Below are 230,686 nucleotides of genomic sequence, written 5' to 3'. Positions count from 1 at the left end.
TCATAGAATACAATTTTCTCACGCTGCTTTGGGATTCTTGCACTTGCATTAATGTTATGTGTTGGTGTAAAAAGATAATGGTTTAGTCATAAATTATTATGGTTTGACGCAACTATTTAATTTTTTTTTGATCGTTTTGTAATTGCTAATTTGATTGATAATTATGGTTATTAAAATGATTAGAGGAATTGACATTTTGGGCATAGATAGTAATTTATACTTATATTGGAATTGATAATTTTAAACTGTTTGTTATGAAAAATTATAAAAATCTAGTTCTTATAATTCTTATTGGTTTCTTAATGAGCTCGTGTTTACCTGGGGGTGGGAATAATAACGTTTTAGAACCAGCTGGTTTTTTTACAGGTATTTGGCATGGTTGGATCGCCCCATTTTCTTTGATTGTTGGTTTTTTTAATGAGTCAATCAGTATATATGAGGTTAATAATACCGGGTGGTGGTATGATTTTGGTTACTATATGGCAATAATTTCCGGCTTTGGAGGTCTTCAGTTCGTTAGGAACTCAAAGAAGAAGTAAGTTTATATTCGGATTACATTTCCGGTATATGCATATGAAATATTCCCAGCTAGTTGTTTATTTATTTTTGGAATATTATGAATTCCTGTGCAATGATTGAAAGAGGCTTTCTTTATCTCAAATTGTTTAAGTGCATTTATTGTATCATTTAGCTGATTTGTTGACGCTCTATTTAAATGTGTTCCTCCTACGATGTGATTTATTCTATTAATATGTGAATGTTTAATAGCTGTTCTTAGCATATTTTCTACCCCATTATGAGCACAGCCAGTAAATACAACTAATTCATTATCTGTAATTGACATCACGAATAATTCATCAGTAAACGTATCAGGGTAAATGGAGTTATTGTGTTCAACAAATAGATATGTATCCGTGTATTCTTGATTTTTAGGACGATCAATATTGGTTAGAATCCAAAAGTCTTTAAATAGTTCAATTGGATTATCTAAAAAAATGAATCGTTCGCCTTTAATTGGTGTTTGAATACCAATATTACGTTCTATAGTTTGAGATTTACTCCATTTCTTTTGAAGGGCCTCTTCTTTAAGTATTACCTTGGCTTTTTTATTTAGCTTTAAAAAAGCCTCTAATCCTCCAGTATGATCGTAGTGTCCATGAGATAGGATAACGTAATCAACATTTCTCAAATCTTTTTCAAGTTTTACCGCATTTTGTATGAATGCATCAGTCTTTCCTGTATCAAATAAGATGGAATAACCAGAATCTTCAATTAAGATAGAAAGACCATGCTCTGTTCTATACTTTAAGTCTTCTTTATTATTATCTATTAGAATAGTTATTTCCATGATGCGGTTTTAAAGGATACAAATATATAATGCTTTAATGCAGATATTTCATCTGCTAACAAATTTTCTTTATATATTAATCTGCAAGGCTGTACGTGATTTAAAGTGCAGTTTTGCTTGTTAATATAATTAGTTGTAAAATAATTACATACAAAACTTGCGTAAGAAATATATTAACTTACCTTTGTCGCATTAATATTTTTTACAATAAGAAAATGAATAAAGGAACAGTAAAATTTTTCAACGAGTCTAAAGGTTTTGGATTCATTAAAGAAGAAGGATCAAGCAACGAGTATTTCGTACACGTAACAGGATTAATTGATGAAATCCGTGAGAACGACGAAGTAGAATTCGACCTACAAGAAGGAAGAAAAGGAATGAACGCGGTAAACGTAAAAGTAATATAATATATTATTTAAGATTTCTATTAAGCCTGAATGTTATTACATTCAGGCTTTTTTGTTTTACACTCTATAGATTAGTGCATGCCTATTAGTACATTTACTGGGTGAGAATTATAAACATATTTCTTGTCAAAGTCAGTAATAAAAGTTTCCATTTCTGGAGTTATTCTGTGTAGTGCTTTTCTTATAATACTTTTCGGTATATGTTTGTAGTATGCTTCTGAAATTCCACCTACTATAGAAGCTACAGTATTACATCTATTAAAACCAAGAGAAACAGCTTTTCTAATAGCGTCTTCAAAATTATACGAGATAAGAAATACAGTGATAGCAGTAGGTGCAATTACTGAAATTATTTCTTGATCTGATTCTGCTTTTAAATCAGAAATACTTCGATTTAAGTTATAGCCAAACGTATTAGATATATATTCTTTAATCTGTTCCTTTTTCATAGAAGTTTTTGCTAAGAATATACATGCAGCAACTGCTTTTGCCGCCTTAATCATCTCAGGAGTATTATGCGTTAAAAGCGTGGTAGCTTCTGCCAATAACATAGCCTGATCAATTGACTCAGCAATGAATCCTATAGAGCTAATTCTACGGGTAGCCCCTTCACGGTAGCTTACATAAGTTGAATCCGTATCTTCATTATTACACCATTTGATAAAATTGGCATTATATCCGGCATTAGGATATTTTGCAATCCATATTTTCGCTGCCTCTTTAAAACTGCAATTATTAATTACAGCATCAGCAGTAGCTAATGTAAGCACTGTATCGTCAGTGAAAGAGGATATGGGTTTAAAAAGTTGGAATTCGGTTGTTAATCTTTTATCTGTATTAAATGCAGATCCGATAATATCTCCGATTATTGCTCCTTTCATAGGATTAGATTAGAAGGTTAATATGAATATTAAGTTATGATTTATGTCACTTATTTATGACAATGTAGAAAAATTTAATTACAAATAAAAATAACTATATAGCATACTAGTTATTGAATTGTGCAATTTTCTTTATGGTTGATAAATAGAACTCTATACTACATATGGATTTATGCAAACGATGCCAAGGTATTTCTTTCTTGAACTATATTGAAATTGTTTCATTTTGATGAGTCTTTCAGTTAAATCAGGGTTTTACCATATTATTGAATAATAATAATACGACCCATCTTAATTGAAAATAGGACTATTTTTGTTCTGAAAGATACTTCTTAGCTTCTTCCATTGGTACTATATTGCCATTGAGAGTAGCAATAATAAATGAATCAGTAAACCCAATTTCTTTCATTTTAAAAAGAAATTCGTTCGCTTTATTTAGGTTTTGGAATGATCCGAGTGTGTAATGATTTATTTGATTGTATTTTTTCTGATTTAGAGAGACTAAATTCTCAGAGTATTTATCGAGGTCATTTGATTTATAAGCGCCAAATTGAACTTTAAATCGATATCCTTTTTCAGCAACTATACTTGCCTTGGTTTTCACCAAAATATCAATTTTCTTATTTAAAAAATCGACAGAATCTTCAAGCGAGTTAATCTTAAAGTTATAATTGTTATTTTTAATATTATCCTTTGGGGTAAATGATATGGTACCAGTTAAATGGAGCAGGAAAAATAATATGATTGTGGCTATACCTATAAAAATTATTGACTTTCTTAAATCACTAATCTTTTTCAAGTTTTTAGTCTCGTTTTTTCTAAGACGTACCAACTCTTTTTCAAGAGCTTTCTTTCGCATTTTATTTTTCCAATCTTGATGTTCTATCTCCTGTGGTGTCATTTTATATAAATGGGAGTCTTAAATATGCTTCAAAATGTAAAAATATAAATTATTGCAACAAAATTACGTCATATACTAGTTTAATAAGTGGGCTTCTATATGATTTATTTTATTTCTGTCTTTAATATCTCAAGAATGCTTGGATAAGTATTTTCATAAACTTTTTCTAATTCGTCATGATTCAACCATACAGCTTCTTGGATATCTTCTTCTAATTGAGGAACTAGATCTTCATTACCTGAATACTCCATCCTGTACCAATAAGTTTTTTTTAATACAATTTTGTTCTTTAGCGGATATGTATGATATGTAGAAACCAGAGGTTTGGTTATCTTTAAGTTAGAAATACCACATTCTTCCTCTACTTCTCTTAATGCAGTTTCATCGATGCTCTCTCCTTTTTCGGCTTTTCCTTTAGGGAGATCCCATTTGTTTAATCTATTAATAAACAGAATTCGATTTTCGTTATTAAAAACGAGTCCCCCAGCAGCTTCTATGAATTTAAAATAATTACAAAAAACAGTATATAGTTCTTCTATGTCATGGTGGTAGATAAATGCATTCTGAATTTCTTCACGTTGAATAAAATTATCAATAAAATCAAATAACTCTTTTGAGTTTGAGTATTTAAAAATAGCACCAAAATTGTCGCTTAAATCGCGATCTATATTGTCGGTTAAAAAAACAATTCTATCCTTAAAAAAAACTTTATACATTTGCACTATGGAAAAAGTATCAGAAATAATAGCAAAACAATTGTTGCAAATTAAAGCAATTAAATTGCAACCAGCAAACCCATTTACATGGGCTTCGGGATGGATTTCGCCAATTTACTGCGATAACCGTAAAACACTTTCTTATCCTGAGGTTAGGGACTATATTAAAGAGCAATTTGCAGCTCAAATTAAAGAGCTTTATGCAGATGCAGATGTTATTGCTGGCGTTGCCACAGGAGCCATCGCTCAAGGTGCATTGGTTGCTGATATATTAAACAAACCTTTTGTTTATGTTAGGTCTTCTCCGAAAGGACATGGTTTGGAAAATCTTGTTGAAGGTGAGTTAGTACCTGGAAAAAAGGTTGTTGTAATTGAAGATCTAATTTCTACTGGAGGAAGCAGTCTAAAAGCTGTTGATGCTATTAGGAATTGTGGTTGTGAAGTTATGGGAATGTTAGCAATATTTAGCTATGGATTTCAGGTAGCAAGTGATAATTTCGAGAAAAATAATGTAGAACTTACTACTTTAAGTAATTATCAAACTTTAATTGAAGTAGCCGCTCAAACTGGTACAGTTTCCGCTGATGATGTGAAAGCATTAGGAACATGGAGAACTGATCCTGCAAATTGGGGTAAATAATCTTTATAAAATATTTTGTACTCATTTTGTATTGTGATGATACAAAATGAGTTACTCTTATACTTCATTGATGACTAAATTTGAGAGTGAGATAAAGAAGGTGTCTCAGAGTGATGAAAAAATTTTTAAGTTCATATCTGATTTTAATAATTTTAAAAGCCTTATACCCCAAGATAAAATCAAAAACTGGCAGAGTACAGAAGATACCTGTAAGTTTTCTGTTGATGGGATTGGTGATGCTGGATTAAGAATAGTTGAAAAACAGGCATCTACTACAGTAAAATATAGCACCGATGGTAAGGTGCCATTTAATTTTTTTCTGTGGATTCAGTTAAAGCAAGTGGCTGAAAATGATACGCGTATTAAACTTACTATTAAAGCAGATTTGAATCCCATGATGAAAATGATGGTAGGAAAGCATGTGAAAAAGTTTTTAAATATGCTAGGTGATGCAATAGCTAACTATGGTGGTTATTAAAGAATAAACTCAACTTCTTTAAAGGCATATGACTTTTCTTCGTTATTAGATGATTGTAAAATCAAATGTCCATACGGACTAATTCCTAATATAGATGCTTTAAATAAGCCACCCTCGTCCTTAAATTTATAAGTACCCGTATTACGGAATAATGAGTTAAAATATTCAGTATTAATATCAGTGTGATCATTATTGCGCAAGCGTTGATATTGTTCTGATATTGATGTCAATATTTCTGCTAAGAATTCTGTAATCTCAGTTTCTGAATTAATAATTTGCTTTAACGAAATTGGATTTGGGGCATCGCTAATAAAATTAGTCTGATTTATATTAATTCCAATTCCAATTATTGAAGTTCCAATTCTGTTTTGAATAAGGCTATTCTCTATTAGTATTCCTGCTATTTTGCTATTTTGGTAATAAATATCATTGGGCCATTTAATACAGAATCCCTCTTTATATCTATTTAAAACATTTATTATTGCTATTGATATAGCTTTCGAGATAACAAATTGATCTTGAATTTCAATAAAGTCAGGTCTAAGGAGTAAGCTAAATGTTAGGTTTTTAGAATCCTCACTTTCCCATTTGTTATCACCTTGACCTTTTCCTTTAACTTGACTTTTTGTACAAACTACATAAAATTCATCAAAACTATTTTCTAATAACTCGTGTTTTAAAAATATATTTGTTGAATTTAGCTTTTCGTGCCATTGTATCTTAAATCTAGGAGTATCTGTCATATATTGCATTATTTAATGTCAGGTTGACATAAATTAATAATTGTCATATTTCTAGACAAAAGTAAACGTAAAGTTGAAAATAAAAAAAGTAGTATCTTTACACTTCCGAAGCAGTAAAGCTGCGTAGGCCCTGTGTTGAAAGAAAATTAAAACATTTATAATTGATGATAAATAGAGAGGATTTGACTTCGAAGCATTTAGTAGATACCGTTGTAGAAGGCATTCAAGAGAAAAAAGGCACAAATATTGCTATTTTGGATATGCGTAAAATTGATGGAAGTATCTGTCAGTATTATGTTATCTGTGACGGAGATAGTACTACACATGTTAGTGCAATAGCAGATTCGATTCAAGAATTTGTAAATAAGGAATTAGGCGAAAAAGCATTAAGTATCGAAGGAAAGCAAAACGCTGAGTGGGTTTTGGTAGATTTTGTAGATGTAATTGTTCATGTATTCCAGCGTGATGTGCGTGGGTTTTATAACTTAGAAGGGTTATGGGCTGATGCTGAAAGAACAGATATAGAAAACTTATTCTAAAAAAGATTAAAATTATTTTATCGGATGGCTAAGGAACAAAAGCAACCTAATGAACCGTTAAACACAGGAGGCGGTAATAACAATAAACTGCCCAAATTCAATGGTTATTGGATATACGGGGCGATACTACTCTTATTTATTTCTATCTTTTTCATGAATCAAAATGAAAGTGTAAAGAATGTAGATTATGGGGTTTTTAAGACTAAAATTTTGCCATCAGGTGATATTGAAAAAGTTACAGTAATAAAGAATCAAGGTGTTGCTGAGGTAACGCTTAAAAAGGATGCCTTAAGTAATTATAGCGAAATACTTGGTGAGAATTTTGATGAAACAGTTTCAAATGGGCCTCAGTTAAGGGTTAGTATTCCAAGTGTAGATAATCTAACAGAAGCTATTCAACAGGTTAAGACTGAAAAAGGAATATCTATTGATGAGTCTTATGAAGAGCGATCAAACTACTTAAATGAAATGGTTGGCTTTTTGTGGCCATTAATTTTGTTACTAGTTGTATGGATTTTCATATTCCGAAGAATGGGTTCTCAGGGCGGTGGTGCTGGAGGCGGCAATATTTTTAATGTTGGTAAATCTAAAGCAAAGATGTTTGATAAAGAATCAAATATCAATGTGAATTTTAAAGATGTTGCTGGTTTAGTTGAAGCAAAGACTGAGTTGGAAGAAATTGTTGAATTTTTGCGCCGACCTGAAAAATATACAGAACTTGGAGGTAAGATCCCGAAAGGAGCTTTGTTAGTAGGACCTCCGGGAACAGGAAAAACATTACTAGCCAAGGCTGTTGCAGGTGAGGCTAACGTACCTTTCTTCAGTATGTCAGGTTCTGATTTTGTTGAGATGTTTGTTGGTGTTGGAGCTTCTAGAGTTAGAGATTTATTTAAGAAAGCAAAAGAAAAATCGCCGTGTATTGTGTTTATTGATGAGATTGATGCAATTGGTAGAGCGCGTGGTAAAAGTGCTAATATGGGTGCTAATGATGAGAGGGAAAATACCTTAAATCAATTACTAACAGAGATGGATGGTTTTGGAACCAATTCAGGAGTAATAATTCTTGCAGCTACCAATAGAGCAGATATTCTTGATAGAGCTTTGATGCGTGCAGGTCGCTTTGATAGACAAATCCATGTTGAGTTGCCTGATATTACAGAGCGTAAACAAATATTTGAAGTTCATTTACGCCCACTAAAGTTAAGTGATGATGTTAAAGGTGATTTCTTAGCAAAACAAACTCCTGGTTTTTCAGGAGCTGATATTGCGAACGTTTGTAACGAAGCTGCATTGATTGCTGCTCGTGGAGATAAGAAGATTGTTGAGAAAGAGGATTTTATGAATGCTGTTGACAGAATAGTTGGTGGTTTAGAAAAGAAAAATAAGATTATTTCAATAGAAGAGAAAAAAGCCATTGCTTACCACGAATCGGGTCATGCATCAATTAGCTGGTTACTTGAGCACGCACACCCTTTAGTTAAAGTAACAATTGTTCCTAGAGGAAAAGCGTTAGGAGCGGCATGGTATTTACCCGAGGAGCGCCAATTAACAACCACAGAGCAAATATTGGATGAGATGTGTTCTACTTTAGGTGGTAGAGCTGCGGAGGAGGTTGTTTTTGGTAAAATAAGTACAGGAGCATTGAATGATCTTGAAAAAGTAACCAAGCAAGCTTATGCCATGGTTAGTTATTATGGTATGAGTGATCAAATTGGAAATTTAAGTTTCTTCGATTCAAGTGGTCAGAACGAATACGGTTTTACAAAACCATATAGTGAAACTACAGCTCAGTCTATTGATGAAGAAGCTCGTAAAATTATAGAAACCCAATACGAAAGAGCAAAGCAGATTTTAGTTGATAATAGAGAAAAACTAAATGAATTAGCAGAGCTTCTATTGCAGAGAGAAGTAATTTTTGGTGAAGATTTAGAGTCTATCTTTGGAAAATCTAAGGGAAAAAGACATATTATTGATTTAGATGAAGAGGCAGTAGTGAAATCAGATTCGAAGGAGTTGCCTAAACAGGATGAATCAACGGATGAAATAAAAAGCGAAATAAATGAGTAACTCGTCTAGAGAGAAAATATTATCACGCATTAAAGAATCAATGGAAGAGGGAAGGGATTATGCTTTCCCTCTTTCCGATTTTGATAAGCATGAGTTTCCAATGCCTGAGGATTTGTTGTTAACTTTTAAAAATGAGTTGGAATCTATTGGAGGACATGTATCATTGTGTAATGATAGTTCAATAATAATAAGTGAAATTGAACAATTAATTTCTAAAAAAGGGTTAGAAACGGTTTTCTGTTTAGATTCTGAAATTAAGAAGTTAGCTCAAGAAAAGAAAATATCACTTACCGATGTTGATGCTGACTTTAATAATATGGAAGCAGCAATTACGAGGTGTGAATTTTTAGTATCTAGAACTGGTTCAATAGTAATAAGTTCAACACATGAGTCAGGAAGAAGACTCAACGTCTTTCCACCAATTCATATTGTAATTGCAGCAAAATCACAATTGGTTGCTTTTCCTACGGATGCATTAAATCTGTTAGAAAATCGATTTGGACGTAACTTTCCTTCTTTAGTTTCGTTTATAACGGGCGCAAGCAGAACTGCAGATATTGAAAAAACATTGGTTATGGGAGCACATGGACCTAAAGAATTGTTTGTTTTTATCGATGAAAGTAGATAATAGTTTACTTAATTGCTTAATTTTGCACGGAAAGATCTGAAATTAATGAATAACTTTTGGCAACGTACCATAACAGGTATATTATTTGTTCTTATTATAGCAGGAGGAATATTTTATAGTCCTGTTTCTTTTTTTGTAGTCTTTTTTGCAGTAGTTATACTTGGGACAACGGAATTGCATAAACTATTAAAAGGTGGAGGTATTGAACCTTCGTTTTTTTTAACTGTATTGTTGTCGGTTTTTGTTTATGTAGCTTCATTTTTGGTTAACTCTGGAATTTCAGACCCAAAGCTTTTCTTTTTATTGATCCCAATCTCAATGGGAATATTTATTACTGAACTGTATCGTAAAAAGAATAACCCTATTGGTAATATAGGAGGTACTTTACTAATTGCCTTGCTAATAGCTGTACCGTTTTCTCTTTTAAGTAAAATTGCGTATTTAAGTGGAACTTACAATTTTAGAGTACCCTTGATAATTTTTATTTTGGTTTGGCTAAATGATACAGGTGCATATCTGTTTGGTGTATCTCTTGGTAAACATCGTTTGTTTGAAAGAATTTCCCCCAAGAAGTCTTGGGAGGGCGCCATAGGAGGATTTATGCTTACCTTGTTTGCTGCGGGTGAGATTTATATACTTTGGCCAGCTATGTCTCTGATTCATTGGTTAGTCTTATCTGCTTTAATTTCTGTAGTTGCAATTTATGGAGATCTATCTGAGTCCTTGTTGAAAAGGAGCCTAAATGCTAAAGATTCCGGAAACTTATTACCTGGCCATGGCGGTGTACTAGATCGTTTTGATGCGGTTTTGTTCGCAATTCCAATAACTCTCTTTTTTTTAATTTATTTTGTTAATTAATTCCCACTATAAACATGACAATTCATAAAGAAGGATATTCTACTATTCTAGTTTCGTTCATAGCTTTAGCTATAATAAATTTGGGGGTGTATTTCTTATCATCACAAAGTTTAATAATAACCTTAATAAGCTTAGGATTGAGTTTTATATTATGGCTTGTAGTAGTTAACTTTTTCCGTAGCCCATTACGTGTATGTAAAATACAGGATGGAACGGTAATAGCGCCAGCAGATGGTACTGTAGTTGTAATTGAGGAGGTTGACGAACCAGAATGTTTGAAAACTAAATGTAAACAAGTTTCAATATTTATGACTCCATTGAATGTACATGTTAATTGGTTTCCAATGAGTGGGGTCGTGAAATTTGTGAAGCACCATTCAGGTAGATTTATGGGAGCTTATTTGCCGAAATCATCTACTGAGAATGAAAGAACAACCGTTTTAATTGAAGATAAGTCAGGCAAACAAATTGTTGTAAGGCAAGTTGCTGGTGCAATGGCACGTAGGATTGTTTGTTATGCTGAGAACAATACTACAGTTGATCAAGGAGCACAAATGGGTTTTATTAAGTTCGGATCAAGACTTGATCTTTATTTGCCCTTAGATGCTGATATTAAGGTTGATTTAGATGAGAAAGTAACAGGTACTCAAACGATAATTGCTCAACTGTAAAGGAAATAAGATAATTATAAAATGAGAATGGGTAATATGTATAGTTCATATTACCCATTCTTATTTTATTCAATTGAATTCTTTTATAATCTTATCCCCATAAATAGAACATCATCTATTTGATCGCAATCACCCATCCAATTAAGGAAGTTATCTTTAACAATTGAGCCTTGGTTTTGCATCGGTTTATTATGTATTTCGTGCAGTAGCTTTTTCACTCCACTTTTCATAAACTTCTTCTCATTCGGGCCTCCAAATTGGTCAGTGTAGCCATCAGAGAATAAGTATATAATATCACCTTTATCACAATTATATTCGTAATTAACGAACCTTGAACCTGTAGTTAGTTCATCATCACCAATGCTTCTTCTTGTTCCATTATAAATAGTAAGTTCGTCGTTTATATATAAAAATACAGGGCGCTTGGCAGATGCTAATCTTACCTTATTTGTATTTAAATTTATTTCTACAACAGAAATATCCATTCCATCTTTAGAATGCTCATCACCACCCTTCTGTAACAGAACTCTAATATCATTATCTAACCTTTCTAACATCTCGGCAGGAGAATTCACATTAGGTAGTTTAAATATGTCATTAAGTAGTGTAGATCCAATCATTGACATAAATGCTCCTGGAACCCCATGTCCAGTACAATCAGCACAGCATAATATAAATAGGTCTTTTGTTTTCTTAAACCAATAAAAATCGCCACTAACAATATCACGCGGCTTGAAGAATATAAACGATTCTGGGAAAATATTTTCAAATTCGCCTAGAGGTGGTAGTATAGATCTTTGAATCTTTTTGGCATATGTTATACTGTCAGTAATGTCTTGATTCTTTTGTTTAATTTCTTCATTTTGTTGACGAAGGATAACTGTTTTTGAAGCTACCTCTTGGGCAAGATATTCATTTTGGGCCTTAATTTTACGTTCTCTAAACATTATAATGAATCTAATGCTAGCTATTGAGGCAATAACTACAAGAATGTAGAACCATAATTTTTTCCAAAAAGGTGTAGCTATAATTATTTTAATGCTAATTGGTTTACTGGTTTCAACATTATCAGCATTTTTAGCCATTACTTTAAAGGTATACTCACCATCCGGAAGGTATTCATATTCTCGAAAGTTTGTTAACCCAAGATCTATCCAATCATTTGAATCGGTGTCACTTTTCTCTTCCATTTTTATTTTGTAAGTCACATCAGAGGGAGACTTAAAGCTAATACCTGTAAACTCAAATTTGAGTTTGTAGCTCTCGTTACCATATGGGTAAGGAAGTTTTATGACTTTCTGATTTATATATGACTTACCAGAAATTAATACATTGGTGAAGTTTAGCATTGGCGGAACAAGGTTTTTCTTGTCTCTATCCGGAAAATATTTAATAATTCCTTTGCTCGAGGCAAACCAAATATTTCTATCATTGTCTTCCCAAAGCTTATAGAAATCGCTTCCTAAATTATCGGCAAAGCCAAATTGTCTGATTTGGTTAGTGTTTAAATTAATAGAACTGATACCTGGCCAATGGCAAATCCATAATTGATCATTCTTATCACATATTATATCATAACAATAGTTTTTGGTTAATCCATCAGATATTGAGATTGATTCAAGATTATCGTTATTGTATTTCAATACTCCTTTTCCAATTGTTGATAACCAATAATTACCTTCTCGATCTTCAGTCATTCCAGAGACGTTGATAGGTGTTTGTGCTAATTTATGAATTTCAATATTGTTATTATCTATTTTACAAATACCGCTCGATTTAGGACCGATCCACATTTTATTATTTCTATCTACATAAATAAAATTAATGCAGTTATGTGGCAATCCCCTTTGTGTTGTAAGCTTATCGATAGCTTCATTTGTTAAATTAATTGTAAAAAGCCCTCCAACCGTTGCTAAAACAAGTTTATTGTCAATAATTTCAATATCGTTAATTTTATTATCTATAATATTGTTTGAGTAGTTATAACGATTAAAATTTAATTGACCTGTTTTCCTGTAATACAAGCCTTTGTTTAAAGATGAAACCCATAGCGTACTGTCTTTATCGTATTTGAAACCAGTTATTCTATCATTAGGAATTCCAAGAGCACTATCGTAATATTCGTGGTTTGTAAAGCAAAATTCATCGGCTTTTAATATGCCATTATCCAAACCTATCCATATGTTATTATTGACGGATAATACTGCTACGGCTTTATGTTGCTTGAATCCTATATTCTCAAGATCGTAACGAATGAACTTATCGTTTAATAATACCGAGATCCCACTCCCATAAGTTGCAATCCAATAGTTACCTTCTCTATCGGTGAGTATTTGCTTGATAAAGTCATGATTTAAACCATTCGCTTTCGAAAACTGATAAGATTCTCGAAATGACTGTTTCGCTGAGTCGTAAAAAAGTTTAATTACTCCGTTACCCCATGTTGCCAACAACAGATCTCCATTATCATCTTCAAAAATATCTATAATGTTTTCTTCTTCAATATTAAAAGCAATGCATAAATTGTTATTTGCTACGTGCGATGCTGTTTTTTTATCGTATTTGAATAAAAAGAATCCACTGTCTTCAGTGCCAATCCAATATTCTCCTTCAATTGCTCTGCGTTTAACAATTGAGTTGATGTTTGTATAAGCTATATCCTCAATGGTTTCAATGTTCTTTGGAGAACCATTAGAGTCGAGGTGTAATAATTCTAAACCATCGGATGTACCTATTAAAATACTAAAGGCATTTATAGATTCTAAGGAGTAATATAATTTATCTCCGAATAGTTCGGAATTAAAATATGATGTGATTTCTTTATTTGGAGTGATCTTAATAAGTCCATTATTTTGAACAGTAGCCCATATGTTACCTAATTCATCTTCACAAATATCGCGTATCGGGCTTGAAGTCTCTAAGTCCGATTTTATTTTATGGAATTTGTTATTCTCATAATATGATATTTTTCCATTCTTATGACCTACCCAGAGAGTGTTCTTGTTATCAACATATAGAGAATGAACAAAATCAGAGCTTAGTGAATCATTAACAGTGTAGGTTGTAAAATCTAAGCCATCATACCTTACAAGTCCTTCGCCAGTTCCTATCCAAAGGTACCCTTTATGATCTTGAGTTAAACAATACACAAAATTTTGCGGCAATCCCATGTCAGAATCAAAATTCTTAAAATCGAGGGATTGTGCATTGCTGCTTACCGTAGCACAAAGCCAAAATAATATAGTGCAGCATAGGGTAGATATTCTTTTTATGTATTGCATGAACTATTATTTAGATATTTTAGGTTTAATGCCGATACTGTACTTATACTTTGGTATTCCACCAATTGGTACACTGTAGAATGGCATTAACTCCCCAAATTGGTTTTCAAGGTATATAACAACATTGTTGTTTTTAATATTAGCTGTTTTGTTTTTAATTATTTGAATATCGTATGAGGTATTTTTTTCAGAAGGGTGTATCGTATGTCTCGATTCTGCCCAGTTATCATCTGCAGAAACGGCCAACATTTCACCATTTTTTGCGACAGATATAATTCGAATGATACCATCGTTATCCCAATCAAAATTAGATTGTTTAATAGCTAAAACTTTGTCATCAATGTATGGATAGATATGGCTTACTTCATTGACATTATCATGAAGTCTAATTTTGTACTTAAAGTAAAAGGCAAAAGCTCCTTCTACGGGAACATTTTCTTTAGGTTTAGAGCTCTGATATAAACTATATAAGTTGCCATCATCGCCAGATATTCCTTCTACAATAACTTTAAAAACATAACCTCCATAATCAGGTAGGTATTCTCCTTCGGTGGGGTTAATTGGACCAAAAGTATACCAATCTTCATCATACTTATCACTTATACCAAATGTCTTTGTGTATAATAAAGTACCACTTTTATAGTTTCCACTTTTGTTAATTTTACGAGCATCGTCATCAGAACATGTTCCTTTACCACCATAGATGCTATATTTCATTTTTGTATTCCATTTGCCTTTTTGTTCATCAATTTTCCCTCCAATATCTGGATCATAAACCCTAATGTATATTGGTTCGGTATGACTTTTGGGGACAGAATAGAAAATTACTTGTGTGAAATCATTATCACCCCATGCTGTTTCTCCATCTTTTCCAAAGGTAACTAAGTAGGGTATATTCTCGTCAATTGCTGGAACTGGCTGGGCTATTAGTATATATGAAAAGGTTAAGAAAAGTATTGTGGTGATAAGTTTATACATGCGTTTATTATTCTATTACAATTATTGTTTTTTTAGTTGCAAGCTTGTGTTGTGGGTTATGTATTGATGGCGCACCACATACAATGGTATACGTTCCTGACTTTCTAAAGATATGATTTATTGTAATACCTTTTGTTTTTTTATTGTGATCTAATATCCAGTAATAATCCTCGGGAATAAAACCTTTCAGTTCTGAGTTTTTAGCTGAAATATTCATTGGTTCATTAACTTTTACAGTATCAGAGCATTCTATTTTTATTTGTTGTGTGTTCTCAAGAGGCAAATCATAGGTGGCAACTGTAAAAAGGTCTACCTTTTGTAAGGTGTCATAAACACTTAAATTAACAGAATATTCGCCTTCTCCAGGAAAACAATGGTCTACCTCTGTACCCATTTTGGTAATGCCATCATTAAAAAGCCATTTATATTTGTAAGGTAGAGTATCAGACTGATAAGGGCCATTTTCGAAAAGTGTGAAGCAGAATATGTCTTCAACCTCTTCTTGTGCGTTAGGAAAAGATGGAAAGGGGATTCTAAAGTGATATATATTATCCACTCCCTCTCTGTTAGATGCAAAATATCCTTCAAGTTCAGACTCAAAAATAAAGCAAGAGAAATCGTTGTATTTTGAATTTATTGGTTCTTCAAGTGCTTTTGCTTTGCCCCATTCATTATTCTCGAATGTACTAACGAATATATCAAAATCATTAGATTCACTTCTCCCGTTTGAAGAGAAGTAGAGTTTGCCGGATGGGTGATAGTATGGGAAAATTTCTTTTCCTGATGTATTAATGTTTGAACCTAAATTTATAGGTTCTGACCACTGTCCGTTTTCAAAATCAGATTGGTATATGTCGCTCTCCCCATAACTATCGTTTTGATTAGAAACGAAGAACATAGTTTTACCATCACTGCTGAATGTAGGGTGAGCAGTAGAATGTTCATTAAGTGAATTGTATGGAAATGGTGTTGGTGTTTGCCAATTAGATCCATAACTCTTATCGATAGAGAATATACCTAAAAGGTTTTTTTGTTGTTTCTTTTTATTTGTTTTAGGAGCTTGATTTTGAGTTACAAATGCTCGTTTTTCACCAGGGCTTATCCAGATAGAGCCTGTGTTAAGTTTATAGTCTTCTGTTGCAGAGAATAATATAGGTTTACTGAAGTTGTTTTTACTTACAATTTGAACTTGATATATTCTGTGAAGCCAATTATTATTTTGGTCGAGATATGATTTTAGGAGTTCATTTTTTCTGTCAGAAGAAAAGTAGATAGTTGAATCAACAACAAACGGAGCAAAATCATTCTTCGCAGAACTATTAAATGGGAGTTTATTAATAATAGCATTTTGAGCAGTTAACTCAATATTAAGAAATAGTGCTAGTATGAGTAGAATGATAATATTTTTAAAAATTCGGCTCATAGTTAAAAGAATTTAGGGTTTGGAGTATTTATTTTATAACCGAAGTTAAATTGTAGGGCTATTTCATGTGTTCCATTATTATAGTTAGATAGCTTCTCGAGTGTGTAATCGAGGCTATAGGTGATTCGTGTTTGAGGTGATATTTGATAACCTAATATTCCTACAATCTCATTAGTGGTTCTGTATGAAACGCCGCAAATTAGAGCATTATTTATGATTGCGGTAGTGCTAAAGTCAATAAAGCTGGTTGTGTTTGGATTTACTCTTACTAAGGTGGCAGGGTTTAAAGTGAAATTTGAGTTTATGTGGAAAAAATACCCTCCAGTAAATAAATAATCAATTTTACCGAAATCCAATTTATTCTCGCCTGTTTCATAATTATCAGAATATACTAAGCTAGGGATAGATAAGCCTATAAAATAGTTATTATTATACACTGCTGTACCAAAGCCAAGCCATGGTGCACTTAATTGCTCTGCATATCCAAATAAAGGGTCTTCAGGATCGATAATTGTAACATCAGACCAATTATTGTTTTGATTGTAGAAGCCCGCAGATAGAGCAAAACTTAACTTTGTGGTATTGCTAATGTTTGTTCTATATGCATATGAAATATTAAAGCCAGTGTTATTTGTAACGCCAACTTTCTCGGAGTATACTTGAGCTCCTAAGGCCATTGTTTCATTCTTTAGGGGAGAATGAATTGTTGCTATTCCTCCGCTAGCACTATGGTCAAATCCTAACCATTGTTTTCTGTATGAAGCAAAGAGGGAAAGAGATTCATGAGATCCTGCGAAAGCAGGGTTAATACTGTATTTGTTATACATGTATTGGCTCATAATTATTTCTCGCTGAGCAAAACAGTTACTTGAACAAACTAAAAGAAGTATGCACCCTATTGTATAATTGATAAAATTAGATTTAATAATCTTAATCATATTTAATTATCAAGTAGTTTTTTATTGGGGTTTTAAGTTGATCACCCTCAAAAGTATAATAGTAAGTTCCGGGGCTTAGTTTTGATCCTCCATTGTCAATGCCATTCCAATCATTTTCGTAATTAGTGGCGCTATAAATTAATTTCCCATGTTGGTTAAAAACAGATAACTTATTGTTGGTAATGTTTTCTGCTCCTAATAATTTTAGTACATCATTAAATCCATCACCATTAGGAGATATTCCTGATGGAGCAACTATATCCTTGGATATAATGGTTATTTCATCTTCAATGCTTTCACATGCTTCAGAGTTTTGAATGTAACCAGTCCATGTAAGAATATGTTGACCTTTCTCGAGGTTTGAGATTAGAGATTTAGGATTATTTGGATCGTCAATTTTGGAGTTTCCTGATGCAACAGTCCATTGCCCTATTCCTGTTTCAAGAGGGAGTGCATTAAGTGTCATGGCAGTGCTAACATAAATTGTAGTATCCGAACCTGCATTAACAGGGTATGGTGCTTCAAGAAAATTTATAGAAACTAAATCTTCGGCAACGCAAGCACCATTTACAATTATCCACTGTAAATCTTGTGTTCCAAAATTTAATGCTGTAAATGTTGTATTTGGATCTTCTTGGTCAATGAAAGTACCTTTTCCTTGCCATAAGCCAACTCCAACAAATGGTTTACTCGCCTCTAATACTACTTCTCTACCACAAACTGTTTGATCTTCTCCAGCAAAAGGGTAAGGTAATTCATCAACAACTAAATTGAAAGTCGTATCTGTTAAATCCGTTATGCACCCATTTGCTCCGGTAATATCAGTAAATGAATAATTAAATGTTCCTGGAGAAAGGTCTTCTCCATTTATAATTATATTATGATTATTAGTATCTATTTCTTCAGAGTATTGTTTTCCGCTATCATCAGAATATCTTACTTGCCAAGGTCCATTACCTTTAAGTGTAAGTGGTAATATTGTTGATGAGTTTTCACAAATTTGGTCTTTGTTTTTTGCCAATGATAAAGTTGGAGACTCTGAGAATAGGATTTTTGTATCTGCAGAATTAACGCATCCAAGGTTCTCAGTTGTTTCAGTCCATGATGCGTCAATTTCTTGATATGTATCCGAACTTACAGAGCTATTATGCAGTGACGCATTTTCAAAAACTACTCCAGGTGTAGAGGTAGTCCATTCTCCGGTAGTATTAGTATTATCAGATCCGGACAGAATTAATGATCTTTCTTCTCCACATACTGTGCTATAGTCTCCAACCGAAGTGTTTGGTGTTTCATTAATAAAAGACTTTTCTCCGGTTAAATCAGATGCTGTCGCTTGGCAACCGCTTGAGTTATCTGTTAGTGAATAAAGTTGGATTTTATCGTTATCCATTATGGTAAGTGTTTCCAATTTAGAATCTGAATTGGATGTTCCATCAAAAGTATCCCCGGCAGTATTGATAAGTTGGTAGGAGTAGCTTCCATTCCCAACAAAGTTTAAGTTAACTGTTCTATCTGCAGGTGCACAAATAATATCTTCTTCTGTGGTGATAGTTCCTTTAGGCCTACCTTTTAATGTGAGTAACATTGATTGGGTAACACTATTTCCATCTTTACACGCCCCATTTTTAGATTCTAACACAAGAGTATATGACTCTTCGGTTGTTGTATTTGTTCCTGTAAAAGTTGGGTTTAATTTAGTAGGATCATCAAATGTACCGGTTGTACATGTCCATAAGTATGTTGCATTAGGCGAAAGAGATTGTGAGTTTGTTGTAAATGACCTTCCGCATACAATGGCAGTAGAACCGATTGTAATTTGGGATTTATCATCAACAAATACTTTTACTTTTTCATCTGTAATATCTGTAGTACCATTACGATCCGTAATCTTAATTAATTCAACAGTGTACTCTAAAGGAGCCTTTTCATCTGCATAAGGGAATGTTATTGGGATTGTAAATTCAGAAACTTGTTGATCAATATGTGCACGTTGTATTACATAACCGCTATTTGTTAAAAATCTTAGATCAATGTCAAATGGTTGTTGACCAGTTAGTTCTATTATTATATCTGCTGTTCCAGATTCACATAATCGAACATCATTACTAATAATTTTTGCAGTAGGCTGAGAAAACAAGGCTATGCAATTAACCAATAAGAGGGCTAGAGAGAATAGGTTCTTGTTATTTTTCATATCTCAATATTATTTAGGCTAATAAGATATTATGTTTCCCAAAAACATATATCGTGATGTCATAAAAATACTTTAATTTATGGCAAGTGAGTAAGGGGAGGTTATTACATTCGTGTAAAGTATACGGGTTTTTGTGTAAATTTGTTACAAAAAGAGCCATCACAGGTCATATATGGTTCGTTCCTTCTGCTTGTTTTTACGAAGTTGTTGGTGTCTGTAATTATTGAAAGTTTTTGAAAAAATTGCTTTAAAATCTTCTTCGGGAGCTGGTGCTGGAGCTATTACGATATTACCTTCCGGATCTAATAAATAATAGGTAGGATAAGCTCTAACATTATAATCGTATAATACTTTTCCATTTTGGTTAAAATGAAGGAAGGTCCATTCTAACTTATTTTTTTTAATATATGCTTTTGCATTCTCAATATCAGAGTCTGTAAGAATTGTAATAATATGTAGATCTCTTTTGTAGGCTTTTGACATTGCTTCAAGTACTTGAAAGTCCTTTTTGCAGGCATAGTTATCCGTTGAAGCAAAATTAAGATATACAAACTTCCCTTTATAGTTTTTAAGTTTTCGTGTTTTGTTTTTTAAATCAGGTAATTCAAATTCTGGAGCTTCACTATTTACAGTAAGTTTTGTGATTTTTTTATAGATATCCTCAGCAACCTGCCTATTATATTGATTTGATGATACGGAAGTGGCCTCTTTTGCTAATGAAGTGAGATAATTATTATCAAATGTTTTGCTGTAATAACCATCATATATACTTTTCAGTAAAATAAGTTCTGACAACTCAGTATTATTAAAGAGAGAGTCGTGTGAAAGAGTATTCACGAGTGCTGTATAATTTGCTTTCTCAGAGAATATAGTTTTTAATTGAGATCCTTCATCTGAGTTGAAGTATTTATATAGAAAGTTTTTGTAGCATTGATTAAATGAAAACCAATAAGTGGGTATGCTATACAAAATATCGTTATTAGAGAAATATCCTGTGCTAATATTTCGAAGGTTATCTTTATTCTTTAAAGCGATTAAAGATAGGTAAGCATACTCTTTATAATTATCAAACCATGTTTCAGATATAGAGGGAAATAAAGAATCAGTTTGAGAAATTATTTCATCAATTTTTCTCTTGTTGTTTGCAATTATAATGCTGCGTATATTCGAGTTAACTTGTTGGTTAAAGTATATGTCGAAACGTTGTATTTTTTCATTAAGATTATCAGGATCTGTGTTTAGTATTCCAATATTTACTTCGTCAGGAATAAAAAATGGATTTAGTTGGTCTTCATTTTTTAGTGGAATTAATGGTGGTAGTAAAATATTATATGAATTACCTGGCTGAACAAATAGAAAACCCTGTAATGCTCCAAGCTTTATGCTTATTTTTGAAGTTTCATTAATATCAAAGGAAACTTTAAAATCACCTTTTTTATTTATCGCAAAGCGTTGTAATTCTGTTTTCTCGTTTGTTATGTAATTTTGTGTTTGCTCAACAATAAGGTTGTAGTTACTGTACTCAACTGCAGTGCCATAAAGAGTAACTCCTGTGTTTTGTGATTTAACAAACGTGCAATAAAAAACAATAACAGCTATTAAATATACTCGCATTATTAATGTTTATTCTCGCGATTATAAATATTCATTTTTTCCTTAATCTTATCAGGAATAAATTTACCAGCATCACCTCCATGTCTAATTATGTCACGTACAATTGATGAGTTTACCGGAGTATGTTCAGGAGTTGTTAATAAAAATACAGACTCAATACCAGTCATATTCTTATTTACTTGGGCAATAGCTCTTTCGTATTCAAAATCGGCAGATGTTCTAATCCCTCTTAATAGATAGTTGGCATTAACCTTCTTTGCAAAATCGACCGTTAGCCCAGTAAAAGTACCAACGCTAATTTTTGGTTCATCAGCAAATAGCTCTTCAATCCAATGTATACGTTGCTCTACAGGATAAAAGTGTTGCTTCTCTGCATTATATCCTATTGCAATAATTATTTTATCAAAAAGGTCTACTGCTCTTAATATAATATTCTCATGACCAGTTGTGAATGGATCAAATGACCCTGGAAATACCGCTATTCGTTCCATGTGTATTTTTTATAAGCCGTAAAGTTGATAAAAAGAACAGATACAGCAAAAGTTTATTACCAAAACTTAATTTTAATAGCTGCAAATGCCGACATGCGTAGTAATATTAACCCATGCCTAAACCTACTAATATTTGTATCTCCATATTTGCGCTCTTTGTATCTAATAGGTAAGTCAATCAGTTTTAGGTTTAATTTATAGGCTCCAAAAAGCAGATCGAAATCTCCAAAGGGATCAAACTCACCAAAGAACTTTCTATTGGCGGCTAATTTCAAATAGTCTTTTCTAAACATCACTTTTGTACCGCAAAGTGTATCTTTTATAGGTCGTTCAAGGATGTATGAAAAAAGTTTACTGAAGAAATGGTTGCCAATTGTATTCAAAGGACGCATCGCATTTTTCTCCATTGGGTATACAAGTCTTACTCCGTTTATAAACTCTCCTTTACCAGAAGCAATGGCATCGTAAAATTTAGGCAAATCCTCTGGGGGAACTGTTAAATCAGCGTCTAGAATCATTAAGATATCTCCCGTTGCTGCATCGTAACCTTTACGAACGGCATCACCTTTACCTTTACCGGTTTGTTGCATAATTTTAATATCATGTGTGTGCTGATATTTATTTTTCATGCTTTGGATAGTTTCCCAGGTATCATCGTTAGAATTTCCTTCAACAAAAATGATTTCTATATGCTTTCCAAAATCCGGAATTCGGTTGATTGCATCTTCAATATTGCCACTTTCGTTGCGCGCAGGAATTACAACAGAGGTAGAATATAATTTATTACGTTCGTCCGGAGTGTGTATTTTCGGAATTGGACGAGCGAAAACAAATGTGTTTAAGCCTAATTTATTAAAAAGAGGAAGCCTGCTTATTATTCTATTCAAGAATCCTGATATTATCGGGATGTTATATGGAACTAGCATGTTCCGATTGCTCTTGTAAGCATCAAAGTCTGATAGATATAATAGGTTTTCAATATCTTTTGTAGATAGCCAATTCTGTTGAGGCGATTTTCTTTTGAATCTCAGAAGTTCGGCGAAGCGTATAATAGGTTCCCATAAGCGGTTATAATAGGTTACTATTATTCTGGTTTCAGGATGAGTTACATTGTGTAATTGTTTAAATACATGTTCTATGTCGGGTAATAGTCCAATTACATTGGATAAAATAATTACATCAAATTTTTCATTTAGAGAAATATTTTCAGCCTCCATCTCATGAAACTCAATTTCAGAGTGTTGTTCTTTAGCTAATTTAATCATCTCAATGGAGAAATCGATCCCCACTTTTCGCTTACAATTTATGGTTTGAAGGAGATCGCCAGTGCCACAGCCCACTTCAAGAACAGAAGAATCTTCTTGAATGAAATAGTTGCAATATTTAGATATTGAATTCCAATAGTAAGCTCTGTTTTTTCTATACTTTTTCCATTTAGGTGCAAAATTGTTCCAATACTCCTTTATAACTGATTTTGTAGATGTGGTCATTGAACTGCTTTATTGAGAATAATGTCGTAATTAATTTTAATGAGATAGGTAGGTTCTTGTTCCCCATACTTCTTTATAATTGAAAAAGCTTCTGGGTATAGTTTGCCCATAGGACTTAAGAAGCGCTGAATGGTATTAATGCTCTTACCTGTATAGGCATATGGGTTTTTGCGTAGGCTTCCCATAATAACATGTGTAATGCCTTTGTCTTTTAATAACTTTGCAAGTTCGTACGGATCGTCAGAAGGAATGCGATATATGCCGTAAAACTTCTTACCATTGGCATAAATACGAGCAATGTTGGGTTTTCTGCAAGCAACATAACTATCATTGGGCAATTGTGTGTTTACGTAATTTACCATTTTTAGGTAGCTTACCCAATCTGGGGTAAAACCGGCATATATATTTCCATTAATATTTTGTGATAAATTATCTAAATCCGTTTTTTTAACGCTGCTCCATCCGGTTAAGATGATAGAGCCAGCAAATATTAATAATACTATTTTACTGTATTTCTTTATTCGATTCGTTTTAAACAGATTAATAAGTGCATTACATATGAATAATAACATGAATGGGATAAATGGGATAATTAAGCGGTATTGATCCCATAGTTTCTGCAATGAGATGAAGGTTATCCCAAGCATAGTAGTTATAAAAATAGCCGTGAATAGTAAATATTTGTTTTGTTTAAATGTGGTAAATAGTCCCCATATATATAAGGCGTAAAGTCCTATTGTTGCAAATGGCAAAACTGTGTTGTTTAATTCAGTTCTAAAGCCTATGATTCTTAAGAAGTGTTTTGATAAATATAAATTTGAGTTATCAATCAATCGGTTTATAAATCCTAGAATATCTTCGTTTCCTTCAGCGGCATTGTAGGGGTTTTTACTTAGTAACTGCAATGCTTGTACACTGTCAGAACTTGGAATATCCCATATGGCATCTCTAATTATATTAAAAACAAAAACGAATAAGCCAAATGTAATAATACTCCAAGAGGCTCTTTTGTAATCTTTGTTAATTAATAAAAATACTATCAGACTTATTATGGCCCCTATGCCTACAGTTCGTGTTAGGTACATACCTAGTGCAAACAGACTAATAAGCAATACTTCTTTAATATCTTTTCCTTGCGGAGTCCACTGAGTTGGGGCTTTATTAGGTATCCACCTAAAGGAATGGTGAAAAAATAGTATGGTAAATACAAGAAATAGTGGTTCTGAGAATGTCTGACTACTGAAAAATATAAAATAGCTGCTTAAGCTTAGTATTGTAAAACTGTATGTTAGAATGGTAAAGTTGACCTTATTTTTAAAAGTGCGATAAAAAAGCACCATGAAAATTAACAATAGTAAAAGAGAGCTTAATTTTAGAATGGGAATGTTAATTCCTATGATTGCTATTATTGCCGCTAAGAATATTGGGTATAACGGGGCTTGGTAATCTGGGTATTTACCCGACTCAATAAAATTTAGTGCCCTAGTTATGTACGTTGAGTCATCTCCTGCAATGCTAAGCCTTAAGCTAAAGTGAAGTAAACTAGATAATACAAATATGGCAAGAAGCGCATAAAAGACATAATTTGAGTTCTTAGCTAGCCAGGTTTCTATCTTTGTAGCTAAATCAGTATTGCTGTTCATTGATTTTTTTATTTAATCTCTTTCTTGCGATAAGCATTCACAAATAGAATATTCCCCATATCTTCATATTGAGTAAAGTGATCTGCACCCTTATTAATTTCTTTAGATGCAAAACCCATTATCGTTAAATCAGCATCGTGGCTTTGTTTTTCTATTAATTCTTTTTTGTTATCGCCAGCGCTAATAGGAACAATTTGAATGTTATTTGGAGATATTGGTAAACGTCCAGCTATTATTTTCTCTTCCCATCTGCGCTGCTCATCCTTTGATTCTTCATTGGGCACTAAAGAATAAATTTTAATTATTCCTCCTTTTTTCCAATCAGGATGACCTAAGATAATGTAGGCAAGTAAAACCATTAGGTTTGCATTATGGAAATCTTGTCTTCCAATCCAAACATGAATTTCTTTTTTATACCCAAATCCTTTTAGTGAAGTTTGTAAGAAGCAAACATCTAATTTGCTGGCATCAAATAAGGAGTAATTATCTAATGCGTTTTTCAACGATTGTGCATTAGAATTTGGAAACTCAAATAATATTAAGTTGCTTCCCTTTCCCGAGATACCAGACAGTTGAATTACCTGAGCAATTGCTGATGTGTACGATGGGCTAATTATGGTATCGATATATATTTTAGTGTTACTACCTTTTGCTCTAGTAATAAGACGTTGTAGTTTATTCTGAGAATCGCGATGAGTTTTCTCATTTAAAAGTCCTTCGATGTAATGAATATAGGTGCCAAAGCCATATTTATGAGATATCCAACCTAATAGATCAAAAGCTGATTGCCTTTCGAATGATTCGCCACTAACGCAAATTGCAAAAGGGCGCCAATTGTATTCCGTTTCTTCTTTGTTTGCCTGTTGCACAAATATTTGTATTTGTCGACTTAACTGGAAAATTACCCCTTTAAACAGTTTTTCAAGTCCTCTGCGTTCAGGTCTGTATTTGCTAATAATAAAGTACATAATACCCATAATTAATATGGATAACATGGCGTAAGTCAAATTCATTTTGAACATTAACCAAAATGAAAGTATCGCTCCTCCTAAAGAGTAATACCATTTGTTATGTTTAAATGTGGGTCTGTATGAAGGATCTGCAGCAAAGTACTCTAAGAAACTAATCAGGCAAATTGCTCCATAGGTAACCATAAAGAACATAGAGATGATTTGTGCCACAAAGTTAACATCGCCTATGCCAACAAAGAAGAAAGCTATTACGATTGTAATAATTGTTCCATTAACTGGGTCATTGTCTTTTTGTCGACCTTTGGCTAGCCAGTTATTTAAAGCAGGGTAGGGCAGTATATCATCAAACCCAATGGCTTGTAGTGTGCGCGGAGCTACAAGTATTGATCCAATTGCAGAAGATAGTGTTGCTGCTGCTAATCCTATTGGGATAATAGGGCCCCATATTGCAATACGCTGCATTATTAACTGATCAGAGGCTAGTTCATCAGCAGAAGCAGTTACGGTTAGTTTGTATGCTATGGCAATGTAAACTAGCATTCCTATTAAGGTAGCCCATAGGGTCCCGCTAGGGATTGATTTTTTAGGATCTTTTAAATCGCCTGATAATCCTAGTCCGGCAGCAATACCTGTAAAGGCAGGAAATATAATAGTAAAAACATAGAAGAAGCCTTCTGGGTTTTTAGTGGTCTCATAAATATTGAAAGGTGTTGCATTTTCAGTTGCATCTCCTAAAAAGAAAAATATAATGGATAGGAATAGCATTGCAACTACAACATATAGTGCTTTCATTCCTATGTTCGCTCCTCTAATTAAAACAATAATGCTGAGTAGACTCATTACTGTTAAAGTGGCTATCTTTTTTAAAACAGCCATTTCAATGTCCCAAGGAATGTATGGTGCTAAAGAATCAAGAGCTTCTCCGAAGGCAATGATATAGAACGCGACACTTATGGCTTGCGATAAGTATAGGGCAATGCCAATTGCTCCTCCAATATTCAAACCAAATGATCGTGAGATAATATAATAAGCTCCACCACCTTGTACTTTTTGATTGGTTGCAATTTCGGCAACAGCTAAAGCGGTAGGTATTGTAACTAGGTGACCAACTATAATTATGGTGATTACACCTAAAAAACCAACATTTCCAACAGCCCAGCCAAATCGCAGAAACAATATAGCTCCTAGGATAGTAGAAATAGCAGTCATAAATACTGGCATTGAGCCAAAAGTTGCATTCGGATTTGTGAGAGATTTAGCCATATGTATAAATCATTTTTTCAAAAATAGAAAATTATCAGAATATACATCTATTTTTTTAACCGCAGTTCACTAATTATAGCTTATTCGTAGATATGAGTAATTAAAAAAAATTAACATTTTTAATTAAAAGCTTGCTAAGCAGTTTCATATGTTGTATATTTAAGATACTCAAAACAATAGGTTTAGATTACACATAATCTTTGAGGAAGCCGGAAAGTCAGGGGTGTCTTTCCGGCTTTTTCATGTCTATATGTTCCGTAATTTCTATAATTATAAATTTTGTTGCTTAATAAGTATCTTTTCATTCTAAATTATAACGCTTGGATAGTGTGTTAATTAGTTTTATAGAAAGATTTCTTAAAGAAAAATAAGCATAAAAAAAGCAGCCAAGTTTCCCTGGCTGCTTCCACATCAAATATTTAAAAGCTATGGTAATATTTTACTTTAATTGTAAGAACTTTGACCATGTTCGTGAATATCTAAACCTTCTCTTTCTTCTTGTTCAGACACTCTTAATCCCATTGTTGCTTTAAGGACTTGGAATAATACTAATCCAATTACAAATGCCCATGCACCAACTGCTACAACTCCGATTGCTTGAGATCCTAATAATGCAAATCCACCACCGTAGAATACACCACCATCAACTGCAAAGAATCCAACTAATAATGTACCAACGGCACCACAAACACCGTGAACAGAAATAGCACCTACAGGATCATCAACTTTTAATTTTTTATCGAAGAATTCAATAGAGAATACTACAACAACACCTGCGATTACACCTATGATCATTGCACCCATTGGAGAAACAATATCACAACCAGCAGTAATTCCAACTAAACCAGCTAAGGCGCCATTTAATGTCATTGATAAATCTGGTTTACCATATCGGAACCATGTTACAAACATTGTTACAGTTGCTCCTGCTGCTGCTGCTAGATTTGTAGTTATAAAAATACTTGCTACTGCATAAGCGTTATCGCCGCTAATTGCTAACTGTGATCCTGGGTTGAAACCAAACCAACCTAACCAAAGGATGAATACACCTAATGCACCTAACACCATGTTGTGTCCTGGTATTGCATTTGTAGTACCATTGTATTTACCTAAACGTGGTCCGATAGTCCAAGCACCTGCTAAAGCAGCCCATCCACCTACAGAGTGAACAACTGTTGAACCTGCGAAATCGTGAAATGGAGTTTCCATAGTTGATAACCAACCACCACCCCATACCCAGTGACCTGAGATTGGGTAAATTACTGCTGTAATTACTACAGAGAAGATTAAGTAAGTGCTAAACTTTGTACGTTCAGCCATTGCTCCTGAAACAATAGTAGCTGCTGTTGCTGCAAATACTGTTTGGAAAAATAAATTGTGAAGATCTTCAGGATCATTATAGAAGAAATCAAATGCTCCAAAGAAAGCACCTTCACCTCCATACATAATGCTGTATCCTATGATCCAGAATATTAAAGAACCGAATGAGAAATCCATAAAGTTCTTCATTAAAATGTTACCTACGTTTTTAGCTCTTGTAAAACCTGCCTCTACTAAGGCAAATCCTGCCTGCATAAAAAATACTAAAATACCTGCTAGAAGTACCCATAATATATCTAAAGCTCCGTTTGCATCCATGTTATTGTGTTTTAAAGTTTTTAATCAGATTATTGGGTTGTTATTTTGTATAAAGAGTTTCAGGACCAGACTCACCTGTTCTGATTCTGTAGGTTTCTACAATGTCTGAAACAAAAATTCTTCCGTCACCTATTTCTCCAGTGCGTGCTGCAAGCATTAAAGCTTGTACTGTTTTTTCTAAATTTTCATCGCGTACAATAATAGAAATCAGTCTACGCTCAATGATACTAGTGTCGTAAATAGTACCTCTATAAAGGTGCCCTTCACGTGCAGTACCAACACCTCTTACATCCCAATATGAAAAGAAAGTAATGTCTTGTTCCTCAAGAGCTTTTTTTACGCTTTCGTATTGAGTTAATCTGATAATTGCTTCAATTTTTTTCATGATGTATGTTTTTATAGTGAGAACTATATTGTTCGAATTGAAATAAAAGGAAGATGAACCGTAGCCATTAACACCAAATTGTATTTATCGGGAAAAATTATTACAAAGGTGTTTCTTGGAGAACAATAAATTTTGAGAAATGAAATGTAATGACCATTTCATCTTCCTTTTTATAATAATGATTAGAGTATTCTTTTTTTAGAATGCGTAAATAGCAGCTAACAAGAACTGAGTTGCTCCTTTTGTTGCCATATCATCAGCATCCATAAAGATTTCATCTTTAGCTGAATCTAATCTAAATTCAGTAACAAATGTAAGTGGCCCGTGGTAGTAATTCAATGTTAGTGTATTAGAGAATACGTTTGAGCTTTCAATGTCAGAAATTTTATCCTCCTTAGTAGAAAAGAATTCACCTCTATAACCTAATGATACTTTTTCAGAGAAAGCATATTGAGGATAAAAAGCAACACCAGAGTATCCGCCTAAATCAGATTCTTTATATGAGTAATCAGCAGCATTTAATCCTAAATAAAATGCATCTGTTATTTGCCATCCTGTTGTTAAATCGATAATTGTTCCTGAATTAGGACCTGTTACAAAGTTTACGTAAGCATCCCATCCATCTACTGGAGAAACATATACTTGAGCACCAAAATCAGATACTCCTTCTAAGTCTTGATAAACGTTCCAGTCGTTAAACATTCCAACCATTACACCAAATTTATCAGAAATTGCATAGTCTAATTTCAAACCTGCGTTTTGAAATGGCCCAGCAGAGAATAAATAAGAAGTAGAGTAGTTAAAGTTCGCAGCTGGAGAAATTACCTCATATCCAACAAATGTTCCCATGTAACCTGCAGTAGCAGAAAACTTATCCGAAAACTCATATGTTGTATATAGGTTTTGAATGTTAATGTCATGAGTTTCGCCACTTGGATCTTCAAATACAGGGATTGATTTGAAACTTCTCGGTCCAAAAGATATTTCACCAACAAAGCTTGCTTTCCCTACAGATTGAGATAGTGCTATGTCAATCATCCCAAGAGATACCGAGTTGTGATCATCTGCAAAAGATGTTGGGATATTACTTTGTCCAGAAAAATCATACTTGAAATAGGTGTCAACTGACCCAGTGATTTCTAACCCTGGTTTTTCATCTTGCGCTTTGGTAGCAAATCCAAATGCGAATACGATCGCTAATGATAAAATTAACTTTTTCATTTTAATAGGTATTTTAAAATAGGTTACACATAAGTGACATTAATTAATAACTAGGGTGTTTTGATTGGGGTGTTGAGTTGAAAAAAGGAACTTTTTCCTTTCGAAGGGGTGTTATTAACTAGGTCACGTTACAAAAGTGAGTGTTTTTTTTTCAACCCCCAAATTTTTTAGGGGTTAATTTCAAAAAAAAGTTACTTTTTCGAATTGAGACCCTGTTTTTCGAGAGGTTTTATGTTGTAATTCCTTATTTTATATGAATAGGTACTTGAAAAGAGGGGTGTTGTTTATATTTTTTAGTTTATCGCTAATTCAATATACTTTAATTTGATCTAATGTAAGGAGTATTGTTGTTTGGTAATAGAATATTGAGATAACATGAAATGTAATGGTTAAACTATAAATTGCTACTTATTCAAAAAAGTATAGAGTATTGTTATAAGGGTACTATCTTATATTAATATATTGTTATCACTAAGTTTAATATAATTGGTTTTAAGGTGGGCTTTAATCTTTTTCTCTGTAATTATTATATAGTATCTATATATAAGTAATATAAGGTTTCTATCATTCTAGTATCTATCGTCTCCGTTGTTATACATTTTTTAACACATGACATAAGTCATTGAAAAAGCATAATATTGCTCATTTTTTGATGCTTAGGAATCCCTTCTTCTTGGAAAATATAATTAAAAACGCTATTTTTGCTTCCGTTTTCGAAGTAAATGAGTTGAAAAAATAATAATTGTTAGGCGCGTAATTGTATGTTTGTTACAATATGTAGTTATGAATGATCTGATAGTTAGCTAGATTGAGCACTTTACCGGAAGTGTAATAATCAGAAATATTCCTTCTTTATTAATATATGAATATGATGTATAATAAATATCCTAAAGCAGTGGGGTTGTATGATCCTGCTAACGAGCATGAGAACTGTGGTATTGGGTTTGTTGCTAATATTAAAGGTAAGGCATCGCATGATATAGTGCAACGTGGTCTTGAAGTATTAGTTAACATGACACACAGGGGTGCAGAAAGCTCTGATAATAAATCGGGTGATGGTGCTGGTATATTCCTTCAAGTTCCTGACGAGTTTTGTCGTTCATTAGGTTTCGAACTACCAGAGGCTGGTAAATACGGTACTGGGTTAGTTTTCTTACCAGAAGAAGATCGTGAAGCTTTACTTTGTCAGGATGAGTTAAATAAAAACTTATTAGATGAGGGCCTTGAGTTAATTGGCTATAGAGATGTACCTGTTGATAGTAGTGTAATAGGCGAGATAGCTAAACGTACAGAGCCACGTATTCGCCAGATATTAGTAAAAGGAAAATACGAACAAGATAAGTTAGAGCGTAAATTATTTATAGCGCGTAAGGTAACTGAGCGAACAATAAGAAATTCAGATCTTAAAGCAAAAGACGCCTTTTACTTACCAAGTTTATCTAGTAAGGTGATGATTTATAAAGGAATGTTAACTCCTGCTCAGGTAGGCGAATATTTCCTTGATTTACAAAATCCTGTATTTAAAAGTGCTATAGCATTGGCTCACTCTCGCTTTAGTACAAATACATTCCCTCGCTGGGATCTTGCTCAGCCGTTCCGTATTATGGCTCACAATGGTGAAATTAATACTATTAAGGGTAACCGTTTGTGGATGCAGGCTCGTGAATCATTATTAAAGTCTGATTTATTTGGTGAAGATTTAGATAAATTATTCCCTGTTGTTGCTCCTGATATGAGTGACTCAGCTTCTCTTGATAATGTATTAGAGTTTTTAGTTTTAACTGGGCGCTCTTTACCTCAAGCATTAAGTATGCTTATTCCAGAGTCGTGGAATGATAAAAATCCAATTCCAAAAAGTTTAAAAGCCTATTACGAGTATCACTCAACAATTATGGAGCCATGGGATGGTCCGGCTTCTATTGTTTTCTCTGATGGTCGTTATATTGGTGGTACTTTAGATAGAAATGGTTTACGTCCTTCACGTTATGTTATTACTAAAAATGATATGATAGTGATGGGTTCTGAGGTTGGTGTTCAAACGTTCCCTGCTGAGGAGATTAAAGAAAAAGGCCGTTTAAAGCCAGGTAAATTATTATTAGTAGATACGAAATTGGGAATTATCATTCCTGATGAAGAAATAAAAGAAGAACTTGCTCACAAGCATCCTTTCGAAAACTGGTTAAAAGAAAACCGTATTCGTTTAAAGGATATTGAAGTAAAGCAAAGAGTTAAGTCTTCAATTGAAGGTTACGAGTCTTATTTAAAGACTTTCGGATATTCAAGAGAAGATGTTACATCATTGATTGGTCCAATGGCTAAAGCCGGAATGGAACCGACCACTTCAATGGGTAATGATACACCAATTGCGGCAATGTCTGAAAAGCCACAGCGTTTATTCAACTATTTCCGTCAATTGTTTGCTCAGGTTACTAATCCTCCGATTGATCCAATCCGTGAAGGACTAGTTATGGCATTGACCAATTATATTGGTTCAGCCTCAAAAAATATTTTAGAATACAGTCCTGATCACTGTCGCTTAATTAAGTTCGAGAGTCCACTAGTAACGAATACCGATTTAGGTAAAATTAAAGATTATCATCGCGAAGAGTTTACTCACGTTACTATTCCAATGTTATATAAAGCTTCAGAAGGTGGAGCTGGCATGGAGAAAGTTATAGATGAAATGTGTGCAGCTGCAGAAAAAGCAGTGGATGATGAGAATAATTTTATTATCCTTTCGGATAGAAATATCAGTCCTGATCAAGCGCCAGTACCATCGTTATTAGCTACTGCTGCGGTTCACCATCACTTAATTAAAAAGCAGAAGCGTATGCAAATTGGTCTTATCGTTGAAACCGGTGAGGCTCGAGAAGTAATGCACTTTGCTTTATTATTAGGATATGGTGCTAGTGTAATTAATCCTTATGTTGCTTTTGCTGCTATTGATGATTTAGTGAAGAAGGACGAAATTGATATGGAATACGGCGTTGCTCGTGAGAACTATATCAAAGCTGTTGATAAAGGATTAATGAAGATTATGTCTAAAATGGGAATCTCTACTTTACGTAGTTACCATGGTGGACAAATTTTTGAGGCAGTAGGTATCTCTGATAAATTAGTTGAAAAATATTTTACTGGTACATCATCAAAAATAGGTGGTGTTGGTTTCGAAGAAATTGCTCGTGAAACTCAAATGTATCACGAAAGTGCATTTAAAGAAACCACTGATGCTGATTTATTAAATAGTACAGGACAATATGCTTACCGTAAATATGGTGAAAAGCATGGTTGGAATCCTGAAACGGTAGGTTTATTACAATGGGCTACTCGTAATGGGGATTATTCTAAATTTAAAGAATTTAGTAAAACTGTAAACGCAGATAATCAGAATCCTTTATTCTTAAGAGGATTCTTGAAATTAAAAGATAGAAAGCCAATCGATATCAACGAAGTTGAGCCAATAAAAAATATCACCAAACGTTTTGTGACTGGTGCTATGAGTTATGGTTCTATTTCAAAAGAAGCTCACCAAGCATTAGCGCTTGCGATGAACGAAGTTGGTGGTAAAAGTAATACGGGTGAAGGTGGTGAAGATGCTGAGCGTTTTAAATCTCCTGCACGTAGTTCTATCAAACAAGTTGCTTCAGGTCGTTTTGGTGTTACAAGTAACTATTTAACAAATGCTGATGAGCTTCAAATTAAAGTTGCTCAGGGTGCTAAGCCAGGTGAAGGTGGTCAGTTGCCAGGATTTAAGGTAGATAAGATTATTGCTAAGTTGAGAAACTCAACGCCAGGAATTACACTTATTTCTCCACCTCCTCACCATGATATATATTCTATTGAGGATTTAGCACAATTAATATACGATTTAAAATGTACTAACCCTCAGGCTCAAATTAGTGTAAAACTTGTTTCTGAGTCAGGTGTAGGTACTATTGCTGCTGGTGTTGCAAAAGCGCATGCTGATCGTATTATTATTGCAGGTACCGAAGGTGGTACAGGAGCTTCTCCAACAAGTTCAGTAAAACATGCAGGTATGCCAGTTGAAATCGGTTTAGCCGAAACGCAACAAACACTTGTGATGAACAACCTACGTGGTAGGGTTATGTTACAAACAGATGGTCAGTTAAAAACTGGATTAGATGTTGTAAAAACTGCCATTTTAGGTGCTGAAGAATTTGGTTTCGCAACTTCTGCCTTAATTACTTTAGGTTGTATTATGATGCGTAAGTGTCACTTAAATACATGTCCTGCAGGTATTGCTACTCAAAATGAAGATTTACGTAAACGATTCATCGGTAAATATAAGTTCACAGTTAACTACATGAACTTTATTGCAGAAGAGGTTAGAGAAATTTTAGCAGAGCTAGGTTTCAAATCTCTTGATGAGGTAGTAGGACGTACTGACTTATTAGAGCAAGATCCAACAGTTGGTAACTGGAAGACTTCAGGTATCGATATGAGTAAATTATTACATTTCCCTGAGGAAGGTAAAATATATCCGTTACATAATACATCAACACAAGATCACGGAATTGATGAAATTATGGATTGGCAGTTGATTGAAGATGCACAACCTGCATTATTGAATCAACAAAAAGTTTGGGTTGCTAAAACAATTACAAACCTTGATCGTGCTACAGGTTCTACTCTTTCAGGAGAGGTTAGTAAGCGTTACGGTGAAGAAGGATTACCAAAGAATACAATCAATTGTAAATTTGATGGATCTGCCGGACAAAGTTTTGGTGCTTTCCTTGCAAAAGGTGTGGCATTTAAATTAGAAGGTGATGCAAATGATTATCTAGGTAAAGGTTTATCAGGTGGTAAAATTGTTGTAGTTCCACCAACTGGTTCAACGTTTAAACCTGAAGAGAACATCATAATTGGTAATACTGTATTATACGGAGCAACTGAGGGTAATGTTTATGTACGTGGTGTAGCAGGTGAGCGATTTTGTGTGCGTAATTCAGGAGCTCTTGCTGTAGTTGAGGGTGTTGGTGATCACTGTTGTGAGTATATGACAGGTGGTAGAGTTGTTGTTATCGGTAAAACCGGGCGTAATTTTGCTGCAGGTATGAGTGGTGGAATTGCCTATGTACTTGATGAAGGTGGTAACTTTGATTATTTCTGTAATAAAGGATTAGTTGAGCTATCTCCAGTTGAAGATGCTGCCGATATTCAAGAATTACAGTTCTTATTAAACAAGCACTTATTACACACCAATAGTGAGAAAGCGCAAGATATTCTTGTAAACTGGAATAAGTACTTACCTAAGTTCGTTAAGGTGATTCCTTTCGAATATAAGAAGGTTCTTCAAGAGGAGAAAGTAAAAGAGCTAGAGCGTAAGCTTCAAGCTTCTGAAGATGCTCCATATGTTAACGAATAATTATAAATAGTCTTTTAATAAAGAGGGAAGTTCTAAGTAAGTTGGTACTGTAAGGTACCAACCCTTAGACATTCTTAACAAAAAATATAAAGTTATGGGTAATCCTAAAGGTTTCATGGAAGTTGGTCGCAAAGAGAGTGGCTACCGTCCAATTAGTGAGCGAGTAGATGATTACGGTGAGGTAGAACAAACATTGAACGAAGGTGATAGAGTATTACAAGCATCAAGATGTATGGATTGTGGTATTCCTTTTTGTCACTGGGCTTGTCCGGTAGGAAGTAAAATTCCAGAGTGGCAAGATGCGATATATAAAGGTGAGTGGAAACTTGCCAGCGATATTCTTCATTCAACAAATAGCTTCCCAGAATTTACAGGACGTATCTGTCCTAATCCATGTGAGAAATCATGTGTTTTAGCAATTCATGATGAGGCAGTTACTATTAGAGAAAACGAAGCTTCTGTAGTAGAGAAGGCATTTGCTGAGGGTTATATACAACCAAGAATTCCGGTAAAAAGAACTGGAAAAAAAGTTGCAATAATCGGAGGTGGACCTGCTGGTTTATCAGCAGCTGATCGCTTAAATCAAATGGGGCATACAGTTACGGTTTTTGAAAAAGATGAAGCGGTAGGAGGATTATTAAGATTTGGTATTCCAGATTTTAAACTTAACAAGAAGGTAATTGATCGTAGAATCGACATCTTTGAAAAGGAAGGTATTATCATTAAAACTAACCAATATGTTGGTTTTGATGTTAAAGGCGCACAACTTTTAAAGGATTTTGATGCAGTTGTTTTAGCAATTGGAGCAATGCAACCAAGAGACCTACCGGTTGAAGGAAGAGAGTTAAAAGGAGTTCACTTTGCGATGGAGTTCTTAACTCAACAAAATAGAGTAAACCGTGGTCAAAAGTTTGCTGCAAAAGATAGAATTGACGTAAAAGGTAAAAACGTCTTAGTTATTGGTGGTGGTGATACTGGTTCTGATTGTGTTGGTACATCAAACCGTCAGAAGGCGAAGAGTGTTACTCAAATTGAGATTCTTCCAAAACCTCCAGTTAAGCGTGCCGATGAAAATCCATGGCCTTATTGGCCAACAACGCTTAAAACTTCATCTTCTCACAGCGAAGGTTGTGATCGCCAATGGAGCTTAAGTACTAAGCGTTTTATTGGTCAAGGTGGTGCTCTTAAGCAAGTAGAACTTGTTGAAGTAGAGTGGTCAAAAGATGAAAACGGTGGATGGAAGATGAATGAAAAAGCAGGTTCTGAGAAAATTGTTGATGTGGACCACGTTTTTCTTTCAATGGGATTTGTTCATGCAATTCATGAAGGTTTAGTAAAAGAAATTGGTGTAGATACTGATCAAAGAGGAAACCTTAAAATTGATGGTAATTATCAAACTTCGGTTGATAAGGTGTTTGCTGCAGGTGACTCACATAATGGAGCGAGTTTGGTTGTAACAGCCATCCAAAAAGGGAAGGAAGCTGCGATAAACGTGGATAATTTCCTTATGGAAAAAGAATAAGTTAAAATTGAAATAAAGTTAGAAAGGTGGATTTCCAATGGGAAATTCACCTTTTCTTGTTTTATGTTTATCTTAATATAGATTGATCAATTTGTTTCAGTAAGATTGTGGATGTAAAGAGTTAGTAGTGTTTGTGTTAAAGTATCAGGTGTTGGCTTACTGGTAAAATGTGTATATTTGCGCCATTCAATCAGAAAAAAAACAAATAACATGAATCAACAAACAGATTTATCAAACGGACGTCAAATTATTATTGGTGTTCAGTTTCTCTTTGTGGCTTTTGGTGCCACAGTATTAGTGCCACTATTAGTAGGAATCGATCCATCAATAGCCTTATTCTCAGCGGGTGTTGGTACACTTATTTTTCATTTTATAACTAAAGGAAAAGTACCTGTATTTTTAGGTAGTAGTTTTGCATTTATTGCCCCAATAACTGCAGCTACAGCAGAGTTTGGCTGGACTGGAACCTTAGGTGGTATTGTTGCTGTTGGAGTTGTTTATTCAATAATGTCTTTTGTTATAAAGTGGAGGGGTGTTAACTTTATAAAAAGAATATTCCCATCAGTTGTTGTAGGTCCTGTAATTATGGCTATAGGTTTGTCGTTGGCTTCGGTTGGAGTTGATATGGCTTCAAGTAATTGGATTATAGCGAGCATCTCTTTGCTTTCAGCAATAATTGCAGTTGTTTATTTTAAAGGAATACTACGATTAATACCTGTTTTTATAGGTATAGTTATTGGTTATCTCACATCAATTGCTTTGGGTGCGGTTGATTTTAGTACAATTACCAATGCTCAGTGGTTTGAGTTGCCTGCATTTCAAATGCCAACTTTCAATATCGAAGCAATTATTTATATGATACCTGTTGCAATAGCTCCGTTAATTGAGCATGTTGGAGATATCTATGCAATTGGAGCAGTTGCCGAAAAGGATTTTATTAAGGACCCTGGTTTAGACAGAACAATGCTTGGAGATGGTGTTGCCACTAGTTTAGCCGGACTTTTAGGTAGTGTGCCAAATACTACTTATTCTGAGGTTACAGGTGCAATAGAATTAACCAAGGTTACTAACCCGCGTGTACTTAGAATTACTGCTATAGCTGCTATTGTATTTTCAGTTGTAGGAAAAATTAGTGGTTTCTTAAAATCAATACCAACAGCCGTTTTAGGTGGTATTATGTTATTGCTTTTTGGGATGATCGCAAGTGTGGGTATAAAAACCTTAACAGAGTCAAAGGCTGATTTCCATAAAACGCGTAATATGGTTATTGTATCAGTAATATTAACTATAGGTATTGGTGGAGCTTCTATCAATTTTGGTTCCTTTTCATTGGCAGGTATTGGTTTAGCATCTGTAGTGGGTGTTATTCTTAATTTAATACTACCTGGTAAATCAAAGGAAGTGCATATGGATAAGTAATATCTTATATAACATTTATCAAAAACGCTTAACGTACATATATGTTAAGCGTTTTTTGTAAGACTATTTTGTTACTCTTAATGAGTATACATCTTTATTTGGGCGTACCCATAAATCTGTAAAATATCCACTTTTAAGGAGCTTGTTTTTCATAGCCTTTGTTTCGGATAGTGTTGTAAAGTGGCCTATTGTATATCGGGTATATCCATCATTACAATTGTGTTCTTTTACATTTTTAATTCCTTTGCTTGCAAATAAGCTAAAGTCTTTGATACGTTTAAGTTTCAGTGCATATACTTGTATTGTATACCCATTAACTTCTTCTGAGCTCTTTATCTTTTCAGTTTCTGATACATTAGAGTTATCTACAATAATCGGTTTGTTTTGCTGTTTAGAGTATGATTCTGCTAGTGGAAGTGTCTTGTGATCAATAATCTCTAATTCATCTATAATAGGAGTTGGGATTATCATTGGCTCTAATTCTCTTTTCAGTGGAGCTGCCATTGCTATGTCTACAAACGGAACCGAATGTTTTGTTTTCATATAGCTTAATTCTTCGGTGGCATTTATATATTTTGTAATCTCCTCAGAATTATTCTCTTCAGTAATTGAATATTGATCACCAACTTCTAGAAATAGCATATATTTGCCATCCTCTTCATCTGGGCGGTATTCTCCAATTAGTTTATTGTCTTCAGTTCTTGTTACTAAAACACGCGTCTTGCTATAGTCCTCTCCTAAACTAGAATCAATAACACCCTCAACAACTGCTAATTCAGTGTTTGAATTGTGTTTAAACTTAACAACATATATATCAGAGCCACCATAATTATCGCTAAAGCGTGATGATGCATAATATGCTCTGCTTTTATTTATAGTTGGAGTAAAAAAGAAATCATCGTCTGGTGTATTAATAGGGTAACCCATATTAACTGGGATGCTCCACTCTTCATCATCTTGCTTTTCACTATAAAAAACATCTAACTTACCCATTGAATTATGTCCCTCTGATGAAAAGTATAAGGTTTTGCCATCATAATGAATTTGCGGTGTTTCTTCATCATATTCCGAGTTTATCTGAGGTCCTAAATTTCTAGGTTCGCTCCAACCACCACTTTCTAGTCTGTTACAAACATATATATCTAAGCCTCCATAACCATTTGGCCTGTCGCTTGTGAAATAAAATGAATTCATGTCGGAAGACAAAGAACCATGCGTTTCTTCGTAGTGACTATTTATTGGTTCTGGGAACTTCTCAGGATGTGTCCATTCTGTTCCATCGTACTTTGACCAATATAGGCTTTTACCATGTTCATCATTTCTAAATAGTACAATCTTTCTGCCATCAGGAGAGATTGAAGCGGCGGATTCATGTTCGTAGTGCTTAAAAAACATGGATAATAGTTTAGCCGATTCCCAATTATTCTTGTCCAATGAAACAGAATAAATTTTTTCTGCAAACTGGCCATCTTCAAGTAACGGAAGTTTAATCCATTTCCTACGGGAGGTGAATATTAGTTCTTTTTCATCAACAGCTACTAACGGGCTATGATCGTCGTAAATAGAATTAATATTACTGCCAAGGTTAATTATCTCAATCTCAATTGGATTTTGAATAAAAAAGGAGGCGTTATTACAAACACTAATTTCTTTTGAGATGTATAATCTAGTTAGCGAATCTAACTCACTGCTTGAGTTGATAATTTCGTTATAAAGAGAAATTGCCTTGTTGGGTTCAAGCATTACTTGGTGGGCTTCAGCTAGCGATAAACGGAGCTCGTTACCAACATAACCTCTGTTTTCACTTTCGGTTAATTTGCTAAGGCCATCTTTAAAACAAATAACTGCAGTGTCTGCTCCATTCGAGGTGTTAAGGTAGCACAAGCCCATATTGTACAGGGCATCTATGTGCATTGAATCTATGCTAAGTATTTGTTTGAAATTGTATATGGCTTCATTATAATTTGCATATTCAGCAAATTCCATGGCCTCCTCAAATAACTTATTTGTTGACTTCTTTATCTTTTGTGCAAAAGTAATTGTGCTTATGAGCAAAAGAAAAAAGCATACAATATTTTTATTGAAAAACTTATTCATTCTATTTCATATGAGTTCACTTTTGGGAAAGGTATTAGGTAATTAAATGCCTAATATTAGAGGTTTACGAACTAAGTTAATATAAAGTTGTGATTAACAGCATCTTTTATTGCAAAAGATAATGAAGAGTTAAAAAGATTAGATTAATGATATGATATTTATGATTAATTGTTTTGAGGAGCATTTAAAATAAAACCAACTTTGGGTATATTATCAATACTAACATTGCTGTCTTTCTTTAGGTACTTTCGGAGTTTAGCTATAAAAACATCTAAACTTCTGCCATTAAAATAATCGTTATCACCCCAAATATCTATCAGGATGTTATCGCGCTTAACAACGTTATTTATGTTTTTAGCTAACTGATAAAGTACATCACTTTCTTTTTGAGTTAACCGTTTTTGGTCTTCCTCATGGTGTAAATGTAAGTTTTTTACGTCGAATGTGTAGCTTCCTATTTCTATCGGATCATTAGTTTGTTCCTCTATATTCTGAGTACATCTTTTTAAAATCGATTGAATTCGACAGAGTAATTCATCCTCATCAAATGGTTTGATAATATAATCATCAATACCGATATCGAAACCTTTAAGTTTATCTTGCTTTAGTACTTTGGCAGTTAGAAATACAATTGGAATTGAGTCATTAGTCTTACGAATGTTCTCAGCTAAGGTAAATCCATCCATTTCTGGTAGCATTACATCTAATAAACAAAAATCATATTCAGATTTATAAAATGCATCAAGACCCTTTTTACCGGTTTTGTATAGGTCAACTTTAAAGTTATTTGATTGTAAAAAATCGACCAGCAAAAAACCCATGCTTTCGTCATCTTCAACTAATAGGATGTTAGTTCTCATTTGTGATGTTTGCTAGTTTAAATGTAAGTTTAAAAGTAACTCCTTCGCAATTATTATTAGTAACAGATATACTTCCGTTATGTTTTTCAACTACTTCCTTTACAAAAGCTAACCCGATTCCGAATCCTTTTATATCATGAATGTTGCCTGTGGGGACTCTATAGTATTTTTCAAATATTGAATTTAGTTCCTTGTTGGGTATACCAATACCATTGTCTCTAATGTAAAATGTTAACTCGCTATGGTTTGAGATTGTTGATAGTTCGATTTTAGGCTTATTGTTGTTATACTTTAATGCGTTATCCATAAGGTTAGAGATTACTAACTTAATCAGTTTAACATCACCAATAATTGTATCGGCTTTGTCAGTTAACTTTAGTATTAATTCTCCATCCTTATTCTTTATAGGAATCTTAAATCCTTCAGTGCAATCTAATAATACATTATTAAAAGAAAAGTTCTGGGAGTTTTTAGGATCAATATTAGTTATGCCTTGTATATCAACAATGTGACACTCCATTCTTTCAGCCTCATTTTTAATGAGATCAACGTATTTATTTAGTTTAGCATCTTCAGTTTTCTTTTTTACTAGGTTTGATGCAAATTTTATATTGGCTATGGGAGTGTGGAACTCATGAATCATATTATCAATAAAAAATGAGGTGCTTTCTAACATTGATTTCTCTTTCGAGTACATCCTATATGAAACATAAAAGGAAATCATTAATAAAATGATACTTGCAATGGATATATAAAACAAGGTTCCCATTTGCGCATAAACAAACTTACTTGAATCAGGAAATTGTATTAATAGCTTAATACCATTTTGTTCTAATAATCCATTTAATGATTGCTCATAGCAGGTCATGTTTAAGTTACGCTCTTTGTTATCTTCGTTGTTTAGCTCAAAAGTATAGTCTAAGTTAATTTTATGAAGTGATAAATTAGAACTGATTATGCTATCAACTTTTTGAAAGTTAACCGAACGTACCTCTGATGAGCATTTATGGCCACAAACATATTTGTTCATGTTGCTGCAAGTTTTTGCTGCCCGAGCTATCTCATCTCTCGATTCTTTAAGTGCCATTACTACTCTGTGGTTAAAGTTTCGAGCCTCAATTTTACTCGCCTTTACCATAAAGAGTACTTGAATAACTATTAGTGTTAATAGTATTATAAAGGTAGAAATACCCAACACCAGATGTTTATTTAGTTGTTTATTGCTCAATTGTATAATGTTTTATTTGAGACAAAAATAAAGAATTAAAGGTTCTTTTTTATACATTTAACAAGTTGTTAACAGCCGTTGGAATATTATTGTCATAAATTGCAGTCAGTAGAAAAGAAATAATTTAATCACTCAATTAATATTTTATTATGAAAAAGAAATTAGCAGTATCGTTTTTATTTATGTTTATGGTTGCTTTAGCCGCACCTGTAATGGCTACAGAAATGATTCAAGAGCCTGTAAAGACTGAGAAAAAAGAAGAGAAGAAGTGCGACAAAGAATGTAAAAAGGATTGTTGCAAAAAAGAATGCACTAAAGAGAAAAAAGAGTGTTGTAAGAAAAAGTAATCACTTGTTTAAAGTGAGTTATAAAGCCATCTTTATTTATAAAGATGGCTTTTTTATGTTTAAAAGGTTATTTTTGCTCCTAAATAATCGCTAATTTATGAGACTACTTATTGCAATGGCTATTTTCTTAATTTCAAATAGTCTTTATTCAATTAATACTACAGATAGTATTTATCAAATTGCAGAAGAACTTATTGATTCTGAAAATCTTGAAGAACTGCATGAGTTAGCATTTAGTTTGAGATCTAAGCAGTCTGAGTTGGCAGAGGATTTATCCAAAAAGCTCATTGCGAATGCAGGAGAGTCAATAAAATATAAAGGCTTGGGTTATCACGATTTAGGAGAAGCCTTATTCTATCAAGAAAGATACCATGATTCACAAGAAAACTTTTTAATTGCATTGGAGTATTTTGAGCAAGCTTCTAATAAGAAGATGATTGCCAAATGTTATAATGATGTTGGTACTATAAAGTTAAGGTTAGGAGTATATGGTGATGCTTATGAATATACAGAAAAGGCGCTGCAAATGCATGTTGAGTTGTGTGATACCTTATCACAAGGAAAAGATTACCTAAACATGGGGGTTATATTCAATTGCAATAGCAAATTAGAAATGGAAGCTGAATGTTACAATAAAGCTTTAGCTATATTTAACGAACTAAATGATAGTACGAGAGCGGCAGATATTTCAATTAATTTAGCACTTACTCAGGTAGAGCTTAAGAAATATGACGAAGCTAAAGCTTCAAACTTATTTGCTCTTGACTTATACAAAAATCTAAACAATCGAAGTAGAATTGCCACTATTTATACAAATTTGGGATATCTGCACATTAGTACAAAAGAGTATAATAAGAGTAGGGTATATTTTGATGATGCGATATCTATTTTTAAAGATATCAACGAAAAGTTTGGTTTAATCCATGCTTTACAAGGTAGGGGCGATTTGTATGTGATTGAAGGTGATAAGGCGAAAGCCATTGAAACTTATTTAAAATGTGAAGAAGTTAATGATGGCATTGGTTTATTGCATGTTCAGGTTCTGAATCTTAAAGCTCTATCAGATACATATAAAAGTATGAATGATTTTGAGAATGCTTTACGTGTTTCTGAAAAATACCACATTATAAATGATAGTATTTTTAGTAAAGAAAGTAGAGATAAGTTTTTAGAGTTGGATAAAAAATATGAAAGAGATAAAAATCGTAATGAAATTGAGGTTCTAAAATCTAAGAACCGATTCTATTATATAATTCTCATAGCTGTAATATCAATATTAACACTAGGAATTATATTGGTTTATTTTAGATTTAGATATAGGAGGTTGCGCAATAAAGAGAGGTTGCTGCAGTTGGAACAGAAAGTGTTACGCACCCAAATGAATCCACATTTCATATTTAACTCACTGTCGGCTATACAATGTTATATATTGGATAATAAAGCAATTGATGCCGTTGATTTTCTTGCTGATTTTGCGGGTTTGATGCGTATGGTTCTGGAGTACTCGCGGGAAGAATATATAACCTTAAAACAAGAGTATGATTTGTTGCAATACTATTTATCATTGCAGAATAAGCGTTTTGGAGAACGGATTAATTATACAATTGAAATTGAAGAGGAACTAAAAAATTCAAACTATAAAATACCACCAATGTTGGCGCAGCCATTTATAGAGAATTCTTTCGAACATGGAGAGCTTAATAAAATGGAAAATGGTTTAATTGAAGTTAGTTTTAGAAAGTATAGTCACGGACAAATTAAGTTAGTTGTTGAAGATAATGGTGTAGGAGTCAACTCAAGTAAGGGAACAGATAAAGGGCATAAATCATTAGCCACATCAATAACTAAAGAACGATTGAAAATTATAAATAAAACCAATCTGTTAACAAAATTACATTTGAAGGTTGAAGACCGTTCTGTAAGTGGCAAACAGGGAACAAAGGTTGAGTTTACGATTCCAGCATTTAGTTCAAACTAAATGCTAATTCTATTTATTTTCTGCCAAAGTCGGCAGGAATTTCGCCCCAATTCTTAGTATCCCACTTTAAAATATCCTGTTTGTAGGTGTTTTTCTTGAGCCATTCTTCAGCACGTTTAATTACTTCAAACAGGTCTTTTGTTTTAGCATCAAGCGGTAACTTCGATCTACATTTTTTTGCTTTTACCCATCCCATAGCAATTTTAGAATCGGTATAAATGGGAAGATTCATCTTTTGCTGCTTTTGGTAGGCTAAGCCATGTACTATTGCTAAAAATTCACCAATATTATTTGTTCCTAAAGGAAATTTTTTGATAAATATTTGAGTTCCTGAAGCTGTATAGACACCCTGATACTCCATTACACCAGGGTTTCCACTACATGCTGCATCAACAGAAATGCTGTTTGCAATAATATCATCATTAAAAGAGTCGGCTAAAAATGAAACGCTTTCTGACTTAGATTTTTTACCCCAATATTTCTCAGGATCATCGTTAAAAGCATATTCTGCTTCACTTAATGTTGGAAAACCTTTATAGCGAACATTACTTACCCCTTTAATATTTACCTGACATTCGTCCCAACTAGTATAAATGCCAGGTGAATCACCATTCCATACAACGTAATACTTATTCTTTTTAGCCATTAATTAACCTTTAAGCGCAGGTAAAAACTGAGTGATTAGATTGGCAAAGTTAGTTAAGAAAAGTCGGATAGCCATAGCGAGTAAAATAATTCCAAAGAACTTTTGAAGTACATAAACGCCCCCTTCACCAATTAGCTTTTCAACCTTCCCTGTTGATCTTAAAACTAAATACACCACAATTATATTTAGAGTTAAAGCTATTAATATGTTAATTGTATCAAACTCAGATCTTAAAGATAATATTGTCGTAAATGAGCCTGCGCCTGCAACTAAGGGAAAGGCAATAGGAACAATACTTGCACCACTCGGAGAATCGTGTTTGAAAATATGGATGCCAAATATCATTTCAAAAGCCATTACTAACAATACAAATGAACCAGCAATAGCAAAAGAAGAGATGTCTACACCAAACAATCCTAGTAAGGGTTCTCCTACAAAGAAGAAAACTACAAGAATGACATATGAATAAATAGCTGCTTCTCTGGCATTAATTTTATTGCCTTTTTTCTTTAGGTCTAGAATTAAAGGAATAGAGCCTAAAATATCAATAACTGCAAAAAGTACGATAAAGGCCGAAACGATTTGTAAAAAGTTAATTTGCATTGTTTTATGATTTAAGTTGTTTGCAAAAGTAGTAATTAAGTACAATGAATCACTAAATAGAAATATGATTTTAGTTGGATATTGAGCACAAAAAAAGGCTGTCTCTGAGGAGACAGCCTTGTGATGAAATCTTATATAATTAGATTACTTAACAAGTGTCATCTCTTCAATTAAGTTGGTTGCACCAGCGTATTTATCAATTACAAATAATACGTAACGGATATCAACGTTTATACATTTCTGTAATTCTGTTTCAAATGCGATGTCCCCACTCATAGCTTCCCAGTTACCATCAAATGCTAAACCGAATAACTCACCGTTTGCATTTATAACCGGACTTCCAGAGTTACCTCCAGTAATGTCATTATTTGTAGTAAAGCAAACATGTAAAGAACCATCCTTATCAGCATACTGACCATAATCTTTTGTTTCGTATAATTCTTTTAATTTTGCAGGTACTTCAAACTCATAGTTTCCTGGCTGCTCTTTTTCCATTACACCCTCAAGTGTAGTAAAGTGCTTATAAATAACGGCATCTTTTGGTTCGTAATTTCCAACTTTACCGTAGCTTAAACGCATTGTAAAATTAGCATCAGAATAATAAACTTTATCAGGATTCATTGCCATTAGTCCCTTAAGGAAAAGACGATTATTTCTATCCTCAACCTCGTTATATTGTGTTAGTCCTCCTTGAATTTCTTTATATTTCTCGATTGCAGAAACTGCAGCAATGTAAACAGGATCTTTCTGAAGAACTTTTAAAGAAGGTTTTGCCAAAAAGGTTTCAAATTTCTCCTGAGATGTGAAAACAGATTTTTTAAATACAACGTTGGCATAAGCTGTAAAGTCGTTTTTGTATTTCTTAGCAACTACATCGTTGTAAAACGAAGGGTAAAACTGTGCATCAATATAATCATGATAAAGCTTTAACATTGTTGCAAACACCTTTTGATCTAGATTAACATTGTAATCTTTGTAAAAAGCTTCTAAGCTTGCTTTAATGCTATTGGTAATTTCAGAAACTTTTTCTTCGTTACCTTCTTCTAATGCATCTGCTAAGCGCGATGTTTTTGTACCTAAGCTAATTATCTCAGTACCTCTAAACATACACTCAATCATATAATATTGAGCCTTAAGATTAGTTGCTCTTTTCGAATAAGCGTTTTCAAGTTCACTTAAAACAGATCCGTAAAGTTCTTTTCTTTCGTCAGATTCGTTTATCCATGCAGCAAATTCGGCTTCAATTTCTCTTTTGCTATCAATTACCTTAAGCTTTTTTAAGCCACGGTTCATACCTATGGAGTTTTTCCAATAGTTTGTACTTCGGCTATATTTTGAGGCATATTGAATGTTTGTTTTTTCGTCGGCCATCATGGCTTCGTGCCATAATTCTTGTTTTGCACCGCGAGGAATAATACGTGAATCATTCACAATATTCATTCTTTCCTCAATTCCCCATGATGTTAAATAACGATTTGTACTTCCAGGGAATCCAATAGTCATTGCAAAATCGTCCATTTCAACTCCTTTAAGCGAAACAGGTAGGTGATGTACTGGTTTTAAGGGTACATTATCTTCAGAGTATTCTGCAGGGTTCCCATCTTTATCAGCATAAACTCTAAACATACTGAAGTCACCAGTATGACGAGGCCACATCCAGTTGTCGGTATCAAAACCAAATTTACCAATTGATGATGGAGGAGCTCCCACAAAACGAACATCAGTATATTTTTGGTAGGCAATAATGAAGTATTGGTTCCCTTCGAGGTAACTTTGAACTGTAATAGTTAACTTATTATCTTTAGAAGCTTCTTCAATAAGTGCCTTTTTATTCTCAGCAATTATTTTGTTACGCTCGCCTTCTTCCATAGCATCAGTTGTACCTTCTAATACTTTTTCGGTAACATCATTCATGTATTTAAGGAAAGTAACAGCAAGGCCTTTAGAAGGTAATTCTTCCTCTAATGACTTTGCCCAAAAACCATCTTTTAGGTAATTGTGATCTACAGAACTCAATGCCTGGATATTTCCATATCCACAGTGGTGGTTGGTAAGAATTAATCCTTTATCTGAAATTAACTCACCTGTACATCCGCCTCCAAAAATAACTACGGCATCCTTTAAACTTGAGTTATTAATGCTATAAATATCTTCAGCAGAAAGCTTAAGACCCATGTCATTCATTTGGTTGACGTTTAACTTCGAAATTAAAGGAAGAAGCCACATCCCCTCGTCAGCTTTAACGCTTCCTGAAAAGGCGATTAAAGCAGCGACAATTAACATTGTAATTTTTCTCATCATCTTTGTTTTATAATGCTCTTGAACGAGTCACACTCAAGGCATGTTGTATTGGATATTAATGTTTTCTGTTATGAACCCTCTATTTACTTAAGGGAATTGCAAAATAAAGTACAATTTTGAGCTAAAACAATGATAATAACCCAATTTGTTGCACGTAAAAACTATAATTGTAGGGAAAGTTGTGTATCAATAAGCTTAAAGCTTTTACGGTGTAATGGAGTTTCTCCGAACTTTATTAATGCCAATTTGTGTTCTTTTGTTGGATATCCTTTATTTTTTGACCACCCGTAATTTGGATATTCATCAGCATATTTTTGCATTAATTCATCCCTATGTGTTTTTGCCAATATACTAGCAGCTGCGATTGACCTGTATTTACCATCGCCTTTTATAATGCAAGTATGGGGGATTGTTTTATGTGCTTTAAATCGGTTGCCATCAATTAGTAAATGTTCAGGCGTTATAGCTAATTCATCAGCTGCTCTTTTCATTCCTGTTATTGATGCGTTTAATACGTTTATTTTATCTACTTCTTTATTATCAACAAAGGATACAGCCCAAGCGATAGCTTCCTTTTCAATAATTGGACGTAAAATGTTTCGCTGTTTTTCGCTTAGTTTTTTTGAGTCGTTTAATAGCGGATGATTAAAATTTGGAGGTAAAATAACAGCGGCCGCAACAACAGGGCCAGCTAAACATCCTCTTCCAGCTTCATCACAGCCTGCTTCAATTAAATCTTTATTAAGGTACGAAGCTAGTTTGCCACTCATTATTGATTAATTTTCGTTAAATATTACCTCTAGTACAGTTTGTCCTACTGCTTTTAGGGTATTTCTATCCACATTTTCCATAGTGTCGTCGTGTGTATGCCAATAGCTTCCAAAGTTACTATCAGTACTAGGATCGTGTTGGATAATATCTATACAAGGAATGTTTAAATACTTATTCACATATACATGATCGTCGGTAATCATTCCACCCTTTTCATATACAAAATAATTACCATAGCCTAATGCCTCAGCTGTTTTCCATACTTTTTTAACCACACGAGGTGCAAATTGTAAAGAATATAATTCGCGATTAAATGTTGCATTTGGCGCACCAACCATATCGAGTAATATTCCGTATTGTGCGTAATAATTTTCTTTATGAGGATTTTTACCCCAATATTGAGAGCCCAAACACCAGGTGTCAGCCTTGTATTGTGCTCCTTCAAAGTCTGGAGTTCCATAATCTTCGGCATCAAAGAAGATAATATCTATTCCAATTGGAAGATCTTTATTTTGAAGATTACGAGCAATTTCTAATAATACTCCTACTCCGCTAGCCCCATCGTTTGCTCCTAATATGGGTTGTTTCTGTTTCGATTTGTCTTCATCATGATCGGCGAACGGACGAGTATCCCAATGTGCAAAAAGTAAAATCCGGTTGTTTAATTCGGGTTTATACTGGCCAATGATATTTTTCGCATTTAGTAATGTATTATCAAAAGCTCTAACTTCAGCTTCTTGCACAATCACATCGGCACCAAAGGAAGTTAACTTCTCAGATAAGTAGTTTGCACAGGCAATATGTTCTGCAGTGTTCGGTACTCGCGGACCAAAATCTACCTGAGTTTGAACAAATGAAAAGGCTGAATCAGCATTAAAATGAGGAACATCAATTTTAGTGAGGTTCTTTTTTTTAGCTGAACTCGATGTTTTAGCTTTTGTACTATTGTTAGCACAAGCTAGTGATACAATCACTATAAAAATAAAGGCAATATTCCTCATTGTGAATTTTAATTAAATTAAGCTGTGGTTATTAATTATTTTCCCAAACGGCTCCGTCTTTTCCATCTTTAATACTGATGCCAATGTTTGCTAATTCATCACGTATTTTATCAGCGGTACCCCAATCTTTATTAGATTTTGCATCGGCACGTAATTTAATGATTAGTTGCATTACATCATCTATTTTAGAGTCACCTGAGTTTTCACTTCCTCCAAATTCGTTTTCTAAGCCTAAAATGTCAAAACAAACAGTGTTCATAAATAGCTTAAGCTCGCTAAGGTCATCGTTTGAAATGGTGTTATTGCCAGCTAGTATGTTATTAATAACTTTAACAGTATCGAATAAGTAAGATATTGCGATTGGGCTATTTAAATCATCAGCCAAAGCAGTAAAACATTTTTGCTTTAACTCATCAATATTGACATTAGATGTTTCTGAAGCCTCAATATTACCCATATTCTGGATAGCCTCCATTAGGCGTTTTAAGCCTTTTTCTGATGCCTGAAGTGCACTATTACTAAAATCAAGTGTACTGCGATAATGTGCCTGCAAAATAAAGAAACGAATAGTCATAGGACTATATGCTTGCTCTAATTTAGGATGAGAACCTGCAAATAATTCTTCAAGAGTGATGAAATTACCTAGTGATTTACCCATCTTTTGTCCATCAATGGTTATCATATTATTGTGCATCCAGTAATTCGCAGGAGCTTTACCATTATCAATGGTGCTTTGAGCAATCTCACATTCGTGATGCGGAAATAGTAAATCCATTCCACCGCCATGAATATCAAACTGTTCGCCTAAATATTTTTTACTCATTGCAGAACATTCTAGGTGCCATCCTGGAAATCCATCACTCCATTTAGATGGCCAACGCATAATGTGTTCAGGTGCTGCTTTCTTCCATAAAGCAAAATCAGCAGGACATCTTTTTTCCGATTGCCCATCTAAATCACGTGTATTACTTAAAAGGTCTTCAAGTTTTCTGCCAGATAATATGCCATATGGATGATCATTGTTATACTTTTCAACATCAAAGTAAACAGAACCTTGGCTTTCGTAGGCATACCCTTTCTCAATAATAGAGTTAATCACCTCTTGTTGTTCGATAATATGGCCCGAGGCTCGTGGCTCAATACTTGGGCTATTCACATTAAGCATCTGCATATAATCGTGATAGCGCTCGGTATAGTAGTGCACAACTTCCATAGGTTCAAGCTGCTCGAGTTGTGCCTTTTTTGCAATTTTATCTTCACCTTCGTCTCCATCGCTTTCCAAGTGGCCAACATCCGTAATGTTTCTTACATATCTAACCTTATAATCTTGATGTTTCAGAAAGCGAGTTAGAAGATCAAAAGTGATAGCAGGCCTTGAATGACCTAGATGTGGATCCCCATAAACAGTAGGACCACAAACATATAGTCCAACATGATTGTCTATTAGGGGTTTAAACTCTTCTTTTGATCTACTTAAAGTATTATATATAAATAATGGAATTGGCATTATGTTAATTTTAAAGATGACATGAGGCACAAAATTACAAAAATCTAATCAATAGTGAATTGCTTGCTAATTTATTATTGATATCGTTTTAATTATATCTTCTTCAATTAGCTAATTAAAGTATAAAAAAGATCGCTTCGTCAAAAATGAAATGACTTTAACCAACCTTTTTGCTTAATTGCGTATACCGGATATAAGTTAAAAAACGTAATATTTTGAAGCACGATATTATACAAAGTAGTATAGCAAATAACCTGACAGACTTTTTAAGTTGGGAAGATTGCCTGTACGAACTTTTTAGTCCGGAGTCTAATATAAAAGGGGAAGCTTTTTTTGCTAATTCAGTACTAATGTTGAATAAGTTTATAGGAGCTGATTATACTTTTATTGGAGTTTTTAATAAAGAGGATAGACGTGTTGAAAAGGTTGCCTTCTGTAATAAGTTTGAAAACCTAGGGAACTATTCGTATAACTTTGATAATGCCCCATGTGCTGAGGTTTTAAATAATTCTTGCGTTTTAATTAACGATTACGTTCAGTTATCGTACCCTAATCATACAAAGTTTTTAGAGCTTGGGATTAAAGCTTATTTTGGAGTTCCCTTGTATAATTCAAAACGTGAAGTGATTGGAGTTTTAGCTTCTTTGTACATTAGTCCTAAAGATACCTCAAAGCGAATAGAATCGCTTATGTATATGTTCTCTTCGCGTATTGGATCAGAGTTAGAGCATGTTGAAAAAGAGCGAGAGTTAAAAAGAAGAAATCTAGAATTGTTAGTTTTTAAGGAAGAATTGATTCGGAAAAATAAGGAATTAGACCAAATCAACAACGACCTTAAAACTATATCAATAAATGTAGAAGAGAGTAATAAATTAAAGACTTCATTTCTTGCTAATCTAAGTCATGAGATTAGAACACCTATGAATTCTATAATTGGGTTTACAGAATTATTGCGTTCTGATAATCTTAGTAATGAGGAAAAGACAGAGTATTTAAATATTGTATATCATAACGGAAATCAATTAATGCGTGTGATGGATGCTTTAATTGATATTTCCAAACTTCAGGCACAAACGATATCTGTTGATAAAGATGAAATATTGATAGAGGAGATGTTGGCTACTTTACAACAGCAGTTTCAGGAGGAAGTTGCGAGTGCATCTAAGTCAATAGAGATTCAAGTCTATATTGATGAAATACCAGAGGAAGAAAAACTCGTAACTTATAAAGAGGCGATATATAAGTCTTTAGAGCATTTAATTGAAAATGCCGTTAAATTCACCAATAAAGGAACTATCAGAATAGGCTATACTAAACTGGAGGATTCATTTGAATTTTTTGTTGAGGACACAGGTATAGGTATTGAGAAAGGTAAAGAAAAATCAATATTTGAATTATTTAGGCAGGGAGACCTAAATCCTACACGAGAGTTTGGTGGAACAGGTATTGGACTTGCTATTGTTAGTAAATATGCAGAAATGCTGAATGGGCAAGTATGGGCCGAATCGGGTAAGGAAAATGGTGCTTTGTTTAAAATGTCTATTCCTAGAGTTAAAACGCAGCCATAAGTAACCCTATATCTTTTGATGGTAATGAGAATAATTCTCCCATATAGTGATTTGTTAATATGCCTTTGTAAATATATAAGCCATCACTAATTCCCGGATTTTCTTTTATAATCTTATCTACACTTCCAGCCTCTGCAACATCAAGTATAATTCTTGAGAATATATTACTGAGAGCAATAGTAGCTGTTCTTGAAACATGTGATGCAACATTAGGTACACAATAGTGCGTAACCCCATGTTTTTTAAATACGGGATGTGAAAAATCAGTACACATGGAGGTTTCAAAACAACCTCCTTGTCCCATGCTTAGGTCTATAAGCACAGAACCTGGTTTCATTTGCATAACCTGTTCTTCAGTAACCATATATTTTATGCCTGATTGCAAATACCTAAGGTTGCCAATAACAACCTCTGCCGTTTTTAAGGCTTTGGTTAATACCTTTGGAGATAGAACTGATGTAAACACTTTTTGTCCGATGTTCAATTCTAATTCTCGCAGGCTTTTAAAAGAATTATCAAATACCTTAACGGTTGCTCCTAAGCCTATTGCAGCTCTAGCAGCATTTTCGCCTGCCATGCCTGCTCCAAGGATAACAACCTCCGCAGGAGCAATGCCCGTTATACCTCCTAAAAATACCCCTTTACCATTATGTGCCTTGCTTAAATATTCACTGGCTATCATAATAGATGTATAACCTTCAATTTCACTCATAATTCGTAAAACCGGATAGCATCTATTCTCATCTCTAATCAGCTCAAAACCTATAGCATTTACTTTTTTTGCCATGAGTTTGAGCATACAATCACGCGACTGTTGTTGCACTTGAACTAATGAAATTATAGTTTGGCATTTTTTTACCAAGCTGACTTCATCAGGTGTTAGTGGAGATACTTTAAGTAATATTTCACATTCAAAAACTTCATCATGAGATTTAACTATGCTTGCGCCTGATTCAGCAAATTGTTGATCGGTGTAATTGCAAGGTGCACCTGCTCCTGATTCAAATAAAATGGTATGTCCATTTTCAGCTAATAACTCAACACCTTGTGGAGTTAAAGCTAGCCTATTTTCAAATTTTGATAATTCTTTAGGTATCCCAATTGTTAACTTTTTCTGAGTATGTTTTACCTCAAGCATTTCTTCTTGTGGTAGAAGAGAGGTATGAAAAAGTGGGAAATCTGAATTGCCAATTGAACTTGCCATTTCTTATCAGGATTATGAGATAATTAATGGTGTAAGGTAGTAAAATATGGCTGAGTTAACAAACTCCCTATGGGTTAAAGATAGCGATCTTAGTAATACAATATTACTAAGATCGCCCTTTTGATTTAAATCTTATAAAGTCCCTTTAGTTGAGGGAAGTGTATTGTTAAAAATATCTTTTCTGATGGCCATTTTTATAGCTCTAGCTAAAGCTTTAAAGATGCCTTCTATTTTATGATGTTCATTATCTCCATCGGCTTCAATGCGCAAATTAGAAAGAGAAGCATCAGAAAAGCTTTTAAAGAAATGAAGGAACATCTCTGTTGGCATGTCACCTACCTTCTCTCTTTTGAACTCTACATCCCAAATGAGCCAGGGTCTACCACCAAAATCTAACGCTACTAATGCTTTGCAATCATCCATTGGCAGACAAAATCCGTAACGTTCAATTCCTCTTTTATCGCCTAATGCATCCTTAAAAGCCTGACCGAGTGCCAAGGCTGTATCTTCAATAGTATGGTGCTCATCAATGTGTAAATCTCCTTTTACTTTGATACTTAAATCACAGCTTGCATGTTTGCCTATTTGTTCAAGCATATGATCAAAGAAGTTCAGGCCTGTTGATATATCACATTTACCTGTTCCATCTAAGTTGAGTTTAATATCGATATCGGTTTCAGATGTAGTGCGCTTTACTTGTGCAGTGCGTTCTTTAGCAAAGAGGAATGCACATATTTTGTCCCAATCATCAGAAATCAGCCCACAACTGTCATTGAGGTTGGCTTCTTTTATTTTTTCAGCATTACCTTCCGGAGCAATAAAAATACCCTTAGCGCCAAGGTTTTGTGCTAAGATAATATCCGTAATTCTATCTCCAATTACAAAGGAGTTTTTAAGATCATATTCCTCTTTATTAAAATACTTTGTAAGTAGTCCGGTTTCAGGTTTACGCGTTGGAGCATTATCCTCAGGGAAAGATTTATCAATGAAAATTTCATCAAATATAATACCTTCTCCTTTGAGTGTTTTAAGCATTTTATTTTGTGCAGGCCAGAATGTATCTTCAGGGAATGAATCAGTTCCTAAGCCATCTTGATTGGTGACCATCACTAATTCAAAATCGAGCTTATCAGCAATTTTTTGTAAGTTAGAAATTGCTTTAGGGTAGAACTCTAATTTTTCCAAGCTGTCCACCTGAAAGTCAACAGGAGGTTCGTTAATTATCGTTCCGTCTCTATCTATGAAAAGTACTCTCTTTAAACTCATAAGTTTCTTTTTAGCTGCTGTATTTCTTTAAAGCATCAAGTAACGATGCATTTTCGCTTTCTGATCCGATGGTTATTCTTAAACATCCTTCGCAAAGTGATACGGTTGATCTGTTTCTGATAATGATTCCTTGTCCAACTAAAAAATCATAAATGGCTAAAGGTTTCTCTGTTTTAATTAACAGGTAATTGGCGTCAGAAGGGTATATCTTTTCAACAAAAGAAAACTGGCTAAGATTCTCTTTTAAGATTTCTTTTTCATTATTTAAAATGTTCACCCACTCGTCTTTGGCTTCAGGATTTTGTAATAAATCAAAGGCCTTTTGTTGCGTAAGAATATTAATGTTGTATGGGTATTTGATGTGATTAAACACACTCACAATTTTTGGCGATGCGAAAGCCATTCCTAAGCGAATACCTGCCATACCCCAAGCTTTACTAAAAGTTTGCAGGATAATTAAATTAGGATATTTACTCAGTTCTGGTAAAAAGCTTTTTTCTGGAACAAAATCAATGTAGGCTTCATCTAAAATGGTGATTCCATTAAATTCATTGAGGATTCTTTCAATATCCTTTTTCTTAAAACTATTCCCTGTTGGATTGTTGGGCGAGCAAATGAAAAGTAATTTAGTATTTGAATCTGTAGCCTTTAATAATGCATCAACATCTAACTCAAATTCAGAAGTTAGTTTCACTTTTCTTACTGCAATATTATTGATGTCGGCAGCCACTTGATACATGCCATATGTTGGATCAATAGATACTATATTATCAACTCCAGGTTCGCAAAAAGCACGGAAAGATAAATCGATAGGTTCATCGCTTCCATTGCCCAAAAATAGAGAATCACTTGCGATGTTTTTAAGCTCTGCTATTTTGGCTTTCAACTTGCGTTGATAGGGATCAGGATATCTATTGTAAGGGTCATTAAACGGATTTTCATTGGCATCTAAAAAGATGGCCTCTGCACCGCTGTATTCATCGCGTGCGGATGAATATGGTTTAAGCGATTTTATATTTGGTCGAACCAACTGTTCTAGTGTTCTCATGGCAAGTTATTTATTTTTCAATGCTTCTAAACGAATGGTAACTGCATTTTTGTGGGCATCAAGCTGTTCTGCAGCAGCCATAATTTCAATGGACGGGCCAATGTTTTTTAGGCCAGCAGGTGAAATTTTTTGAAAGGTAATTTTCTTTACATAACTATCTAAATTCACACCGCTATAAGCTCGTGCATACCCATGCGTAGGCAAAGTGTGGTTGGTTCCTGAAGCATAATCACCAGCACTTTCGGGGGTGTAGTTTCCAATAAATACAGAGCCTGCATTGGTAATTTTGTTGGCAACTTCATCATCATCGCGCATCGCAATAATTAGATGTTCAGGAGCATATTGATTGGTTATTTCAATCATTTCATTTTTATCCTTTAATAGGATAATCCTACTATTTAGTAGGGCCTTTTCAGCAATTTCTTTTCTAGGTAATTGGTTCAATTGCTTTGTAAGTTCTTCCTGAACCTCAGCAATTACTTTTTTATTATCAGTAATTAATATTACCTGACTGTCTACACCGTGTTCAGCTTGGCTTAATAAATCAGAAGCAATAAACGAAGGTATGCAACTTTCGTCGGCCATGACCTCCACTTCAGAAGGACCGGCTGGCATATCAATGGCAACATCTTTTAAACTTACCAATTGTTTTGCTGCGGTTACATAGCTATTCCCAGGTCCAAAAATCTTATCAACTTTAGTAATTGATTCGGTTCCGTATGCCATAGCTCCAATGGCCTGAACTCCACCTAATTTGTATATGCTTTTTATACCGATAAGCGAAGCCGTGTAAAGTATTGCTGGATTTATTTCGCCTTCTTCATTTGGAGGTGTACACAAAACTATTTCTTTACAACCGGCTATAATTGCGGGTACTGCAAGCATAAGTACCGTTGAGAAAAGTGGCGCTGTTCCGCCAGGAATATATAAACCAACTTTTTCTATTGCAACACTTTTCTGACGACAAACTACGCCAGGGCAAGTTTCAATTATCTTTTCAGAAGAAATTTGTGCCTCATGAAACTTCTCAATATTTAATTTAGCCTTGTAAATAGCTTCTTTTAAAACAGAACCTACTTCTAGGCATGCTTTATCAGTTTCTGTTTTAGAAACCAATAGATGATCAGCCGCATAACCATCAAATTTCTTTGAATAGGCTTTGGCTACTTTATCGCCATTCTGTTTTATATCTGATAATATTGATTGAACTGTTTCATACAAGTTACTTAAATCGTTCTCTGGACGTTCAAGTAACTGAGACCATTCGTTTTTCTGTGGATATTCAAATACCTGCATATGAATCTTTAGTTGTGTTGAGTAAAGTAAAGGCAATAACATATTGATTTGTTTTTGCCCTTACTTATGTGTTTTATTATAATATCATTTTCTCAATAGGGAAAGTGATAATGCCCTCTGCACCGTTTTCTTTTAATTTGCCAATAATCTCCCAAAATTTCTTTTCTGAAATTACCGAATGAATCGAGCTCCATCCTTCTTCTGCCAAAGGCAAAACTGTAGGACTCTTCATTCCTGGTAGAATACTAACAATCTCGTCAACTTTATCGTTTGGCGCATTTAATAATATGTATTTATTAGAGTTTGCTGTCATTACCGCATTTAAGCGAAATAATAATTCATCTAATAAGGCCTGCTTCTCTGTTGATAAATTATCGGCTTTTACAAGCAAAGCTTCTGATTGCATTACAACTTCAACCTCCTTAAGGCTGTTGGCAACTAATGTACTACCAGAACTAACAATATCAAATATACCGTCAGCTAAACCAATTCCAGGAGCAATTTCAACAGATCCTGTAATTTCATGTATATCTGCATCAATTCCTTCTTTATCGAAATACTTTTGGAGTATTACCGGATATGATGTGGCTATTTTTTTATTTTGGAAATGCTTTTTACCTGTATATTCTTCTGATTTAGGAATAGCTAATGAAATTCTACACTTACTAAATCCAAGGCGTTTTGCAACAGCTATGTCAAAGTCTTTTTCAGCAACTTCATTTTCTCCTACAACACCAAGATCGGCAACGCCATCAGCAATTGTTTGTGGGATATCATCGTCGCGTAAGAATAATACTTCGATTGGAAAGGAAGGTGATTGAGCTACTAGTTTTCCGCTACCAATATTAAATTTAATACCTGCTTCTTTTAATAACTTCATTGAATCATCATGAAGTCTTCCTTTTTTCTGTAATGCAATTCTAAGTTTTTCCATTTCTCGTTCTTTTTATCAAATAGGTTGGATACCTAATAATTTCTGGTCAATTCTAATATTTTAAACAAAAAAAGAGGGCTTAACCAAACGGTAAGCCCTCTTAAATATCATGATACACAGTCACGGCTCCCATTTATGGTAGTTTATAAAGATGCCCGTGATGATGTGTGATGTATGTCATTGTTTCTATTATTTGGATACAAATGTATGTGTTATTTTTAAACATCCAAGCAAATGAATGATAAATAATAGTTAATTTAAAAGATATTTGCACTGTTTAGTATCAGATTATAAAAGAACCATATTGCATTTTGATTGTTTGATATTCTAAGAAAACTAGAACTATTGATTAATTCGGATGTTGGGGTCTTATTTAGAATGATTATAAATGATAAAATAAGGGCCTTGTTGTTAAAACTTTCTAGTGCGATAAAATGTTAAAATATCTATATTCAGCATCGGATTATCTAATTTTCTGATAGCTATATTAATAGCCTTTTATTAGGCTATTGTTGTGAAATATAGTTTAGGGTTAGTTAAGGTTCAAATAAGAAATTAAAATATAAAAATATAACTAATGAGTTCTGATAAGCAAAAGAGTGAGATGAGTGAAAATCAGAAAGATTCTCGTAGAGCTTTCCTACGTAAACTTGGTTTAGTAGGGGGTGCTGCTTCAACTGGAGCAATTGCTTCGGGATTTAAATATTCAGATAGCAATCAAGGCGAATACGTTAAGGTAATGACTTCAGATCATGTGATGGTTGAAGTGCCAAAAACTCAGATGCAAGCTGTTAAATTAGATACAGAAGCTTTGCAGTCAAGAGGACGTGTTGGTATTAAAGGTAAGCGTTGGGTTATGGTTATTGACCTTGCCAAATGTAGAAATGCTAGGGAGTGTATTAAAGGGTGCCAAAAGCATCACCACCTGCACCCATATCAATTCCATATCAATACTTTGGTAATGCAGGATAGCCCTAAGTCGGCACCATACAATATGCCTAAGCCATGTATGCATTGCGATAATGCACCGTGTGTTTCAGTTTGTCCTGTTGATGCTACATTTAAGCGTCAAGACGGTATTGTACTAATTGATAACGAACGTTGTATTGGTTGTAGATTCTGTATGGCAGCTTGTCCTTATTCAGTGCGTATTTTCAACTGGGAAGAGCCTTTCCATGCTGAGATGTACAAGGAGCAACCAATGGAATATGATATTGAAGCTAATATCCCACAGAAGAAAGGTACAGTTAGTAAATGTGTATTTAGTGCCGATTGCCTCAGAGAAGGTGATTTACCAACTTGTGTTAGCTCATGTCCGAATGGTGTATTTTATTTCGGTGATGAGAACGAAGATGCGGTTACTAATGGTACAACAAAAGAAACTGTTGTATTAAGTGAGCTTCTTGAGAAGAAAGCAGGTTATAGACTTATGGAAGAGTTAGGAACTAAGCCAAGAGTGTATTATCTACCACCAAAAGATAGAGTTTTTGATACTCCAGAGAAACCAGATAATCATCATAGCTAATAAACTTAAACTTTAATTTTATGTCGGGAGAGAAGTTCAGACTAAATAAAACAAAGCTCGATAAAATTGCCACCGATGTTCTGAGGCCTGTTGGTTTTACAAGGGGTTTCCATAATTGGATGGCATTTTTAACCGTAGCTTTAGTAGCTTGCCTTTATGCTTATTATATCCAGTTTGATAAAGGTCTTATTGTTACAGGCATGAGAGATATGGTAAGTTGGGGTATGTATATTGCCAACTTCGTATTTTTTGTAGCCACTGCCTTAGTTGGTATGTTAATCAGTGGGGTTTGTGGTCTGTTAGGTTACAAGTGGATTAAGCCTGTTTCAAGGATTGCAGAAATGATCGCAGTTTCCTTTGCCGCTGTGGCAGGGCTTGTGATTGTATCAGACATGGGGCGTCCAGAGCGATTGCTAAATGTTTTCTTATACGGTAGGGTACAATCTCCAATTCTTTGGGATGTTACCGTTGTTACAACTTACCTTGTAATTAGTTCACTATTATACTTACTACCATTAATTCCTGATTTAGCAATTGCTAGAGGTAGGGATAATAAAATGCCGAAATGGCAAAGTATGGTATACGAACTATTGTCATTTAAGTGGACACATCATCCAAAACAATATAAACTATTATTTAAGTCTATACGAATACTTACAGTATTGGTAATACCAACTGCGTTTGCTATTCACACGGTTACATCATGGTTAATGGCTGTAACACCACGTGCAGGTTGGGATAGCACAGTGTTTGGACCATATTTCCTAACTGGAGCCTTCGTAACAGGTATGGCTGCATTGGTTATTGCAGTATTTGTAATTCGAAATTCATATAGATTACGCGAGTATTTAAATGATGATGTTTTTGATAAGATGGGTAAGTTATTACAACTTGTATGTGTAGTTTATTTCTATTTTAACTTAAATGAATTTTTGGTTCCAGCTTACAAAATGAAAGGGGCTGATGCCATTCATATTCACGAATTATTTGTAGGGAAACATGCTGTAATGTTTTGGTTTACTCAACTAGCCGGATTAATACTTCCAATCTTTTTATTGTTATGGAAAAAGATGCGTAGCCCAATTAACTTAATGGTGATATCTCTGTTTGTTTTGGTTGCAGCTTGGTTTAAAAGATATATCATTGTGATTCCAACAATGGAACATCCTTTCTTGCCAGTGCAAAACTTGCCGCATGAGTGGGTAGTTTATCAACCAACAGTTATTGAGACTGCTGTAACAGTTGGGTCTATTCTTATGGCTGTGATGATTTTTTCAGTGTTAGCCAAATTATTCCCAGTAATTCCTATTTGGGAAATGGCAGAAGAGCATGTTGAAGATAAAGAGAACGAAACCCACTAATAAAGAATTTATGAAGAATTATATATTACTAATTATCGGTTTTGTAATTTCTACAGGGGTTTATGCTCAAGGAGAATGGATTGTTCCTGCCGATAAAAAAGGAAAATTAAGTACCGTAACCTTCTCGTCAAGCATGGAGAAGCTAGGTGCTGATATTTTTAAAAATAACTGTGTAAGTTGTCATGGTACGCCAGGGCAGAATAATCCTATTCCTCTTATGCCATCCCCTGGAGATCCTGCTGGTTCAAAGTTTAGTGATAATACTGACGGAGAGCTGTATTATAAGATACAAGAGGGAAGAGTGACAATGCCATCTTTTAAGAGTGCACTAAGTGCCACTGATACTTGGAATGTGATTGCTTATATCCGCAGTTTTCATAAAGGGTATAAACAAGAAGTTGCTGCTAAGGTAGAAACGAATATCCCAGAAGGTGCGACTTTGGCTATGGATTTATCCTATGATGCTGACGCAAAAAAAGTATTTGTTAAGGTAATTGCTAACAATGAAGGAGAACAAATACCTGTAGCAGGAGTAGATGTTAAAATTGTAGCCAAGAGATATTTTGGTCAATTGCCAATCGGAGAGCCAAAAGCAACTGACGGCAATGGTATTGCTAATATCGATTGGAACGATGAGCTTCCAGGAGATTCAATAGGTAATGTTGCATTAACAGCTAGTTTTGTTGATACTGAGAATTATGGCGATTTAACTGTAGCAAAAGATTTAAAAATTGCAGTTGCCACTAATAAACCAGCTTTGAATGCAGAACGAGCCATGTGGAATACTGTTAAAAAAGCACCACTTTGGATCTTGTTTTCATATTTAGGTGGTGTCATTACCGTTTGGTTCTTTATTATTTACGTTGCACTATCATTAAAAAAGATATTTGCTTTAGGTAAGGATGAGGTATCGGATGAAGAGCAAGTAATCTATTAGAAAATATTTATGAATATTCTTTATTTACTAGTCGGAGTAAGCTTATTTGCAGCCCTATTTTTTTTAGGGCTTTTTGTATGGGCAGTAAAATCTGGACAGTATGAAGATACATATACACCTTCAGTTCGTGTTTTATTCGATGATGACAATGAGTCGGGCAGCAGTACTGAAGAGCAAAAGACAAAAACAGATAAATAACAAACCATATTGAGTAACAATAATGGAAATACAAAAATTTAAATACGACAATGCAACGGTTAAGAATTTTATTCTTGCCACTCTTGTTTGGGGAGTAGTTGCTTTAATTGTTGGGCTTTTGGCTGCATTGCAGTTGGCGTACCCACAATTTAATTTTGGCCTTGAGTATACCACTTTTGGTAGAGTAAGACCAGTACATACTAATGCTGTAATTTTTGCATTTATCGGAAATGCGATGTTTGCAGGAATTTATTATTCCTTGCAGCGTGTTTTAAAGGCAAGATTATTCAACGATTGGATTAGTAAAATTCATTTTTGGAGTTGGCAGCTTGTTATCGTTTTGGCAGCAGTTACTTTATTAGCCGGCTTTACAACAGGTAAAGAGTATGCTGAGTTAGAGTGGCCGATTGATATCTTAATAGCAATATCTTGGGTGCTTTTTGGATGGAATATGATTGGAACCATCGTAAAACGTAGGGTGAAACACATTTATGCTGCAGTATGGTGGTATTTGGCAACCTTCTTAGGTGTAGCTATTCTTCATATTGTAAATTCATTGAGTATTCCAGTTTCACTAGTAAAGAGTTATCCAATATTTGCAGGTGCACAAGATGCATTGGTACAATGGTGGTATGGTCATAATGCAGTAGCATTTTTCTTAACTACGCCGTGGCTTGGTTTAATGTACTACTATTTACCAAAGGCCTCAAATCGTCCTATTTATTCATATCAGTTATCCATCATACATTTCTGGACATTGATATTCTTATATATGTGGACAGGCCCTCATCACTTACTTTATAGTGCTTTACCTGATTGGTTACAGGCGCTAGGGGTTACATTCTCTATAATGCTTATTGCGCCTTCGTGGGGTGGTATGGTTAATGGATTATTAACATTGCGTGGAGCATGGGATAAGGTGAGAGATAGAGCCGACCTGAAGTTTATTGTAGTGGCATTAATTGCCTACGGTATGGCTACTTTCGAAGGCCCAATGATGTCATTAAAATCTGTAAACGCAATTAGTCACTTTACAGATTGGACTATTGCACATACACATATTGCCGGAATGGGCTGGAATGGCGGATTAATATTCGGTATGTTCTATTGGTTGGTTCCTAAGTTATTTAAAACAAAGTTATATTCTGAGAAATTAGCCAACGCACATTTCTGGATTGGTACATTGGGTATTCTGTTGTTTGCAATCCCATTATATTGGGCAGCTATTACACAATGGTTAATGCTTAAAGAATATACGGATGCAGGTGGCTTGGCCTATCCAAATTTCCTTGAAACAACCATACAGATATTACCATTATACGCTTTTAGAATTGTAGGTGGTGTATTATTCTTCGCAGGTTTCTTAATGTTCTTATTTAATATGATAAAAACATTTGCGATGGGTGAAATTACTGCCAATGAGGAAGCAGAAGCACCAGCTCTTGTTAATCCTAGCAAGCGTGATGCATCAGGCGAAACAGTGCACCGTTGGTTAGAGCGTAGAAGTGTTCGTTTTGCCGTATTGGTTTTTGTGGCAGTGGTTATTGGTGGAGCAGTAGAAATTATTCCATTATTAAAAATTGAATCTAATGTTCCTAAAATAGAATCAGTAAAACCTTATTCGCCTCTAGAATTAGCTGGGCGCGATGTATATATTGCCAATGGTTGTTATAACTGTCACTCGCAACAAATTAGACCGCTTCGTTGGGAAACGGATAGATATGGTGAGTATAATAAAATTGGTGAGTACGTATATGATCATCCATTCCAATGGGGATCTCGTCGTACAGGGCCAGATTTATCTAGAGCAGGATATTTAGGTGATTTCTCTATTGCAGGGTCTACTACCTATAAAACTGCGATTTGGCATTATAATCACTTTATGAATCCGTTTGAGATGAATCCTCAAACGATAATGCCTGAATATAGCTGGTTAGCCGAGAATGATGTTAATCTAGATGAAATTCCTCGTAAGATTCGCGTGATGCAAATGATGGGTGTTCCGTATGATGCCGATTTTGATAAACGTGCCGTTGAGGAATATATGAAAGAAGCTAAAAAGATAGTAGCGGATTTAAAAGCTTCGGGTGTAGAAGTTGAGCCAACTAAAGAAGTAATTGCAATTATTGCGTATTTACATAAACTAGGACGCGATATATCTGTTACAGAATAAAAGAGTTTATGGGATTTGTAAGTGAAGTATTAAAAAATGTTGAAGGTCTCTATTGGTATTACTCAATAGGTATCTTCATCTTTATTGTTCTTTTTATCATTATTGCATATAAAACCATTCGCACTCCAAAGGAGGTGATGAATGAGTATAAAAATGCAATACTTGAAGATGATAAGGGAACCGAGATGCGTTAATAATTAACTAAATATATAATTTATGAGCCAAGAAGTAAATATTGGAGCCAATGGTTTTCATGACGATATCGAGTCGCATGATTATGATGGCATTAAAGAGCAAAACAATCCTGCTCCGTTATGGATTACTTTATTATTTTTAGTAACAATTGGTTTCTCGTTGTTTTATACAATTCACTACTTTGGATACCCAGGTAACGGAAGAGGTCAGGATGGAGAATATGCTGCATCAGTAGCTGCTTATGAAGCCAGTCAGGCTGAGTTGAAAGAACAAAATCAGGGCAATAAACCAGAGTTGGCCATGAATGATATGGTTGCAAAAGGTAAAGAGCTTTATACCAAGAACGCTTGTATGGCCTGTCATGGTCAAAGTGGAGAAGGTAATGCAATTGGTCCTAATTTAACAGATAAGTTCTGGATTAATGGTTGCTCTGAAGCTGATATTATGAAAGTTATTAGCGAAGGAAAGCCAACCAAAGGTATGACTCCTTACAAAGCTATGATGTCTGAAGACGAAATCAAATATGTAGCCAATTACATATTGCAAGAGTTAGTAGGGTCATCACCAGCAAATCCTAAAGATCCGCAAGGCGAAGAATGTAAATAATATACATTTCAGATAAGAGATTTCACCCCTTTATTATTAGCTTTATGCTTTTAATAAAGGGGTGTTTTATTTTTAATTTACCGCTAGTAAGTAGTAGCTAACCAGATTGAAAAGTATGGAAAAAACATTTAGAGACAGGCCTGATAATATTGATGAAACAGGAGTGCGTAAATGGCTTAAGGTGCGACAACCTCAAGGGAAGTGGTACAGACGTCGTACTTTGGTTTCTACATTGTTATTATTCTTTTTTATTCTAGCGCCAATTGTAACCATAAATGGTCATCCGTTTATGCGTTTGGACGTGCTCAATAGGCAGTTCTATTTGTTCGGACAAATTGTTTATTCGCAGGATACCAATATAATGGCCTTGGTTATGGCCAGTGTTGTTGTATTCATCGTTTTATTTACTGCAGTATTTGGTCGCATATGGTGCGGTTGGGCATGTCCGCACACTGTCTTTATGGAAGGCCTATACCGAAGAATAGAATATCTGTTTCATGGTAATTATCGTAACAAAGAAAGAGAAGTTTCCCTTCCTATGCGAATTCTTAAATATGCATTGTATTATATTGTAACGCTGTTTTTTACCAATGTATTTATTCTTTGGTTTACGGGATTAGATTACTTACTTGAAATATGGAATAGTCCTATTGAAGAATATTGGCAAGTGTACGGGGCGATGTTTGCGGTGAGTATATTTTACTTCTGGATTTATGCTTATTTGCGCGAGGGAGTCTGTACTATGTTTTGCCCTTATGGTAGAATGCAAGGTGTACTGCTCGATAAAAAATCAATTACTGTTGCCTACGATTATAAGAGAGGAGAGCCACGTGGATCAAAAGAAGCTGGTGACTGTATCAATTGTGGAGCTTGTATTAAAGTTTGCCCAACGGGGATTGATATCAAAAATGGTAGTCAGCTCGAATGTGTTAATTGTACATCGTGTATTGATGAGTGTAATTCGGTAATGACGCGTATTGGTAAACCCGAAAACTTAATCAGATTTACCTCACAATATCAACTAGAGACAGGTAAGAGTAGTATCAAGAATTACAGAACTTTGGGTTATGTATTAGTTCTATCAGCCTTATTAATTACACTGATTATTGCAATATCTAAGCGAACCGAAGTGGATACTTCGTTGTTAAGAATGCCTGGGACTTTGTATCAAGAGGTAAGTGCCGATACATTATCAAATATGTATCAATTAAAGATTATTAATAAAACACCTGAATTTAAGGATATAGAAATAAAATTACTGGAACCCGAAGAAGGAAGTTTCTTTCTGTCTGATCATCCAGTAGAGTTAAAAGCAAGTAATAATTTTAGTGGTATCATTATTATAAAACTTGCCAAGAGTGCTATTGTTAAAAGAAGTACTAAAGTAAAAATTGGTGCTTTCGAGAATGGAAAAATGATTGATTCGGCTAGTGCGTCTTTTGTAGGGCCTAATCAGAAAAAATAAATTATATAGTAAGATGAAGTTTAGTTGGGGACATGGAGTAATAGTTTTTCTAGTGTTATTTTTCACTTGGATGGTGTCGTTTGTAATGTTTTCGTTAAAACAGAATAACGATTTAGTAACTAAGGATTACTATAAGAAAGGGGCTGAGTTTTCTAATCATATGGAAATTCAAAAAAGATCTTATTCATTAAAAGATAGTGTCTCAATAAAGAATCAAGAGGGTCATGTTTTGTTTGCTTTCGCAGAGGTTTGCCCTGAGTTAAAAGGTGAGAAGCAAATCTATTTTTATCGTGCTTCTGACAAAAAAGACGATTTAAAGCTCAATGTGCCAGCAGGTGATGCACAGTTTTTAGTGGATAAGAGTCAGCTAAAACACGGCAGATATAATGTAACTGTATCTTGGGAATACAACCAAGAGCCTTACGAGGTTACTAAAGATTTTTTCGTTAGATAATTATGGATATTGTATTATCAGGATTTGTACTTGGTTTAATGGGTAGTTTCCATTGTGCGGGTATGTGCGGGCCAATAGCCTTGGCTTTGCCTTTAAACGGGAACAATAATGCCGTTAAAGTCACAGGTGGGGTTTTGTATAACCTTGGCCGTAGTGTTACCTATGCGCTTATGGGCGCGGTTTTCGGACTAGTGGGGCAAGGACTTTCATTGGTAGGATTTCAGAAATGGGTATCCGTTGCAATGGGTGCTTTAATGATTATATCAGTATTAGTGCCCTCGCTATTTAAAAAGGTGAATTCAGGGAAAATACCATTCGCAGGAGCTGTTCGAAAGGGCATTCAACGCCTATTTGCAAAGAAATCGTTCGGCGGCTTATTTTTTATTGGCTTACTGAATGGTCTATTGCCATGTGGTTTGGTTTACGTTGCGATTGCCGGCGCCATTGGTGCAGGAGGAGTTGCAGAAGGCGCCCTATTTATGTTGTTATTTGGTTTAGGTACGCTGCCCTTAATGTTGGCTATTTCTATATTGGGTAATATGATGAGTCTTTCAGTCCGTAATAAAATGAATAAAGTGATCCCAGTAATGGTTGTGGTAATCGGACTTATTTTTGTGTTGCGAGGTTTAAGTTTGGGCATTCCTTATTTAAGTCCACCCGAGAGTAAATTATCACCAGCAGCCCATTCCCAAGTAGATACTATGGAAGCTGTTGATAACTCTTGTTGTCATTAATTGAAAAGATCATTAGAATTTAGATAATAGAAATTAGTCTGATTCGCAGCTTGCTTGTGATTAACCAAAACCACTAATCGCCTTATAAAAGTATTAAATGAATAAATGCGTACACTGCGGTGCCGATTGTGGCAAACATCCCATTGAAAAAAATGGAAATCTATTTTGTTGTAACGGATGCCAAACGGTATTCGAGATGCTTAATGGCAGCGAAATGCAGCAGTATTACGAGTTTGAACAACAGCCCGGTATTCGCTTAAATGAAGTGCCGCATCAAAATAAATACGCCTATCTCGATAACGACGAGGTTAAAGAAAAGCTATACGATTTCTTCGATAATGGCATTGCCAAAGTCACTTTCTATATACCAACTATTCACTGTGCATCGTGTATTTGGTTGCTCGAGCATTTAAATAAGCTAAACGAAGGCGTTAAGTATGGCGCGGTAAACTTCGTAAAGAAAACCTATACTGTAAGTTTCGATACAGAGCAAATCAGTTTGCGTCAATTGGTGGAACTATTGGTATCTATTCATTATATCCCCGATATTTCATTGCAAGATATTGATGGAAAAGAACACGGAAGCAAGCAGAATAAAAGCCTCATTTATAAAATTGGAGTAGCAGGTTTTGTTTTCGGAAATGTGATGCTTTACAGTTTGCCCGAGTATTTTAATGGCGAGGCTGTCGATGGCAGTTTTGGGGTATTTCTGTATTACCTGATGTACGTACTTACCATTCCTTTGGTATTTTATAGCGGAAGCGATTACCTTATTTCAGCATTTAAAAATCTCCGCAAAGGAATCGTGAATATCGATTTACCCATTGCCATTGGTATATTGGCGCTTTTTGCCGTTACTTCCTACGAAGTACTTTTAGGCATTGGGCCAGGTTATTCCGATAGCTTAAGTGGCTTCCTTTTCTTTCTATTGTTGGGGCGGTGGTACCAAAGTAAAACCTATCAGGCCTTGGCTTTCGATAGAGATTATAAATCGTATTTTCCGGTGGCAGTTACTCGAATTACCGATGAGGTTGAAGAGAGTGTGCTTTTAAAAGATATTGAAGTAGGGAATCAACTTTTAATCCGAAATAAGGAACTCATACCTGCCGATTCTGTTCTCGTAAGCGGAAATGCACTGATCGACTATAGTTTTGTTACCGGTGAGTCAGTTCCTGTTATTAAAAAGAAAGACGATTTTTTATATGCCGGTGGTATACAAACCGGCGGAGCCATTGTGGTTAAAATCGATAAAGAAGTAGAGCAAAGTCACCTTACCCAACTTTGGAATCAAAGCGAAAAGCAGGCGAAAAGCAAGCGCACCCTTACGTCTATTATCGATCGCATAAGCGGACGATTTACCATTGCTGTAATTATTATTGCCGTAGCAGGATTCAGCTATTGGATGCTTCATGCCGATTTTAAAACAGCACTTATGGTATTAACCTCAGTGCTTATTGTAGCGTGTCCATGCGCCCTTGCGCTATCGCTGCCTTTTACCTTTGGTAGCGCCATGCGAGTATTGGGCCAAAAGGGCATGTATCTTAAAAATATCGATGTTATTGAAAAACTCACCACTATTGATACCATTGTTTTCGATAAAACCGGAACGCTTACCAAGCCCGAGGAAAGCAGCGTTAAGTTCGTGGGCGATCCTTTAACAGATCACGAACTCAATATGGTGTTGGCTCTTGCTAAACAATCAACCCATCCTTTGAGTGCAGCTGTTGCGGCCAACTATTCGCCCACAGAAGCCCTTCAAACCATTGGTTTTACTGAAATAGCCGGACGTGGTTTGTTTGCTACCATTAATCAGATGCCTATAAAATTGGGTTCTTTAGAATATGTTAGTGGCGAAGCTGAAGTGGTACAGCAAGAAAATTCGGCTGTGTATATCTCTATAAATAATCAACTGCGCGGTTACTTTAAGGTAAGCAACCAGTATCGCGAAGGCATTGAAGAGGTAATTGCAGCTCTTAAATCAAAGTACGATTTATACCTGCTATCGGGAGATAACGATGGTGAGAAAGAAAACCTGCTTAGCTATTTCGAATCAGATAAAATACGTTTTAATCAAAAGCCGCAGGACAAGCAAAACTTTATACTTCAACTGAAAGAAGAGGGTAGGCGAGTGCTCATGACTGGCGATGGACTAAACGACTCTGGAGCCTTCTTAAGTAGCGATGTGGCATTATCCTTAGCCGACGATATTTACCATTTTTCGCCTGCTGGCGATGCCATTCTCGAAGCCAAACACTTTAGTCGTTTGCACCAGTTTGTGCGTTATGCACAAAAGAGTTTGCGCATTGTAAAGCAAAGTTTTATTATTTCAATATGTTATAATTTTATTGGTTTGGCATTTGCCATAAGCGGAAATTTATCGCCCGTGGTAGCAGCTATTTTAATGCCCGTAAGTTCTATAACAGTAGTGGTATTCACTACTTTTTCAACACGTTGGGCAGGGAAGAAGATCTAAGGAATTTATTATCGGGCAAGCTATTATACGTTACATTCTGCGGTTTATAATCGCCAAAGCATTAATAGGTAAAGGCTTTAAGAAACATTTTCTGTGCTTTATGTAATTTAAAGCTCCATTTATAAAGAATATGCATAAGCAATCTAATTAATAATGATATTAGCAATTCTTATTATAAGCCAATACTGATATGAATTTTAATTTAGTAGAATACCTAAAGCAGTTAAACAAAGAGTTTGGAGTGTTGTATTACTCGCCAAATCCGGGTAATGCAGGAGATGCAATCATTGCTTTGGGTACCTTTCATTTTTTCGAGAAGCACAATATTAAATATGAATATATCAACGACCCATTAAGTTTTAATTCCGAGAATAAATTAGTGGCTTATGGTGGTGGAGGTAATTTGGTGAAGAATTATAATCATGCTAAAAAGTTTATTACAAAACATGCTGCAAAAGCCAACAAGTTTGTGCTGCTGCCACACACTGTAAACGATCATAAAGAACTGTTGGAAAACCTGCCAAGTACAGTTGATATTATCGTTAGAGAGCAAATCAGTTATAACTATTTAAAAGATATCAACATGGCCGCAAATGTTTATTTGTCGCACGATATGGCTTTTCATCTCGATATCAACAAAATCCTCTCCTTTAAAACAAAATCACCCATTCATATCCTTCTTTTAAAGGTATTTTATAAGTTAATAGCTAGCAAAAAAGGCAGCGAACTCCCCAATTATAACAAGTACGTGCAGAGTATAAATCATGAACAACAATTGATTCAACTCACTAAAAAATCAACGCCAGATACCCTCGTGTGTTTTAGAGAGGATGAAGAAAAAACAGACATAGATCTGCCAGTAAATAATATCGATTTGTCTCAGGTTTACATGTTCGGAACTCATAATTTAGGCTTATTAAACTATTCTACTTACAAGTTTGTAAACCTGATTAATAAATTCAGTGTGGTTCGTACCAATCGCTTGCATGTGGCCATAACAGCCTCAATGTTGGGTAAGGAAGTCTATCTGTACGCAAATAATTATTATAAAAATAAAGCCATTTATGAGCACTCTTTAAAAAGTGAATTTCCAAACACCCATTTTGTCGATTAACTCTTAATCAAACACTATAAATACTATTCAGAAAATGTTTAAGCTATCGTCCGCTTGCAATTGTACATAGTGTTTACTGTTTGTGCTTACACAATATCTTTTTACATTTGCTGCAAACAAAATAGCATCCCATGACAATCAAAAATCATATCCCAAATTTTATAACCAGCCTTAATGTATTATGCGGCGCACTAGCGGCTTTCGCCGGCTTTCAAGGTTTATTGCCCCAGGCTACCATTCTTATTTTCTTGGCTTCGCTTTTCGATTTTTCCGATGGACTTGCAGCCCGTGCTCTTAAGGCCTATTCGCCAATGGGCAAGGAACTCGATTCATTGGCCGATATGCTTAGTTTCGGATTTGCCCCAATGGTATTGCTGCACATGATGCTGAAGTACATTATTCTAGGTTCATTTTCTGCCGATACCCTAGCTGCCCAGCCTGCTCAAATAGCTATTATCTTGTCTCCTTTTTTAGTGACTGTTTTTTCGGCCTTGCGATTGGCTAAATTTAATGTAGATACCCGCCAAAGCGAAAGCTTCATCGGGTTAACCACCACCGCAACAGGCTTGTTTTTGTCTGCTTTAGCTTATGATTTTACTAATGGCGATGGATGGTTGCACACACTTATTCACAATCAATGGTTGCTATTGGCTTTTGTGCCCGTATTCAGTTTCCTATTGGTTTCCGAAATACCTATGTTCTCGCTCAAATTCAAAAACCTCTCTCTAAAAGATAATGTTGATAAGTATTTACTTTTGGCCGTGAGTCTCTTCTTCTTAATCACCAACGGAGTAGGCGGAATAGCCATTACCATTGCCCTATACGTTCTTTTTTCTCTTGTAAAACTTTTATTTAAAAGATAGGGTGTGCCCCTGCGGGTCGCACTTTCCGCTGTATCTTTGTTTCGCCATAATGGGCTCACAAAGGATGCCGCTGCAATTGCTCACACAAGAACCTGCAGTGGGATTTATTGGGGTTTGTGGTGATTACGAAAAAGAGTGCAGCTTCCTTATTTTAAAACTGAAAGCCAATAAAGAACCAAATATTATTCACAAAAAAATGGCGGTTTACTGTTGAGTCGCCTAGTTTAGTTTCTTCAAGCGGGTTCAGGTAAAACCTAAAAGGGAGTTCAAAATAATAGTAAAGACCTTTCACTTTAAATAGATTGGTATCTCTATACCCAACGCTGAAGCCCAAAGTTGGTGAGAAGTGCTCAACAGATTCATCTAACTCAGTGTGTTCATAATAATCATTAACATAGCCTCCAAGAGCGCCAGCATAAATACCTTTATATACGGGTATATTGTAAATCAGGTCATAGCTTTTAATCAAACCACGTACATTATGGCCATCAACGGCATTTGCAAAATTACTCGATAAGTGTTTTTCTGTAGCCTTTATGTTATTATACACAAACCTTAGCATGTGTTGGTTTTTAAACCTTAGTCCAATTTCACCACTAAAGTTCTGAAATTGATTAAATGCCATTTCGCCTAATCCATAAGCTATAAAGTAGTTAATGGCGCAGCTATCCCGTATGGCTTTATTATTACTAAGATCTTGCTTTCTCCGTGTTTTCTGTTGACATACAACATTGATAAGGCAGAAACACAAAACTAATATTGATGCTATCTTCTTCATAATTAAGGTTTATTCAAAAGTATATGTGCCAATATATCAAAATCATAAATACTTTGCATTGAATGCGGGTATTACTTAATTTTCAGTATGACGTATTAAGACCAAAAGCGCCTCGTCATGGCGAGGCGAGATGCAAAATGCCTTAATATTGTTTCGTTCCTCGCTAAAGCTACTGAACGAGTCCTCGCATTGCTAGCGCGAGCTTTTAGCTCGTGACTGCAGAATAATTTCAACTTTAATCATGTTAAATTCATTACCTCGCTCGCGCGGACTAAGCGCAGCGTAATTCGTGAAACATTTATATTGAAAGACTATCTGTTACAAACCCTTACTTTTTATTTTAATTGCTAACTTCTTTTAAATGTAAATCCTTAATCCTTTACTTAACGCTTATTGCACGTATTAGAAATTCGCGCTAGATCCTTATGCATTTTTTTATTATTGTATAGTAAAAAATTGGTGTGTCTTGAAATAGTAAATTAGGGAATTCATCTAGAAGCGTTTGATCTAATAATTGATTAACATATATCTCTTTAAATTCAATTATTTCAAAACCATAATTATGAATATGGTCTTTGATGCTTTTAATTGAGTGTTTATATGTTTCTATATGAATTTTCCTTTTATCAAATGGAATATTAGTATCTGTATAATTATGTAAGGGGTGAATATCAGAGATAAAACATTGGCCATTTTCTTTTAGGATATTAGAGAAGGTTTTAAATGCAAGCCCTATGTTTTTAATATTTGAGAGTACTCTGTTACAAGTTATCCAATCAAAATTGTTATGGTAAAAATTTTGTTTAGAGATGTCTAATTCACGACAAGTGAGTTGTTTGTTAAGGATGTAATATTCGAACTTTCTACTACAGATACGTAACATTTTATCACTATTGTCAACAGCAATTACCTTATGTCCAAATTTTAGTATAGGGAACAATGTATTTCCACTACCAGTGCCAGCATCGAGTCCTATACCTACATTTAATTTGCTTATCCAATTTTCTATAAGTGGAAGCTCATTTTTATGCCAGAATTTTTGCCATTTCCATGAGTCATATTGTTCAGCAACCTTGTTGTAACCATCTTTTGAATAGTATATTAAATTTTTATTTGTCAATGTTTTCTGTGTTTATCAATTGTTCTAAGCTATCAATCTGATTCTGCAAATTTATATAATTATTGTTGTCTTCTTTTAGCTTCTTAAATTCTTCAATTGCTTTTTTAACCTCATATTGTTCATATCTATATATTCGACCTGTTTTTTCCCAAATCCATTTAGAAAAAAGAGGTTCTAATGTTGAAAATAGAATCAATATACCAATAAGTATGCTTCCTAAAACAATTTGTGATTTCACTTTACCAAATACTTTATTCGAAATTTTAGTTTCTAAGCCTTTTATATTTAAGAATGAATTATGATATCTCCTAGCACTACGCTTAAGGTCATTTCTGTATCGGTTTTCTTCAATCTTGATTGCAGACGCGTTTTGTGGAATCTGACTTGTTTTAAAAAAATTGATTCTTACAATCTCTTGGTTTTCATAAATGACAATTGGTTCTGCAGAAAAGTTTAGTAATATACAACTTAAGTAGCCCTCGTAACCAGCCTCAATCATACTAGCATTAATGAGTAATATACCTTGCGATGAAATTGTATGTAATGCAGAATACGATGCGGTGAGATCCTGCTGTATTTTCACTTTCTCTTTAGATTTAATTATTACGACTTCTGCAGGTTCCAAGAAGTATCCATCGCCATTATAAATGTTTCCACTTTTTGGTTCAATAATCTCTCCTATTCTGATTTTATAGGATGTATTGTTTAGGCTGGATGCTTCGAATGGTTCAATTAATTGATTTGCAGATACGCGATGCGTGATTTCGGTATTACTTAGTATCATTTATTGAAAGTTAAAAGTTTATATGAGTAAAAATAAAAAAAACAAGAATACTCTTTTATGTGTTTTTACTTAAAATCAAATATCAATTAGGTGATTATGAAAACTAATCTGTTCCTAGAGAATTATTTCTATCGAAACTTTAGTCTTTTCATTTATTCAGATGTCTTCCATAATATTAACTAATGATTTTGGATGTATCTTCATGAAATCTAACATGAGAATAAAACATTCGAGTAGTATTCCCATTTTATCACAAATTCAAATGTAACAAATCCACTTGATAAAATGCTATTAAACAATAATATCTCCCTTGTGAATATGCGTCAATATAAATCTCACCCTTTCACTTTAATTGCTCAATTTCCTTAAACGAAAAAAGCAAGAACCCCATTTTTAGAGTTCTTGCTTTAAAACAATTAATTTGCCAACTTAATTCAATCCTGCCACAACCTTTTTAAAATTATAATTTCGTTTTTGTGCCTCATCATCAGCATAAATAACCTTGCCAATTTTACAAATATCGCTCACTTGTTTATAAATATCATTAATGGCTTCTATCTGCTCATTGGTAAGTTTTTTAGTGTTTTTCTTTACTTCCTGAGACGTATTGGCTTCAATAATTTTGGGAGTTAAAGCAATAAGCTTATTGATAACCTCGGTATCTAAACCATTTGAGTAAATGTATCGCTTAGCCATACATGATTTTCGCTTATGGCACTCAGCAAATCCATAGTTGCTGCTTGCTGCTTTTTGGTAACACCTCTAAAAAATTCTTGATACCTAATGGTATCTAAACACTCTTGAGCGCTAGCAGGATCAAAGTTCACGTCTATCATAACATTTAAGCGTCTTATTAACGAGAAAGCTTCTTCAATATGATTAGTCGCAGGCTTTGCGAATTGTATTATATGCCTAAATTTTTACTTCGTGTGATGTAAATGCCTAATCGCAGCCGATAATGTCTCGCTCTTTTGCTTTGTTGATAAAGTAGTATTACTTACTCACTCCATCTTAAAAAGGCAGCTAATGTGCTCAATATATTAGTGTTTACTGCTGTCTATTTATTCGTAGTTCCTGACTAGTATATCGACTTGTTAATAAGTGCAGAACCGAATTTTTACCCATGTTCTGTTTAAACGTAGTTATCAAACATTCGCGTTTGGCTATTAGTAGTTTTTAAGAGAGGTTATTTCCATTTAACCCAAATTCTTGCATATATATTAACAGTGAAACCATTGAAAGATAATATTATATTATTAATCATGTAGGGTTTCAATTGTTCTAAGTTTTGAACAGTGATATCTATTACAGTTTTATAACTTTATAGAAGATATTATATTTTTCAACAGATAGTTAATATTTTTGTGTGAGCGATTGCAACGGCATCCTTTGGGAGCCCATTATGGCGACTAAAGATATAGTGGAAAGCGCGGCCCGAGCTTAATACCGCTGAAGTTATTGACAAATGTGCTGACGAGGGACACACCCTGAAAATAGCTTTTAGTTAGAAGGCTGAAATGTTTGTGTTTGTGCCTTGAGATCGCTTCTTGCATCGCGATGACGTAATATCGTGTAGGCGCCTCGTCACAGCGAGGAACGTGGCTGTCTCAAGGTATCCTGTATAAGTAATGTGCTGTGTTTATAATTTGTAGGGATTAGTTGTAAGGCTGAAGTGTTTGTGTTTATGCTTTGAGATCGTTTAAATTATAAGTGTTAAGTTATAAATGATAAACGGGAATTACTGTGCATATTGATACTGTAAATTCCGTTTATAACTTATCATTTATAACTTCTAAGTTTTCGGCATAAAAAAAGCCGCTACACATAATGTGCAGCGGCTATTACAAATTTATTGTAAGAAGGGCATTATTTATATTCTTGCCAGCTTTTGATGGTAATATCCTCTTTACCCATTTTAGCAAAGGCTCTGATGAAAGCGCCCGCTAAACGTGCATTGGTAACCAATGGAATATTAAAATCGATAGCTCCACGACGGATTTTATAACCGTTGTTAAGCTCGTTAGTAGAAAGATTTTTAGGAATATTAATAACTAAATCCATTTTCTTCTCTCTAATTAACTCTAAAGCATTTGGCTCTTTACCTTCGTCGCTTGGCCAGTAAACCAACTCAGTTTCTACGCCGTTTTCGGCAAAGAATTTCTGTGTTCCACTAGTGGCAAATAGGTTGTATCCTTTTTCTTTAAGTATTTTAACGGCGCTCAATAGTTCCATTTTAGAACGTAGTGGACCTGCCGAAATTAATACGTTTTTCTCAGGAATTGTATAACCTACAGAAAGCATTGAAGTAAGGATAGCCTCGTCGAAGTTATCGCCAATACAACCTACTTCACCTGTTGATGACATATCAACACCTAACACAGGATCGGCTTTTGCTAAACGTGCAAAAGAGAATTGTGAGGCTTTGATACCTACATAATCAACATCGAATAAGTTTTTGCTTGGTTTTTCAACCTCCATACCCAACATTACTTTAGTGGCTAAATCGATAAGATTTACCTTAAGTATTTTAGATACGAATGGGAAACTACGCGATGCTCTTAGGTTACACTCAATTACTTTAAGTTCGTTGTTTTTACCTAAAATTTGCATGTTGAATGGTCCTGAGATGTTTAATGCTTTCGCAATCTCACGAGCAATTTTCTTCACACGACGCATCGTTTCAATATATAGTTTTTGCGGAGGGAATACGATGGTCGCATCACCAGAGTGAACTCCGGCAAACTCAACGTGCTCCGAAATAGCGTAAGCTACTAACTCACCATCTTTAGCTACAGCATCTACTTCAATCTCTTTGGCTTCTTCGATAAACTCAGAAACTACAACAGGATATTCTTTAGATACGTTGGCTGCTAATGTAAGGAAGTGCTCTAACTCGTCTTTGTTACTTACCACATTCATGGCAGCACCCGAAAGTACGTAACTAGGGCGAACCAATACTGGGAAGCCTACTTCATCAACAAAAGTGAAGATGTCTTCAATAGATGTTAACTCGTTCCAACGTGGCTGATCAATTCCTAAACCATCTAACATGGCAGAGAATTTCTGACGGTTCTCAGCTCCATCAATGTTTTGTGCCGATGTTCCTAAAATAGGTACATTTTGAGCATCTAACTTCATGGCCAAGTTGTTAGGAATTTGACCTCCCACAGATACGATAACACCTTTTGGTGCTTCAAGATCGATGATATCTAATGTGCGCTCTAACGAAAGCTCATCAAAATATAAACGATCACACATGTCATAATCAGTACTTACCGTTTCAGGGTTGTAGTTAATCATAACTGAACGATGCTTCTGCTCGCGGATAGTGTTAAGTGCATTTACACTACACCAGTCAAACTCAACAGAAGAACCAATACGGTATGCACCCGAACCTAATACAATTACTGATTTGCCATCAGCTTCGTAATCGATATCGTGCTCGCTACCGCTATAAGTTAAGTACAAGTAGTTAATTTGTGCAGGGAATTCACCAGCCATGGTGTCAATCTGCTTCACTACTGGTAATATATTACGTTTTTTACGCTCAGCTCTTACTTTTAATAAGTCGTCGCCAATAACTTCGCTTGTGCTCTTAAATACAGAACGTGCTACTTGGAAATCGGAGAAACCTGAACGTTTTGCGTTTCTTAATAAGTCCGAAGGAAGTGCCTCAAGCTTATCAAATGCTTTTAATTCTGTTTCAATGTTGCTGATGTTCTTTAATTTCTCAAGGAACCAGTGGTCAATTCTACTTAGTTTGTGAATTTCTTCAACTGTCATTCCCATTTGGAATGCCTCAGCAATAGCATAAATACGTTGGTCGGTAGGTTCTGCTAATTCTGTTTTAACATCAATTCCTTTTAAAGGCTGATTGGCAACAAAACCGTGCATTCCTTGTCCAATCATACGTAAACCTTTTTGGATAGCCTCCTCAAAAGTACGACCGATAGACATAATCTCACCAACTGATTTCATACTTGAACCAATTTGCTTGCTTACACCGTTGAATTTATTTAAATCCCAACGTGGTATTTTACAAACAACGTAATCTAATGCAGGCTCAAAGAATGTAGAGGTAGTTTTAGTTACCGAGTTTTTAAGCTCGTGTAAGCCATATCCTAAACCTAATTTAGCAGCCACAAATGCCAATGGGTAACCTGTAGCTTTAGAGGCTAATGCCGATGAACGTGATAAACGAGCATTTACCTCAATAACTCTGTAATCTTCAGAGTAAGGATCTAATGCATATTGAACATTACACTCACCAACTACTCCGATATGACGGATAATTTTAATAGCTAACTCACGTAATTTATGATATTCAGAGTTCGATAAAGTCTGAGAAGGTGCAATTACAATACTTTCACCGGTGTGGATACCTAGTGGATCAAAGTTCTCCATATTACAAACTGTAATACAGTTGTTGTGGCGGTCACGCACAACTTCGTACTCAACTTCTTTCCATCCCTTAAGTGATTCTTCAACCAATATCTGATCAGAGTATGAGAAAGCATTTTCGGCACGTTCAACCAACTCTTCTCTGTTGTAACAGAAACCAGAACCCATACCTCCTAATGTAAACGCAGCGCGCACAATAATAGGAAAGCCAATTTCGTCAGAAGCTTTTAAAGCATCCTCAACCGAACCTACAGCTACACTAATAGGGGTTTTTACATCAATTTCTCTTAGTTTGTTGGCGAAAATCTCTCTATCCTCAGTGTTAATGATAGATTGTACTGGCGTACCTAATACCTCAAGGTTGTACTTTTCAAGAGTACCAGCTAAATATAGCTTGGTTCCACAGTTAAGAGCTGTTTGACCTCCAAAAGCTAATAATATACCTTGTGGTTTTTCTTTTTTAATTACCTCTTCTACAAAATAAGGGGTAACTGGTAAAAAGTAAATTTTGTCGGCAATGTTTTCCGAAGTTTGAACGGTAGCAATGTTCGGATTAACCAATACCGTTTCGATACCTTCTTCTTTTAATGCTTTTAGGGCTTGCGATCCCGAATAGTCAAACTCTCCGGCTTCTCCAATCTTAAGCGCGCCTGATCCAAGGATAATTACCTTTTTAATCTCTTTGTTCATCTTTTTGGCTATTATGAAATTGATGTATTCTTATGCATCTTTAATGGAAATTAACAAAAAAGGTTCACCGTTGTAAACTTCAATTTACCTGTTAATCTCAGAAATGGACATGACAAAAAGAGGCTCTAAATTGTCTTTGTTGCTGTAAAATAGAGTCTTCTGTGATAATCCTGTTTCTTTATCGGATGCAAAAATACAAATAATTATCAATTATTATTTGATTATTTTAAAAAAGTGAATAAATTTGCATTGCATATGAATAAATATACAAAATGAAGATAAAGGCACAACGATTATCTGAGATTAAAAATATCATTAACAATCAGAAAGTGGGTAGCCAAGAGGAATTGTTATCTCTTCTTGGGGAATCTGGTTTTCTGACAACTCAGGCTACTTTATCTAGAGACTTAAAGTTTTTAAAGGTATCAAAGGTGCCTGATTCGGAGAAGGGATATATTTATGAATTGCCCAATTCTGCTGCATCAAAAGTAGTGGAAGAGGATTTACATGAGGATTTTCCGCTTTCGGGAGTGGAATCCATTGATTTCTCAGGTAATATGGCTGTAATTAAAACCCGACCAGGGTTTGCTGCAAGTATTGCTTCGGTGATTGATAGTCATGAGCCCTATGAGATATTAGGTACAATTGCAGGTGATGATACTATTTTGCTAATCTCCAGAGAGGGTATTGCAAAAGGTTATGTGGTGGATGCCTTATCGATGTTTATCCCGGGAGTGAAAAATAAAGTGTTGTAGAGTTTAGGTATATAATATATATAATGTCTAGCGAGTTTAATATAGAGGTTGCCCAAAAGGAGCATTTAGATTATGTGGATGTAATTTTACAAACCATAGCTGATGCTGCAAAGGTGCGTGGAACAGGTATTGCGAAGCGTAGTCCGGGTTACATTATTCAGAAAATAAATGAAGGGAAGGCCATTATTGCGCTTGACCCGGATGGTATTTTCGCAGGTTTCTGTTACGTAGAGTCATGGGGGCACAATCGATTTGTGGCTAACTCAGGGTTAATAGTTGCTGATGCTTTTAGAGGTTTAGGTTTAGCGAAGGCCATTAAAGCGAAAGCTTTTGAAGTGTCTCGTGAGATGTTTCCAAAAGCCAAGTTGTTCGGATTAACAACCGGGTTGGCTGTAATGAAGATTAATTCCGAGTTAGGATATAAGCCCGTTACATTTTCTGAGTTAACGGATGATGAAATGTTTTGGAAGGGTTGCCAAAGTTGTGTGAATTACGATATTTTGGTTCGTACCAACCGAAGACATTGTTTGTGCACGGGTATGCTTTTCGATCCTGAAAAGGATAATAAGAAAGATGAGCCTGCTAAAAGCCTTGGTGTTTATGACAGGTGGTTGCAGTTAAAGCAATCGATCTTTCTTAAGGGCGGTTCTAAAAGAAATAAGTTTTCGTACCTAAAGAGATTGCAGGCTAAATTTATAGCCTTGTTTTAAAAATAATGAGAATACAGTTTTGTATCGTAATAGATACAATAGATAAAAATATATATAATGGAAAAGGTTGTTTTAGCTTTTAGTGGTGGTTTAGATACGTCGTTTTGCGTAAAGTACTTAAAGCACGAAAAGAATTTAGATATTTATTCAGCAATTGCCAATACAGGTGGTTTTTCTGATGATGAATTGGTTAATATCGAAAAAGGGGCTTATGATTTAGGTGTAACTAAGCATGTGGCTCTTGATGTAACTGATGTGTATTACAGAAACTGTATTCGCTACATGATTTATGGTAATATCTTAAAAAACAATACTTATCCATTATCAGTAAGTTCTGAGCGTATTTTCCAAGCTTATGCAATTGTTGATTATGCTCGTAAAATTGGGGCAAAATATATTGCTCATGGTAGTACGGGTGCTGGTAACGATCAAATTCGTTTTGATTTAACATTCCAAATTATTGCGCCTGAGATTGAAATAATTACTCCTATTCGCGATTTAACGTTATCGCGCGAAGCGGAAATTGATTATTTAAAGAAGCATGGCGTTGTTAAGGACTGGAAAAAGATGGATTATTCTATCAACAAAGGTCTTTGGGGAACTAGTATAGGAGGTAAAGAAACCTTAACTACAAACGAAACTTTACCAGAAGAGGCTTATCCATCTCAATTGCAGAAAGAAGACTCTGAAGAGTTGGTTATTGAATTTGCAAAGGGTGAAATTTCTACAGTTAACGGAGAAAGTTTTGCCACAGGAATTGATGCCATCAGAAAAATTGAAGAAATAGGTTCGGCATATGCTATCGGAAGAGATACTCACGTTGGAGATACCATAATAGGTATTAAAGGGCGTGTTGGTTTTGAGGCTGCAGCGCCATTGTTAATAATAAAGGCACACCACTTATTAGAGAAGCATACTTTAACCAAGTGGCAAATGTACTGGAAAGAGCAATTGAGTAATTGGTATGGTATGTTATTGCACGAAGCACAATATACAGAGCCTGTAATGCGCGATATAGAGAAATTCTTAGATAACTCTCAAGAAAACGTAAATGGTAAAGTAATTATGAAATTACACCCTTATCGTTTTGAGTTGGTAGGAATTGAATCGGATAACGATTTAATGAACTCTGGTTTCGGTGATTATGGCGAAATTAACAAAGGTTGGTCTGGTGATGACGTAAAAGGATTTACATCAATATTAGGTAATCAACTAAAAATATTTAACAAGGTTAATAAAGGATCTTTAGATATTAACTAATCAAGCATTAGTGCATTAATTAAGTTTTTAAGTAGAGGTTAGAAGGTGATTCAGGTTTTGCTACGGATTCATCTGAATCATTTTCTACCTCGTTTATTAAGATATAGAAATGATAAAAGTAGGTATTGTTGGTGGAGCAGGTTATACTGCAGGTGAGTTATTGAGAATCTTAATTTGTCATCCCGAAGTAGATATTACCTGTATACAAAGTACAAGTAATGCTGGAAATGCTGTTTCATCAGTACATACAGACTTGTTGGGAGATACAGAACTAAGTTTTGTGGCTGATTTAGATACTAGCGTAGTTGATGTTATTTTCCTTTGTATGGGACATGGAAAATCTGTTGAGTTTTTAACAGAGAATACGATTCCTGCACATATCAAAATTGTGGATTTAAGTCACGACTACCGTTTAAAGCGTGATGGTAACGATTTTATTTACGGCTTGCCCGAGTTAAATCGTGAAGAGATTAAGAAGTCAACAAAAATTGCAAATCCAGGATGTTTTGCAACGGCTATTCAGTTTGCCTTATTGCCATTAGCTTCGGCAAAAGCGTTAAACGAAGTGCACGTAAATGCCATAACAGGTTCAACAGGTGCGGGGCAAAAGCCTACTGCGACTTCTCATTTTAGTTGGAGAAATAGTAATGTATCGGTTTATAAAGCATTTGCACATCAGCATTTAGGCGAGATAAAACAATCTTTATCTCAATTGCAAGAAGGCTTTTCAGAGGCGGTTAATTTTATCCCTGTACGTGGTAATTTTACTCGTGGTATTATGGCTACGGCTTATGCCGAGACTGATTTATCAGAAGAAGAAGTAATTAAATTATATAAGACTTATTATAAAGATCATCCGTTTGTGATAGTATCCGATGTTAACCCGCATTTAAAGCAGGTGGTTAACACAAATAAGGGTATTGTTTATGTAGAGAAGCATGATGGGAAGGTATTAATCATTAGTATGATTGATAATCTAATAAAGGGAGCTTCAGGACAAGCGGTTCAGAATATGAATTTAATGTTTGGTTTAGAGGAAACAACAGGCTTGCGTTTAAAGTCGGTTGGATTCTAAGCTTCCTAGATATTAAGTTAATAATAGTAAAAGACAATGCTGGAGAGTCTTGCAATACAAAAAGTATTGCAAGACTTTTTATTAATTGTCAATTAAAAACAAGCCATTTCGTAAATGGTATAAGTAGTTAAAATATGAAGTTGTTTGATGTATATCCATTGTTCGATATTGAGCCAGTAAAGGCACAAGGTTCTTATATATGGGATAAAGAAGGAAATAAATATCTCGATTTATATGGTGGTCATGCGGTAATTTCAATAGGTCATACGCATCCACATTATGTGAAACGAATATCAGATCAATTAAATAATATTGGTTTTTATTCTAATTCTGTTCAGAATCAACTTCAAAAAGATTTAGCCCAAAAGCTTGGCGAAGTATCGGGTTTACCTGATTACGATCTGTTTTTGTGTAATTCAGGAGCCGAAGCTGTTGAGAATGCATTGAAAGTAGCATCTTTCAAAACGGGTAATAAAAAAGTGATTTCCTTTAAAAAGGGATTTCATGGGCGAACATCTGCAGCAGTTGCAATTACTGATAATCCTAAGATTGTAGCGCCAATAAATGCCAATCACGAAAGTGTAATTTTGGAGTTAAACAACCTTGCTGCAGTTGAAGCAGAACTGAAGAAAGGGGATGTTTGCGCCGTAATTATCGAAGGTATTCAGGGAATAGGAGGTATTGTAGTACCTAATTCTTCATTTCTAGAAGGGTTAGGTGACATTTGCGAAAAGTACAATGCCATTCTTATTTTAGATGAAATACAATCAGGATATGGTAGATCAGGTAAATTTTTCGCTTTTCAGTATAGTAATGTTAAGCCCGATATAATTACAATGGCAAAAGGGATGGGTAACGGCTTTCCTATTGGCGGCGTTTTAATCTCTGAAAAGTTTGAGCCATGGTTTGGTATGTTAGGTACAACTTTCGGAGGTAATTACCTAGCTTGTGCTTCTGCATTAGCTGTTTTAGAGGTAATTGAAGAGGAAAAACTAGTTGAAAATTCTTTTGAGGTAGGAGAGTACTTAATTACTCGTGCAAAAAAAGAATTAAAAGATTGTGAAATAAGTGGTAACGGACTAATGATTGGTCTGAAATTTGCATATCCAATTGGTGATTTGAGAAAGCAACTTTTGTTTGAAGATAAAATCTTCACAGGAGTCTCAGGTACCAACATTATACGGATATTACCACCCCTTAATTTAACAAAGAAAGAAGCTGATTTATTTATGGATAAATTGGTCTCACGTTGTATATAATGGTGCCTGATGCTATGTTATAAACATAAAGACATTAGGTTATGGTTAAATCTTTCTGGAACGAAGAGTGGAAAGAGATTAATTTTGAAGAAGGCGCTCTTAAGAAAAAGTATGCGATTTCGAATTACGGAAGAATAGTTAGTTACATTACTTCTGTAAAAGAAGGTGATGTAATTAGAGGAGGAGTCCTACGTGGTTATCCTACTTTGCCTATTCGCCCATTCGGAAAATCAAAAACTTTTTACGTGCATAAATTAGTTGCACAGTATTTTTTAGAACAACCTAGCGAGGATGCTACATTCGTAATTCATTTAGATTATAATAAATCTAATAATTACATCGAGAATTTAAAATGGAGCACTAAGGATGAGGTATATGAGCACCAACAAAGTAATCCAGCTGTAATTGGAGCCAGACAAAAGCTTAAAGGACGCAAAACAGTTCAAGGGCACAAGTTGACTTCAACAGAAGTGATTAGATTAAAAAAGAAGATTTTTGACCCCAATAGGAAGTCAAGACTTAAGATTATTGCAAAGCAATTTGGAATTAGCGAAATGCAACTGTATCGTATTAAGTCTGGTGAAAACTGGGGACATGTTAAAATAGAAATTAATGGCGTAGAATATTAGTAAGTTATATAACTTGAGCTACTATTTTACGCTTAAGTCACTAACTTACTATGAATAACAAAAAAATAGCCATTATTGGAGGCGGTAACCTTGGCCAAGCAATAGCAAAAGGCCTTGTGGCTTCTGAAATTATTGAAGCAGCCAACTTAACAGTTACACGACGTCGTTTAAAATTGATTCAGAATTTATCCGATTTAGGCATTAATACTATTTCGGATAATAGTGAAGCGGTTAGCGGTGCCGATATTATTTTTCTTGCCGTTAAACCTTATCAGGTTGAAAGTATTATTACAGAAATAAAAGATGCTGTAAGTAGTGATGCCATCATTATTTCATTGGCAACAGGTGTTAGTACGGCTGATTTACAAAACTATTTTGATAAGCAATTGGCTTTATTTTTAGCCATGCCAAATACTGCCGTTGCAATTGGTGAGTCAATGACTTGTATTGCTGCATTAAATGCAAGTGAGGAGCAAGAGCAATTGGTACTTACTTTATTTAACCAAGTAGGGCAAGCACTTATTATTCCTGAAGAATTAATGTCATCGGCAACAGTGCTTGCTGCTTGCGGAATTGCATATGCATTACGCTTTGTAAGAGCCGCTACTCAAGGTGGTATCGAAATAGGTTTTGGTTCAGATCTAGCTTTAAAAATTGCTGCCCAAACAGTAAAGGGAGCTGCAGAGTTATTAATCCAATCAGGAACACATCCCGAACAAGAAATTGATAAAGTAACTACACCTCGCGGCGTTACCATTTCTGGTTTAAATGAAATGGAACACCAAGGTTTTAGTTCATCCCTTATTAAGGGTTTGATTACTTCATTCAACAAGGTTCAAAACGGCTAATATATTTTCTGTGTTTAAATCCATTACAATAAAAATTGGTTCCAACGTATTAACTGGAAATGATGGAATGTTGAATGAGAATAGGGTTTCTCATTTGGTAGATCAGATTTCCGACTTACATCGAAAGAAAAAAAAGGTAATTCTTGTTTCGTCAGGAGCAGTTGCTGCAGGCCGCTCTATGGTTAAGGTCTGTAAAAAAACAGATACAGTTTCTGAACGTCAATTACTATCTTCGGTAGGTCAAGTGAAACTTTTAAATACCTATTTCCAATTATTTGATGCGCACGGAATAAAGTGTGCCCAGGTTTTAGTAACCAAGCAAGATTTTCGTTCTAGAGAACATTATCTTAATATGAAAAACTGTATCACTACTTTGTTGGATAATGGAATTCTTCCAATCATCAATGAAAATGATGCAGTTTCAGTTACGGCTCTAATGTTTACTGATAATGACGAGCTAGCTGGCTTATTGGCTACTATGATGAGTTCTGAAGCCTTGTTTATTTTAAGTAATGTAGATGGTATTTATAACGGTAACCCGACTAATCCGGATGCCACAGTAATTCGATCTATTGATGGTTCTAACGCAGATTTATCAGAATACATATCTACTACCAAGTCTAACTTTGGTAGAGGTGGAATGTTAACCAAATGTAGGATGGCTCAGAAAACTGCATCCTCGGGTATTTCGGTGCACATTGCCAACGGAACTACCGATAATATATTAACTAGCTTAAATAAAAATCACCAAGAGGTAATTCATACACAGTTTAAACCGGGCGATAAATATCCGGCAGTCAAAAAGTGGATGGCTTATTCCGAAGACTTTGCGAATGCTGAGGTGGTTGTTAATCAAGGTGCTTATGATGCTTTAATCTCAAAAAAGGCCACAAGCTTATTATTGGCTGGTGTGGTAAAGTTGATTGGAAATTTCCAAAAAGGAGATTTATTAAGGATATCAACCGAAACTGGTGAATCAATAGGTATTGGTAAAGCTAAATATGGGAGAGAAGAAGCTGATTCACATATGGAGGATTCTAAATTCCAACCATTAATCCATTACGATTATTTATATCTAAACCAATAATTTAAAATCGAAACTTGAAAAATTAGAAATATGAAGTGTCTATCTCAATTTCAGAATGTAAAAGAGGCTGCTCGCAGCATGTCTCAAGTTAAAAAAGCCGATATCGTTGACTTATTAAATGCCGTTGCCGATGAAGCTGAAAAGAATATTGAAAGTCTTTTAATAGAAAATAAGAAAGACTTGGATAGAATGGATTCTAATGATCCCAAGTACGATAGGTTAAAATTAACCAAAGATAGAATTGAGGGGATCGCCGGAGAAATGCGAAATGTAGCACAGCTACCTTTTCCAATTAGCGAGGTTCTCGAAGAAAAAACATTGGATAACGGACTAAAACTAAAAAAGGTTCGTGTGCCTTTAGGTGTAATAGGCGTAATATACGAGGCGCGTCCAAATGTTACATTTGATGTTTTTGCACTATGTATGCAATCCGGAAATGCTTGTGTGTTAAAGGGAAGTAGCGATGCCGAGTATTCAAACAAAGCAATTGTTTCTTTAATCCATGGTGTGCTGAAAGCAAAAGGTTTTAATTCAGAGGTATTGCAATTATTGCCTCCCGATCGTTCAGCAGCCACGGAGCTAATGAATGCTATTGGTTATGTTGATATATTGATACCACGTGGATCGCAGGGATTAATCAATTCAGTTCGTGAAAATGCCAATATACCTGTAATTGAAACAGGTGCGGGTATTGTACACACTTATGTAGATGCTTCTGCTGATGATAAAAAAGCCATTGATGTGGTTGTAAACGCCAAAACAAGAAGGGTTAGTGTGTGTAATGCATTAGATTGTTTGGTTATTCATAAGGACAAACTATCTCTTTTGCCTCAAATATTAGCTCCAATGAAGGCATTTGATGTTGAAGTTTTTGCGGATGAGGATGCTTTTGAAGCTGCAGGAGATTATCCAACCCAATTACTTCAAAAAGCAGATGAAGAGTCATACGGAACTGAATTCCTGGCGCACAAAATGTCTATAAAAACCGTGTCTGATATTGATGAGGCATTGGATCATATATATAAGTTTAGTTCAAAGCATAGTGAAGCTATTATTGCAGAAGATGCAACAGTAATAACTCAGTTTTTTAATGAGGTTGATGCAGCTGCAGTATATGCAAATGCTTCCACGGCCTATACCGATGGTGCTCAATTTGGTTTAGGTGCCGAGATTGGTATCAGCACACAAAAGTTACATGCACGCGGACCAATGGCTTTGCGCGAGTTAACAAGTTATAAGTGGTTGGTAACGGGTGATGGTCATACTAGAGCATAAGTATTAGCATTGAATTTTGTAGGTGTAAAATCATCATGATTTAATTTTAAAAATAGGTATACGATATTTACGTTTTGTAAATAAATCTTATGTCTTGATACTTGAATCTTGATACTATATTTAAAAGAAATGAAAAGATTTTTAAAAGTAGATGATATTGGCGATTTAAAGCAAGCTTTAAAAGATGCCTTCGAAGTAAAAAAGAATCCTTATGCTTTTCAGGAGTTAGGGAAAAATAAAACCATCATTTTAGTATTTTTTAACTCAAGTTTGCGTACGCGTTTAAGTACCCAAAAAGCAGCAATGAATATGGGAATGAATGTGATGGTTTTAGATATCAATAATGGTGCTTGGAAACTAGAAACAGAGCAAGGCGTAATTATGGATGGTGATAAACCTGAGCACATCAAAGAAGCTGTGCCTGTTATTGGTCAGTATTGCGATTTAATAGGGGTTCGTTCGTTTGCTACTTTTGAGAATAAAGAAGATGATTATTCAGAAAAGATCATCAACCAATTTATTCAATATTCAGGTGTGCCTGTTATCAGTTTAGAGTCAGCTACGCGTCATCCGCTTCAATCATTTGCTGATTTAGTAACCATTGAAGAGCATAAAACAGTTGACCGTCCAAAGGTTGTTTTAACTTGGGCACCGCACCCACGTGCATTACCTCAGGCAGTAGCCAACTCGTTTACCGAGTGGATGAAAGAAGCTGATGTAGAATTTGTAGTAACACATCCAAAAGGTTATGAGTTATCTGATGAATTTACAGAAGGTGTTACGGTTGAATATGATCAGCGTAAAGCATTTGAAGGTGCTGACTTTGTATATGCTAAAAACTGGTCGTCGTTTTCAGATTATGGCAAAGTTCTTTCTGAGGATAAAGATTGGACTGTAGACGAGGAAAAAATGGCGTTAACCAACAATGGTAAATTCATGCACTGTCTTCCGGTTCGCCGTAATATGATTGTTACTGATGGTGTTATTGAAAGCGAAAATTCTTTGGTTATTCAAGAGGCTGCCAATAGAGTAGTATCCGCTCAAACTGTAATCAAGCGTATGCTTGAATCTTTAAAATAATTACTAACAATTTAGGCATCATTGTTTGCAAGCGATATATCTCTTGTAAACAATGATGCCTAAAACTTTTTTATATAAAATGCAAAATATAACCATCGTTAAGGTTGGAGGAAAAGTTGTTGAGACTCCTGAATCTTTAAGTGAATTATTAAGCGATTTTGTGAAAATACCAGGATTAAAAATTTTGGTTCATGGTGGAGGACGTTCAGCTACTAAAATTGCAGAGAAGTTGGGTGTTGAAACTAAAATGGTTGAAGGCCGCCGAATTACAGATGCTGAAACTTTAGATGTGGTTACAATGGTTTACGGTGGTTTGGTAAACAAAAAAATTGTTGCCTCACTACAAGCCAATGGCGCTAATGCGATTGGTTTAACCGGAGCAGATTTAAACCTAATAAAAGCTAAAAAACGTCCAGTAAAGGATATTGACTATGGTTTTGTAGGCGATGTTGAATCTGTTCAGGTAGAAGAATTAACAGCTTTATTAAATCAGAATGTTGTTCCCGTTATTGCACCTTTAACACATGATGGACAAGGAAATATGCTGAATACCAATGCCGATACCATGGCATCATCTTTGGCATCAGCATTAGCACCATTTTTTAATGTTAGCTTAATGTACTGTTTCGAGAAAAAGGGCGTACTTAGCAATCCGAATGACGATGATGCTGTTATTTCTAATCTAACAAAAGATTTGTTTAAAGAATATCAGCAGTCGGGAGTTATTAACGAAGGTATGATTCCTAAATTGGATAATGGTTTTGCAGCCCTAAGTAAAGGTGTTGCTAAAGTTATTATTACCAATACACAGGGGATTGCTTCTAATGATGGCTCAGGAACAATTTTAAGTAATTAATGATGATTGAATATCAGCAAGAATACGATGAAGCAGTTGCATTATTAAAGCAATTGATTTCAATTAAGTCTTTAAGTAGAGAGGAGGAGGATGCTGCAGATGCAATGCAATCTTACCTTCAATCAAAAGGCCTTGATGTAAATCGTAAAGGAAATAATGTATGGGTGTGGTCGGGTCAGAAAGATCCAAGCAAACCTGTTTTGCTGCTAAACTCGCATTTAGATACTGTAAAAGCATCTTCAAAATGGACTTACGAGCCGTTTTCTCCAACTGTTGAAAATGGAGTTCTTTATGGTTTAGGGAGTAACGATGCCGGAGGACCATTGGTTTCACTGATGGCTACATTCTTATTATTGTCAAAAAGCGAACAGCCATTTAATTTGGTATTTGCTGCCACTGCCGAAGAAGAAATATCGGGTATAAATGGAGTAAGTTCTATATTAGATGAATTAGGAAATATTGATCTAGGAATTATAGGAGAGCCTACTTTAATGCAGATGGCTGTTGCCGAAAAAGGTTTAATGGTTCTAGATTGTACGGCCAAAGGAAAAGCAGGTCATGCTGCACGTAATGAGGGACTTAATGCAATCTATGAAGCTTTAGCTGATATTGAGTGGTTTCGTACGTATCAGTTTCCTGAGGTTTCTGATTTGTTTGGACCTGTGAAAATGAGCGTTACTCAAGTTAATGCTGGTTCTCAACATAATGTAGTGCCTGATACTTGCTCTTTCGTAGTTGACGTTAGGCTAAACGAAAAGTATTCTAATAAAGAAGCTGCTAAGTTGATACAAGCACAGGTTAAATGTGATGCTGTTCCTCGAAGCACTCGATTAAATAGTTCGTATATTCCATTAGAACATCCGGTGGTAAAACGTGGTATCGAATTGGGAAGAGAATATTATGGATCGCCTACAACATCAGATCAGGCTGTTATGAGTTTTACAACATTGAAGATGGGACCTGGAGATTCTGCGCGTTCACATACTGCTGATGAGTATATTAAATTGGATGAAATTAAAGAGGGAATTCATCTTTATTACGAGATGCTTAATAATCTAAACATAAGAAGTTAAAAAATGTGATAATTATCATCATTTCGGAATGATTAATTTGAAATTATAAGTTTAAAAACATATATTTGCTTCAATTATAAGGTTTAGAGTATTTGCATTAACATTCTGTAATCTACACCATTTTGGAGCTCAAATACTTAACAGTGTAGAGTTTTAAATCTACACTTCTTTATGTAATTAACATGAAACTTTGGGATAAAGGAATTAAAGTAAACGATAAGGTTGAGGCTTTTACTGTGGGAAAAGATCGTGAAATGGATCTTTATTTAGCACCGTTTGATATATTAGGTACTATGGCTCACATTACTATGCTCGAATCTGTTGGTTTACTAGAGAAGGATGAGTTAGCACAATTATTAGAGGCACTAAAAGCTTTGTATAAAAAGGCTATAGAAGGAGAGTTTGTAATTGAGGATGGTGTTGAAGATGTGCATTCGCAGGTTGAAATGTTACTAACCGCTGAGTTAGGTGATGTTGGTAAAAAAGTACACAGCGGACGTTCACGTAACGATCAGGTGCTACTCGACCTTAAATTATTTGTGAGAAATAAATTGCAAGAAGTGGTTGCTTCGGTAAACGATTTCTTTACTGCACTGCAAACACAAAGCGAAAAATATAAGGAAGTTTTAATTCCTGGATATACTCATTTACAGGTAGCAATGCCTTCATCATTTGGATTATGGTTTGGTGCTTATGCCGAAAGCCTTACTGATGATATGATGATGTTAAATGCCGCCTGGAAAATGTCAAATCAAAATCCATTAGGTGCTGCTGCTGGATACGGAAGTTCATTTCCTTTAAACAGACAATTAACAACTGATTTACTAGGATTTGACAATATGAACTACAATGTAGTTTATGCGCAAATGGGTCGTGGTAAAACAGAAAAGAACGTGGCAATGGCCTTAAGTTCTGTAGCTAGTACTGTTGGTAAATTTGCTATGGACTCTTGCTTATACATGAGCCAAAATTTTGGTTTTTTAACCCTACCGGGAGAATTAACCACCGGATCGAGTATTATGCCACATAAGAAAAATCCAGATGTATTTGAATTAATTAGAGCAAAGTGTAATGTAATTCAAGCTTTGCCAGAACAAATAGGTCTTATTGTCGGAAATTTACCATCGGGTTATTTCAGAGATCTACAGTTAATTAAGGAAACTTTTTTACCTGTATTCGATGACTTAATCAGTTGTTTAGATTTGGCAACTTTTGCCGTTGAGAATATGACTATTAGTAAAGATGTACTTAGTAATGATATTTACAAGTACGCATTTAGTGTAGAAGAGGTAAATAAATTAGTTCTTCAAGGTGTTCCATTTAGAGATGCTTATAAGCAAGTGGGTGCACAAATTGAGGAAGGAAAATTCGAACCGAGTATCGAGGTGAATCATTCCCACGAAGGTTCCATTGGTAATTTATGCACCAGTGAGATAAAACAAAAGATGGATGGCTTAATTCAATCCTTTAATATGGATAAAGTTCAGAAAGCCATTGAAGTACTTATTAATTAGAAAAAGAATATATGACGTTATTGGAAAACTTAGCTAAGAAGGCTGTACAATCATGTGAAATCCCCAAACAACTTTTTAACGAATATGGAGTGAAGAGAGGTTTGCGTAATGACGATTTCTCTGGTGTATTGGTTGGATTAACCCATATCGGAAATGTTGTCGGATACGATAAAAAAGACGGTGCCTTAGTTCCTCGTGAGGGAGAATTGTACTACCGTGGATATGAGTTGAAGGATTTAGCTAATGGTTTCATGTCTGCAGGGCGTCATGGTTTCGAAGAAACTGCATATCTTCTTTTAACTGGTCAATTGCCAAATGCTGATGAACTTAGTGCATTTAATGATCTACTAGGTGAAGAAAGTGAGTTACCTCCATTCTTTTCAAAAAACATGATACTATCTCTCAGAGGTCGTGATGTAATGAATATGTTGGCTCGTTCAGTATTAGGTTTATATGCTGCCGATGAGGAAGCTGAGAATTTTGACGAGGTTAATCTAATTAAACAAGCAGTGAGTTTAATAGCTAAGTTCCCTGTGATTGTAGCCTATGCATACTACGGAATGCGTCATTCTTTCCAACGTAAGTCATTAATCATTCGCCACCCACAAAAAGATTTAAGCTTAGCCGAGAATTTCTTGTATATGCTTAAGGGTAATGATTACACTAAGCTTGAGGCTGATTTATTAGACCTTTCTTTAGTTATTCATGCTGAACATGGTGGAGGTAATAACTCTACATTTACTACTCGTTTGGTGAGTTCTGCTCAAACAGATACTTATTCAGCGATTGCTTCAGCTCTAGGATCTCTAAAAGGAGGTTTACATGGTGGTGCTAATCTTAAGGTTATTGATATGATGGATAATATCAAGGAAAACGTTAAAGATTGGGGTGATAAAAAAGAAGTAACAGAATATCTTTTAAAAATGCTTAATAAGCAAGCATTTGATAAAACAGGAAAAATATATGGTATAGGCCATGCTATTTATACCTTGTCTGATCCACGAGCTGTTTTATTAAAAGAAAAAGCGCGAGAGTTAGCAGCTGAAAAAGATAGAATGGATGAATTTAAATTGTATGAATTAATTGAGGAGTTGGCTCCTGAAGTATTCTATCAGTTTAAAGGAGAAAATGCGAAAGTAATTTGTGCAAATGTCGATTTTTATTCAGGTTTCGTTTACCAATGTATAAAAATCCCTAAAGAAATATATACTCCAATTTTTGCTGTTGCCCGTATCGCTGGTTGGGCAGCGCATCGTATTGAGGAGGTTACATTCTCTAGTCGTCGTATTATCCGACCGGCTTATAAGTGTGTAATTGATCGTTCTACTTATCTTCCTTTGGAATCGAGATAAGTGTTTTTGTTGATTGGGTAATGAAAGGCTGTCTGTGGGGGAAACATCAGACAGCCTTTTTTGCGAGGTGTTGTATAAATATACAGTCGTATTAATAATTATGCATTTTATGTCATTTATTAGTGTGGCTAACAATTATTTATTAACTTTGCGCCCGAATTGTAAAAGAGTATGTGCATTTTTTCGAGTATCTCGATAAGGTGCATTTTTTCTGATAAATAATGGATTTATGCCTGAGATTAAAGAAATTAAATTAGTGCTGGAAGACGGAACAGTCTTCGAAGGAAAGTCGTTTGGATACCATAAATCAATAGCTGGTGAAGTTGTATTTAATACAGCCATGACTGGTTACCCTGAAAGTTTAACCGATCCATCGTACAAAGGACAAATATTAGTATCCACTTTTCCTTTAATAGGAAATTATGGTGTGCCTAAAAGCGATGAGGAAAATGGTATTCCTAAATTTTATGAGTCTGATCAGATTCATATTTCAGGTTTAATTATTTCAGACTATTCATTTGAGTATAGTCACTGGAATGCAGAAGGCTCTTTAAGAGACTGGTTGATAAAAAACGAAATTCCTGGAATTTTTGATATCGATACACGTGCTTTAACAAAAGTGTTACGTGAAAAAGGTTCTATGTTAGGTAAAATATTAGTTGATGATACTGATATTGAGCAATACGATCCAAACTTCGATAACTTAGTAGCACAAGTAAGTATTACCGAAAAGAAGACTTACGGTAATGGTAAAAATAAAGTAGTACTTGTTGATACTGGTGCGAAACATAATATCCTACGTTGTTTATTAAAGCGCGATACTACAGTTACTGTTGTACCTTGGGATTATGATTTTACACAAGAAGATTACGATGGTGTAATGTTGTCAAATGGCCCGGGTAATCCAGAAATGTGTGAAGCTACAATTGCTAATATTAAAAAGGCTATTGAAATTGGTAAACCTATCTTCGGAATTTGTTTAGGTAATCAATTACTAGGTATGGCTTCTGGTGGAAAGACTTATAAATTAAAGTATGGACACAGAGCACATAATCACCCTGTAATTAAAGTAGGAACTGATAGTTGTTACATTACTTCTCAGAACCATGGTTACGCCTTAGATAATGATTCATTAACTGATGATTGGGAGCCATATTTTATCAATGTAAATGATAAAAGTAACGAAGGTATCAGACACAAGTCTAAACCTTTCTTCTCTACCCAGTTCCACCCTGAAGCATCAAGTGGACCAACGGATACAGAGTTTTTATTTGATGATTTTATCAAAAATATAGAAGATTATAAGAAGTAATTATTACTTCTCTACTGCATAAAAAGGCTAGTTGATTTATTTCAGCTAGCCTTTTTTTATTGGTTCAATTGAACTGTTTAAACTTTTCTATGTTTAATTTAGACAAAAGTCAAGAGTATGATTACTCTTTAATAAACATGTTTGTTTACGTACTAAACCATAATTTATGAGTCTAAATCTTTATAGGGAAGTTTGTTATAACACTTCAAAGCTGATTACTAAAAGTTATAGTACCTCTTTTTCTCTAGCTACTTCATTAATGGAAGATGAAAAAAAGGAGGCCATATACGCTTTGTATGGTTTTGTTAGATTGGCAGATGAAATAGTAGATACTTTTCATCCCTATAATAAAGAAGAACTTTTGAATAAGTTACAAGACGATTTAGATTATGCATTAAAGCATAAAATAAGTACTAATGGTGTTTTGTATTCTTTTGTAGATACCGTTGAGCGGTTTAATATTTCATCTGAAAATATAACCGCTTTTATGGATAGTATGCGAGCTGATTTAACACAAACCACTTATCATACTGCCGATGATATGAATAAATATATTTATGGTTCAGCAGATGTGGTTGGCTTAATGTGCTTGAAAATATTTTGTAATGGAAATCAAGTTCAATATGATGAATTGAAGAGTTCTGCAATGAGATTGGGCTCAGCATTTCAAAAGGTAAATTTTCTTCGTGATTTAAATGATGACCTTCAAGTGCTAGGTAGGAGTTATTTTCCCGAATTATCAAATGCTACTTTTAACGAACAAACAAAAGCAAAAATTGAGAAATCCATTGATGAAGATTTCGAAGCGGCATATATAGGCTTGCGAAATCTGCCTGGGCGTTCAAAGCTCTCAGTTTTAGTGGCTTTTAATTATTATAATGGATTGCTTCAGAAAATTAAACGTACACCTCCTCAAAAAATAATTAATCAACGCGTGCGTATTTCTAATATTCGTAAATACTATTTAATCTTAAAAACCATGCTGATGTATAAGCTTCGATTGGTTTAATTTTAAAATGATATTGTATGTGGTTTTATAATATACTATTTGGGATACTTGCCTATCTATTAATGGAGTGGATTGCAGGTTTGAGTCATAAATATTTGATGCATGGTTTATTAAAGAGTTGGCATGTAAGCCATCATATGCACGATCTAAAAAGACCTGATAAACTTGTGCAAAATAATGGCTTCGAGAAAAATGATTTGTTCTTCTTAATTTTTGCTCTTCCAGCCATTGTTTTAATGATCCTGGGCATTAATCTACAGAATTGGATTATGCTTAGTATATCCATAGGAATCACATTTTATGGTATTACCTATTTTTTAATTCATGATGTTATGTATCATAAGAGAATTAAGATGTCGTTTATACACAAAAAGCATGGGAAGTATTTTGAAGCCGTTTTACGCGCGCACAGAGGACATCATAAACCTAAGAATAAGACGGATTTTGAGTCGTATGGCTTGTTAATCTTTCCTAGTAAATATCTAAAAGATAGTAAATGAGCCTTTACTTATTACTGATGCTAACGTCTATTCTAGTCCCTGTAGTTTTATCATTTGATAAAAAACTTGCTTACTATAAGCGTTGGAAGGAAGTGCTTTTATCTATTATTTTAGTCGCACTGATATTTATAATTCCTGATATTTTCATTACAGAAGCGTCCGTTTGGGGGTTTAATTCAAAATATCATAGCAACCTTGTATTACTTGGATTGCCCATTGAAGAATATTTATTTTTCATAGTTATTCCTTACGCAAGCATGTTTCTTCACTATTCGTTGGTTCTTTATTTCCCTCAATTTAAATTACCTGCCAAGGGAACCAGAGTATTATCCATTTTCATAATTGCGGTATCGATTCTTACGTTCGTTTTTGTAGATAAATTTTACACCAGATATGCTTGTGTTCTAATTATGGGAGTTATTATCTATGGTACTTACAAAGCTGAAGGCTTATTATCAAAATTTTATGCAACATATACAATAATTCTAATTCCTTTTATAATAGTGGATGGGATATTAACAGGTTCATTAATTAGCGAACCTATTGTTTGGTATAATCCTAATGAAATTATTGGATTAAGAATACTGACTATCCCGATTGAAGATTTTATGTATGGCTTTAGTATGCTTTTACTGAACCTTCTTCTAACTGAGTATTTTAAGGAATATTTTAATAAGAGCTAATTTTTTATGATGGAACTCAGCGCTATAAAAATTAAGATTATCAAGATATTTATTGCCGTTTTTTATCTTGTGGGAGTAATAGGAATTGTATTACCTATTACGCAAGAATTGTTTATTTCTATTTTTCCTGTAGCTATTTTACTTAGCTTCTTTTTATTGATGCTCGATTACAATAAACAGGGATCAAAAGCACTTATTATTTTCTTTGGGATTATAACTTCATCAATTATTATTGAAGCAATTGGTGTAAAAACAGGCATCTTGTTCGGAAATTATAGGTATGGATCTGCACTTGGTTTAGAGATTGCCGAAACACCGTTATTGATAGGCGTAAATTGGTTAGTACTATCATATTGTTCTGTTTCAATAGTTCAGCAATTTAAAATCTCAAATTCAATAAAATATCTTTTTGCTCCAATGTTAATGGTAATTTATGATGTGGTTATGGAGCAGGTAGCCTCAACACTTGATATGTGGTATTGGCAAGATGATGTAATTCCGCTGCAGAATTATTTAGGGTGGTTTGTAATTGCAAGTTTATTTACATCCATTTTATTAGGTTTTAAGGTTAATGCGATAAATCGAATAGCGAAATATATTTATATAGTTCAGTTTGTATTTTTTCTGTCGCTGCATTTAATATTTAATGTGTTATGATATCAAAATCAAACATCACTCTTTCGTTTTTTCTTGAAAATAAAATTTATAGGACTAAAAAATATTTGTAATGGAAAGACAGAAATATCTCTTAATAAGTCTATTACTAATTATTGTAACTATGGTACAAGCATCTTGTAAACAAAAAATATTTGAGGCCTATGTAAAAAGTGATATGCAAAATTGGAAACTAATTATTGACAGCCTTGAAAACACTACTTCTTTAGATAAAGAGGAACAGTTAGAATTGCTTAATTATCAATATGGTTATATTGGATGGTGCATAGGTAATAAACGAAAGAAAGAGGCGGAGCAGTATTTAAAAAAAGCTGAACACACCGTTGAATCAATGTTGAAGGCTGATTATTTACCTTCGTTAATGTATGCATACAAAGCTGCATTCATCGGGTTTCGGATAGGTATAAGTCCTTACAAGGCACCATTTATTGGTTTTGATAGTGTAACATTTGCAGACAAAGCATTGGAGTTAGATGAAGATAATGCCTTTGCTTATGAGCAAAAAGGGAATATTCAATATTATATGCCTTCAGTGTTTGGAGGCTCAAAAACAGAAGCTCTTAAATATTACGAAAGAGCTTTAGAGTTGTTTGAACAAGATAGCTTAAAAGTAAAAGAAGATTGGAATTACCTGAATATTTTAGGAATACTAATACAAGCAAATATTGCATGTGATAATCACGAAAAGGCCGATACCTATTGTTCTAAAGCATTAGCTGTTGCTCCAGAATTTGTTTGGGTTAAAAAAGAACTATTTCCCGAGTTAGAAGCAAAAAGAGATAATCATTCAAAATAAGAATCTATGAAGAGAGTTTTAATTGTTGGCACAGGATTAGGAGGATTAAGTACTGGCCTTAGGCTCTTAAAAAGAGGCTATGAAGTTGAGTTTGTTGAGAAAAATGAAAAGGCAGGCGGAAGATTAAATCAAATAAAAAAAGATGGTTTTACCTTTGATACAGGTCCTAGTTTCTTTTCAATGTCTTATGAGTTTAAAGAACTTGTGAAAGATTCTGGTATAGAAATGCCTTTTGAGTATGAAGAGCTCGATCCCCTTTATACTGTGAATTTTCGTGGTAGCAATAAGAAATTCTACCTATACAAAGATATTGATAAGCTTTCGGCTCAGTTTGAGGGTATAGAACCCGATTTTAAAAATAGGTTTTTACGTTACATTAAAAAGTGTGATGCATTATTTAACGATACAGTTGATATTGTTATTAAGCGAAACTTTGATAGTATCCCTCAATATCTGTTAGCATTGATGCAGGTAAATCCGGCTCACTTACCTGTTTTGATGAAGACATTTTGGAGTCAGGTAGAAAACTATTTTTCATCAACAGAGGCCCGACAAATTATTTCATTGGTGGCTTTTTTTCTAGGACGTACACCTTTTGATACCAACTCAGTATATACTCTATTGTCATATACTGAATTTCAGAATGATGGTTATTACAATGTAAAAGGAGGCATGTACGAGATAGTAAATGGTTTTGTACGTGAACTCATAAAGGGTGGCGCCAAATTTAATTTTAATGTTGAGATTGCTGATTACACTGGTGAAAAGAAGGCGCTGAAAACGCTTATTGATACTAATGGGAATAAATGGACTTCAGATATTTTTGTTATTAATAGTGATGCGGCCTTTTTTAGAAATAAAGTTTTTAAACGAGCCAAATATTCTGATCTCAAAATGAGTAAGAAGAGTTGGACTATGGGTTACCTTACTTTTTATATCGGACTAAAAACCAAACTCCCTCAGGTTGAACATCATAATTATTTTTTAGGTAATAACTACGAAACTTATTCTAGGGATGTGATGAAGAATCCGGGAACTCTTGAAAAACCATACTATTATGTGAATGTAGTTTCAAAGCATAATACAGATTGTGCCCCGGATGGCCACGAGGCTTTGTTTTTCGTATGTCCTGTTCCTAACTTATTATACAAAGAAGATTGGTCTGATAAGGATACGATTATAGATAGTATTTTAGAAGACTTCTCAACACGGATAGAGAAAGATATTACATCAGATGTTGTATTTCGTATGGCATTTACGCCTCAAACATGGCAAGACAAATTTAACTTATACAAGGGTGGAGGTTTAGGCCTTTCGCACTCTATGGATCAAATTGGAGGATTCCGACCAAGTAATAAAGATGAGCATTTTAATAATACCTTTTATGTGGGCGCTTCCACGGTTCCAGGGGCAGGTTTACCTATGGCAGTTATCAGTTCTAAGTTAGTAACAGAGCGTGTTGTAAACTATAATAAATAGAAAATCTTAACTTAAGATATTGCTACATTAATCCCGATGAACTCGGGATTTTTTGTGTCTTTATTTTTAGTAACTTGTTTGCTAAAATATCGGGTTATGCGTTTTCTATCTTTTATAATAATATTGGGTCTAATTTATTCGTGTAACACCACCAAAAAACTCGGTGATGATAAATCTCCAAAAGCTTATCTTGAACATCCTGCAGAAGATTCAACTGTATATGAATTAATAGTTTTAGATCCTGGCTATGAAACTTTTCTACTGTCGCAGGCACAACCAATAAACTTTTATAGTAATAACTATTATCAAACTTGGAATGTGCGCTATGTAGCAGAATGGAATTTGAGGCATAGTGATGCACTCAGGTATGGCGATTTTTATGAGACCAGAATTAATTACGATGCCCTAGAAGATTACGATATTGAATTAAACTATCGTTTATATAATTACTTCCTTTTTATTGAGAAGCGTTATGGAATTGTTTTAATAAATAGAGGACGAACACCATAAGCTATTTCAATTACTAAAACAAAATCTTATTTTCGTAGATAAATAATACCATAGACTTAATGAATTTACTCCAAGCAACTGGGGTGGTAAAAAAATATGCCAACCACCTCGCTCTAGATCATGTTGATATTGCTGTACCCGAAAATAAAGTTTTCGGACTTTTAGGACCCAACGGCGCTGGTAAAACAACTTTTATCAGAATTATAAATCACATAACCATGCCCGATGCAGGCGAAATCCTTTTTAAAGGAAAACCCCTCAAAGCAAGCGATATTGGACGCATCGGCTATTTGCCCGAAGAGCGTGGTCTTTATAAAAAGATGAAGGTTGGCGAACAAGCACTTTATTTAGCTCGCCTAAAAGGGATGAGTAAAAACGATGCTTTAAAAAAACTAAAGTATTGGTTTGAGAAGTTCGAAATTATTTCTTGGTGGGATAAAAAGGTAGAAGAACTCTCAAAGGGGATGCAGCAAAAAGTTCAGTTTATAGTAACCGTTTTGCACGAACCAGAACTACTTATTTTTGACGAGCCTTTTAGTGGCTTCGATCCTATTAATGCAAATATCCTAAAACAAGAAATATTAGGATTAAAAGAAAAGGGATCAACCATTATATTCTCTACCCATAATATGAGTTCTGTTGAGGAGCTATGTGATGAAATTTGTTTGGTAAACAATTCAAAAACGATTTTAAAAGGTCAGGTTGGCGATATCAAACAATCTTTTAAATCTAATAAAATTGAGGTTGCTTTTACTGGCGATGCAGACCATTTCACAAAAGAAGTTGATGCGCTGTGTCATGTAGATTCTTTACAAGTAAAGCAGGGTATGCAACATGCATTGGTTAGTTTAAATGCTGAAACCAGTTCTAATCAGTTGCTATCAGCCATATTAACACATTATCAAATTCATAGCTTTTCAGAGGTACTCCCAAGTATGGATGAAGTATTTATTAAAGCTGTTGAAAACGCCAACCAACTTAAAACAAACTAATCATGGATAAAATATTATTAGTACTTCAGCGCGAATATTTAACTCGCGTAAAAAAGAAGAGTTTTATAATAATGACCGCCTTGGGGCCCTTACTTTTTGCAGCTATGATGGTTGTACCAGGTTGGTTAATGAGCATGGATGATAAAAAGGATAAAGTGGTTGCGGTTGATGATGCAACGGGTTTTTATCAAGATGCTTTAAAATCGGATCAGAATATTACCTACAAATTTTTGGTTCATAATGATGCTACAGATAAAAATGCAGTAGTAACTCAGGAAATATATGATGCATTATTGGTTATAGAGGGTGACTTATTGCAAAATCCGTCGCAATTAAGGTTGTATTCTGATGGACAGATAACAATGGATGTAACCAATAATATCAAGAATCAGCTGAATAATTTCTTACGCGATAAAAAATTAGAATCATACGATATTGAAGGAATTAAAGAAAAAATTACCGAAGTAAATCAAATACATGTTAATATTGATACCGTAAGGTTAGATGAAGATGGTAGCGAAAAGCGGAACAGTGCTGAGTTTGCAATGGTTATAGGTATGGTGTCAGCTTTGCTTATTTATTTGTTTATGCTTATTTACGGAACGCAGGTAATGCGCGGTGTAATCGAAGAAAAAACAAATCGAATTGTAGAAGTTATCATATCGTCAGTAAAACCTTTTCAGTTAATGATGGGGAAAATTGTAGGAATTGGCTTAGTCGCCTTAACACAGTTTTTATTGTGGGTAGGCTTAACTGTTGCTATTGTTTTTGTAATGCAAGCATTTGTATTTGGCGGAGGAGATGCTATTGCAATGCAACAAGCGGGTATTGATGCCGGTAGTAATCCTGAGGTACAATCAAAGTTTAATGATATTATGGGAATCATCGGGGATTTAAATATCGCCTCTTTATTCGGATTCTTCCTATTCTATTTCATTGGTGGATATTTAATTTACTCAACGCTGTTTGCTGCCATAGGTTCTGCAATTGATAACGAAACAGAAACACAGCAATTTGTAATGCCTGTAATGATACCTATTATATTATCATTTTATGTGGCCATGGCTGCTATGCAAAATCCGCATGGCGATTTGGCTTTCTGGTTTTCAATGATTCCATTAACTTCGCCTGTGGTTATGATGGCACGAATACCTTTTGATGTTCCGGCATGGGAAATCATATTATCTATGTTTATCATGATGGTTTCATTCGTGTTTTTCACATGGTTTGCGGGTAGGGTATATCGTACCGGAATTTTAATGTACGGGAAAAAAGTAAGCTACAAGGAAATCTGGAAATGGTTTATCCAAGCTGGCAAATAATCCCATAAGAATATAGTAAGATGCAGATAGCAATTATAGATTTAGGCACTAATACCTTTAACCTACTAGTAACAGAAGTTACGGGCGATAACAATTATAAAATTCTTTTGGAAAGTAAGTACCCTGCTAAACTGGGCAAGGGTGGTATTAATAAAAAAGTAATTATGCCCGATGCTTTTGAACGTGGGTTAAAGGGTATAGAAACGCATCTTAAAACTCTTGAAGACTATAATGTAGAATCGATAAATTGCTTTGCTACATCAGCTATACGTTCATCGGCAAATGGGCAGGATTTTGTAGATGCTGTTAAAGACAAATTCAATCTCGATATCAATGTTATCAGAGGTGATAAAGAAGCGGAGTTAATTTTTGATGGCGTAAAACAAGTTGTTCCAATTGGCGAAGAAAAGGTTTTAATAATGGATATTGGTGGCGGAAGTACCGAGTTTATTATCGCCAATAAAGATGGTGTTATCTGGAAACATAGCTTCAATGTTGGGGCGGCACGTATGTTGGATTTGATAAAACCCTCCGACCCAATTAATGCTTGCGAAATTGAATATCTGAATTCCTATGCCGAACAGGAGTTAGTTTTGCTTTTTGAGGAAATGAAAAAGCATCAAATTAAAACATTATTAGGATCTTCGGGTTCTTTTGATACATTGGCGGCTATGATTGCGGCAGAAGAGCATCCGCATTTAGATATGAGCAAACTAACAAATTATGAGATTGATTATAATTTATACCTTCGTTTGCACAAGCGATATCTAAAGTCAACTGTTAATGAGAGGTTAAAAATGAAGAAGATGGAACCTCATCGTGTAGAAATGATGGTTTTAACCTCTTTATTTATTAATTTTGTGATCGAAAAATATAAGTTTGATAAAATTTTTCAATGTGCTTATGCACTGAAGGAAGGGGCGATTTATCAAATCCTAAAAAACAATAAATAGATTTTCTAATTTATGTCTAAAATATTAGTCATTGACGACCAGAGAAGTATTAGAAATACTTTAAAAGATATACTTGAATACGAAGGACACGAAGTGGTTTTGGCCGAACATGGCGAAGAGGGCGTTGAGCTCTTTGGAAAAGATAAATACGACTTGGTGCTTTGTGATATAAAAATGCCAAATATGGACGGTATGGAAGTACTCGATCATATTGTGGCAAAAACGCAAGAAATTCCTGTTATCATGATTTCAGGTCATGGTAATATCGATACTGCTGTAGAAGCCATCAAAAAAGGCGCTTATGATTTTATCGAAAAACCACTCGATTTAAATCGCCTGTTGGTTACCCTGCGCAATGCACAAGAGAAGAAAGAATTGGTGGTAGAAACCAAAGTGCTAAAGCGTAAAGTGAGCAAAACCTTTGATATGATTGGTGAGTCAGAACCTATCTTGAAGGTAAAAGAGATGATTGATAAGGTGGCTCTTACCGATGCTCGTGTATTAATTACAGGTGGTAACGGAACAGGTAAGGAATTAGTTGCCCGTTGGTTGCACGAAAAAAGCAACAGAGCCAAGGAGCCATTTATTGAGGTTAATTGTGCGGCAATTCCATCTGAACTTATCGAGAGTGAACTATTTGGTCACGAAAAGGGAGCCTTTACATCAGCCATTAAACAGCGCAAAGGTAAATTTGAACAAGCCAACGGTGGTACCATTTTCTTAGATGAAATTGGTGATATGAGTATGAAAGCGCAAGCTAAAGTACTACGTGCACTACAAGAAAATGTAATTAGCCGTGTGGGTAGCGATAAGGATATTAAAGTAAATGTTCGTGTTTTAGCAGCTACCAATAAAAACCTTAAGCAAGAGATTGCAGATAGCAATTTCCGTGAGGATTTATACCATCGTTTAAGCGTAATTTTAATTCACGTACCATCGCTTAACGATAGAAAAGAAGATATTCCTTTATTGGCCGATCATTTTATTAAAATTCTTTGTACGGAACAAGGTATGGCTCAAAAGAATATTGAACCTTCTGCCATTGAAGCTTTACAGGCTTTAAACTGGACAGGTAATATTCGCGAGTTCCGAAATGTAATGGAGCGTTTAATTATTCTTTGCGCAGAAACAATCACTGCCGCTGATGTTAAAATGTACGCAGCACCTCAATAGTGGTAAAAATATTTAATATAAAGAAAACGAGATACTGAAAAGTATTTCGTTTTTTTGTAAAAAATATACCTTCTCCATCTCGAAAATAAACCTCTCAATAATCTCTATTAAGAGGCGGATACCTTATATTACCAACAAAGTAATGCTACTGTTATGATGAAAGATTTAAAAACAACAAATATATTATTGTTGATTATTGCCGTTCCAATTATTTTTTATCTACTCAAAACGCTGTCATTCATATTTGTACCTCTCGTGTTTGCCATGTTTATTGCATTATTGTTTTTGCCACTAATGCGTTGGTTACACCGAAAAAAAGTACCACACCCAATTAGCATCCTACTAGTAATTGCTATAATGATTGGCTTTATAAAATTAGGAAGTGTTTTTATTCATCTTACTAGTAAAGAATTAATCTCTACAGGAGCATCGTTTGTGGCAAAGGCCGAGATTAAATTAGTGCATTTAATTGTAGCCTTCGAAGAATTTTTTGGCATCTCCCGTATTGAAGGCGAAGGTGTATTAGAACATTATATACCTCAAATTAATGTCATTTCAAACCTTACACTATCGCTCGATTTTATTCGTAAACTACTTTCCGGATCATTAACCACACTATTTTTTGTAATCCTATTAATATCAGGTTCAATCAACTTCGAAAATGTACTAAATAGTACCCTGTTTAAGGTGAAACATTCATCAGTAAAAGCATTTCGTAAAATAGAGAAGGACATCATTAAATTCGTCTTCGTAAAATTCCTAATTAGTTTAATGACCGGTGTAAGCTTTGGTTTAGCCTGTTGGTTTTTCGATGTGAGTTTCCCTATATTTTGGGGCTTATTTGCCTTTGTAATCAATTTTGTGCAAATGATCGGATCTGTAATATCAGTGGTAGCACTCAGCCTATTTGCATTCGTCGAAATTGATTCCGCCACAACTTTACTCATTTTTTCGTTAGTAATAACAGGCATTCAAGTATTGTTCGGTGGAGTTTTAGAACCCATTTTTATGGGAAAAACCTTCTCGGTAAACGTAATTACTATTTTAATAATGCTCATGTTTTGGGGATATATTTGGGGTATTCCAGGTTTAATCATGTCAATTCCATTAACGGTTTTTGTTAAAATTATTCTCGATCAATTTCCACGTTATCGCCCTATCACAAACCTATTAATAGGTAAAAGTTCATAGTTTAAGCATAAGGGCGTGTCCCTTAATAAAACCCTTCAAAATAAAGAACCCTATAATCATCGGGCCGGGCTTTGCGTTCATACTCCTCGCTTCGTGCCTCAGCTGTGGGGTATCCACTTCAATCCCTCACGCATAATACTGCCTGCATAGTCAAGTAATTTGTAGTGTGTTTAACCTTGAGTAAACACATACTTTTCTTAATTCTTTATCATTAAATTAGGGGCAAAATTTTAAACTATGTTTGCTAAAGAAACTTATATAAACCGACGCGCTCAGCTGAAAAACAAACTGAGCAACGGAATTGCCCTAATAATGGGTAATGTTGATGCCAGCACCAATTACTTGCATAACACCTATCACTTCCGTCAGGATAGTACTTTCTTATATTTTTTTGGGATAGACTTACAGGGCCTTGCCGGAGTTATAGATTTAGAAAGTGGCGAAGAAATGCTTTTTGGCGACGACTTTACTGTTGATGATATCATTTGGATGGGTCCCCAAGCCAAATTAGCCGATAATGCAGCCAAAGTTGGCGTAAGCAAAACCTACCCCTTTGCAAAGTTAGGCGAGGTAATTGCCCAAGCGCAAAAGCAGGGCAGAACTGTGCATTTTACACCGCCTTACCGAGGTAAGAATATGATGACGATGGGTGATTTATTAAACGTTCATCCCAATAAAGTAAAAGAAATGGCCTCGCTTGAATTGATAAAGGCTTGCATCTCTATTCGCTCTATTAAAGAACCAGCAGAAATAGAAGAGATGGATCGTCATATGGCAGTGGGTCATCAAATGCATACAACAGCTATGCGCATGGCACAAGAAGGATTGAGTGAGCAGGAAATCACCGGTATATTAGAAGCTATTTCTATTTCGGGCGGAGGAATGGTTTCATTTCCTATAATTTGCTCTATACATGGCGAAACATTGCACAATCATTATCATGGAAATACCTTAAAAAATGGCGACTTGCTATTGGTTGATGCCGGAAGTGAATCACCATTACATTATGCAACAGATAATACGCGAACATCGCCAGTTGGCGGAAAATTTTCGCAACAACAAAAAGAAATATATCAGATTGTTTTAGACGCTAACAATAACGCATTGGCAGCTACCAAGCCAGGTGTTACCTATAAAGATGTTCACTTATTAGCCGCCAAAACCATTGCTACAGGTTTAAAAGAACTTGGCTTAATGAAGGGCGATGTTGATCAGGCTGTGGCTGAAGGTGCACATGCTTTATTTTTCCCGCATGGTTTAGGGCATATGATTGGCCTAGATGTGCACGATATGGAAGATTATAACGACACTCTGGTGGGTTATGATGATGAGGTAAAGCGAAGCGCTCAATTCGGACTCTCAGCGCTCAGACTAGGACGTAAATTAGAAGAGAATTTTACCATAACCAATGAACCAGGCATCTATTTTATTCCTGCATTAATTGATAAATGGAAAGCTGATAAACACTTATCCGAATTTATTAACTATTCGAAAGTTGAGAGTTATAAAGGCTTTGGTGGCATTAGGCTCGAAGATGATATTTTGCTTACGAAAGAAGGAAGCCGTATTATGGGAGATCGTATTCCAATTACCATTGATGAGGTAGAAAAAACAATATCTGGCAAATAATACTATTCTCTGTAAATACAGAATTAGGCTTAATTACAATCAAATCAATAGCATCGAACTATTGGTTTGATTGTAAATTTATTGTTTTGGGTAGTTGAATTTTAAGTTTCAGCTTACTATTTAATGCGATTGCATGTACCCAATAAAATTGCATTTTTTTACGCCAAATTGGCTAAATCCCCAATCGAATTCAATAAAGTACTGCCAAATTGGCTAAATCCCCACTGAAGTTCAACGAATCCCCATCAAAATGGACTTTTCCCCATTGGTTTTGAATATATCCCCAATAGAATTGTGTAAATGAACGGGTGTTTACCAATTACACTATAAAATTAATCTATAGTATAATTGGTAAAAGTAAATGTATTTGAATAAAAACAAAGAGGCTATTCTATTTTAAGAAAGCCTCTATATGTTGTGTTCTTAATCTATCAATAAATTGTTTGTTTGGATTGCAGATTGCGGGATTGGTACAGTATATCTAGGATCATTTTGTTCAAGTACATAGTCAACTCCATTATATGAATGAATAAATGATGGTTGAGTAGTTCTACGTAGATCATACCAACGGAATCCTTGCATGGCTAACTCACGAAAGCGTTCTTCATAGATATAATTTAATAGATCATCTTTTTCCAATCCTTTTATCAAAGTTTCTTGCTCAAGAAAATAAGATTCACTTACCCTATTTTTAATTAAGGTTAGTAATTTCTCTTTAGCAAGTTCTTGGTTACCTGTTTGAGCAGCAGCCTCAGATAGAATTAAATATAGCTCAGATATACGCATACTTACTTTGTTTTCGATACGCATACCAATCTCAAACCCAAAGAAACCAAAATATAAATCAGGTCTAAAGTCTGATGAGTTATAGCTTTCTTTTAGTTTTACTGAAGGCTCCAATTGAAACACTATATCTTCAGATAGAGTTTGCTCAAGTGCCAGTATATTTTCTACTGAGTTATAATGAAAAGGAGGCTCCTCATAACCTTCATTAAGGTTAACCAATGTATCATTGATAGCTAAAGCTTTTGTAGCATATTCTTGAGCAACTTCCCAATTACCCATATATTGAGCTACACGAGAAGCAAACCCATAGGCTGATATTTTCGAAAATCGATAATTTAAGCCTTTCTCTTGCTCATCAATATTTAATAATTCTATCCCTTTTTCAATATCACTTACTATACTTGTGTATACCTGATTAATTGTATTTATACTATAATCTTGATCTGCATCAGTATTAAATACTAAAGGAATACCTTTTTGAGAATCCGAATTTACTTTATTATAATGATCAGCATATGTATTTACTAAATTGAAATAGGTATATGCTCTTAGTAAATAACTCTCTCCAACAGTTTGTTTTAGACTTGTACTAGTATTATCTATTGTAGAGAATGCATTGTTTATTATATAATTTGCATTAAAAATAACTTTATACGAATCGGCATAAGGAAATTTTAATCCATCTGGATCTTGTGTGGCGAAATCATCATTCCATATGAAGATATCAACGATAGGGACTTCTGATATTGCGAAACCTTGTATGGCAACTTCATCACCTCTAACAGATGCTGTTGATCTAATTTCGGGGAAATTAGCATAAGACTCTGTTAGTAACATTCTAAAATCATCGTCATCACTTGGAATAACAATTCCGATTGGTTCAATATCTAAAAAGTCTGAACAGGATACTGTTGCTATACTCGCAAGAAGAGCTACAGCAAATAATTTGAATATATTTTTTGCTTTCATAATAAATTCTATAAACTAAAATGAAATATTAAGGCCCATCATAAAGGACTGAGTTAATGGTTGACTATATGTATTTCCAAAGGTTTCTGGGTCAGAATAACCATCGTAGTTACTTCCAAAAACGAAAGGATTGCGTGCCTCAAAACTTAGTTTTACTGCACTCATGGTTAGTTTTTCACACAAGATACTTGGGATGCTATATTCTAATTGTATAGAACTTATACGTAGATAACTTATTTTCTTATACCAGATATCTAAATCATTAAATGCATTCATATTTTGTTCTTCACTTCCTCCTTGCATCCAGTAATAGTCTAGATCTCTATCACCTTCGTACATTCCTGGACCTACAATTCCTGGATACATGCTACCAGGATTGCTAGGTGACCAAATATTCAATATTTCATTAGTAGTGTTTACACCAATATCAAAGTCGGTCATACTATAAAAAGGTTGCTCTTTAACCCATTGATTAATATGAAAGTTTGTGAATATTTTTAGATTCCAATTTTTGTAATTAAAGTTGTTATTAAAACCACCACTCCATTCAGGCGTTGTTGTACCAACCTCGGTGTAAAGATTTCGTAATTCATCGTTACTTAAACCTGATTCAACATTAGTAGCTATGTCCCATTGAGCCTGAAGCTGAAAAAAATCTTTCACATTCATATCTACACCATCCTTAACAAAGATAGGGTAGCCTTGAGCATCAACACCATTAGTTGGTAATGCATAAATGGTATTTATTGATGATCCAACTAAAGAAGGAGTCAAATTATTATCATCCAGAAATAGGTCTTTAACCTCATTGGTGTTTTTATAAATATTAAAACCTGTTTGCCATGAAAAATTATTTGTTTTAATATTTATAGTTGTTAATGATAGCTCTATTCCATTATTGGACATTTCGGCATAGTTAAGAGCTCTAGAACTAAAGCCAGCTTCTTCAGGTGTTCCTAGTATAGATACCAGATCCGTTGAATTTCGATTATAGATATCCAGACCCGCTGAAATTCGATTATTAAATACGCCCATATCTATACCAACATTCCAAGTTGTTGTTTTTTCCCAACCTAATTCATTATTTGGAGGAGATACAACTTCAATAGTTCCTTCAGTAAATGCCGGTAAAACATTGGTTTTGTTATATCGCCCTATTACGAATGGGTACGTATTTTTATCAATATTACCTTGAATACCGTATGAGCTACGTATATTTAATGAAGATAAAAAGTTAACATTATTCATAAATGTTTCTTCTGTAACATGCCATACTCCACCAATAGAATAAATAGGGAGTGATTTGTTTGCTTCATCAGCTCCAAATAAATCTGACTCATCATAACGTATGCTACCTGAAACAGAGTATCGATTTTGGTATGAATAGTTAGCTGTTGCAAAAAAAGAAGAATAAGCATTTGTAATCTCTCTTTTATCATATAAAGGATACTTACGAGCTTCTTCTGCATTATTAAATGTAGTAGGTGCAGCAGCCAAAGATTTAGGATTAACACCATAAGCAGCAGAATATATTTGATTATATGTACTCTTTCGTTGTTCGCTACCTATCATTAAGTCAATTTCGTGCTTCCCAAATTCTTCAGAATATTGTAACATATTCTTAATATTCCATTGATCAAAGGAATTATTATTATTTGCTATTGAACCACCCTCTGGTAAAGCGTACGTATAGTTAGGGGCGTAACCAGATCGGCTTCCTTCTCTTTGTTTTAGGGCATAGTAGCTTTCTTCTTGGGCAGAATATTCGTCTGATATTCTATCGTTGCTTAAACCTATTTGAGATACAAACTTAACTGTTGAAGTTATATCCCATTTCAAGTCGAATATACTGTGTGTTGTGAAAATATCTTGAGTATAGTTTGTGTTAGAACGCTCCTCTAATACGTTATAGTTGATTTGAGTGCCACCATAACCAAGTATATCCTTATCGTATATATATTCACCTTCATCGTCTTTTAATTGCTGATAAGGGTTTACTGTTCGTATATACCTGCTAGGGTTAGTGTTTGAATCAAAGTCGGCTAAGTAAGATGATTCATTGCGTTTACTAGTAAACAATGAAACACCAATATTTAGTTTGGAGCTTACTTGAAAATCTGTTTTTAAGGTAGCATTAAACCTATCAAATGATGTACCTTTTGTTGTACCATCTTGATTATAATAACCAACTGAGAAGTAATAATTAGTAACTTCATTACCTCCAGATATATCCATTGAGTGGTTTTGTGTTAACGCATTCTGGTATAACTCATCATATATACCAGAATTTGTATTACGTAGGTTATTAATGCTGGATTGTGACTCGGGCGATAGGCCTGAAAAACCTTGCTGTTGGTATAATTCATATTCATCAGCATTTTGTATTATACGTGCAACCTCTCCTCTTCCCAAGGGTGAATTTAAATCGGTTCTACCTGCAAAGTCTAACTCTAAATCTACCTTTTGGTTAGCGTTAAGCAAGTTTAAATTAGTATACTTTGGTTGCATACTTACACCCCAATTAGTGTTTGCATTAACCCTGATATCACCTTTAGTACCGCGCTTAGAAGTTAAAACAATAACCCCATTTGATGCCCGTGCACCATAGATAGCTGTAGCTGAAGCATCTTTTAAAACTGTAATTGATTCGATATCGGATGGTTGTATACCTCCTATAGACGAGTATTGTAACTGATCAAAATCAGAACCTACCATTTGTGGTACTTCGTTGCTATTTAATGGCATTCCATCTAAAACCCATAATGGTTGACTATTACCTTGAATTGTTGAGTTACCTCGAATAGTAATATTTGGGCTAGATCCCGGACGACCTGTTATTGTACTAACATCAACTCCATTTATCTGTCCAGCAAGCATCTGATCTACATTTGCGACTGCTTTTTGTTCAATATCAAGTAAATCTACCTTGGCAATAGCTCCCGTAATTTTTTTGCCTTTAAGTTCTTGATATCCCGTTACTACAACCTCATCCCATAATGAAAAAGATTCTTCCATTATAACTTCGTAATAGTTTTGTGATCCTAATTGAAGATCAAAATCATCGAAACCAACCATACTAAATCTTAATTCAATAACGGATTTAGATATAGTTAATTGAAAGTTGCCATTGGCATCAGATACTGTGTTGATATCTGAGGCAGAATTAATTAATTTATTGTTCTGGTAAATGGCTATGCCAGATATTGGCATACCATCTATTCCCATAACTTTACCTTTGATGGTACGGCTTTCTTGTGCCCACAATAATGCAGGGATAAAGACAAGAACTGCCCAAAGTACATGTTTCATTAGAAATAATTTAGTTTGTAATTAAAATATTGCCAACACTTTAATATCAGAAACCAATTAAGAACACATCACAATAATAAAAGAATACAAGAATAATTGTATTAAATAAATACTAGAATAAAATGTATAAGATTAGAGTAAGAGAGCGTTATTATATAGTTTTAATAATAAAGGTATTGACTTAAGTTAGTTTAGAAATAATAAATTTTTAGTTATGTAGGCTAGTGTCTGTTATACATAAGAATAATTTAAAAGTTACATTTAGTTTATGTTTTTTTCAATAAAAAAGAGGAAGACTTATTAAAAAATAAGTGCTTCCCCTTTTAGTTAGGTTTGCATATCTTAAATGCTAGTTTTCTATTTTATCTAGTGTAAATGTTTCTTGATCAAACCCGTAAAGTGGATCTTCTTTTTGGCGAAGACTTTAACGTTGAAGATATAATATGGATGGGGCCATAAGCCAAATTAGCCGATAATGCAAACAAAGTTGGCATTAGTAAGATCGATCCCTTTGCGAATAGTGGGGAAATAGTAAGCAATTAACTAAGATAAATAGAGCAGGGAAAGATTTTACAGTATGTCTTTCCCTTTTTTAGTATTTGTTAAAATTGCTCCAAATAGGTAATGATATTAATATCTATACCAGTTAAACCAAGGCGTTTTCTTAGTCTTCCGCGTGCAACCTCAACCCCTCTAACGGTTTGATGGGTTATGGCGGCAATTTCTTTTGAGGTCATATTTAAGCGTAGTAATGCGCATAGTCTCTCCTCTGATGGACTAATATCAGGATGCTTGGCGCGTATTTGCTCATAAAAATCTTTATGAACCTGATTAAAGCGCATTTCAAACTCTTGCCAAACCTCATTGTCGGACTGCGATTGTAGGTTATAAATTACCTTTTGAATCGCTTTTTTCTGATCGCCTTTAATTGTTTGTTTCACATCAATCAAATCCTTTGTGACTGCATTTAAAAGTTCATTTTTCTGAACTAAATACATCACATTAGTAGTTAATTCTTTGTCTTTTGTTTCAACATCTAATGCCAAATTAGAATTCTCAAGTGATATCCTTCGTTTCTGAATACGTGAAATTCTAAACAGTAACGATATAACTATTAAGAGTGCAGATAGGATAATGATCCAGATTATAAACTGAATTTTCATTTTCGCTTTATCTCTTTCATTTCTTTCCTCAAGTCTCTCTATTTCAAACGCAACTTGTAACTGTGATATTTGAGTTACTTTTTGTTTGTTTATAAGGCTATCACTAAGTAATTTGTATTTCTTAAATTCTTCTAGGGCTTCTGCAATTCTATTTTCCTTTTCATAAATCTGATACAAGAACATATGAGAAACCATTTGAGGTTCCAGTGCATTTATTTGTTGGCTTAAATCAAGTGATTTTTTTGCGGCCCATTCAGCGCTATCATTATTGTTGATCCCAGAATAGTAATTAGATAAAAAATAATAAGATTTTGAAAGGCCCTCTAAGGTATTTAACTCAGTACGTAATACAATAGACTTATCAAGATAACCTTTAGCCAAATTGTAATTACCATTAGCCATTTCAATTTTACCTAAATTATTATAAATAGATGCTTCAATATCTGTAAAATTTTTACCAGCCACTTCAAGTAAGCCTTTTTGGTAATATTGTTTAGCTTCATTAATCAAATTTAATCGTTCTTTAGCACTTGCAATATTATTATATATTTGGGCTTTGGCTCTAAGGCTTTTTTCTTGCTTTTTCTTATCAAGTAAATTGTAATTTTGTAATGCCTGATGATATAGAGTTATTGCCTCTTCATAATTCTCAAGTTTATCATATATGGCTCCGATATTACAATACGAATACATTAAATTGAAATATAATTCATTATCATGAAAGTAATGTACAGCATTGTAGTTATTCTCAAGGGCCTCTTCGTAGTTGCCAATATAAAATTCACTGATCCCTTTTTCAAAATTAATCAAAGCAGATTCATGTTCTCTATTATACTGTTTAGCCAACAACTCTGCTTCTGTTCCAAATAATATCGATTTCTTTAAATCATACTGTCTGGTATGTCTAATCAGCTCAATTATGATTTTTAACTTCTCTTCGGGTAGTGTTTCCTGCTTATACTTAAACTTCAGGCTATCTTCTTTAATAAAACTGCTTGAATAACCATTGCCCCCCCCTAATAATAGGGCACATAATGAAATAAATCGAATAATTGTGTTCACGTGTATTGTGTTGTAGTGTTAATGTTGTGTCAATATATATAACTATAGGGCCTATCTGCAAAACTCAAGCCATAAAATCACTAGAATTAGCGCATTATCCATACGAGATGTCGATGTTGAGGTGGTTAATACTTAAATAACAGATATATACTCTTTTTGTTGAGAGGTGGAATATTCTATTACGCGACATTGGTTTTTATAAATGTTGAGGTTTTGTTCGAGTAATGTGATGATTTGAGAGGGTTTTCTATTTCACAAAAGCTCTACAATTTGGCTTTTTTGTGACATTAATTAAAAATAACCAATAATTACGCTTGTTGCTTATGGAAGCAGATATGGAGGATAGAGAAATCTATCAGCTTATAGAAAAGAGAGAAAAAGAGAACGAGGTTTTTAAAAAGCTCCTAAAAAAATTAGAAGCCAAAAGGAAATCTAAAATCGAAAAAAGTAAGAGTAAAAAATAAGAAGGTAAACTTCACACACTATGAATGAAATTTTAAAACAATTACGTCTAATCACACTTGTATTGAGCTTGTCGTTATTATCAAATATCGGTAATGCACAGGAGATCTCTCAATATAGTAACGGACAACTTAAGGGAGCTATTAAAATCAAAGTTAAGCCTGAGATGGTTTCAGCTCCAACAGGCCTAAAGTCGATAACAGAAGCCAATGGGTATACAAGTGTTGGTATATCAAATATTGACAAACTAAATGTGAAGTTTAAGACAACTAAAATGGAGCGTTTGTTTCCATACTCACCTAAGCATGACGCTAAACATCAGAAGCATGGGTTGCATTTATGGTACAAGCTATCTGTGGAATCTGAAGATGAATTAAAAGCTGTTTTATCTGCATACGGGCAGTTAGATGAAATTCAAGTTGCGGAGCCATTTTATCAAAAAAGTTTAATACCGCATTCTATTACTCAGCTAACAGAAACTGTCGTTAAAGGACCTTCAGCACTTTCTAATAGTGACGTAACTGTTGATGATCCTATGTTTGATCAGCAGTGGCATTATCATAATACTGAGGATAATCCGGGTAATCCTAGAGAGCCAAGAGCAGATGTCAATCTTTTAAAAGCATGGGAAACTCAAGTGGGTAGCCCCGAGGTTATTATTGCTATTGTTGATCAAGGAATGGACCATCAGCACGAGGATTTAATCCAAAATATGTGGGTTAATGAGGCTGAGCTTAACGGTACACCAGGTGAAGATAGTGATGGTAATGGGTATATTGATGACATATATGGTTTCAATTTCGTTACGTTTACTGGCGATATAGACCCACTTCCTCATGGCACACACGTTGGAGGTACAGTTGCTGCAACTAACAATAACGGTATTGGGGTAGCAGGAGTTGCCGGAGGCTCTGGTTCAGGAGACGGTGTGCGTTTGATGTCATGTATGATTATGTCAGAGAGCGCCAATGGTAGTGCTGAAGATGCATTAGTATATGCAGCTGATAATGGAGCAGTAATTGCTCAAAATAGCTGGGGGTACAATCAACCTGATATTCTCGAGGAATCTATTCTTGACGCCATTGACTATTTTATTGAAGAGGCAGGTGATTTTGATGGTAGCCCAATGAAAGGGGGAGTGGTAATTTTTGCTGCTGGTAATAATGGTGAAGAAGGAAACTATTGGCCAGGTTGCTATGAGAAGGTCATCGCTGTAGCCGCAACAGATCCATCTAATCACTTATCTTCTTATTCTAACTACGGTACTTGGATTGACATAAGTGCACCAGGTGGTGATGTTCAACAAGGCGAGGATCATGGTGTTTTAAGCACAATGCCTGGTAACGAATACGGTTTTTACGACGGTACTTCAATGGCATGTCCACACGTTTCAGGTATTGCTGGTTTAGTGGTTTCTCAGTTTGGTAATCATAATGATGGTGTTGACAATTTTACAGCGGAGCAATTATGGAACCGTCTTTTAGGTGGTACAAGCGTTATTGATACAATAGGGTATAACTCTAACATTGCAGGAAAAATGGGTTTAGGTGCTACCGATGCTTATTTGGCTTTGCTTAATGATGAAGGAATTGCCCCAGATCCAATTACAGACCTTCGAAGTGAAGGAGAATCTTCTACGATGGCTCTATTAAACTGGACTGTTCCGGCCGACGAAGATGATGAAAAGCCTCGTTATTTTCATATATATTATTACGATGAGCCAATTACATCTGATAATTTAAAGTTTACCTATAAAGCAATAGAAAACTCAAGTGCTGAGGCAGGAGATACCTACAGCTATGAGTTAAAGAATTTGGAGGCGAATACTACCTATTATTCTGTAGTAACTGGCGTTGATCGTTGGGGTAATGAAGCCTCTTTGTCAAATCAAATTAGTTTTATTACTAATAATGGACCAATTGTTGAACTTAATCCTGATAGTATTGACTTTTCAATTAATGTACTTCAAAATAAAATATATGAAGATAATTTTACTATAAGTAATACTGGTGAAGGTTTACTAAGTTATCAGTTAGAAGCTTATCATGTTGGGAATGAAGATATCTTAGAGGAAGAACTTACTGAAAGAATTTATTATAAAACCTATCATGGTAGTGTTGTACCAACTATTAATTCTAACTCATTTGAATCTGATGCAACTTTTTCGCCGTTTGAGCAAAAGCCTGAAGAACGGTATTTATATCATTTCGATGATGAGTGGATGTCTTATACGATGGTTATCATTGGCGACGAAAATATTCAAGTACCAAATTCAGCTGCAACCAAATATTACGTAAATAATTCTATTGGCTTTAACCTAACAGGTATTGAAGTGGCCTTATATTTAGAGCGTGATCTACAAGAGCCTGCGTACCTTGAGATTTTTAAGGGTGACGATATTTATACTGCCGATTTAATTCACCGTCAGGCTTTTTATTCTGAAGGAGATTTAAGTTCATTTGATGAGGTAAAACTTGATCATCAAATTTTCTTTAAGCAAGGCGAAGTGTTTTTTGTGGTAATTCATATACCACCAGGTCACTTATATCCGTTAATTGCCTCACAAGGTTATAATGAATCGTCAAGTAATTATTCTTATTATAGTTCTGATCAAGGTACAACGTGGAAATTATTAAGAGATGTTTATCACGATGATACTAAAGTTTGGTGCCATATTGGTATGAATAACTTAGTTGAGTTAGACCCATATGTAAAATTAGATAAAACAGAGGGGTATCTGGAGCCCGGAGAGTCTGAAACTATATCGTTTACTGTTGATGCAGATAGTTTAATTAATGGTGATTATGTTTCTAAGATTCAAGCTTTTGGTGTTGGCTTCGAAGATTATTGGAAATCTTTAGATTTAACATTTGATGTAAGTGGCCAAACTTACCATATGGATAGCGAAGGTATTCTAGATTACGGTAATGTATTTGTTGGTGTTAGTAAAGAGATGGAAATAGAAGTATCTAATATTGGTTTAGGTGCATTCCATAGTGGTAGTGGATCTTCTTTAAGTTTATCAATATCAAATGATGTTTTTTCTCTTGTAGGACTTGCACCTACCACCATTCAGGCTGAGCGGTCTCATAATTTTAAATTTTTATATACACCTACAACTTCAGGGATTGATAACGCTGTAGTTACAATAACTGAACAGAATGGTGGAACACATCAATTTAGTTTATTTGGTTCTTCCTCTATGCCACCTAAAGCAGTTGTTACTCCAGAGACAAATTATTTTGATGATATTGTTTTAGATAATAATGTTCAAGGTTCTTTTACCTTGAAAAATGAAGGTGCTTATCCGCTAGAATATTACATACCTCGTTTTGCTGATGGTTCTAATATGCCTGATTTTGACGATAAACTTGTTCATACATTCGGATACGTATCAGGTACTTCAAGCCCAGGAATAGATGAAGAAGAAGCCTTCGAGTGGGTTGATATTTCACAAACGGGTACTGAGATCGGTAATAAATTTCTTTTAGATGGAAGTTTAGTTTTCGAAGATGCATTAATGGGCTTTAGTTTCCCATTCTTTGGAAATACATTTGATACGTGTTATATAACAAATCAAGGAGCTGTTTCTTTTGTTAATGAGGGATGGTTTAATGCAAAACCTGCTGGTTATAATAGTGAAGCTCAGCCAAGTAAAATGGTGTGTGCGTGGGGTATGCCTTTTGATTTGCATTTAAGTGGTAACATTTATTACCAAGCTTTACCGGGTAAATTTATAATCCAGTACGATCAAGTTTCTCATGGGTCTTACTTTTATGATGAGGATGAATCTAATGGTGTAGGTTGGTTAGATGAGCCTATTACTTTCCAAATTGTATTGCATCAAAGTGGAGATATTGATTATTTCTATAAAGACTTAGGTAATGTTTTAAACGATTTGGACTTAGGATTTAACCGTGCTTTTGCATTAGTATCTATTGAGGACTATGATCTTGGAGATTTGCTGGTTCTCAATGGTTATGGAACATCACAAGATGATCCTTTTGTTGCGGGCTATGCTCCAACTACAGGTGATGCGGTATATTTTAAGAACCCAGGTCGTGGTGCTGTTCAGGAAGTTACCAATGCATATGGTACCATTCCAGTAAATAGCGAAGTTGAAATAGAATATACTGTTATAACAGATAGCTTATATGTAGGTAATTTTGATGAGAGAATAAATGTAGTTTCTACCGATCCAATTAATAATCCTGTTACACATACCATAAACTTAAATATTACCAGTGGTGGAGATGCTGAATTCTCCTTTAATGTTGATACTGTTGATTTTGGAGATGTTTTCCAAGGGGGTGTCTATTCGCAAAATTTAATAGCTGGTAACGATGGACGTGCTATAGGATATTACGAAAGTGTTACAGTTCAGAACGAACGTTTTACAATCGATGGGTATATGCCTGTAGATTTGCACCCAGATAACTTCTCAGACTATACTGTAAGTGTTAATGCGGAAAATTTAGGGGAGTTAAACGATGTTATTATTTTCAAAACCTCTACAGGTGATGAAGTTACAGTTCCTGTAACATGTACTATTATTGAAGCTCCGTTTATCTCAGCGGATAAAGAGTCAATTAGCGAAAGTTTAAACTATGGCGAAGATAAAGTAGTAAAGATTGAAGTAAGTAATACCGGTAATAACCCTATGGAAGTAACTCCATCAGGTACTGAGTGGTTAAAAGTATCACCATCAGATGATTCTGATTATGTTACCGGACAAGATTATTCGTATTCTATTGACTATAATGAAGGCTCTGAGTTTTACGCGCCATCTAATGTTATGGAAGAGGGTGATAAATGGGATGGTCCTGAGGACCCTTTCGATCCTGATACATATTGGAATGCTTTCCCTCTTCCTTTCGAAATTCCATTTTATGGTGAATCTTACGATACTATCTATATAGCTATAAATGGTGTAATGACATTTCTTCCAGATCAAGAAACCACAGAAATGGGGCCAATTTACTATATTCCTAACACTGAGGGTATTCAAGGATTTCTTGCACCTATGTATTGTATAGGTGGCTTAAGTAGTCCTGATTTTTATCCAGAAACTGGAATTTATACACATGCTTATGAAGATAAATATGTGGTACGTTATCAAGATATCGCTTCATTTGCCGGAGGCTCTCCAGCATCTGTAGAAGTATGGATGTTCAGAGATGGTACTGTTAAGTATACGTTCGATGTGCCTGAATATGAAACTAGTAATGTAATAACAGGTATTGTAGGTATGCAAAACCAAGATGGTACCAAAGGTCTCCAGGTTTCTGCTAATACCAAAGGTGTAATTTTTGATAAAACTGTTATAACATTCACACCGCAAGATACATACGAAATTGAAGCGAATAGTACTAAGTATTTCGATATTAACCTTAATGCAAACTCAATATTTGGAGGTAACTACGAAACGGATTTAGTTTTTGCGAATAATACGCCTTCAGATCCTGATTTTACTATACCTGTTTCTTTAGAAGTAATTGGTAGCGACAATGTTGTGATTTCGGATACCCTTCACGTTGGTGAATTGTTTATTGCTGAAAATCCAGATGAAGATAGTTTTTACTCTAATTTGTATTACGATTTTAACTTTACTGTACGTAACGAGGGCTCAAATCCTCTAGAAATCTCTCGAATTATGTTTACCAACGGTTTTAACCTTGGTATGATAATGGGTGACAAGAATAAATTCGGTGATCCGGATGCGACTGATGATTGGGTTGATATAGAATCGAATTGGATTAATTATACTATTCGTCCAAATAATGAGGAAACATTTAACCTGCGTATTATGCCTGTAAATCAAGAGTCTATTGAGGATATGATTTACATACAGTGTAATGTTGAAGAAGGTAATATTCAAATTCCAGTTAGTGCTGAGTTTGTTCAACCACCAGTTATATCAGCTGACCAAACAAAAATTAGTGTTAGAGCAAACACAATTGATGAAGAACAGCATAGGCAGTTTACTTTTAAAAACGAAGGGGCTTCAAACTTAGAGTATTCTTTAGGTATTGGTTTTGACGATCCGTATTCTGAATCTTTCAATGTTTATAGTTTACAAGAATATAATTTCTTTACATCGTCGGCTGAGAAACCATCTATAATGAAATTTGAGAATGAAGGTCCAGTTATTTCAACATTCAGCAACGATTTTGAACGTGACGAATTCAACAATATTCTAGAGCATGAAAATACTGAAGTATCTGAAAATGCCCTTGGATTTAATGGATCTTTACCCTTAAGTACAGCCACTTCATTTGCAGCACCAGCCGAAGGTTTCAATCTTTCGCATGTTGTACTTTGGTATAATTATGGTGAGGTACTTTCTTCTGAAATTGAAGTAGAGATTAGAGGTGGTCATAATAATTTCTTTAATACTGAGGTTCTTCATACTTATACATATACACATAAAGCAGATGAAGCTACTGATTACGGTAATTTCATAACTATTGATTTAGAAGAGCAATTATTCTTCTACCCAAAAGAGAAGTTTTATGTAGTTCTGCACTTTGAGCAAAAGGTATTATACCCACAAGGTATTTCGGTTGTGCCTTCTCCGCAGTTAGATCGTTTCTATTATGGCGACGGAAGTTTCTTTATTGACGCGGTAAATGCAGGTTTTGGTTCTTTAGCATGGATGGTTAAAGCAGTTGAAGTTGAGCCAAGTGATAATTTCTGGGTAATGATTGATAGTGAGAAAGAGGGATCTCTTGCTCCTGGCGAGGAAACAACGGTTGATCTTACCTTTGCATCTATTTTTGCACTGCAAGGAACCAATGATGCATTGGTGCAAATTTCAAGTAATGATCCGCTTGACTCACTAGTTTCTGTTCCAGTTGAACTTTATCAAAATATGGGGCCGGCTTATCCTGATGGCGATGCAGCTTACTTCTCTGTTTACGAGATGGATACCATGTTGTATCGTTTACGCCCTTATGATCCTGACGGCGATGAGTTTACTGTTAAAGTTGTTGAAGATAAACCATACTTTGAATACACTCAAGAGGGTAACGATATCAATTTCTATTTTACTCCTGATTACGATGGTGAGGGTGATCACTTTATAGAGGTTGAAGGTGAAGATGAGTATGGAAATACAAGCAAGTTTACTTTAAATATTTCTGTAATGAACCTGAACCGTGCTCCTGTTGTGCATCAAGAAATTGGCGAGCAGGTATTTCCACTCGAAAGTGATGAAGGAATTTATATGGATCTAACAGATTATATCTCAGATCCTGATGAAGATCCACTTACTTTTGAAGTTTTCTATAGTGCAACAGACGTTCTTACGCATATGCAAGATGGAAGTGCAGTTGTATTTACACCACGTAAACTCGGTGATATAGAAATTAACATAAAGGCAACTGATATACATGGAGCTTCAGTTGATACTGAATTTATGGCCTTTGTTGACCACCGGGTAGGTGTTGATGATAATGAGGCCGTTCGTGTTGCTATTTATCCTAATCCAGTTAGCGACGTACTACGCATTTACTCTAATGCAACTAACTCTCAAGAATCCTTAGTCCAGATATATACCATTACCGGAGAAGAAATTCTTCGTCGTGAATTTATTCTAAACAATGAGTCAGCATTGGATTTAAAGCACCTTACAGAAGGTATCTATCTACTAAAATTAACTCAGGGAGAAAAAGTTATAACTAAAAAGATCACAAAAATTTAATTAATCGGGTTCATGATAGTATTGCGATAATATCATGAACCCTCTTATTTACCATAAATCATTTAGCATGAAAAAAGTATTATTCTTATTATCTATGTTTATTGCAGTTGGCTCTGCAATGTTTGCTCAATGGGATCCTGTTACACCTGAAACTAATGTGTATTTAACCCAAACTTTTAGTGATAAGTTAGAGGATTTTGTGCCTTATAACAATGGGGTAATGTACTACTCTAATGGTCAGTTTACTGATGCTGTTGGTACTATTACAGAAGGAGAAAAAGTTTCAGTAATTGAAACACTTCAGGCCAACACTATTTCGAAGTTATCAGCATGGCCAAATGATAGTAAAGCCTATTATTATGGCGATGCAGATAATTCATACGGCACAGAATTACGCGTATTTGATGGTTCATCAGCCTCAATGCTTCGTAATGCTGGTCATGGTATTTACCCTGCTTGTACAAATGTGGAGCGAATGGAATACTCAAATGGCAAGGTAGTATACTATTATATGACCTTAGGAAATTATGCTGAAATTAGTGGAGGCTATGAAGCCATTGTAAATGAAACGGATGGTACTCATATGGGAACTAGTTCAATTAGTATACAGAATGGCCAAATTATCCGTCATAATGGCGTTTCTCAAGGTGGTGTATTTAGCGGTTTCGCTGATGGAGATATTTTTAATTTTGTTTCTGCAGTACCTGGATCATTGGGTAATTACTCTGCTTTATTAGAAGTGGAGGATGGAAATACTGGAAGCTCTGCAAAGTACCTTTTTAACAATGGTAGTGAATCTGCCGTTATGGATGAAGTTTTTGCATACGAGGATTATTATCTAATAACAGAAACACAGGATCTATTTTCATTAACCACAGTAGATCGTTCTAATTTTAATAATATTGCCAGCGTGGCGAATTACAAATTCTTTACGAAAACATTTGTAAGAGCTAACGATAAGGTATTTGGTATAGGTGGTCCTGAAACGTCTGTTGACCCACGTAATTTTAGAAAGCTAATTGTAGTTGAAAACAAAGTAGCAACTAGCCTTTCATTGAATAATGAAAATGTAACTGATAATGTTCATAATTTAACCTTATCAGGCAATAAGCTTTATTTTAGCGCAACAAATGCAAATGGCGAAAATGGCTTATACGCAATTGATGTAACAGTAACAAATCCAGAAGTAGTATTAGTTGATGAATTTTTTAGCTCTGAAATTACTGCTATTACAGCTGTTGATGGTGGAGTCGCCTATGCTTATTTTAATCCGTTAACAAATAGCAGTACCATTACAATAACTAATGGTTATTCAGATGCAGATTATAGCCTATATAGAGGTCAAGATGACGGTATGTTCATTTTTGGCTACATTGATGACCTAGCTTATAATGGAGGATATTTATACATCTCAGAGAACAATGAAAATGGCGGAACTAATGTGTGGCATCATAATCTATCTGATGACAATTTTGCGAGTTCTAATTCAGAAGTAACAGTTAGTGATGCATTGTCAGGAGAAATCATAGAGGGTGCTACATTATCAATTTCTAATGGCTTTGATACTTATACAGCTATTTCTGATGCTAGTGGTGTTTGCACATTCTCAACAGTAGCACCGGGTGTTTATTCTTATAGTGTTAGTGCACCTAATTACCTTACGAATGCTGTAAATGTTAGTTCATATACCAATTATCCAATTTGGTTGAACTCAGGAGATAATAATAATTCTGTAAGAATGTATGGCGAAGGTAACCAAGCTGATTTTAATTTTATTATTGAGGATGGTAATAATTGGAATCAAATTACAGGTGGTGCAAAGCTAGGTAATGCCACAGTAACTTTAACAAGCGGCCCATATAATTATTCAGCTGTTTCTGATGATGAAACATCTTTTGATCATGGCTTTGCTCATTTTACTAATGTAAATTATGGTCTTTACGAATATGAGGTGGTATGTGACGGATACACCACTTATACAGGTTTCTTTAATGTTAATGAAAACACACTAGAAGGTGAAACAGTCTCTTTAACACCTTCAGCAACGCTTTCATTTCTAGCTGAACTTTCTTGGAGTTCTCCTGAATATCCTTATGGTGGAGGTGTTCATGTTTTATTAGAGAGCGTTACAGATCCCAACATCGTATTTTATGTAGCAACAAATGGCTCTACGGATGAAGAGCCTGAGCCTAAGGCTTATATCTATGATGTACCGCATGGAGAGTATAAAATAAGTTATACGGAATTTGGCCACATTCAAATAAATGATGAAATAACTATTGATGATGATCAAGATATTATTTTCTCAATGGATGAAGCAAAAGGCGACTTTATTTTTAATATTACCGGTAACGAAGCACCCCTCACAAATGCAACTATATATTTGTACGAGGGTGATTCTGAATACAACTATACTACCCAAACAACGGATGCTAATGGTAGTGCAACCTTCACAGATGTATATTTTGGTGAATATAGGTACGAAGTAATTTTTGAAGGTTTCACAACTGGTGTTGGTGAGTTAGTATGGGACGAACATTATGAAAATTGGCCTAATAGCAGTTTAAATGTAAATTTAGACCCTCCAGGTTCTATTATTGCATTTATCACAGCTTCAGATTTAAGTGATTCATTTAACAATTTGGGAGGAGCTACTGTAACTTTAACTAATACTGAGGATGCTTCTATTAGTTTTTCTGGTGTTACTGGTAGCACTATGCTTGATTTAGGTTACGTAGAATTTTCTGAAGTTCCATATGGTACATACGATTATGTAGTAAGTGCTGATGGTTATTTTACTGTAGCTGGCCAATATGTATTGGATGGTAATAGTACAACAGGTATTGAAGAAACTTTAAATCCAGAAGTTAAAAGCTTCAATGCTTTTGTTATTGAACAAGGTTCTTTAATAGGAGGCGGTATTAATGGTGCTAGCGTTACACTTACTTCAACTACCGATGCGAGTATTGTATTTTCTGGTGAAACAAGTGAGGTTTTATTCGAGGACGGAATATGTGAGTTTTTTGATATTCCTTATGACGTTTATAATTACGAGATTGTTGCAGATGGCTATGTAAGTGCATCAGGACAGCATACAGTTGATGATACCGAAGGCGGAATAGAGGTTTATTTACAACCAGCGTTTGGCGATATTTTAGTTTCTGTATTAGATAACGATTTGCTTGAATTAGAAGGTGCATTAATCAAACTTACAGATATTAATGATTCAGAAATCACATTTACAGGAACGACTGATAGCGAAGGTAATTATAGCTTTACTAATATTCCGTTTGCAAGCTACGCTTATGAAATAGCAAAAGATAGTTACGTAACTATTACAGATACCTATGTATTAGATGAGAATACAACTGGAGGTATTGATGTAAGATTAGCAATGGCATTATTTGACCTTACTATTACTGTTGTAAATCGTAGCGAAGAGTTTGTTGAAGGTGCAACTGTTACAATCAGATCCACTACTGATGGTGAACTTGATTTTACTATTGAAAGTGATGAAACAGGGACCGCTGTAATTACTGAACTTCCGTATGGTACATATACTTATGAAGTACTAGCTGAAAATTACCAGCCTATGGAAGGTGAGTATTCTATTGATGTTGATTCTGAAACTGAGTTAACCATTACTTTAGATCGTAGAGTTGGAGTTGATGAGGTTGAAGCAAATGTTAGAATATATCCTAATCCAGTTAGCGACATCTTATACATTGTATCTGATAGTCCAATCGAAGCAATAGGTATCTATGCTTTAAATGGGCAGAAAATTAAAGATGTAAACACTGGTAACTTAAATCAAGTTCGAGTATCAGATTTATCTGCGGGTATCTATTTGGTTAAGGTTTATGATATCAATGGTAATATCATATTACGCAAGGTAAATAAATTATAATAGTGTATTAGTTGGATTTCATTAGGCCCTTTGGTTATTCAACCGGGGGTCTAATAACCATTCACTACATACACTTCTCCTAATAAATTCATCTATACGAAAGCTGCATTCTGTTAGTAGATATGCAACTCCTAACAGCAGTTTTCAAATATGTAGAGTAAAAAATAGCATTAGACTGTAAGCATGCTTACGATATAAATAATACGTTATGAATTATAAATTATCAACATTATTAACAGCCCTATTCTCAATTCTTGTATTGGTTTCATGCGGGAAAGATGATGAGAAAAAAGATGAACAGGCTCCAAGTGCCATAATCACTTCTCCTGAGAATAACGCGCTTTATTTACGCGGAAACACACTATACTTAAATGCTACATTTACTGATAATGAAGCGCTAAACGAGTGTACCGTTTATTTAACTCAGAATTTAAAATCAGCCATGGGATGGGATGAATTATGGACTCCCGATGAGGTTACATTTCCTCTTTCAGGAACTACCGATGAAATAGTTGACCAATTTTTATTTGAAGCAACTATTCCTTCAGATATCATGTCAACGGATTACATGGTTAAAGTAGTAGTGTCTGATAAGGCATTAAACTTTACCACCATCGAAATTCCAATTTCCATCAAGTAAGAATATTCATTTAGAAACTTAAACATATATATTCCCAATGAGGTATTTATTAAATTTTTTGTTCGTGTTATTGTTGGTGAACGCAACCGCATTGGCACAGAACAATGTGGTTGTCGGTAATATCATCGATGGTATTGATGGAGAACCAATGATTGGTGTTAGTGTAGTGGTGAAAGGGACAACTGTAGGTACCGTTACGGATATAAATGGGGCGTATAGCCTGCAGGCACCTGCCAAAAACCAAACACTTGTATATTCATTTATTGGTTATCAAAATCATGAGGTGGTTTACACCGGTCAAGAAAGCATTAACGTTAGACTTTCTTCTGATATGGAGAACATCGATGAGGTGATTGTTACAGGTTATGGTATTAAAAAGAAAGGCTCATATACTGGTTCTGTAGAGGTAGTATCAGCCGAAAAATTAGAGCAAGTGCCTGTTGCAAGTTTCGATCAAGCTTTACAAGGACAAGCACCCGGATTAGTTGCTGTGGCATCATCGGGTGCTCCTGGAGCTGCTGCTACAGTGCGTATACGTGGTATTAGTTCAATTAACGCAGGTAGCGATCCGTTATACATAATGGATGGTGTACCTATTTCTGCAGGACAGTTTAGTGCATTAAATCAAAACGACATTGAAAATGTATCTATTCTTAAAGATGCAACTGCAACTGCTTTATATGGTAGTAGAGCAAGTAATGGTGTAATTGTTATTACTACAAAGCGTGGTAATACTGATGGTAAAACTGAGATTCAATATCGTGGACAATATGGATACAACCAAATTGCACGCGATAACTTTAATATGATGAACACCGATCAGAAGATCGCGTACGAAGAGGCTGTGGGTATCAAATTCTACACGCCCGAAGAAAAATTAATGATGCGTCAAACCAACACCAATTGGCTTGATGAAGTTTTAAGAAATGCAATGACACAATCGCACGAGTTATCTGCTCGTGGAGGAAATGAAAAAACACGTTTTTACCTTTCTGGTAGCTATTATTATCAAGATGGTATTTTGCATAGTTCAGATTTTGAAAGAATGAACTTTCGTGCTAACCTCGATAATAAAGTATCTGAGAAAGTAAATTTAGGATTAAACTTAACCTTAGGTTTCCAGTCAAATACAAATACTGTTACTGGTTCTGGGTACGATAATAACGTATTCAACCCAATCTTTGCATCGCGACTATTGAATCCGTATTACGCGCCTTATGATTCTGAAGGTAATTACAATAGTAATGGCTTCCCTTTTCCAAACCCATTGGAACAGCTCGAACTGAATGATAACGATAATAATACCCTTAAAATAGTTGGTAGTATATTCTTTGATGCTGAGTTAGCAAAAAACTTAGTATTTAAAACCAACGTTGGTATCGACTTTTACGATTACACGGGTAACGATTACTTGAATCCTGAATCAGAATGGGGAGCAGGTTATGATGGTAGAGTATCTCGTGCATTTCAACGTAATGTTAGAATCACTCCTACCAATACTTTACGTTACCACATGGATATCAACGAAGACCATAACTTAGGATTTCTAGGTGGTCAGGAAATTGTGAGTAACAGTTTTGAGCAATTTAATGTTGCCGGGCGTGGTGTACCAAACGAAAGATTAAAAGTATTAGATGTAACTTCAAATATTGCAAGCTGGGGTGGTAATGCCAACGATTATACAGTGGCTTCTTTCTTTGCCAATATGGATTATAATTACAAGTATAAATATCTACTTGATTTAAGTATTCGTCGTGATGGTTCTTCTCGTTTTGGAAAAGACAACCGATGGGGTACTTTCTGGAGTGCTGGTGCTGGTTGGAATATCCAAGAAGAAGACTGGATGAAAGATATTTCATGGTTAGATCAATTAAAACTTCGTGCCAGTATTGGTGAAACAGGTAACTACAACATTGGTAACTACGAGCACCTTTCTTTATTTGGTTACGGATCTTACGCCAACCAAAGTGCTGCTTATTTTGAGCAATATGGTAACGACGATTTAACCTGGGAGCGTAAACTAAAGGCCAATGTAGCCATTGAGTTTGCTGCCTTCAGAAGATTAACGTTTAAAACTGAATTATACCACGAAACCACAAAGGATATGTTATTCTTTATCCCACGTTCATTAACTACAGGTACATCTGGTAGAATGGAGAATGCTGGTGAAATGGTAAATAAAGGTATTGAGTTAGATATGAATGTAAAAATCATCGACTCAAGAGACTTTAAATTCGATTTTAGCGCAAATATGGCCTATAACCGCAATGAGGTAACTAAGCTATATGCTGATGTTTCTGATATTGACCAAGGCTTTACTTCTATCGAAGTAGGACAACCATTAGGTACTTTTAACCTAACTCAATGGGCTGGTGTTAACTCAGCAAATGGTAAGGGTATGTGGTATACTGCCGATGGTCAGGTTACCAATATGTACTCAGATAGCGATAGACAATTACAAGAAGGAAAATCTTACTTGCCACCTTTAACAGGAGGATTTACAACAAACCTACAGTATAAAAATTGGTCACTATCGGCCTTCTTTACATGGATGGCAGACAAGTGGATGATAAACTCTACTCGTTATTTTACCGAGAGTCAAGGTATTTTTATGTCGTACAATCAAAGTACTGAGATGCTTGATTACTGGCAAGAACCCGGTGACAATGCTAAGCATCCTCATCCAAAATATCAAGATAATCAGTATGACACTCGTTTACTTGAAAATGCTTCTTTCTTACGATTAAAGAACCTTACTGTAGCATATAATTTCAACGACAATTTACTAAAGAAAACAAAGTTTTTCCGCAGCGCTCGCATCTATGGTCAGGGACAGAATCTATTTACATTAACAGGCTACACTGGTATGGACCCAGAATTCTACGGAACAGCTGAGTTGAACATGTATCCTAATGTGAGAACCTTTACTATTGGTTTAGATTTAGGGTTTTAACATTGTTGAATAAGCAATGCAAATAGTTTTATTATTTAAACAACAAGAGATGTTACAAAAAATATTTAAATATACATTCATCGCAGGTCTAGTATTAAGTCTTTGTTCATGCGAAGACTTCTTTAAGCAGAAGCCACACGATAAAACTGAGGTAGAAGATATCCTCAAGAGTGAAAGAGATGCCGTTAACTTAGTTAACGGTATGTACATGAGTTTTAAGTCAGGAAACTCATACGGAACATATCTTACTTCAATGCTCGATGCTACTACTGATGTAGCCTTTGCTGCAGTAGGTTTTTCAAATACTTGGGGCGATGCATATGCGTGGCGTTTAAATCCAGGGTCAGCAGAACCAGCCGGAATTTGGGGTAATGTATATGGTACAGTTTTTAATTGCAATACATTAATAAATGGCATACATGCCATTGAAATGGATGAGGATAAATCAAACGGTCTTTTGGCTCAAGCTCACCTTGGTCGTGCATTGGTATATCACAACTTAGTGCGAGTTTTTGCAAAAGCTTATAATGCAGAAACAGCTCAATCTGATTTGGGTATTCCATACATTACTGAGTATCCTGAGTTAGAATTATTAGAACCAGAAAGAAATACAGTAGAAGAAGTTTATCAGTTGATGATAGAAGATATTAAAGCTTCTCTACAATATTTTGAAGATGCGACTTTCTTCGATACAAATAATTACGGTTTCAACGAAGCCTTTGCAAATGGATTAGCTGCACGTATTTATTTGGATATGCAGAATTACGAAATGGCTATAGAATATGCTGAGAAAGTAATGTCTGCAGGTTTTAGCTTGGCAACTACAGATGAGTTTAGAGATATTTGGTTGAACGATAGAGGTAATGAAATCATCTGGAAAGTTCAATATTCAGTAACGGATTTTGGAGCTGCTCCAGGGTATAATTTCTTTAATAGAAATAATGTTTGGTCTGATCCTAACCCTGATTATATACCTGCTAATTGGTGGGTTGATTTATATGAAACAGGCTATGATGTCAGAGGTAGTTCTTACATTACCAATTCAAAAACGCTTTATGGGTGGACGGGCGACCTAATTTATAAATACCCTACAAACCCTGATTACGTTATGGCTGCAACCCAAGGTACTAATATGCCAAAAGTGATGCGTTTGGCCGAAATGTATCTAATATTAGCCGAGGCAGAAGCTAAATTAGATGATAAAGATGCCGCAATTGGATACCTTGAAACCTTATTAAAAGCACGTACTGGCGACAATGAATATGAGATTGATCCTAATGTAGAAATTCATTCGTTCATTGCTCAGGAGCGCAAAAAAGAATTAATGTTTGAAGGTTTCTATTGGTTTGATTTAAAACGCAGAGGCGAAGGTTTTGAAAGAGTACCTCAGGCCCACACATTGGTAGCTAACGACCTAAAGATTGAGGCAGACGATTACCGTTGGCAATGGCCTATTCCAAGAGCTGAATTAAACGGAAATCCGAATATTGAGCAGAATCCAGGTTACTAATATTTAATAAAGAACAGATGCTAAATAATATATACAAAATAGTTGCAGTTTTCTGCCTTACGCTACTTGCATCATCGTGTTATAAAAACGAGGTGAAAGTATATAGTGGTCCATCGCAGGTTCACTTTGTAAATAGCCATGATAACGTAATTATTACCGAAGAAAAGATGATAGTTCCTATTGAAGTGGGAATTACAAAAACAGTAGATTACGATCAAACATTTAAGGTTGTTGTTGATACTGAAAATTCTACTGCCATTCAAGGTGTTCATTTTGAGTTGGCTTCAAATGATGTTGTGGTTCCTGCCGGAACGGCAATTGCCCCAATAGAGTTAATTGCTTTAAATGAAAATGCAGTTGAAGAAGGAGCTACATTGCGCTTAACATTAGATGCTGAGAATAAAGAAAATGTTGCCATTTTTGATGATAAATTCGAAATTAACTTATTTAAATTTTGTGAATTTGACAGAAGAGCTTTCGTTGGAAAATTCAATGTAATTGAAGAATCCAGAGATGGTACTTTTGTTTATGAGATTGAGATTGTAGCTGGTGAAAGTACCTATTCAGTAATAGCAAAAGGCCTTTGGGATGTAGGTGAATCAGATATAGAAATCCTGTTCGATCGCAAAAGTTTAGATTGCAGCATCCCTGATCAGTTCTTTTTTGATCAGCCAAGCGCAGGTTATGATAATGTTTGGTTAAAAAGTTTAGATCCGGGCTTGTATAATTCATGTTTAGGCACAATTATTGAATTAGAGTACCTTGTCTACCCAAAAGAAGATCCATTAAATGGATTTGATCAAGGAACATTTACTCTAGAAAAGATAGCAAACTAGCATTTAAGATATGCAAACCTAACTAAAAGGGGAAGCACTTATTTTTTAATAAGTCTTCCTCTTTTTTTATGCAAATGTGCTTATTAAACTTGAAGCTATCCATACAAAGAGGAGTCGTCCGTGCAGGGGATACAAATATTTTTAGTATAGTAATTGTTTAAAGTATTTAAGCTTTTACAAATAAAAAGGTTGCCATTAGTATATTACATGTAATGTCTAATCCTTCTTACGGAATAGGCCTTTCATTTTATTTAATAACCCATTTCTTTTCTCATCAATATCTTCATTCGATTCAGTAGGAGTATCTTTCTGTTTGCGCTCGTCGCGCTGCTTTTGTTTGCGCGCTTCCTTTTTATCATTCGATCTAAACAAATCAAATAGTTGCTTATCAGGATCTGTTTCAGAAAAATCGGCACAATCTACTAGCTTTCTTTGACTGGCTGACAGAGCCTTAAAGTTATTTCGTGTGTATTTATCGTATTTAGAATTTGCTTCTACCTTTTTCATAAACAAACCATAAATTGGCAAAGCCATATGCGCTCCTTGCCCAAGTGCTGTTGTTCTGAAATGTACTTTCGGGCTTTCAGCTCCTACCCAGGCACCAGCTAATAAGTTAGGCGTATATCCAATAAACCAACCGTCTGCGTTGTTTTGGGTCGTTCCTGTTTTACCAGCTATTTTGCTTTTCAAGCCATACTGAGAATGCAATGCTCGTCCTGTTCCATTTTCAACAACACCCTGCAGCATGTGATTCATAAGTTCAGCTGTTTCGGGGCTTAATATGTTTTCGTTTTTTGCAGGAGCTCTATATTCGTAAAGTACATTCCCCTTACCATCTTCAATTTTTAACAAAGCCACAGCTTCACTTTTTTGTCCTTCATTTGCGAAGCAGGAGTAGACTGTTAACATCTCCTGTAAAGTTATTTCTCCTGTTCCTAAACTTATGGAAGGTACTGCAGGTAAATTTGATTTAACCCCCATTTGTTGTGCTAAATCAATTACTTTATCAACTCCTGTTTCTACCATAATTTCGGCAGTAATGGTATTTACTGAATTGCTTAAACCACCTTTCATTGAGTAATATCCTTCGTGCTCGCCATCTGAGTTAGCCGGAGACCAATCTTTATACTGAGAATAAACCCGTTGCTCGTTAGAAATGTAATCGCAAGGTAGCATTCCATTTTGTAAGGCCGTTGCGTAAACAATTGGCTTAAAGGTTGAGCCAACTTGTCTGCGAGCAGTTACATGATCGTACTGAAAATACTCATGATTAACGCCACCAACCCACGAAAGCACATGCCCGTTTTGAGGATCCATCACCATGAAACCTGTATTTAATATTTTCAGATAATGTCGGATTGAATCCATCGGTGAAAGATTAACTTCCTTTGGCTCAGGATAAGCAAAAATGGTCATCCTTTCTAGCTTCGACATAATGGATCTGATCTCTTCCTCAGATTTCCCTTTTGCTTTTAAGGCTTTATAGCGAGATGTTCTTTTTAATTCTCGATTAAAAACATTGGGATCATTTTTCCATGGATCTCTGTTCTTCCAATGTTGCTTAAACTCTAGTTGTAAACTATGCATGTGTTGCAAAACTGCTTCCTCAGCATATTTTTGCAAAGTAGGGTCAATTGTGGTATAAATTTTTAAGCCATCTGTATAAATGTTGTAATGGTCGCCGTATTGATCTTTAAGTATTTTCTGAGCTTTACGTTTAATCACATCTCTAAAATAAGGCGCAACACCCGTATTGTGATCCATTTTTCGATAGTGTAAACCCAAACCACTCGCTTTGTACTTTTCAGCTTCAGCTGATGAGATGAAATTCTGCGATTCCATTCTACTAAGTACAATATTTCTTCTATTCTTTGATTTCTCAGGATGTAACCTTGGATTGTATGCTGTATTAGCCGCTAACATACCTACTAAAACAGCTGCTTCGTTAGGTTTTAAATTGGCTGATCTTTTGTTGAAAAACCGTTGCGATGCTGCCTCAATACCGTAAACATCTTCACCAAACGGAACCGTGTTTAGATACATTATCAATATTTGATCTTTAGAATAGACCTTCTCTAAACGTGCGGCAGTAAATATCTCTCGAGACTTATTCACTAACATTGAGAATGCACCGTAGGATTGTCGAGGAAAAAGGTTCTTTGCCAACTGCTGACTGATAGTACTACCTCCTCCTTGTCGGGTGTCGCCCATTAAAACAGTGCGAAATAACACTCTTCCCAGACTAACTATATCAAAACCTTTGTGTTCAAAAAAACGAGAATCCTCGGTAGCTATCAAAGCATTACTAGCGTGTTTTGAAATGTGCTTATTTTCAACGCTCATGCGATTTTGATAATAGTATTTCCCCATAAGGGAACCATCAATAGCATATATTTCAGATGCAATATTATTATCAATTCCCACAAGATCTTTCTCAGATGGGATTGGTCCGAATATTCCGAGGTAAACGAAAAGTAAAAATAAAAATAAGAACCCAACTAAGAATGCGAAAGCCTTTGTGCTAAAAAGCAGCGCCTTTTTCCATAAAGGTGTTTTCTTATCAGTCTTTTTAAGCTTTGCATTTTTCTTTTTTGCTGGGCTTGCTTTTCTTTTTTGGGCCATTCTAAATATTTTTCTGAACCACAAAAATACAATTGTAAAACAAAAAAATGTGGTGAATACAATAAAAATATATTTCAGCTTAGTACTATAAAATTAGAATATAGTTATGTAGATAAACATTGACATTCATACAGTCTTCTGCACCCTTATGGATACTTAAAGGTTTATCCTATTTATTTTATAAAAATTAGTAGCTTTACGCTTATACTAAAAAATAAAAGACATGAAGAATAAAGTATCACCAATCATATTAACTATTGTTTTTGCAGCTATTGTTATACTGCTTGTATTTGGAAGCAGAATGTTTCATATTATTGAACCTGGTGCAAGAGCAGTGATATTTAAACCTTATACAATAGGCTTAGATGTTGAAAACATAAAACAACCTGGTTTAGCAGTTATTGCTCCTTGGAATAAGCTAATTACTTACAAAGTGAAGGAACAAACAAAGGAAGAAACAATGGACGTACTGGATAAAAATAGCATGTCGATAAATATGGATATTTCAGTTCGTTTTAATCCATTATATAACGAAATCGGTCAACTTCACGAGAAGTTTGGAGTAGATTATATTAGTGTATTGGTAATTCCTGAAGTTAGATCGGCTGTGAGAAGTATTACTGGTAGGTATACCGCAGAAGAACTTTTTGCAAGTAAACGTAAAGAAGTGGAAGAGCTTATTGAAAGTGAAACTACAAGAGCGCTTAAAGAAAACCATATTGAAATGCGTGCTTTATTGATTCGTTCTATACAGTTGCCCGAGCAAATTAAGCAAGCCATTGAAAATAAGCTTAAGCAAGAACAAGAAGCTCAAGCCTATCAGTTTAGATTAGATAAAGAGCGTAGCGAGGCTGAACGTAAACAAATTGAAGCAGAAGGTATTGCTACTTATAACAAGATTATTGACAATAGTTTAACTCCAAATATCATTAAACAAATGGGTATTGAAGCTACATTAAAACTTTCAGAGTCACCAAACTCAAAGGTTGTGGTTGTAGGTTCAGGTAAAGATGGTCTACCATTAATATTAGGTAATAACTAATTTATAGATATTGAATAAATTAAAAATGCAGAGATCCGAATAGATCTCTGCATTTTTCGTATAAAAAAAACTCCAATTTTTCTTAGTAGTACGATTGTGCACCTGTTGTGGTTACACCAGTTATTAAAATATCCCCTTTTCCAATCTTCAGCGACTTCTTTTTTGACTTGGCCAATGCTCTAAGCATTGAGTTATCTGATGTTAATTCGTAACGAATGTTGGTTTTGGTATTGGTGTGTATTTTTACACTACCCTCAGTTGTTTTTATAGTAGACGAATCTGCAAACTTAATTCTCGTGCCTACGATATTTCCTTTTGAGGATTCTAGATTATATACTCCATTACATTGAAATAGTTTTTGTTGACCAACAAATGTTCTGCAATTAATCTCGCCATTACAAAGAGATATTTTAACATTACCACCTCTTGATTTTGTTTTTAATTTACCTGTAATAGTATCAAATTCCTGTGCTCCTTCGCCTCCGAAAATTTGAATATCACCTTCTACAGACTTTACAGCAATATCTCCTTTATCTGCACTAATGTTTATTTTTCCCTTGTATTGATTGATGTTCAAACTTCCGGTTTTTGTTTTTCCTTTTACCGAACCGGCACAATCTGATAATACGATATTCCCGGTGCTCGAGTCTGTGTTTATTTCACCTTTTACATTCGAAAAGTTGGCATGCCCCGATTTTGAATTGAAATTTAAGTTTACATTTTCAATATTGGCAACGTCTACTTTTCCTGACACACTATTCACATCAATTGCCACGTTGCTTGGTACATTAAGTTGTATTTCACCCCAGTGTGATGTCCATTGTGCTGGTTTCTTAACACTAATTGTTACACTTCCATCATCGTTCGTAACCAATAACTCGTAACCAACAGCTTTTTCGTTTACCTTTAATGAGCCACTAATATCTAACTTATCGTTTGTGCTGGCTGAAATCTTTACTGCACAAAAATCAGCTTCAATTAGTAATTTGCTCACATTAGTAAAACTGGTGTCTAATTTAGTGGTTTTAGTTTGTGCACTTGTATTCAAACCTAAGTATAGAAATGATAAGGTTAAAAGCAATTTTGAAAGAATCTTCATTTTAATAATAGTTATAGAACCAAACTTAAGCTTTACCATTTCAATATGATAGTGCAGCAAAGTCGATGGCCTTGGTGATATAAATAAATATTGGTGATACCAGCTGTTCATTTTCGCCCAATGAAATGTTGGTATAATACAAAAGCAATTACGAGGATTCCCCATAGATGTTACGATCTAAAGTTTAAAAAGTATGCTGATGTATTTTTTTACAAACGATTTTGATTACTTTTACAAGCATTCAATAAAATTCAGGGGTGGTTTGAAAGATTTAAGAGTTCTATTTGTATATAATAGTAAAGGCATTGATGCTCGCACTTTGCTAGTGACTACACAAGGACGCTCCTTAATGAATAAGGGTGTTCATATCGATTACTACGATATTTGTAGTAAAAACGTATTTGGCTATATCAAACATGTTAAACACTTAAAGAATTATATTAAACGAGGACAGTACGATATAGTACATTCTAAATTTGGTTTCTCAGCCTTTACCAGTACTCTGGCAGGCGCCAAACCTCATGTAGTTTCTTTAATGGGCTCTGACTATAAGTTAGAAAGGGCTTCGCTATATATTTCTAAGTTATTTGCTCGATTCTTTTGGGATGTAACCATTGCCAAATCGCCATTGATGTATAATGCCTTAAAAGGCAAAAACACAGTTATGATCCCTAATGGGATTGACTTCTCGCGATTTAAGCATATAGATAGAGAAATTGCTCGTAAAAGAGTTGGTTTTTCATCATCAGCTCATGTACTTTGGGTATCTGACCCTGAACGTAAAGAAAAAAACTTTGATTTAGCGCGCGAAGGTTTTGCAAACCTTAATACAAATGATGTAGAGTTAACTGTTGTAAATAATGTAGAACTCGATAAAGTTCCATTTTATTATTATGCCGCTGATGTTTTACTAGTAACTTCAAAGTGGGAAGGATCGCCAAATGTTGTGAAAGAAGCAATGGCTTGTTCGCTTCCTATAGTATCTACTGATGTTGGCGATGTAACCAATATTACTGAAGGAACCACGGGGTGTTATATAGTTGAAAGTGACCCTGAGTCAATTGCCATGGCTATTGATACAGCATTAAGTTTCGGAAAAAGAACCAACGGACGAGATAAAGTTAGAAACCTAGACGTTGATAATATCTCTGACCAAATGATCGAAATCTATCTAAAACTAGTTGATAAATAATCAGCACATTCAATAAACCATATATTAGAAATAGTCATTATAAAGACTTTACTAGTTACTTACCAAATAAAATTATTATCCATGAATATTAAAATTATAGCCACAGGCATTTTATTAATCACAAGTTTATATACACAAGCTCAATCAGATTATAATTTCACTCCTGTTTCTAATTTAGAAGCTACTTCTGTAAAAAGCCAAGGACGAACAGGTACTTGTTGGGCATTCAGTACTGTATCATTCATGGAAAGTGAAATCATCAGAATGGGCGGTCCTATTCTTGATCTTTCCGAAATGTATATTGTAAAACATGCCTACCAGAATAAAGCAAAACAATATGTTTATATGCACGGGGTTGGTAACTTTAGCCAGGGAGGTCAGGCGCACGATGTAATAAAAGTAGTTGCCGAAGAAGGCTTTGTTCCTGAGAACTATTACTTAGGTAGAGATTCTAAAAAAACGCCACATAATCATTCTGAATTAGAGCCCATACTTAAAAGTATGCTCGATACTTATATTGGTCAAAAGAATGCTCAGCCGAAGAAAATGTGGTTTGATAATATAGAGGCTGTATTAGAATCGCAGTTGGGTAATACACCAAAATCGGTATCGTTTAATAATAGAAAATACTCACCGCAAAAATTTGCTGATGCACTTGGCTTTAAAGCAGAAAACTATGTGGAGTTAAGCTCGTATACACATCATCCGTATTATAAACCTTTTGTATTAGAGGTGCCTGATAATTGGTCGAATGATTTGTACTATAACGTTACGCTCGACGAGTTGGTAAATACAATGAAAGAGGCCTTAAATAGTGGTTACACGCTAGTTTGGGATGGAGATGTATCTGAAGCGTTTTTTTCTCATAAAAAAGGATTGGCCATAATACCAGCAGTTGATACTTTGGGGTTTCAACCACAAGAAGAGATTACTGTTACTCCCAAAATGCGCCAACAAAACTTCTTCAATTGGAAAGCTAGTGACGATCACTTGATGCATATTACTGGAATGGTAAAAGATGAAGAGGGTAAAATCTATTTTAAAACCAAAAATAGTTGGGGTGCAAAGTCTAACGAATTTGGAGGTTACCTTTACATGTCTGAAGCTTATATTCGAATGAATACAGTAGCGATAATGCTCCATAAAGCAGCGATAAATAAAGAACTTTCTAAAAAACTATTTAGCAAAAACCATAAATAGATGAATTCATTTCTTTCTGCAGAATCGCAGCAGAATCGGCAATTATTACTGATAGAGCAATATGTTGCAAATCAGTTTAACAATGTGGAGGCAGGCCATGACCTTTCACACATTGAGCGCGTTTACAAAAATGCTATTGCCATTAACAAGAAAGAGAAAGCAAATTCTTTTCTTGTGGAAGCGGCGGTTTTACTTCATGATATTACCGATGAAAAACTTTTTAAAAAGGAAGAAGCAGAAGTAAAGTTAGATTTATTTTTTCAAGAGATTCAGTTGAATAAAACGGTTGCCAATAAAATTATAGATATCATTGAAAATGTTTCCTTTGGTAATTCAATTGATGAAAATATTATACTAAGCAAAGAACAGAAGGTGGTTAGAGATGCTGATAGACTTGACGCCATTGGAGCGGTTGGCATTGCACGTGCCTTTCAGTATGGAGGCCATAAAAATAGAGCTTTGATTGATATTGAAAATCCGCCGCAAAAATATCTTAGCAAAGAAGATTATAGAAACAATAATGGCTCTACAATCAATCATTTTTACGAAAAGCTATTACTGCTAAAAGATAAAATGGAAACCGAAACAGGTAAGGAGTTGGCACAGCAACGCCATGACTTTATGCTTAGTTACTTAAAGCAGTTTTACAGCGAAATTAATTTTGAAGGTTTCTCCTCTTTGGAGGAGATCAAATAAGGCATACAAAACATAAAATTTTTTAATCGGAAAGTTTTTCTATTTTTGTGCGCCTATACTAACTAATTGGCTTCTTAGTTCAATGGATAGAATACTGGATTCCGGTTCCAGCGATATGAGTTCGAATCTCATAGAGGTCACAAAGGTAGTCAGGTTTGACTACCTTTTTTAGTTTTTTCCTATTCCCAAAGAATCTTTTATTCAGATTAGATCTTATAAAAGAGAAATATTCCCTCTATTTAGAAAACTCCCTATTATACTCAGAGTATGAGTACTTATTTTGTAGGTGTTAAATATAAAAATAGAGTAATGTTATTGATTATCAGAGTAAATAGATAAGCCAGCTGCGTAGCCAACCCCAACTTGAGATACATTGTATTTTGCCAAAAGGGATACTAATTTAAGTTGAGCTTCAATTAAGCTAGTTTCTCGTGCGTTTACAATGAACAATGAACTTTCTCCTGATTCAAACCTGCGTTTCTCTGCAGAAAACATTCTGCCATAGTTCTCAACAACATCCTGATAAAGCTTTACTTGTTCGTTGAGTGTTATTTGGGTATTATAATGCTTGCGTAATTCATTTTCTAAGGCAAGTAGCTTCTGATTTAAATCTAATTGAGCATCCTGAACCTTGAGCTTTTGCATATTGTAATCTCCACGCTCTGATCTTAAAAATAGGGGCATACTAAAGTTAAATCCCCATTTATAATTATTAATGGAGTAATTCTGAAATAAATTTCCTCCGTGAGGTTGGTTTATAAAGTTATAATTGACCTTAAAATCAGGCATAAAATCCTGTTTCTTAAGTTTCAAAGCAACCTCCATTGACTCAATCTTGTAATCCATTATCTGCATATCAGGATGCCTAAATGCTAAATCCTTAATTAGAATACTCAATGAGTCCGTGCTAATAGCGGGTGCGGGAGTCACTTCTTTATACAAAGGTGGATGCAACTGATCACTAATAGTTAAGGGCATACCATTTTCATACCATAGATAATTTGAAAGTTCTAAGGTTACATTATTGTATTTGAGTCGAGCTTGTGTTTTACTCAATTCACGGTTTTGAACCAAAATGTAGGCTTCAAGCGTATCAATAGCCGATTTATCACCATACTGATAGCTTCCTTTTATACCTAATAAACGAACATTAGCTAATTCAACTGCCTCTGTAAATATTTTGTATTCGTTATACGCTTCAACCCAATCCCAGTATTTTTTAATAGCCCCAAAATATAAAGAAAGCATCATTTTTTCTTGTTCAGCCTTAGTTGACTCGGCATATAATTTGGCTTGTTGTAACGATGCTCTTCGTTTATCAATAATTAAACCTTTACCAATAGGAACAGAAATTCCAGCATACCATAATCCATCATCAGGTACTTTGTTTTGGGGATTCAAATTGTAGCCTTGGTTCTGATCATAACCAGCTTTTAGCTCAACGCCATACCATGTAGGCACTTTTAAGCCTGTTCCTAGTATGCTATAATATTGATTGTCTCCATAATATTTCTGATCTAGTCCTGCATACAAATAAGGGTCAAAATTTCCTCTAGCGCTTCTTACTTCACTTTCCCCTTTCTCTAAAAGTAAATTACTTTGTATCGAAACCGGATGGTATTTTTCGATATACCAAAGTAGTTGATCAGGAGTGAAAACCGTAGAATCAATTTGAGCTTTTACCAACATTGTTGATAAAAGCATAAATAGTATTGTTATATAATTACGAATCATCGTATAAATCAATTTTCGTTGTTAACGCTGTTTGTAGAAAAATAATAACTAATAAAATTATTTCTTTTCTTTTGCAGCGCTGCTCTGTTTAGCATAGTAATCAGGTGGGAAACCGTTTAACTGACGCCATATCTCGTACCAAACAGGTACGTCTTTTAATAATGCAATACCATTTGCTCCTGCGCCAACTCTCAATTGCTTTGGCCAGTCAATAGCATTTTTATCTCGAGCTACTAAGATACGATATTTACCTCCATTACTAATAAAATTGTCTATGGCAACTACTTCTCCACCAAATGTTCCAAATGAAACACCTGGCCAGCCACTAAATACAACAGAAGGCCACCCATCAAACATAAAGCGTACTTTATTTCCAACGTGTAGTAGTGGCACATCAATAGGGTCTACATACATTTCAACAGCCAGGTCAAAGTCAGCAGGCATAACACTTACTAAATCATCTCCTTGTTTTACTGTTTCTCCAATTCCTGATCGAATGGTTTTTGTAATGTACCCATCCTGCGGAGCAGTAACGTAATACAATCCCGTACGAACGGAATAGTTCATGTACTGGTTTTGCATTTTTGTAACAACCGCTTCGGCATCGTACATAGCTGATAAAGCTGAAAATTTATCTGATTCAGATTTGCTTAATTTTTCACGATATTGATTTGCTACAGATGACAATTCAACCTGATAGTTAATTAATTCATTTCGGCTACTCAGGAGTTTATTTTCAGCTCCTACCTTTTTTGATTCTGTTTCTTGCAGTTTTAGCTTACGTGTTTCTAACTCAGTAAGAGAATTTAAACCATCGGCATGAAGCTGTTCGGTACGTTTAAATTGACGTTCAGCAATTTCGTAATTCGTTTTCGCAGCTTCAAAAGCAATACTATCTGATATAATTTTTAGTTGAGCTTGTTTAATGTAGTTATGCGTTTGCTCAATCTTAAGTTTTTGAGTAGATAAAAGTGCACTAATTTGTTCATCAAGCGCATTTATCTTTTCCATATACGATTGAACTGCTAGTTTTTTAGCTTCAATTTGTTGCTCAGTTCTGCCTAATAAATCAGGATCCATATATTCCGCTTTAGTTTCGGATAAAAATAATATGGTGTCTCCTTTGCTTACATAATCTCCTTCCTGAATAAACCAGCTTTCGATTCTACCTCCAATTATAGAATGTATAATTTGCGGACGTTGATCAGGTTTAAGTGTAGTTACATACCCTTTTGCTCTAACATTTTGAGTCCAAGGTAGAAACATCGATAAAAATAGGATACCAAAAAAGGCTATAAGTAATCGCGTAAATATTTTGCGGGCAGTGTAGTCTTTAACCATGCCAAATGCCTTATAGTTCTTTAAATTAACTTTATCGGCAGTGCTTTTATTTTCTGATATATTTAACATCGGTTGTTAGTTTGAAATACATTATTATACCATCCTAAATGTTTTAGTTTGCTATGATGGTTATCGGCAATAAGTTCTCCTTGGTTTAATACCAATACTCGATCAAAACAATCTGCAACAACAGGATCGTTTGATGTTGCGATGCATGTTGCATCTTGTGACATGATATAGTTAAGAAATTTCTCTTTATCGGTTTTTCCTAATTGATTGAATAAATCACCAAGTAATATCAACTGAGATTTTGCAACTATGCTTCGCGCTAGGATAATTTTAAGGCGAACACTTTTAGGAAGGTTTTTACCTTCTGCAATTAGTAAAGTCTCGTATGAATTTTTTTGCGTTTCAATAAACGAAGCAATTCCAAGTACTTTCGCCACTTTAACAACTTCTAGTTTACCAACACCTGGTTTGCCTAAGGTAATATTATCCATAATGCTGCCCGCAAAAATTTCTTCTTTTGAGAGGCATGATCCTATTTGGCAACGAAGTTCACCTTTTTTCCAGTTCTTTAAACTAACACCGTTAAAAAGAATTCTACCAGAATAATTATCATATAAACCGCCAAGGTGTTTTATTAGTATTGATTTTCCAGATCCATGGTAGCCTGCAATACAAATGTTTTCTCCAGCTTTGATATCTACATTTATATTTTTTATAACTTCTGTACCTTCAACTTCTGAGAAAGAATAGCTAAGGTCTGAAACTTTAATATCAAATGCTTTAGTTTTTGAAATATCAATGTTCTCACCTTCTTCACAATCAAGAGGCATGTCGGCAATACTTCCCATTTTTTCAACGGAAGTTAAAACATCATATATGGTCTCAATAATCTGCATTATTTTTTCGATGGAGGTAATAATCATTAAAATGATAATTTCGGCAGCAACAAATTGTCCGATATTCATCTTTTGTCCAATTACCAATAATCCACCAATAATTAATAAGCCGGCTGTCATAACAACCTTAAAACTCACCAAACTTATAAATTGAATTACTAAGGTTTTAAAATGACTTTTTCTGTACTTCAAATATCCTGAGACTGCTTCATCCGTTTTTCCTAGAGGTAAGGATGAGTCAGGAGCCATTTTAAATGTATCTTGAGTACGTGCTAACTCTTCTAGCCAATGGGCTACTTTATATTTGTAGGTAGACTCTTTTAAACTTGTGATAAGTCCTTTTTTTGCAGTGTATCTAAATATTATAAAAACTACAATTAAGAAAGTAATACTGTATAGAATAAAATATGAGTGATAAATAGAGAGTAAGATTAAGCCAAATACCACTTGAAGTATTGCCGAAGAAAAATCGAGTAATATTTTTGAGAGTCCTTTTTGTACAGTAAGCGTATCAAAAAAACGATTTGTTAACTCAGGTGCATATTCATCATCAAATGCTTTTAGCTTAATACGAGGAATGCGATAGGCAAAATCAAAGGCTGATCTAGCGAATAATTTTTGTTGGATGTTCTCAGAAATGGTCATCTGCATAATCTGCATTCCTCCATTTAAGGCCACTCCAAGTACGACTATGGTAACTAAAACAATCCAAGAAGTACTTACTTGTCCACCTGATATTAAATTTATAATTGCCTGAACTCCAAGTGGGAGTGATAGTGATACAAGCCCGTTAAATATGGCATAAACGTATATGCTAAAGATCTCTTGCTTTTCAACCTTAAGCAGATTTAAAAAGCGCTTTAAGGGTAACTTTACATTATATTCCATTATATATTTACAGTAGTTTGTGTTTATGTTTAATAGAGTGTTGGTCTATTATTTTGCACCTCGCGATTTATTACAAAAATAAGACCATATTTTATCAAAAGCCAACGCTTAATAACAATAATAAGAGTTATTTAATTACAGTAAAAGAGTAACCTAAAAATCACTAAGCTTGTTCAATGCAATAACCATTTTTATTAAACAATAAGAGGGGGAGGGTAGCTTGGTATAGGGGATTATACGGGAATAAAAAGTAAAAGGTATTACTCACGACAAGTATCATCCTTCCAATGAGATGCTTACGGATTGCCTAGTAATAACCTTTTTAATTCTGTAGCTAAAGTATAGTACCAATATTACTTATATATGTTTTAATCGTTAATAATACGTTTTTTATTAAAAAATGCCGTTTAAATACTTGGCAAAAACTTTATCGATGTATGGGTTTTATAACTTTCTGATGATTTATGAAACCGATTGTGTTTATTATCGTATCAAACAAAGCACTAACAATAAATCCTTACAATCTTCTCAGGTTACTGAGTTTTAAACGATAATAACATGGGCTCTCTGAAAAAACGACTCTTCATTTGTTTTGTTCTTTTCTCTAATGTTTTCTTATCATATGCACAAATTTTTGTAAGCACTGATGGAAATAACGATAACGATGGTTTAAGTTGGAATACTGCACTTGCTGATATTAATACAGCCATTCAAGAATCTACCTCAGGACAGGAAATATGGGTAAAGAGTGGTACCTATAAACCTGATGTTTCCTACAGGCGAGCGTCATTTACTTTAAAATCGGGTGTTAAGCTTTATGGAGGGTTTAATGGAACAGAGGCAAGCATCGATGAGCGCGAAAGAACTGACTCTGATGGCAATGGAACTATAGATAATTGGGAATTTACTCATCCTACCATACTAAGTGGCGACATAAACACAGAAGGAGTTAAAACTGATAATTCAAACCATGTGGTCATAATTCCAAAAGATGCTAGTATTGAAACAACCATTGATGGATTTATTATTGAGGATGGATATAATGATGAAGATATGGTTTTTGCTACATCTAATTATCATTATTTAGCTTCAGGAATTGTGGCCGGAGGTGGTTCAATAGAGAACTGTATTGTCCGAAATTGTGAAAATGTAAGCGGGACTACTAATACATTTTTCTATGGAGGAGGTCTCTATACTAGCGGTACTACCTCAATTAAATCGTGTTTGATTACAGGATGTTCCATTAGTGGTAAAATCTCTGTTCAAGGAGGTGGTGTATATCTTACCAATTCGAACTTTGAGAATAGCAAAGTTCTAAATTGTCATATTGAGGGTGAGAGCTCTACATCGTTAAGTGGTGGTGGTGTGTTTGCCATAAATTCATCAATTCATAATTCTACAATTGAGGGGTGTTTTTCCGATGATAGTTACAAAAGTGATGGTGGTGGAATATATAGTCAGGGTTCTAGAATCATTGGTGCAGTTATTAGATCCTGTACAAGTAAAGGTAGCGGAGCTAATGGTGGTGGAATTTATGGTATAGATGCTTCCATATCGCAATCCAAAATATATAACTGTTCTTCAGGTAATTATGGTGGTGCATCCTATGCAATATCTTCATCTTTTTTCAATTGTTTAGTATTTAATAATTCAGCAAGTAAGCGAGGTGGAGGTTTATATGTGCGTCAATCTTATTTGGTTAATTCAAATATTGTAAAGAATAATTGTATTGCAGAGTCAGCCTCTGGTGGTGGATTATATTCAGAAGAAAGTTCTGTTTATAATTCAGTTATTTGGGGTAACGAGCTAATTGAGGCTGGTAGTACGCCACAACTGTATTTATCTTCATCTTCAAATCTAGATTATTGTGCCATTGAGAATCAAGACTATTCAGGTTCTAATATTCGATTAGCGGCTAGTAATAATGGTACCGAAAGCTTGTTATATCCAAGATTCCTGAATCCAACTAGTTTTGCTGGAGTAAGCAATGGGACAGAGGAATCTGAGGAAGTGTTATTGGCTAATTGGGATATTGAGAAAACTTCCTCTTTAATCGAAAATGGAGATAATGATAAATTAAACGAAAATTCTATTGGTTTAGATACCGATTTGAATGGTAATGAATTGACAACGGATGATATATACGATTTTAAAGATTTAAATGATGATTCCCGTTTGTTTAATGCTAAAGTTGATATCGGGGCCTACGAAAGTATATTTATCGATGTAGTATTACCAAGCATTCCGGTTGTTGAGTATGGAACCACTTTAGGTGAAATTACCTTTACAGATGGCTCAGCTATTGATAATAGATATGGAACTAGTATTGATGGCGAATTCTTTTTTGCTAATTCAAGTACTATCCCTGCGAAAACTGACCCTGCAACAAAATATAGTTTAATTTTCAGGGCGAATAATAATATCGATTATCCTGATAAACTTGAAGAGTTGTCAGTTATTGTTACTAGCAAAGAATTAACTATCGATAATATTGTTGTTGCAAATAAGGTGTATGATGGTACTGCGCTAGCAACACTTTTAAACAATGGCGATTTAGTGGGTATTGTTGGGGCAGATAATGTAATTTTAGAAACAACATCTTTGGAAGCGGTTTTCGATTCAAAGAATGTCGGGATCGATAAGGTTGTTAGTATTACGGGTTACACACTATCAGGAGATGATATCAATAACTATATATTAGGTATAGTTACTAGTACTGCAACTATATCAACAAAGGATATTTCTGCTTCAGCACTATCAGCTGAAAATAAGCAATACGATAAGAATACGAGTGCTCAATATACTGAGAACCCTTCGTTAATTGGTGTTATAATAGGAGATGATGTGAGCTTAATTGAAGGTTCTGCCAATTTTGAAGATGCCAATATCGGAGATAATAAAAAGGTTGAGTTTACCTCTTTTAGTATTGGTGGAACTGATGCTAGCAATTACAATCTAAATTCCATCCCAAATTCATATGCCAATATTACACCTGTAGAGTTAAAACTCGAAGGTTTAAGTTTTAGTGATAAGGTTTACGATGGTGATACATCTGCTTCAGTGGAGGGAAATCCAACTCTTAGCGGAATTTTAGATGGAGATGATGTTGTGCTAAATATTGGTGCGATCAACGCGTTTTTTGAGGATAAAAATGTGGAGCAAAATAAAAGTATTAGCCTGAGTAACCTATCCATCTCAGGATCAGATAATGCAAACTATACTCTTAGTAACCCGGGTGATTTTACGGCCAATATTACCGCAAAAGAACTAACTGTAACAGGCTTGGGGGTTGTTGATAAAACCTACGATAAAACCAATACGGCGACTCTAACAGGTATAGCTAGTTTGCAAGGAGTTATTGATGGTGATGATGTATTATTATCTAATTCGAATCCAGTAGTTTCTTTTGTTGATGCGAACGCAGGCAATCAAAAGAGTATTACATTAGAGTCATTAAGCATTTCAGGTGATGAGAGTAATAATTATAATTTAACTCAACCAATGCTCACGGCTTCTATTGAGCAAATAAGTATCGAAATTAGCGCAGATAATAAAACAATAATATATGGAGAGCCATTGCCAACTTTATCGTATGTAATTTTATCTGGAGCACCACTTAATGGGGATGATTTTGTTGGCGAAATAGGTGTAAATGCAAGTCTTGATGCGGGACAGTACAACATCTTACAAAATACTCTAAAAGTTGATGATGGAAACAATGGCTTAAACTATAATATTATTTATAGTGAGGGTACGCTCACCATAAATAAAGCTGAAAATAGTATTCAGTTTGATATGGAAACCAGTACTCGTTACGAGAAAGACAAAACCATCGAATTATCTGCAATTGCGACTTCTGGCGAGGCTATTTCGTTTAGTAGCTCCGATAATAATATAGTGAGTGTTGATAATAATGTTCTAACCATTCATTCATATGGATCAGTTAATATTATTGCTTCAGAAGATGGTAATAATAATTATAAAGCTGCTGAATCGGTTTCAGTTTTATTTACGGTAAACCTAGATGTAACCATACATAGTAAGGGAAGTAATATGTTGTTAGTTGATAATGTTCAAGAGCAATTTGAAAGTTACCAATGGTATCAGAATGGGGCTAAACTTACTGATGCAGAAAAGCAATTTTATCACTCAGCCGAAGGTTTAGATGGTGAGTATTATTGTGTGGTTACTACCAATAAGGGAGATGTTTATACAAGTAATAAAATTTCTCAATCCGCAACCAAATCGGCACGCGCTTACCCATCTCCTGCTCAAGCAGGAGAAAATATCAATGTTGAGTTATCAGCAGATAATACTAATGTAATTGAGCCAACGTCCATATCTATTTATAATACTTCAGGAAAGCTAGTAAAACAGATTTTTAATGCTGGCCAGAAAGAAGTGTTTCAATTGGATAAAAACGGTGTCTATATCATAAAAACACAAGGAGGAATTACATCAACTCAGAAAATTATTGTACGCTAATAATTTACCTTTAATACAACTACATTGTGAAAAACTATATAAAGCTCTCTTTAATTATTCTTGTTCTTCAGATGCCAATTGCGGTCTTAAATGCGCAGATTAAGTTGTCTCCGTTTATATCGTATGGTTCACAATCTGTAAACTACGACTATCGTGCGAATAGTTCTAAGTCAATGATGGGTATAGGCTTTGGAGCAGATATTCAATACCATATATCAGAATATATGATAATTGGGTCTGGGATTCGCTATAATGAATATGGCGCTACATTTAATCTGGGATCATTTCAATCGGAAGCACCGATGATTGATCAGGATAATGATGCCTACATTTTAAAGGCTAGTGGCACTAACATTGAAGAGGAGCATACGGTTGGAGCAATTGAGGTTCCTTTGTTTTTCAGATATCAAAAGTGGATTAGTAGCGACTTTATTTTGTATGGTGCTACAGGGCCGGTATTCTCGTTTTTAGGAACCGTTAAAACTACCATAAATTCAGGGAGTTTGTCAACCTCTGGTTATTATCCACAATGGAATTTAACAATTGATGATGTGCCAGAATATGGTTTTTATACGCGGGATATTACCGAGCTATCTACCGTTACCGAATTTAAAACTTCTATTGCATGGTTAATTGAAGTGGGTTCAGAATACTATGTTAGTAAGCGATTAAACCTGGCATTTGGTTTATATTATCAGCCTGGTCTTAACAATATTTCAAGCACTACTGCTGAAGGCTTATTAACTGATCCAAATTCTTACACAGGAACCATTAATAATGCAGATAAAATTCAATTAACAAAAGCAGGTTTTAAGCTTGGTGTTAACTTCGACTTAACACCAAATAAGCGATCTAGTGTAAAAAGTATACGATAGTTAAGTATTTATAAGTAAGCTGCCTTTTATGTATGTTACACAGTTGCCACCTATATAAACTCTATCGCCATTGAGTTCGCAGCTTAGTTTGCCTCCACGTGCGCTGAGCTGATGAGCTGTTAATTTAGATTTACCTAACCTTTGTGCCCAAAAGGGAGTGAGCGTTGTGTGGGCTGAGCCAGTAACTGCATCTTCATCTATTCCACTTTGAGGTGCAAAAAAGCGAGATACAAAATCAACCTCTGTTTTAGATGGAGCAGTTATAATTATTCCTCTGCATTCCAATTGCTTTATTATATTAAAGGAGGGGGCGTAGTCTTTAATGTGTTTTTCAGAGTCTAGCACAAACATATAATCAGTTCTGCCTTTGTATATTTCTTTAATCAACTCACTTTTGTCAAATCTAATTAATTCGGGAAATTCGAGCACGGGAGTAATAGTATCCTTTGGAAAGTCTAGCTCCAGGTGATCGTCTCTGCGGTATACTTTAAGAACTCCACTTTTTGAATGAAACGTAATTTCATCACCCTCATAATTCTCATGTTCAAACATTACATATGCTGCCGCTAAGGTAGCATGACCACATAAATCAACTTCGATAGTTGGAGTAAACCAACGTATTTTTAATTCAGAATTATGGGGAGCTACAAAAGCCGTTTCTGATAAATTATTCTCTTTTGCAATATTTTGCATTAGCGCATCGCTTGGCCAATTATTCAATATTACTACAGCAGCACTATTCCCTGAAAATAAATCAGATGTAAATGCATCAATAAAATAAATAGGAGTGTTCGTCATAATAAGATCTGGATTATTGAGAATTTAATAAAGATAAAATTTTCAACAAAAACTCACAAGTTTATGAGTTTGGTAATCAATAGCTATGCCTAGTAATGTCAAAATGTTTGATGTGTTTTTGTCTTATTTATATTCATTTTAAAGGAGGCGTGTAACTTGCAGGCTATGTGTCGTTTGTTGTTTTTATTATTGATGAAAGACCCTCTAAGTATGGTACTTGATTAAATTTTTAAGTCAGATAATTATTCCTATCTTCAAGTATCCAACAGAAGTAAGGGAACTTAATTTATTGTTGTAGTTAAAGATATATTAGCTTAATAATTAGGTGGTTCTTTTGCAAAGTAAATTTTAATTGAAATCTATAATTATTATGTTAGAACATCAAAAGTCGGTATTGTTAGGCGTTGCCAAATACCCTGAGTTATTTAAAAAAGAATTGGAAAAATCTCTTGGATGGTTAAACGATTCTGAAGCTACAACTCTCTACAAGTGGCTTAGCGAAGAATTTGATCAAACAATCTTTAGTATATCACAAGATGTATTTGGTGCTAAAACGTCATTAAAATTATCGTAAACTCAGTTTAATATTATTTTGATATTTCAAAAATATTATTAAACTTTGCAATCGCTAACAATTTATAAGCAGATGATAAATAATATGAACAATACATGGTGGTGGCATTGGCTTTTCTTAACTTAAAAAGAGGTTAATCGCTACGCTATACAAAATATTTTGAAAAATGGCTTACCGAATCCTCGGTAAGCCATTTTTTTTTCAACAATTTCAAATAAGTCATATCATGAAAAACATAAATATAAAATGCAGCTCAAAAAAAATACCTGCTGATATTGCTGATATTGTAACACCTGTAAGTGTTTATTTAAAATTACGAGATCTTTTTCCTAACACGATTCTGTTAGAGGGGTCTGACTATCATGGTAATAGTAATTCAATGTCTTACATTTGCTTTAATACTTTAGCAGAGTTTCTGGTAAAAAAAGGAAAAGTAGAGCTTACTTCAACAGATGGAAGTAAAGAAGACGGATTACCAGCTTCAGAAAAAGATATTCCGGCGCAGCTAGATGCATTTTTAAAATTATTCAATGTTTCGAATAGCGATAACCATATTGAAACAAATGGCTTATTTGGTTATTCATCATACGATGCAGTGCAGCATTTTGAGTCTTTAGAGTTTGATAATGGTGTGAATAGCGATTATGAGATTCCAGAGATGCGTTATAATTATTATAAATACATACTGGCCTTTAACCATTTCTCAAATCAGATAAAACTTATCGAGAATTTACCTGAAGGTGATTCTAGTGAGTTAGATGAGATTATCAAATTGCTTAACAATAGAACCGTTACCTCTTACCGCTTTAATGCCGAAGAAAAGGAAACTAGCAATGTGACGGATGAGGAGTATATTGAAATGGTTAAGAAAGGAAAAGAGCACTGTTTTAAAGGTGATGTTTTTCAAATAGTTTTATCTCGTCAGTTTAAAAGAAAATATTCGGGTGACGACTTTAATGTATACCGTGCCTTAAGAAATATCAATCCATCTCCTTATTTGTTTTATTTTGATTATGGTGGCTATAAAATATTAGGCTCTTCACCCGAAGCTCAGTTGGTGATAGATGATAATGTGGCTACAATTAATCCAATTGCTGGTACTTTTAAAAGAACTGGTGACGATGCAAAGGATAAAAAATTAGCCGAGCAATTGAGTGCTGATCCTAAGGAAAATGCAGAACATGTAATGTTGGTTGATTTAGCACGTAACGACCTAAGTAGAAATTGTGAGAATGTAAAAGTGAATACTTATAAAGAAGTTCAATATTACTCACATGTATTGCATTTGGTTTCTGATGTGAGCGGAGAACTGCAGGAAGGTTCTAATACCTGTAGGGTAATGGCGGATACTTTCCCTGCTGGAACTCTATCGGGAGCGCCTAAGTATAAAGCAATGCAGCTGATTGAGAAATACGAGAATCAAAATCGTGGTTATTATGGTGGCTGTATTGGAATCATCAATTTCGATGGTTCATTTAATCAGGCCATCATGATTCGCTCATTCCTTTGCAAGGATAATACTTTATTTTATCAGGCTGGTGCCGGAGTTGTTTCAAAATCGGAACCAGAAAGCGAATTGGCAGAAGTAAATAATAAATTGGGTGCTTTGAAAAAAGCTATCGAATTAGCAAACGAATTTTAACATACAATAACTCAATAATTATAAAGAAATGAAGATATTAGTTTTCGATAATTACGATTCGTTCACATACAACTTGGTTCATTATATTGAGGAAATTGTTGGTGAAAAGGTAGATGTTTATAGAAATGATAAAATAGACATTGAAGAAATTAATAAGTACGATAAGATTTTATTATCACCCGGACCTGGCGTTCCTCACGAAGCAGGTATTTTAATAGATCTTATTAAAAAGTACGGTAGTTCAAAAAGTATTATGGGTGTGTGCCTGGGGCATCAAGCAATAGCCGAAGCATATGGTGGACAAATTGCCAACTTACCCACTGTTTTTCATGGCATTGCTACTCCAATTGATATTATTGATGAGGGTGAAATTCTGTTTAAAAATATGCCATCAAAAATAAATGTTGGCCGATACCACTCTTGGGCAGTTGAAGATGAGGGTTTACCAGATTGTTTCGAAGTTACTTCGCGTGATGATGAAGGTAAAATAATGGGAATTAGACACAAAGAACACGATGTTAGAGGTGTGCAGTTTCATCCAGAATCTATCTTAACCGAGCACGGAAAAGATATGATGCGCAATTGGTTAACTAACTAAATCGAATTTTAATATAAGGCACAATGTAATTAAGCCCTATTTCTTGATACTTGTGTTTCGTTATTTATTAGAAAGATGAAAGAAATATTACAAAAACTCATACAGCATAAACAGCTCACTAGCCAAGAGGCCAAAGAAGTGCTGATAAATATAGCCGCCAATAAATACAATAATTCGCAGGTAGTTACCTTTTTAAGTGTATTTATGATGCGTCCAATTAGTGTTGAGGAACTAAGTGGTTTCCGCGATGCATTGTTGGAGCTTTGTTTAAAAATGGATTTTTCAGAGTTTAACGCCATCGATATTGTGGGTACCGGTGGCGATGGTAAAAATACCTTTAACATTAGTACGCTGTCTTCTTTTCTAGTGGCTGGTGCAGGGTATAAAGTTACCAAGCATGGGAATTATGGGGTTTCTTCAGCGTGTGGTTCATCAAATGTAATGGAGTATCTAGGATATTCTTTCACAAATAATGAAGACCTACTTAAAAGGCAAGTCGATAAGGCAGGTATCACTTTTTTACACGCCCCGCTTTTTCATCCGGCCATGAAAGCGGTAGCACCTTTCAGAAAAGAATTGGGTTTAAAAACCTTCTTCAATATGTTGGGACCAATCGTAAATCCATCTTTTCCGAAGAATCAATTCTTGGGTGTTTTTAGTTTAGAGTTGTTACGTTTGTACCAATACCTATATCAAAATACAACAAAAAATTATTCTATTGTGCATAGTTTAGATGGCTATGATGAAATTTCGCTAACTGGCGATTTTAAAATTATAGATAATGAAGGAGAGAAATTAATTACTCCTGAGCAAATTGGTTTTAAACGTATACAGCAAAATGAAATTTTTGGAGGAGATACGGTAAACGAAGCATCCAAAATATTTACAGATATCCTTTCAGGTAAAGGAACTGAAGCTCAAAATAGTGCCGTTTTTGCAAATGCAGGATTGGCTATAAAATGTATGGATCAATCTAAATCTATAGAGGAGGCGATTGAGTTGGCAAAAGATTCATTATTATCAGGCAAAGCCGAAAGTGTACTTAAAACCTTAATTGAAATAAAATAAGCAATCATAAAGATTATGAATATCCTTGATAAAATAGTTGCTCAGAAACGTATTGAAGTGAAGCAACACGAAGAATTTAAAACAATAGATAAACTTAAATCTTACGATTGTTATAAAGCTGAAGTACCATCGTTAAAAACCTATTTAACTGATGGGGAGCATAATGGAATTATCTCAGAATATAAGCGTCAATCTCCTTCAAAAGGAGTTATCAACAGTATGTCAACGGTTGAAGATGTTGTGCCCAAATATGAAGAAGCGGGTGTTTCAGGCATTAGTGTGCTGACGGATTCCGAGTTTTTTGGAGGAAATAAAAGCGATTTAATAGGAGCTAGAAAGTTAACTACTGTTCCTTTGCTTCGTAAAGATTTCATGATTTCGCCGTATCAGGTGCACGAGGCAAAAGCCATTGGAGGTAGTGCCATATTATTAATTGCAGCTATTTTATCCTATCAAGAAGCCGAGGAGCTTTCGAAGTTAGCAAAGGATTTGGGTTTAGATATCTTAATGGAAGTACATAGTAAAGAAGAGCTAGATATAGTAAATCCTTTGGTTGATGTAGTAGGGGTTAATAATAGAAACTTGAAAACATTTGAAGTTTCGTTACAGCAGAGTATCGATTTGGCAAAACAAATGCCCGATAGTGCTGTGAAAATTTCAGAGAGCGGAATCTATACTCCTGAGGATATTTTCCTGCTTCGCAAACATGGTTTCCAAGGCTTTTTAATTGGCGAAAACTTTATGCGCACCAACAATCCTGGTGAAGCCTGCATCGAATTCTCAAAATCAATAGCGCAGTAAATGTCACAATCCATACAAATAAAAGTATGCGGTATGCGCGATAGTGATAATATAAAAGCTGTCGCTGCCTTAGGGCCAGATTATTTAGGCTTTATCTTTTATGGTAAATCACCGCGTTTTGTTGAGGGTATTATCGATGTTGAGTTATTAAATCAACTTCCCAATATCATTACAAAGACGGGTGTTTTTGTAAATGCTGAATTCAGCTACATAAAAAGTTGTGTTAATAAATATGGGCTGGATGCCGTGCAGTTGCATGGCAATGAATCGCCTGAGTTTTGTGCTTCAATTCAAAGTTTAGGATTGGAAACAATCAAAGCTTTTCAGGTTTCAGAAGAGTTTGACTTTAGTATTCTTGATCCTTATGCACTTTGTACTGATTACTTTCTATTTGATACCAAAACAAAAACTTATGGAGGTAGCGGACATAAATTCAATTGGGAATTATTAAAACAATACAATAATCAAAAGCCTTTATTCTTAAGTGGAGGTATCGATGTGGATGATGCTTCAGATATTCTAAAATTGAAGGATGTAAATATTCATGCAGTCGATATTAACAGTCGTTTTGAGATTGAACCAGCACTTAAAAGTGTAGAGAAGGTAAAACAGTTTATTCAGAAAATTAAAAATCAATAATATGAGTTCTAAGTATAATGTTGATGAAAAAGGAATGTACGGCCAGTTTGGCGGTGCTTATATTCCTGAAATGCTTCAGCCCAATATCGATAAACTCAAAAGTGTGTATTTAGATGTTATTAATACACCTGAGTTTAGTAAGAAGTATGTAAAGCTTCTAAAAGATTATGTAGGACGCCCGACCCCTTTATATTATGCAGAGCGTCTTTCCGAAAAATATAAAACCAATGTGTATTTAAAGCGCGAAGATTTAAATCATACGGGAGCTCATAAAATAAACAACTCTTTAGGTCAAATCTTGTTGGCCCAAGAATTGGGTAAAACTCGCATTATTGCAGAAACAGGTGCTGGTCAGCATGGGGTAGCAACAGCAACGGCCTGTGCTTTAATGGGCATGGATTGTGTAATTTATATGGGTGCACTTGATATTGAACGTCAAGCTCCCAATGTGGCTCGTATGAAAATGCTAGGTGCCAAAGTAGTTGCAGCAGAATCAGGTAATCAAACCTTGAAGGATGCTACAAACGAAGCGCTCCGCGATTGGATTTGTAATCCAGAGGATACCTTTTATATTATTGGTTCTGTGGTGGGCCCACATCCTTATCCCGATATTGTAGCGCGTTTTCAGAGTGTGATTAGTGAGGAAACAAAAACACAGCTTAAAGAGAAAACAGGAAGTGAATACCCTGATTATGTTGTTGCTTGTGTGGGAGGTGGCAGTAACGCTTCGGGAAGTTTTTATAATTTCTTAGATGATGAACAAGTCAAATTAGTTGCTGTAGAAGCTTCCGGACTAGGTATTGATTCTGGAGAAACAGCTGCAACAATTGCATTAGGTGATATTGGTATTATCCATGGAAGCAAAACTTTCTTAATTCAGGATGACGATGGACAAATTATCGAGCCTTACTCCATTTCTGCAGGTTTAGATTATCCAGGTATCGGACCGCAACATGCACATTTAAAAGATACTGATAGAGCTATTTTTCTGGACGCAACAGACCAAGAGGCTTTAGATATGGCGCTTGAAGTTACCCGATTAGAAGGTATTATTCCAGCTATGGAGAGTGCGCATGCTTTTGTGGCACTTAATAAAATGGAGTTTAAGCCAGAAGATACTGTAGTTATTACTTTATCGGGTAGAGGAGATAAGGATATGAGTACCTATATGGATCGTTTTAGTTTATAGACTTGATACTTTAAAAGATGAGCAGAATAAAAGAATTATTTCAAAATAAGAAAGATATACTTTCAATATATTATTCGGCAGGTTACCCTAATTTAAATGACACTGTGCCAATACTCGAAGCTCTTGAAGAGTCAGGTGCCGATATTGTTGAAATAGGGATTCCCTTTTCAGACCCTCTGGCAGATGGGCCAACCATTCAGAAAAGTGGAGAGAAAGCCTTAGAAAACGGAATGAGCCTAAAAGTTCTTTTTGAGCAATTGGCTAATGTTCGTTCAAAAGTAAAAATGCCAATTGTATTGATGGGTTATTTAAATACTGTGCACAAATACGGAATGGAGGCTTTTGCCAAGAAATGCAACGAAGTAGGTGTTGATGGTGTTATTCTTCCTGATTTACCTTTTCAGGAATATCTGGATGTTTATAAGCCAACCTTTGATGCCAATGGAGTTTCAAATATTTTCTTAATAACTCCTCAAACACCTGAAGAACGTATTAAGTTAATTGATGCCAATACAAATGGTTTCATTTACATGGTTTCGTCAGCTTCAGTAACTGGTGCAAAAAAAGGATTATCAGATGAGCAGTTGGCCTATTTTGAAAGAGTGAAGTCTCTTGGCTTGCAAAATCCATCATTAATCGGATTCGGTATCAGTGATAAAGAATCATTTGAAACTACTTGTAAATATGCCGAAGGTGCAATTATTGGAAGTGGCTTTGTAAAAATGCTTGGAGAAGTAAGCGATCTTAAGAAAGATATCAATACTTACATTAAAAGCATCAAAGCTTAATTGAAGTATGATAAAAATCAGATTTTCATTTAACATCTGACGATAAATCCTTATTTTTGCAGCCCTCTCAGAGGAAACAAAATAAACTATCAAGTCTGAATTGCATGGAAAACAAAGTTAATAATACAGCCATATTAAAGATACATTGCCCTGATCAAAGTGGAATTGTTGCACGAGTTACCGATTTTATTAATCTCCACCACGGTAATATTGTTGAGGTAGATCAGCATGTAGATAGAGAAGATAATCTTTTCTTTATGCGTGTGGTTTGGGATTTAAGTAATTTTAATCTCCCTAAAAGTGAAATTGATTCTACTTTTTCCAAGTTTCTTGGTGAGCCATATCAGATGAAGTATACTTTAAATTTCTCTGACGAAAAACCTCGTATGGCAATTTTTGTGTCTAAGGCGGCGCACTGTTTATACGATTTACTGGCGCGTTATCAAACTGGAGAATATAAGGTAGATGTGCCGGTTATAATAAGTAATCACACTACCCTAGAGCCTGTGGCAAAGCAATTCGGAATTGATTTTGTGCATATTCCAATTACTGCTGAAACAAAAGCGGAACAAGAAAAGAAACAACTTGAGGTGCTGAAAAAGTATAAGATTGATTTTGCTGTATTAGCACGCTATATGCAAGTGCTTTCAGCCGAGTTTATCAAAAGTTATCCTGAGAAGATTATTAATATCCACCATTCCTTTTTACCTGCATTTGCAGGAGCTAAACCTTATCATGCTGCGCATAAACGTGGGGTTAAAATTATTGGAGCTACCAGTCATTATGTTACTTCTGATTTAGATGCAGGGCCAATTATTGAACAGGATATTAATCGTATTTCTCATCACGACTCAATCCAAACCCTTATCCAAAAAGGGAAAGATGTTGAGAAAATTGTGTTGGCACGTGCCGTAAAAGCACATATCGATAGAAAAACATTGGTTTATAAAAACCGAACAATAATATTTAACTAAGAAAAATGAAGAACTATTTATTTGCTTTAGCATTAATGTGTATTGGTTTAAATTTCACTCATGCACAGAAGAAGGATGATAGAGGGTATATTGTTAAAGTAGGAGATATAGCTCCTGATTTTGAGTGTAAATTGAATAATGGCAAAACGTTTAAGTTGTCTGATCATAAAGGCAAAGTTGTAATGTTACAATTTACCGCAAGTTGGTGTGGAGTTTGTCGTGCGGAGATGCCACATATTGAGAACGAGATTTGGAAAAAGAATAAAGATAAGGACTTTGTACTGGTTGGCTTAGATAGAGATGAACCTCTTGAGACTGTGAATAAATTTGCTAAAGATACAGGCATATCTTATCCTTTAGGTTTAGATGATGGCGCTGATATTTTTGGTTTATACGCAAAGAAGAAGGCTGGTATTACACGAAATGTAATTATCGATAGAGACGGTAAAATTGTAATGTTAACTCGTCTTTTTAATGAAGAAGAGTTTAATAAAATGAAAGTTGTAATTGAGGATTTACTAAAGTAAGATTACAAATTCCTATAAGGCCTAATAAATATGAAAATTGCTATAATAAAATATAACGCGGGTAATATTCAATCCGTAAGCTTTGCGCTTGATAGGTTGGGAGTGGAGCATATTATAACTTCAGATCCTGAAGAGATAAAAAGTGCAGATAAAGTTATTTTTCCAGGAGTGGGAGAGGCTAGCACAACCATGAAATATCTGAAAGAACAAAAGTTGGATGAACTTATTTTGAGTTTAAAACAGCCCGTTTTAGGAATTTGTCTTGGTATGCAATTAATGTGCAAACACTCCGAAGAAGGTAATGTTGATTGTCTTGGTATATTTGATGAGGAGGTAAAGAAATTTCAACTTCCTGAAAATAATACTGAGAATATTAAAGTGCCTCAAATGGGATGGAATACCATTGGTAATACCAAAAGTGCCTTGTTTGATTCGAGCATCGAAGATCAGTTTGTATACTTTGTTCATAGTTTCTATGTAGCATTAGGTAATGATACTGCAGCTACAACAAACTATATTTTACCTTACAGTTCTGCTTTGCAAAAGGATAACTTTTATGCTACCCAATTTCACCCTGAAAAGAGTGGTGATGTAGGTTCAAAAATTTTAGCAAACTTCATTAAACTATAATAATGGCCAAAATAGATATAATCCCAGCCATTGATATTATCGATGCAAAATGTGTGCGTTTAAGCCAAGGTGATTATGACCAAAAAACGGTGTATAACGAAAACCCGCTTGAAGTGGCTAAGATGTTCGAAGATCATGGTATCAAAAGACTACATTTAGTAGATTTAGATGGGGCTAAAGCTTCGCGAATCATTAACTATAAGTTACTAGAACAAATTGCCAGCAAAACGAACTTAGTAATTGATTTTGGAGGAGGTTTAAAAACCGATGAGGATCTTAAAATTGCTTTTGAGAGTGGAGCCCAAATGATAACTGGCGGAAGTATTGCGGTTAAAAATAAAGCCGTTTTTACAAGTTGGATAGAGAAGTTCGGCTCGGATAAGATAATCTTAGGAGCTGATGTTAAAGATGAAAAGATTGCTGTTGGTGGTTGGCTCGAAACATCAGACTTAGAATTACTTCCTTTTGTTAAAGAATATGAGCAACTAGGAATTAATAAAGTAATTTGCACAGATATCAGTAAAGATGGGATGTTGCAAGGAACTTCAACAGAACTGTACAAAAAGTTATTAAAGCAATCGCCCGATTTATACCTAGTAGCAAGTGGTGGATTAAGTAGTTTAGCAGATATCGACGAATTAGTTGAAGCTAAAGTACCTGCAGTAATTACCGGAAAAGCAATTTATGAAGGACGTATTAGCCTGAAGGAATTGGAGAGGTATAGTTAAATTTCAGAGTGAAGGATATAGTGTGAAGTGTAATGTCTCAAATTGCTAATAATGAATAATTTTAGAGAGTTAATTGTTTGGCAAAAAAGCATGGTTTTAGTCGAGGATATATATTCTGTCACTTCAACGTTTCCATCACAAGAGATTTATGGCCTTACTAGTCAGGTTCGTCGATCTGCAATTTCAGTGCCTTCAAATATAGCAGAAGGTTTTGGAAGGAATCAGACGAGAGACTATATTCGCTTTCTTCAAATATCATCAGGTTCTTTGTACGAACTAGAAACTCAATTAGAGATTGCCTTTAGGCTTGGTTATATTGATAATAAAAAATACATACCTATAAATAGTTTAGCTCTTGAAATTGAGAAAATGTTGTCGAGTTTGATCCGGAAACTAAAAGAAAAATTAAAGATAAATATTGAAGTAGCAAATAATCACTTCTGCCTTCAATCTAAAGCCTAAAAACTTATTATAGATGCTCGCAAAAAGAATAATTCCCTGTTTAGATATTAAAAATGGGATGACAGTGAAAGGGATTAAATTTGTAGGAATAAAAGAAGTTGGTGATCCTGTTGAGTTGGGTGCTTTATATGCCGAACAAGGGGCCGACGAACTTGTATTCCTTGATATTACAGCTAGTCACGAGGGGCGTAAAACCTTTGTTGATTTGGTAAAGCGTATAGCGCAGCACGTAAATATCCCGTTTACAGTAGGTGGTGGAATTAGTGAAATTAAAGATGCTGAGGCTTTACTTAATGCCGGGGCCGATAAAATTAGTATTAACTCCTCTGCAGTTCGAAACCCTCAGTTAATTAATGATATGGCACTCAATTTTGGTAGCCAGTTTGTTGTAACGGCTATAGATGCTAAGCATATGGCAGGCGACGATTGGGCAGTTACCGTAAATGGTGGTCGAATTGAAACTGATAAGCGCTTGTTCTCTTGGGCCAAGGAAGCTGAAGATAGAGGAGCTGGTGAAATATTGTTTACATCAATGGATCACGATGGTGTAAAGCAAGGTTTTGCGAACGAAGCACTTGCTAAACTATCAACAGATCTTACTATTCCTATCATTGCTAGTGGTGGAGCTGGTAGTATGGAGCATTTTAAAGATGTGTTTACAAAAGGAAAAGCAGATGCTGGTTTAGCAGCTAGTATTTTCCACTATAAAGAAATCGGAATTCCTGATTTGAAACAATATCTCAATACCGAGGGAATTAGTGTAAGGTTGTAATAAAAACAAAAGCTTGTTAATTGCTATTTTGGCACATGCTAACAGCTAACTAAAGACTTAAATATGAAAATAGATTTCGATAAATTAGGAAATGAATTGGTGCCTGCAATTATTCAAGATGCAGTTACAAACAAAGTATTAATGCTTGGTTTTATGAACCAAGAGGCATTTGATAAAACACAAGAAGAGCGAAAAGTTACCTTCTTTAGCCGCACAAAGAATCGCTTGTGGACTAAAGGAGAAGAGTCGGGCAACTTTTTAAATGTGGTTTCAATTGCAATTGATTGCGATGATGATACACTACTAATTAAGGCTAACCCTGTTGGCCCCGTTTGTCATACTGGCGATGATACTTGTTTTCAAGAGGAAAATAAAGCAGATATTACCTTTTTAACAGAGCTTCAAGATTTTATTGATAAGCGTAAAGAGGAGATGCCTGCTGATTCTTATACTACTCATTTATTTAAGAAAGGTATTCGAAAAATAACACAAAAAGTTGGTGAAGAGGCAATAGAAACTGTAATCGGAGCTATGGCTAACGATGACGAAAACTTTTTGTATGAAGGTGCAGATCTTTTGTATCATTTAATTGTTCTACTTACCTACAAAGGGTATCGTATTGAAGATTTAGCCGAGGAATTAAGAAAAAGACATAAGTAATTCTTTTTTTAATACTAAAAAGCAATGTTTAAGCATTGCTTTTTTAGTATTATTGCAATAATGACTTTCTCAAGGATACATATATTACGATATATAAAAGGTGAATTGAAATATATTTATCTATTCCTATCAATTTGTATATATACTGTATCTACCGCCCAAATTCCACAATCTATCCAACAAACCTATAATGCTTTGGACTCCTTGGTAACGGATGCGATTCAAAAAGATGTTGGCATATTACCTGCTCCTACGTTTAATCCATCCTTTGGTACCGGAATTGCCATTGTGCCAGTCGTTATATATAAATTGCCTGGTTTAAGTGAGGAGACGCACCCATCTACTATTCAAGGCCTTATAATGGTAAATTTACGAGGATCATTAATTACCGGTATAAAGAGTACTAACTATTTAAATAAAAATAAATTTTGGTTCGATGGTTATGTTGGTTACATGAATGTGCATCTTGATCCAGAGAATTCGCAATACTCCAAATTACACTTTCGTGGATTTTCTTCCAGCTTTTCTGGTTTGTATAGTATTGTACCTGATTTTTATTTCGGACCGATTGTGAATGCAAATTACTTGAGTGAATTTGGTTCTGAATCAGATGAGAGTGAAAAAGTAAATTATAATTGGTATGTAACGCCTGGATTAAAAGTTTCATTTGATACACGTGATGATATCTATTTTCCAACGAAAGCCTGGTTTTTAGAAGGTACAGTTCAGGGATTGGTAGAATTAGATGACAATATAGAGGCCTATCAAAAAATTACAATAGGACTTACTAATTACTTTCCAATAAATACACCCAAGCCAATTATATTTGCCAATAGAATTTATTCACAAATTGGTTTTGGAGAAATGCCCTTGCACGAGAAGGCCTCGCCTGGTGGGTCGGCAATTTTGAGAGGTTATGTAAGTGGGCGTTATATGGATAATTCTATTGTAACCTATCAATCAGAAATGCGATGGATGTTCTCTAAAAGATGGGGTGTGGTTGCTTTTGGTGGAGTTGGTTTGTTGTTTGATCAAGTATGGCATATTAATAATGCCAATTTCCTTCCATCTATTGGAACTGGAGTTAGGTTTAAAATGTTTAAGAAGCTGAAAATTAACGCAGCACTAGATTTAGCAATGGGGCGTGAGAATAGTAATGTGTATTTTAGACTTTCAGAGGCTTTTTAGCCCTTGGGAAGAATGACAGAGAACTCACTTCCCTTTGTTACTTGACTTTTTACAGTGATGTATCCGCCATTTAATTCCGTCATTTCTTTTACCATCGATAGTCCTAATCCTGTGCCTTTTTCTTCAGCAGTTCCTCTTGAAGAGACTAGTTCATTAATATCAAATAGATTTTTCAACTTTTTAGCTTTTATTCCAACGCCATAATCTTTTACTCTGAGTTCAATGTTCTGTTCATCAAATTCTTCAATTACACAGAGTACCTTACTTCCATTATGAGAATATTTTATAGCATTGTGCAACAAGTTTCGCATTATAAATTTAAACATTGTTAAGTCGCTGTTTAAAATTAAACCTTTTGTAATTGTCGCGTTTATATTTATATCTTTTGATTTACTTAAAGCTTCTAGTGATAGAATACACTCATCCACTACAGCAGAAGGATAAAAGGTTTCTTTGTAAACTTTAAGTTGTCCTAGTTGTGATTTAGCCCAAGTAAGTAAATCTTCGAGTAGTTTAAAAGTTTGTTCGCTTGCGTTAACAATTTTGTGTGCAAATTCTTTAATCTCAATTGTAGATAAATCTTCAATACTACTTTCAAGAATATTAGCAAAGCCTAATATTGCATTAAAAGGGTTTCTAATATCATGTGCTATAACAGAGAATAGTTTGTCTTTAGTGAGATTTAGTTGTCTTAACTTCTCTTCATTCTCTTTGAGTTCTTCTTCTGCTTTTTTACGCATTGATATATCAACCACCATGCCTACGGCCTCTGTTACTCTACCATTTTCGAAAGAGATAGGTGTAATATAAATATCCCCCCAAAACAATTTATTATCGATGCTTCTATATTGACGTTGAGTGTTGAAGCTACTTACACTGCCTGAAAAAACGGTTTTAAAATTTTCTTTTATATCGTCATGTATACTTTTATTTGCTACAAAATCTAAATAGTTTTTACCAATAAAGTCTTTCATGTGCGTAAAACCAAGCATTGTAGCTAACCTTTGGTTGCTGGTAATTAAATTTCCTTGATTACTAATTACGCAAATCCCCATTAGTGAATTCTCAAAAATGGCATCCAATCTGTTTTTCTGTTCTTCTAGCAATAGTTCTGTTTGTTTAAGGTTTGTAAAGTCCATTCCAATGGATTGATATTCTACAATATTTGACTGTAAATCAAACAGTGCTCTATCTATCCATTTAATCCAATGTTCCTTTCCATCATTATCAATAAAATGTTGTTCGTATTCTATAATGGGATTGATTGTAGAAAGTAAATCTATGTTTTTCTTAAAGACACGCCTTTCTTCGTCTTCTAATAAGCTATATAAATTGGCACCTAATAAGGATTTTGTATCAGAATTGAGGTAGGTAGCATAATATGAATTCACATAACTCAAAATGCCATTAATATCAAATCGCCTAATTAATGCAGGTGCATCCTCAACCAGCTTTGCATAGCGTAGTTCACTCTTTGCTTTCGCTTTAATGATGTTTTTATAATCCGTAATATCATGTATAAACATACAGTAGCCATCTTTGTCAAGAGGGAAACTTATAATCTTTAAATATTTATTAATACTTTTAAAGTACTCTTCGATGGAACTTCTATGCGATAGCCTATTAACATTACGATCTTTTATAAACTTAAAGTCGGGTAAGAAATTGTTTAAGCTAAAACCTGTTAATGACTTTTGCTGAAATATTTCATTTGCCTTTGGGTTTGCCTTAAGAACAAGTAGTTCTTCAAAAGATTTCTTATTGTTCTTTGGCTCAAAAATGACTATTCCAAAAGGAGTATTTTCAAAAAGCTCATCTAATAAGAATTTTTCTTTGCGGAATTCTTCCTCAAGTTGTTTTTTGTAAGTGATATCTTCTTTGATGGCAATAAACCCCTCTAATTTGCCATCTCTTTTAATGGGTGATATTTTTGCTCGTTCCCAAATTAGCCTGCCGTTTTTCGATTTATTAAGAAAAATGCCTTCCCAAGTCTCGCCAGTATTTAAAGTGTCCCACATATCCTTATAAAATGCGGGTTTGTGGTAGCTTGCATTTAATAGTTTGGTAGATTGTCCGATGATTTCACTTCTTGTATAACCATACTTTTCAATAAAAGCATTGTTAACATAGCGCACCATACCATTGGTATCCGTAATCACTACAATACTTTCTAACTCGTTTAGTGCGAAAATAAGTTCTTCAATTTCAATCATCAATCTCTCCAGTTCTATTGTGCGAAGCTATTCTAGCAATTACGTGAATTAATATGTAAATATCAATGTGTATTAAGCTTCTAGCTTATCTTCCTTCTCTTTTTTTTACCAATTAACTTAATGCTTTTATAACTTTGCATAAAAAAGCGATGGCTAGAGATAAGCACCCTCATATTGGTATTTTTGGAAGGAGAAATTATGGCAAGAGTACCTTAATAAATTTACTTGCTAACCAAGAAATCGCCATTGTGTCTGATCAGGCAGGAACAACTACTGACCCGGTAAAGAAAACAATGGAAATTACGGGTTTTGGTCCTGTTACCATTATTGATACTGCGGGTTATGATGATGTTGGTGAATTGGGTAAAAAGCGAGTTCAGAAAACTCAAAAATCTATCAAGCTTGTAGACTTGGGTATTTTGTTGGTTAGTAATAATAGGTTTGATGATGCCGAGGCTCAGATAATTAAAACCTTCGAAGAAAACGATATTCCTTATGTTATTATATACAGCAAGAGTGATGTAAGCTCGCCAAATGCTGATATTATGAAAGCAATTGGTAATACAAACCATGCTAATTTTATAGTTTTTAATAAAGAGGATGATACCGAGGAATTAATAAAAGCGATTACTAAAGCAATTCCTGAGACAGCTTTTACGCACCCTTCCTTGTTGGGAGATATAATAAGTTATGGCGATATTGTGTTGTTAATTACACCAATTGATATAGAAGCTCCGGAGGGGCGAATGATTCTACCTCAGGTTCAGGCTATACGCGATATTATTGATAACGATGCTGTTTGTATTGTTTTAAAAGAGAGGGAGGTTGATGCATTTTTAAAAAGAACAGGGATTAAACCTAATTTAGCAGTTACAGATAGTCAAGTGTTCCTTAAGGCAGATGCATCTATCCCAAAAGAAATTCCTTTAACTAGTTTTAGTATTATGCTTGCGCGTTATAAAGGTGATTTTACGAGATATTTACAGGGTACGCCAAAAATTGATGATCTAAAGGATGGAGATAGAGTTCTACTGCTAGAGTCATGTACCCATCATGTCTCATGCAATGATATAGCACGTTCGAAAATACCTCGATGGATTTCAAATTATACGGGTAAGTATCACGAATTTGATGTAGTTGCAGGTTTTGATAATTTGCCACATCCAATAGAGGATTATTCTATTGTGATTCAATGTGGGGGATGTATGATATCGCGAAAGCAACTAGCAATGCGATTAAAGCCTGCTATTGATGCCGGTGTGCCTATTACTAACTACGGAATGACCATTGCATTTGTACTAGGTATTTACGAAAGAGCTGTTGCTCCTTTTGTAGAAATAGACGAGGGTTCTCTGAATTACTTGTAATAGTTGATTAGTCTGAGAATTTACTCAGGATATTCATAGCCTCCTCAGCATCGTTTTTATTAACAAATATATGGTCGTGATAATATGCGGCCACTACGTTGCAACTTATATTGTGTTCGGCTAAAGCATTAGAGAAGGCTGCTGTTAACCCTACTGCATCTAAAGAAGAATGAATTTCAAGACTAATCCAAGAAGCTACATAGTCGTATTTTAACAAAAGCTCATCTGCTTTTTGTTGTTTTATAATGAGAGTGGTGCTTTCGGCTTCTTTAAATTCGCATAAAGTATCACTTCTCTCAACTACCGAAGGATCGGTAACAGTTACAAAAACATAAGAGCCTTCGTTTAGCTTAGGAGTCATTCCTTTTAGGAGTTTGCTTAAATTTGTTTCACCAGCCATAATCCAGTTTTTAGTTTATTTATAAGTCGTCAATTCTATAACCTAACTTTAATAAGAACGCTGGTTGTAAGATTTCGTTCAGCTTGCTGTCTGAGATAGCTTTTAAGACTTTATTTGCATCTAAAATAGAAGTGTTTTTTGTTTTCATGTATTGCGCCAACTCAGCAGCTTTGTGATAGCCAATGTAAGGGCTGAGTGCCGTTGTAATTGAAGGATTTTTCAATACTGTCTCTATAGTGTCATTTTTTTTGAATTGTATATCCTTAAGCAAATTTTGCGTGATGGTTTTATTACAGGCAATTAATAGTTTTAAGCTATCGATTAAAGCATGACCTATTGTAGGAATGTATGCATTTAATTCTAGGCATCCTTGACCGCATAAATTTGAAATTAGCAAATCGTTCGCATAAATCTTATGTGCGGCAGAAATTACAAACTCACTAATTACCGGGTTTATCTTGCCTGGCATAATGGAACTTCCCACTTGTTTTTGTGCAATAGTGAGCTCTTGATCAATAAATAAGTCAGAACTTAAAAGTCTTAAATCAGCAACCATCTTTTCAAGGTTTACTGCGTGTGATTTAAGTGTGGCATGTACCTCAACATATACATCTAAATTTGAGGTTGTATCCATTAGGTTTTCTGATCGAGTCAGGGGTAATCCTGTTATTCGTTGAAGTTGTTTTGTAGCTTCAATAATAAAATAGGATGGGATACTCATGCCAGTACCTATGGCACCACCACCAAGGTTCACTTCTTTAATTCGCTCATTACATTTACTAACGCGCCACCAATCTCGAGATAATGCGTTGTTATAGGCACTAAATAATTTGTTGTATGAACTAGGCACGGCTGCCTGCATTTGAGTATATGCAATCCGAAGCCTATTTCTGGTTGCACTTTCAATTTTCTCCAGGCAGCGTAATGATCCATCAATGCATTTATCCAAATCGTTTAGTAGTTGCATTGAGGCTACTTTTAGTGCGGTCGGAATAATATCGTTGGTTGATTGAAAGATATTAGCCGATTCTATGGGGTCAATCTGTGAGTAATCACCAATTTTATACCCCAATGAGCCAAGTGCTACATTAGTGATTATTTCATTAATGTTTAAATTGATACTTGTGCCAGCACCTCCTTGCATGGCAGGAACAATGAAGTTATTGTAGTGTTTTCCGAGTGCCACATCTTTTGCTCCTTTAATAAGTGCATCAATAGTTGCATCGTTCATAAACGGATGTTTGTGTGCATCTCCAAATTTTGACTGTGTAGCAATTTTAAAGTTCTTATAAGATACGTAGCAAGCTTCCTTAACAGTTCCTACAGCCTGATACCATTCTTTATGAAAGCATGTGTTATCCGGAAAGTTATCCTGTGCTCTTACTGAATGTATGCCATATAAAGCATCATTTGGGATATCAACGGTTCCAATAAAATCGTATTCCTTTCGCATTATCATGGTTTATTTTGCATAAAAATAGTAAGACTTTTAAATCTAGGTCTAATAAATCTTCTATAATCGTGTGATCCTAAAATTCATTACTTCTTATATCAATCATTTGATGATGTTTTTGGTATTACATTATCATTGCATTTTAACTTTAATAATTTGTAATATATTTGTGCACCCCTTCGTGAAAATTACAAAAGTCAATTTGTAAATGGCCTTAGTTCAAGGCGCAGAAAATCGTTATTGTATGAGTGTTAATAAATTAGTAGCTGCTTTGTTGGTAGTACTGTGTGGTGGTGTTATGTCTTGTAAAAAAGGCGATTATGTCAAAAAAGATCAAATAGAAAGTAAGAATGGCTATGTTAAAGGGGTTGTTCGTGGGCTTTTGAGTGATGGAACTGTTATTGATGAATCATTTAATTTAGAGTATTCCGATTTAGGAGACAATACCGTTATTAAATATGTTGAAGATGCTGTTTTTATAAAAGAGTTTAATGTTTACAATCGATCTTCAGTATTAAATATGGCAAACTTCTTTTGCACAACAGATTTCTTTATTATTCAAGACGCAAGAAAAGATAGCCTGGTTGAATTAAATTTTAGTATGGTTAAGAAATTAAAGGATAATAGAGTATTGAATATTCAGTCGGATGAGGGTGCGCAATTTGGCATTACCGAATTTAACTATGATGCTAATAAAAGCACAATTGAAGGTGGAATTGTGGGTAAGTTAAATGAGGATACTAACCTGTATTTAGAATTAAGTTTCAAGGTAAAGGTACTCGAAGAAATTAGTAAGTAACATAGGTTTGCTGTTGTGAATATAAATATTATCTATTACCGCATAGATAAAATCAGTTTGATTGATATTATGAAGAGCCTCATATTTGTAGTGTTCAAAGAAAATAAAACACTTAAAATATTGAGATTATGAATAAGATTGGATTAAATAGTGAGAAGGCAATAGCATTAGTAAGAGAGTTAAATGATTTACTTTCTAATTATCAATTATTCTATATGAATGTAAGAGGGTTTCATTGGAATATTAAGGGAGCCAATTTTTTTGAATTACATGCAAAGTTTGAAGAGCAATACGACGACCTAGTAATCAAAGTTGATGAGGTTGCAGAAAGAGTATTAACCTTAGGAGGTGTGCCTACACATACCTTTGAAGAATACCTTAAAGTAAGCGATATAAAAGCAGCTCATAATATTACTGACGGTACTGAGGCTATTAAAAGTTTGTTGGAATCGTTCTCTATTTTGATTACAAAGCAACGTAATATTCTTGAGGCTGCAGGAGATGCCGGCGATGAGGGAACAGGAGCTTTAATGAGCGATTACATCCGAGAACAGGAAAAATTAGTATGGATGTATAGTGCTTACTTAGGTTAAGTATTAGAATTGTTAGTTATTTTTATGTAGGTAATTATCAATGAGCTTCTTTATTAGAAATATTGATTCTACTTAAGTGATGAATATAACCCGATGACAAATATGTTTTCGGGTTTTTCATTTAGCAAACTATCTTCCAGTTAAATGTATTTGAATTTATGGGTAAACGAAGCGTAACTGCCTCTTATTTATAGGTAGATGTGAGTTTACTGTGAATTATATCTAAATAGGTTTGTATTTTAGTTTACGAAATAGGGATACAAAAAAGCCGAAGGTGCTTACCTCCGGCTTTAAACCTTTGTAAAAGGTATATTTTTATAAACTGCTAACTCCGGCAACAGCCATTTTACGGTCAACTTTTTTAATCATACCTTGCAATGCTTTTCCAGGACCTACTTCAGTAAATGAATCAGCGCCATCAGCAATCATATTCTGAACAGTTTGAGTCCACTTTACAGCACCCGTTAATTGTGCTACTAGGTTTTCTTTTATTGTAGCAGCATCGGTGTTTGCCTCTGCATTAACATTTTGATAGATTGGGCACACCGGATTTTTTATTTCCGTTGCTTCAATCGCAGCTGCTAATTCAACTCTAGCAGGTTCCATTAATGGTGAGTGAAATGCTCCTCCTACAGGAAGTTTTAGAGCTCTCTTTGCACCTTTCTCAGTTAAAACCTCGCAAGCTTTATCTATACCAGCAAAAGAACCAGAGATTACAAGTTGTCCTGGGCAGTTGTAGTTTGCAGCTACAACAACTTCGTCAATACTTGCACATACTTCTTCAACTACAGAATCTTCTAATCCAATAATTGCAGCCATAGTAGAAGGTTCAGCTTCACATGCTTTTTGCATTGCTTGAGCACGTTGTGAAACTAATTTTAAACCATCTTCAAACGACATTGCTTCTGCAGCAACTAATGCGCTAAATTCACCTAATGAGTGACCAGCAACCATTTCAGGTTTAAAATCTTCACCCATTGTTTTAGCTAATAAAACTGAGTGTAAAAATATAGCAGGTTGTGTAACTTTTGTTTGCTTTAAGTCTTCATCAGTGCCAGCAAACATCAGGTCAGTAATTCTGAAACCTAAAATATCATTGGCTTTTTCAAGAAGTTCTTTAGCCATTTCTGAATTCTCGTATAGGTCTTTTCCCATACCAACGAATTGGGCACCTTGCCCAGGAAATACAAATGCTTTCATTGTGTTTTTAATGTGTTTAGCACAGAGTATAATTTGAATATACGTGCAGTTTTAAAGAACAAAAGTTCTTTTTTTATTCTAGTTAATAAAAGAATTTGGCGCAAATATAATAAATATTGTGTAGGCTGTTTTTATTTATTATAGATTATCAGAATGTTAACATTTTGCTTTAACCTATAATATTCATGTATATTTTAAAGTAAACTTACTTGTGTTTGTATATCATGATGTCAATATGCATCAATTGCCCTAAAGTTATAAGTTGGCATATGATAGTGTAATTTATTCTTAGGTTTTTTAAAAGAAACTATTGAACTATTGATATTTGAAGCTTTTTTTCAATAATCATATAGAATATGTACCCTAAAACTTGCAGTTGTGATTATTCTGAGGTCTATCTTGCTCATTCCGTAGATATTATAATTTGTTAAATCCGACAATAATTTGAAAAAACAAGCACATGTATGGTGTTTATTAATTGAAAATTAGTACTTTTGCATCGCTTTTTTGTCTAAATGTGTAAAAACTACTGTAAATCAGTATGTTTTATTAAGATGGGAAGTCGCTGAAAAGCGTTGATAATGAAAATTTTATTTAAACAAATATAGTTATATGCCAACAATTCAACAGTTAGTTCGCAAAGGCCGTACTCAGTTAGTTGAGAAAAGTAAGTCTAGAGCGCTAGATGCTTGTCCGCAACGAAGAGGCGTTTGTGTAAGGGTGTACACAACTACACCTAAGAAACCAAACTCGGCAATGAGAAAAGTTGCTAGGGTTCGTTTGACAAACGGGAAAGAAGTGAATGCTTACATTCCAGGAGAGGGTCACAATTTACAAGAGCACTCTATTGTATTAGTACGTGGAGGTAGAGTAAAAGATCTTCCAGGGGTTCGTTATCACTTAGTTCGTGGGGCTTTAGATGCTTCAGGTGTAGAGGGTCGTACTCAGCGTCGTTCTAAATACGGAACTAAGCGTCCGAAAGATGCTAAGAAGTAATTAATTAATGTTTGACATTAAGTTTTGTTTATTGGTAGTTGAATTGAAACGGTTGAGTAAAAGGTGATGTATCACTTTTGAAGACATAGGCACAGATATTAACAGCCAATAAGAAACTAATAAACAAGAAAGATGAGAAAAGGGAAACCAAAGAAGCGAATATTGCTTCCAGATCCAAAGTTTAATGATACTTTGGTTACACAATTCATTAATAACTTAATGATTGATGGTAAAAAATCTACCGCTTATGGTATTTTTTACGATGCCTTAGATCGCATGGCTGAAAAAGCTGAGAAAGAAGGAAAGACTCCTTTGGAAATGTGGAAAAAAGGTTTAGAAAATATCACTCCTGCTGTCGAGGTTAAGTCTCGTAGAGTTGGTGGTGCTACATTTCAGGTTCCTACTGAGATTCGCCCATCTAGAAAAGTTTCAGTTGCAATGAAAAACTTGATTCTTTTTGCTCGTAAGCGTAGTGGTAAATCTATGGCAGAAAAAATGTCTGCTGAAATTGTTGCGGCTTATAACAATGAAGGTGGAGCCTTCAAAAAGAAAGAAGATATGCACAGGATGGCAGAGGCTAATAGAGCGTTTGCTCACTTTAGATTCTAATATCTTACTAATCTTTAAGAATTAAATAAAATGGCAAGTACAGATTTAAAATATACCAGAAATATTGGTATTATGGCTCACATCGATGCCGGTAAAACTACGACTACAGAGCGTATCTTGTTTTACACTGGTATTACTCACAAAATTGGTGAGGTACACGATGGTGCGGCTACAATGGACTGGATGGAGCAAGAGCAAGAAAGAGGTATTACAATTACTTCTGCTGCTGTTACTACTAACTGGAACTATAATAATGAGTCATATAAAGTAAACATCATTGATACTCCAGGACACGTTGATTTTACTGTAGAGGTAGAGCGTTCATTACGTGTGCTTGATGGTGCTGTTGCAGTTTTCTGTGCAGTAGGTGGTGTTGAGCCTCAATCAGAGACTGTTTGGAGACAAGCAGATAAATATGGTGTACCACGTATCGGTTTTGTTAATAAAATGGACCGTTCTGGTGCTAATTTCTTTGAGGTAGTTAAGCAAGTTAAGGAGATGTTAGGAGCTAATCCTATTCCTCTTCAAATTCCTATTGGAGCTGAAGAAACTTTCGAAGGGGTTGTTGACCTTATCGAAAATAAAGCTGTAGTTTGGTTTGACGATGCGCAAATGGGTTCTCGTTATGAGTTCCAAGAAATTCCTGAAAACTTAAAAGAGGAAGCAAAAGAGTATAGAGACAAACTTGTTGAAGCTGTTGCTGAGTCTAATGAAGAGTTGATGGAGCGTTATTTCGAAGATCCAGATTCTATCACTAAGGAAGAAATGCTTGAGGCTATTCGTGTAGCTACTATCGAAAGAACAATTACTCCAATGTTATGTGGTTCTGCCTTTAAAAATAAAGGTGTTCAACGTTTATTGGATTACGTTATGGCATTCTTACCTGCTCCTACTGATGTTCCTGCAATTACAGGTACAGATTTAGATACAGGTGAAGAAACTAGCCGTCCGCATGATGCTGAAGCGCCATTTTCTGCTTTAGCATTTAAAATTGCTACTGACCCATTCGTAGGTCGTTTAGCATTTATGCGTATTTACTCTGGTAAATTAGAGGCTGGTTCATATGCGTTAAATTCACGTACACAGAAAAAAGAACGTATTTCACGTTTATACCAAATGAAAGCAAACAAGCAAATGCCTCAAGATGTAATTGAAGCAGGTGATATTTGTGCTGGAGTTGGTTTTAAAGATATTCGTACTGGAGATACTCTTTGTGACGAGAAAAACCCAATTACTTTAGAGTCTATGGATTTTCCAGAGCCTGTAATTGGTGTGGCTGTAGAGCCTAAGTCGCAAAAGGATATGGATAAAATGGGTGTAGCTCTTGGTAAATTAGCTGAGGAAGATCCAACATTCCGTGTTCAAACTGACGAGGATAGCGGTCAAACTGTAATTAGTGGTATGGGTGAGCTTCACCTTGAAATTATCATTGATCGTTTGAAGCGTGAGTTCAAAGTAGAGTGTAACCAAGGTCGTCCACAGGTAACTTACAAAGAAACAATTACTCAAACTGTTGATCATCGTGAGGTGTTTAAAAAGCAGTCTGGTGGTCGTGGTAAGTTTGCTGATATTCACGTAACTGTTGGTCCTGCCGATGAAGGTAAAGAAGGATTAGAGTTCGTAAGTACTATCAAAGGTGGTAATGTACCTAAAGAATATGTTCCTTCAGTTGAGAAAGGTTTTAAAGATGCAATGATAAACGGTGTATTAGCTGGTTTTGTTGTTGATAGTCTTAAAGTAACACTTACAGACGGATCTTTCCACCCTGTCGATTCTGATCAATTATCATTTGAGATTGCTGGTCGTCAAGCCTTCAAACAAGCATGTATGAAAGCTAAGCCAGTTTTACTTGAGCCATTAATGAAAGTTGAAGTTGTTACTCCTGAAGAGTATATGGGAGATATCATCGGTGACTTTAACAAGCGTCGTGGCCAAGTAGAAGGAATGGAATCTAAAGCTGGTGCTCGTGTAGTAAAAGCTAAAGTGCCTCTAGCCGAAATGTTCGGATATGTAACTGCTTTACGTACTATTTCATCTGGTCGTGCAACTTCATCAATGGTGTTCTCACACTTCGAAGGAGTTTCTAAAGCCATTGCTCAAGAAGTAGTAAAAGAAGCTGAAGGAAAAGTAGAATTATTATAATTAGATCTCAAGATGAGTCAAAAAATAAGAATCAAATTAAAGTCTTACGATCATAACTTAGTTGACAAGTCAGCTGAGAAAATCGTTAAGACAGTAAAAACTACTGGTGCTGTTGTAAGTGGTCCAATTCCATTACCAACTCACAAAAGAGTATTTACAGTGTTACGTTCAACGTTCGTAAACAAAAAATCAAGAGAGCAATTCCAACTTTCTTCATACAAGCGTTTAATCGATATCTATAGCTCAACAGCTAAAACTATCGATGCTTTAATGAAGTTAGAACTTCCTAGTGGAGTAGAAGTTGAAATTAAAGTCTGAGAATAAACAAATAAGTTCGAGTAACTCGTCAGCCGAAAGTACGAGTTACTTGAATCGATTATTTAATATTTAATATTTAGTAACAATGCCAGGATTAATTGGAAAAAAAATCGGAATGACTTCCGTTTTCAGTGCCGATGGGAAAAACATACCATGCACTGTTATCGAAGCAGGCCCAAACGTAGTTACACAAATTAAAACTGTGGAAACTGACGGGTATGAGGCTGTGCAGCTGGCGTTCGACGACAAAAGAGAGAAGAATACTCCTCAGCCAGTGTTAGGTCACTTTAAAAAGGCCGGCGTAACACCAAAGAGAAGTGTTGTTGAATTCAAAGGTTTCGAACAAGAGTTTAATTTAGGAGACGAAGTAACAGTTGAAATCTTCACTGAAGATTCATTTGTTGATGTAGTTGGTACTTCTAAAGGAAAAGGTTTTCAAGGTGTAGTTAAGCGTCACGGTTTTGGTGGTGTTGGTGGTGCAACCCATGGACAACACAACCGTCTTAGAGCTCCAGGTTCTATTGGTGCAGCATCTTACCCTGCTCGTGTATTTAAAGGAATGCGCATGGCTGGCCGTATGGGTGGCGATAGAGTAAAGGTAGAAAGCCTTAGAGTATTGAAAGTGGTTCCAGAGAACAACCTTATTATCGTTAAAGGTTCAGTTCCAGGAGCAAAAGGTTCATATGTAATTGTTGAAATGTAATGGAACTAAAGGTATTAAGTATAAAAGGAGAAGAGACCGGAAAAACTGTTGAATTATCTGATTCAGTATTCGGTATTGAGCCTAATGATCACGCGATCTATCTTGATGTAAAACAGTTCCTAGCAAATCAACGTCAAGGAACCCACAAGTCAAAAGAGAGAGCTGAGATTGTAGGTAGTACACGTAAAATCAAAAAGCAAAAAGGTACTGGTACAGCACGTGCTGGTAGCATTAAGTCACCTGTATTTAGAGGTGGTGGTAGAGCTTTTGGTCCACGTCCACGTAACTACGGATTTAAGTTAAATGCGAAGTTAAAAGAGTTGGCTCGTAAGTCAGCTTTATCATACAAAGCAAAAACTGGCGGGATTATTGTAGTAGAGGATTTCAACATGGAATCAGCTAAGACAAAAGAATTTGCTCAGATCCGTAAAGATCTTAAAGTTGATGGAAAACGTTCATTAGTTATCTTCAATGAAGCTAACAAAAACGTTTATTTAGCATCACGTAACATTCCTAAGTCGGAAGTAGCAACATTAGCTGAATTGAATACTTATAGTATTATGAAAGCCGGAACTATTGTTCTTGTTGAAAGTTCAGTTGAAGGAATAGGTAATATTTAATTAAAAGCTTAAGGAGATTTAAAAATGCAAATATTAATTAAGCCATTAGTTACTGAAAAACTCAACGAACAGAGCGATAAATTAAATCGTTTCGGATTTGTAGTAGCCAAAAGCGCTAACAAACTACAAATTAAAGCTGCGGTTGAGGAAATGTACAATGTAACTGTTGAAGATGTAAACACTATGGTATATGCTGGTAAAGTAAAAACTCGCTATACAAAAAGTGGTGTGCAAGCAGGTAAAACTGCTGCGTTCAAAAAAGCAATTGTTACCTTGGTTGAAGGAGATAAGATTGATTTTTATAGCAATATTTAATTAAAATGGCAGTAAGAAAGCTAAAGCCCACAACACCGGGGCAGAGACACAAAGTTATTGGTGCATTTGATACGATTACCTCAAGTACACCAGAGAAGTCCTTACTGGAACCCATAAAAAAGTCCGGCGGTAGAAATAACACCGGAAAAATGACGATGCGTTACATCGGTGGGGGACATAAGAGACGTTACAGGGTAATCGATTTCAAGAGAAATAAAGACGGTGTGAAAGCAATCGTTGATTCTATTCAGTACGATCCAAATCGTAGCGCAAGAATCGCGTTGTTAAATTATGCTGACGGTGAGAAGCGTTATATTCTCGCTCCAAATGGTCTTGAAGTTGGTCAAGAAGTAAATTCAGGTGCTGGAGTTACTCCAGACGTTGGAAATACTCTATTACTAAGCGAGATTCCATTAGGAACGATTATTCACAACATTGAGTTGCGCCCAGGACAGGGTGGAATTATGGCACGTAGTGCAGGTACATTTGCTCAATTGGCTGCTCGCGATGGTAAATTCGCTATCGTAAAGTTACCTTCAGGTGAAACAAGAATGGTTCTTATCACATGTCGTGCTACAATCGGAGCTGTAGGAAATTCTGATCACGCCTTAGAGAGATCTGGTAAAGCAGGTCGTTCTCGTTGGTTAGGTCGTCGTCCTCGCGTTCGTGGTGTAGCGATGAACCCAGTTGATCACCCAATGGGTGGTGGTGAAGGACGTCAGTCTGGAGGTCACCCAAGATCTCGTACTGGAGTTCTTGCTAAAGGGTTTAAAACTCGTGATAAGAAGAAAGCTTCTAGTAAGTACATTGTTGAAAGACGTAAAAAGTAATCTGAAGGACTAATGAGTAGATCACTAAAAAAAGGCCCTTTTATCGATTATAAACTTGACCGTAAAGTGGCAACACAAAACGAGTCTGGTAAAAAATCAGTAATTAAGACATGGGCAAGAGCATCGATGATATCTCCTGATTTTGTAGGACATACTATCGCAGTGCACAACGGAAATAAGTTTATTCCTGTTTACGTGACCGAGAATATGGTAGGTCACAAATTAGGTGAATTTTCTCCAACACGTACCTATAGAGGTCACGGAAAGAATAAGAAATAGTAACCTAAAAAGTAATTTTTAATAAAGAGAATTAAAAATGGGTGCAAGAAAAAGACTCGCAGCAGAAAAAAATAAGGAAGCCAAAAAGCAAGTAAGCTTTGCTTCACTTCGCAATGTGCCTACTTCTCCGCGTAAAATGCGCCTGGTTGCAGATATGATCAGAGGTAAAGAAGTAAATTTAGCTCTTGACTTATTGAAGTTTTCATCAAAAGAAGCTTCTCGTCGAGTAGAAAAGTTACTTCTATCTGCTATTGCAAACTGGAAGGAGAAAAATGAGGGGGTACGCATGGAAGATGCTAACCTTGTTGTAAAATCAATTAACGTTGATTCAGCAAGAATGTTAAAAAGATTGAGACCAGCTCCACAAGGGCGTGCTCATCGCATCAGAAAAAGATCAAACCATGTAACCATTTATATTGATAGCAACGTTGAAAAACAAGAAAATTAATTAGCTAGATGGGACAAAAAGTAAATCCAATTAGTAACCGATTAGGAATCATCAGAGGATGGGATTCTAACTGGTTTGGCGGAAAGAATTACGGTGATAAGTTATTAGAAGATACTAAAATCCGTAAATACTTAAACGCGCGTCTAGCAAAAGCTAGTATTTCGAGAATTGTTATTGAACGTACGCTTAAACTGATCACTATTACTGTTCACACGGCTCGTCCGGGTATCATTATTGGTAAAGGTGGCCAGGAGGTTGATAAACTAAAAGAAGAGTTGAAAAAGATCACCGACAAGGAGGTTCAAATCAACATTTTTGAGGTTAAGAGACCAGAATTAGATGCAATCATCGTAGCAAATAACATTGCACGTCAATTAGAAGGCCGTATCGCTTTCCGTCGTGCCGTTAAAATGGCTATCGCAGCAACCATGAGAATGGGAGCAGAAGGTATCAAAATTCAAGTATCAGGCCGTTTGAATGGAGCTGAAATGGCTCGTTCAGAAATGTATAAAGAAGGACGTACTCCTCTTCATACATTCCGTGCAAATATTGATTACGCTCAAGCTGAAGCTCTTACTAAAACGGGGTTATTAGGTATTAAAGTTTGGATTTGTAAAGGTGAAATCTACGGGAAACCAGATTTATCTCCAAACTTCGCTACCAAAGATAACGGTCGTAAAGGTGGAAACTTCAAGAAGAGAAGAAAGTAGTCATCAACTAATGTAAATAGGTTAGAAAGATGTTACAACCAAAGAAAGTTAAATACAGAAGAAGGCAAAAAGGTAGAATGAAAGGCGAAGCTCAACGTGGCGCGCAACTAGCATTCGGATCTTTTGGTATTAAAGCCTTACAAACAAAATGGCTTACTGGTCGCCAAATTGAGGCGGCACGTATCGCAGTAACCCGTTATATGCAACGTCAAGGACAAATCTGGATTAGAGTATTTCCTGATAAGCCAATTACTAAAAAACCTGCAGAGGTTCGTATGGGTAAAGGTAAAGGTGCTCCAGAAGGTTTTGTTGCCCCAGTTACACCTGGTAGAATTATTATCGAGTGTGACGGTGTTCCATATGAAACAGCAAAAGAAGCATTGCGTTTAGCAGCTCAAAAATTGCCTGTTACTACTAAATTCGTTGTAAGACGAGACTATGTTGAATCACAAAACGCATAAGTATGAAGACTTCGGAAATTAAAGAATTGACGATCGAAGAGATCATCGAGAAGATTGAGACCGAGCGCGGCGAACTTGTACGTTTAGAACTCAATCATAGCATATCTCCATTGGAGAACCCAATGCAGATAAGAAGCTTACGTAAAAATATTGCTCGTATGCAAACAATTTTGCAACAAAAGCAAACAACCGAAAAATAGTTTAAGTGATGGAAAAAAGAAACTTAAGAAAAGAGCGTGTCGGTGTTGTTGCAAGTAGCAAAATGGATAAATCTATTGTAGTAGCAGTAGAAATCCGTGAAAAGCACCCCATCTATGGTAAGTTCGTGAAGAAAACTAAAAAGTTTCACGCACATGATGAGAAAAACGACTGCAATGCAGGCGATACTGTGAAAATTATGGAAACTCGACCACTTAGTAAAACTAAGCGTTGGAGAGTAGTAGAAATTATCGAAAGAGCTAAGTAATCATGATACAGCAAGAATCCAGATTGGCTGTTGCCGATAATAGTGGCGCCAAAGAAGTACTCTGCATTAGAGTACTTGGTGGTACTAAAAAACGATACGCTTCTATCGGAGACCGTATCGTTGTAACTGTTAAAAGTGCCACTCCTTCTACTGAAATGAAGAAAGGTACTGTTACAAAGGCAGTAGTTGTTCGTACAAAAAAAGAAATCAGAAGAGCTGACGGTTCTTATATCCGTTTCGACGATAACGCATGTGTATTATTAAATACAGCTGGCGAAATTAGAGGAACACGTATCTTCGGCCCTGTTGCCAGAGAGTTACGTGAAGGATTTATGAAAATCGTTTCACTGGCTCCTGAAGTGCTATAATTTATTAAAGAAGATAGCAATGGGAAAGTTACATATCAAAAAAGGCGATACCGTTATAGTTAACGCCGGAGAATATAAAGGACAAGAAGGGAAAGTTCTAGAAGTTATTACAGCTAAGAATAGAGCTATCGTGGAAGGTATTAACATGGTTTCAAAACATGCTAAGCCTAACGCTGATAACCCTCAGGGCGGAATTGTTAAGCAAGAAGCTCCTATCCACGTTTCTAACTTGAATCTTAAAGATCCTTCACAAGGTACAGCTACACGTATAGGTCGTAAAGCTAACGAAGAAGGAAAATTAGTAAGATTCGCTAAAAAATCAGGGGAGGAGATCAAGTAATGAGCAATACCACTAGTTTAAAAACGATGTATAAGGAACAAGTTGTTCCTGCATTAATGAAAGAATTTGATTACAAAAGTGTAATGCAAGTTCCTAAATTAGAAAAAATTGTAATCAATCAAGGTTTAGGTCAAGCAGTAGCTGACAAAAAAATGATTGATATTGCAATTAATGAGCTTACTGCCATTACAGGTCAAAAAGCTGTTCCTACACTTTCTAAGAAAGATGTCTCGAACTTCAAATTGCGTAAGAAAATGCCAATTGGAGTTAGAGTAACATTAAGAAAAGAAAACATGTATGAATTCCTTGAAAGATTAATTCGCGTTTCTTTACCAAGTATTCGTGATTTTAAAGGAATTAACAGCAAACTTGATGGTCGTGGAAATTATACCTTAGGTATCGAGGAGCAAATTATCTTTCCTGAAATAAATATTGACAATGTTAGTAAGATTTTGGGGATGAATATTACCTTTGTGACCTCTGGAAATACCGATGAGGAAGCTTTTGCTTTATTAAAAGGCTTCGGGTTACCATTTAAAAACGTAAAAAAGAGTTAGATATGGCAAAGGAATCAATGAAAGCTCGCGAAGTAAAAAGAGCTAAACTTGTTGCCAAATACGCTGAGAAAAGAGCGGCATTGAAAGAGGCTGGAGACTATGAAGGGTTACAAAAGTTACCTAAGAATGCGTCTCCAGTACGCATGCACAACCGTTGTAAGATCACAGGTCGTCCGAAAGGATACATGAGACAATTCGGTTTGAGCAGAATTCAATTCCGTGAAATGGCTGCTGCAGGTTTAATCCCTGGAGTAAGAAAAGCCAGCTGGTAAGAATTAATTTAGGTTTCAAGTATAAATATTGTCCCGGGATTCGGGATTAATTTAAACTTTTTTAAAATGACAGATCCAATAGCAGATTTTCTAACGAGAGTTAGAAATGCCATCATGGCAAATCACAAAGTTGTTGAGATTCCGGCATCAAATCTTAAAAAAGAGATAACTAAGTTGTTATACGACAAAGGTTATGTTCTTAACTACAAATTTGTAGAAGATGACAAGCAAGGAATCATCAAAATTGCATTGAAGTACGATCCAAAATCAAAGACTTCTGCAATCAAAACTCTTAAAAGAGTCAGTACTCCAGGTTTACGTAAGTATACTGGGTACAAAACTATTCCAAGAGTACTTAACGGTTTAGGTATCGCCATTCTTTCAACTTCAAAAGGTGTAATGACTGATAAAGAAGCAAGAAAAGAACAAGTAGGCGGTGAAGTTTTATGTTTCGTTTACTAACAAAGGAGGATTTATTATGTCAAGGATAGGAAAACAACCTGTGATGATCCCTGCCGGTGTTACTGTAACAAGCAAAGACAACGTAGTAACCGTTAAGGGACCAAAAGGAGAATTAACTCAAGAAGTTAATCCCAAGTTAACAGTTGAAATTGAAGATAACCAAGTTGTGTTAACACGTGCGAACGATTCAGGTGAGCAAAAAGCACAACACGGATTATATCGCTCTCTTATTAACAATATGGTAGAGGGTGTATCTAAAGGTTTTGTTAAGAAAATGGAATTAGTTGGTGTAGGTTATAGAGCTACTAACCAAGGACAAATTCTTGAACTTTCATTAGGATACTCTCACCCAATACACATGCAGTTGCCTTCTGAAATTAAAGTAGAGGCTGTAACCGACAGAAAGAGTAATCCGATTATTACATTAGAGTCTGCAGACAAGCAATTGCTTGGTCAGGTTTGTGCAAAAATCCGCTCTCTACGTAAACCAGAGCCTTATAAAGGTAAAGGTGTTCGTTTTGTGGGTGAACAAATCAGACGTAAGGCTGGTAAATCTGCAAAAGTTTAATCTGATTAAAATTTGAATTATGGCTTTTTCTAAAGTAGAAAGAAGACTAAAAATAAAAAAGAGTATCAGAGGGAAAATCTCTGGTACTGCTGAAAAACCTCGTATGTCGGTTTTCAGAAGCAACAAACAAATTTCTGTTCAGCTTATCGATGATGTTACTGGAAAGACTATTGTTGCTGCCTCATCTCTTGAAAAAGAAGTGGCTGCACAAAAAGTTACTAAAGGTGATCAAGCTGGCCTAGTTGGTAAAGCAATTGCTGACAAAGCTAAAGGTGCTGGTATCGAAACAGTTGTTTTTGATCGTGGTGGATATTTATATCATGGTAGAGTTAAACAATTAGCTGACGCTGCTCGTGAAGCAGGTCTTAAATTTTAATAACTATGGCAGGAGATAATCAAAAAGTAAAAAGTAATAACGACCTTGAATTAAAGGACCGTTTAGTTGCCATCAACCGTGTAACAAAAGTTACCAAAGGTGGTAGAACTTTCAGTTTTTCTGCTATTGTCGTAGTTGGAAACGAGAACGGTATTGTAGGTTGGGGTTTAGGTAAAGCAGGCGAAGTTACCAGTGCAATTGCAAAAGGTATTGAGGCAGCTAAGAAAAACTTAGTTAAAGTACCAGTTTTACATGGTACAATTCCTCACGAGCAATATTGCAGATTTGGTGGTGCAAGTGTTTTCATGAAACCAGCTTCACATGGTACCGGAGTTAAGGCTGGTGGTGCGATGCGTGCTGTACTAGAGAGTGTTGGTGTAACAGACGTTTTGGCTAAGTCAAAAGGTTCTTCAAACCCACATAATCTTGTAAAAGCTACAATTAATGCTCTTAGTGAATTAAGAGATGCTAAAACTGTAGCACAGCAAAGAGGCGTTTCGTTAGACAAAGTATTTAACGGTTAACAAGCGTAAGATGGCTAAAATTAAAGTAACTCAATTAAAGAGCAAAATCGGTTCAACCGAACGTCAAAAAAGAACTTTGACTGCTCTTGGGCTAACTAAAATTAACGCAACTAAAGAATTTGAGGCAACACCTCAAATTCTTGGTATGGTTGAAAAGGTGAAACACCTGGTTAGTGTAGAAAAATAATATTAACGATTTAAGACAACATTCGATATGGACTTAAGTAATTTAAAACCTGCTGAAGGCTCAACCAAGACTAGAAAAAGAATTGGTAGAGGACAAGGTTCAGGTCGTGGTGGTACATCTACCCGTGGGCACAAAGGTGCCAAGTCTAGATCTGGTTATTCTAAAAAGAGCGGTTTCGAAGGTGGTCAAATGCCTTTACAGAGACGTGTTCCTAAGTTTGGATTCAAAAATATTAACCGTGTAGAATACAAGGCGGTAAATGTTGAATCATTACAAACTCTTGCTGAAAAGAAGGGACTATCTGTAATTGACGTTGAAACACTAATTGAAGCTGGTTTTATTAACAAGAATGACAGAGTTAAGATTCTTGGTAATGGTACTATTACTGCAAAAATTGAAGTAAAAGCTCACGCCTTTTCTAAATCAGCGGTAACTGCAATTGAAGCAGTTGAGGGAACCGTTGTAAAACTGTAAATCAATGAAACTGATCGAAACAATTCGCAACATTTGGAAGATTGAGGATTTAAAATCTCGTATTTTAACAACTATTGGTTTGGTATTAATTTACCGCTTAGGATCATACGTTGTATTACCTGGTATTGATCCGACAAAATTAAGTGCACTTGAAAGCCAAACTCGTGAAGGAGTTATGGGACTTTTAGATATGTTTTCTGGAGGAGCCTTTTCTAATGCCTCGGTATTTGGATTAGGAATTATGCCTTACATATCTGCATCTATTGTAATTCAACTATTAGGTATTGCTGTACCTTATTTTCAAAGATTACAGCGAGAAGGTGAAAGCGGTAGACGTAAGATTAACCAGATAACACGTTATCTAACAGTAATCATACTTTTGTTTCAATCACCTGCATATTTAGCTAATTTACCAGAAGTAGCTATTGCATCTCCAGGAATAATGTTCCAAATATCTTCAGTTATAATTTTAACAGCTGGTACCATGTTTGTGATGTGGTTAGGTGAAAGAATTACTGAAAAAGGTATTGGTAACGGAATCTCGTTAATCATTATGATTGGTATTATTGCAAGGTTACCTTATGCAGCAGTAGCTGAATTTGTATCTCGTCTTGAAGAAGGCGGAGGTTTAGTAATGTTGCTAATTGAGCTCGTGATTCTTTTCTTTGTTTTCGCAGGAACAATTTTATTAGTACAAGGAACTCGCCGTATTCCTGTACAATACGCAAAACGTATTGTAGGGAATAAACAATATGGTGGTGTTCGTCAGTATATACCTTTAAAGGTTAATGCTGCAGGGGTAATGCCTATCATTTTTGCACAAGCAATTATGTTTATCCCTGTAACATTCGCAGGTTTCGTTGATAGCGAAACAGCTACAGGATTTGCATCAGTATTTGCTGATTTTACAGGTTGGGGTTATAATTTAATCTTTGCATTATTAATTATTGCCTTTACCTATTTTTATACAGCAATTACAATAAATCCTACTCAGATGGCTGAGGATATGAAGAAAAATGGAGGTTTTATACCAGGTATTAAGCCAGGTAAAAAAACTGTAGAGTTTTTGGATTCAGTAATGTCAAAAATTACTTTACCAGGTTCTGTTTTTCTTGCTTTAATAGCAATACTTCCTGCGTTTGCAATGATAGCAGGTGTAGATCGTATGTTCGCTCAATTCTTTGGAGGAACTTCATTGTTGATTCTTGTTGGTGTTGTATTAGATACCTTACAGCAAATCGAAAGTCATTTATTAATGAGACATTATGATGGTTTAATGAAGTCTGGTAGAATTAAAGGGCGTACAGGCGGAGGTCCTGCTGTTTACTAGAGATCTATTAATTGCAATGATATATCTTAAGACTGATGAGGAAATAGAATTTCTTCGAGAGAGTAATAGCATTGTTGCGAGAGCTTTAGCTGAAGTAGCAAGGTTGATAAAACCAGGTGTTACCTCTTTAGAATTAGATAAAGTTGCTGAAGAATATATTAGAGATAATGGTGGAATTCCTGGTTTTTTAAATTACCAGGGGTTTCCCAATACTCTTTGTACCTCTCTAAACGAAAATGTGGTACATGGGATTCCTAATAATACTCCTTTGAAGGAAGGAGATATTATTTCTGTGGATTGTGGAGTTTTAAAAAATGGTTACTACGGTGATTCAGCCTACACTTTTGGTGTTGGAGAGATTGATAGTACTTTAAAAAAACTTCTATTTACAACAAAAGAAGCCCTTTATAAGGGAATCGAAGAAGCTGTTGTGGGTAATAGATTAGGAGATATTGGATTTGCTATTCAAGATCATGCAGAAGAACGTGGATATTCAGTAGTTAGAGAAATGGTAGGCCATGGGATTGGAAAAAATTTACATGAAGCACCAGAGGTTCCTAACTATGGAAAACGCGGAGCAGGCCCTATGTTAAAAGAAGGCATGGTAATTGCAATCGAACCGATGATTAATTTAGGTAAGAGAAATATTGTTCAGGAAAATGATGGTTGGACCATCAGAACAATCGATAAAAAAGCATCTGCACACTACGAGCATTCAGTTGCTGTGAGAAAAAATGGTGCAGATATATTATCAAATTTTAATTTTATCGAAGAAATATTACCTTTGCAGTCTGAAAATTAATAAAAAGGATATTTATTATGGCTAAACAAGCCTCTATAGAACAAGATGGAACTATTATTGAATCACTTTCTAACGCAATGTTTAGGGTTGAGTTAGAAAATGGTCATGTTATTACAGCGCATATCTCAGGTAAAATGAGAATGCACTATATAAAAATTCTTCCTGGAGATAAGGTAAAGGTAGAAATGTCTCCTTATGATTTAACTAAGGGAAGAATATCGTATAGATATAAAAATTAATTCTATAATAAAATGAAGGTTAGAGCATCTGTTAAGAAGAGAAGCGCCGACTGCAAGATTGTAAAACGCAAAGGTCGCTTATACGTGATTAACAAAAAAAATCCAAAGTTTAAACAACGTCAAGGATAAAATTATAACATTATGGCTAGAATTGCTGGGGTTGATATACCTACTGACAAAAGAGGAGAGGTATCATTAACATATATTTTTGGTATTGGGCGTTCAAGTGCTCAAAAGATCCTTGGCGCTGCTGAGGTTGCAGCTGACTTAAAGGTTAGTGAGTGGACTGACGAACAAACTGCAAAAGTTCGTGAAATTATTTCTGAAGAATATAAGATCGAAGGTGAACTTAGATCAGAAGTACAACTTAACATTAAGCGTTTGATGGATATCGGTTGTTACCGTGGAATTCGTCATCGTATTGGTTTACCCCTACGTGGTCAATCTACAAAGAATAACGCACGTACTCGTAAAGGGAAGAAGAAAACTGTTGCTAATAAGAAAAAGGCAACTAAATAATTGAGATATGGCAAAGAAGACAGCTAGTCAGAAAAAAAGAGTCGTTAAAGTTGAGGCTCAAGGAGAAGCACATATTCACTCATCTTTCAATAATATTATTATCTCATTAACTAACAAAACTGGTCAAGTTATTTCTTGGTCAAGTGCTGGTAAAATGGGTTTTAGAGGTTCTAAAAAGAACACTCCTTATGCTGCTCAAACAGCTGCTGCCGATTGTGCAAAAGTTGCTCATGATGCAGGTTTAAGAAAAGTGAAAGTATATGTGAAAGGACCAGGTAATGGTCGTGAATCTGCAATTCGTTCATTACATTCAAATGGTATTGAAGTAAGTGAAATTGTTGATATCACACCACAACCACATAATGGTTGTCGTCCTCCAAAAAGACGTAGAGTATAATTATTAACTAGTTATTAACCATAAATTGAGTTCTTGGATTTTGAGTTGTGAATGATTATATATAGAACCTCCTCTCTATAATAACGCGGCCTTCATATTCATAATTCGAAAACAGAAATTTAATAACAAAAATTTAGAAGAATGGCTAGATTTATTGGACCAAAAACAAAAGTTGCCCGTAAATTCGGTGAGGCAATATATGGTTCGGATAAGTATTTCGAAAGAAAAAACTATCCTCCTGGACAGCACGGTAATAACCGTCGTAGAAAGACTAGTGAATACGGTCTCCAGTTAAAAGAAAAGCAAAAAGCTAAATACACTTATGGTGTATTAGAAAAGCAATTTAGTAATTTGTTTAAAAAAGCATCACGTGCTAAAGGTATTACTGGTGAAGTTTTACTAGAATTGTTAGAGTCACGTTTAGATAACGTAGTTTACCGTTTAGGTATTGCTCCAACAAGAGCTGCAGCACGTCAATTGGTGTCTCATAAGCATATAACTGTTGATGGAAAAGTTGTAAACATTCCATCATATTCTGTAAAAGCTGATCAAGTAATCGCAGTTAGAGAGAAATCAAAATCTCTTGAAGTAATTGCTGATTCTGTTGCAGCTTCGTCTGTTCATGACTTCTCATGGTTAGAGTTTGACCAAAATGCATTAGTTGGTAAATTCTTAAATACACCAACTAGAGAAGATATTCCAGAAAACATTAAAGAACAATTGATCGTTGAATTGTATTCTAAATAATTAATTCTTATGGCCATATTAGCATTCCAGAAACCTGATAAAGTAATCATGCTTGAAGCGGACAATCAATTCGGTCGCTTCGAATTTCGTCCGCTAGAACCAGGATATGGTATTACCGTTGGAAACGCCTTAAGAAGAATATTGTTATCCTCATTAGAAGGTTTCGCAATTACATCTGTTAAGATCGAAGGAGTTGATCATGAATTTTCAACAATTCCTGGAGTAATTAACGATGCTGCCGACATTATTCTTAACCTTAAGCAAGTTAGATTTAAACAAATTGTAGAAGATGTTGATAGTGAAAAAGTAACTATTAGTATCTCGGGGAAGGATGAGTTAAAAGCAGGTGAGTTAAATAACTTCATGACTGGATTTGAAGTATTAAATCCAGAGCTTGTAATCTGCAAGATGAATACTGACGTTGACTTCAAAATGGAAATCACTATCAATAAAGGTAGAGGATATGTACCATCAGAAGAAAATCGTTTAGTAGATTCAGAACTAGGTGTTATTGCGATAGACTCTATATACACTCCAGTCCGTAATGTAAAATATGCGATTGAAAACTATCGTGTTGAGCAAAAGACTGATTACGAAAAATTAGTTATTGAAATAGAAACAGACGGTTCTATCCATCCAAAAGATGCATTAAAAGAAGCTGCTAAAATTCTTATTTACCACTTTATGTTATTCTCAGATGAGCGTATAACGCTTGATTCTGACGAGAAATTTGGTAACGAAGAGTTTGATGAAGAAGTTCTTCATATGCGTCAACTATTAAAAACGAAGTTAGTAGACATGGACCTTTCGGTACGTGCACTTAACTGTTTAAAGGCTGCTGATGTTGAAACATTAGGAGAGCTTGTACAGTTCCAACGTAACGATCTATTAAAGTTCCGTAACTTCGGTAAGAAATCTCTTACAGAGCTTGATGACCTTTTACAGGTTATGAATTTAAGCTTCGGTATGGATATTACTAAGTACAAATTAGACAAGGAATAATTGCGATGAGACATAGAAAAAAGTTCAATCATTTAGGTAGAAAGAGCGCTCACCGTAAAGCAATGTTAGCAAACATGGCGTCTTCTCTTATCATGCATAAGAGAATTAAAACTACTGTTGCTAAAGCAAAAGCTTTACGTATGTACGTTGAGCCACTTATCACTAAATCTAAAGAAGATACTACAGCACAACGTAGACTCGTTTTTAGTCACCTAGGTGATAAATATGCCGTTTCTGAGCTATTTAGAGAAGTAGCAGGAAAAGTTGGTGAGAGACCAGGTGGTTACACCAGAATCTTAAAATTAGGAAATCGTTTAGGTGATAATGCCGAAATGTGTATTATTGAGTTAGTTGACTACAATGAGAACATGTTAGAAGGTAAATCAGGCGGTGCTGAGAAGAAAACACGTCGTAGACGTAGTAAAAAAGCAGCTACTGTTACAACTGACGCTCCTGTAGTTGAAGATACAAAAGAAGAAACAACAGAAACTTCTGCTGATGAAACTACAAAAGAATAGTAATATATCCTGTGGATTATTAAATTCTTAATATTATATAAAAGGATAATTGCGTATTGCGCAATTGTCCTTTTTTTTTGAAATTTGAAACTCAATTTTTTTTAAATATTTTCATTATTATGGGACAAATTGCAAATGTTCATGCTCGTGAGATTCTTGATTCTCGCGGAAACCCTACTGTTGAAGTAGAGGTAACTTTAGATTGTGGTATTGTTGGTCGTGCTGCTGTGCCTTCTGGTGCATCAACTGGTGAGCACGAAGCTCTTGAATTAAGAGATGGTGACAAAGGTCGCTACTTAGGTAAAGGTGTTCAAAAAGCTGTTGCTAACGTAATTGACGTTATTGCACCTGCTTTAATCGGCGAAGATGTAACTGACCAAGTTGGTATTGATAACAAAATGCTTGACTTAGATGGTACTTCAACTAAAAGCAAATTAGGAGCTAACGCAATCTTAGGTGTTTCTTTAGCAACAGCTAAAGCTGCAGCAGAGTACTGCGAAATGCCATTATATCGTTATATTGGTGGTACAAATGCTTGTACGCTTCCTGTACCTATGATGAACATCATTAATGGTGGATCTCACTCTGATGCTACTATCGCATTCCAAGAGTTTATGATTCGTCCAATTGGTGCTGCTAGCTTCAAAGAAGGTTTACGTATGGGGGCTGAGGTATTCCATGCACTTGCTAAAGTTCTTAAAGGAAAAGGTTTATCTACTGCTGTAGGTGATGAAGGTGGTTTCGCTCCTATGTTAGGAGGTACAGAAGAGGCTATTGACTGTATCTTAACTGCTATTGATAACGCTGGTTATAAAGCAGGTCGTGCAGAAGACGGTGGTGATATCTCTATTGCTATGGATTGTGCTTCTTCAGAGTTCTTTAAAGATGGATTCTATGATTATAGTATTTTCGAGCCAAATGGTGTTAAGCGTAACTCAGAAGAGCAAGCTGCATATTTAGCTGAATTAGTTGCTAAATTCCCTATTGATTCTATCGAAGATGGAATGGATGAGAATGACTGGGACGGATGGGTTGCATTAAACAACAAAATTGGCGATAAATGCCAAATCGTTGGTGATGACTTATTTGTAACAAACGTTGATTACCTTAAAAAAGGTATCGAATTAGGAGCAGCTAACTCAATTCTTATTAAAGTAAACCAAATCGGTTCTTTAACAGAAACTTTAAATGCAATTGAAATGGCTCATAGAGCTGGTTATACTTCAGTAACTTCTCACCGTTCAGGTGAAACTGAGGATTCAACTATTGCAGATATTGCTGTTGCAACCAACTCAGGACAAATCAAAACAGGTTCTTTAAGTCGTTCTGATAGAATGGCTAAGTATAACCAATTGCTTCGTATTGAAGAAGAATTAGGTTCAAAAGCTGTTTACGGTTATAAAGCTATCAAAAAAGCATAATTAGTACATTAAACTAATTTGGAGGCCACTCAATAGAGTGGCCTTTTTTTGTTGCTTTTTTTCAGAACAAAAGTCATGTTTTTGCGTTTAATGTGGTGATAAAGGTTATATAAATACCCAGATAATAGCACCAAAAAAAATTCTATGGATTATTTGAAGAAAAAGTTATTAGATATTGCAACTCCTGAGGTTGAAAGCGTACGTAAATTAGTGAAGGAACATGGTGATACAGTGATTCAAGAGATTACTATGGGCCAAGTTTTAACTGGAATGAAAGGTATTGTAGGTCTACTTACTTGTACTTCAAAGCTTGATCCGGAAGAAGGAATTAGATTTAGAGGGTATTCTATAAATGAACTAAAAGAGAAACTTCCGCGTATGCATGATGATGGAGAACCTTTACCTGAAGGGATTTTCTATTTGATGTTAACTGGAGAGCTCCCTACAAATGAAGATGTAAAATATGTAAGTAATCAGTGGGCTCAAAGGGCTCAATCAATACCATCTCATGTTTTCAATGTTATTGAAGCTCTACCAATAGACGCCCACCCGATGATTCAGTTTAATAACGCAATTTTAGCGATGTCGACAGAATCACAGTTTAGAAAGGCGCATTTAACCGGCATGGATAAAAAGGATTATTGGGATCCAATGTATGAAGGAGTAATGGATTTGATTGCGCGCTTGCCTGTTATTGCTGCTTATATATATAGAAGAGTATTCCATAATGGTAATCATATTGCTGCAGATCCTAGTCTTGATTGGGCAGGTAATCTTGCACATATGATGGGTCATAGTAGCGAGGAGGCCAAAAGGTTGATGCGCTTATATATGGTCATACATTCTGATCATGAGGGTGGGAATGTTTCAGCTCATGCAACTCACCTAGTAGGTTCAGCACTTTCAAATCCTTACTATAGTTTCGCTGCTGGAATGAATGGTCTGGCTGGTCCATTGCATGGAATGGCAAATCAAGATGTGATGCATTGGCTGAATAAGTTAAAAAGAGAAATAGGAACTGATGATCCTTCAGAAGAGCAAATTAAAAAGTATGCTGAAGAAACTATTGCTAAAGGACAAGTAATACCAGGTTATGGCCATGCTGTTTTACGTAAAACAGATCCAAGGTTTCAGGTTCAACTCGACTTTGCCAATAAGTATATACCTGATACACCATATATAAAACTTGCGAATAAAATTTATAATGTAGTTCCTGAAGTATTAAAGTCAACAGGAAAAGTTCAGAATCCTTGGCCTAATGTCGATGCCATATCAGGTTCTCTACTAACAAGTTTTGGTATTGATGAATATCGTATTTATACTGTTCTATTTGGGGTATCTCGTTCGCTGGGAGTATTGACCCAGTTAATATGGGATAGATTGTATGGTTTGCCAATTGAGAGACCAAAATCGCAAAACCTACAATGGTTTGAAGATCAAGTAAAGAATTAATAATATAGAGGTCACCAAAATAATGGTGACCTCTTTTTATTTTGCTACGTTTCGATAGCTGCAATTCGAATTAACCTATTCTTATTTATATAGTGTATTTACGATTTATCTTATTATTCTATTTTTAACGTTTAGTTTAACAAAATACATTATATTTGTGCAACTTTTTTTAAGTCTTACTCTTAAAAGTTGAACTTTTAGTTTCTTATTTTAATAATACTTCACTTGTTTAGTTTTCTTTATTTGTGATTGTATTTGATAAACAAATGATTATTTTAGTCGACATGTATTATCGAATCCACTCCATTTTTTTTCTTATAAAGAAGTACCTTTTATTATCCTTATTCATCCTCCTCACGAGCAAATTAGTAGGAGTGAATGTTGAGAAACCAGATTGTACTTTTTTTACAATTAAGGATGGGTTATCGGGTAATAGTATTACTGATATTTGCCAAGATTCGAGGGGCTATATTTGGGTAGGTACAAACGATGGTTTAAATAGGTATAATGGTCGTCAGTTTACTAAGTTTCGTAATAATAAAAATATCAAACGGTCTATATCAGGTAACTTCATAAGATGTATTTCCGAAGACTTGAATGGTAATATATGGGTTGGAACACTAAATAACGGCCTTAACATGTGGAACCGTAAGAAAGGTTCTTTTCAGAGGTTTAACTCATATGTAAACTTTGATAAATATATACCCGAAAATAATATTTATGGCTTATGTAATCAATCAGATTCCATCATATGGTTTAAAACAGATAATTATTTGGTCTCATTAAATACTACAACAAAGAATATTGAATCCTATGATATACCTTCGAATAATCTGTTTAGCTCTAGTAAGTTAAAATCATCACTACATTTTCATAATAACAGTAACATCTGGATAGGCTCTCCGGGTGGACTTCTTAGGTTTGATCTAACTAGCGAAAGTTTCTTAAATGAAAGAATTCCTATCGTAGACAACGAAGATTTTGACTTTAGTACCGCTACATTCTTCAAAGAATTAAAAGATAAAAGTTTTATTATCGCCACTGGTAATGGTTTGCATCATTTGAAATTTGCCGACAATGGAGAATCTTATAGCTATAAGATTAAGACACCAGAAGGACCAAAAAGTATTGTTAATGCAATAATCCAAAGGTCTAATGATGATGTGTGGGTTGGAACAAATTCGGGTCTTTATTTGCTTGACTATGATCATGATAAGTATTCGTATTCTTATAATTCAAATCCATATGTGACAAATGAAATATGCAGTGGATTAGAAGTTACCTCTGTTATTGAAGATAATTCGGGCTTGTTATGGGTAGGAACAACAAGAAATGGCTTAATAAAAGTTGATTTTAAACAAAGAAAATTCAAAAGTCTATGTGAGAAAAGTGATGGTTTAAAGAAGCTTAGTAATTATGATATTAAAAGTATTTATAGTGACAGGGATGGTTTGTTGTGGTTAGGTACAGGAGGCAAGGGTATTACTACAATTAATTTGTTGAGTGGTGAATTTAATAACATAGCTGTTGATAAAGCACTTAATGAGGTAAATAAAGATGTTGTGCTTGCCATATACGAGGATTCATTAGGTAATATTTGGTTAGGGACTGAAGTTGGGGTCTTTATTTATTCCAGAAAAAGCAATTCCATTATCGACTTTTTAAGTACAAATGATAAGAAATTATTATCTCTTTTAAAGGATAATCAAGTGAATGATATCCTTGAGGATTCTAATGGAGCGATTTGGTTTGCTACTCAATTTGGCTTATATAAGTATGAAAATGAGCATATATATAATTATTTTTCAGATAGAATTGGTCAGTCTAACCTGTGTAGTGATGAAATTATAGATCTTTATGAAGATGACAATAAAATCCTCTGGCTTGGAACCAGTCAAGGCATTAATTATATAGATATTAATAATACTGATGATATGAGCCGCTTTAATCGTATCGTACCGAGTAATATTAATGCGAATGAATTAGATAATACCTATGTGCTATCGATTATCGAAGACAAATATGACAATATATGGTTTGGTACAAGTTCAGGATTACTTAAATACAATAAATCAGATAGTACAGTAGTTAGTTTCTTTGAGCAAGATGGTTTGTCTAATGATTTTATCAAGGCCATGGAGTTTGACAAAAACGATAACCTTTGGCTTACTACAAATAAAGGTATTTCAAGGCTTGATGCTAAGGGAAAGATCTTGAATTTTGATACTTCAGAAGGTTTACCGGGATATATATTTAATAAGGGTGCAATTGTTACTGGAGAAGATGGGACTATTTACTTTGGGGGAATGAATGGACTTTGTTACGTTCAGCCTGATTCATTAAGGTTTAATAAACACGAACCAATAGTTAGAGTAGGATCTGTTAATGTTTATCATAAAGGTAGGCGAGTTGAAAAATATCATAATATTGATGAAGAGATTTCAATAAAATATAGGAGGGGATCAATATTGTCTATACAACTTGCAGCTCTTGAGTTTACGAATCCTACAAAGAATAAATTTCAAGTTTTTCTCGAGGGTTTTGATGAAGATTGGCGACCAATAACAGATAAAAGAGAAATTAATATTTCTAATATCCCGCCAGGGAAATACAGACTTTTAGTTCGTGGTTCAAACAATGATTTAGTCTGGAGTAAAGAGCCTACTGAATTATCTATTACGGTGATATCGCCAATTTGGTTAACAAGTTATGCCTATGCTTTTTACTTAATCGCATTCGTATTCTTAATTCAAATTGTAATTAATTATAGGTTACGAAAATATAAAAGGGCGTATAAAGCTCTAGAAAATAGAACGGTAGGTAAGGAGAATGTAGAGGCTCAGAAAGAGGTGTTATCTCAAATGAATCAACACCTAACAGATAGTATTCATTATGCAAAGCGTATTCAAGAATCTATTCTCCCTTCACGTAAAGAGTTTCTTTCTTCGTTAAAAGATTCGTTTGTCTATTATAGACCAAAAGATGTGGTTAGTGGTGACTTTTATTGGCTGCATAATGAAAATGATTTAATTTATGTTGCTTCTGTTGATTGTACAGGACATGGTGTTCCTGGGGCTTTCTTATCAATTATAGCCAATAATATGCTCCGAAATATTGTAAATGTTTATCCAGATAGTACACCTGATCAAATACTGAATATTCTTAATAAAGAAGTTAACAATACCTTTAAAAAGCATAGTCAATCTGATGATATGCAAGTAAATGATGGTATGGATATCGCACTATGTGTTATTAACAAAAGTAAAAAACAGATTACCTTTGCAGGAGCGATTAGTCCGTTGTACTTGGTTAGAGAGGATGAAATTATTACCTATAAGGGAGATCGAATACCAATTGGTCACCCTGAAGAAATTGGCATTGCATATACTTGTCATCAAATTGACTTAAAGGAAAAGGATGTTATTTATTTGTTTTCTGATGGATATGCAGATCAGTTTGGGGGCGAAGAAGGTAAGAAATTTAAATACCGTCGATTTAGGCATTTGTTATTAACGATATATGGGCTTCCTTTTGATGATCAAAAGGCTATTTTACACAAACAGTTTGAAGATTGGATGGGTGATGTTGAGCAAGTAGATGATATTTTGGTTATGGGCATTCGTCCACTTGCCTAAGTTTTATTTTCTCACAGGCTTTGCCTCTAAAGGATTATCAGGCCAATGATGCTTTGGGTAGCGCGACTTCAATTCCTTTTTTACTTCAAAATAAGCATTGCTCCAAAAGCTTGCCAAATCACCAGTTATCTGCACGGGTTTATATCCTGGCGATAACAAATGCATCAACATACTTATACTACCATTATTAACCATTGGCGTTTGTTGTAAGCCAAATACCTCTTGCAAGCGAACAGCTAAAATAGGCGCTTCACCTTTACTTCCATATTTTATTCTTATGTTCGATCCAGTCGGTACTTTAATGGTTTCAGGAGCTAACTTATCAAGCTTTTGTTGTAAATTGTAATCGAGGTTATGTTGTAATACCTCTTTTAAATTTATCTTTTTTAAATCCTCTGGCTTTTTAATATTCTCTAAATACGGAGCCAACCATTTATGCGTGGTTTTTACTAAGTGCTCAGTACTCACATCTGGCCAGATTTTATCCTTGTTCCAAATACGCAAACTCATCACTCTGTTTTGCCATTGCTGAATTTCGGGTGTGAAGTTTAATAAATGTTCGCCTTCTTTAGATATGGCCTTTGCAATGGCATCTACCTTTTGTGATCTATCGTAGTCCTGTAAAGGTTTACTTTGCAAAATAATCTGACCAATACAAGTATTACGCACTGCCTTAAAACCACCTCGTTTGGTATCCCATTCTACCAAATCTTTTTCTTTAACCATACTAGCTAAATCCTTAGGATTTAAAGCCGATGCTAAAAATATCTTCCCCATGTTATCGCGCATATTTACATGCGCAACTGCTAACCATGGTTCATGTGCCAATTCATCTTTGTGTCCGGCAGCAGCAATGGCTCCATTGGCCATTTTAAACTGAGCATTGTTGCCAGGTTTGGCAAAAGCAATACGCTCTGGGTAGGCGTGTACCAACAATAAGCCAGTCTCAAATTCATCAGGTGCAGAATTATCAGCCTCTAGTTTTAGCATCTTCCGATATTGCTGTGCTACTTTTTCTATGCGTTGCAATTTGCGATTACTCAAAGTGCCTTTTCTATTTTTACGTAAGGCTTCAATGCGCAAATTGATATCAATACCTGTTCCGCGCTCTAACGGATCGCGCTCTTCAAGTAAAGCTGCAATGTCGGTAGCTAATTTAGAAAGTCCTTCATCTTCGGCCATTAAAAGCATATGCGCTATGCGCGGGTGGCAAGGTAATTTGTTAATTTCTTTTCCGTGAGCTGTTATCGCTCCATCCTCAACAGCCTCGAGCTGATGTAGTAATTCGCTTGCCTGCTTAACTGCTGTGGCAGGAGGAGGTGTTAACCAAACTAATTCTTCAATATTATCAACACCCCATACGGCCATTTCTAAAACCAACGAGGTTAAATCGGCTTGCTGAATTTCAGGGATACGATGTGCTCTTAAGCGGAGATCCGTTGCTTTGCTCCACATGCGATAACACTTCCCTGGGCCCAAACGTCCGGCTCTTCCAGCTCTTTGGTCAGCGGCATCTTTGGTGATTTCAACAGTTACCAATCGCGATAAACCAGTGGCTGTATCAAATTGCAAGGTTCGTCCAAAGCCACAATCTACAACAACTTTAACACCTTCTATAGTTAAACTAGTTTCTGCGATTGAAGTGGCCAGCACAACTTTGCGTCTGCCTTGCCTATCGGGCATAATTGCAGCAAACTGCTTTCCCGGGTTTAGCATCCCAAAAAGGGGATGAATTTGTATGTCTCTGCTTAAAGTGTTGCGCAGAATGCCTTCGCACTTTCTTATTTCTCCTTCGCCAGGAAGAAAAACCAATATATCTCCTTCGTCATTTTTTATGGCATCAACCACAACTTGTGCCACCGATTCAGGCAATAAGGTAATGTCTGTATCACCAATATTCTTTATCTCAACCGGATATTGGCGACCTTGACTTATAACAACCTTAGAATCTAGTTTTTCGGCCAACATGGGCACATCCAAAGTAGCCGACATAATTAAGATGCGCAGATCTTCACGCAATACCTGCTGACATTCTCTAGTTAAAGCCAATGCTACATCAGCAAATAAACTGCGTTCATGAAACTCATCAAAAATAACCATGCCCACTTCCTCAAGGGCATTATCGCTTTGTAACATTCGAGTTAATATCCCTTCGGTTACAACTTCTATTTTTGTGTTTTTGCTTACTCTATTTTCAAATCTAATTCTGTAACCTATGCTTTCTCCAACAGATTCTCCTAACAAATCGGCCATCCGCATAGCAATTGTTTTAGCGGCCAATCTTCGTGGTTCAAGCATGATAATTTTCTTATCACCCAACCAATCTTCGTGCATTAAAGCCAAGGGAAGTAATGTGCTTTTGCCCCCTCCAGGAGGTGCGTTAACAATAAGTACATTTTTATTTTGCAGATTATCTTTTACCTCATCAACAATTTCAACAACGGGTAAATCAACAGAAGAAACATCAAACATTTAGAATTTTTTTTATAAAGCGCAAAGGTAGTAATCTTAATTTTGTTTCTGTGATAATAGTCTATGGTGCGAGTCGCTAAAAAATATTAAAAAATAAATACGTATTAATATTAATATGATTGTCTAGTAATGAGAAAATAAAAAGCAATTACCAAATCGGTATGTTTTAGGCTAATAATTTTTACTTTTGCCCCGCTTCGATAGTGAGTAGTACAAATTGTTCACTATAGTACTGCGCAATAATAAATGATTATGGGTAAAGGTCAATGTTTTAACTAAACATTTTAGTACTTTTGCAGATTAATGGGTGCGTTTTAATTCGAATAAAACAAACCTAGTGAAATGGAGTTTTAAAAAATCTCATTTATAAAAATGAAAAATATTAAAATTGGCCAACAAAGCTTTGGCAAAGATCAGTTGTTTTTAATCTCAGGCCCATGTGTGGTTGAGGATGAATCAATCATGATGAAAACAGCTGAGAAGTTAAAAGAAATGGCAGAAAGATTAAATCTTCCTTTCATTTTTAAATCATCATATATTAAAGATAACCGTAGTTCAGTTGAGTTTTACCATGGTCCTGGTTTGCAGGAAGGTTTAAAAACTTTGGATAAAATCAAAAACGAATTTGATGTACCGGTTATTTCCGATGTTCACCAAGCTACAGAAATTAAAGCTGCTGCTGATGTATTAGATGTTATTCAGATACCAGCTTATTTATGTATGCAAACTTCATTGGTATCGGAGGCTGCAAAAACACAAAAGCCAATTAACATTAAGCATGGCCAGTTTTTAGCTCCTGAAAACATGATAAAACCAGTTCAGAAGGTAGAAAGTTTTGGTAATAACCAAATTATGCTTACTGAGCGTGGATATACTTTTGGATACAATGATTTAATTGTTGACCCAAGAAGTTTTTATGAATTAAATCAAACAGGTTATCCTGTTATTTTTGATATTACACATTGTATCCGTAGATATGGTATTCCTAGTTCTGATCCGAATGGTGGAACACGTCAATATCTAGGGCCAATTGCACGTGCAGGTGTAGCTGCTGGTATCGATGGTATTTTCATTGAGGCACACCCTGAGCCTGCAAAAGCTTTATGCGATGCAGCAAGTCAATATCCTTTAGATCAGCTTGAGGAGTTTATGAAGCCATTAATTGAGCTTCATAATATTGAAAAACAATACAGATAATCTAAATAAGAAACATCATATTATACAAATATAGTTATGGAATTATATCTTGATTCGGCCGATATTAACGAAATCGAAGAAGCTTTTAAATTAGGTTTTATCGATGGTTTAACAACAACACCAACATTCATGCACCGTCATGGTATCACTGATATCGATGCTGCCATTGTAAAATTATCAAAAATGGTTCCTGTGCTTATGATTGAAGCATTAGGAGACACTGCTGAAGAAGTTGTTGCAGAAGCAAAACGTTTATTGGCTTTAGGTTTAGATAAAAAGAAAACCGTATTTAAAATCCCAGCATCTTTAGAAGCGGTTAAAGCATGTAAAATGCTTCGCGACGAGGATATGTTGGTAAACATCCACTTGGTATATAACTTGCAACAAGCTTATATGGCTATGGCTGCAGGAGCAACTTACGTTTGTGTACTAGTGGGTCGTATGCAAGATCAAGGTTATGATGCTTTATCATTAGTTGACAAATGTGTAGGTTTAGTTGAGCAGTACGGATATGACTCAAAAATCATGTTCTCTTCAGTTCGTTACCCTGAGCACATCAACAATGCTTTGGAATTAGGTGTTCAAAACATCACTATTCCATGGAAGATCATGAAAAACTTAAACAACAATAGTTTTACTGATTTAGGAACACAACAATTTGTGAACCATACGCGTCAGATGACTATGAAAGTTGGAGAGGCTGTTAGCCAAAAGAATCCTACCGTTACTTTAGATTGCAAAGTAACTGATGCTACTGTTGAAATGTCGAAGTTTGGAACAGGAGCTGTTTCGGTTGTAGATGCTCAAGGCAATTTAGCGGGTATTTTCACTGATGGTGATTTACGTAGAGGCATGACTGAGCAAGGCGAAAAAGTACTTTCAATGAAAATGTCTGACTTTGAAATGAAAGCACCTTTAGTTGTTGATATTGAAGATAAGCTTAATGTAGCTGTTGATTTATTTAAAGCTAAAGAAGTTGATAACTTAATTGCTGTATCTGCAAACAAACCAGTAGGTATGTTAGATATTCAAGACCTTGTTAAATTAGAGGTATTGTAATTATTAGCTCTTATTCTCGTTTACATTGATAAACGGAACCTTATACCAGCAACCATTGAGTAATCAATGGTTGTTGCGCATAACACCATTTTTGAATCATAATTAAACAATATATATTATGCCGGGTACAGAATTATTTGGTAAAGAAGAACGCGAACAAATTTTAGACGTTCTCGATAATGGAGTTCTATTTCGCTATAACCACGATGCTGATAGAAATGGCGTATGGAAAGCTAAAACTCTAGAGAAAGAATTTGCAGAATTTCATGGCTCAAAATATTGCCATTTAACATCAAGTGGTACTGCTGCCGATGCTGTTTCTTTAGCCGCTGTAGGTATTGGTGCTGAAGACGAAGTAATTTGTCCTCCATTTACTTTTATTGCTCCTGTAGAGGCAGTAATTAACTGTGGTGCAGTTCCTGTATTCGGTGAAATAGACGAAACACTTTGTTTAACAGCAAAGGGTATTGAAGATGCCATTACACCACGAACAAAAGCTGTAATGCTTATCCATATGTTAGGTTCAATGGCTCAAATTGATGAGATTGTTGCGGTTTGTGAAAAGCATAACTTAATCTTAATTGAAGATACAGCGCAAGCTTTAGGTGGTTCTTTTAAAGGTCGAATGTTAGGTACTTTTGGTAAAGTAGCTTGTTACTCTTTCGACTTCTTTAAATTAATTACAGCTGGCGAAGGTGGTGCTGTTATTACGAATGATGAAGATGTTTATAACACAGCTCACATGTGGAGTGATCACGGACATAGCCATATTGGAGATAACCGTGGTGCAGAGGAGCATCCAATAATGGGTACTAATTATCGTATTAGTGAATTACATGCAGCCGTTGGTTTAGCACAGTTCCGTAAAATTGATACGATACTTGAGAATCAGCGTAGAAACAAAAAAGTTCTAAAAGATTATATCTCTAAGTTTTCTAAAGTAACTTTACATCCACTTCCTGATGAAGATGGTGATTCGGCTACATTCTTAAATATCTTTTTACCAACGCAAGAAGAAGCTGAAAAAGTAGCCGGTGAATTAGCTGCAGAAGGTGTTCCTTCAGCATATTGGTTCCATAATAATTATCACTTTATTAAAAACTGGACTCACTTAAAGCAAAATAAATTTGCAGGAAAAGTGGCTATGCAATCGAACAAAAACACACCTGATTATGCTTCTTTAGAGATGCCACAATCAACAGATGTTGTAGGGCGATTAGTATCTATTCAGATTAAAGTTCTTTATACTGAGGAGCAATTAAAAGCCATTTGTAACGCATTTGATAAAGTTTTAGGTTAATCATCAATTTATATTGAGATGTTATACGATTTTAGAAGTTTTGTAAATCCAGGAAAATATGCTTTCGGTAAAGGAAGTATCAACCACTTGGGTGAACTTATTGATAAGCAAAAAAACGAAAAGAATAATTGGTCGGTTTTTATTATCGATAATTATTTTAGTGGAAAACCTTTGATGAGTAAAATCCCATCTACTGAAGATGATTTAATTATTTGGATTGATACATCAGAGGAGCCAAAAACTACATTTGTTAATTCGTACCGTGATTTAATTTTAGCACACGACTCTTATTTACCTGCAACCATTGTTGGTATTGGTGGTGGAACTACTATGGATTATGCCAAAGCTGTAGGCTTAATGGTAACCAATCCTGGTGATTCGGCTGATTTTCAAGGTTTAGATTTAATCAAAAACGAAGGTATATATACCATTTGTGTGCCTACAGTTTCTGGTACAGGTGCTGAGGTTTCAATGACGGCTGTTTTAAGTGGACCTGAAAAGAAATTAGGTATCAAATGTGATTATACCATTCCAAACGAAGTAGTTTTTGATCCTGAAATTTTAGCTTCTGTTCCAACAAACCAGCGCTTTTATACAGGTATGGATTGTTATATTCATAATGCAGAATCGTTAAACGGAACTTGGATTACCGAAATGGGTAAAGCATTTGCTGAAAAATCGAACGAGCTTTGTAAAGAAGTTTTCTTAAACAAAGATATGGATCGTTTGGTGGCAGACGAAAAAATGATGGTAGCTTCAATCATGGGCGGTAATAGTATTACTTATGCTCAGGTTGGTGTTTGTCATGCTTTATCGTACGGTTTAGCTGTTGTATTAAAAGTACATCACGGTGTTGGAAATTGTATTGTTTTCAATCAATTGGAGAAATATTATCCAAACGAATATAAAGAGTTTAAGGAAATGCAAACACTTCATGGTGTTACCATTCCTGAAGGAATAACAAAAGAGTGTACCGAAACTGAATTAGACCAAATGGTTGAAGTAAGTTGGGCACTTGAGCATATGTGGAATAATGCTTTTGGTCCTGAGTGGGAAAAGCATATTACCAAAGATATGATTAAGGATTTATTCCGTAAAATGTAATAAATTAGGCTAAAGCCTGAAGAATGAAGGCAGAAGTGTATAATCGCTTCTGCCTTCTGTCTTTAAACTAATTAACTAGTATTATGAATATAGTTGGAATTATTCCTAGTCGATACGCATCAAGTCGTTTGCCCGGTAAACCATTAGCCTTAATCGGCGATAAGCCAATGGTACAATGGGTATACGAAAATTGTAAAAAGGGATTAGACGATGTTTTTGTGGCTACAGATGATCAACGAATTATTGATGCTGTTGAAGCTTTTGGAGGTAAAGCGGTAATGACAGCTGAAGATCATCAAAGTGGGACCGATAGATGTGCTGAAGCTGCTGAAGCCATAGAACTAAAATATGGATTAAAAGTTGATGTAGTCATTAATATTCAGGGTGATGAACCCTTTTTTGAGGCGCAACAGTTGATTGATATTAAACAAGCTTTTGAGGATAAAACAGTTCAGTTGGCTACTTTAATTAAAAAGGCCGACTCAATCGATCAGGTTAACGATATTGGTGAAGCAAAAGTAATTTTAAACGAAAAGAACGATGCCATATTATTTAGTCGTTCTCCTATTCCTTTTATCCGTAACCACGAACAGTCTGAATGGTTGAATAATCACGATTTTTATTTGCACTTGGGTATTTATGCTTATCATATCGATGCGCTTAAAAAAATTGTGAAGCTCAAGCCCTCTTCTTTAGAGTTGGCAGAATCGCTTGAGCAATTGCGATGGATTGAAAACGGAATTCCAGTACGTTGTGTTGTAACCGAAAATGATGAAACCATGTGTATAGACACTGAAGAAGATCTTATAAAAGCCAACGAATACGTAAAAACATTAAGCAAGTAAAAACCTTTGTAGATTTTGTATTGGAGCTATATTGTATAAGCATATAGTCTCTTATTTCATATCTCATATCTAAAGCATCATTAGCATGACTATACAACAACAGTTCGAAAATATCGGTGGCACATTCATCACTCCAGTGGATGAATTACAAGAAAAGCTTAAGAAGGTAAAAGCATTCATTTTTGATTGGGATGGTGTTTTTAACAATGGCTCAAAAGTAAGTGATGAGGGTAGTAACTTCTCTGAGATTGATGCCATGGGTATTAATATGGTTAAACTGAATTACTGGCTTAATAATGGCGCATTGCCACATACCTTTGTGGTAACTGGCGAAGAAAACCGTATTGCACAGTTTTTGGCTAAGCGTGAGCGAATGAATGCTGTATTTCATCAATGTAAATTTAAAGTCAAAGCTTTAAAGCGTATCTGTAATGACTATAACTTACAACCAGATGAAATAGCCTTTGTTTTTGATGATATTTTAGATGTTGAATTGGCACGTAGCTGTGGTGTTGCCTTTCAAATAAACAGAAAAGCAAACCCCCTATTCAATCAATTTTTGGTAGATAATAAGAGCTGTGATTATCGAACAGGAAGTGCTGGTGGTAATGGCGGTGTTCGTGAAATATCAGAAGTAGTTATTGGTTTAACCGGAGATATGAATAAAACCATTGAAACTCGTATTGAGTTTGTTACGGATTATACAAAATACCTGAACGATAGAAATAAAATTGAGACTATTTGCGAGCCTATGATCTAAGTGCTTACAAGGTGTAATAAAATATTTAGGCTTCTTCATTAATTTGAGGAAGCCTTTTTCTTTTAAAAACATAGTGGTTAAGCAGGATTTATCCTTAAACTATATGATTATCTAGTTGTTATCCTTAAAAATATATTTTTATGGATATTAAAACACTTCATGGACATATTTTTACTTGTAGCAATTGTAGTAAAATTCATTTTGAGTTTAATCAATTCAGTATGGATTTCTCAAATCTAGATATCGTTAAAGATTTTAAGAGTTATATAAATCAGATTAATGCTTTTAAGGAAGAAGATAAATTCAGGAACAACTCCTATATGAAGAAAATTCAAATTCCATTTCCTCGAACGAGTATAAAAATGGTACTATCCTCTATAGACCTCGATGAATTAAAAATTCTGATTAGCACTTTTGTTAAAGATTATGAGCAAGAATTGGAAGAAAAGAAACTCCTTAAAAAGCTTTCAAATATTGAAAAAAAGAACATGAATTAGCTTCAAATATGGGTAGGTGCGCTTTTATATTATAACTTCAAATGTACTTTAACAAGTAATAAATCCTTTTATAAAACATGTTTTTTAAAATTTAACCTTTATTCACATTTAGGTATTTGCCTACCTAAACTGCCTGAAAGACATAAAAATACAAAATAAAACACCCGGAAGTCCTTTATTATTAAGCACAATCACAACAAGTTGGGATTTCACAAACCAATAATAAGCAGTACTTTTGCACAAAATTTAGATATCACTTATGGAATTACAAAAGTTCAAAGAAGGAAATTGGAATAAAGCCATCGATGTAAGAGACTTTGTTAAGTTAAACATCAATCCTTATACTGGAGATCATTCTTTCCTAAAAGGAGCTAGCAAGAAGACCCAAAAACTTTGGGACATTTGTTTAGCGGCTCTTAAAAAAGAGCGTGATAATAATGGTTTACTAGGTGTAGACACAGAAAGAGTTTCTACTGTAAATGCATTTCCCGCTGGATATATTGATAAAGACAATGAAGTAATTGTTGGTTTACAAACTGATGAATTACTGAAAAGATCTATGAAACCTTACGGTGGATTTAAAGTGGTTCAGAAAGCACTTTCTGAGCATGGCTTAAAACCATCTGCTATGGTTACTGAAGCATTTTCAAAATATACTAAAACACATAACGATGGTGTATTTGATGCTTATACTTCTGAAATTAGAAAATTTAGATCACTAGGATTTTTAACTGGTTTGCCAGATAATTATGCTCGTGGTAGAATAATTGGGGATTACCGTCGTGTTGCTTTATATGGTATCAATACATTAATTGAAAACAAAAAAGCAGATCTAGAGGCAATCACTGGTCCTATGACTGACGCTACTATTCGTTTACGCGAAGAAGTAACTGAGCAGTTAAGATCATTAGCTCAAATGATTGAAATGGGTAACGAGTATGGTTTAGACTTATCTCGTCCTGCTGAAAATGGTCAAGAAGCTGTACAGTGGACTTACATGGCTTATCTTGCTGCTGTAAAAGAGCAAGATGGTGCAGCAATGTCATTGGGTAGTGTTTCTTCATTCCTTGATATCTACATCAACCGCGATGTTGAAGCTGGTATTATTTCTGAAGAAGAAGCGCAAGAGTATATCGATCAATTCGTAATGAAATTACGTATGGTTCGTCACTTAAGAATGGAAGCATACGAGCAAATTTTTGCTGGTGATCCAACTTGGGTAACTGAGTCAATTGGTGGTATGTTAGTTGACGGACGTAGTAAAGTAACTAAAACTTCATTCCGTTTCTTAAACACGCTTTATAACTTAGGACCATCTCCTGAGCCAAATATCACTATTCTTTGGTCAAATAGTCTTCCTCAAGGATTTAAAGATTATTGTGCTAAAGTTTCTATTGATACTTCATCTATCCAATACGAGAACGACGACTTAATGCGTTGTAATCGCGATAGCGATGATTATGGTATTGCTTGTTGTGTATCTTTCCAAGAGTTAGGAAAGCATATCCAATTCTTTGGAGCTCGTACTAACTTAGCTAAAACGCTTTTATTAGCGCTTAACTCAGGTAAGTGTGAGAACACAGGTACGCAAATGATTGATGGTGTACCATCGTTAACTGAAGATGAGTATTTAGATTACGATAAAGTAATGGCTAACTTTAATGTTGCCATGAAAGAAGTAGCTCGTGTTTACAATGAGTCGATGAACATTATCCACTACATGCACGATAAGTACTACTACGAAAAAGCTCAAATGGCATTAATTGATACTAACCCAAGAATTAACTTGGCTTATGGTATTGCTGGTTTGTCAATTGTTGCCGATTCATTATCTGCAATTAAGCACGCAAAAGTGAAGCCTGTTCGTAACGAAGATGGTTTAACTGTTGATTTCCAGATTGAAGGTGATTTCCCTAAATATGGTAACGATGATGACCGTGTTGATATTATTGCACGTGATATTGTTGGTCACTTTAGCGATGAGCTTAAAAAATTAGCTGTTTACAAAGGTGCTAACCCAACATTATCAGTTCTTACAATTACATCGAACGTATCATACGGTAAAAAAACGGGTGCTACACCTGATGGTAGAGCTAAAGGTATTGCATTTGCTCCTGGAGCAAACCCAATGCACGGACGTGATACACACGGTGCTATTGCATCATTAAACTCAGTAGCTAAAATTAAGTACGAAGATTCTCAAGATGGTATTTCAAATACTTTCTCTATTGTTCCTAAATCTTTAGGTTCAAATGAAGAAGATCGTATCAATAACTTAGTGGCTGCTTTAGATGGTTACTTCGGTAAAAATGCACAGCACCTTAACGTGAATGTATTAAACCGTGAGTTATTAGAAGACGCTATGGCGCATCCAGAAGAATATCCTCAGTTAACAATCCGTGTTTCGGGTTACGCAGTAAACTTCATCCGTTTATCTCGCGAACAGCAACAAGAGGTATTATCTCGTTCGTTCCACGATTCTATGTAATAAACATTGAATAGAGTACAATAAATATAATGACCTGTTGATTTTCGAATCAACAGGTCTTACTGTATTATGAAATTTTGTTAGGCGCCACGATAAGGTGGCCTTTTTTTAAATGGCTTTTGTTTTTAAGAAAGCTTTAGTAGGACTGGGAAGCTGAGAGCTGTGCTCGAAGATCACCCAGCCGCACTTAAGCTTTATTAAAATAAGAAAGTAATTTAAAAAGTAGCCTTGATGTTTTTTCCTTAGTTTTTTTCATCAAGAAAAAAAAGTAAGTCGGGTTTGGGCGAAGCGCCAATAGATCAGAATAAATCTATAAAAAAAACTACTATGATTAAAGATACAGATACGCTCAACGTACATTCAATCGAATCATTCGGAACACACGATGGACCCGGAATTCGAATGGTGGTTTTTTTACAGGGATGTAACTTAAAATGCCTTTACTGCCATAATCCGGATACAATATCACGAAAAATAGCAGAGGAACAACCAATAATTCAATTGGTAAAGCGAGCAGTTAATATGAAGTCCTACTTTGGTAAGTTAGGTGGAGTTACCGTTTCGGGTGGCGAGCCTTTACTACAAGCCAAATCACTCATTCCTTTTTTTAAAGCGCTTAAAGCGGAAGGAATTCATACCAATATTGATACCAATGGTTCGGTGTTAAATAGCAGTGCCAAAGAATTGATTGATAATTATGCCGATTTGTTGATGATTGATATCAAACATACCAACGAAGAAGGCTATCGCGCTTTAACAGGAGCCAAACAACTTGACCATGTATTAAAGTTAACGGAGCATCGCGAAAAATCGAAAAAACCTTTTTGGTTACGCTATGTTTTAATTCCAGGCATTACCGATAATCCAGAAGAGCTCGTTAAGCTTGGTGAAACTTTTAAGGATTACCAATATCTTGAGAAAATTGAGATTCAGCCTTACCATCATTTGGGCGTTCACAAGTGGGAGAGTTTAGGAGAGGAATATCAATTGAAGGACGCCAAAGAAAACACACCAGAACAAATTGAAAAAGTGAAGGATCTACTAACACCTTACTTCAAAGAGATTAAAATAAACTAGTACCTCAGAAAATAAACAAACAAATGAGTTTAAATACACCTCCTCAAATAATAGAGGTTGCCAGTAAAATGGCTATTGCCAAAGACAATTATTCTGCAAAAAAGATATTAACACTAAGTTTCCTAGGTGGAGCCTATATTGCCATTGGTGCAATGTTAGCCATTCTTTTAGGTGGTGGCATTCCTGGTATTGCTGTTGAAAACCCAGGAATCTCAAAATTTTTATTAGGTGCTGCTTTCCCTGTTGGACTTATGATGGTAGTAATGGCGGGTGCAGAATTATTTACAGGCAATAATGCCTATTTTATTCCAAATGTATTAAGCGGGCGCCAAGCTTGGAATGCTCCACTGCGTAATTGGGCATTAGTATATATTGGCAATTTTGTGGGATGTTTATTTGTGGCCTACTTTATTGCACATTTAACTGGAGTAATTAGCGCTGAACCTTGGGGCGAGTATGCACAAAACATAGCGATAGCAAAGACATCAAATCCATTTTATAAAACATTACTAAAAGGTATTGGAGCCAATTGGTTAGTATGTTTAGCGTTGTGGATGGGTATGTCGGCACAACACACAAGCGGAAAAATTATGGGTATTTGGTGGCCAGTAATGACTTTTGTGGCTTTAGGATTTGAGCACTCCATTGCTAATATGTTCTTTATTCCATTAGCCATGTTCGAAGGGGCTGATATTTCTTGGTATACCTTTATTGTCAAAAACCTGATACCAGCCACTATTGGTAATATCATTGGTGGAGCCTTTTTTGTAGGAACCATTTATTGGTACGCTTATGAAAAAACGAAATAGAAACTAAGATATTTATACAAGCAAAAGCGACTCCAAGGGGTCGCTTTTGTTGTTTTTATATATCATGAATATTATCTGTTGTTTATTCCTGAAGTGTAAGTTTGAAAGAATCTATGGCATGATAAGATGATCTTGGTGCAATTATTATGGTGTATTTACCAGGTTCATCGAAAGTAGCATATATGGAATGGAAGTTTCCATCAGAAGTTCCTGCTGTAAATTCCCATGTTGTCTTATTCATATATAGCTTAAAAAAGCCATTTCCATTTTCACCCTGTGGGTTTGGGGTTTTTCCTGATCCTTTAGGATATACTATTGATGCATCTCTTTGAGCAAAGAAATCATCAGCATCGGGTAACTTTAGCCAAGTGTCATTGTGTTCGTCCCACTTATCTCCTTTTCCAATTTGCGACCTCCAGTTGAACTGATAAGTTCCTGCTTTTGGCACATCTATTTCATACGAAAGTTGAGCTACACCACCCGGGTTTCCTTTCCAAAATAAATCAGGCCCTTCCCATATAATATAGCCATCACCAGTAAAGCCTTCTATGTCTGTTCTTAATTTCCAGTCTTCTACTAAATCGACTGTCTCAGCTTCAACAGTTATTATTACGGGTTCAAAGGGTTCTTGTGCATCATCGTCATCATCATCAGTTTCGTCATTGTCTTCAGTTCCATCGTCTTTATTATCGTCACCATCATCATCTTGTTGTTCACCATCACCTTGTTCAGTTTTGTCTGGTTCAGGTGTATCTTCTTCAGTACAAGAGTTCATGAAAGTGAAGATGAGAATTGCAGAAAGCAATAGTAAAAAATTGAGTTTTTTCATTGTAGATTGTTTTTAGATTATTTGATTGAATCTTAAACATAAATAAAATCGAGATATAATATATGATCCTAGAATTGGAAATAACGCTATTGGTGCATATGCACCCTATATTGTATTGATTTTGTATCCGCACAAAAATTAAAGTGTACGTTTTTTACTTCAAGATAGGATTTGTGATGCTTTAAAATTGCAATTACTTAGTGCGGGAGTACAGTATCTTTAAATTAGAAACTACTTTATTTTTTATTCAATCCCCTTTAGTAAGAAATTTAATCATGAATAGCCTCTTTTCTTAGGCTTAATTAGCTACTCCATTTCGGTACTTTTCCTACTCAATTGTAAGGGAATATTGCAGGGGAGATGTGTAAGTGGTACATTACTAGGCTTGTATGTGTGTTTCTACACAAGTGATCGTTAAAAGACTCCTTTCTACATATATGTAGGAAATAAACATCCTTAAAAAAGGCGTGCCAAAAAATGCGTTTGTTTTTAAGTTGTTGATTATGTGGGTTTAGTGCGGCTGTTTGTTTACTTCAAAAGCATGACTTTTCTCATTGTGGCACATCTTGTGAAATAAGATTTGGCACAAGACAATGAAATTATAACAATTAGTATAAACCCATTAATTCATTTAGAGATGAGAAAAGTAGCAATTTACGGAAAAGGCGGTATTGGTAAAAGTACAACTACACAAAACACAGTAGCAGGTTTAGTTGAATTAGGAAAAAATATTCTAGTAGTAGGATGTGATCCTAAAGCAGATTCAACACGTCTATTATTAGGTGGTTTAGCTCAGAAAACAGTTCTTGATACACTTCGTGAAGAAGGTGAAGATGTTGAGTTAGATGATGTTGTAAAACCAGGTTATGGTGGTGTTCGTTGTGTTGAGTCAGGTGGTCCTGAACCAGGTGTAGGATGTGCTGGTCGTGGTATTATTACTTCTATCAACCTATTAGAGCAATTAGGTGCTTGGGATGAGAAATACAAAACTGATTATACTTTTTACGATGTATTAGGTGATGTAGTTTGTGGTGGTTTCGCAATGCCAATTAGAGATGGTAAAGCAGAAGAAATTTACATTGTAGTATCAGGTGAAATGATGGCAATGTATGCTGCAAATAACATTTGTAAAGGTATCCAAAAGTATGCTCAAGCAGGTACTGTTCGTTTAGGTGGATTAATTTGTAACTCACGTAAAGTAGATAACGAAAGAGAAATGATTGAGGAGTTAGCTAAAAAATTAGGTTCTCAAATGGTTCACTTCGTACCTCGTGATAACATGGTTCAACAAGCTGAGATTCATAGAAAAACTGTTATCGAGTTTTCTCCAGAGCACAATCAAGCTGATGAGTATAGAGCTTTATCAAAAGCTATTGATTCAAATGAAATGTTCGTAATTCCAAATCCTTTAGAGATTGAAGAGCTAGAGAAGTTATTGATCGATTTTGGTATCGCAAACTAATCTATTTCGATAGTCAATTTATATCTGTCAGAATTAAATATTCATTTCAATTAGAGGCAATTCCCACTAGTCTCTTAAACTTTTAAAAAGATCTTAGTTATGTTAATGATAAAAGCAATTATACGTCCAGAAAAATCAAGCGCAGTACTTAAAGCTCTATTCGAAGCTGGATACATAGCTGTTACAAAAACACCAGTTGTTGGTCGTGGTAAGCAGCGAGGAATTAAAATTGGTGATGTTACTTACGATGAGTTGCCAAAAGAACAACTTGTAATGGTTGTGAAAGATGAGGATAAAGATTTTGCAGTGAATACGCTTATGGAAGCTGCTCGCTCAGGAGAAAAAGGAGCTTTTGGTGATGGTAAAATATTTATCACTCCAGTTGAAGAGGCTTACACCATCTCAAGAGGGGTTAAAGAGCTTTAATTCACATTCAGGATTTATCTACTCATCTATCAAAAAAAGAAATTATGAAAACAGTAATGGCAATAATAAACATCGATAAGATGAATGCAACGAAAAAGGCCTTATTAGCCGCTGATATTACGTCGATGACTGCATCGGGGAAAGTATTCGGACGAGGAAAAGGTCTTTGGGAAGCCAAAATACTAGAAGGAGTGAAAAACGATAGACCTGAAGCTTTAGAGCATTTAGGAAAAGAACCACGACTTCGTGCACAAAGAGTTTTAGAGGTTGTAGTAAACGATTCGTATGTGCAACCAGCTGTAGATGCAATAATTGAAGCCAATCAAGGCGAGCCTCATGGCTGTGGTAAAATATTCGTAATGCCTGTTAACGATGTGGTGCAGGTAAGAACGGGAACTACAGGTAGCAAAGCAGTTGATTAATAACCGTTAAATTGTAAAAACATGGTTAAAAAGAAAGATTTTTCAGCAGGATTACCAGATCCTACTCCATTAATAGAAGATATAGTTAGCAAGTACCCTAGCAAAATTGCTAAGAAGCGTAAAAAAGGTATGGTAGCCAACGATCCAGAAGTGGATCAAGAAGTTCAAGCTAACGTACGTACTATTCCTGGAATTATTACACAACGTGGTTGTACTTATGCAGGTTGTAAAGGTGTGGTATTAGGGCCAACAAGAGATATCATTAACTTAGTACACGGACCAATCGGATGTAGTTTCTACGCTTGGTTAACACGTCGTAACCAAACCAGAGCAGCAGAGGGCGAAGATAACTTCATCATGTATTCTTTCTCTACTGATATGCAAGACGAGAACATTGTATTTGGTGGTGAAATTAAATTAAAGCAAGCCGTTCGCGAAGCGCATGCTTTATTTAACCCAAAAGCAATCGGTATTTTCTCAACTTGTCCGGTAGGTTTAATTGGTGATGATGTTCACGCTGTATCTCGCGAAATGAAAGAAGAATTAGGAATCAATATTTTTGGTTTTTCTTGTGAGGGTTACCGAGGAGTATCACAGTCAGCGGGTCACCATATTGCCAACAACGGTGTATTTAAAAACGTAGTAGGTTTAAATGACCGTCCACGTAAAGGTAAGTTCCAAATGAACTTATTAGGGGAGTACAACATTGGTGGTGATGCTTTCGAATTAGAAGCATTGTTCGAAGAAGTTGGTATTGAGTTAATCTCTACTTTCTCAGGTAACTCTACCATTAAAAGTATGGAGTACTCACATACAGTTGATTTAAATATTGTAATGTGTCACCGTTCTATCAACTACATTGCTGAGATGATGGAAGAGAAATACGGTATTCCTTGGATCAAAGCCAACTTTATTGGAGCTGAAGCTACTTCAAAAACACTTCGTAAAGTGGCAGAGTTCTTTGATGATGCTGAATTAACAGCAAAAGTTGAAGAAGTTATTGCTCGCGAAGCTGCTAAAGTGCAAGTGGTAATGGATGCCATTAAGCCAAAAACAGAAGGCAAATTAGCTATGATGTTTGTAGGTGGATCTCGTGCTCACCATTATCAAGAGTTATTCAAAGAGTTAGGTATGCATACTGTTTCTGCAGGATACGAGTTTGCTCACCGCGATGACTACGAAGGACGTAAAGTGATTCCTAGTATTAAAATTGATGCTGATACTCGTAATATCGAAGATCTTACTATTGAGAAAACAGAGAAAGAAGAATTATGGCGCGAAGACCTAATTGCTAAAAAAGCCAAGCTTGAGAAAGAAGGTTACCAGTTTAGCGATTACGAAGGAATGATGCCAGAAATGGAAAAGAATTCATTGGTAATTGATGATGTTTCTCACCATGAAACTGAAAAATTAATTGAATTCTATAAGCCAGATATCTTCTGTGCTGGTATTAAAGAGAAATATGTGGTACAAAAATCAGGTGTGCCTTTAAAGCAGCTACATAGTTACGATTATGGTGGTCCTTATACTGCCTTTGGTGGAGCCATTAACTTCTTTAAGGAAATGGAACGTATGTTAGTTACCGATGTATGGAAACTAGTAGATACTCCTTGGAAATCGGAGCCAGAGATTGTAGGTAGCATGACTATTAACGCTTAGTCATTTAGAGGGATAAGATTTAAACCTCAGAGCTTTAGTATTCTCAATCTTGCAAGGTTTGTAATGTGAGGATCTGACCTCCAGAAAAACGCTTTTTTTAATGAAGAGAAGCTTTAGTAAGACCGGGAAGCTGAGAACTTGTTCGAAGATCACCCGGCCGCACTTAAGCTTTACGAAAGTAAAAAAAGTGGTTTTATGGCAGTCTTGACTTTTTTGCTTCGTTTTTGGGTCAAGCCAAAAATGAAGAGCCTTCCGGCTTGAGGAAAATACTTCAGCTACTATAAGAAGGTTTATTCTTAAATCTGATTACTAATATTTAAAAAGATTCATTATGTTACTTCGACATACTACAGAAAAAGAAATAGATAGAAAGGCACTAACAGTAAACCCGGCTAAAACTTGTCAGCCGGTAGGTGCCATGTATGCGGCTTTAGGTATCCACGGATGTTTACCACATAGCCACGGATCACAAGGGTGTTGTTCATATCACCGTTCAGCTTTAACCCGTCACTATAAAGAGCCAGTAATGGCTGCTACATCATCGTTTACTGAGGGTTCTTCAGTATTTGGTGGACAAGCAAACCTTTTACAAGCTATCGGTACTATATTCTCAGTATACGATCCTGAAATTATCGCAGTTCACTCTACTTGTTTATCAGAAACAATTGGTGATGACCTTGGTCAGATTGTTGCTAAGGCTCGTAACGATGGTAAAGTACCAGAAGGAAAGCACGTAATACAAGCTCCAACTCCTAGTTACGTTGGTTCTCATGTTACAGGATACCACAATATGTTAGAAGGTATTGTTAAGTATTTTGCCATGAAAACAGATGAGGCTAAACGCCAGGTTAATATATTAGCTGGTTGGGTTGAGCCTTCAGATATGCGTGAGTTAAAAAGAATTACTGGTTTAATGGGTGTTAAAACCGTATTGGCTCCTGATACTTCTGATGTATTAGATGCACCAATGACTGGTAAGTTCGAAATGTATCCTAAAGGAGGAACTACTATTCCTGAGCTTGTGAGCATGGGCGATAGCATGAAAACTTTAGCCTTAGGTGAGTATGGCACAAAAGGAGCAGCCGTTGCTTTAGACAATGCTTGCAAGGTACCATTCGATTTATTGGATTTACCTATCGGAGTTAAAGCTACTGACCGTTTTATTTCTGCTTTATCACAAGCCGGAGCTGTTTCGGTTCCTGAGGCGATAAATGATGAGCGTGGTCGTTTAGTGGATATGATTACGGATATGCACCAATACTTTTATGGTAAGCGTGTTGCTTTATTTGGCGATCCAGATCAGTTATTCGCTATGTGTGAGTTCCTATTAGATCTTGATATGGTTCCTGCTTATGTAGTTTCAGGTACTCCAGGTAAATCATTCGAGAAGAGAATGAAAGAAATATTTGGTGATAAAATCGACCAAGTGAAATTCAAAAATGGTGCTAATGCGGATATGTTCCAAATTCACCAATGGATTAAACAAGAGGGTGTTGATTTACTAATAGGTAACACCTATGGTAAGTATATCGCTCGCGATGAGAAGATTCCTTTCTTAAGAATGGGATTCCCAATTGTTGATCGTGTAGGTCACTCTTATTTCCCAACATTAGGTTATATGGGTGGTATCCGCATCCTCGAAAAAATGTTGGATCTATTGATGCAATATCAAGACGAAAATTGCGAAGAAGAAAAAGTAGAATTAGTAATGTAAGAATAAGTATCAAGTACTAAGTATAAAGACATAAGACTTCTTTACATATTGTAAATCATCTTTATACTTGATACTTGTGTCTTATATCTTAATATAAAGATTTGTGTTTGCCAGAGGTTAGGCAGCGTTGAACATGTTCGTTGCCTTAAGATTAGCGGGGTAGTTGAATTATCGGAACGCCGAAATTCAAAATAAATAGGTGGTATATATATTTTCTAATTCTTTGTGCTTTAATAGCGATTAGAATTACCCCGCCAATCTTTCCTTATAAATACAAATTACTCTCACAATAAAATATGTTGCAGCATATTTTAAATAAAAGATTTTAAAATAGAGGTTTAAGCACAGTCTTTTATCTCTTACTAAGGTCTGATAGTCTAATTAAATCAATCTTTCTATTTAAACGCTTATGTCAAAATATATAAAAGATAGAACATCCCAGATTGTTACCATAGGCGAAGACCAACACGATTTAGCCTGTGAAAAGAAATCAGCAGCAGGTTCAGTAAGTCAGAGAGCATGTGTTTTTTGTGGCTCAAGGGTAGTTTTATATCCTATTGCAGATGCGCTACATATTGTACATGGTCCTATAGGTTGTGCAGCATATACTTGGGATATCAGAGGCGCTATGTCGTCTGGTCCACAGTTGCACCGTTTGAGTTTTTCAACTGATTTACGTGAGAAGGATGTGGTTTTTGGTGGAGAAAAAAAATTATACAATGCGCTAACAGAATTAATTGCTTCGTATAAACCCGAGGCTGTTTTTATATACAGCACATGTATTGTTGGTGTTATTGGAGATGATGTTGAGGCCGTTGCGCGTCAGCTAAAAAAAGAAACAGGCGTTGAAGTACTTCCTGTAATGAGCGAAGGCTTTAAGGGAACCAAAAAAGATGGTTACAAAGCAGCCTGCGACGCATTAATGAATTTGGTGGGAACCGATGAGGATTATGTTCCACCTAAATACAGTATAAATATATTGGGCGATTTTAACTTAGCGGGTGAGCTTTGGATATTGGCCGAATATTATAAAAAAATAGGTGTTGAGATTATTGCTTGCCTTACAGGCGATGGCCGTGTGCAACAAGTACGTCGATCTCATAAAGCATCCCTAAATGTGGTACAGTGCTCAGGTAGTATGATGCACGTAGCCAAAGAAATGGAAAGTCAGTATGGTATACCATTTAAAAAGGTATCCTACTTTGGTATTGAAGATATGTCGGATGCACTTTATGAAGTGGCCACACATTTTAACGATCCTGAATTAATGGCCAATGCCAGAGCACTAGTCTCAGAAGAGTTGGCAATATTAATTCCGGCATTACAACCGTATCGCGAAAAGCTTGAAGGAAAAAAAGCAGCCATATACGTTGGCGGTGCCTTTAAAGCCATTAGCCTAGTTAAAGCACTGCGTTTATTAGGTATGAAAACGGTAGTTGTAGGTTCTCAAACGGGTAATAAAGACGATTATAACTTGTTACAGAAAATCTGTGATAAAGGAACCGTAATCGTTGATGACTCAAATCCAAATGAGCTATCCGATTTTGTAAAGCAAACGGGAGCCGATCTGTTTATAGGTGGCGTTAAAGAACGACCGATAGCCTATAAGTTAGGACTAGGATTTTGCGATCACAATCACGAACGTAAAGAAGCACTTGCCGGTTACATTGGCATGCTCAACTTCGCCAAAGAAGTATACGCCTCGGTTTGTAGTCCTGTGTGGAAGTTTATAGATAAGAAGTAGTATCAAGTAGCAAGTATCAAGACATAAGACTATTTGCATGATGTAAATATCTCTTGATACACAGCCTTGGTTCTAAGTTTTAATCCTTTCAAGTTTCAAAGCAAGCTGTAAATCATCTTGATACTTGAATCTTGAATCTTGATACTTAAAAAAGATGGCCGACAAAATACCAGTATTAAAAGAAAGAAAAAACTTCGTAGCCACGCGTAACGCATGTAAAGTGTGTTCGCCATTGGGCGGAAGTATAGCATATAAAGGAATTAAAGGCTGTGTGCCTGTAATTCATGGGGGACAAGGGTGTGCCACTTACATCCGACGATATTTAATCAGTCATTACAAGGAGCCTGTTGATATTGCCTCTTCAAATTTTAGTGAGGAATCAACTATATTCGGCGGAGAAGGCAATCTCAGCGCGGCTATTCAAAATGTAATAGCTCAATATAAACCAGAGGTGGTTGGGGTTTGTACCACTTGTTTGAGCGAAACCATTGGCGATGATATCGGACAAGCACTCCGAAACTACAAAGCAGCCAATGCCGATGATAAAAGTATACCCGAGTTTGTATACTCATCAACGCCAAGTTATCAGGGTTCGCATATGGATGGGTTTCACGAAACAGTGGCAGCCATCACCAAAACATTTGCCACCAAGGTTGAAGCCAATGAGAAGGTTGCCATCTTCCCTGGCTTTATATCTACTGAAGATTTAAGGATGTTAAAGGATATTCTTACTGATTTTGGCATTGATTATATAATGGTTCCTGATTACTCTGAGACTTTAGATAACCCAGTGTGGGATACTTATCATCGTATTCCGGATGGAGGTACTCCTGTTGAAGATTTGAAATTATTAGGAGGTGCAAAAGCATCCATTGAGTTTGGTCCTATCCTTAATAAAGGAAATTTAGTAGGTCGACTTAAAAATAAAAACCTTGCTGTAACAGGTGCCGAGTATTTATCCAAAGAGTTTGGAGTTAAAAAATACACCGTTAATGTTCCGGTAGGCATCACGCAAAGCGATGAGCTTTTTAAGGCGCTAAGCGAGATAAGTGGTAACGAAGTGCCGATGAGGTACCAAATGGAACGCGGCCGATTAATTGATGCTTACGCCGATGGACATAAATACGTGTTTGGCAAAAAAGCAGTGGTCTATGGCGAAGAGGATTTAGTAGTTGCCATGACGGGTTTCTTGGATGAAATAGGAGTAGAAGTAATACTTGCTGCATCAGGAGGAAACAGTGGAACGCTACAGCCCGAAATTGAAAAATGTGCGCCTACTCATGGTAAAACCATACAGGTAATGGGCGATTTAGATTACGAAAAAATTAACGAACTCTGTATTGATATGAAACCCGACTTTTTGGTTGGTAACAGCAAAGGCTATTATATCGCTCGTGAGTTAGAAATACCAATTATAAGAGTAGGATTCCCAATTCACGATAGAATGGGCGGATCACGATTAAAACACATTGCCTACAAAGGTGCTCAAGAGCTGTTTGATAAAATTGGCAACGCCATGATGGAATACAAACAAGAGCACTCTGAAATAGGATACAAATATATATAAGGAAGTATCAAGTATCAAGACACAAGATTATTTACAGGATCTAAATCAACTTGATACTTAATTACGATACCGAAAGAGAGAATATATCAAGCTATGAAAAACTAAGTATTCGAGCAGTAAATCTTCTTGATACTTGAGACCAGATACTTGATACTAATAAAAAAACATCAAGCTATATCAAACTGAAGTCACAAGTTGTAAATCATCTTGATACTTACTACTTGATACTTGATACTAAACAAAGAGCTATGATCGATTTTAAAAAACACCCATGTTTCAATAAAGAAGCGAAAGGACAATATGCCAGAGTTCATCTTCCGGTAGCTCCTAAATGTAATATTAGCTGTAACTACTGTAACCGTAAATTCGATTGTGTAAACGAAAGCAGACCAGGAGTTACTTCAAATATATTATCGCCAGAGCAATCAATGGTTTACTTAAAAGGACTGAAAGAGAAAATGCCAAACCTTTCAGTTGTTGGTATTGCAGGTCCTGGAGATCCATTTGCCAATCCTAATGAAACCATGGAAACACTTCGATTGGTTCGAAAAACTTATGATGATATGATTTTGTGTGTATCATCTAATGGTTTAGGAATAGGACCTTATATTGATGAGCTTGCAGAGTTAGAAGTAAGTCATGTTACCATTACCATAAATGCACTCGATCCTGAAATATTATCAAAAGTATACCGTTGGGTTCGTTTCGATAAAAAAGGATATTTCGGTTTAGAAGGCGCCACTATATTATTAGGCAAACAGCTCGAAGCCATTGAAAAGCTAAAAGCAGCAGGCATAACAGTTAAAGCCAATGCCATTGTAATACCAGGTATTAACGAAGATCATTTACCAGAGCTTGCCGAAGGTTTAGCAAAAATGGGTGTTGATTTAATGAATACCATTCCATTAATTCCAGTTGAGGATACGCCTTTCTCTGATTTAACAGAGCCTGAAGCAGCAACCATGAAAGCCATCCGTAAAGAAATTGGCGCATTTTTACCTCCAATGACGCACTGTAGCCGTTGTAGGGCTGATGCAGCAGGTCTTTTAGGAAAAGATAGTACTGAGGCCATGGAGCTTTTATCAGAAGCGGCAAAAATGACTGTTGGCTGTGGTGGTGGAGAAAAGGAAGAACGCCCATATGTAGCGGTGGCTAGTAACGAAGGTATTTTGGTGAATCAACATCTAGGTGAAGCTGATCGACTATATATTTTTAAAGAAACACCAAACGGATACAAGCTCGTAAACCAAAGAGTAACACCACCACGAGGCAATGGTGATGATAGATGGGTAGAGTTAGGAGATACTTTAAGTGATTGCCGAGCAATATTGGTTGGAGGTATAGGACCTAAGCCATCTAAAATATTAGGTAAGTCGGGTATTAAGGTAGTAGAGATGTCTGGACTTATCGACCAAGGAATGGATGCTATTTATAAGGGTGAAGATTTAAGAACCATTACCAAAGCAGAAGCCTTCAAATGTGGGGCATCATGTTCAGGAACAGGAACGGGTTGTGGTTGATAAAACAGCTGAAAGCCGCTAGGGGACTGCACATATTTCTAGGGGACGGGTTAAATACCTAGGGGAATTAACCAATGTGCTCGGGGGTGGTGTCAATTACCTCGGGGACGATTACAAACCTCTCGGGGAAGCTATTAATACCCTAGGGGATGGCAAAAACCTTTAGTGTGATGAGGCAAAATATGTAGGGGACAGCTCTAAACCCATGGGGGTTCATAAAAGGTTCTAGGGGATGAGGTGAAACTCGCGTGGGCCAGGCAAATGCTTTAGGGAGTGCTTCAATGTTTAGTAATATATCAATCTCGTCCTAAACGTATTTATATAATGTGCTACACGCCTTGTTTAGTATCGACCTCAGCCAGTGAACCAAAAAACTGGATTGAAATGACGGTTAAAAATTGTTTTCTGTTTGAGTGCTTTGAGGCACGAAAAAGTACGAGTTTAAAATATCGGGACGATTAAGAATTGAGTATTCTTAATTGTTTCAGCACCATTAAAGTTTTTTGAGTGAAATGGGTGCAGTCGACGGTCTTTTTGTCTACTTTTTTGACTGTAGAAAAAAGTAGAAGCCTTCACGGCTTGAGTGAAAATTTAATTAGGACAACATTGGTAATAAATAATACAAGAAGACAATTAAACAAATTTATAACATCATCAAGTAAAGTATTTTATGCTTTAGTCTTGAATCTTAAACAATCATTATGAAAAAACCAGAGTATCACATCTTAGTTTGTAATTCGTATCGTGTTGCAGGCGATGCAAAAGGATTCTGTAACAAAAATGGAGCTGGCGATTTTATTCCATACATCATGGAAGAGTGCAACGATAGAGGTATTGATGCCGCAGTAACAAGCACAGCCTGTTTAAATGTATGTAGCCAAGGACCTATTATGGTGGTTCACCCAAATAACTTTTGGTATGGCGAAATTACTGAGGATAAAATTGATGAAATTTTAGATGCCTTAGAAGAAGGTAACGCAGTTGAAGAGTATTTAATTTCAGATTAGCATATTTAAGGGTAGTGCATATTGTTGGGGAAGTGCTAGCTCAATGTTTTCCTAATAATATGCACTTAAACTTAACAATTTCATACTCTTAAGCTAATGCTACTATTTGCAGGTGGTTTTAACTTCACCATAGTTGTTTAAGCACCACGGTAAATGACCTCTTTACAAAGAGCTTTTGTTTTAGTTAAAGCTTTAGTAAGACTGGCTAGCTGAGAGCTGTGCTCGAAGATCCGCCAGCCGCACTTAAGCGTAACTAAATAAGAAAGTTATTTGTAAAGCAGTCTTGAATTTCTTTGCTTCTGTTTCTTGTTTCAAGACAAGAAATGAAGTCGGGTTTGGGCTGAAAGCCCAATATGTAATGCTATATAATCTAGAATATAATTTTAGCTAATCTATCTAAACAAAAAACTATGCAAAATCTAATTGATACTACTTTACGCGATGGCGAGCAAGCCGCAGGAGTTGTTTTTTCTTTAGAAGAGAAAATTAGAATAGCTCAAATGTTAGATGAAATTGGTATTGTAGAGGCGGAGGTAGGTACTCCATCCATCTCGCGCCAAGAAGAAAAAGATATAAAGACAATACTTAACCAGGGCTTTAAATTCGATGCCCTTTGTTGGTCAAGAGCTACAGTTGGCGATATTATGGCCGCCAAGCGCACAGGTGTTAAGCGTATTAGTATTTCTTTTCCGGTGAGCGATTTGCAATTAGCAGCTCTTGGTAAAAACTATGATTGGGTGCTCAAGCAAATGAAAACCATGATCGGATTGGCCTCTAATCATTTTGAATTTGTAGGTATAGGTGCGCAAGATGCATCAAGAGCCAATACACAATTTTTGCATCAGTATATTTCTAATGCTGCACATTACGGAGTAAAGAGGGTGCGTTTAGCAGATACAGTAGGTATTATGAATCCTTATTCGGTGGGGGAGATGGTTAACGAAACCACTCAATTATTTCCCGATGTAGATTTCGAATTTCATGCACATAATGATTTAGGCATGGCTACGGCTAATACTATTGCTGCGCTTCAGGCAGGTATTCAATCTGTTGATGTTACAATAAACGGATTGGGAGAGCGCGCTGGTAATGCACCGCTCGAAGAGGTGGCCGCAGCTTCAAAGTTCTCTTTAAATAAAGATATGGGCATCAACCTTGCTCAATTGCAAGATATTTGTAAGTATGTTGAGCATGTCTCAAAAAGATATGTAAGTAAAACCAAACCAGTAACGGGCGAGTTGGTAACCAGTCATGAGTCAGGGATTCATTGTCGTTCGCTTTTAAAAAATACAATGACCTACCATGCCTTCCATCCTAGTGAAGTGGGCAAAACTTCCGAGTTTGTTATAGGAAAGCATTCTGGCGTAGCATCTGTAGTCAATATGCTAGAGCAGATGGGTATTAATGTATCACCCGAACGGGGTAAAGAAATTTTACCAGAGGTAAAACGTTTGGCAAGCGAGAAGAAGGCTGGTATTAATCAAACTGAATTACGCGATTTAATTCTCAAACTATAATAACATGGTCAATGGATTTACCTGAGCGTGAGAAATTCTCTTGGTTATGTCTATTGAGTATAAAATAAACATACAAAATGGAAACATATAGAGAAATATATGATGTGGGATTTGATTATTATCACAATACAATATCCCTTGTTGAGAGTAACCGCTTTGGTGAGGCTTTAACAGCAAATGTAGCGGTATTATCTGCCGAATACTTATTAAGTAGTGTGCTAACAAAGAACAATATTCCGCTATATGGCCATGGCCTTAGTGAAATGTTAAAAGCATTGTGCTTTAATCGCATAATTCCACCTAAAGTGCGCGATCAGGTTAAAATTCTCGATCAAGGATGTGGGTGTAATGCCTTAATACCTACTGCCGATGAGGTAGCTAAGTTGGTAGATGCTCTGCGCGAAGTAAAACAATGGACCGATACTCAAATAAAAGTAGCAGTATCAGCCTAATAAAAATTAAGTAACCTTTGGCAATTAATGATAAGGTTACGCAAGGTAAATTGCTATCTGCAAAATTGCAATTTGCCAAACCCTCCGAGAAAGTCTGTATTCTTGTGTACTACGTCGCAGGGGTGGCGACAACAGGTGTGCAGACTTTTTCTTATACTATTCAGTAGGGGCTGTATTATAGTCCATACTTATCAAACAGATGATTAATACCCTTAATCATGCCAAATCTATAACCCAAAAACACCTGCAAATCAAGTGAGTTGTCTTCTATCGAAGCAGTACTTTTACCTTGAGGGTGCTTTTGTATGCTACCTGTTATTTGTATACCTCCAAAAAAGCGATTACTATTATACCCCATGGCACACTGAGCTTCAAGCCGAGCCAATGGGTCTAAATTATGAGAATTAATTTCTTCCTCAATAGTTCTAGTTAAAAGTTGACTATTGATAAAACCCAATCCTGCGGCAGCTCCAGCCGAGATATAAAAATTACGATGCCACACATAAGTGTAAAAATATCCAAGTTGGGCGGTGGTTTCAAAGTTCTGTGACTTTTGAGTGCTATTCGATGCTGTAATGGTGGCTTTATTGTCAATAGAGTAATATCTATAAAGTAAAAAGGCCATCAAACTTCCGCAGCTCTTTATTTGGTGTTCCGTTTGGTCGCTAACTGCCTTAACAGAGTAGTTTTTATTAAACTTATAAGCCGTATATCCCGAGAAGTTCTCCACAAGCAATTCCGGAAACTGTATGTATGCACCTTTATACTTGTCCCAGTCTTCAATAATATCACTTGTGTTACTTATATAGTACCCCTTAGTTTTTGAATAGCCAAAATGCTGCACCCAATGCGGAAATATTAAGTTCAGGCCTATCGACTTAAGCTCAGACTTACCTTTTCTATCATCATCATTATTTCCACCTAAATAATTTGGTGCAAACCCAAGTGAGAAGGCGATAAACCTGTAGTTAAACCAAACCTTTGTTTTTAATTCGGTATTCGGTTTTAAATCATAATTAACGCTATTGCCTCGCACACCAAATGATTCACCTGCATTTTTAATCCCAACTTTTAAAATAAACTTATCGTTGTACTTCCTTATGTAAGAGCTGTCTATTTTAACTTTGTTTTCTTGTGCAGATACATGTATAAATATAAAAAGAGCCGTAATAATAAGTAGTAACCTCATATTAATAAATAAAACATATACTAATTAACTGATTACGAGCTTTTTTGTTTTTACATTGGGCGTTCCCCTCCTAATACTATTCTATTATCAGCACAAATCCCTTTTCTCGGGTCATGCTTTCCGCTATATCTTTGCTTCGCCATAACGGGCTCACAAAGGATGCCGCTCCAATCATTAACGCATCTCTTCGTATACGTTCTGTAAAAACCACAAAGTATACTACGAGGAGTCGGCTTTGGTAAAAACACAAATAAAAGCCATATTAAACACAGATCAAACTCACGTTAACGTGAGTTTGATCTGTGTTTGATATGAGTTAAATCTGAAATTATACCGAGTAAGACACAACCTAGTTCTTATTTAGTATAGAATACCATTCTCTATACTATATAAGCGTCGTTTTTTCTGAGGTTCAAAAAAAGAGAAAAAACTTTTTCGACTTAAAACATTGATAAACTATTCTTTAGTTATTATCTTCGTATTCTTGCCTAAAAAAACGTTGAAGTAGTATTTGGAATTATGAAAAAAACTCCTCACTTTTGCAGCCGCTTTGAACGCAAGGCAGGATTACAACGGACATTTTGAGAAACAAAAAATGGATTAAAAACCCTTTATATAAGCGGTTTTTAGGTGTCAAAAAAGATTTAAAATTATTTCCAGAAATATTTGGAATTAAGAAATTAAATCAGTTATCTTTGCAGCCGCTTTTAATGAAGAGCTGAGAGTAGCAAAAACGACATCTTGAAAGTGATTGAAACTATTTAACGATAGTCAATTATGGC

The 230,686-nt window shown here is 35.2% G+C and carries 198 protein-coding genes, 1 tRNA gene and 1 pseudogene; 146 read left to right on the top strand and 54 right to left on the bottom strand.

Annotation, left to right across the window (positions count from 1 at the left end):
• Positions 1–254: 254 nt before the first annotated feature.
• Positions 255–539 carry a hypothetical protein gene (locus tag A8B35_RS17625; protein ID WP_068474735.1) on the top strand — a complete coding sequence of 95 codons (285 nt, stop codon included), beginning with the start codon at positions 255–257 and terminating at the stop codon, positions 537–539.
• A 2-nt stretch (positions 540–541) separates the two neighbouring features.
• Here A8B35_RS17625 and A8B35_RS17620 read toward each other — a convergent pair whose 3' ends face one another.
• Positions 542–1,348 (bottom strand): MBL fold metallo-hydrolase, encoded by an 807-nt coding sequence (locus A8B35_RS17620; protein ID WP_068474732.1) that lies wholly within the window; start codon positions 1,346–1,348, stop codon positions 542–544.
• 215 nt (positions 1,349–1,563) lie between these two features.
• Between A8B35_RS17620 and A8B35_RS17615 the strand changes: the two genes are divergently transcribed.
• A complete protein-coding gene (locus A8B35_RS17615; RefSeq protein WP_068474729.1) occupies positions 1,564–1,755 on the top strand; it encodes a cold-shock protein in 192 nt (63 codons plus the stop codon).
• Positions 1,756–1,826: 71 nt separating this feature from the next.
• On the opposite strand, the gene A8B35_RS17610 is transcribed toward A8B35_RS17615, so the two are convergent.
• The 3 genes from A8B35_RS17610 to A8B35_RS17600 form a co-directional block, all read right to left on the bottom strand.
• Positions 1,827–2,636: an ADP-ribosylglycohydrolase family protein gene (locus tag A8B35_RS17610; RefSeq protein WP_068474726.1), complete on the bottom strand. Its 810-nt coding sequence runs from the start codon at positions 2,634–2,636 to the stop codon at positions 1,827–1,829.
• Positions 2,637–2,943: 307 nt separating this feature from the next.
• Complete coding sequence (locus A8B35_RS17605; RefSeq protein WP_068474723.1) at positions 2,944–3,537, bottom strand: hypothetical protein; 594 nt, start codon at positions 3,535–3,537, stop codon at positions 2,944–2,946.
• A gap of 104 nt (positions 3,538–3,641) precedes the next feature.
• The gene (locus tag A8B35_RS17600) at positions 3,642–4,253 is read right to left on the bottom strand and encodes an NUDIX hydrolase (protein ID WP_068474720.1); all 612 of its coding nucleotides are present in this window, start codon (positions 4,251–4,253) and stop codon (positions 3,642–3,644) included.
• A 7-nt stretch (positions 4,254–4,260) separates the two neighbouring features.
• Between A8B35_RS17600 and pyrE the strand changes: the two genes are divergently transcribed.
• Positions 4,261–4,893: an orotate phosphoribosyltransferase gene (pyrE, locus tag A8B35_RS17595; protein WP_068474717.1), complete on the top strand. Its 633-nt coding sequence runs from the start codon at positions 4,261–4,263 to the stop codon at positions 4,891–4,893.
• Between the two features lie 70 nt (positions 4,894–4,963).
• Positions 4,964–5,371 (top strand): hypothetical protein, encoded by a 408-nt coding sequence (locus tag A8B35_RS17590; RefSeq protein WP_068474898.1) that lies wholly within the window; start codon positions 4,964–4,966, stop codon positions 5,369–5,371.
• Here the strand turns inward: A8B35_RS17590 and A8B35_RS17585 are convergent.
• Positions 5,368–6,114, bottom strand: a complete 747-nt coding sequence (locus A8B35_RS17585; RefSeq protein WP_068474714.1) for a biotin--[acetyl-CoA-carboxylase] ligase — start codon at positions 6,112–6,114, stop codon at positions 5,368–5,370. The two genes, A8B35_RS17590 and A8B35_RS17585, sit on opposite strands and share 4 nt — an antisense overlap.
• Positions 6,115–6,278: 164 nt before the next feature.
• Between A8B35_RS17585 and rsfS the strand changes: the two genes are divergently transcribed.
• Genes rsfS through A8B35_RS17560 form a run of 5 tightly spaced genes read left to right on the top strand, consistent with a single transcriptional unit; the run spans position 6,279 to position 10,877 of the window.
• The gene (gene rsfS / locus A8B35_RS17580; RefSeq protein ID WP_068474710.1) at positions 6,279–6,653 is read left to right on the top strand and encodes a ribosome silencing factor; all 375 of its coding nucleotides are present in this window, start codon (positions 6,279–6,281) and stop codon (positions 6,651–6,653) included.
• A 24-nt stretch (positions 6,654–6,677) separates the two neighbouring features.
• A complete protein-coding gene (gene ftsH, locus A8B35_RS17575) occupies positions 6,678–8,720 on the top strand; it encodes an ATP-dependent zinc metalloprotease FtsH (RefSeq protein ID WP_068474707.1) in 2,043 nt (680 codons plus the stop codon).
• On the top strand, positions 8,713–9,348 hold the full coding sequence (locus tag A8B35_RS17570) for a LutC/YkgG family protein (protein WP_068474704.1): 636 nt from the start codon (positions 8,713–8,715) through the stop codon (positions 9,346–9,348). The genes ftsH and A8B35_RS17570 overlap by 8 nt, the downstream gene beginning before the upstream one ends.
• Positions 9,349–9,393: 45 nt before the next feature.
• Entirely contained in the window at positions 9,394–10,206 is an 813-nt protein-coding gene (locus tag A8B35_RS17565; RefSeq protein WP_068474701.1) for a phosphatidate cytidylyltransferase, read from the top strand.
• Between the two features lie 14 nt (positions 10,207–10,220).
• Positions 10,221–10,877: a phosphatidylserine decarboxylase family protein gene (locus tag A8B35_RS17560; RefSeq protein WP_068474692.1), complete on the top strand. Its 657-nt coding sequence runs from the start codon at positions 10,221–10,223 to the stop codon at positions 10,875–10,877.
• 83 nt (positions 10,878–10,960) lie between these two features.
• Here A8B35_RS17560 and A8B35_RS17555 read toward each other — a convergent pair whose 3' ends face one another.
• The 13 genes from A8B35_RS17555 to A8B35_RS17495 all read right to left on the bottom strand — a co-directional run bounded on the left by A8B35_RS17555 (position 10,961) and on the right by A8B35_RS17495 (position 30,410).
• Positions 10,961–14,158, bottom strand: a complete 3,198-nt coding sequence (locus A8B35_RS17555) for a two-component regulator propeller domain-containing protein (protein WP_068474689.1) — start codon at positions 14,156–14,158, stop codon at positions 10,961–10,963.
• Between the two features lie 6 nt (positions 14,159–14,164).
• Entirely contained in the window at positions 14,165–15,136 is a 972-nt protein-coding gene (locus tag A8B35_RS17550) for a hypothetical protein (protein WP_068474686.1), read from the bottom strand.
• 7 nt (positions 15,137–15,143) lie between these two features.
• A complete protein-coding gene (locus tag A8B35_RS17545) occupies positions 15,144–16,559 on the bottom strand; it encodes a PKD domain-containing protein (RefSeq protein ID WP_068474683.1) in 1,416 nt (471 codons plus the stop codon).
• Between the two features lie 2 nt (positions 16,560–16,561).
• On the bottom strand, positions 16,562–17,497 hold the full coding sequence (locus tag A8B35_RS17540) for a PorP/SprF family type IX secretion system membrane protein (RefSeq protein ID WP_083634503.1): 936 nt from the start codon (positions 17,495–17,497) through the stop codon (positions 16,562–16,564).
• Positions 17,490–19,694, bottom strand: coding sequence for a gliding motility-associated C-terminal domain-containing protein (locus tag A8B35_RS17535; RefSeq protein ID WP_068474680.1), 2,205 nt, complete (start codon positions 19,692–19,694; stop codon positions 17,490–17,492). Before A8B35_RS17535 ends, A8B35_RS17540 begins: the two co-directional genes overlap by 8 nt.
• Before the next feature lie 159 nt (positions 19,695–19,853).
• Positions 19,854–21,308 carry a TlpA family protein disulfide reductase gene (locus A8B35_RS17530; RefSeq protein ID WP_068474677.1) on the bottom strand — a complete coding sequence of 485 codons (1,455 nt, stop codon included), beginning with the start codon at positions 21,306–21,308 and terminating at the stop codon, positions 19,854–19,856.
• A gap of 2 nt (positions 21,309–21,310) precedes the next feature.
• Positions 21,311–21,799 (bottom strand): pantetheine-phosphate adenylyltransferase, encoded by a 489-nt coding sequence (gene coaD, locus A8B35_RS17525; protein ID WP_068474673.1) that lies wholly within the window; start codon positions 21,797–21,799, stop codon positions 21,311–21,313.
• Between the two features lie 56 nt (positions 21,800–21,855).
• Positions 21,856–23,289, bottom strand: a complete 1,434-nt coding sequence (locus tag A8B35_RS17520) for a bifunctional class I SAM-dependent methyltransferase/glycosyltransferase family 2 protein (protein WP_068474670.1) — start codon at positions 23,287–23,289, stop codon at positions 21,856–21,858.
• Positions 23,286–24,932 carry a hypothetical protein gene (locus tag A8B35_RS17515; protein WP_068474667.1) on the bottom strand — a complete coding sequence of 549 codons (1,647 nt, stop codon included), beginning with the start codon at positions 24,930–24,932 and terminating at the stop codon, positions 23,286–23,288. The genes A8B35_RS17520 and A8B35_RS17515 overlap by 4 nt, the downstream gene beginning before the upstream one ends.
• Positions 24,933–24,940: 8 nt before the next feature.
• Positions 24,941–27,166, bottom strand: coding sequence for an APC family permease (locus tag A8B35_RS17510; protein ID WP_068474664.1), 2,226 nt, complete (start codon positions 27,164–27,166; stop codon positions 24,941–24,943).
• Between the two features lie 444 nt (positions 27,167–27,610).
• On the bottom strand, positions 27,611–28,804 hold the full coding sequence (locus A8B35_RS17505; RefSeq protein ID WP_068474659.1) for an ammonium transporter: 1,194 nt from the start codon (positions 28,802–28,804) through the stop codon (positions 27,611–27,613).
• 40 nt (positions 28,805–28,844) lie between these two features.
• Positions 28,845–29,189 (bottom strand): P-II family nitrogen regulator, encoded by a 345-nt coding sequence (locus A8B35_RS17500; RefSeq protein WP_068474656.1) that lies wholly within the window; start codon positions 29,187–29,189, stop codon positions 28,845–28,847.
• Positions 29,190–29,387: 198 nt separating this feature from the next.
• A complete protein-coding gene (locus A8B35_RS17495) occupies positions 29,388–30,410 on the bottom strand; it encodes an outer membrane beta-barrel protein (RefSeq protein ID WP_068474653.1) in 1,023 nt (340 codons plus the stop codon).
• 868 nt (positions 30,411–31,278) lie between these two features.
• Here A8B35_RS17495 and gltB point away from each other — a divergent pair.
• From gltB to A8B35_RS17480, 3 genes are all read left to right on the top strand, one after another.
• Positions 31,279–35,796 (top strand): glutamate synthase large subunit, encoded by a 4,518-nt coding sequence (gltB, locus tag A8B35_RS17490; RefSeq protein WP_245820811.1) that lies wholly within the window; start codon positions 31,279–31,281, stop codon positions 35,794–35,796.
• 94 nt (positions 35,797–35,890) lie between these two features.
• Positions 35,891–37,318, top strand: coding sequence for a glutamate synthase subunit beta (locus tag A8B35_RS17485; protein ID WP_068474650.1), 1,428 nt, complete (start codon positions 35,891–35,893; stop codon positions 37,316–37,318).
• A gap of 210 nt (positions 37,319–37,528) precedes the next feature.
• Positions 37,529–38,737 carry a uracil-xanthine permease family protein gene (locus A8B35_RS17480; protein ID WP_068474647.1) on the top strand — a complete coding sequence of 403 codons (1,209 nt, stop codon included), beginning with the start codon at positions 37,529–37,531 and terminating at the stop codon, positions 38,735–38,737.
• A gap of 63 nt (positions 38,738–38,800) precedes the next feature.
• Here the strand turns inward: A8B35_RS17480 and A8B35_RS17475 are convergent, their stop codons facing one another.
• The 3 genes from A8B35_RS17475 to A8B35_RS17465 all read right to left on the bottom strand — a co-directional run bounded on the left by A8B35_RS17475 (position 38,801) and on the right by A8B35_RS17465 (position 42,922).
• A complete protein-coding gene (locus A8B35_RS17475; protein WP_068474644.1) occupies positions 38,801–40,834 on the bottom strand; it encodes a TolB family protein in 2,034 nt (677 codons plus the stop codon).
• 164 nt (positions 40,835–40,998) lie between these two features.
• The gene (locus A8B35_RS17470; protein WP_068474641.1) at positions 40,999–41,694 is read right to left on the bottom strand and encodes a response regulator transcription factor; all 696 of its coding nucleotides are present in this window, start codon (positions 41,692–41,694) and stop codon (positions 40,999–41,001) included.
• Entirely contained in the window at positions 41,684–42,922 is a 1,239-nt protein-coding gene (locus tag A8B35_RS17465) for a sensor histidine kinase (RefSeq protein ID WP_139314928.1), read from the bottom strand. The genes A8B35_RS17470 and A8B35_RS17465 overlap by 11 nt, the downstream gene beginning before the upstream one ends.
• Before the next feature lie 149 nt (positions 42,923–43,071).
• On the opposite strand from A8B35_RS17465, the gene A8B35_RS17460 reads away from it, so the two are divergent.
• Together A8B35_RS17460 and A8B35_RS17455 are read left to right on the top strand one after the other, a co-directional pair.
• Positions 43,072–43,269 (top strand): hypothetical protein, encoded by a 198-nt coding sequence (locus A8B35_RS17460; protein ID WP_068474635.1) that lies wholly within the window; start codon positions 43,072–43,074, stop codon positions 43,267–43,269.
• A gap of 97 nt (positions 43,270–43,366) precedes the next feature.
• Positions 43,367–45,247, top strand: coding sequence for a histidine kinase (locus tag A8B35_RS17455; protein WP_068474632.1), 1,881 nt, complete (start codon positions 43,367–43,369; stop codon positions 45,245–45,247).
• 13 nt (positions 45,248–45,260) lie between these two features.
• Here A8B35_RS17455 and A8B35_RS17450 read toward each other — a convergent pair whose 3' ends face one another.
• From A8B35_RS17450 to cysS, 6 genes are all read right to left on the bottom strand, one after another.
• Complete coding sequence (locus A8B35_RS17450; RefSeq protein ID WP_068474629.1) at positions 45,261–45,893, bottom strand: ribonuclease H1 domain-containing protein; 633 nt, start codon at positions 45,891–45,893, stop codon at positions 45,261–45,263.
• Positions 45,894–45,896: 3 nt separating this feature from the next.
• Complete coding sequence (locus A8B35_RS17445) at positions 45,897–46,496, bottom strand: MarC family protein (protein WP_068474626.1); 600 nt, start codon at positions 46,494–46,496, stop codon at positions 45,897–45,899.
• Between the two features lie 144 nt (positions 46,497–46,640).
• Positions 46,641–48,794: a S46 family peptidase gene (locus A8B35_RS17440; protein WP_068474889.1), complete on the bottom strand. Its 2,154-nt coding sequence runs from the start codon at positions 48,792–48,794 to the stop codon at positions 46,641–46,643.
• A gap of 164 nt (positions 48,795–48,958) precedes the next feature.
• Entirely contained in the window at positions 48,959–49,567 is a 609-nt protein-coding gene (locus A8B35_RS17435) for a ribonuclease HII (RefSeq protein ID WP_068474623.1), read from the bottom strand.
• 6 nt (positions 49,568–49,573) lie between these two features.
• Complete coding sequence (locus A8B35_RS17430) at positions 49,574–50,569, bottom strand: M28 family peptidase (protein ID WP_068474620.1); 996 nt, start codon at positions 50,567–50,569, stop codon at positions 49,574–49,576.
• Between the two features lie 31 nt (positions 50,570–50,600).
• Positions 50,601–52,076 carry a cysteine--tRNA ligase gene (gene cysS / locus A8B35_RS17425; RefSeq protein WP_068474618.1) on the bottom strand — a complete coding sequence of 492 codons (1,476 nt, stop codon included), beginning with the start codon at positions 52,074–52,076 and terminating at the stop codon, positions 50,601–50,603.
• A gap of 215 nt (positions 52,077–52,291) precedes the next feature.
• On the opposite strand from cysS, the gene A8B35_RS17420 reads away from it, so the two are divergent.
• A complete protein-coding gene (locus A8B35_RS17420; protein ID WP_068474616.1) occupies positions 52,292–53,644 on the top strand; it encodes a GAF domain-containing sensor histidine kinase in 1,353 nt (450 codons plus the stop codon).
• Here the strand turns inward: A8B35_RS17420 and A8B35_RS17415 are convergent.
• From A8B35_RS17415 to hisG, 5 genes are all read right to left on the bottom strand, one after another.
• Complete coding sequence (locus A8B35_RS17415) at positions 53,628–54,848, bottom strand: alanine dehydrogenase (RefSeq protein ID WP_068474613.1); 1,221 nt, start codon at positions 54,846–54,848, stop codon at positions 53,628–53,630. The two genes, A8B35_RS17420 and A8B35_RS17415, sit on opposite strands and share 17 nt — an antisense overlap.
• Before the next feature lie 132 nt (positions 54,849–54,980).
• Complete coding sequence (gene hisB / locus A8B35_RS17410; RefSeq protein ID WP_068474610.1) at positions 54,981–56,114, bottom strand: bifunctional histidinol-phosphatase/imidazoleglycerol-phosphate dehydratase HisB; 1,134 nt, start codon at positions 56,112–56,114, stop codon at positions 54,981–54,983.
• 10 nt (positions 56,115–56,124) lie between these two features.
• Positions 56,125–57,162, bottom strand: a complete 1,038-nt coding sequence (gene hisC / locus A8B35_RS17405) for a histidinol-phosphate transaminase (RefSeq protein WP_068474607.1) — start codon at positions 57,160–57,162, stop codon at positions 56,125–56,127.
• 6 nt (positions 57,163–57,168) lie between these two features.
• The gene (hisD, locus tag A8B35_RS17400) at positions 57,169–58,500 is read right to left on the bottom strand and encodes a histidinol dehydrogenase (RefSeq protein WP_245820810.1); all 1,332 of its coding nucleotides are present in this window, start codon (positions 58,498–58,500) and stop codon (positions 57,169–57,171) included.
• Between the two features lie 34 nt (positions 58,501–58,534).
• A complete protein-coding gene (hisG, locus tag A8B35_RS17395) occupies positions 58,535–59,392 on the bottom strand; it encodes an ATP phosphoribosyltransferase (RefSeq protein WP_068474602.1) in 858 nt (285 codons plus the stop codon).
• 577 nt (positions 59,393–59,969) lie between these two features.
• Here hisG and A8B35_RS23825 point away from each other — a divergent pair.
• The 13 genes from A8B35_RS23825 (at position 59,970) to A8B35_RS17330 (ending at position 73,490) form a co-directional block, all read left to right on the top strand.
• Positions 59,970–60,917 (top strand): 4Fe-4S dicluster domain-containing protein, encoded by a 948-nt coding sequence (locus A8B35_RS23825; RefSeq protein WP_071792537.1) that lies wholly within the window; start codon positions 59,970–59,972, stop codon positions 60,915–60,917.
• Positions 60,918–60,937: 20 nt separating this feature from the next.
• Entirely contained in the window at positions 60,938–62,278 is a 1,341-nt protein-coding gene (nrfD, locus tag A8B35_RS17385) for an NrfD/PsrC family molybdoenzyme membrane anchor subunit (RefSeq protein ID WP_068474599.1), read from the top strand.
• A gap of 10 nt (positions 62,279–62,288) precedes the next feature.
• Positions 62,289–63,215, top strand: a complete 927-nt coding sequence (locus tag A8B35_RS17380; RefSeq protein ID WP_075603564.1) for a c-type cytochrome — start codon at positions 62,289–62,291, stop codon at positions 63,213–63,215.
• 9 nt (positions 63,216–63,224) lie between these two features.
• A complete protein-coding gene (ccoS, locus tag A8B35_RS17375) occupies positions 63,225–63,413 on the top strand; it encodes a cbb3-type cytochrome oxidase assembly protein CcoS (RefSeq protein ID WP_068474594.1) in 189 nt (62 codons plus the stop codon).
• 22 nt (positions 63,414–63,435) lie between these two features.
• Positions 63,436–65,586 (top strand): cytochrome-c oxidase, cbb3-type subunit I, encoded by a 2,151-nt coding sequence (ccoN, locus tag A8B35_RS17370; RefSeq protein ID WP_068474592.1) that lies wholly within the window; start codon positions 63,436–63,438, stop codon positions 65,584–65,586.
• An 8-nt stretch (positions 65,587–65,594) separates the two neighbouring features.
• Positions 65,595–65,780, top strand: coding sequence for a hypothetical protein (locus A8B35_RS17365; protein ID WP_068474583.1), 186 nt, complete (start codon positions 65,595–65,597; stop codon positions 65,778–65,780).
• A gap of 22 nt (positions 65,781–65,802) precedes the next feature.
• A complete protein-coding gene (locus A8B35_RS17360; RefSeq protein ID WP_068474580.1) occupies positions 65,803–66,387 on the top strand; it encodes a cbb3-type cytochrome c oxidase N-terminal domain-containing protein in 585 nt (194 codons plus the stop codon).
• A gap of 115 nt (positions 66,388–66,502) precedes the next feature.
• The gene (gene ccoG / locus A8B35_RS17355; protein WP_068474576.1) at positions 66,503–67,852 is read left to right on the top strand and encodes a cytochrome c oxidase accessory protein CcoG; all 1,350 of its coding nucleotides are present in this window, start codon (positions 66,503–66,505) and stop codon (positions 67,850–67,852) included.
• Positions 67,853–67,865: 13 nt separating this feature from the next.
• Positions 67,866–68,306: a FixH family protein gene (locus tag A8B35_RS17350; protein WP_068474561.1), complete on the top strand. Its 441-nt coding sequence runs from the start codon at positions 67,866–67,868 to the stop codon at positions 68,304–68,306.
• A 2-nt stretch (positions 68,307–68,308) separates the two neighbouring features.
• Positions 68,309–69,040 (top strand): sulfite exporter TauE/SafE family protein, encoded by a 732-nt coding sequence (locus A8B35_RS17345; RefSeq protein WP_222844172.1) that lies wholly within the window; start codon positions 68,309–68,311, stop codon positions 69,038–69,040.
• Between the two features lie 97 nt (positions 69,041–69,137).
• Positions 69,138–71,513 carry a heavy metal translocating P-type ATPase gene (locus tag A8B35_RS17340; RefSeq protein WP_068474555.1) on the top strand — a complete coding sequence of 792 codons (2,376 nt, stop codon included), beginning with the start codon at positions 69,138–69,140 and terminating at the stop codon, positions 71,511–71,513.
• Positions 71,514–71,703: 190 nt separating this feature from the next.
• Positions 71,704–72,627 carry a polysaccharide pyruvyl transferase family protein gene (locus A8B35_RS17335; RefSeq protein WP_068474552.1) on the top strand — a complete coding sequence of 308 codons (924 nt, stop codon included), beginning with the start codon at positions 71,704–71,706 and terminating at the stop codon, positions 72,625–72,627.
• A gap of 131 nt (positions 72,628–72,758) precedes the next feature.
• Entirely contained in the window at positions 72,759–73,490 is a 732-nt protein-coding gene (locus tag A8B35_RS17330; protein WP_171973233.1) for a CDP-alcohol phosphatidyltransferase family protein, read from the top strand.
• A gap of 151 nt (positions 73,491–73,641) precedes the next feature.
• Here A8B35_RS17330 and A8B35_RS17325 read toward each other — a convergent pair whose 3' ends face one another.
• The 6 genes from A8B35_RS17325 to carB form a co-directional block, all read right to left on the bottom strand.
• The gene (locus A8B35_RS17325) at positions 73,642–74,268 is read right to left on the bottom strand and encodes a hypothetical protein (RefSeq protein WP_068474549.1); all 627 of its coding nucleotides are present in this window, start codon (positions 74,266–74,268) and stop codon (positions 73,642–73,644) included.
• Between the two features lie 415 nt (positions 74,269–74,683).
• Positions 74,684–75,388: a class I SAM-dependent methyltransferase gene (locus tag A8B35_RS17320; protein WP_068474546.1), complete on the bottom strand. Its 705-nt coding sequence runs from the start codon at positions 75,386–75,388 to the stop codon at positions 74,684–74,686.
• On the bottom strand, positions 75,378–76,172 hold the full coding sequence (locus A8B35_RS17315) for a dCTP deaminase (RefSeq protein WP_068474543.1): 795 nt from the start codon (positions 76,170–76,172) through the stop codon (positions 75,378–75,380). The genes A8B35_RS17320 and A8B35_RS17315 overlap by 11 nt, the downstream gene beginning before the upstream one ends.
• A gap of 429 nt (positions 76,173–76,601) precedes the next feature.
• Positions 76,602–76,868: a hypothetical protein gene (locus tag A8B35_RS17310; protein WP_068474540.1), complete on the bottom strand. Its 267-nt coding sequence runs from the start codon at positions 76,866–76,868 to the stop codon at positions 76,602–76,604.
• On the bottom strand, positions 76,835–77,008 hold the full coding sequence (locus tag A8B35_RS23405; RefSeq protein WP_171973232.1) for a hypothetical protein: 174 nt from the start codon (positions 77,006–77,008) through the stop codon (positions 76,835–76,837). The genes A8B35_RS17310 and A8B35_RS23405 overlap by 34 nt, the downstream gene beginning before the upstream one ends.
• 1,030 nt (positions 77,009–78,038) lie before the next feature.
• Positions 78,039–81,263, bottom strand: coding sequence for a carbamoyl-phosphate synthase (glutamine-hydrolyzing) large subunit (carB, locus tag A8B35_RS17305; protein WP_068474536.1), 3,225 nt, complete (start codon positions 81,261–81,263; stop codon positions 78,039–78,041).
• Positions 81,264–81,535: 272 nt separating this feature from the next.
• On the opposite strand from carB, the gene A8B35_RS17300 reads away from it, so the two are divergent.
• The 28 genes from A8B35_RS17300 to A8B35_RS17165 all read left to right on the top strand — a co-directional run bounded on the left by A8B35_RS17300 (position 81,536) and on the right by A8B35_RS17165 (position 110,260).
• Positions 81,536–82,018 (top strand): arginine repressor, encoded by a 483-nt coding sequence (locus A8B35_RS17300; RefSeq protein WP_068474534.1) that lies wholly within the window; start codon positions 81,536–81,538, stop codon positions 82,016–82,018.
• A 23-nt stretch (positions 82,019–82,041) separates the two neighbouring features.
• A complete protein-coding gene (locus tag A8B35_RS17295) occupies positions 82,042–82,728 on the top strand; it encodes a GNAT family N-acetyltransferase (RefSeq protein WP_068474531.1) in 687 nt (228 codons plus the stop codon).
• A 57-nt stretch (positions 82,729–82,785) separates the two neighbouring features.
• Positions 82,786–83,988 carry an argininosuccinate synthase gene (locus tag A8B35_RS17290; protein WP_068474529.1) on the top strand — a complete coding sequence of 401 codons (1,203 nt, stop codon included), beginning with the start codon at positions 82,786–82,788 and terminating at the stop codon, positions 83,986–83,988.
• A gap of 109 nt (positions 83,989–84,097) precedes the next feature.
• The gene (gene argC / locus A8B35_RS17285; RefSeq protein ID WP_068474527.1) at positions 84,098–85,063 is read left to right on the top strand and encodes an N-acetyl-gamma-glutamyl-phosphate reductase; all 966 of its coding nucleotides are present in this window, start codon (positions 84,098–84,100) and stop codon (positions 85,061–85,063) included.
• 134 nt (positions 85,064–85,197) lie between these two features.
• Positions 85,198–86,322 (top strand): aspartate aminotransferase family protein, encoded by a 1,125-nt coding sequence (locus A8B35_RS17280; RefSeq protein WP_068474524.1) that lies wholly within the window; start codon positions 85,198–85,200, stop codon positions 86,320–86,322.
• 41 nt (positions 86,323–86,363) lie between these two features.
• On the top strand, positions 86,364–86,951 hold the full coding sequence (locus A8B35_RS17275; protein WP_068474521.1) for an NUMOD4 domain-containing protein: 588 nt from the start codon (positions 86,364–86,366) through the stop codon (positions 86,949–86,951).
• 50 nt (positions 86,952–87,001) lie between these two features.
• Positions 87,002–87,799 carry a pyrroline-5-carboxylate reductase gene (gene proC, locus A8B35_RS17270; RefSeq protein ID WP_068474518.1) on the top strand — a complete coding sequence of 266 codons (798 nt, stop codon included), beginning with the start codon at positions 87,002–87,004 and terminating at the stop codon, positions 87,797–87,799.
• Positions 87,800–87,809: 10 nt separating this feature from the next.
• Positions 87,810–88,886, top strand: a complete 1,077-nt coding sequence (gene proB / locus A8B35_RS17265; RefSeq protein ID WP_245820809.1) for a glutamate 5-kinase — start codon at positions 87,810–87,812, stop codon at positions 88,884–88,886.
• Positions 88,887–88,916: 30 nt separating this feature from the next.
• Positions 88,917–90,161, top strand: a complete 1,245-nt coding sequence (locus A8B35_RS17260) for a glutamate-5-semialdehyde dehydrogenase (RefSeq protein WP_068474513.1) — start codon at positions 88,917–88,919, stop codon at positions 90,159–90,161.
• A gap of 129 nt (positions 90,162–90,290) precedes the next feature.
• Positions 90,291–91,241 carry an N-acetylornithine carbamoyltransferase gene (locus A8B35_RS17255; RefSeq protein ID WP_068474511.1) on the top strand — a complete coding sequence of 317 codons (951 nt, stop codon included), beginning with the start codon at positions 90,291–90,293 and terminating at the stop codon, positions 91,239–91,241.
• A gap of 79 nt (positions 91,242–91,320) precedes the next feature.
• Positions 91,321–92,097: an acetylglutamate kinase gene (gene argB, locus A8B35_RS17250; protein WP_068474881.1), complete on the top strand. Its 777-nt coding sequence runs from the start codon at positions 91,321–91,323 to the stop codon at positions 92,095–92,097.
• Positions 92,097–93,170 (top strand): M20 family metallo-hydrolase, encoded by a 1,074-nt coding sequence (locus A8B35_RS17245; RefSeq protein WP_245820808.1) that lies wholly within the window; start codon positions 92,097–92,099, stop codon positions 93,168–93,170. Before argB ends, A8B35_RS17245 begins: the two co-directional genes overlap by 1 nt.
• A 182-nt stretch (positions 93,171–93,352) precedes the next feature.
• Positions 93,353–94,684: an argininosuccinate lyase gene (argH, locus tag A8B35_RS17240; RefSeq protein WP_068474504.1), complete on the top strand. Its 1,332-nt coding sequence runs from the start codon at positions 93,353–93,355 to the stop codon at positions 94,682–94,684.
• A gap of 11 nt (positions 94,685–94,695) precedes the next feature.
• Positions 94,696–96,036: a citrate synthase gene (locus tag A8B35_RS17235; RefSeq protein ID WP_068474502.1), complete on the top strand. Its 1,341-nt coding sequence runs from the start codon at positions 94,696–94,698 to the stop codon at positions 96,034–96,036.
• Between the two features lie 229 nt (positions 96,037–96,265).
• Positions 96,266–97,348, top strand: coding sequence for a glutamine-hydrolyzing carbamoyl-phosphate synthase small subunit (gene carA / locus A8B35_RS17230; RefSeq protein ID WP_068474500.1), 1,083 nt, complete (start codon positions 96,266–96,268; stop codon positions 97,346–97,348).
• Between the two features lie 166 nt (positions 97,349–97,514).
• Positions 97,515–98,357: a phytoene/squalene synthase family protein gene (locus A8B35_RS17225; protein WP_068474498.1), complete on the top strand. Its 843-nt coding sequence runs from the start codon at positions 97,515–97,517 to the stop codon at positions 98,355–98,357.
• Positions 98,358–98,374: 17 nt separating this feature from the next.
• Positions 98,375–98,857: a sterol desaturase family protein gene (locus A8B35_RS17220; protein WP_068474496.1), complete on the top strand. Its 483-nt coding sequence runs from the start codon at positions 98,375–98,377 to the stop codon at positions 98,855–98,857.
• Positions 98,854–99,540 carry a lycopene cyclase domain-containing protein gene (locus A8B35_RS17215; RefSeq protein WP_068474494.1) on the top strand — a complete coding sequence of 229 codons (687 nt, stop codon included), beginning with the start codon at positions 98,854–98,856 and terminating at the stop codon, positions 99,538–99,540. The genes A8B35_RS17220 and A8B35_RS17215 overlap by 4 nt, the downstream gene beginning before the upstream one ends.
• Positions 99,541–99,546: 6 nt before the next feature.
• Entirely contained in the window at positions 99,547–100,197 is a 651-nt protein-coding gene (locus A8B35_RS17210; RefSeq protein ID WP_068474490.1) for a carotenoid biosynthesis protein, read from the top strand.
• 70 nt (positions 100,198–100,267) lie between these two features.
• Positions 100,268–101,011 carry a hypothetical protein gene (locus tag A8B35_RS17205; RefSeq protein ID WP_075603563.1) on the top strand — a complete coding sequence of 248 codons (744 nt, stop codon included), beginning with the start codon at positions 100,268–100,270 and terminating at the stop codon, positions 101,009–101,011.
• A 6-nt stretch (positions 101,012–101,017) separates the two neighbouring features.
• Entirely contained in the window at positions 101,018–102,490 is a 1,473-nt protein-coding gene (locus tag A8B35_RS17200) for a phytoene desaturase family protein (protein ID WP_068474485.1), read from the top strand.
• Positions 102,491–102,586: 96 nt separating this feature from the next.
• Entirely contained in the window at positions 102,587–103,000 is a 414-nt protein-coding gene (locus A8B35_RS17195; RefSeq protein ID WP_068474482.1) for a DUF6146 family protein, read from the top strand.
• Positions 103,001–103,059: 59 nt separating this feature from the next.
• On the top strand, positions 103,060–103,992 hold the full coding sequence (locus tag A8B35_RS17190; RefSeq protein ID WP_068474477.1) for an ABC transporter ATP-binding protein: 933 nt from the start codon (positions 103,060–103,062) through the stop codon (positions 103,990–103,992).
• Positions 103,993–103,994: 2 nt separating this feature from the next.
• Positions 103,995–105,314 carry an ABC transporter permease gene (locus A8B35_RS17185; RefSeq protein ID WP_068474474.1) on the top strand — a complete coding sequence of 440 codons (1,320 nt, stop codon included), beginning with the start codon at positions 103,995–103,997 and terminating at the stop codon, positions 105,312–105,314.
• 20 nt (positions 105,315–105,334) lie between these two features.
• On the top strand, positions 105,335–106,267 hold the full coding sequence (locus A8B35_RS17180) for a Ppx/GppA phosphatase family protein (RefSeq protein WP_068474471.1): 933 nt from the start codon (positions 105,335–105,337) through the stop codon (positions 106,265–106,267).
• Positions 106,268–106,279: 12 nt separating this feature from the next.
• Positions 106,280–107,440: a sigma-54-dependent transcriptional regulator gene (locus A8B35_RS17175; protein ID WP_068474468.1), complete on the top strand. Its 1,161-nt coding sequence runs from the start codon at positions 106,280–106,282 to the stop codon at positions 107,438–107,440.
• A 153-nt stretch (positions 107,441–107,593) separates the two neighbouring features.
• A complete protein-coding gene (locus tag A8B35_RS17170; protein ID WP_222844171.1) occupies positions 107,594–108,631 on the top strand; it encodes an AI-2E family transporter in 1,038 nt (345 codons plus the stop codon).
• A 237-nt stretch (positions 108,632–108,868) separates the two neighbouring features.
• Positions 108,869–110,260, top strand: a complete 1,392-nt coding sequence (locus tag A8B35_RS17165) for an aminopeptidase P family protein (RefSeq protein WP_068474466.1) — start codon at positions 108,869–108,871, stop codon at positions 110,258–110,260.
• A gap of 423 nt (positions 110,261–110,683) precedes the next feature.
• On the opposite strand, the gene A8B35_RS17160 is transcribed toward A8B35_RS17165, so the two are convergent.
• The 3 genes from A8B35_RS17160 to A8B35_RS17150 form a co-directional block, all read right to left on the bottom strand.
• The gene (locus A8B35_RS17160) at positions 110,684–112,015 is read right to left on the bottom strand and encodes a RagB/SusD family nutrient uptake outer membrane protein (protein WP_068474464.1); all 1,332 of its coding nucleotides are present in this window, start codon (positions 112,013–112,015) and stop codon (positions 110,684–110,686) included.
• A 15-nt stretch (positions 112,016–112,030) separates the two neighbouring features.
• Entirely contained in the window at positions 112,031–115,324 is a 3,294-nt protein-coding gene (locus A8B35_RS17155) for a SusC/RagA family TonB-linked outer membrane protein (RefSeq protein WP_068474457.1), read from the bottom strand.
• Between the two features lie 602 nt (positions 115,325–115,926).
• Positions 115,927–117,549 (bottom strand): tetratricopeptide repeat protein, encoded by a 1,623-nt coding sequence (locus tag A8B35_RS17150; protein WP_068474455.1) that lies wholly within the window; start codon positions 117,547–117,549, stop codon positions 115,927–115,929.
• A 323-nt stretch (positions 117,550–117,872) separates the two neighbouring features.
• Between A8B35_RS17150 and A8B35_RS23400 the strand changes: the two genes are divergently transcribed.
• The 7 genes from A8B35_RS23400 to A8B35_RS17120 all read left to right on the top strand — a co-directional run bounded on the left by A8B35_RS23400 (position 117,873) and on the right by A8B35_RS17120 (position 135,559).
• A complete protein-coding gene (locus tag A8B35_RS23400) occupies positions 117,873–118,013 on the top strand; it encodes a hypothetical protein (protein WP_171973231.1) in 141 nt (46 codons plus the stop codon).
• A 20-nt stretch (positions 118,014–118,033) separates the two neighbouring features.
• Positions 118,034–125,713, top strand: a complete 7,680-nt coding sequence (locus A8B35_RS17145) for a S8 family serine peptidase (RefSeq protein ID WP_068474453.1) — start codon at positions 118,034–118,036, stop codon at positions 125,711–125,713.
• 67 nt (positions 125,714–125,780) lie between these two features.
• Positions 125,781–129,620, top strand: coding sequence for a carboxypeptidase regulatory-like domain-containing protein (locus A8B35_RS17140; RefSeq protein WP_075603562.1), 3,840 nt, complete (start codon positions 125,781–125,783; stop codon positions 129,618–129,620).
• Positions 129,621–129,828: 208 nt separating this feature from the next.
• Positions 129,829–130,260, top strand: a complete 432-nt coding sequence (locus A8B35_RS17135; RefSeq protein ID WP_068474449.1) for a DUF4625 domain-containing protein — start codon at positions 129,829–129,831, stop codon at positions 130,258–130,260.
• Between the two features lie 37 nt (positions 130,261–130,297).
• Positions 130,298–133,213: a SusC/RagA family TonB-linked outer membrane protein gene (locus A8B35_RS17130; RefSeq protein WP_068474445.1), complete on the top strand. Its 2,916-nt coding sequence runs from the start codon at positions 130,298–130,300 to the stop codon at positions 133,211–133,213.
• Between the two features lie 49 nt (positions 133,214–133,262).
• Complete coding sequence (locus A8B35_RS17125) at positions 133,263–134,723, top strand: RagB/SusD family nutrient uptake outer membrane protein (RefSeq protein WP_171973230.1); 1,461 nt, start codon at positions 133,263–133,265, stop codon at positions 134,721–134,723.
• 17 nt (positions 134,724–134,740) lie between these two features.
• Positions 134,741–135,559, top strand: a complete 819-nt coding sequence (locus A8B35_RS17120) for a DUF4843 domain-containing protein (RefSeq protein WP_068474439.1) — start codon at positions 134,741–134,743, stop codon at positions 135,557–135,559.
• A 216-nt stretch (positions 135,560–135,775) separates the two neighbouring features.
• Here the strand turns inward: A8B35_RS17120 and A8B35_RS17115 are convergent, their stop codons facing one another.
• On the bottom strand, positions 135,776–138,181 hold the full coding sequence (locus A8B35_RS17115) for a transglycosylase domain-containing protein (RefSeq protein ID WP_068474436.1): 2,406 nt from the start codon (positions 138,179–138,181) through the stop codon (positions 135,776–135,778).
• Between the two features lie 223 nt (positions 138,182–138,404).
• Here A8B35_RS17115 and A8B35_RS17110 point away from each other — a divergent pair, with 223 nt between their 5' ends.
• A complete protein-coding gene (locus tag A8B35_RS17110) occupies positions 138,405–139,223 on the top strand; it encodes a prohibitin family protein (RefSeq protein WP_083634502.1) in 819 nt (272 codons plus the stop codon).
• Between the two features lie 82 nt (positions 139,224–139,305).
• On the opposite strand, the gene A8B35_RS17105 is transcribed toward A8B35_RS17110, so the two are convergent.
• A complete protein-coding gene (locus A8B35_RS17105; protein ID WP_171973229.1) occupies positions 139,306–140,322 on the bottom strand; it encodes a DUF4097 family beta strand repeat-containing protein in 1,017 nt (338 codons plus the stop codon).
• A gap of 199 nt (positions 140,323–140,521) precedes the next feature.
• Between A8B35_RS17105 and A8B35_RS17100 the strand changes: the two genes are divergently transcribed.
• The 4 genes from A8B35_RS17100 (at position 140,522) to A8B35_RS17085 (ending at position 143,550) form a co-directional block, all read left to right on the top strand.
• On the top strand, positions 140,522–141,514 hold the full coding sequence (locus A8B35_RS17100) for a glycosyltransferase (protein ID WP_171973228.1): 993 nt from the start codon (positions 140,522–140,524) through the stop codon (positions 141,512–141,514).
• Positions 141,515–141,595: 81 nt separating this feature from the next.
• Positions 141,596–142,714: a C1 family peptidase gene (locus tag A8B35_RS17095; RefSeq protein ID WP_083634500.1), complete on the top strand. Its 1,119-nt coding sequence runs from the start codon at positions 141,596–141,598 to the stop codon at positions 142,712–142,714.
• The gene (locus A8B35_RS17090; RefSeq protein ID WP_068474426.1) at positions 142,715–143,410 is read left to right on the top strand and encodes an HD domain-containing protein; all 696 of its coding nucleotides are present in this window, start codon (positions 142,715–142,717) and stop codon (positions 143,408–143,410) included.
• Between the two features lie 68 nt (positions 143,411–143,478).
• Positions 143,479–143,550: transfer RNA gene (locus tag A8B35_RS17085), tRNA-Arg, on the top strand.
• Positions 143,551–143,722: 172 nt separating this feature from the next.
• Here the strand turns inward: A8B35_RS17085 and A8B35_RS17080 are convergent.
• From A8B35_RS17080 to A8B35_RS17070, 3 genes are all read right to left on the bottom strand, one after another.
• Positions 143,723–145,114, bottom strand: a complete 1,392-nt coding sequence (locus tag A8B35_RS17080; RefSeq protein ID WP_068474424.1) for a TolC family protein — start codon at positions 145,112–145,114, stop codon at positions 143,723–143,725.
• An 87-nt stretch (positions 145,115–145,201) separates the two neighbouring features.
• Positions 145,202–146,554 carry an HlyD family secretion protein gene (locus A8B35_RS17075; protein ID WP_068474422.1) on the bottom strand — a complete coding sequence of 451 codons (1,353 nt, stop codon included), beginning with the start codon at positions 146,552–146,554 and terminating at the stop codon, positions 145,202–145,204.
• The gene (locus A8B35_RS17070) at positions 146,548–148,278 is read right to left on the bottom strand and encodes a peptidase domain-containing ABC transporter (RefSeq protein WP_068474420.1); all 1,731 of its coding nucleotides are present in this window, start codon (positions 148,276–148,278) and stop codon (positions 146,548–146,550) included. The genes A8B35_RS17075 and A8B35_RS17070 overlap by 7 nt, the downstream gene beginning before the upstream one ends.
• A 558-nt stretch (positions 148,279–148,836) precedes the next feature.
• Between A8B35_RS17070 and A8B35_RS17065 the strand changes: the two genes are divergently transcribed.
• Both A8B35_RS17065 and A8B35_RS17060 read left to right on the top strand, forming a co-directional pair.
• A complete protein-coding gene (locus tag A8B35_RS17065) occupies positions 148,837–152,763 on the top strand; it encodes a YDG domain-containing protein (protein WP_068474419.1) in 3,927 nt (1,308 codons plus the stop codon).
• Positions 152,764–152,789: 26 nt separating this feature from the next.
• Positions 152,790–153,638 carry an outer membrane beta-barrel protein gene (locus A8B35_RS17060; protein WP_139314926.1) on the top strand — a complete coding sequence of 283 codons (849 nt, stop codon included), beginning with the start codon at positions 152,790–152,792 and terminating at the stop codon, positions 153,636–153,638.
• Here A8B35_RS17060 and A8B35_RS17055 read toward each other — a convergent pair whose 3' ends face one another.
• A complete protein-coding gene (locus tag A8B35_RS17055; protein ID WP_068474414.1) occupies positions 153,639–154,436 on the bottom strand; it encodes a PhzF family phenazine biosynthesis protein in 798 nt (265 codons plus the stop codon).
• Between the two features lie 370 nt (positions 154,437–154,806).
• Here A8B35_RS17055 and A8B35_RS17050 point away from each other — a divergent pair, with 370 nt between their 5' ends.
• The 16 genes and pseudogenes from A8B35_RS17050 to A8B35_RS16975 all read left to right on the top strand — a co-directional run bounded on the left by A8B35_RS17050 (position 154,807) and on the right by A8B35_RS16975 (position 167,676).
• Positions 154,807–155,010 (top strand): hypothetical protein, encoded by a 204-nt coding sequence (locus A8B35_RS17050; protein ID WP_068474411.1) that lies wholly within the window; start codon positions 154,807–154,809, stop codon positions 155,008–155,010.
• A gap of 226 nt (positions 155,011–155,236) precedes the next feature.
• On the top strand, positions 155,237–156,652 hold the full coding sequence (locus A8B35_RS17045) for an anthranilate synthase component I family protein (protein ID WP_068474875.1): 1,416 nt from the start codon (positions 155,237–155,239) through the stop codon (positions 156,650–156,652).
• 28 nt (positions 156,653–156,680) lie between these two features.
• The gene (locus A8B35_RS17040; RefSeq protein ID WP_068474408.1) at positions 156,681–157,250 is read left to right on the top strand and encodes an anthranilate synthase component II; all 570 of its coding nucleotides are present in this window, start codon (positions 156,681–156,683) and stop codon (positions 157,248–157,250) included.
• A 75-nt stretch (positions 157,251–157,325) separates the two neighbouring features.
• The gene (gene trpD, locus A8B35_RS17035; protein WP_068474399.1) at positions 157,326–158,318 is read left to right on the top strand and encodes an anthranilate phosphoribosyltransferase; all 993 of its coding nucleotides are present in this window, start codon (positions 157,326–157,328) and stop codon (positions 158,316–158,318) included.
• Positions 158,319–158,333: 15 nt separating this feature from the next.
• Positions 158,334–159,119, top strand: a complete 786-nt coding sequence (gene trpC, locus A8B35_RS17030) for an indole-3-glycerol phosphate synthase TrpC (protein ID WP_068474395.1) — start codon at positions 158,334–158,336, stop codon at positions 159,117–159,119.
• Positions 159,120–159,758: a phosphoribosylanthranilate isomerase gene (locus A8B35_RS17025; protein WP_222844170.1), complete on the top strand. Its 639-nt coding sequence runs from the start codon at positions 159,120–159,122 to the stop codon at positions 159,756–159,758. It abuts the gene before it with no gap.
• 1 nt (position 159,759) lies between these two features.
• Complete coding sequence (trpB, locus tag A8B35_RS17020; protein WP_068474390.1) at positions 159,760–160,947, top strand: tryptophan synthase subunit beta; 1,188 nt, start codon at positions 159,760–159,762, stop codon at positions 160,945–160,947.
• A gap of 17 nt (positions 160,948–160,964) precedes the next feature.
• Positions 160,965–161,735 carry a tryptophan synthase subunit alpha gene (gene trpA, locus A8B35_RS17015; protein ID WP_068474387.1) on the top strand — a complete coding sequence of 257 codons (771 nt, stop codon included), beginning with the start codon at positions 160,965–160,967 and terminating at the stop codon, positions 161,733–161,735.
• Between the two features lie 104 nt (positions 161,736–161,839).
• Complete coding sequence (purU, locus tag A8B35_RS17010) at positions 161,840–162,709, top strand: formyltetrahydrofolate deformylase (RefSeq protein ID WP_068474385.1); 870 nt, start codon at positions 161,840–161,842, stop codon at positions 162,707–162,709.
• A gap of 5 nt (positions 162,710–162,714) precedes the next feature.
• Positions 162,715–163,236 carry a peroxiredoxin family protein gene (locus A8B35_RS17005; RefSeq protein WP_068474383.1) on the top strand — a complete coding sequence of 174 codons (522 nt, stop codon included), beginning with the start codon at positions 162,715–162,717 and terminating at the stop codon, positions 163,234–163,236.
• A 30-nt stretch (positions 163,237–163,266) separates the two neighbouring features.
• Positions 163,267–163,866, top strand: a complete 600-nt coding sequence (gene hisH, locus A8B35_RS17000) for an imidazole glycerol phosphate synthase subunit HisH (protein WP_068474381.1) — start codon at positions 163,267–163,269, stop codon at positions 163,864–163,866.
• A 2-nt stretch (positions 163,867–163,868) separates the two neighbouring features.
• Complete coding sequence (gene hisA, locus A8B35_RS16995) at positions 163,869–164,594, top strand: 1-(5-phosphoribosyl)-5-[(5-phosphoribosylamino)methylideneamino]imidazole-4-carboxamide isomerase (protein ID WP_068474379.1); 726 nt, start codon at positions 163,869–163,871, stop codon at positions 164,592–164,594.
• A gap of 51 nt (positions 164,595–164,645) precedes the next feature.
• Positions 164,646–165,056 carry a four helix bundle protein gene (locus A8B35_RS16990; protein WP_068474376.1) on the top strand — a complete coding sequence of 137 codons (411 nt, stop codon included), beginning with the start codon at positions 164,646–164,648 and terminating at the stop codon, positions 165,054–165,056.
• A 13-nt stretch (positions 165,057–165,069) separates the two neighbouring features.
• The gene (hisF, locus tag A8B35_RS16985) at positions 165,070–165,828 is read left to right on the top strand and encodes an imidazole glycerol phosphate synthase subunit HisF (RefSeq protein ID WP_068474373.1); all 759 of its coding nucleotides are present in this window, start codon (positions 165,070–165,072) and stop codon (positions 165,826–165,828) included.
• Between the two features lie 60 nt (positions 165,829–165,888).
• Positions 165,889–166,488, top strand: a pseudogene (gene hisIE, locus A8B35_RS16980) (bifunctional phosphoribosyl-AMP cyclohydrolase/phosphoribosyl-ATP diphosphatase HisIE); the annotation flags it as partial.
• 24 nt (positions 166,489–166,512) lie between these two features.
• Entirely contained in the window at positions 166,513–167,676 is a 1,164-nt protein-coding gene (locus tag A8B35_RS16975; RefSeq protein ID WP_075603560.1) for a BamA/TamA family outer membrane protein, read from the top strand.
• Here the strand turns inward: A8B35_RS16975 and A8B35_RS16970 are convergent.
• Complete coding sequence (locus A8B35_RS16970; protein ID WP_068474362.1) at positions 167,673–169,889, bottom strand: PAS domain-containing sensor histidine kinase; 2,217 nt, start codon at positions 169,887–169,889, stop codon at positions 167,673–167,675. The genes A8B35_RS16975 and A8B35_RS16970 overlap by 4 nt on opposite strands.
• 149 nt (positions 169,890–170,038) lie before the next feature.
• Here A8B35_RS16970 and hydF point away from each other — a divergent pair, with 149 nt between their 5' ends.
• Positions 170,039–171,256 carry a [FeFe] hydrogenase H-cluster maturation GTPase HydF gene (hydF, locus tag A8B35_RS16965; protein ID WP_068474360.1) on the top strand — a complete coding sequence of 406 codons (1,218 nt, stop codon included), beginning with the start codon at positions 170,039–170,041 and terminating at the stop codon, positions 171,254–171,256.
• Positions 171,257–171,263: 7 nt separating this feature from the next.
• Here hydF and A8B35_RS16960 read toward each other — a convergent pair whose 3' ends face one another.
• Positions 171,264–171,656, bottom strand: a complete 393-nt coding sequence (locus A8B35_RS16960) for an ACT domain-containing protein (protein ID WP_068474354.1) — start codon at positions 171,654–171,656, stop codon at positions 171,264–171,266.
• A gap of 19 nt (positions 171,657–171,675) precedes the next feature.
• Positions 171,676–173,109 (bottom strand): lyase family protein, encoded by a 1,434-nt coding sequence (locus A8B35_RS16955; RefSeq protein ID WP_068474871.1) that lies wholly within the window; start codon positions 173,107–173,109, stop codon positions 171,676–171,678.
• A 244-nt stretch (positions 173,110–173,353) separates the two neighbouring features.
• On the opposite strand from A8B35_RS16955, the gene A8B35_RS16950 reads away from it, so the two are divergent.
• Positions 173,354–173,908, top strand: coding sequence for a hypothetical protein (locus A8B35_RS16950; RefSeq protein ID WP_139314925.1), 555 nt, complete (start codon positions 173,354–173,356; stop codon positions 173,906–173,908).
• A 128-nt stretch (positions 173,909–174,036) separates the two neighbouring features.
• Positions 174,037–174,501 (top strand): Dps family protein, encoded by a 465-nt coding sequence (locus tag A8B35_RS16945; RefSeq protein ID WP_068474337.1) that lies wholly within the window; start codon positions 174,037–174,039, stop codon positions 174,499–174,501.
• Between the two features lie 315 nt (positions 174,502–174,816).
• Here A8B35_RS16945 and fabD read toward each other — a convergent pair whose 3' ends face one another.
• On the bottom strand, positions 174,817–175,701 hold the full coding sequence (gene fabD / locus A8B35_RS16940; RefSeq protein WP_068474335.1) for an ACP S-malonyltransferase: 885 nt from the start codon (positions 175,699–175,701) through the stop codon (positions 174,817–174,819).
• 612 nt (positions 175,702–176,313) lie between these two features.
• On the opposite strand from fabD, the gene rpsL reads away from it, so the two are divergent.
• From rpsL to A8B35_RS16760, 36 genes are all read left to right on the top strand, one after another.
• Positions 176,314–176,697, top strand: coding sequence for a 30S ribosomal protein S12 (rpsL, locus tag A8B35_RS16935; RefSeq protein ID WP_068474333.1), 384 nt, complete (start codon positions 176,314–176,316; stop codon positions 176,695–176,697).
• A 132-nt stretch (positions 176,698–176,829) separates the two neighbouring features.
• The gene (rpsG, locus tag A8B35_RS16930) at positions 176,830–177,306 is read left to right on the top strand and encodes a 30S ribosomal protein S7 (RefSeq protein ID WP_068474328.1); all 477 of its coding nucleotides are present in this window, start codon (positions 176,830–176,832) and stop codon (positions 177,304–177,306) included.
• A 30-nt stretch (positions 177,307–177,336) separates the two neighbouring features.
• On the top strand, positions 177,337–179,448 hold the full coding sequence (gene fusA / locus A8B35_RS16925; RefSeq protein ID WP_068474326.1) for an elongation factor G: 2,112 nt from the start codon (positions 177,337–177,339) through the stop codon (positions 179,446–179,448).
• Positions 179,449–179,460: 12 nt separating this feature from the next.
• Positions 179,461–179,766, top strand: a complete 306-nt coding sequence (rpsJ, locus tag A8B35_RS16920) for a 30S ribosomal protein S10 (protein ID WP_027472457.1) — start codon at positions 179,461–179,463, stop codon at positions 179,764–179,766.
• An 85-nt stretch (positions 179,767–179,851) separates the two neighbouring features.
• A complete protein-coding gene (gene rplC / locus A8B35_RS16915) occupies positions 179,852–180,469 on the top strand; it encodes a 50S ribosomal protein L3 (RefSeq protein WP_068474322.1) in 618 nt (205 codons plus the stop codon).
• The gene (gene rplD, locus A8B35_RS16910) at positions 180,469–181,089 is read left to right on the top strand and encodes a 50S ribosomal protein L4 (RefSeq protein WP_068474319.1); all 621 of its coding nucleotides are present in this window, start codon (positions 180,469–180,471) and stop codon (positions 181,087–181,089) included. Before rplC ends, rplD begins: the two co-directional genes overlap by 1 nt.
• A 24-nt stretch (positions 181,090–181,113) precedes the next feature.
• On the top strand, positions 181,114–181,404 hold the full coding sequence (gene rplW, locus A8B35_RS16905; protein WP_068474318.1) for a 50S ribosomal protein L23: 291 nt from the start codon (positions 181,114–181,116) through the stop codon (positions 181,402–181,404).
• A gap of 5 nt (positions 181,405–181,409) precedes the next feature.
• Positions 181,410–182,234: a 50S ribosomal protein L2 gene (rplB, locus tag A8B35_RS16900; protein WP_068474316.1), complete on the top strand. Its 825-nt coding sequence runs from the start codon at positions 181,410–181,412 to the stop codon at positions 182,232–182,234.
• A 12-nt stretch (positions 182,235–182,246) separates the two neighbouring features.
• Positions 182,247–182,513 carry a 30S ribosomal protein S19 gene (gene rpsS / locus A8B35_RS16895; RefSeq protein WP_068474314.1) on the top strand — a complete coding sequence of 89 codons (267 nt, stop codon included), beginning with the start codon at positions 182,247–182,249 and terminating at the stop codon, positions 182,511–182,513.
• A gap of 37 nt (positions 182,514–182,550) precedes the next feature.
• Positions 182,551–182,961, top strand: coding sequence for a 50S ribosomal protein L22 (gene rplV, locus A8B35_RS16890; RefSeq protein ID WP_068474312.1), 411 nt, complete (start codon positions 182,551–182,553; stop codon positions 182,959–182,961).
• A gap of 8 nt (positions 182,962–182,969) precedes the next feature.
• Positions 182,970–183,671, top strand: a complete 702-nt coding sequence (gene rpsC / locus A8B35_RS16885; protein WP_068474309.1) for a 30S ribosomal protein S3 — start codon at positions 182,970–182,972, stop codon at positions 183,669–183,671.
• 29 nt (positions 183,672–183,700) lie between these two features.
• Positions 183,701–184,132, top strand: coding sequence for a 50S ribosomal protein L16 (gene rplP, locus A8B35_RS16880; protein ID WP_068474306.1), 432 nt, complete (start codon positions 183,701–183,703; stop codon positions 184,130–184,132).
• A gap of 2 nt (positions 184,133–184,134) precedes the next feature.
• Positions 184,135–184,332, top strand: coding sequence for a 50S ribosomal protein L29 (rpmC, locus tag A8B35_RS16875; RefSeq protein WP_068474304.1), 198 nt, complete (start codon positions 184,135–184,137; stop codon positions 184,330–184,332).
• Between the two features lie 8 nt (positions 184,333–184,340).
• Entirely contained in the window at positions 184,341–184,598 is a 258-nt protein-coding gene (rpsQ, locus tag A8B35_RS16870) for a 30S ribosomal protein S17 (RefSeq protein ID WP_068474301.1), read from the top strand.
• Positions 184,599–184,600: 2 nt separating this feature from the next.
• A complete protein-coding gene (gene rplN / locus A8B35_RS16865) occupies positions 184,601–184,966 on the top strand; it encodes a 50S ribosomal protein L14 (RefSeq protein ID WP_068474298.1) in 366 nt (121 codons plus the stop codon).
• A 19-nt stretch (positions 184,967–184,985) separates the two neighbouring features.
• Entirely contained in the window at positions 184,986–185,306 is a 321-nt protein-coding gene (gene rplX / locus A8B35_RS16860) for a 50S ribosomal protein L24 (RefSeq protein WP_068474295.1), read from the top strand.
• Positions 185,306–185,863, top strand: a complete 558-nt coding sequence (gene rplE, locus A8B35_RS16855) for a 50S ribosomal protein L5 (protein ID WP_068474292.1) — start codon at positions 185,306–185,308, stop codon at positions 185,861–185,863. The genes rplX and rplE overlap by 1 nt, the downstream gene beginning before the upstream one ends.
• Positions 185,864–185,865: 2 nt before the next feature.
• Positions 185,866–186,135 carry a 30S ribosomal protein S14 gene (rpsN, locus tag A8B35_RS16850; RefSeq protein WP_068474289.1) on the top strand — a complete coding sequence of 90 codons (270 nt, stop codon included), beginning with the start codon at positions 185,866–185,868 and terminating at the stop codon, positions 186,133–186,135.
• A gap of 66 nt (positions 186,136–186,201) precedes the next feature.
• Positions 186,202–186,597: a 30S ribosomal protein S8 gene (gene rpsH, locus A8B35_RS16845; RefSeq protein WP_068474286.1), complete on the top strand. Its 396-nt coding sequence runs from the start codon at positions 186,202–186,204 to the stop codon at positions 186,595–186,597.
• A gap of 16 nt (positions 186,598–186,613) precedes the next feature.
• On the top strand, positions 186,614–187,165 hold the full coding sequence (rplF, locus tag A8B35_RS16840; RefSeq protein ID WP_068474285.1) for a 50S ribosomal protein L6: 552 nt from the start codon (positions 186,614–186,616) through the stop codon (positions 187,163–187,165).
• A 19-nt stretch (positions 187,166–187,184) separates the two neighbouring features.
• Positions 187,185–187,541 (top strand): 50S ribosomal protein L18, encoded by a 357-nt coding sequence (rplR, locus tag A8B35_RS16835; protein ID WP_068474283.1) that lies wholly within the window; start codon positions 187,185–187,187, stop codon positions 187,539–187,541.
• Positions 187,542–187,546: 5 nt separating this feature from the next.
• The gene (rpsE, locus tag A8B35_RS16830) at positions 187,547–188,065 is read left to right on the top strand and encodes a 30S ribosomal protein S5 (protein WP_068474281.1); all 519 of its coding nucleotides are present in this window, start codon (positions 187,547–187,549) and stop codon (positions 188,063–188,065) included.
• Between the two features lie 10 nt (positions 188,066–188,075).
• Complete coding sequence (gene rpmD / locus A8B35_RS16825) at positions 188,076–188,252, top strand: 50S ribosomal protein L30 (protein ID WP_068474271.1); 177 nt, start codon at positions 188,076–188,078, stop codon at positions 188,250–188,252.
• A gap of 27 nt (positions 188,253–188,279) precedes the next feature.
• Complete coding sequence (rplO, locus tag A8B35_RS16820) at positions 188,280–188,726, top strand: 50S ribosomal protein L15 (protein ID WP_068474269.1); 447 nt, start codon at positions 188,280–188,282, stop codon at positions 188,724–188,726.
• Between the two features lie 4 nt (positions 188,727–188,730).
• Positions 188,731–190,056 (top strand): preprotein translocase subunit SecY, encoded by a 1,326-nt coding sequence (gene secY, locus A8B35_RS16815; RefSeq protein ID WP_068474267.1) that lies wholly within the window; start codon positions 188,731–188,733, stop codon positions 190,054–190,056.
• Between the two features lie 16 nt (positions 190,057–190,072).
• Positions 190,073–190,858, top strand: a complete 786-nt coding sequence (gene map, locus A8B35_RS16810; RefSeq protein ID WP_068474264.1) for a type I methionyl aminopeptidase — start codon at positions 190,073–190,075, stop codon at positions 190,856–190,858.
• 17 nt (positions 190,859–190,875) lie between these two features.
• The gene (gene infA / locus A8B35_RS16805) at positions 190,876–191,097 is read left to right on the top strand and encodes a translation initiation factor IF-1 (protein ID WP_068474262.1); all 222 of its coding nucleotides are present in this window, start codon (positions 190,876–190,878) and stop codon (positions 191,095–191,097) included.
• A gap of 12 nt (positions 191,098–191,109) precedes the next feature.
• On the top strand, positions 191,110–191,226 hold the full coding sequence (gene ykgO / locus A8B35_RS16800; RefSeq protein WP_071792536.1) for a type B 50S ribosomal protein L36: 117 nt from the start codon (positions 191,110–191,112) through the stop codon (positions 191,224–191,226).
• Positions 191,227–191,238: 12 nt separating this feature from the next.
• Positions 191,239–191,616: a 30S ribosomal protein S13 gene (gene rpsM, locus A8B35_RS16795; RefSeq protein ID WP_068474260.1), complete on the top strand. Its 378-nt coding sequence runs from the start codon at positions 191,239–191,241 to the stop codon at positions 191,614–191,616.
• A gap of 7 nt (positions 191,617–191,623) precedes the next feature.
• The gene (gene rpsK, locus A8B35_RS16790; RefSeq protein ID WP_068474258.1) at positions 191,624–192,013 is read left to right on the top strand and encodes a 30S ribosomal protein S11; all 390 of its coding nucleotides are present in this window, start codon (positions 191,624–191,626) and stop codon (positions 192,011–192,013) included.
• A gap of 141 nt (positions 192,014–192,154) precedes the next feature.
• Positions 192,155–192,760, top strand: a complete 606-nt coding sequence (gene rpsD / locus A8B35_RS16785; RefSeq protein WP_068474256.1) for a 30S ribosomal protein S4 — start codon at positions 192,155–192,157, stop codon at positions 192,758–192,760.
• 9 nt (positions 192,761–192,769) lie between these two features.
• Entirely contained in the window at positions 192,770–193,762 is a 993-nt protein-coding gene (locus tag A8B35_RS16780) for a DNA-directed RNA polymerase subunit alpha (RefSeq protein ID WP_068474254.1), read from the top strand.
• A gap of 5 nt (positions 193,763–193,767) precedes the next feature.
• Positions 193,768–194,280 carry a 50S ribosomal protein L17 gene (gene rplQ / locus A8B35_RS16775; protein WP_068474251.1) on the top strand — a complete coding sequence of 171 codons (513 nt, stop codon included), beginning with the start codon at positions 193,768–193,770 and terminating at the stop codon, positions 194,278–194,280.
• A gap of 119 nt (positions 194,281–194,399) precedes the next feature.
• Positions 194,400–195,701, top strand: a complete 1,302-nt coding sequence (gene eno / locus A8B35_RS16770; protein ID WP_068474248.1) for a phosphopyruvate hydratase — start codon at positions 194,400–194,402, stop codon at positions 195,699–195,701.
• A gap of 144 nt (positions 195,702–195,845) precedes the next feature.
• Positions 195,846–197,153, top strand: a complete 1,308-nt coding sequence (locus tag A8B35_RS16765; protein ID WP_068474246.1) for a citrate (Si)-synthase — start codon at positions 195,846–195,848, stop codon at positions 197,151–197,153.
• Between the two features lie 374 nt (positions 197,154–197,527).
• Positions 197,528–200,788, top strand: a complete 3,261-nt coding sequence (locus tag A8B35_RS16760) for a ligand-binding sensor domain-containing protein (protein WP_068474242.1) — start codon at positions 197,528–197,530, stop codon at positions 200,786–200,788.
• Positions 200,789–200,791: 3 nt separating this feature from the next.
• On the opposite strand, the gene hrpB is transcribed toward A8B35_RS16760, so the two are convergent.
• Positions 200,792–203,260 (bottom strand): ATP-dependent helicase HrpB, encoded by a 2,469-nt coding sequence (gene hrpB, locus A8B35_RS16755; RefSeq protein ID WP_068474239.1) that lies wholly within the window; start codon positions 203,258–203,260, stop codon positions 200,792–200,794.
• 372 nt (positions 203,261–203,632) lie between these two features.
• Here hrpB and kdsA point away from each other — a divergent pair, with 372 nt between their 5' ends.
• The 10 genes from kdsA to A8B35_RS16705 all read left to right on the top strand — a co-directional run bounded on the left by kdsA (position 203,633) and on the right by A8B35_RS16705 (position 214,396).
• A complete protein-coding gene (gene kdsA, locus A8B35_RS16750; RefSeq protein WP_068474235.1) occupies positions 203,633–204,457 on the top strand; it encodes a 3-deoxy-8-phosphooctulonate synthase in 825 nt (274 codons plus the stop codon).
• A gap of 36 nt (positions 204,458–204,493) precedes the next feature.
• Positions 204,494–205,516, top strand: a complete 1,023-nt coding sequence (locus A8B35_RS16745) for a transaldolase family protein (protein WP_068474231.1) — start codon at positions 204,494–204,496, stop codon at positions 205,514–205,516.
• 118 nt (positions 205,517–205,634) lie between these two features.
• The gene (locus tag A8B35_RS16740; RefSeq protein WP_068474228.1) at positions 205,635–206,816 is read left to right on the top strand and encodes a DegT/DnrJ/EryC1/StrS family aminotransferase; all 1,182 of its coding nucleotides are present in this window, start codon (positions 205,635–205,637) and stop codon (positions 206,814–206,816) included.
• Between the two features lie 18 nt (positions 206,817–206,834).
• Positions 206,835–207,920: an iron-containing alcohol dehydrogenase family protein gene (locus A8B35_RS16735; RefSeq protein ID WP_068474225.1), complete on the top strand. Its 1,086-nt coding sequence runs from the start codon at positions 206,835–206,837 to the stop codon at positions 207,918–207,920.
• Positions 207,921–208,003: 83 nt separating this feature from the next.
• Entirely contained in the window at positions 208,004–208,765 is a 762-nt protein-coding gene (gene kdsB, locus A8B35_RS16730) for a 3-deoxy-manno-octulosonate cytidylyltransferase (RefSeq protein WP_068474222.1), read from the top strand.
• 85 nt (positions 208,766–208,850) lie between these two features.
• Positions 208,851–209,525, top strand: coding sequence for a hypothetical protein (locus tag A8B35_RS16725; RefSeq protein WP_068474219.1), 675 nt, complete (start codon positions 208,851–208,853; stop codon positions 209,523–209,525).
• Positions 209,526–209,665: 140 nt separating this feature from the next.
• Complete coding sequence (locus tag A8B35_RS16720; protein ID WP_068474216.1) at positions 209,666–210,022, top strand: DUF6686 family protein; 357 nt, start codon at positions 209,666–209,668, stop codon at positions 210,020–210,022.
• A gap of 259 nt (positions 210,023–210,281) precedes the next feature.
• A complete protein-coding gene (pflB, locus tag A8B35_RS16715; RefSeq protein WP_068474215.1) occupies positions 210,282–212,510 on the top strand; it encodes a formate C-acetyltransferase in 2,229 nt (742 codons plus the stop codon).
• A 327-nt stretch (positions 212,511–212,837) separates the two neighbouring features.
• Entirely contained in the window at positions 212,838–213,587 is a 750-nt protein-coding gene (gene pflA / locus A8B35_RS16710) for a pyruvate formate-lyase-activating protein (protein WP_068474869.1), read from the top strand.
• 23 nt (positions 213,588–213,610) lie between these two features.
• On the top strand, positions 213,611–214,396 hold the full coding sequence (locus tag A8B35_RS16705; RefSeq protein WP_068474211.1) for a formate/nitrite transporter family protein: 786 nt from the start codon (positions 213,611–213,613) through the stop codon (positions 214,394–214,396).
• An 82-nt stretch (positions 214,397–214,478) separates the two neighbouring features.
• Here A8B35_RS16705 and A8B35_RS16700 read toward each other — a convergent pair whose 3' ends face one another.
• Positions 214,479–215,225: a carbohydrate-binding protein gene (locus A8B35_RS16700; protein ID WP_075603559.1), complete on the bottom strand. Its 747-nt coding sequence runs from the start codon at positions 215,223–215,225 to the stop codon at positions 214,479–214,481.
• 637 nt (positions 215,226–215,862) lie between these two features.
• Between A8B35_RS16700 and nifH the strand changes: the two genes are divergently transcribed.
• The 11 genes from nifH (at position 215,863) to A8B35_RS16645 (ending at position 228,715) form a co-directional block, all read left to right on the top strand.
• A complete protein-coding gene (gene nifH / locus A8B35_RS16695) occupies positions 215,863–216,687 on the top strand; it encodes a nitrogenase iron protein (RefSeq protein ID WP_068474205.1) in 825 nt (274 codons plus the stop codon).
• 99 nt (positions 216,688–216,786) lie between these two features.
• Positions 216,787–217,113, top strand: a complete 327-nt coding sequence (locus tag A8B35_RS16690; protein ID WP_068474202.1) for a P-II family nitrogen regulator — start codon at positions 216,787–216,789, stop codon at positions 217,111–217,113.
• Positions 217,114–217,157: 44 nt separating this feature from the next.
• A complete protein-coding gene (locus A8B35_RS16685) occupies positions 217,158–217,535 on the top strand; it encodes a P-II family nitrogen regulator (RefSeq protein WP_068474199.1) in 378 nt (125 codons plus the stop codon).
• Positions 217,536–217,556: 21 nt separating this feature from the next.
• The gene (nifD, locus tag A8B35_RS16680) at positions 217,557–219,194 is read left to right on the top strand and encodes a nitrogenase molybdenum-iron protein alpha chain (RefSeq protein WP_068474196.1); all 1,638 of its coding nucleotides are present in this window, start codon (positions 217,557–217,559) and stop codon (positions 219,192–219,194) included.
• Positions 219,195–219,525: 331 nt separating this feature from the next.
• Complete coding sequence (nifK, locus tag A8B35_RS16675; protein WP_068474193.1) at positions 219,526–220,908, top strand: nitrogenase molybdenum-iron protein subunit beta; 1,383 nt, start codon at positions 219,526–219,528, stop codon at positions 220,906–220,908.
• Positions 220,909–221,317: 409 nt separating this feature from the next.
• Positions 221,318–222,652, top strand: coding sequence for a nitrogenase iron-molybdenum cofactor biosynthesis protein NifE (gene nifE / locus A8B35_RS16670; RefSeq protein WP_068474191.1), 1,335 nt, complete (start codon positions 221,318–221,320; stop codon positions 222,650–222,652).
• A gap of 154 nt (positions 222,653–222,806) precedes the next feature.
• Positions 222,807–224,219 carry a nitrogenase component 1 gene (locus A8B35_RS16665; protein WP_068474188.1) on the top strand — a complete coding sequence of 471 codons (1,413 nt, stop codon included), beginning with the start codon at positions 222,807–222,809 and terminating at the stop codon, positions 224,217–224,219.
• 248 nt (positions 224,220–224,467) lie between these two features.
• Positions 224,468–225,739 (top strand): radical SAM protein, encoded by a 1,272-nt coding sequence (locus A8B35_RS16660; RefSeq protein ID WP_068474185.1) that lies wholly within the window; start codon positions 224,468–224,470, stop codon positions 225,737–225,739.
• A gap of 701 nt (positions 225,740–226,440) precedes the next feature.
• Positions 226,441–226,746 (top strand): (2Fe-2S) ferredoxin domain-containing protein, encoded by a 306-nt coding sequence (locus A8B35_RS16655; protein ID WP_068474182.1) that lies wholly within the window; start codon positions 226,441–226,443, stop codon positions 226,744–226,746.
• A 410-nt stretch (positions 226,747–227,156) separates the two neighbouring features.
• Entirely contained in the window at positions 227,157–228,263 is a 1,107-nt protein-coding gene (locus A8B35_RS16650; RefSeq protein ID WP_068474179.1) for a homocitrate synthase/isopropylmalate synthase family protein, read from the top strand.
• 77 nt (positions 228,264–228,340) lie between these two features.
• Complete coding sequence (locus tag A8B35_RS16645; RefSeq protein WP_068474176.1) at positions 228,341–228,715, top strand: hypothetical protein; 375 nt, start codon at positions 228,341–228,343, stop codon at positions 228,713–228,715.
• A gap of 175 nt (positions 228,716–228,890) precedes the next feature.
• On the opposite strand, the gene A8B35_RS16640 is transcribed toward A8B35_RS16645, so the two are convergent.
• On the bottom strand, positions 228,891–229,904 hold the full coding sequence (locus A8B35_RS16640) for a DUF4421 family protein (protein WP_068474173.1): 1,014 nt from the start codon (positions 229,902–229,904) through the stop codon (positions 228,891–228,893).
• Between the last annotated feature and the right edge of the window lie 782 nt (positions 229,905–230,686).

Origin of the sequence: Saccharicrinis aurantiacus (assembly GCF_001660705.2) — a bacterium.
Classification (GTDB): domain Bacteria; phylum Bacteroidota; class Bacteroidia; order Bacteroidales; family Marinilabiliaceae; genus Saccharicrinis; species Saccharicrinis aurantiacus.
Note: the sequence above shows the minus strand (reverse complement) of the source record. Positions and strands in the feature narration are given on the sequence as shown.

Bases quoted from the DNA above. Each gene is read 5' to 3' on its own strand.
- A8B35_RS17625 (WP_068474735.1), top strand. From the start codon at position 255: ATGAAAAATTATAAAAATCTAGTTCTTATAATTCTTATTGGTTTCTTA.
- A8B35_RS17620 (WP_068474732.1), bottom strand. From the start codon at position 1,348: ATGGAAATAACTATTCTAATAGATAATAATAAAGAAGACTTAAAGTAT.
- A8B35_RS17615 (WP_068474729.1), top strand. From the start codon at position 1,564: ATGAATAAAGGAACAGTAAAATTTTTCAACGAGTCTAAAGGTTTTGGA.
- A8B35_RS17610 (WP_068474726.1), bottom strand. From the start codon at position 2,636: ATGAAAGGAGCAATAATCGGAGATATTATCGGATCTGCATTTAATACA.
- A8B35_RS17605 (WP_068474723.1), bottom strand. From the start codon at position 3,537: ATGACACCACAGGAGATAGAACATCAAGATTGGAAAAATAAAATGCGA.
- A8B35_RS17600 (WP_068474720.1), bottom strand. From the start codon at position 4,253: ATGTATAAAGTTTTTTTTAAGGATAGAATTGTTTTTTTAACCGACAAT.
- pyrE (WP_068474717.1), top strand. From the start codon at position 4,261: ATGGAAAAAGTATCAGAAATAATAGCAAAACAATTGTTGCAAATTAAA.
- A8B35_RS17590 (WP_068474898.1), top strand. From the start codon at position 4,964: ATGACTAAATTTGAGAGTGAGATAAAGAAGGTGTCTCAGAGTGATGAA.
- A8B35_RS17585 (WP_068474714.1), bottom strand. From the start codon at position 6,114: ATGACAGATACTCCTAGATTTAAGATACAATGGCACGAAAAGCTAAAT.
- rsfS (WP_068474710.1), top strand. From the start codon at position 6,279: ATGATAAATAGAGAGGATTTGACTTCGAAGCATTTAGTAGATACCGTT.
- ftsH (WP_068474707.1), top strand. From the start codon at position 6,678: ATGGCTAAGGAACAAAAGCAACCTAATGAACCGTTAAACACAGGAGGC.
- A8B35_RS17570 (WP_068474704.1), top strand. From the start codon at position 8,713: ATGAGTAACTCGTCTAGAGAGAAAATATTATCACGCATTAAAGAATCA.
- A8B35_RS17565 (WP_068474701.1), top strand. From the start codon at position 9,394: ATGAATAACTTTTGGCAACGTACCATAACAGGTATATTATTTGTTCTT.
- A8B35_RS17560 (WP_068474692.1), top strand. From the start codon at position 10,221: ATGACAATTCATAAAGAAGGATATTCTACTATTCTAGTTTCGTTCATA.
- A8B35_RS17555 (WP_068474689.1), bottom strand. From the start codon at position 14,158: ATGCAATACATAAAAAGAATATCTACCCTATGCTGCACTATATTATTT.
- A8B35_RS17550 (WP_068474686.1), bottom strand. From the start codon at position 15,136: ATGTATAAACTTATCACCACAATACTTTTCTTAACCTTTTCATATATA.
- A8B35_RS17545 (WP_068474683.1), bottom strand. From the start codon at position 16,559: ATGAGCCGAATTTTTAAAAATATTATCATTCTACTCATACTAGCACTA.
- A8B35_RS17540 (WP_083634503.1), bottom strand. From the start codon at position 17,497: ATGATTAAGATTATTAAATCTAATTTTATCAATTATACAATAGGGTGC.
- A8B35_RS17535 (WP_068474680.1), bottom strand. From the start codon at position 19,694: ATGAAAAATAACAAGAACCTATTCTCTCTAGCCCTCTTATTGGTTAAT.
- A8B35_RS17530 (WP_068474677.1), bottom strand. From the start codon at position 21,308: ATGCGAGTATATTTAATAGCTGTTATTGTTTTTTATTGCACGTTTGTT.
- coaD (WP_068474673.1), bottom strand. From the start codon at position 21,799: ATGGAACGAATAGCGGTATTTCCAGGGTCATTTGATCCATTCACAACT.
- A8B35_RS17520 (WP_068474670.1), bottom strand. From the start codon at position 23,289: ATGACCACATCTACAAAATCAGTTATAAAGGAGTATTGGAACAATTTT.
- A8B35_RS17515 (WP_068474667.1), bottom strand. From the start codon at position 24,932: ATGAACAGCAATACTGATTTAGCTACAAAGATAGAAACCTGGCTAGCT.
- A8B35_RS17510 (WP_068474664.1), bottom strand. From the start codon at position 27,166: ATGGCTAAATCTCTCACAAATCCGAATGCAACTTTTGGCTCAATGCCA.
- A8B35_RS17505 (WP_068474659.1), bottom strand. From the start codon at position 28,804: ATGGATGCAAACGGAGCTTTAGATATATTATGGGTACTTCTAGCAGGT.
- A8B35_RS17500 (WP_068474656.1), bottom strand. From the start codon at position 29,189: ATGAAAAAAATTGAAGCAATTATCAGATTAACTCAATACGAAAGCGTA.
- A8B35_RS17495 (WP_068474653.1), bottom strand. From the start codon at position 30,410: ATGAAAAAGTTAATTTTATCATTAGCGATCGTATTCGCATTTGGATTT.
- gltB (WP_245820811.1), top strand. From the start codon at position 31,279: ATGATGTATAATAAATATCCTAAAGCAGTGGGGTTGTATGATCCTGCT.
- A8B35_RS17485 (WP_068474650.1), top strand. From the start codon at position 35,891: ATGGGTAATCCTAAAGGTTTCATGGAAGTTGGTCGCAAAGAGAGTGGC.
- A8B35_RS17480 (WP_068474647.1), top strand. From the start codon at position 37,529: ATGAATCAACAAACAGATTTATCAAACGGACGTCAAATTATTATTGGT.
- A8B35_RS17475 (WP_068474644.1), bottom strand. From the start codon at position 40,834: ATGAATAAGTTTTTCAATAAAAATATTGTATGCTTTTTTCTTTTGCTC.
- A8B35_RS17470 (WP_068474641.1), bottom strand. From the start codon at position 41,694: ATGAGAACTAACATCCTATTAGTTGAAGATGACGAAAGCATGGGTTTT.
- A8B35_RS17460 (WP_068474635.1), top strand. From the start codon at position 43,072: ATGAAAAAGAAATTAGCAGTATCGTTTTTATTTATGTTTATGGTTGCT.
- A8B35_RS17455 (WP_068474632.1), top strand. From the start codon at position 43,367: ATGAGACTACTTATTGCAATGGCTATTTTCTTAATTTCAAATAGTCTT.
- A8B35_RS17450 (WP_068474629.1), bottom strand. From the start codon at position 45,893: ATGGCTAAAAAGAATAAGTATTACGTTGTATGGAATGGTGATTCACCT.
- A8B35_RS17445 (WP_068474626.1), bottom strand. From the start codon at position 46,496: ATGCAAATTAACTTTTTACAAATCGTTTCGGCCTTTATCGTACTTTTT.
- A8B35_RS17440 (WP_068474889.1), bottom strand. From the start codon at position 48,794: ATGAGAAAAATTACAATGTTAATTGTCGCTGCTTTAATCGCCTTTTCA.
- A8B35_RS17435 (WP_068474623.1), bottom strand. From the start codon at position 49,567: ATGAGTGGCAAACTAGCTTCGTACCTTAATAAAGATTTAATTGAAGCA.
- A8B35_RS17430 (WP_068474620.1), bottom strand. From the start codon at position 50,569: ATGAGGAATATTGCCTTTATTTTTATAGTGATTGTATCACTAGCTTGT.
- cysS (WP_068474618.1), bottom strand. From the start codon at position 52,076: ATGCCAATTCCATTATTTATATATAATACTTTAAGTAGATCAAAAGAA.
- A8B35_RS17415 (WP_068474613.1), bottom strand. From the start codon at position 54,848: ATGGCAAGTTCAATTGGCAATTCAGATTTCCCACTTTTTCATACCTCT.
- hisB (WP_068474610.1), bottom strand. From the start codon at position 56,114: ATGAGTTTAAAGAGAGTACTTTTCATAGATAGAGACGGAACGATAATT.
- hisC (WP_068474607.1), bottom strand. From the start codon at position 57,162: ATGAGAACACTAGAACAGTTGGTTCGACCAAATATAAAATCGCTTAAA.
- hisD (WP_245820810.1), bottom strand. From the start codon at position 58,500: ATGTTATTGCCTTTACTTTACTCAACACAACTAAAGATTCATATGCAG.
- hisG (WP_068474602.1), bottom strand. From the start codon at position 59,392: ATGGAAAAACTTAGAATTGCATTACAGAAAAAAGGAAGACTTCATGAT.
- A8B35_RS23825 (WP_071792537.1), top strand. From the start codon at position 59,970: ATGAGTTCTGATAAGCAAAAGAGTGAGATGAGTGAAAATCAGAAAGAT.
- nrfD (WP_068474599.1), top strand. From the start codon at position 60,938: ATGTCGGGAGAGAAGTTCAGACTAAATAAAACAAAGCTCGATAAAATT.
- A8B35_RS17380 (WP_075603564.1), top strand. From the start codon at position 62,289: ATGAAGAATTATATATTACTAATTATCGGTTTTGTAATTTCTACAGGG.
- ccoS (WP_068474594.1), top strand. From the start codon at position 63,225: ATGAATATTCTTTATTTACTAGTCGGAGTAAGCTTATTTGCAGCCCTA.
- ccoN (WP_068474592.1), top strand. From the start codon at position 63,436: ATGGAAATACAAAAATTTAAATACGACAATGCAACGGTTAAGAATTTT.
- A8B35_RS17365 (WP_068474583.1), top strand. From the start codon at position 65,595: ATGGGATTTGTAAGTGAAGTATTAAAAAATGTTGAAGGTCTCTATTGG.
- A8B35_RS17360 (WP_068474580.1), top strand. From the start codon at position 65,803: ATGAGCCAAGAAGTAAATATTGGAGCCAATGGTTTTCATGACGATATC.
- ccoG (WP_068474576.1), top strand. From the start codon at position 66,503: ATGGAAAAAACATTTAGAGACAGGCCTGATAATATTGATGAAACAGGA.
- A8B35_RS17350 (WP_068474561.1), top strand. From the start codon at position 67,866: ATGAAGTTTAGTTGGGGACATGGAGTAATAGTTTTTCTAGTGTTATTT.
- A8B35_RS17345 (WP_222844172.1), top strand. From the start codon at position 68,309: ATGGATATTGTATTATCAGGATTTGTACTTGGTTTAATGGGTAGTTTC.
- A8B35_RS17340 (WP_068474555.1), top strand. From the start codon at position 69,138: ATGAATAAATGCGTACACTGCGGTGCCGATTGTGGCAAACATCCCATT.
- A8B35_RS17335 (WP_068474552.1), top strand. From the start codon at position 71,704: ATGAATTTTAATTTAGTAGAATACCTAAAGCAGTTAAACAAAGAGTTT.
- A8B35_RS17330 (WP_171973233.1), top strand. From the start codon at position 72,759: ATGACAATCAAAAATCATATCCCAAATTTTATAACCAGCCTTAATGTA.
- A8B35_RS17325 (WP_068474549.1), bottom strand. From the start codon at position 74,268: ATGAAGAAGATAGCATCAATATTAGTTTTGTGTTTCTGCCTTATCAAT.
- A8B35_RS17315 (WP_068474543.1), bottom strand. From the start codon at position 76,172: ATGATACTAAGTAATACCGAAATCACGCATCGCGTATCTGCAAATCAA.
- A8B35_RS17310 (WP_068474540.1), bottom strand. From the start codon at position 76,868: ATGGCTAAGCGATACATTTACTCAAATGGTTTAGATACCGAGGTTATC.
- A8B35_RS23405 (WP_171973232.1), bottom strand. From the start codon at position 77,008: ATGATAGACGTGAACTTTGATCCTGCTAGCGCTCAAGAGTGTTTAGAT.
- carB (WP_068474536.1), bottom strand. From the start codon at position 81,263: ATGAACAAAGAGATTAAAAAGGTAATTATCCTTGGATCAGGCGCGCTT.
- A8B35_RS17300 (WP_068474534.1), top strand. From the start codon at position 81,536: ATGAAGATAAAGGCACAACGATTATCTGAGATTAAAAATATCATTAAC.
- A8B35_RS17295 (WP_068474531.1), top strand. From the start codon at position 82,042: ATGTCTAGCGAGTTTAATATAGAGGTTGCCCAAAAGGAGCATTTAGAT.
- A8B35_RS17290 (WP_068474529.1), top strand. From the start codon at position 82,786: ATGGAAAAGGTTGTTTTAGCTTTTAGTGGTGGTTTAGATACGTCGTTT.
- argC (WP_068474527.1), top strand. From the start codon at position 84,098: ATGATAAAAGTAGGTATTGTTGGTGGAGCAGGTTATACTGCAGGTGAG.
- A8B35_RS17280 (WP_068474524.1), top strand. From the start codon at position 85,198: ATGAAGTTGTTTGATGTATATCCATTGTTCGATATTGAGCCAGTAAAG.
- A8B35_RS17275 (WP_068474521.1), top strand. From the start codon at position 86,364: ATGGTTAAATCTTTCTGGAACGAAGAGTGGAAAGAGATTAATTTTGAA.
- proC (WP_068474518.1), top strand. From the start codon at position 87,002: ATGAATAACAAAAAAATAGCCATTATTGGAGGCGGTAACCTTGGCCAA.
- A8B35_RS17260 (WP_068474513.1), top strand. From the start codon at position 88,917: ATGAAGTGTCTATCTCAATTTCAGAATGTAAAAGAGGCTGCTCGCAGC.
- A8B35_RS17255 (WP_068474511.1), top strand. From the start codon at position 90,291: ATGAAAAGATTTTTAAAAGTAGATGATATTGGCGATTTAAAGCAAGCT.
- argB (WP_068474881.1), top strand. From the start codon at position 91,321: ATGCAAAATATAACCATCGTTAAGGTTGGAGGAAAAGTTGTTGAGACT.
- A8B35_RS17245 (WP_245820808.1), top strand. From the start codon at position 92,097: ATGATGATTGAATATCAGCAAGAATACGATGAAGCAGTTGCATTATTA.
- argH (WP_068474504.1), top strand. From the start codon at position 93,353: ATGAAACTTTGGGATAAAGGAATTAAAGTAAACGATAAGGTTGAGGCT.
- A8B35_RS17235 (WP_068474502.1), top strand. From the start codon at position 94,696: ATGACGTTATTGGAAAACTTAGCTAAGAAGGCTGTACAATCATGTGAA.
- carA (WP_068474500.1), top strand. From the start codon at position 96,266: ATGCCTGAGATTAAAGAAATTAAATTAGTGCTGGAAGACGGAACAGTC.
- A8B35_RS17225 (WP_068474498.1), top strand. From the start codon at position 97,515: ATGAGTCTAAATCTTTATAGGGAAGTTTGTTATAACACTTCAAAGCTG.
- A8B35_RS17220 (WP_068474496.1), top strand. From the start codon at position 98,375: ATGTGGTTTTATAATATACTATTTGGGATACTTGCCTATCTATTAATG.
- A8B35_RS17215 (WP_068474494.1), top strand. From the start codon at position 98,854: ATGAGCCTTTACTTATTACTGATGCTAACGTCTATTCTAGTCCCTGTA.
- A8B35_RS17210 (WP_068474490.1), top strand. From the start codon at position 99,547: ATGATGGAACTCAGCGCTATAAAAATTAAGATTATCAAGATATTTATT.
- A8B35_RS17205 (WP_075603563.1), top strand. From the start codon at position 100,268: ATGGAAAGACAGAAATATCTCTTAATAAGTCTATTACTAATTATTGTA.
- A8B35_RS17200 (WP_068474485.1), top strand. From the start codon at position 101,018: ATGAAGAGAGTTTTAATTGTTGGCACAGGATTAGGAGGATTAAGTACT.
- A8B35_RS17195 (WP_068474482.1), top strand. From the start codon at position 102,587: ATGCGTTTTCTATCTTTTATAATAATATTGGGTCTAATTTATTCGTGT.
- A8B35_RS17190 (WP_068474477.1), top strand. From the start codon at position 103,060: ATGAATTTACTCCAAGCAACTGGGGTGGTAAAAAAATATGCCAACCAC.
- A8B35_RS17185 (WP_068474474.1), top strand. From the start codon at position 103,995: ATGGATAAAATATTATTAGTACTTCAGCGCGAATATTTAACTCGCGTA.
- A8B35_RS17180 (WP_068474471.1), top strand. From the start codon at position 105,335: ATGCAGATAGCAATTATAGATTTAGGCACTAATACCTTTAACCTACTA.
- A8B35_RS17175 (WP_068474468.1), top strand. From the start codon at position 106,280: ATGTCTAAAATATTAGTCATTGACGACCAGAGAAGTATTAGAAATACT.
- A8B35_RS17170 (WP_222844171.1), top strand. From the start codon at position 107,594: ATGATGAAAGATTTAAAAACAACAAATATATTATTGTTGATTATTGCC.
- A8B35_RS17165 (WP_068474466.1), top strand. From the start codon at position 108,869: ATGTTTGCTAAAGAAACTTATATAAACCGACGCGCTCAGCTGAAAAAC.
- A8B35_RS17160 (WP_068474464.1), bottom strand. From the start codon at position 112,015: ATGAAAGCAAAAAATATATTCAAATTATTTGCTGTAGCTCTTCTTGCG.
- A8B35_RS17155 (WP_068474457.1), bottom strand. From the start codon at position 115,324: ATGAAACATGTACTTTGGGCAGTTCTTGTCTTTATCCCTGCATTATTG.
- A8B35_RS23400 (WP_171973231.1), top strand. From the start codon at position 117,873: ATGGAAGCAGATATGGAGGATAGAGAAATCTATCAGCTTATAGAAAAG.
- A8B35_RS17145 (WP_068474453.1), top strand. From the start codon at position 118,034: ATGAATGAAATTTTAAAACAATTACGTCTAATCACACTTGTATTGAGC.
- A8B35_RS17140 (WP_075603562.1), top strand. From the start codon at position 125,781: ATGAAAAAAGTATTATTCTTATTATCTATGTTTATTGCAGTTGGCTCT.
- A8B35_RS17135 (WP_068474449.1), top strand. From the start codon at position 129,829: ATGAATTATAAATTATCAACATTATTAACAGCCCTATTCTCAATTCTT.
- A8B35_RS17130 (WP_068474445.1), top strand. From the start codon at position 130,298: ATGAGGTATTTATTAAATTTTTTGTTCGTGTTATTGTTGGTGAACGCA.
- A8B35_RS17125 (WP_171973230.1), top strand. From the start codon at position 133,263: ATGTTACAAAAAATATTTAAATATACATTCATCGCAGGTCTAGTATTA.
- A8B35_RS17120 (WP_068474439.1), top strand. From the start codon at position 134,741: ATGCTAAATAATATATACAAAATAGTTGCAGTTTTCTGCCTTACGCTA.
- A8B35_RS17115 (WP_068474436.1), bottom strand. From the start codon at position 138,181: ATGGCCCAAAAAAGAAAAGCAAGCCCAGCAAAAAAGAAAAATGCAAAG.
- A8B35_RS17110 (WP_083634502.1), top strand. From the start codon at position 138,405: ATGAAGAATAAAGTATCACCAATCATATTAACTATTGTTTTTGCAGCT.
- A8B35_RS17105 (WP_171973229.1), bottom strand. From the start codon at position 140,322: ATGAAGATTCTTTCAAAATTGCTTTTAACCTTATCATTTCTATACTTA.
- A8B35_RS17100 (WP_171973228.1), top strand. From the start codon at position 140,522: ATGTATTTTTTTACAAACGATTTTGATTACTTTTACAAGCATTCAATA.
- A8B35_RS17095 (WP_083634500.1), top strand. From the start codon at position 141,596: ATGAATATTAAAATTATAGCCACAGGCATTTTATTAATCACAAGTTTA.
- A8B35_RS17090 (WP_068474426.1), top strand. From the start codon at position 142,715: ATGAATTCATTTCTTTCTGCAGAATCGCAGCAGAATCGGCAATTATTA.
- A8B35_RS17080 (WP_068474424.1), bottom strand. From the start codon at position 145,114: ATGCTTTTATCAACAATGTTGGTAAAAGCTCAAATTGATTCTACGGTT.
- A8B35_RS17075 (WP_068474422.1), bottom strand. From the start codon at position 146,554: ATGTTAAATATATCAGAAAATAAAAGCACTGCCGATAAAGTTAATTTA.
- A8B35_RS17070 (WP_068474420.1), bottom strand. From the start codon at position 148,278: ATGGAATATAATGTAAAGTTACCCTTAAAGCGCTTTTTAAATCTGCTT.
- A8B35_RS17065 (WP_068474419.1), top strand. From the start codon at position 148,837: ATGGGCTCTCTGAAAAAACGACTCTTCATTTGTTTTGTTCTTTTCTCT.
- A8B35_RS17055 (WP_068474414.1), bottom strand. From the start codon at position 154,436: ATGACGAACACTCCTATTTATTTTATTGATGCATTTACATCTGATTTA.
- A8B35_RS17050 (WP_068474411.1), top strand. From the start codon at position 154,807: ATGTTAGAACATCAAAAGTCGGTATTGTTAGGCGTTGCCAAATACCCT.
- A8B35_RS17045 (WP_068474875.1), top strand. From the start codon at position 155,237: ATGAAAAACATAAATATAAAATGCAGCTCAAAAAAAATACCTGCTGAT.
- A8B35_RS17040 (WP_068474408.1), top strand. From the start codon at position 156,681: ATGAAGATATTAGTTTTCGATAATTACGATTCGTTCACATACAACTTG.
- trpD (WP_068474399.1), top strand. From the start codon at position 157,326: ATGAAAGAAATATTACAAAAACTCATACAGCATAAACAGCTCACTAGC.
- trpC (WP_068474395.1), top strand. From the start codon at position 158,334: ATGAATATCCTTGATAAAATAGTTGCTCAGAAACGTATTGAAGTGAAG.
- A8B35_RS17025 (WP_222844170.1), top strand. From the start codon at position 159,120: ATGTCACAATCCATACAAATAAAAGTATGCGGTATGCGCGATAGTGAT.
- trpB (WP_068474390.1), top strand. From the start codon at position 159,760: ATGAGTTCTAAGTATAATGTTGATGAAAAAGGAATGTACGGCCAGTTT.
- trpA (WP_068474387.1), top strand. From the start codon at position 160,965: ATGAGCAGAATAAAAGAATTATTTCAAAATAAGAAAGATATACTTTCA.
- purU (WP_068474385.1), top strand. From the start codon at position 161,840: ATGGAAAACAAAGTTAATAATACAGCCATATTAAAGATACATTGCCCT.
- A8B35_RS17005 (WP_068474383.1), top strand. From the start codon at position 162,715: ATGAAGAACTATTTATTTGCTTTAGCATTAATGTGTATTGGTTTAAAT.
- hisH (WP_068474381.1), top strand. From the start codon at position 163,267: ATGAAAATTGCTATAATAAAATATAACGCGGGTAATATTCAATCCGTA.
- hisA (WP_068474379.1), top strand. From the start codon at position 163,869: ATGGCCAAAATAGATATAATCCCAGCCATTGATATTATCGATGCAAAA.
- A8B35_RS16990 (WP_068474376.1), top strand. From the start codon at position 164,646: ATGAATAATTTTAGAGAGTTAATTGTTTGGCAAAAAAGCATGGTTTTA.
- hisF (WP_068474373.1), top strand. From the start codon at position 165,070: ATGCTCGCAAAAAGAATAATTCCCTGTTTAGATATTAAAAATGGGATG.
- A8B35_RS16975 (WP_075603560.1), top strand. From the start codon at position 166,513: ATGTTTAAGCATTGCTTTTTTAGTATTATTGCAATAATGACTTTCTCA.
- A8B35_RS16970 (WP_068474362.1), bottom strand. From the start codon at position 169,889: ATGATTGAAATTGAAGAACTTATTTTCGCACTAAACGAGTTAGAAAGT.
- hydF (WP_068474360.1), top strand. From the start codon at position 170,039: ATGGCTAGAGATAAGCACCCTCATATTGGTATTTTTGGAAGGAGAAAT.
- A8B35_RS16960 (WP_068474354.1), bottom strand. From the start codon at position 171,656: ATGGCTGGTGAAACAAATTTAAGCAAACTCCTAAAAGGAATGACTCCT.
- A8B35_RS16955 (WP_068474871.1), bottom strand. From the start codon at position 173,109: ATGCGAAAGGAATACGATTTTATTGGAACCGTTGATATCCCAAATGAT.
- A8B35_RS16950 (WP_139314925.1), top strand. From the start codon at position 173,354: ATGAGTGTTAATAAATTAGTAGCTGCTTTGTTGGTAGTACTGTGTGGT.
- A8B35_RS16945 (WP_068474337.1), top strand. From the start codon at position 174,037: ATGAATAAGATTGGATTAAATAGTGAGAAGGCAATAGCATTAGTAAGA.
- fabD (WP_068474335.1), bottom strand. From the start codon at position 175,701: ATGAAAGCATTTGTATTTCCTGGGCAAGGTGCCCAATTCGTTGGTATG.
- rpsL (WP_068474333.1), top strand. From the start codon at position 176,314: ATGCCAACAATTCAACAGTTAGTTCGCAAAGGCCGTACTCAGTTAGTT.
- rpsG (WP_068474328.1), top strand. From the start codon at position 176,830: ATGAGAAAAGGGAAACCAAAGAAGCGAATATTGCTTCCAGATCCAAAG.
- fusA (WP_068474326.1), top strand. From the start codon at position 177,337: ATGGCAAGTACAGATTTAAAATATACCAGAAATATTGGTATTATGGCT.
- rpsJ (WP_027472457.1), top strand. From the start codon at position 179,461: ATGAGTCAAAAAATAAGAATCAAATTAAAGTCTTACGATCATAACTTA.
- rplC (WP_068474322.1), top strand. From the start codon at position 179,852: ATGCCAGGATTAATTGGAAAAAAAATCGGAATGACTTCCGTTTTCAGT.
- rplD (WP_068474319.1), top strand. From the start codon at position 180,469: ATGGAACTAAAGGTATTAAGTATAAAAGGAGAAGAGACCGGAAAAACT.
- rplW (WP_068474318.1), top strand. From the start codon at position 181,114: ATGCAAATATTAATTAAGCCATTAGTTACTGAAAAACTCAACGAACAG.
- rplB (WP_068474316.1), top strand. From the start codon at position 181,410: ATGGCAGTAAGAAAGCTAAAGCCCACAACACCGGGGCAGAGACACAAA.
- rpsS (WP_068474314.1), top strand. From the start codon at position 182,247: ATGAGTAGATCACTAAAAAAAGGCCCTTTTATCGATTATAAACTTGAC.
- rplV (WP_068474312.1), top strand. From the start codon at position 182,551: ATGGGTGCAAGAAAAAGACTCGCAGCAGAAAAAAATAAGGAAGCCAAA.
- rpsC (WP_068474309.1), top strand. From the start codon at position 182,970: ATGGGACAAAAAGTAAATCCAATTAGTAACCGATTAGGAATCATCAGA.
- rplP (WP_068474306.1), top strand. From the start codon at position 183,701: ATGTTACAACCAAAGAAAGTTAAATACAGAAGAAGGCAAAAAGGTAGA.
- rpmC (WP_068474304.1), top strand. From the start codon at position 184,135: ATGAAGACTTCGGAAATTAAAGAATTGACGATCGAAGAGATCATCGAG.
- rpsQ (WP_068474301.1), top strand. From the start codon at position 184,341: ATGGAAAAAAGAAACTTAAGAAAAGAGCGTGTCGGTGTTGTTGCAAGT.
- rplN (WP_068474298.1), top strand. From the start codon at position 184,601: ATGATACAGCAAGAATCCAGATTGGCTGTTGCCGATAATAGTGGCGCC.
- rplX (WP_068474295.1), top strand. From the start codon at position 184,986: ATGGGAAAGTTACATATCAAAAAAGGCGATACCGTTATAGTTAACGCC.
- rplE (WP_068474292.1), top strand. From the start codon at position 185,306: ATGAGCAATACCACTAGTTTAAAAACGATGTATAAGGAACAAGTTGTT.
- rpsN (WP_068474289.1), top strand. From the start codon at position 185,866: ATGGCAAAGGAATCAATGAAAGCTCGCGAAGTAAAAAGAGCTAAACTT.
- rpsH (WP_068474286.1), top strand. From the start codon at position 186,202: ATGACAGATCCAATAGCAGATTTTCTAACGAGAGTTAGAAATGCCATC.
- rplF (WP_068474285.1), top strand. From the start codon at position 186,614: ATGTCAAGGATAGGAAAACAACCTGTGATGATCCCTGCCGGTGTTACT.
- rplR (WP_068474283.1), top strand. From the start codon at position 187,185: ATGGCTTTTTCTAAAGTAGAAAGAAGACTAAAAATAAAAAAGAGTATC.
- rpsE (WP_068474281.1), top strand. From the start codon at position 187,547: ATGGCAGGAGATAATCAAAAAGTAAAAAGTAATAACGACCTTGAATTA.
- rpmD (WP_068474271.1), top strand. From the start codon at position 188,076: ATGGCTAAAATTAAAGTAACTCAATTAAAGAGCAAAATCGGTTCAACC.
- rplO (WP_068474269.1), top strand. From the start codon at position 188,280: ATGGACTTAAGTAATTTAAAACCTGCTGAAGGCTCAACCAAGACTAGA.
- secY (WP_068474267.1), top strand. From the start codon at position 188,731: ATGAAACTGATCGAAACAATTCGCAACATTTGGAAGATTGAGGATTTA.
- map (WP_068474264.1), top strand. From the start codon at position 190,073: ATGATATATCTTAAGACTGATGAGGAAATAGAATTTCTTCGAGAGAGT.
- infA (WP_068474262.1), top strand. From the start codon at position 190,876: ATGGCTAAACAAGCCTCTATAGAACAAGATGGAACTATTATTGAATCA.
- ykgO (WP_071792536.1), top strand. From the start codon at position 191,110: ATGAAGGTTAGAGCATCTGTTAAGAAGAGAAGCGCCGACTGCAAGATT.
- rpsM (WP_068474260.1), top strand. From the start codon at position 191,239: ATGGCTAGAATTGCTGGGGTTGATATACCTACTGACAAAAGAGGAGAG.
- rpsK (WP_068474258.1), top strand. From the start codon at position 191,624: ATGGCAAAGAAGACAGCTAGTCAGAAAAAAAGAGTCGTTAAAGTTGAG.
- rpsD (WP_068474256.1), top strand. From the start codon at position 192,155: ATGGCTAGATTTATTGGACCAAAAACAAAAGTTGCCCGTAAATTCGGT.
- A8B35_RS16780 (WP_068474254.1), top strand. From the start codon at position 192,770: ATGGCCATATTAGCATTCCAGAAACCTGATAAAGTAATCATGCTTGAA.
- rplQ (WP_068474251.1), top strand. From the start codon at position 193,768: ATGAGACATAGAAAAAAGTTCAATCATTTAGGTAGAAAGAGCGCTCAC.
- eno (WP_068474248.1), top strand. From the start codon at position 194,400: ATGGGACAAATTGCAAATGTTCATGCTCGTGAGATTCTTGATTCTCGC.
- A8B35_RS16765 (WP_068474246.1), top strand. From the start codon at position 195,846: ATGGATTATTTGAAGAAAAAGTTATTAGATATTGCAACTCCTGAGGTT.
- hrpB (WP_068474239.1), bottom strand. From the start codon at position 203,260: ATGTTTGATGTTTCTTCTGTTGATTTACCCGTTGTTGAAATTGTTGAT.
- kdsA (WP_068474235.1), top strand. From the start codon at position 203,633: ATGAAAAATATTAAAATTGGCCAACAAAGCTTTGGCAAAGATCAGTTG.
- A8B35_RS16745 (WP_068474231.1), top strand. From the start codon at position 204,494: ATGGAATTATATCTTGATTCGGCCGATATTAACGAAATCGAAGAAGCT.
- A8B35_RS16740 (WP_068474228.1), top strand. From the start codon at position 205,635: ATGCCGGGTACAGAATTATTTGGTAAAGAAGAACGCGAACAAATTTTA.
- A8B35_RS16735 (WP_068474225.1), top strand. From the start codon at position 206,835: ATGTTATACGATTTTAGAAGTTTTGTAAATCCAGGAAAATATGCTTTC.
- kdsB (WP_068474222.1), top strand. From the start codon at position 208,004: ATGAATATAGTTGGAATTATTCCTAGTCGATACGCATCAAGTCGTTTG.
- A8B35_RS16725 (WP_068474219.1), top strand. From the start codon at position 208,851: ATGACTATACAACAACAGTTCGAAAATATCGGTGGCACATTCATCACT.
- A8B35_RS16720 (WP_068474216.1), top strand. From the start codon at position 209,666: ATGGATATTAAAACACTTCATGGACATATTTTTACTTGTAGCAATTGT.
- pflB (WP_068474215.1), top strand. From the start codon at position 210,282: ATGGAATTACAAAAGTTCAAAGAAGGAAATTGGAATAAAGCCATCGAT.
- pflA (WP_068474869.1), top strand. From the start codon at position 212,838: ATGATTAAAGATACAGATACGCTCAACGTACATTCAATCGAATCATTC.
- A8B35_RS16705 (WP_068474211.1), top strand. From the start codon at position 213,611: ATGAGTTTAAATACACCTCCTCAAATAATAGAGGTTGCCAGTAAAATG.
- A8B35_RS16700 (WP_075603559.1), bottom strand. From the start codon at position 215,225: ATGAAAAAACTCAATTTTTTACTATTGCTTTCTGCAATTCTCATCTTC.
- nifH (WP_068474205.1), top strand. From the start codon at position 215,863: ATGAGAAAAGTAGCAATTTACGGAAAAGGCGGTATTGGTAAAAGTACA.
- A8B35_RS16690 (WP_068474202.1), top strand. From the start codon at position 216,787: ATGTTAATGATAAAAGCAATTATACGTCCAGAAAAATCAAGCGCAGTA.
- A8B35_RS16685 (WP_068474199.1), top strand. From the start codon at position 217,158: ATGAAAACAGTAATGGCAATAATAAACATCGATAAGATGAATGCAACG.
- nifD (WP_068474196.1), top strand. From the start codon at position 217,557: ATGGTTAAAAAGAAAGATTTTTCAGCAGGATTACCAGATCCTACTCCA.
- nifK (WP_068474193.1), top strand. From the start codon at position 219,526: ATGTTACTTCGACATACTACAGAAAAAGAAATAGATAGAAAGGCACTA.
- nifE (WP_068474191.1), top strand. From the start codon at position 221,318: ATGTCAAAATATATAAAAGATAGAACATCCCAGATTGTTACCATAGGC.
- A8B35_RS16665 (WP_068474188.1), top strand. From the start codon at position 222,807: ATGGCCGACAAAATACCAGTATTAAAAGAAAGAAAAAACTTCGTAGCC.
- A8B35_RS16660 (WP_068474185.1), top strand. From the start codon at position 224,468: ATGATCGATTTTAAAAAACACCCATGTTTCAATAAAGAAGCGAAAGGA.
- A8B35_RS16655 (WP_068474182.1), top strand. From the start codon at position 226,441: ATGAAAAAACCAGAGTATCACATCTTAGTTTGTAATTCGTATCGTGTT.
- A8B35_RS16650 (WP_068474179.1), top strand. From the start codon at position 227,157: ATGCAAAATCTAATTGATACTACTTTACGCGATGGCGAGCAAGCCGCA.
- A8B35_RS16645 (WP_068474176.1), top strand. From the start codon at position 228,341: ATGGAAACATATAGAGAAATATATGATGTGGGATTTGATTATTATCAC.
- A8B35_RS16640 (WP_068474173.1), bottom strand. From the start codon at position 229,904: ATGAGGTTACTACTTATTATTACGGCTCTTTTTATATTTATACATGTA.